The 169,395-nt window shown below is 47.0% G+C and carries 162 protein-coding genes and 1 riboswitch (1 of these 163 running past the window's edge); of the genes, 22 read left to right on the top strand and 140 right to left on the bottom strand.

Annotated features, from left to right (window positions below):
- The 10 genes from OB236_RS27325 to ribD all read right to left on the bottom strand — a co-directional run.
- Positions 1-942, bottom strand: partial view of a D-alanyl-D-alanine carboxypeptidase family protein gene (locus OB236_RS27325; protein WP_262686769.1) — the 5' portion only. Its footprint begins 231 nt before the window's first position; the window shows 942 of its 1,173 coding nt (coding positions 1-942); its start codon is at positions 940-942; its stop codon lies off the left edge, out of view.
- 189 nt (positions 943-1,131) lie between these two features.
- Entirely contained in the window at positions 1,132-2,184 is a 1,053-nt protein-coding gene (locus OB236_RS27330; protein WP_317259387.1) for an HD-GYP domain-containing protein, read from the bottom strand.
- Positions 2,185-2,411: 227 nt separating this feature from the next.
- Entirely contained in the window at positions 2,412-2,912 is a 501-nt protein-coding gene (ytfJ, locus tag OB236_RS27335) for a GerW family sporulation protein (RefSeq protein ID WP_076228361.1), read from the bottom strand.
- Between the two features lie 108 nt (positions 2,913-3,020).
- Positions 3,021-3,692: a DUF2953 domain-containing protein gene (locus OB236_RS27340; RefSeq protein ID WP_262686771.1), complete on the bottom strand. Its 672-nt coding sequence runs from the start codon at positions 3,690-3,692 to the stop codon at positions 3,021-3,023.
- A gap of 135 nt (positions 3,693-3,827) precedes the next feature.
- Positions 3,828-4,445, bottom strand: a complete 618-nt coding sequence (gene scpB / locus OB236_RS27345; RefSeq protein ID WP_262686772.1) for an SMC-Scp complex subunit ScpB — start codon at positions 4,443-4,445, stop codon at positions 3,828-3,830.
- Positions 4,414-5,205, bottom strand: coding sequence for a segregation and condensation protein A (locus tag OB236_RS27350; protein ID WP_262686774.1), 792 nt, complete (start codon positions 5,203-5,205; stop codon positions 4,414-4,416). Before OB236_RS27350 ends, scpB begins: the two co-directional genes overlap by 32 nt.
- A gap of 63 nt (positions 5,206-5,268) precedes the next feature.
- A complete protein-coding gene (ribH, locus tag OB236_RS27355) occupies positions 5,269-5,736 on the bottom strand; it encodes a 6,7-dimethyl-8-ribityllumazine synthase (RefSeq protein WP_262686775.1) in 468 nt (155 codons plus the stop codon).
- A gap of 34 nt (positions 5,737-5,770) precedes the next feature.
- Positions 5,771-6,985, bottom strand: a complete 1,215-nt coding sequence (locus OB236_RS27360) for a bifunctional 3,4-dihydroxy-2-butanone-4-phosphate synthase/GTP cyclohydrolase II (RefSeq protein ID WP_076227708.1) — start codon at positions 6,983-6,985, stop codon at positions 5,771-5,773.
- A 27-nt stretch (positions 6,986-7,012) separates the two neighbouring features.
- Positions 7,013-7,678, bottom strand: a complete 666-nt coding sequence (gene ribE, locus OB236_RS27365; protein ID WP_262686777.1) for a riboflavin synthase — start codon at positions 7,676-7,678, stop codon at positions 7,013-7,015.
- A gap of 1 nt (position 7,679) precedes the next feature.
- On the bottom strand, positions 7,680-8,795 hold the full coding sequence (ribD, locus tag OB236_RS27370) for a bifunctional diaminohydroxyphosphoribosylaminopyrimidine deaminase/5-amino-6-(5-phosphoribosylamino)uracil reductase RibD (RefSeq protein ID WP_262686778.1): 1,116 nt from the start codon (positions 8,793-8,795) through the stop codon (positions 7,680-7,682).
- A 220-nt stretch (positions 8,796-9,015) separates the two neighbouring features.
- Positions 9,016-9,182, bottom strand: a riboswitch (FMN riboswitch).
- Between the two features lie 234 nt (positions 9,183-9,416).
- Here ribD and OB236_RS27375 point away from each other — a divergent pair.
- Positions 9,417-10,286 (top strand): sugar phosphate isomerase/epimerase family protein, encoded by an 870-nt coding sequence (locus OB236_RS27375; protein ID WP_262686779.1) that lies wholly within the window; start codon positions 9,417-9,419, stop codon positions 10,284-10,286.
- A gap of 12 nt (positions 10,287-10,298) precedes the next feature.
- Positions 10,299-11,387 (top strand): Gfo/Idh/MocA family protein, encoded by a 1,089-nt coding sequence (locus OB236_RS27380; RefSeq protein ID WP_262686780.1) that lies wholly within the window; start codon positions 10,299-10,301, stop codon positions 11,385-11,387.
- A gap of 171 nt (positions 11,388-11,558) precedes the next feature.
- On the opposite strand, the gene OB236_RS27385 is transcribed toward OB236_RS27380, so the two are convergent.
- The 16 genes from OB236_RS27385 to OB236_RS27460 form a co-directional block, all read right to left on the bottom strand.
- A complete protein-coding gene (locus tag OB236_RS27385; RefSeq protein ID WP_262686781.1) occupies positions 11,559-12,854 on the bottom strand; it encodes an ABC transporter substrate-binding protein in 1,296 nt (431 codons plus the stop codon).
- Positions 12,855-12,989: 135 nt separating this feature from the next.
- Complete coding sequence (locus OB236_RS27390) at positions 12,990-13,823, bottom strand: carbohydrate ABC transporter permease (RefSeq protein WP_262686782.1); 834 nt, start codon at positions 13,821-13,823, stop codon at positions 12,990-12,992.
- Positions 13,823-14,704, bottom strand: coding sequence for a carbohydrate ABC transporter permease (locus OB236_RS27395; RefSeq protein ID WP_262686783.1), 882 nt, complete (start codon positions 14,702-14,704; stop codon positions 13,823-13,825). The genes OB236_RS27390 and OB236_RS27395 overlap by 1 nt, the downstream gene beginning before the upstream one ends.
- 19 nt (positions 14,705-14,723) lie before the next feature.
- Positions 14,724-16,064, bottom strand: a complete 1,341-nt coding sequence (gene accC / locus OB236_RS27400) for an acetyl-CoA carboxylase biotin carboxylase subunit (protein WP_262686784.1) — start codon at positions 16,062-16,064, stop codon at positions 14,724-14,726.
- 4 nt (positions 16,065-16,068) lie between these two features.
- The gene (accB, locus tag OB236_RS27405; RefSeq protein ID WP_262686785.1) at positions 16,069-16,551 is read right to left on the bottom strand and encodes an acetyl-CoA carboxylase biotin carboxyl carrier protein; all 483 of its coding nucleotides are present in this window, start codon (positions 16,549-16,551) and stop codon (positions 16,069-16,071) included.
- Between the two features lie 82 nt (positions 16,552-16,633).
- A complete protein-coding gene (locus OB236_RS27410) occupies positions 16,634-17,398 on the bottom strand; it encodes a LamB/YcsF family protein (protein WP_262686786.1) in 765 nt (254 codons plus the stop codon).
- A 17-nt stretch (positions 17,399-17,415) separates the two neighbouring features.
- Positions 17,416-18,369, bottom strand: coding sequence for a 5-oxoprolinase subunit C family protein (locus tag OB236_RS27415; RefSeq protein ID WP_262686787.1), 954 nt, complete (start codon positions 18,367-18,369; stop codon positions 17,416-17,418).
- Positions 18,357-19,085, bottom strand: coding sequence for a 5-oxoprolinase subunit PxpB (gene pxpB / locus OB236_RS27420; protein ID WP_262686788.1), 729 nt, complete (start codon positions 19,083-19,085; stop codon positions 18,357-18,359). Before pxpB ends, OB236_RS27415 begins: the two co-directional genes overlap by 13 nt.
- A gap of 185 nt (positions 19,086-19,270) precedes the next feature.
- A complete protein-coding gene (locus OB236_RS27425) occupies positions 19,271-20,905 on the bottom strand; it encodes a response regulator (RefSeq protein ID WP_262686789.1) in 1,635 nt (544 codons plus the stop codon).
- Positions 20,906-22,708: a cache domain-containing sensor histidine kinase gene (locus OB236_RS27430; protein ID WP_262686790.1), complete on the bottom strand. Its 1,803-nt coding sequence runs from the start codon at positions 22,706-22,708 to the stop codon at positions 20,906-20,908. It abuts the gene before it with no gap.
- Between the two features lie 263 nt (positions 22,709-22,971).
- Positions 22,972-23,241, bottom strand: a complete 270-nt coding sequence (locus OB236_RS27435; RefSeq protein WP_076227746.1) for a hypothetical protein — start codon at positions 23,239-23,241, stop codon at positions 22,972-22,974.
- A gap of 181 nt (positions 23,242-23,422) precedes the next feature.
- Positions 23,423-23,854: a peptidylprolyl isomerase gene (locus tag OB236_RS27440; protein ID WP_076227749.1), complete on the bottom strand. Its 432-nt coding sequence runs from the start codon at positions 23,852-23,854 to the stop codon at positions 23,423-23,425.
- An 81-nt stretch (positions 23,855-23,935) separates the two neighbouring features.
- Positions 23,936-25,267 (bottom strand): diaminopimelate decarboxylase, encoded by a 1,332-nt coding sequence (gene lysA / locus OB236_RS27445; protein ID WP_262686791.1) that lies wholly within the window; start codon positions 25,265-25,267, stop codon positions 23,936-23,938.
- Positions 25,268-25,352: 85 nt separating this feature from the next.
- On the bottom strand, positions 25,353-27,026 hold the full coding sequence (locus OB236_RS27450) for a spore germination protein (protein WP_262686792.1): 1,674 nt from the start codon (positions 27,024-27,026) through the stop codon (positions 25,353-25,355).
- A gap of 26 nt (positions 27,027-27,052) precedes the next feature.
- The gene (locus OB236_RS27455; protein WP_076227757.1) at positions 27,053-27,478 is read right to left on the bottom strand and encodes a stage V sporulation protein AB; all 426 of its coding nucleotides are present in this window, start codon (positions 27,476-27,478) and stop codon (positions 27,053-27,055) included.
- Positions 27,475-28,113, bottom strand: coding sequence for a stage V sporulation protein AA (locus tag OB236_RS27460; RefSeq protein WP_240413938.1), 639 nt, complete (start codon positions 28,111-28,113; stop codon positions 27,475-27,477). Before OB236_RS27460 ends, OB236_RS27455 begins: the two co-directional genes overlap by 4 nt.
- Positions 28,114-28,283: 170 nt before the next feature.
- Between OB236_RS27460 and OB236_RS27465 the strand changes: the two genes are divergently transcribed.
- Positions 28,284-28,496 carry a DUF378 domain-containing protein gene (locus OB236_RS27465; RefSeq protein WP_076227762.1) on the top strand — a complete coding sequence of 71 codons (213 nt, stop codon included), beginning with the start codon at positions 28,284-28,286 and terminating at the stop codon, positions 28,494-28,496.
- 114 nt (positions 28,497-28,610) lie between these two features.
- Here the strand turns inward: OB236_RS27465 and sigF are convergent, their stop codons facing one another.
- From sigF to OB236_RS27505, 8 genes are all read right to left on the bottom strand, one after another.
- Complete coding sequence (gene sigF, locus OB236_RS27470) at positions 28,611-29,366, bottom strand: RNA polymerase sporulation sigma factor SigF (RefSeq protein ID WP_076227764.1); 756 nt, start codon at positions 29,364-29,366, stop codon at positions 28,611-28,613.
- A gap of 13 nt (positions 29,367-29,379) precedes the next feature.
- Positions 29,380-29,826, bottom strand: a complete 447-nt coding sequence (spoIIAB, locus tag OB236_RS27475; protein WP_076227766.1) for an anti-sigma F factor — start codon at positions 29,824-29,826, stop codon at positions 29,380-29,382.
- The gene (spoIIAA, locus tag OB236_RS27480) at positions 29,823-30,176 is read right to left on the bottom strand and encodes an anti-sigma F factor antagonist (protein ID WP_076227768.1); all 354 of its coding nucleotides are present in this window, start codon (positions 30,174-30,176) and stop codon (positions 29,823-29,825) included. Before spoIIAA ends, spoIIAB begins: the two co-directional genes overlap by 4 nt.
- Positions 30,177-30,344: 168 nt before the next feature.
- The gene (locus OB236_RS27485) at positions 30,345-31,526 is read right to left on the bottom strand and encodes a D-alanyl-D-alanine carboxypeptidase family protein (RefSeq protein ID WP_262686793.1); all 1,182 of its coding nucleotides are present in this window, start codon (positions 31,524-31,526) and stop codon (positions 30,345-30,347) included.
- Between the two features lie 193 nt (positions 31,527-31,719).
- Positions 31,720-33,051 (bottom strand): pyrimidine-nucleoside phosphorylase, encoded by a 1,332-nt coding sequence (locus tag OB236_RS27490; protein WP_262686794.1) that lies wholly within the window; start codon positions 33,049-33,051, stop codon positions 31,720-31,722.
- Positions 33,052-33,140: 89 nt separating this feature from the next.
- The gene (locus tag OB236_RS27495) at positions 33,141-34,904 is read right to left on the bottom strand and encodes a methyl-accepting chemotaxis protein (protein ID WP_262686795.1); all 1,764 of its coding nucleotides are present in this window, start codon (positions 34,902-34,904) and stop codon (positions 33,141-33,143) included.
- An 87-nt stretch (positions 34,905-34,991) separates the two neighbouring features.
- Positions 34,992-35,369 carry a cupredoxin domain-containing protein gene (locus OB236_RS27500; RefSeq protein ID WP_076227776.1) on the bottom strand — a complete coding sequence of 126 codons (378 nt, stop codon included), beginning with the start codon at positions 35,367-35,369 and terminating at the stop codon, positions 34,992-34,994.
- A 221-nt stretch (positions 35,370-35,590) separates the two neighbouring features.
- Entirely contained in the window at positions 35,591-35,995 is a 405-nt protein-coding gene (locus OB236_RS27505) for a flagellar protein (protein WP_262686796.1), read from the bottom strand.
- 217 nt (positions 35,996-36,212) lie between these two features.
- Here OB236_RS27505 and OB236_RS27510 point away from each other — a divergent pair, with 217 nt between their 5' ends.
- A complete protein-coding gene (locus OB236_RS27510; RefSeq protein WP_262686797.1) occupies positions 36,213-37,442 on the top strand; it encodes an MFS transporter in 1,230 nt (409 codons plus the stop codon).
- 106 nt (positions 37,443-37,548) lie between these two features.
- Here the strand turns inward: OB236_RS27510 and OB236_RS27515 are convergent, their stop codons facing one another.
- The 7 genes from OB236_RS27515 to ald form a co-directional block, all read right to left on the bottom strand.
- Positions 37,549-38,397 carry a purine-nucleoside phosphorylase gene (locus OB236_RS27515; RefSeq protein WP_262686798.1) on the bottom strand — a complete coding sequence of 283 codons (849 nt, stop codon included), beginning with the start codon at positions 38,395-38,397 and terminating at the stop codon, positions 37,549-37,551.
- 42 nt (positions 38,398-38,439) lie between these two features.
- A complete protein-coding gene (locus OB236_RS27520) occupies positions 38,440-39,270 on the bottom strand; it encodes a purine-nucleoside phosphorylase (protein ID WP_262686799.1) in 831 nt (276 codons plus the stop codon).
- 61 nt (positions 39,271-39,331) lie between these two features.
- Complete coding sequence (deoB, locus tag OB236_RS27525; protein ID WP_262686800.1) at positions 39,332-40,516, bottom strand: phosphopentomutase; 1,185 nt, start codon at positions 40,514-40,516, stop codon at positions 39,332-39,334.
- 73 nt (positions 40,517-40,589) lie between these two features.
- On the bottom strand, positions 40,590-41,672 hold the full coding sequence (locus tag OB236_RS27530) for a GTPase domain-containing protein (protein WP_076227787.1): 1,083 nt from the start codon (positions 41,670-41,672) through the stop codon (positions 40,590-40,592).
- Positions 41,673-41,817: 145 nt separating this feature from the next.
- Entirely contained in the window at positions 41,818-42,729 is a 912-nt protein-coding gene (gene xerD, locus OB236_RS27535) for a site-specific tyrosine recombinase XerD (protein WP_262686801.1), read from the bottom strand.
- 100 nt (positions 42,730-42,829) lie between these two features.
- On the bottom strand, positions 42,830-43,063 hold the full coding sequence (locus tag OB236_RS27540; RefSeq protein WP_076227791.1) for a DUF4227 family protein: 234 nt from the start codon (positions 43,061-43,063) through the stop codon (positions 42,830-42,832).
- A 356-nt stretch (positions 43,064-43,419) separates the two neighbouring features.
- Positions 43,420-44,574 (bottom strand): alanine dehydrogenase, encoded by a 1,155-nt coding sequence (ald, locus tag OB236_RS27545; protein ID WP_262686802.1) that lies wholly within the window; start codon positions 44,572-44,574, stop codon positions 43,420-43,422.
- Positions 44,575-44,752: 178 nt separating this feature from the next.
- On the opposite strand from ald, the gene lepB reads away from it, so the two are divergent.
- Positions 44,753-45,301, top strand: a complete 549-nt coding sequence (lepB, locus tag OB236_RS27550) for a signal peptidase I (protein WP_076227795.1) — start codon at positions 44,753-44,755, stop codon at positions 45,299-45,301.
- An 86-nt stretch (positions 45,302-45,387) separates the two neighbouring features.
- On the opposite strand, the gene fur is transcribed toward lepB, so the two are convergent.
- The 4 genes from fur to OB236_RS27570 form a co-directional block, all read right to left on the bottom strand.
- Positions 45,388-45,837, bottom strand: a complete 450-nt coding sequence (gene fur, locus OB236_RS27555) for a ferric iron uptake transcriptional regulator (RefSeq protein WP_076227797.1) — start codon at positions 45,835-45,837, stop codon at positions 45,388-45,390.
- A 140-nt stretch (positions 45,838-45,977) separates the two neighbouring features.
- Positions 45,978-46,619, bottom strand: coding sequence for a stage II sporulation protein M (gene spoIIM, locus OB236_RS27560; RefSeq protein WP_076227800.1), 642 nt, complete (start codon positions 46,617-46,619; stop codon positions 45,978-45,980).
- Positions 46,620-46,688: 69 nt separating this feature from the next.
- Complete coding sequence (locus OB236_RS27565; RefSeq protein WP_262686803.1) at positions 46,689-47,963, bottom strand: endonuclease Q family protein; 1,275 nt, start codon at positions 47,961-47,963, stop codon at positions 46,689-46,691.
- 1 nt (position 47,964) lies between these two features.
- A complete protein-coding gene (locus tag OB236_RS27570; RefSeq protein ID WP_262686804.1) occupies positions 47,965-48,525 on the bottom strand; it encodes an NUDIX domain-containing protein in 561 nt (186 codons plus the stop codon).
- Positions 48,526-48,737: 212 nt separating this feature from the next.
- Here OB236_RS27570 and mciZ point away from each other — a divergent pair, with 212 nt between their 5' ends.
- Complete coding sequence (mciZ, locus tag OB236_RS40180; RefSeq protein ID WP_076227806.1) at positions 48,738-48,953, top strand: Z-ring formation inhibitor MciZ; 216 nt, start codon at positions 48,738-48,740, stop codon at positions 48,951-48,953.
- Here the strand turns inward: mciZ and OB236_RS27575 are convergent.
- Positions 48,883-50,064 carry a DUF3866 family protein gene (locus tag OB236_RS27575; protein WP_262686805.1) on the bottom strand — a complete coding sequence of 394 codons (1,182 nt, stop codon included), beginning with the start codon at positions 50,062-50,064 and terminating at the stop codon, positions 48,883-48,885. The genes mciZ and OB236_RS27575 overlap by 71 nt on opposite strands.
- Before the next feature lie 210 nt (positions 50,065-50,274).
- Entirely contained in the window at positions 50,275-51,411 is a 1,137-nt protein-coding gene (locus tag OB236_RS27580; RefSeq protein WP_076227810.1) for a M20/M25/M40 family metallo-hydrolase, read from the bottom strand.
- 72 nt (positions 51,412-51,483) lie between these two features.
- Here OB236_RS27580 and prli42 point away from each other — a divergent pair, with 72 nt between their 5' ends.
- Positions 51,484-51,579, top strand: a complete 96-nt coding sequence (gene prli42 / locus OB236_RS27585; protein ID WP_179097345.1) for a stressosome-associated protein Prli42 — start codon at positions 51,484-51,486, stop codon at positions 51,577-51,579.
- An 11-nt stretch (positions 51,580-51,590) separates the two neighbouring features.
- Here prli42 and OB236_RS27590 read toward each other — a convergent pair whose 3' ends face one another.
- The 4 genes from OB236_RS27590 to lpdA all read right to left on the bottom strand — a co-directional run bounded on the left by OB236_RS27590 (position 51,591) and on the right by lpdA (position 56,534).
- Positions 51,591-52,946 (bottom strand): dihydrolipoamide acetyltransferase family protein, encoded by a 1,356-nt coding sequence (locus tag OB236_RS27590; protein ID WP_262686806.1) that lies wholly within the window; start codon positions 52,944-52,946, stop codon positions 51,591-51,593.
- Positions 52,947-53,023: 77 nt separating this feature from the next.
- Entirely contained in the window at positions 53,024-54,007 is a 984-nt protein-coding gene (locus OB236_RS27595; RefSeq protein WP_076227815.1) for an alpha-ketoacid dehydrogenase subunit beta, read from the bottom strand.
- Entirely contained in the window at positions 54,007-55,020 is a 1,014-nt protein-coding gene (locus OB236_RS27600; RefSeq protein ID WP_076227817.1) for a thiamine pyrophosphate-dependent dehydrogenase E1 component subunit alpha, read from the bottom strand. Before OB236_RS27600 ends, OB236_RS27595 begins: the two co-directional genes overlap by 1 nt.
- Positions 55,021-55,112: 92 nt before the next feature.
- Positions 55,113-56,534 carry a dihydrolipoyl dehydrogenase gene (lpdA, locus tag OB236_RS27605; protein ID WP_262686807.1) on the bottom strand — a complete coding sequence of 474 codons (1,422 nt, stop codon included), beginning with the start codon at positions 56,532-56,534 and terminating at the stop codon, positions 55,113-55,115.
- A 296-nt stretch (positions 56,535-56,830) separates the two neighbouring features.
- On the opposite strand from lpdA, the gene OB236_RS27610 reads away from it, so the two are divergent.
- Entirely contained in the window at positions 56,831-57,100 is a 270-nt protein-coding gene (locus OB236_RS27610) for a DUF2627 domain-containing protein (protein ID WP_076227821.1), read from the top strand.
- Positions 57,101-57,150: 50 nt separating this feature from the next.
- On the opposite strand, the gene OB236_RS27615 is transcribed toward OB236_RS27610, so the two are convergent.
- From OB236_RS27615 to OB236_RS27630, 4 genes are all read right to left on the bottom strand, one after another.
- Entirely contained in the window at positions 57,151-58,011 is an 861-nt protein-coding gene (locus OB236_RS27615) for a hypothetical protein (protein WP_262686808.1), read from the bottom strand.
- Positions 58,012-58,070: 59 nt separating this feature from the next.
- Positions 58,071-58,826 carry a glycosyltransferase family 2 protein gene (locus tag OB236_RS27620; protein ID WP_262686809.1) on the bottom strand — a complete coding sequence of 252 codons (756 nt, stop codon included), beginning with the start codon at positions 58,824-58,826 and terminating at the stop codon, positions 58,071-58,073.
- Positions 58,814-59,878 (bottom strand): putative cytokinetic ring protein SteA, encoded by a 1,065-nt coding sequence (gene steA, locus OB236_RS27625; RefSeq protein WP_262686810.1) that lies wholly within the window; start codon positions 59,876-59,878, stop codon positions 58,814-58,816. The genes OB236_RS27620 and steA overlap by 13 nt, the downstream gene beginning before the upstream one ends.
- A gap of 191 nt (positions 59,879-60,069) precedes the next feature.
- Positions 60,070-60,345 (bottom strand): hypothetical protein, encoded by a 276-nt coding sequence (locus OB236_RS27630; RefSeq protein ID WP_262686811.1) that lies wholly within the window; start codon positions 60,343-60,345, stop codon positions 60,070-60,072.
- 175 nt (positions 60,346-60,520) lie between these two features.
- Between OB236_RS27630 and OB236_RS27635 the strand changes: the two genes are divergently transcribed.
- Positions 60,521-61,198 (top strand): DUF421 domain-containing protein, encoded by a 678-nt coding sequence (locus tag OB236_RS27635; protein ID WP_076227832.1) that lies wholly within the window; start codon positions 60,521-60,523, stop codon positions 61,196-61,198.
- Here OB236_RS27635 and OB236_RS27640 read toward each other — a convergent pair.
- The 20 genes from OB236_RS27640 to OB236_RS27735 form a co-directional block, all read right to left on the bottom strand.
- Complete coding sequence (locus OB236_RS27640) at positions 61,195-61,401, bottom strand: hypothetical protein (protein WP_262686812.1); 207 nt, start codon at positions 61,399-61,401, stop codon at positions 61,195-61,197. The genes OB236_RS27635 and OB236_RS27640 overlap by 4 nt on opposite strands.
- A 26-nt stretch (positions 61,402-61,427) precedes the next feature.
- Positions 61,428-62,330: an ATP-dependent DNA ligase gene (locus OB236_RS27645; protein ID WP_262686813.1), complete on the bottom strand. Its 903-nt coding sequence runs from the start codon at positions 62,328-62,330 to the stop codon at positions 61,428-61,430.
- A gap of 229 nt (positions 62,331-62,559) precedes the next feature.
- Positions 62,560-63,363, bottom strand: a complete 804-nt coding sequence (gene spo0A / locus OB236_RS27650; protein WP_076227841.1) for a sporulation transcription factor Spo0A — start codon at positions 63,361-63,363, stop codon at positions 62,560-62,562.
- Between the two features lie 210 nt (positions 63,364-63,573).
- The gene (spoIVB, locus tag OB236_RS27655; RefSeq protein ID WP_076227843.1) at positions 63,574-64,905 is read right to left on the bottom strand and encodes a SpoIVB peptidase; all 1,332 of its coding nucleotides are present in this window, start codon (positions 64,903-64,905) and stop codon (positions 63,574-63,576) included.
- A 117-nt stretch (positions 64,906-65,022) separates the two neighbouring features.
- Positions 65,023-66,717: a DNA repair protein RecN gene (recN, locus tag OB236_RS27660; protein ID WP_262686814.1), complete on the bottom strand. Its 1,695-nt coding sequence runs from the start codon at positions 66,715-66,717 to the stop codon at positions 65,023-65,025.
- Between the two features lie 15 nt (positions 66,718-66,732).
- Positions 66,733-67,182 (bottom strand): transcriptional regulator AhrC/ArgR, encoded by a 450-nt coding sequence (ahrC, locus tag OB236_RS27665; protein WP_076227847.1) that lies wholly within the window; start codon positions 67,180-67,182, stop codon positions 66,733-66,735.
- Position 67,183: 1 nt separating this feature from the next.
- Complete coding sequence (locus OB236_RS27670) at positions 67,184-67,756, bottom strand: hypothetical protein (protein WP_262686815.1); 573 nt, start codon at positions 67,754-67,756, stop codon at positions 67,184-67,186.
- Positions 67,722-68,558: a TlyA family RNA methyltransferase gene (locus OB236_RS27675; protein ID WP_076227850.1), complete on the bottom strand. Its 837-nt coding sequence runs from the start codon at positions 68,556-68,558 to the stop codon at positions 67,722-67,724. The genes OB236_RS27670 and OB236_RS27675 overlap by 35 nt, the downstream gene beginning before the upstream one ends.
- A 33-nt stretch (positions 68,559-68,591) precedes the next feature.
- The gene (dxs, locus tag OB236_RS27680) at positions 68,592-70,478 is read right to left on the bottom strand and encodes a 1-deoxy-D-xylulose-5-phosphate synthase (protein ID WP_262686816.1); all 1,887 of its coding nucleotides are present in this window, start codon (positions 70,476-70,478) and stop codon (positions 68,592-68,594) included.
- A gap of 200 nt (positions 70,479-70,678) precedes the next feature.
- On the bottom strand, positions 70,679-71,584 hold the full coding sequence (locus OB236_RS27685) for a polyprenyl synthetase family protein (RefSeq protein ID WP_262686817.1): 906 nt from the start codon (positions 71,582-71,584) through the stop codon (positions 70,679-70,681).
- Between the two features lies 1 nt (position 71,585).
- Complete coding sequence (xseB, locus tag OB236_RS27690) at positions 71,586-71,840, bottom strand: exodeoxyribonuclease VII small subunit (RefSeq protein WP_240413979.1); 255 nt, start codon at positions 71,838-71,840, stop codon at positions 71,586-71,588.
- Positions 71,815-73,191: an exodeoxyribonuclease VII large subunit gene (gene xseA / locus OB236_RS27695; protein ID WP_262686818.1), complete on the bottom strand. Its 1,377-nt coding sequence runs from the start codon at positions 73,189-73,191 to the stop codon at positions 71,815-71,817. Before xseA ends, xseB begins: the two co-directional genes overlap by 26 nt.
- A 4-nt stretch (positions 73,192-73,195) precedes the next feature.
- Positions 73,196-74,062 carry a bifunctional methylenetetrahydrofolate dehydrogenase/methenyltetrahydrofolate cyclohydrolase FolD gene (folD, locus tag OB236_RS27700; protein WP_262686819.1) on the bottom strand — a complete coding sequence of 289 codons (867 nt, stop codon included), beginning with the start codon at positions 74,060-74,062 and terminating at the stop codon, positions 73,196-73,198.
- 26 nt (positions 74,063-74,088) lie between these two features.
- Positions 74,089-74,538 carry a transcription antitermination factor NusB gene (nusB, locus tag OB236_RS27705; protein ID WP_076227864.1) on the bottom strand — a complete coding sequence of 150 codons (450 nt, stop codon included), beginning with the start codon at positions 74,536-74,538 and terminating at the stop codon, positions 74,089-74,091.
- 101 nt (positions 74,539-74,639) lie between these two features.
- Positions 74,640-74,879, bottom strand: coding sequence for a DUF2273 domain-containing protein (locus OB236_RS27710; protein ID WP_076227867.1), 240 nt, complete (start codon positions 74,877-74,879; stop codon positions 74,640-74,642).
- A gap of 14 nt (positions 74,880-74,893) precedes the next feature.
- Positions 74,894-75,454 (bottom strand): alkaline shock response membrane anchor protein AmaP, encoded by a 561-nt coding sequence (gene amaP, locus OB236_RS27715; protein WP_262686820.1) that lies wholly within the window; start codon positions 75,452-75,454, stop codon positions 74,894-74,896.
- An 89-nt stretch (positions 75,455-75,543) separates the two neighbouring features.
- Entirely contained in the window at positions 75,544-75,954 is a 411-nt protein-coding gene (locus OB236_RS27720; RefSeq protein ID WP_076227871.1) for an Asp23/Gls24 family envelope stress response protein, read from the bottom strand.
- Between the two features lie 138 nt (positions 75,955-76,092).
- Positions 76,093-77,451: an acetyl-CoA carboxylase biotin carboxylase subunit gene (gene accC, locus OB236_RS27725; RefSeq protein WP_076227873.1), complete on the bottom strand. Its 1,359-nt coding sequence runs from the start codon at positions 77,449-77,451 to the stop codon at positions 76,093-76,095.
- An 89-nt stretch (positions 77,452-77,540) separates the two neighbouring features.
- Positions 77,541-78,047, bottom strand: a complete 507-nt coding sequence (accB, locus tag OB236_RS27730) for an acetyl-CoA carboxylase biotin carboxyl carrier protein (RefSeq protein ID WP_076227875.1) — start codon at positions 78,045-78,047, stop codon at positions 77,541-77,543.
- An 82-nt stretch (positions 78,048-78,129) separates the two neighbouring features.
- Positions 78,130-80,124 (bottom strand): sensor histidine kinase, encoded by a 1,995-nt coding sequence (locus OB236_RS27735; RefSeq protein WP_262686821.1) that lies wholly within the window; start codon positions 80,122-80,124, stop codon positions 78,130-78,132.
- Positions 80,125-80,251: 127 nt separating this feature from the next.
- Here OB236_RS27735 and OB236_RS27740 point away from each other — a divergent pair, with 127 nt between their 5' ends.
- Both OB236_RS27740 and OB236_RS27745 read left to right on the top strand, forming a co-directional pair.
- The gene (locus tag OB236_RS27740) at positions 80,252-80,938 is read left to right on the top strand and encodes a response regulator (protein WP_262686822.1); all 687 of its coding nucleotides are present in this window, start codon (positions 80,252-80,254) and stop codon (positions 80,936-80,938) included.
- Positions 80,939-81,082: 144 nt separating this feature from the next.
- On the top strand, positions 81,083-81,319 hold the full coding sequence (locus OB236_RS27745) for a hypothetical protein (RefSeq protein WP_262686823.1): 237 nt from the start codon (positions 81,083-81,085) through the stop codon (positions 81,317-81,319).
- Positions 81,320-81,566: 247 nt separating this feature from the next.
- Here OB236_RS27745 and OB236_RS27750 read toward each other — a convergent pair whose 3' ends face one another.
- From OB236_RS27750 to OB236_RS27790, 9 genes are all read right to left on the bottom strand, one after another.
- Positions 81,567-82,454, bottom strand: a complete 888-nt coding sequence (locus OB236_RS27750; protein ID WP_262686824.1) for a SpoIIIAH-like family protein — start codon at positions 82,452-82,454, stop codon at positions 81,567-81,569.
- Positions 82,455-82,571: 117 nt separating this feature from the next.
- The gene (gene spoIIIAG / locus OB236_RS27755) at positions 82,572-83,204 is read right to left on the bottom strand and encodes a stage III sporulation protein AG (RefSeq protein ID WP_076227885.1); all 633 of its coding nucleotides are present in this window, start codon (positions 83,202-83,204) and stop codon (positions 82,572-82,574) included.
- Positions 83,205-83,272: 68 nt separating this feature from the next.
- Positions 83,273-84,133, bottom strand: a complete 861-nt coding sequence (gene spoIIIAF / locus OB236_RS27760) for a stage III sporulation protein AF (RefSeq protein WP_262686825.1) — start codon at positions 84,131-84,133, stop codon at positions 83,273-83,275.
- A 39-nt stretch (positions 84,134-84,172) separates the two neighbouring features.
- Positions 84,173-85,456 (bottom strand): stage III sporulation protein AE, encoded by a 1,284-nt coding sequence (gene spoIIIAE / locus OB236_RS27765; protein WP_408638524.1) that lies wholly within the window; start codon positions 85,454-85,456, stop codon positions 84,173-84,175.
- A gap of 36 nt (positions 85,457-85,492) precedes the next feature.
- On the bottom strand, positions 85,493-85,882 hold the full coding sequence (spoIIIAD, locus tag OB236_RS27770; RefSeq protein ID WP_076227889.1) for a stage III sporulation protein AD: 390 nt from the start codon (positions 85,880-85,882) through the stop codon (positions 85,493-85,495).
- 10 nt (positions 85,883-85,892) lie between these two features.
- The gene (gene spoIIIAC, locus OB236_RS27775; RefSeq protein WP_076227891.1) at positions 85,893-86,096 is read right to left on the bottom strand and encodes a stage III sporulation protein AC; all 204 of its coding nucleotides are present in this window, start codon (positions 86,094-86,096) and stop codon (positions 85,893-85,895) included.
- Between the two features lie 45 nt (positions 86,097-86,141).
- A complete protein-coding gene (gene spoIIIAB, locus OB236_RS27780; RefSeq protein ID WP_076227893.1) occupies positions 86,142-86,660 on the bottom strand; it encodes a stage III sporulation protein SpoIIIAB in 519 nt (172 codons plus the stop codon).
- The gene (spoIIIAA, locus tag OB236_RS27785) at positions 86,654-87,715 is read right to left on the bottom strand and encodes a stage III sporulation protein AA (protein WP_262686826.1); all 1,062 of its coding nucleotides are present in this window, start codon (positions 87,713-87,715) and stop codon (positions 86,654-86,656) included. The genes spoIIIAB and spoIIIAA overlap by 7 nt, the downstream gene beginning before the upstream one ends.
- Positions 87,716-87,824: 109 nt before the next feature.
- On the bottom strand, positions 87,825-88,091 hold the full coding sequence (locus OB236_RS27790; RefSeq protein WP_179097362.1) for a YqhV family protein: 267 nt from the start codon (positions 88,089-88,091) through the stop codon (positions 87,825-87,827).
- A gap of 207 nt (positions 88,092-88,298) precedes the next feature.
- Between OB236_RS27790 and comA the strand changes: the two genes are divergently transcribed.
- From comA to OB236_RS27805, 3 genes are all read left to right on the top strand, one after another.
- Positions 88,299-89,132 (top strand): phosphosulfolactate synthase, encoded by an 834-nt coding sequence (gene comA / locus OB236_RS27795; protein WP_262686828.1) that lies wholly within the window; start codon positions 88,299-88,301, stop codon positions 89,130-89,132.
- A gap of 94 nt (positions 89,133-89,226) precedes the next feature.
- Positions 89,227-89,967 (top strand): 2-phosphosulfolactate phosphatase, encoded by a 741-nt coding sequence (locus tag OB236_RS27800; protein ID WP_262686829.1) that lies wholly within the window; start codon positions 89,227-89,229, stop codon positions 89,965-89,967.
- Positions 89,968-90,046: 79 nt separating this feature from the next.
- Positions 90,047-90,511, top strand: a complete 465-nt coding sequence (locus tag OB236_RS27805; protein WP_076227902.1) for a DUF441 domain-containing protein — start codon at positions 90,047-90,049, stop codon at positions 90,509-90,511.
- 14 nt (positions 90,512-90,525) lie between these two features.
- On the opposite strand, the gene OB236_RS27810 is transcribed toward OB236_RS27805, so the two are convergent.
- The 22 genes from OB236_RS27810 to OB236_RS27915 form a co-directional block, all read right to left on the bottom strand.
- The gene (locus OB236_RS27810; RefSeq protein WP_262686830.1) at positions 90,526-91,782 is read right to left on the bottom strand and encodes an aspartate kinase; all 1,257 of its coding nucleotides are present in this window, start codon (positions 91,780-91,782) and stop codon (positions 90,526-90,528) included.
- Between the two features lie 178 nt (positions 91,783-91,960).
- Positions 91,961-92,548 carry a histidine phosphatase family protein gene (locus OB236_RS27815; RefSeq protein ID WP_262686831.1) on the bottom strand — a complete coding sequence of 196 codons (588 nt, stop codon included), beginning with the start codon at positions 92,546-92,548 and terminating at the stop codon, positions 91,961-91,963.
- 420 nt (positions 92,549-92,968) lie between these two features.
- A complete protein-coding gene (locus OB236_RS27820) occupies positions 92,969-94,405 on the bottom strand; it encodes an MATE family efflux transporter (protein ID WP_262686832.1) in 1,437 nt (478 codons plus the stop codon).
- Positions 94,406-94,455: 50 nt separating this feature from the next.
- Entirely contained in the window at positions 94,456-94,917 is a 462-nt protein-coding gene (locus tag OB236_RS27825; RefSeq protein ID WP_262686833.1) for a VanZ family protein, read from the bottom strand.
- Between the two features lie 59 nt (positions 94,918-94,976).
- Entirely contained in the window at positions 94,977-95,885 is a 909-nt protein-coding gene (locus OB236_RS27830; RefSeq protein WP_262686834.1) for an aminoglycoside phosphotransferase family protein, read from the bottom strand.
- Positions 95,886-96,017: 132 nt separating this feature from the next.
- Positions 96,018-96,788, bottom strand: a complete 771-nt coding sequence (locus OB236_RS27835) for a hydroxypyruvate isomerase family protein (protein ID WP_262686835.1) — start codon at positions 96,786-96,788, stop codon at positions 96,018-96,020.
- A gap of 71 nt (positions 96,789-96,859) precedes the next feature.
- Positions 96,860-98,266, bottom strand: coding sequence for a glycoside hydrolase family protein (locus OB236_RS27840; protein WP_262686836.1), 1,407 nt, complete (start codon positions 98,264-98,266; stop codon positions 96,860-96,862).
- On the bottom strand, positions 98,263-98,418 hold the full coding sequence (locus tag OB236_RS27845) for a hypothetical protein (RefSeq protein ID WP_262686837.1): 156 nt from the start codon (positions 98,416-98,418) through the stop codon (positions 98,263-98,265). Before OB236_RS27845 ends, OB236_RS27840 begins: the two co-directional genes overlap by 4 nt.
- A 266-nt stretch (positions 98,419-98,684) precedes the next feature.
- On the bottom strand, positions 98,685-101,369 hold the full coding sequence (locus OB236_RS27850; protein ID WP_262686838.1) for an alpha-mannosidase: 2,685 nt from the start codon (positions 101,367-101,369) through the stop codon (positions 98,685-98,687).
- Between the two features lie 35 nt (positions 101,370-101,404).
- The gene (locus tag OB236_RS27855) at positions 101,405-102,472 is read right to left on the bottom strand and encodes an oligogalacturonate lyase family protein (RefSeq protein ID WP_262686839.1); all 1,068 of its coding nucleotides are present in this window, start codon (positions 102,470-102,472) and stop codon (positions 101,405-101,407) included.
- 6 nt (positions 102,473-102,478) lie between these two features.
- Positions 102,479-104,812 (bottom strand): helix-turn-helix domain-containing protein, encoded by a 2,334-nt coding sequence (locus OB236_RS27860; protein ID WP_262686840.1) that lies wholly within the window; start codon positions 104,810-104,812, stop codon positions 102,479-102,481.
- A gap of 90 nt (positions 104,813-104,902) precedes the next feature.
- Positions 104,903-106,429 carry an extracellular solute-binding protein gene (locus tag OB236_RS27865; RefSeq protein ID WP_262686841.1) on the bottom strand — a complete coding sequence of 509 codons (1,527 nt, stop codon included), beginning with the start codon at positions 106,427-106,429 and terminating at the stop codon, positions 104,903-104,905.
- Positions 106,430-106,498: 69 nt separating this feature from the next.
- Positions 106,499-107,377 carry a carbohydrate ABC transporter permease gene (locus tag OB236_RS27870; RefSeq protein ID WP_076228380.1) on the bottom strand — a complete coding sequence of 293 codons (879 nt, stop codon included), beginning with the start codon at positions 107,375-107,377 and terminating at the stop codon, positions 106,499-106,501.
- Positions 107,378-107,382: 5 nt separating this feature from the next.
- Positions 107,383-108,285 carry an ABC transporter permease gene (locus OB236_RS27875; protein WP_076227921.1) on the bottom strand — a complete coding sequence of 301 codons (903 nt, stop codon included), beginning with the start codon at positions 108,283-108,285 and terminating at the stop codon, positions 107,383-107,385.
- Positions 108,286-108,565: 280 nt separating this feature from the next.
- Positions 108,566-109,639 (bottom strand): Gfo/Idh/MocA family protein, encoded by a 1,074-nt coding sequence (locus tag OB236_RS27880; RefSeq protein ID WP_262686842.1) that lies wholly within the window; start codon positions 109,637-109,639, stop codon positions 108,566-108,568.
- Positions 109,640-109,672: 33 nt separating this feature from the next.
- The gene (locus tag OB236_RS27885) at positions 109,673-111,307 is read right to left on the bottom strand and encodes an extracellular solute-binding protein (protein WP_262686843.1); all 1,635 of its coding nucleotides are present in this window, start codon (positions 111,305-111,307) and stop codon (positions 109,673-109,675) included.
- 114 nt (positions 111,308-111,421) lie between these two features.
- Positions 111,422-112,318 (bottom strand): carbohydrate ABC transporter permease, encoded by an 897-nt coding sequence (locus OB236_RS27890; RefSeq protein ID WP_262686844.1) that lies wholly within the window; start codon positions 112,316-112,318, stop codon positions 111,422-111,424.
- Positions 112,319-112,330: 12 nt separating this feature from the next.
- Positions 112,331-113,299: an ABC transporter permease gene (locus tag OB236_RS27895; RefSeq protein WP_262686845.1), complete on the bottom strand. Its 969-nt coding sequence runs from the start codon at positions 113,297-113,299 to the stop codon at positions 112,331-112,333.
- 231 nt (positions 113,300-113,530) lie between these two features.
- Positions 113,531-118,324: a hemoblobin-interacting domain-containing protein gene (locus OB236_RS27900; protein ID WP_262686846.1), complete on the bottom strand. Its 4,794-nt coding sequence runs from the start codon at positions 118,322-118,324 to the stop codon at positions 113,531-113,533.
- Between the two features lie 183 nt (positions 118,325-118,507).
- Complete coding sequence (locus OB236_RS27905) at positions 118,508-120,022, bottom strand: response regulator (protein WP_262686847.1); 1,515 nt, start codon at positions 120,020-120,022, stop codon at positions 118,508-118,510.
- A 68-nt stretch (positions 120,023-120,090) separates the two neighbouring features.
- Positions 120,091-121,968, bottom strand: coding sequence for a cache domain-containing sensor histidine kinase (locus OB236_RS27910; RefSeq protein WP_262686848.1), 1,878 nt, complete (start codon positions 121,966-121,968; stop codon positions 120,091-120,093).
- A 189-nt stretch (positions 121,969-122,157) separates the two neighbouring features.
- A complete protein-coding gene (locus OB236_RS27915; RefSeq protein ID WP_262686849.1) occupies positions 122,158-123,066 on the bottom strand; it encodes an AraC family transcriptional regulator in 909 nt (302 codons plus the stop codon).
- A 139-nt stretch (positions 123,067-123,205) separates the two neighbouring features.
- Between OB236_RS27915 and OB236_RS27920 the strand changes: the two genes are divergently transcribed.
- Positions 123,206-124,159 (top strand): zinc-dependent alcohol dehydrogenase, encoded by a 954-nt coding sequence (locus OB236_RS27920; RefSeq protein WP_262686850.1) that lies wholly within the window; start codon positions 123,206-123,208, stop codon positions 124,157-124,159.
- Between the two features lie 9 nt (positions 124,160-124,168).
- A complete protein-coding gene (locus OB236_RS27925; protein WP_262686851.1) occupies positions 124,169-125,020 on the top strand; it encodes an NAD-dependent epimerase/dehydratase family protein in 852 nt (283 codons plus the stop codon).
- Positions 125,021-125,148: 128 nt separating this feature from the next.
- Here OB236_RS27925 and OB236_RS27930 read toward each other — a convergent pair whose 3' ends face one another.
- The 7 genes from OB236_RS27930 to OB236_RS27960 form a co-directional block, all read right to left on the bottom strand.
- On the bottom strand, positions 125,149-126,402 hold the full coding sequence (locus tag OB236_RS27930; protein WP_262686852.1) for a sialidase family protein: 1,254 nt from the start codon (positions 126,400-126,402) through the stop codon (positions 125,149-125,151).
- 33 nt (positions 126,403-126,435) lie between these two features.
- Complete coding sequence (locus tag OB236_RS27935) at positions 126,436-127,980, bottom strand: extracellular solute-binding protein (protein WP_262686853.1); 1,545 nt, start codon at positions 127,978-127,980, stop codon at positions 126,436-126,438.
- 89 nt (positions 127,981-128,069) lie between these two features.
- On the bottom strand, positions 128,070-129,860 hold the full coding sequence (locus OB236_RS27940; protein ID WP_262686854.1) for a sensor histidine kinase: 1,791 nt from the start codon (positions 129,858-129,860) through the stop codon (positions 128,070-128,072).
- A complete protein-coding gene (locus OB236_RS27945; protein WP_262686855.1) occupies positions 129,850-131,430 on the bottom strand; it encodes a response regulator transcription factor in 1,581 nt (526 codons plus the stop codon). Before OB236_RS27945 ends, OB236_RS27940 begins: the two co-directional genes overlap by 11 nt.
- A 203-nt stretch (positions 131,431-131,633) precedes the next feature.
- Positions 131,634-132,440: a M55 family metallopeptidase gene (locus tag OB236_RS27950; RefSeq protein ID WP_262686856.1), complete on the bottom strand. Its 807-nt coding sequence runs from the start codon at positions 132,438-132,440 to the stop codon at positions 131,634-131,636.
- Between the two features lie 41 nt (positions 132,441-132,481).
- Positions 132,482-133,390: a sugar phosphate isomerase/epimerase family protein gene (locus OB236_RS27955; RefSeq protein WP_262686857.1), complete on the bottom strand. Its 909-nt coding sequence runs from the start codon at positions 133,388-133,390 to the stop codon at positions 132,482-132,484.
- A 29-nt stretch (positions 133,391-133,419) separates the two neighbouring features.
- Positions 133,420-135,183: a sialidase family protein gene (locus tag OB236_RS27960; RefSeq protein WP_262686858.1), complete on the bottom strand. Its 1,764-nt coding sequence runs from the start codon at positions 135,181-135,183 to the stop codon at positions 133,420-133,422.
- 214 nt (positions 135,184-135,397) lie between these two features.
- Between OB236_RS27960 and OB236_RS27965 the strand changes: the two genes are divergently transcribed.
- On the top strand, positions 135,398-135,604 hold the full coding sequence (locus OB236_RS27965; RefSeq protein ID WP_076227957.1) for a hypothetical protein: 207 nt from the start codon (positions 135,398-135,400) through the stop codon (positions 135,602-135,604).
- Positions 135,605-135,631: 27 nt separating this feature from the next.
- Here the strand turns inward: OB236_RS27965 and OB236_RS27970 are convergent, their stop codons facing one another.
- From OB236_RS27970 to melA, 10 genes are all read right to left on the bottom strand, one after another.
- Positions 135,632-136,330: an AIM24 family protein gene (locus tag OB236_RS27970; RefSeq protein ID WP_240414034.1), complete on the bottom strand. Its 699-nt coding sequence runs from the start codon at positions 136,328-136,330 to the stop codon at positions 135,632-135,634.
- Between the two features lie 25 nt (positions 136,331-136,355).
- On the bottom strand, positions 136,356-136,823 hold the full coding sequence (locus OB236_RS27975; RefSeq protein ID WP_076227961.1) for a DUF3450 domain-containing protein: 468 nt from the start codon (positions 136,821-136,823) through the stop codon (positions 136,356-136,358).
- 121 nt (positions 136,824-136,944) lie between these two features.
- Complete coding sequence (locus OB236_RS27980) at positions 136,945-137,895, bottom strand: carbohydrate kinase family protein (RefSeq protein WP_262686859.1); 951 nt, start codon at positions 137,893-137,895, stop codon at positions 136,945-136,947.
- A 95-nt stretch (positions 137,896-137,990) separates the two neighbouring features.
- Positions 137,991-139,568 (bottom strand): extracellular solute-binding protein, encoded by a 1,578-nt coding sequence (locus OB236_RS27985; RefSeq protein WP_262686860.1) that lies wholly within the window; start codon positions 139,566-139,568, stop codon positions 137,991-137,993.
- Positions 139,569-139,687: 119 nt separating this feature from the next.
- Positions 139,688-140,557 (bottom strand): carbohydrate ABC transporter permease, encoded by an 870-nt coding sequence (locus OB236_RS27990; protein WP_262686861.1) that lies wholly within the window; start codon positions 140,555-140,557, stop codon positions 139,688-139,690.
- 43 nt (positions 140,558-140,600) lie between these two features.
- Positions 140,601-141,551 (bottom strand): ABC transporter permease, encoded by a 951-nt coding sequence (locus OB236_RS27995; RefSeq protein ID WP_262686862.1) that lies wholly within the window; start codon positions 141,549-141,551, stop codon positions 140,601-140,603.
- Between the two features lie 259 nt (positions 141,552-141,810).
- Positions 141,811-142,179, bottom strand: a complete 369-nt coding sequence (locus OB236_RS28000) for a hypothetical protein (RefSeq protein WP_262686863.1) — start codon at positions 142,177-142,179, stop codon at positions 141,811-141,813.
- Positions 142,180-142,207: 28 nt separating this feature from the next.
- Positions 142,208-142,681 carry a hypothetical protein gene (locus OB236_RS28005; RefSeq protein WP_262686864.1) on the bottom strand — a complete coding sequence of 158 codons (474 nt, stop codon included), beginning with the start codon at positions 142,679-142,681 and terminating at the stop codon, positions 142,208-142,210.
- A 51-nt stretch (positions 142,682-142,732) separates the two neighbouring features.
- Positions 142,733-143,251, bottom strand: coding sequence for a hypothetical protein (locus tag OB236_RS28010; RefSeq protein WP_262686865.1), 519 nt, complete (start codon positions 143,249-143,251; stop codon positions 142,733-142,735).
- A gap of 163 nt (positions 143,252-143,414) precedes the next feature.
- A complete protein-coding gene (gene melA / locus OB236_RS28015) occupies positions 143,415-144,884 on the bottom strand; it encodes an alpha-glucosidase/alpha-galactosidase (RefSeq protein WP_262686866.1) in 1,470 nt (489 codons plus the stop codon).
- Positions 144,885-145,046: 162 nt separating this feature from the next.
- Here melA and OB236_RS28020 point away from each other — a divergent pair, with 162 nt between their 5' ends.
- Positions 145,047-145,934 (top strand): AraC family transcriptional regulator, encoded by an 888-nt coding sequence (locus OB236_RS28020; RefSeq protein ID WP_262686867.1) that lies wholly within the window; start codon positions 145,047-145,049, stop codon positions 145,932-145,934.
- Here OB236_RS28020 and OB236_RS28025 read toward each other — a convergent pair.
- Together OB236_RS28025 and OB236_RS28030 are read right to left on the bottom strand one after the other, a co-directional pair.
- Positions 145,926-147,524, bottom strand: coding sequence for a sensor domain-containing diguanylate cyclase (locus OB236_RS28025; protein ID WP_262686868.1), 1,599 nt, complete (start codon positions 147,522-147,524; stop codon positions 145,926-145,928). The genes OB236_RS28020 and OB236_RS28025 overlap by 9 nt on opposite strands.
- 54 nt (positions 147,525-147,578) lie before the next feature.
- A complete protein-coding gene (locus OB236_RS28030; RefSeq protein ID WP_262686869.1) occupies positions 147,579-148,259 on the bottom strand; it encodes a DUF421 domain-containing protein in 681 nt (226 codons plus the stop codon).
- Between the two features lie 214 nt (positions 148,260-148,473).
- Here OB236_RS28030 and OB236_RS28035 point away from each other — a divergent pair, with 214 nt between their 5' ends.
- On the top strand, positions 148,474-148,929 hold the full coding sequence (locus OB236_RS28035) for a flavodoxin (protein WP_262686870.1): 456 nt from the start codon (positions 148,474-148,476) through the stop codon (positions 148,927-148,929).
- A 167-nt stretch (positions 148,930-149,096) separates the two neighbouring features.
- Here the strand turns inward: OB236_RS28035 and OB236_RS28040 are convergent, their stop codons facing one another.
- The 8 genes from OB236_RS28040 to OB236_RS28075 form a co-directional block, all read right to left on the bottom strand.
- Complete coding sequence (locus OB236_RS28040; RefSeq protein WP_262686871.1) at positions 149,097-149,903, bottom strand: DeoR/GlpR family DNA-binding transcription regulator; 807 nt, start codon at positions 149,901-149,903, stop codon at positions 149,097-149,099.
- Positions 149,900-150,955, bottom strand: a complete 1,056-nt coding sequence (locus OB236_RS28045; protein WP_262686872.1) for a galactitol-1-phosphate 5-dehydrogenase — start codon at positions 150,953-150,955, stop codon at positions 149,900-149,902. The genes OB236_RS28040 and OB236_RS28045 overlap by 4 nt, the downstream gene beginning before the upstream one ends.
- A gap of 3 nt (positions 150,956-150,958) precedes the next feature.
- Positions 150,959-152,527 carry a xylulokinase gene (locus OB236_RS28050; protein ID WP_262686873.1) on the bottom strand — a complete coding sequence of 523 codons (1,569 nt, stop codon included), beginning with the start codon at positions 152,525-152,527 and terminating at the stop codon, positions 150,959-150,961.
- Between the two features lie 31 nt (positions 152,528-152,558).
- The gene (locus tag OB236_RS28055) at positions 152,559-153,419 is read right to left on the bottom strand and encodes a class II fructose-bisphosphate aldolase (RefSeq protein ID WP_262686874.1); all 861 of its coding nucleotides are present in this window, start codon (positions 153,417-153,419) and stop codon (positions 152,559-152,561) included.
- A gap of 127 nt (positions 153,420-153,546) precedes the next feature.
- The gene (locus OB236_RS28060) at positions 153,547-154,536 is read right to left on the bottom strand and encodes a zinc-dependent alcohol dehydrogenase family protein (protein ID WP_262686875.1); all 990 of its coding nucleotides are present in this window, start codon (positions 154,534-154,536) and stop codon (positions 153,547-153,549) included.
- Positions 154,537-154,672: 136 nt separating this feature from the next.
- On the bottom strand, positions 154,673-155,362 hold the full coding sequence (locus tag OB236_RS28065; protein WP_262686876.1) for an HAD family hydrolase: 690 nt from the start codon (positions 155,360-155,362) through the stop codon (positions 154,673-154,675).
- Positions 155,362-156,336, bottom strand: a complete 975-nt coding sequence (locus OB236_RS28070) for an aldo/keto reductase (protein WP_262686877.1) — start codon at positions 156,334-156,336, stop codon at positions 155,362-155,364. Before OB236_RS28070 ends, OB236_RS28065 begins: the two co-directional genes overlap by 1 nt.
- A 147-nt stretch (positions 156,337-156,483) precedes the next feature.
- The gene (locus OB236_RS28075) at positions 156,484-157,341 is read right to left on the bottom strand and encodes an alpha/beta hydrolase (protein WP_262686878.1); all 858 of its coding nucleotides are present in this window, start codon (positions 157,339-157,341) and stop codon (positions 156,484-156,486) included.
- Positions 157,342-157,505: 164 nt separating this feature from the next.
- Here OB236_RS28075 and OB236_RS28080 point away from each other — a divergent pair, with 164 nt between their 5' ends.
- On the top strand, positions 157,506-157,694 hold the full coding sequence (locus OB236_RS28080) for a hypothetical protein (RefSeq protein WP_262686879.1): 189 nt from the start codon (positions 157,506-157,508) through the stop codon (positions 157,692-157,694).
- A 42-nt stretch (positions 157,695-157,736) separates the two neighbouring features.
- Here OB236_RS28080 and OB236_RS28085 read toward each other — a convergent pair whose 3' ends face one another.
- The 7 genes from OB236_RS28085 to OB236_RS28115 all read right to left on the bottom strand — a co-directional run bounded on the left by OB236_RS28085 (position 157,737) and on the right by OB236_RS28115 (position 166,632).
- Positions 157,737-158,621 carry a carbohydrate ABC transporter permease gene (locus tag OB236_RS28085; protein WP_262686880.1) on the bottom strand — a complete coding sequence of 295 codons (885 nt, stop codon included), beginning with the start codon at positions 158,619-158,621 and terminating at the stop codon, positions 157,737-157,739.
- A gap of 40 nt (positions 158,622-158,661) precedes the next feature.
- Positions 158,662-159,552 (bottom strand): ABC transporter permease, encoded by an 891-nt coding sequence (locus tag OB236_RS28090; RefSeq protein ID WP_262686881.1) that lies wholly within the window; start codon positions 159,550-159,552, stop codon positions 158,662-158,664.
- A gap of 263 nt (positions 159,553-159,815) precedes the next feature.
- Entirely contained in the window at positions 159,816-161,522 is a 1,707-nt protein-coding gene (locus OB236_RS28095; RefSeq protein ID WP_262686882.1) for an extracellular solute-binding protein, read from the bottom strand.
- A gap of 162 nt (positions 161,523-161,684) precedes the next feature.
- Entirely contained in the window at positions 161,685-163,139 is a 1,455-nt protein-coding gene (locus tag OB236_RS28100; RefSeq protein ID WP_262686883.1) for a response regulator, read from the bottom strand.
- Entirely contained in the window at positions 163,132-164,877 is a 1,746-nt protein-coding gene (locus OB236_RS28105; protein WP_262686884.1) for a sensor histidine kinase, read from the bottom strand. Before OB236_RS28105 ends, OB236_RS28100 begins: the two co-directional genes overlap by 8 nt.
- A gap of 176 nt (positions 164,878-165,053) precedes the next feature.
- Positions 165,054-166,085, bottom strand: a complete 1,032-nt coding sequence (locus OB236_RS28110) for a phosphotransferase (protein WP_262686885.1) — start codon at positions 166,083-166,085, stop codon at positions 165,054-165,056.
- The gene (locus tag OB236_RS28115) at positions 166,057-166,632 is read right to left on the bottom strand and encodes a kinase (RefSeq protein WP_262686886.1); all 576 of its coding nucleotides are present in this window, start codon (positions 166,630-166,632) and stop codon (positions 166,057-166,059) included. Before OB236_RS28115 ends, OB236_RS28110 begins: the two co-directional genes overlap by 29 nt.
- A 179-nt stretch (positions 166,633-166,811) precedes the next feature.
- On the opposite strand from OB236_RS28115, the gene OB236_RS28120 reads away from it, so the two are divergent.
- Positions 166,812-168,119, top strand: a complete 1,308-nt coding sequence (locus tag OB236_RS28120) for a glycosyltransferase (RefSeq protein WP_262686887.1) — start codon at positions 166,812-166,814, stop codon at positions 168,117-168,119.
- A 4-nt stretch (positions 168,120-168,123) separates the two neighbouring features.
- On the top strand, positions 168,124-169,395 hold a 1,272-nt coding region (locus OB236_RS28125; protein WP_408638522.1), incomplete at its 3' end, for a CotS family spore coat protein.

Raw genomic sequence — 169,395 nt, forward strand, 5'->3', positions numbered from 1 at the left:
GGCATCATTTAACTCCACCCGATACGAATAATGTCCCTGTTCTGATTCCTGTGTTGGATACAGGAACTCTTTACCCGCTACCCACTCTGTTCCTTCAATCCCATCTCCCTTATTAACTAAAGGCAGCAGCGGATAGTTGGCGAAGCCGTAGTCCAGCAGCTTGGCATGATCGGCCCAATCATCCCCATCATTCAAGGTGACCACTGCCAGCTGCTGTCCGTCGCGTGTTGCCGAAGAAACCAAACACCGCATAGCCAGCTTGGTATAGCCTGTTTTCACCCCATCGGCACCATCGTAGAGCTGCAGCATTTTGTTTTTATTCAACCATGTGTAGTCCCATGACTCATTTGGATTGGGGGCTTTCTTGAGCTTGGTTTTTACAATTTCCTGAAATTGCGGATTGCGCAGGGAATATGCGGCCAATTTGGCCATATCATTTGCGGTTGAATAGTGCCCAGCCTCATCCAATCCAGATGGATTCTTGAACGAAGAATGCTCCATCCCGATCATTCGTGCTTTCTCATTCATCAAATACGCAAAGCCCTCAACAGTACCTCCAACATGCTCGGCAATCGCCGTTGCCGCATCGTTGCCTGAACGCAGCATCATCCCATACAACAAATGGTGCAGGCTCATTTCTTCATTAAGCTTCAAATAAATCGAAGAACCTTCCTTTCCAAAAGCATTCTTGCCCACCTTCACTGAATCCGACAGCTTCCCCTGTTCCACAGCTACAATCGCCGTCATGATTTTAGTCAAGCTGGCGATACGCATCTGCTTGTCGCCCTGTTTGCTGTACAATACCCGTCCCGAGCGTACATCAATTAAGGCAGCCGTTTCCGCATGGGTTGAAATCGCTGGAGCGGCTTGCAGCACTGGTGATGGGGCCCATATCGTTACCAGCAGCACCGGCAACAATAAGAGCACAACGTTTTTTTTCATAAAAGGGTCCTCCTGCCAACATAGGTTCAATTATGGACATACCGATCTTGTACATGTATATGCGGGTCCTGTCCCATTATATGTCCTCTTCGAAAGCCGCAGCTCCCGTCATTTGCGGAGCGCAAAAAAGACCCTCAGGACTTTGCAGGTCCTTAAGGATCTTAGTTGACTACGGAATAATAGCAGTATTCATGGCATCTCTACTTCACTAACAAATACGGTTAGCTGCTTCGATAAATCTACCTCATAGGGCTGTGTAATCTTCTCTCCATCCGCACCTTCCATGATGCGAATAGTAGGTCGCTGCGGGATTGCAGGATTAATAACAACAACAACCCCCTTCTCGCCTGTGCTCAGCTTGACACTGAGTCCAAGCGGATAAATAGCCACGTTATCCCGAAATAAGGCAACCTTCTTATAATCATATAAAGTCTCCACACCCGAGAACAAAATTTCCATCGCCTGATGCGGCAGCATAGCCAATCGATACGGACGATGTGTGGTCATGGCATCATAGCTGTCTATGATGGCGATCAGCTTGGCGTAATCATGAATCTCATTGCCTTTAATTCCTCTTGGATAACCACTGCCATTCTCCCGCTCATGGTGCTGGAACGCACAGTGAGCAGCCAGTAAAGGCATGTTGGGCTCGTCTTTTAGCAGCCGATAACCGAGCTCCGCATGCATCTTGACCTCGGCAAATTCCTGAGGCGACAGCTTGCCCGGCTTTTTGATAATATCCTGATTAATTTGCGTTTTACCGATATCATGAAGTAGTGCACCCATACCAAGTACAGCAATTTCTTCACGATTGTAACCGTTAGCCATTCCAAGCATCGTCGCGTAAATACATACGTTAAGCGAATGGTTGAATACATAATTATTCAGAACATTCATATTTAACAGCATGATGTGCGTACCTTCACGCGAATCCAAATCTTGCATGATCATTTTGATCACATTGCCAAATGCTCTGCCCATAAACGCATTTTTCGAAAATTTACTTTTGCTGTTCTCTTCCATGGCTTTTCTGAATTGGGTTTTGATTTCGGCCAAAGCCTTCATTTTCGTTTCTTGACTTATCGCGTCTTCAACTTCGATATCATCGGTATCCCTGTCTTGAATGTAAACAAAGTCGACTCCAAATTGTTGCAGCCGATTAATTAAAGCTTGGGTCAGCTCAACACGTTCATTTAATAAAACAAGCCCGTCTTCATTATAAATACATTTAGCAAGCTTCATTCCCGGACTACAAGACCGTGTAGGCAATAACCGCACCAAGAAAACCTCTTTCATCAAATTCTCTCAAAATTTTCATTAAATCCAGATAAAATAAATATAAAAGAAACCTGCAAAAAGAGCAATCTATTTTCCTTAATAAATAGGTAAAGCTGCCCATCATTACGATGAGCAGCTCTTTATAGATCTTGGTATAAGGCTGTGGACCTACTAAATTAATAAAGCAAACTTTAGACAATATAATTTGGATTGTCTGATGGATTCGTTACACTTATCGTTCCGCTTCCAGCCTGATTATGGGTAGTGGAATTCAGTCCACCCTTCATCATGCTTTGAATACGATCGACAACACTAGGTGCTGCATCAATCAGTCTTTCCAGCAAATGCGTTTGATTGTCCAATGGAACAATCTTGACACCTTGTTTACCTACGACCAGAAAAGCAATAGGTGTGATTGATACGCCTCCGCCGCTACCTCCGCCAAAAGGAAGTGAAACCTGAGCATTCGCTCCATCGTGACGGCCCGCTCCCGAAGAATTACCGGATGCGGAATCTTCTTGACCGAATTCGCTGCCACCTGCCGCGAAGCCAAAACCGACTTTTGAAATCGGCATAATCACGCTACCATCGGGAGTTTCCACCGGATCCCCCACGATTGTGTTGACATCGACCATTTCCTTGATGTTTTCCATTGCCGTCTTCATAAGACCTTGTATGGGATGCTCTGTCATCATTGGTTGTGCCTCCTTGTTGTGTACTGGATTCCTCAAACATAAGGAAATCAACGCAAGTATAGCTTAACCGAAAAGCGGTATTACTATGTAAAGCAAACTCGCCCTTCACGCTTTAAACAACACTCTTCGCCAAGTCTTCAAACCACCTTTTATTTTGAGAATCCTTGTCAATAAACGGATCCCGGCAATAAGGATGAACCACATACTAATTTGAAGCTTTACCAGTACCTCGGTCGAAAATCGGGTCTGGTTATACTGCGGAATGACTTGCAGCTTCGGTCGTGCATCCAGCTTGATATAACGGGACAAAAAACCGAGCATCGTCGATTTCAAACCCCATATCATGCCGGTTGCCATAGCGGTTTCAGGAGCATCGCCAATACCGACAGAGGTTTTCCAGTCAAATTGAATGCACCTGACGTGGGTTAGCGTAACCGTCAGCCATTCGTGAAAATGAAAGCAGTTCCTCAACAGCTCTAATGCATTATCAAAACTTTCTTTAATACTGCGCTTGGTGATTTTCTCTTCTTTTACGCTGATCACCTGATGTTCCTTCTTATCAATATACGCAGCCTCAACATTAACTCCCTCGACAAAATTTTTAAACTGGATAAAAGGAACCGCGATTCGTTTCTTGAGCATCCCGTACAGCCCATGAATATCAAACGTGATATCATCATCCTGTGCTTCTCTTACAATCGTTAACCGGCATCTAATGGGACTTGAGAGAAGCGCCACTACCGCAACGATCACAGCAGCTATAACCCAATAATTCAATATCGCTCACCCCTCATTTTTAATATTAAAGCCTGAAAAAGCAAAAAACCCCTTATCGCAGAAGCTTAAGCTTCTTTTCAGGAGTTAGTATAGCCCTATTTGATTAAATCATTCCAGTAGCCTCGTCGATCAAAATTATTCACTTTCGGTTACATCCTCAAAGGAGATTTGATGCCTTTCCCCATTATCCAGTTTACTGAACAACAGGCGAGTCTCCTCTTCCAAATTGTCATCATTCTGGAACAGCGAAGATTCCGGAAGCTCCTCAATCGTACCCAGTGCAAAGTAATCCAGAAACGGCTTTGTGGTTCCATATAATATCGGCCGACCAGGAGCGTCTGCACGATCGACTTCCTTGATTAAATCCTTGGCCACGAGTGTATGCAAGGCTCGTTCAGCCTTGACGCCACGAATCTCTTCGATCTCCACCCGGGTTATCGGTTGTTTGTAAGCGACTATTGCCAGGGTTTCCAAAGCAGCCTGTGACAAAGATGAGCGTGAAGGGGAATAGGCAAGCCGTTCAAAATATGGCGCATGGGCTGGAAGCGTCGTTAATTGGTAGGTTCCGGCGAGCTCAACAATTTGCAAACCTCGCTTGCTGTTCCGTAAGTCTCCTTGCAGATCCCCTATCAAATTACGCACAACATCCGTACTAAGTTCCAACACCTCAGCAAGCTGCTTGGTATCCAGACCCTCGTCTCCAGCGACAAATAGCAAGCCTTCAATAACTGATTTCATCTGTTGAAAATCCATCCGCCTTTCCTTCCTCTCTTGCCTGTATGACGATATCCTCGAAAAATCGGTGCTGATAGCACACGATCATTTTCATCTTCATCAGCTCCAGTAATGCCAAAAAGGTAGTGACAATACTTTCCCGCGAATAATCACCATCGGTTAATTTGGAAAACAATATTTTGCCGTCTGCTTCCTTTAACCACCTTACTACATCTTTCATTCGATCTTTTACCGATATTTCATCCTTGCGTATTTTGGTAACCATGTTTCTGCTGGCCATACGCTGCATAGCCCTCTGAAAAGCGTATACAAGATCAGAAACACCGAGTCCTTTAACTGGATTCTCGACGATTTGATGAATATATGGTGATAAGTCCTCAGGCTCACGGGTATAGATAAGCTTGCGTTCAAGTTCTTTGTCACGCAAATGGTCGGCAATCGCTTTATATTTGCGGTATTCGATCAGTTTTTCAACCAGCTCGGAGCGCGGATCGTAATCTTCGTCGAACAAGTAATCGTCATAATCGTCCATCTCAATGATAGGAGGCTTTGGCAATAGCATCTTGCTTTTGATAGACAGGAGTGTAGCAGCCATTAATAAGAACTCACTCGTCAACTCCATCTCCAGCTCCTGCATCGTATCGAGATAGCTCATATATTGGTCGGTAATCTCTTTAATAGGTATATTATAGATATCAACTTCGGATCGATCAATCAAGTGCAGCAACAAATCAAGGGGGCCCTCAAACTTGTCAAGCTTATACGTAACCTTGTCCAACCGTCGTTCCCCCTTAAAATGTTAGCAGCCGTTCATTCGTTAAGGCTCGTATTGAATTGTATATTAGGAGAACTGTTTGGTCAAATTCGCCATCTCAATTGCACTTACAGCTGCTTCCCAGCCCTTGTTGCCTGCCTTGGTACCCGCGCGCTCAATCGCCTGTTCAATCGAATCGGTAGTCAATACACCAAAAATCGTCGGTACACCGGTTTTGAGATTGATTGCGGCAACGCCTTTGGCCGCTTCACTGCACACATAATCAAAATGCGGTGTGGACCCACGAATAACTGCACCCAGGGTGATGACGGCATCGTATTTACCGCTTTCGGCCATTTTTTGGGCAATCAGAGCGATTTCGAAAGCTCCTGGTACCCATGCAACCTCAACCTCGTCTTCATTCGCTCCATGGCGTTTGAATGCATCTAAAGCGCCACTCAGCAGCTTGCCTGTTATAAATTCATTGAAACGGGCAACAACAACTCCGTATTTTAAACCCTCTGAAACTAAATGTCCCTCGTAAATTTTCGTCATGATGATTAACATCCTTTCAATTTATCATTTTTTATTAGATTTGAAAATCAAGCAAGTGTCCTAATTTTTCATGTTTCGTGTGTAAATAGCTCGCATTGGACTCGTTTTCCTGCATTTGAATCGGTACTCGTTCAACAACTTCCAGACCATAACCCTCTAATCCTTTGATTTTACGAGGATTGTTCGTCAGCAAGCGAATCTTTTGTAAGCCCAGATCCTTCAAAATTTGGGCTCCAATGCCGTATTCTCGCAAATCAGGCGCAAAGCCCAATTTAATATTCGCGTCCACGGTGTCCAAGCCCTCTTCTTGCAGGACATAAGCCTTCAGCTTGTTAATCAAGCCGATGCCGCGACCTTCCTGACGCATATACAGCAGCACACCGGAACCCGCTTCATCGATCTGTTTAAGCGCCGCGTTCAGCTGAGGTCCGCAATCGCAGCGGTGGGAATGGAACACATCACCCGTCAAGCACTCCGAATGAACACGAACCAGAGTTGGCACCGAACCATCGATCTTACCTTTGACAAGTGCCACATGCTCTTTTTGATCGACAGCGTTGGAATAAGCAATGGCTTTATACACACCGTAATCCGTTGGCAGCTTGACCTCAACCTCACGGTTTACCAATTTCTCCTTGTGATTGCGGTAGTGAATCATATCTTTGATCGTGATGATCTTGATATCATGCTTTTGGCTAAATTCCATTAACTCCGGAACACGGGCCATTTCCCCATCTTCTTTAATGATTTCGCAAATGACCGCTGCCGGATAGGAGCCGCACATACGAGCCAGATCGATAGCAGCCTCGGTATGACCGGTGCGGCGCAATACGCCACCTGCTTTGGCAATCAAAGGAAAAATATGTCCGGGCCGACGAAAGCTATGCGGCTTCGAGCTCGGATCGATTAGTGCTTTTACGGTCATGGAGCGCTCGGTAGCGGAAATTCCCGTTGTCGTATCGGCACCGTCTACTGAGACAGTAAATGCTGTTCCATGATAGTCGGTATTTCTCGAAACCATAGGTGGCAGCTCCAGCTCCTGCGCACGCTCCTCGGTAATTGGCACGCACACCAATCCGCGTCCTTCCTTGATCATAAAATTAATAATCTCGGGAGTCGCCTTGTCCGCTAGTGCAATGAAATCACCTTCATTCTCACGGTCCTCATCGTCAACAGCGATAATGACCTTACCCAACATCAAATCGTAGATAGCTTCCTCGATAGTATTAAATTGAATAGGTACTGTCATTTCCCACTCCCACCTCTCTATGTTTACTTACATGAATCCATTCTCCGCCAAAAACGCAGCAGTTAGCTTACTAGATTTACTCTCTGATCCTCCGCCATGTGTACGAAAGCTCAGCAGCTTCTCCATATATTTGCCCAATACATCAGCCTCCAGATTCACTTCATCACTAGGTTTCTTATGCTGGAGCACTGTCTGAGCTAGTGTATGTGGAATGATGGAGACCGTAAATCGTTGATCGGTTACTTGCACTAACGTGAGGCTAATACCATCAATGGTGATCGAGCCATGGGGAATCATATATTTTAAAATAGCTGTATCCTCCGGCTCGATTTCGTAGACAACCGCATTTTGATCGGTCGTTCTGCTAGTAATCGTTCCTATGGAGTCCACATGTCCTTGAACAATATGACCACCAAAACGTCCTCCCACCGCCATCGCACGCTCCAGATTCACTGGATCACCGGCATGAAGCTTGCTAAGTGTCGTTCGTCGGAACGTTTCTGGCATGACATCGACCGTAATCGATGAGCCATCATATTTCACGACGGTCAAACAAACACCATTGACAGAAATACTGTCTCCCAGATGAACATCCTCCAGGATGCGGCTGGCACCAATGCTCAATATCATCGCCTGCCCCTGCCGTGAAATACTTCTCATATTGCCAATTTCTTCAATAATACCCGTAAACATCTTACCTCACCTCGCTGCTATAGCGTGGATATCCAGTTACGCAAACATCCTCACCAAACTGTTGAACCGTGGTACGCTCCAAGCGGATAGCTTCCTCCATACGATCAAACCCTGCAAAAGGCATCGTATCCAGTGATTGACGGCCGCCTCCAATAATTTTGGGTGCAAAGAACAAATGAATCTTGTTAACCAGCCGCTGCTCCAGCATCGCACCATTCAGTGTGCCTCCACCTTCGAGTAAAATCGATGCGATATCGCGTCCACCCAAAAGCTCCATTGCCTTGCTCAGGTCCACTTGAGGTCCACTGCCACATGAAATGACGGTCACACCAGCCGCTTCAAGCCGCTGTTTGGATGACTCTGAAGCATTCTCTGTTGTCAGAACAAGTGTCTCTGCGGTACGATCCGTCACTACCTTGGACTCAAGCGGCAGCCGCAAGGTCGAATCGATAATGAGTCGAATCGGGTGTAGCGCAGGTACATCCAGTCGTGTCGTCAACAAGGGATCATCTGCAAGAACGGTCCCTATACCGACCATAATCGCTTGGTGACGGTGGCGTAAATTATGGACATAAGTGCGAGATTCCGCATTCGTGATCCATTTACTATCCCCCGTCCTGGAGGCAATCTTTCCATCCAGTGTACTTGCTGTCTTCATCGTGACGAACGGGCGTTTGGAACCGATGAAATGATTGAACGTCTCATTCAGCTCCCGGCACGCTTCGGCTAACACACCCGTTACGACCTCCAAACCATGCTGTCTCAAACGTTCAATCCCGGTTCCAGCTACCAGCGGATTGGGATCCTCGCTGCCAACAACGACACGTTTCACCTTTTCTTTAATGAGTCGGTCGCTGCAGGGCGGCGTGATGCCAAAGTGGCTGCAGGGCTCCAAGGTAACATAGGCTGTGCTCCCTTCTGCTTCAGCTCCGGCCATCTGCAAGGCGTGAATTTCAGCATGGGCCGTTCCCCGTTTGAGATGAGCACCCATTCCAACGATCCTGCCGTCCTTGACGAGTACACAGCCTACGACCGGATTAATTCCCGTCTGTCCTGCTGCACCACCAGCAAGCTGAATAGCGAGCCTCATGTAATATTCATCATTCAACAGCTCCATCAAAGTCACTTCCCTGCTAAATTGCTATTGGGTTAACAAAAAAAGCCCTCTTCTCTACAGAAGGGGCTTGTGAAAGAATTACGAAAAAAACGCAGAGTGATAGCGCATCTACGCGATTGAATTATCCAAGGCAACACAAAATGAACAGGCCCTAAACCTATTTTTCTTATCATGCTGCAGTTGGTTTCATAACAACCCACGACAAATACCAGTGTCCACGTTTTCCCTTCTCCCATCCAGACTATACTGTCGGTCTCGGAATTTCACCAAGTCCACCGGTGACTGCAGCAATAAAGCTGAAGCCCACGGGTCACGGACTGAACAAAACGCTGTTAAGCGTCTCATATCACCGCCGGTGGGGAATTTCACCCCGCCCCGAAGGAAAACATCCTATTATGTTGATTGAAATTCCTACTAAGTAGGTTGGAAAATACTTTGACAGAATTTTAACATCATTTTCGTGAAATTGCAACAGTTAGTATTCGAAAACGATTGCACGCTGGTTCACTAAGCAATTTCATCCACCTCAATAGTCAAACCTATGAGTGTCCGGCACATTTGGTGCTGACTTATAATTAATAGGAACCTCAAAACGAACACCAAACAAGGGAGGCGCCACAATTGAGTTTGTCACTTGGACTTCAACTCTATTCCGTAAGAAATGAACTGCAGAAAGATCCTTTGGGTGCATTGGAAAAGGTAGCTGCGATTGGATATAAGGATCTCGAATTGGCCATCCATTACTCCGATGCTGCAGGTCATGGTGGTTATTCGGTTGCTGGCATGAAGGCAGCAGAATTCAAAAGCAATCTGGATCGCCTAGGGATGAGAGCATTAAATGCTCAAATGTTCCCGATCGAAAATGTCCATTGGGAGCGTCTGATTCCCTTTGTTCAGGAAATTGAAATGCCTGCTGTCTCCATCTCCATGTCCATGTTCAAAAATAAGCAGGCCGCTTTCGATTTCAGTGCAACACTGAACAAATGCGGAGAAATATGCCGTAAAAATGGTCTTGATTTTTACTATCATAATCATTTTCAGGAATTCCAAAAATTTGAAGGTCAAACCGTCATGGAGATTATCCTGGCCAATACGGATAAGGATCTGGTAAAAATCGAGTTCGATACGTACTGGGCCCTCAGAGGAGGCGTTGACCCTTCTGAGTATTTGCATACGCTTGGTGAGCGTTGTGATCTGGTTCATCAAAAGGATATGCCTGCCACTGCCAAGCCGGTCAATTGGTTCGATTTCTTTGGCGAGGATGCGGACATTACGGTTGATAAAAAGCTGGGTACTTCAACAACAGATCAATTCACCGAGATCGGTGAAGGCGTCATGGATATTCCCGCTATTATTGCTACCATCCGCGAAATGGATATTGTGAAAACCATTTTTGTCGAACAGGATTTTACAGCCCGCAATCAATTGGACAGTGTTGAATTCAGTTACAAGCGTATGGTTGAACTGATGAATCTGTCTCAAACAACATAGGAGGACACCACTATGACAGATAAATTAAGGATTGGCATTGTAGGCTTGGGGGGGATTGGTACATCCAAGCATTTGCCCAGCTTATCCAAGCTTGCTCACATTGAGGTTATCGCGTTCTGCGATATTATCGAGGAAAAAGCCCTTAAAGCAGCCAAGGATTATGGCAGCGAATCGTCTACTGTGTACACGGATTACAGAAAGATGCTGGAGGATCGCACAATTGATGTCGTTCATGTGTGTACGCCTAACAGCTCCCATGCGGAAATCACGATAGCTGCGCTTGAAGCCGGCAAGCATGTCATGTGCGAGAAGCCAATGGCCATCACCTCTACCGATGCACGGAATATGCTCGAAGCGTCCAAACGGACAGGCAAGAAATTGACAATTGGCTATCAAAACAGATATCGTCCGGATAGCTTATTTTTGAAAAATCTGTGCAGTATCGGCAATCTGGGCGAAATTTATTTGGCCAAGGCGCTGGCCATTCGTCGGCGGGCTGTACCCACCTGGGGCGTGTTTCTTGAAAAAGAACTGCAGGGTGGCGGCCCTTTGATTGATATCGGAACGCACGCATTGGACCTGACCTTGTGGATGATGGACAACTATAAGCCAGTCAGTGTAACAGGCTCTGTATTTCACAAGCTTGCAGGCCGCGAAAATGCAGCCAACCTGTGGGGTCCCTGGGACACGAAAAAATTTACCGTAGAGGATTCTGCGATTGGTTTTATTAAAATGGAGAATGGCGCGACGATTACACTGGAATCCAGCTGGGCGCTTAACACTATGGATGTGCGCGAAGCGAAAACAGTCCTCTGCGGCACCGAAGGCGGAGCGGATATGGACGATGGACTGCGGATCAACGGGGAACAAATGGGTCGATTGTACGAACATAAAGTGAGCTTTGAGCGTGGTGCGGTCGTATTCTATGCGGCTGCTGCGGACGAAAGCCCAGCCGATCTGGAAGCACGATTATGGATTGAATGCATACTAAATGATACAGAGCCACTCGTAAAGCCTGAACAAGCACTCGTTGTCAGTGAGATTCTCGAAGCCGTTTACCAATCTGCTGCAACCGAAAAAACGATTTACTTCAATCATTAGGTCCTGAGCACGCACCAGATATGTAGTTGGCCTGACCGCTTGAAATCGGAACAACCGATTCAAGCGGTTTTTTTCGACCAGCGGATTAAGATGGATAAACAGAAGAGGCATCAAAGCCTCTCCGTTTGGAGATACCTTGACACCTCTTCATTACTGCTTGTGACATCCCTATTATTTGGTTTTCATCTTATCCCATGTACCCTGGAATTCGGCTAACAATTGATCGCGGTTTACTTTGCCTGCGATGTACTTCTGTAAAGAGGCTGCCATTTCCTGTGGACTGCCATCAGGGTATTTCGGCCAGTGCCAGCCAAGCACCTTGTTCTCCTTGAGGTACTTAGCGATATCCTCGCCAGGTGTGCCTACAGAGGCCGCATCAGCAGGAATTGTCTTTAAAGCGGGGATGAATTTGAATTCCTTTGCCAAATAGTTTTTACCAATATCCGAGGTGACCAGCCAGTTCAAGAACTCTTTGGCTTCCGGCTTCACCTGAGAATCTTTATGGATAACCCAGTTATTCGGTACGCCTACAAACAGCTTGTCATTCAAAGCAACATCCTCGTTGATCGGAATTGGCATTAAGCCCACATTAATCTTCGGATCGATTTTTTGAATCAAAGGTAGTGTCCAGTTCCCACTTTGCATGATTGCAGCCTGACCACTGCCAAAAGTAGCGATAAAACTGTTATAATCGGTCGTCAACTGGTTTTTGTTGCCGTACTTTACAATGAGATCAAGCATGTTCAAGGAGTCGGCAAAAATCGGATTACCGGCAAATTTTACCTTCCCATCATTCAAATCCTTAATAAACGCATCGGTGTTGGGCTGCTTGGCCATCGGATTATTGAAGAAATGCCGCCCGAGTGAGGACCATACCTGAAACATATTCACAAAAGGCGTCACACCATTGGCTTGCAGCTTCTTGCTGACATCCTCTAGTTGTGAAAGTGTTTTGGGAAGCTCTGTAATGTTCGCTTTGGCAAACAAATCTTTATTGTAAACGAAGCCATAACCTTCAAGCGAGACTGGCATCCCATAAAGCTTGCCGTTGATTGTAGTAGGCTCCTTGGCAAAATCGAATACATCCTTTGCCCATGGCTGATCGGATAAATCCTCTACACGATCCTTCCACGTTTCCAGCTGCTGAAAGCCCTCATTGTTAAAAATATCCGGCATTTCACCTGCGGCAAATTTGGTCTTGAGGATTGTATTGTAGTCGGTGCCAATGACGGTCTCGATTTGGACCTTGACGCCTGGATGCGTCTTTTCATACTCATCCTTCAGCTTATTCAATTGCTCGGAAATCTCAACCTTAGCCTGAAAGATTTTAAGTGTAACTTCTTTCTTTGGCTTCGCATTGTTATTCGCCGTTTTCGTATCAGCGGACTTGTCTCCATTCGTTGCACAACCAGTCAAAAAGGACATTAACAATACAAGCGCACTGCCAGCAGTAAGCGATCGTTTCATCGTTCAAACTCCCCTTCGTTCTATTATTGTTTACCATTTTATTATAATTCAGCCTTTAAGTGGCGGACACTCATAGGTTTGACTATTGAGGTGGATGAAATTGCTCCTGACCTATGAGGTCAGGTTTGTACCACTTTACCCCTTGATAGCGCCGGAGGTAATCCCTTCGATAATATGCTTCTGGAGAGCAAGGAAGAAGATCAGGATCGGTACCACACTCATCACAAGCGCTGCTAACGCAAGATCCCACTGATTCGTATATTCGCCAAATAAGGAGTTAATAGCGACCTGGATGGTTCGCAAGTCTTTTTGCTGCAAAATGATAGATGGGAGCAGAAAATCATTCCACATCCACAGGCTGTTTAGCAAGACAACTGTAACTGTCATTGGTTTAAGCAACGGAAATATGATTTTCCAAAACACACCGTATGGGCTACAGCCATCGACTTTAGCGGATTCTTCTATTTCGAACGGGATGGAGCGAACAAAACCCTGATACAAAAAAATGGTAAACGAAACACAGAGACCGAAATAACAGACAACAATGCCCGGAATACTGTTAATCAGGTGAAACCAGGATGCGACCTTTACCAATGGTATCATGATCGCCTGGAACGGAATGACCATAGCTGCCACAAATACGGCGAGCAGCATCCGATTGAACCTGCTCGGCCTGCGTGCCAGTCTGTAAGCCGCCATTGATGATATAATGACCAAGCCAATGTTGCTGAATACTGTAATTAACAAGGAATTTTTAAGTGTAGTAGCAAATTGCAGCACCTTCCATGCATGTACATAGTTATCCCATCGCAACACCTTAGGCAAGCTTGCCGCATTGATCAGAATCTCGGCAAAATTTTTCACCGAGTTGGCCAATACAAAATAAAACGGTGCCAGAAACAGGAGCGCAAGAACAATTAACGCAATCTCAACGAGCAGCAGTCTGGCATTGTACGCATCGGTTTTCATTACAGATCCACCTCACGCTTCTTCGTCATGGACACCTGAATCGCCGTAATGATGGACACTGCCATAAAGAAAATAAGTGCCTTGGCGGTTCCCAGTCCATATCGGTTATTGACAAATGCCTCGGTGTAAATATTCATTGCGACCGACTCCGAAGAGTTATAAGGCCCACCCTTGGTGAGTGAAAAGTTCAAATCAAACATTTTAAAAGCCCAGGCGATCGTTAAAAAGAGACAAATCGTGATGACTGGCATAATGAGCGGAATGATAATACTGCGTAAGATTTGGGCGCTGTTCGCACCATCGATCGTGGCCGCTTCTATTAGGTCCTTCGGCACATTGGTCAAACCAGCGATATAAATAACCATAATATAACCAGCTCCATGCCACACAAATACGATAATGAGCGCCCAAAAGGCCGTATCCTCCGTTCCAAGCCAGGGTAGATTGAAAAACCCCAAATTCGTCAGCTTCCCAATGGCAGCAAATCCTTGAACAAATATAAATTGCCATATAAAGCCAAGCAGCAAGCCGCCCAATACGTTCGGGATAAAATAAACCGTTCTTAACAGATTGCGCGTCTTCAGCGATTTGGACAAAAAGTAAGCGAGCGCAAACCCGAGCAAATTTGTCAGGATGACAGCTACAAAAGTAAACCGAGCCGTAAACCAGAACGATTGAATAAAATTGGTGTCCTTGGTAAGCACCGTTTGATAATTGCTTAAGCCAACCCAACGAATACTGTCAGCAACCCCGTTCCAATCGGTAAATGAATAATACACGCCAAGAAAAAAAGGAAGCATAATAATGATGGTATAGAACAGAACGGCAGGACTCAGAAACACCGTTTGCTGCATCCATTCCGACGACATGGACTTTCTCATGGTATCCCCTCCCTCTCTTCTATTGGAACTCGGTTTCGATGAATTTGGTGTTGCAGTCACCCGCTTTAAAAAACTCATGCTGCAGAACTTTCAGATGGAAGGGAATCGTTGTCCGGACGCCCTCGATGTGAAATTCTTGGAGAGCTCTTTTCATACGTTGAATCGCCTCAGGACGATCCCGGCCCCACACGATCAATTTAGCTATCATAGAATCGTAAAAAGGAGGAATTTCATAGCCGGTAAAAGCTGAGCTGTCGATCCTCACCCCAAAACCGCCAGGAAGCCGGTAACCCGTTATTGTACCTGGAGACGGCCTGAACTGATTGTCAGAATCCTCGGCATTTATACGGCATTCGATCGCCCACCCCTTCAGTTCAACCTCATTCTGGGTGAATGAGAGCGGGTACCCGGCAGCGACAGCAATTTGCTCTTTAACAAGATCAATACCTGTCACAAGCTCCGTTACCGTGTGCTCTACCTGGATTCTTGTGTTCATTTCCATAAAATAAAACTGCCCATGCTTATCGAGCAAAAATTCAAGTGTACCTACCCCCAAATAATCAACAGCCCTGCTGGCAGCGACAGCCGCCTGACCCATGGCCTGCCTTAACTCGGGTGAGACTGCAGGAGATGGCGCTTCCTCCACAAGCTTTTGATGTCTGCGTTGTATAGAACAGTCCCTTTCACCGAGATGAACGATATGGTTATGGGCATCTGCAATGATCTGAATTTCAATATGCCGGGGCTCCTCAATATACTTTTCCATATAAACGCCTGGATTACCAAAGGACGCCTCCGCCTCCTTTTGAGCCTGTCGAAACATAGAGTCCAGCTCCAGCTCGCTTTGGACGACTCGCATTCCTTTTCCCCCGCCACCAGCTGTAGCTTTAATAATGACAGGATAGCCGATTTCATCAGCAAGAATCACAGCAGCATCTACAGCTTCTATTAGCTCCTCTGAACCTGGAACCACGGGTACGTTAGCCAGCTTCATCGTTCGTCGCGCCTGGGCTTTATCCCCCATCCTGTGAATCGCATCAGGCTTGGGACCTATGAACGTAATACCGCACGTTCCGCACAGCTCTGCAAAATCGGCATTTTCAGCAAGAAACCCATATCCTGGATGAATCGCATCCACCCCAACTGCAGAAGCCAAGGTCAGGATGGCCTTAATGTTGAGATAGCTTTGCTTGGAGCTGACAGGTCCGATGCAATAGGCTTCATCAGCCATTTGCACATGCATTGCATCTCTGTCAGCCTTTGAATAAATCGCAACGGTCGGGATGTCCAATTCCTGACAAGCTCTAATAATTCGAACCGCAATTTCGCCTCTGTTGGCAATCATGATTTTTTTGAACATACGACTACACTCCTACAGGCTTTACGAGAAATAAAGGCTGATCATATTGGACCAGCTGTCCACTTTCGATCAAAATTTCTGTGATGACACCATTGATCCCGGCTTGTATCTCGTTAAACAATTTCATTGCTTCGACAATACCGACAACGGTAGTTTCTGTTACGCTGTCACCTACTCGGATAAGAGGGTCCTCTCCCGGCTCTGCAGATGAATAAAAGATACCTACTGTAGGCGAAGCTATTTCAATTGGAGCCGCACTTTCAGGCTCCGCTGCAATAGTACCGACCTGGGTTTCCCGTTCCACATGATGAGGAACCATCAAAGGCTTCGAATGATAACCGGATTCTGATGGCAGACTTTCCTCGGATGATACAGGGAGGCTGCGCTTAGAAATGGACAGCTTGACCGTTTCATATTCAAGTGAAAATTGCTCAATCGGAGCCTGAATGACGATTTGGATGATTTCTTTTAATTCTGATGCATTCATTGGGTATAACCTCACTTCTGTGTGTCTCTATGATTATTTTGAATAGTGCCGATGTAAGGATCCGCTTCCGCTTCTCCTGTTATTAACGCTTAAATGAAGATATACCAACACCATTTTCTTTCAGCAATAAACGAATTTTACTAATCATATTTAACGCTGTAGGGGTGTCACCATGTACACAGATCGTCTGTCCAGTGATATCGACCTCGTTCCCAGTAATCGTAGTTACTTTTCCTTCAGCGACCATTTTTAAAGCACGCTTGGCTGCCAAGTCCGGATCAGTAATCACCGCGCCAGTCAATTTTCGGGATACAAGGGTCAGATCGTCATTATAGGCACGGTCCGCATAGACTTCCAGAATCGGATGCAGTTTTTTTTCCAGCAGAACCTTATGCATCAGTGAATTCGGGTTAACGAAAACAGGCAGCTCGGGATTGAATGCAAGTACTGCATCTGCTGCGTAATTCGCAAGTTCTTCATCTATATCCACTCGATTTGCTAACGCACCGTGCAGCTTCACATGCTGCAGTCGGACCTTATGCTTGTTACAAAAAGCCTGCAACGCGCCAATCTGATATACGATCATATTGATCACTTCATTGCGCTCCATATCCACAAATCTTCTTCCGAAGCCGTTTAAATCGGGGTACCCCGGATGAGCACCCACCCCTACATCAAAGCTTCGCGCCAACTCCACTGTACGGTTCATCACATCGGGATCTCCACCGTGAAATCCACAAGCCACATTGGCTGAGGAAATCATCTGGATGACCGCTTCGTCCATACCAAGCTTGTAGGCACCGAAGCTTTCACCCATATCACAATTCAAATCGACAGTTGTAAGCATCGATTCCCCTTCCTTCTTTATCTATTGTTGATATCAAGCAGAGAAAACAGTTGCTCCTGTTCTCTCCACAATGCTTGAGCCTGTTCGATATTTATGATTTCAAAAAACACTTGGTCTCCTGGCTTACGCTGTGCTAGAAAAGGCAAATCTACACCTGCAACGACACCTATTTTCGTATAACCCCCCGTTACCTGACAATCCGACATCAGCACAATAGGCTGACCGTCCCCCGGTACCTGAATCGAGCCCATTGTTATATAATCGGATATGATATCCGCCCCCGAAGTATGGACGAGCTTAGGGCCCATAAGACGAAAGCCCATTCGATCCGAATCATGAGATAGAGTATAGGGTTGTGTTGTCAAGATATCCATCGATTCTTGAGTAAAGGAATCTGCCTGTGGACCCGTGATAAATCGGACAGGACGGTTTCCATCACAAACGGGTCGGTATTTCGAAGGCAATACTCTACACAGTGTTGATGCTGTGTACACACGCTGAGCAGTCTTTACTGCAAGCACATCTCCAGTTCGCAGGCTTCTTCCCTGGAAGCCCCCATACCCTCCCCGCGCAAAGGTCGAGCTGCTGCCCATAACTAAAGGAACGTCAATGCCGCCACTGACTGCCATATAGGAGCGGCACCCATATCTGGCAGAACCACATTGAAGAATGTCATCGGGCATAACCCGAATCGTCTTCCATAAAGCAAGTGGACGGCCGTTTAATGTGAACGAGAGATCCGCTCCCGTTATAGCGATCACTCCCTCATGAAGAAATTTCAATTTGGGGCCAACCAGCGTAAATTCAACAGCAGCTTCATTTTGCCGATTGCCTACCAGCAGGTTGGCTGCTCTGAATGAGAACGCATCCATAGCTCCACTCTGTGGAATTCCATATTGGCGAAAATCGAATCTACCCAAATCCTGCACGGTGCTGAACATCCCTGGCTTGATGATTTCTATAAATTCCATTGTTCATTCCACTCTCTTTGTTTATGTTCGTTCCAACCCTCCGCTTCCGCTGAAGTTATCGCTTCAAACTTAATGCTGTCACCTGCAGCAAAACAGCTCGGCGGTGTTTTATAAGGATCGAATGTATCCATGGGCGTTCTTCCTATCAAATGCCAGCCACCTGGAGACGTTATTGGATATATACATGTTTGACGGTTGGCAATGCCGATCGAGCCCTTCTCGACCTTGACACGAGGACTTGTACGACGAGGTAAAGCCAATCTGCTATCCAAATCACCACAATACGGAAAGCTGGCTATAAAACCGAGCATATAAATTAGATAGGCAGAGGAAGAATGGATTTGCACGACTTCATTAGCACTGATGTTGTTCTCGGCAGCCACATAGTCCAGATCAGGCCCATAGCTATCGCCGTAAACAACAGGAATATGAACCGTTCTGCCTTTACTATTCGCCAGATCAGCGTCTGACAGCTGGATTTGCTGCAAGGCATTCAACAACTGGCTGTAGCTTATTCGTACAGGATCGTAGCATACCGAAAGACTGGAGAAGGCAGGCATCCATTGTTTGACGCCCAGGATGTTCGCTTCCTTGATTTTGTCAGCCCATGCATGGACACGACGATTCACTAGAGTAGAAATGACTGGTTCAAATTGAATGATGAGTACCTGCTCTCCTAAAGGGAGATATTGAGGAACAAGCGTTGAGGATACCACTTGGATCCAACCTCCTTACTTCACGCTGATTCTTACTGAGAAGATCCGGCCAAGACGGATTCTCTATACAAAAATTATAGCGATAATAAGGGCTGAGTCCCACACAGAAAATTGTGGACATAAGTGGACAATCTTGATTTTTGCTGGGTCGATTGAGAGGATAAGCGGGGGAATCTCCCAACACTTCACATAGATAGTGGAGATTCCCGATTCATTTGTACACGAAAATCTTTGGGCGTTTGTCCCTCCAATTTTTTAAAAACCCTACTGAAATACTTTTCATCCTGATAACCTACCTTGCCCGCCACATCGACTATTTTGATTTGAGGGTTCAATAGCAGTACCTTGGATTTCTCGATACGTATTCTGTTCAGATAGTCAATAACGTTTTCCTTGAGTTCCAGCTTGAATTTGCGAGAAATGTATTCCCGGTTCAAATGGAATTTGGTGGATATATCCTGAAGCGTAATGTTGCGGTAGTAATTTAATTGAATATATTTGGCAATTTCATTCATCGTATGTCCGCTTTGGACCTTTTTGCTCAAGAACAACCGCATCAATTCGGTCAAGTGATTAGTAAATTCCTGCTGAAATAAAGCTGATGAAAACTGACCATTATGATCCATTGGAATGATGAAATCCGTATCTTCCGTCGGCAATAGCTGATCCGGCTCGGCCCCTTCGTAAAACTCCTCCATCCAGCGCGCCTTCAACACCTTGTAGGCGTCCAGCCATAGATCAAGCTGATCCATCGATATTTTGTCCAGCTTGTCCATACCATCAAACCATTTTTGTATGACCACTTGTAATTGCTCCGGCCTGCCACTCTTCATCGCAAGACTGATAGCCTCCTCGTAATCACTGAATCTCAATGAGCCGATACGCAATACAACACCTACCTGATAGCTATGTTTCCGGGTCGAAGTATCGAGCAGATTTCGCTGGCCTAGCGCCTGCCTGGCTTGATTATAGGCTTCCTGCAGGTTGTCTGGAAAGGCTAGCTCGGAGCTGATGCCGATATCGAATGATGCCTTAAGCACCCTTGCGATTCCGTGCTGAATACGCTCCAGGACAGCTTCCGCATTCACTAATTGTTCCCAGGCCAGAATGACAATTTCCTGATTGCTATTCAAATTACGAAAGGCAATACCCATTTGAGCTTTGTGTAGAAATTCATTACAAATATTAAGCAGAGAAAATATGAGCAGACCCATATTGGAAGCATACTTTTCTTGAATATCACGCTGGACGTCCTGCAGATTGATAACGGCAACCATACAGGAATGAACACTGGCTAGCTGTGGAAACTCTTTGATTAACAGCTGTAATTCATTGCGATATCCGACAGGCTCCATAATGACATTGGACAGAAGCTTGTCCCTGTAGATCGATTTGAGCTCAATAACTTCCATGCTTTGATACTGATGGCGCACCCGCTCCTGATGGGCTTCCTTCCAGCTGTCGACTGCCTTTTGAATAGCATCATGCAATTGCTTGGCAACAATTGGCTTAAGTAAATAATCCGTAGCCCCATATTTAAGCGTATGGCGCATTAGCTCAAAATCATTATGCCCGCTAATCACAATCTTTTTACAAGTAACCGCATGAGAATCCATCCATTCCATCAGCCCGATCCCCGTCATTAAGGGCATCATCATATCCGTGATGACAAGCTGCGGCTGTTCTCTCTCCATGATTTCTATCGCTTCCAGACCGTCTTCCGCTTCCAGAACAGTCTCAATATCCAGAGCACTCCAATCTGTGAGCAGGCGGATGGTGCTCCGTACATGCTTTTCATCATCGACAATAAGTACTTTCATCTATAATGCCCCCTTGTCTATTCCCATGATTGGAATGCTCAGTATGACCTGTAGTCCATAAGGATGAATGCTGCCAAGCTCCAGGTTGGCCTGCTCTCCATAATAAAGACGCAGCCTGAACATAATATTCATCAATCCGATGCTTTCCCCAAGCCTTTCTCCGCTTTCATCCAGATGGGTTAACTTGTGGCGCAGCTGTTGAAGTCTCTCGTCCGAAACACCGATCCCGTTGTCCTCCACTATGATAAGCAACCTGGCTTTCTCTATCCTGGTTCTTACTTTGACCACGCCGACTCTTTTATTCGTAATATAAAATCCATGCTTGAAAAAGTTTTCGACAATGGGCTGTACGATCATTTTGGGTACCTGAAAAGAACTCGTCTGCTCACAAATATCAAATTCAAAGGAAAGCTTATCCTCGAACCGCTGCTGCTGAAGCATGCAATAATAGTTGACATAGTCAATCTCCATGGATAGTGGAACGATCGTTTCTTTGGTGTTCATGCTGTAATGCATCATTTGTCCCAATGAAGATATGAGGGTATAGACCTGAGGCGCCTGGCTTTCCAAAGCCAGATTACCGATGGATTGCAGCGCATTATTCATAAAATGGGGGTTAATTTGAGCCTGAAGCATCTCCAATTGAATCGTTTTGTTCGCTAAATTCAGCTTGTATTCCCTTAAAATCAAGTCATTGATTGTGTGCATCATCGTCCGGAAACGCTTGGCCAGAATTCCAATTTCATCCGTACGGTTAATAACGATTGTTTCCTCCAGTTGGCCGGCCTGGATGTTATTGATATGCGAAATCAACTGCTTCAGCGGTCTAGTTAATCGTAATGAAACCATTAATACCGCTATCATCGCAATTGTGAGAAAGATTGCCGCTACAATTGTGTTGATAAAGGTCAAATTTCGAGCATATTCGTATAGATGCGAATAGGGTATGCGCTTGACAAGCGTCCAATTCAGATAAGACGTGGATAGCTTGGTGTAAATCATAATGCCCGAAAATTCACGTTGATTCCATTCCATATATCCGGCATCATCAGGGTTGTCCAAAAGCTGCTTGATCCATGCTTCGGTAGGCGCTGCGCCAAGGTAGGTCTCTTTCCCTGCATAAATGATTGTTCCGGTTTCGTCAAGAATGTATAAATCCTCATTATTTTTCTCATACAATTGAGCAGTCAGTTTGCTTAACGCTTCCAACTTTACGTCTATGGACAACAGCCCGATCTGCTCATTGCTCGGAACCCGATAAAATGGCCGATGGATCGTAAACACCATTTCTGGAACCGCCATTGGAACCTGAATGATCCCGTAATCGTGACTCCTGTGCGTTCCTTCTGTGTAAACCGCATAGGGCGCTATGGCCCTGTTTGCTGACGGCTCATACTGAATCGGTCCCCGTTTAAAATTATTTTGATATAACACATAAGAGCTCTGATTATCGCTGATGTTCAGATAGACCTGGTAAATATCATTCGCCGAGCGGGAAACGATCTGCATAATCGTAAAAATATAAGACTCACTCTGGTAATCGGCAAATCCTTTTGTCAAAATACTGTCCAGGGTTGCGTTCGAGTAAATGCTCAAGGAAGCATTTTTCACCGTATCCAAATAATTAATGATGTTGGTCTTTCCTTCGGAAATGAGGTGAGTATTTTCTTCGATGGCACGCTCTTTTAACGATTCCTTGGTATATGAATCCGTAATAAAAATTGAAGAGGTGATGGGAACAATCGTCGAGATCAAGAGCAAAACAGTTAGTTTGTGACGGATGCTTTTTTGAAAAAAACGCATAGTTTCGCCCCGTTTGCAAGATGATTTTTAACATTATCTTAACAAGAAGAACCTAAATTGTCTAGAAAACAACTTACCAACAACGTTATTTAATGTAACATAAACATGACATAATTATGATCTCGATTAGCTTGTTTACGAATTTGGAATGATCCTGTGACTCGCACAGGTTTGTTGGACAACGGAGAATGAGGAGTTGCGGTACGGGTTACCAAACGCGCCAAAAAACCTTAATTAATAAGGTTTTTACCATGGCAACGTCTTTATTTTCTTTTATTTACGTGGTACGTCAAATCCTTGAAAGTTCGAATAATACGAATCGATACATGATCATTGCTGGCTCGGTCCACAGGAACAAACACCATATTGATATAATCCTTAAGCTCCATATCCATGCCTTGCTCCTTGAATGCCTGAATAAAATCTCCAACATTCGGTGATGTGGATGGATCACAAAATATTGAAATCTCTTTAATGGTCTTGACCGTACCGTCCACATGTTCAATTGAAGCTATGTATTTCGCTTTATCCATGTGATTGACCTCACCTTCTCAACTACTACTAACAATCCTTGTCAATATAGCATATATGGAAGTCATTTACATGATAGAATAGGATCATTTATTCAAATCGTTTCCAAACAAGAAAAGCCGAGCCCCTTCTTGGTTGAGGGAACTCGGCTATAGCTTCAAATAAGCGATGCTTGGTCAGCAATTAAACTTCTACCACTTTGACGGATTCCATTTGGTCTCTGCCTTTGAATTGGTCAACAAGCTCCATACCTGAAGTCACTTTACCGAATACGGTATGTTGACCATCCAGATGTGGTTGTGGACCATAACAGATGTAGAACTGACTTCCACCTGTATTACGGCCTGCATGCGCCATAGCCAGTGTTCCACGCTCATGTTTGTTTGGATTGATTTCACAGTTGATCTTGTAGCCTGGGCCGCCAGTGCCTGTACCTGTAGGACAACCACCTTGTGCCATAAAACCAGGAATTACACGATGAAATACGAGGCCATCATAAAAACCATCATTTGCTAATTTTTCAAAGTTCGCTACTGTGTTAGGTGCATCTTTTTCAAATAAATCGATAACGACTTCGCCGCCATTGGCAAGTTTAATTTGTGCTTGTTTTGACATGTAAAATGTACACTCCTTTGTGATCTTCCTGTTCAATGTGTTTTATTGTACTACATCCTGCAGCTCTGCACAAATGCTAGACTACAAGGACTTTGTGGTTTGCTTCATTCTCGCCGGGATACGGTCATTGCCGACAATGTTTTCATACGACTCACGTTCAACCACAACCTCGGCTTCGCCATTATTCACAAATACGACTGCGGGACGGCGAATCCGGTTATAATTGCTGGCCATTGCGTAATTGTAAGCACCCGTGCAGGATACAGCCAAGATATCGCCAGACTGAACCTCAGGAAGCGTAACATCCCAAATCAACATATCTCCGCTCTCACAACATTTGCCGGCTATCGATACAAGCTCTTCTTCCTTCTCAGTAGCCCGATTCGCAAGCATGGCCTCGTAACGGGATTGATACAAGGCAGGACGCGGGTTATCGGTCATACCACCATCAACAGCTACATATTTACGGACGCCCGGGATATCCTTGTGCGTACCTACCGTGTATAAGGTTGTACCTGAATCTCCAACGATGCTGCGGCCTGGCTCCACCCAGATTTCCGGTGTTGGGTAATCATAACGGCTAAAGTTGCTGCTAATCGATTCAGCGATCGCTTTGACATATTGAGAAATCGGCAGCGGCGTATCGCCCTCGACATAGCGGATACCGAACCCGCCTCCCAAATTAATTACGGAGAATACGACCTTCAGTTCATCGCGAACCTTAGCCGCGAAGCCGATAACTTTATCAACAGCCATTTGAAATCCTTGTACCTCAAAAATTTGCGACCCGATATGTGAATGGACGCCCAACAGCTTAATATAAGGGAGCTTGGTGGCTTCCTCAATGGCATGGTAGGCAGAGCCATTATCCAAATCCAATCCAAATTTCGAATCCGTTTGACCTGTAGAAATATATTCATGCGTATGAGCCTCAACGCCAGGTGTAATACGGAATAAAATATTCACTCTCTGACGCTTCTGCCCCGCAATGGCATTCAACATATGAAGCTCCACCAAATTATCGACCACGAAGCAGCCAATCCCTGCATCAATGGCCATTTCAATTTCCATAGGCGTCTTGTTATTTCCATGAAAATGTATCCGTTCAGCTGGGAATCCGGCCTGTAGTGCTGTATACAGCTCCCCATCAGACACAATGTCCAAAGACATTCCCTCTTCTTCTACCAAGCGGCACATGGCCATCACACAAAATGCTTTACTTGCATAGGCAACCTGAAATTTCAAGCCTGTTTCGCGAAAAGCTTCTACATATTCACGGCATCTTTGACGGATCAATGCTTCATCCATAACATACAGCGGAGTTCCAAAGCGCTCTACCAGATCCGTTGTATCGCATCCACCAACTTGCAAATGCCCATAATCGTTAATTGTACTCGTTCCATGCAAATACATATTTAATTTCCCTCTCCCCGTTGACATTATATCTAAAATACCATAATGGGGCATGAGCTGACAATATGTATTGAGCCCACCTTGATTATGGCTGTCTGGTGCTATCCGCAGGTTTGGTTAAACTCATTCTGGTTTTGACAGCAAGGAATGGCCTACGAAGAACAATTTCCCGCATTGCCTTTACATTAAACGGTATGAACGGCCACAAATAGGGGGCATTATACGATCTTCGTGTCGCCAGATAGATGACCCAAACCGTAGAAACGATGACGAAACCCGGAACTTTCCATATTGCAGAAGCAATCAGCAGCATCAGTCGAGTCAATCGGTTGGCGAGCCCAAGTTCATAGCTCGGTGTAGCGAACGTGCCTACGGCGGCAACAGCCAGATATAAGATCACCTCATTTACAAACAGCCCCGTCTTAACCGCTACTTCTCCAACCAGTACCGCAGCCACCAAGCCCATTGCTGTTGTGAGCGGCGCAGGAGTATGCACAGCAGCCATTCGCATCAGATCTATTCCGAGCTCGGCTATTAAAAATTGCACCAACAGCGGCAGCTTTACGGCTTCCTGTGGACCGATAAAGTCCATTCCGACTGGCTTCAGCTCAGGCGAGCTCACAAGCAAAAACCAGAGGGGCAGTAAGAACAGCGAGGCGGCGATTCCAAGAAATCGAACCCAACGCAGGTAAGTTCCTGCCATAGGCGTTTGTCGATACTCCTCTGCATGCTGCACATGATGAAAAAAGGTTGCCGGCAATATAATTACACTAGGCGAAGTATCCACAAACAAAGTAACATGCCCCTCAAGCAGATGAACCGCAATGACATCTGGACGTTCCGAATACCGAACCATCGGATACGGATTCCAACTTTTGCCCACAAGGGCTTCTTCCAGCTGTTTTTCAGCCAGAGGCAGACCTTCAACCTGGATTTGATTGATTTTATCACGTATCGCTTCAACCAAAGCCGGATCGCAAATATCATCAATGTAGGCCAGACACACATCCGTATGAGTTCGACGCCCGACACGCAGCATCTCAAGCTTAAGACGCGGATCACGAATCCGGCGCCTGACCAACGTAACATTAGTGAGCAGCGTTTCCACGAAGCCATCGCGTGATCCCCGTACAACCCGTTCCAAATCAGGCTCCTCTGTCGAGCGAACCGGGAAGCTTTTGGCATCAACAACAATAGCTGCCGCGGACCCTTCAAAGAAAAATCCGGTAGCTCCCATCGCCACCTCATCGATAACTTCATTCAATTTGTCAGTCTGCTTCACCTGAATATGGGGTATCAAAGCGTCCATGAAGAGCTGAATCGTGTCCTGTCCCGCAGAGTGACCGACCTCATGCTGAATCGGGATATCCGTAATCGCTTCATCCTTGGCATGATCACTAACATGCTCCGCCGTAGACAAACGGTCCAGCACCATCGTAAGCACGTTATCCTTGGCAAAACCGTTATAATAAAATATCCCTGCTTTTTTTCCGCCAAACACCATCTCACGAAATACAACATCAAAGCTGGTATGCAGCCCAACCCTATGCTCCAGTATCTTTTTTAAAGCATCAAATTCGGTAGCTATGCTGTCCTCTTTCGCCGATTTTTGGGTCTGTTTGACTACGGATTGCTTATTGTTCTCTGATTCAGTAATATTGCCTTCGGCATCAATGACAAGAGGCTCATCATCAGTCCGATCCGAATCTTCTCCGACAGAGCCTTGCATTTGCTTTGGACGCGTCCACATTTTTTTCATAACACTCCCACCTCACATGTTGTTAGTTAACCCAGGACGTGCAGCCAATCCAGCAATGACCCCAGCACTTTTCCGAATACCATGGCCATCAGCAGCCACAGCATGTAGGAGGCCATCCCCACCCGTTTGGCGAGAATGGGCAGCACGTTCATTACCTCCGTCAATGCCCCTGCCAGCATGCCAACAAACCCTCCCGCCAACAAGCCGAGCAAGACTGCTGTCAACGGGTGTAATGAAAAGGACCACACGAAAAAATCTGACAGTGTAAAAAACACCGAACCGCCTATGACGGACCATTCATAAGCACGAATGAGCCGGTAGGAACGAGTTATTTGAGCCAGCCGCGGAATGATATCCAGCACAACGAGAAAGGCAACCATCCCGCTGCCCACAGCGATTCCACCCGCCAATCCAATAAACAGCTGTACGGGGATTAGCCACCACTGATTCATTTGGGCTCATCCTCCGCTTCATGGATTCTGCAATACTCCTCGGTAATGACGTAATGATTTACATTTTCCTGATACATAAACATTTCCACCTCGAGAGGACTGGGTTCCTCATTGAATTTCTTTTTGAACAGGTGGTTAAAAAATATAATCATTCCCACACCAATTCCGATTGAATACGGAATCTGCAGTAAGAGCGGGTATTCTGCCCATTCCCCTGTAAGCAGCCTGTAAATACGTTGATGGACAACCCCCATACTGACATCTGCATGGAAGTTCATAATGGCTAAGCCCGATCCGACGAACAAAAGCAGCCACACAAGAGCAATCCAAATCAACCTCGGAGGCTTACGCTCATCCTTGATTTCGATCAGACAATGCGGTTCACCAAAATGCTCAATTTGCATAAAAGGGTACAGTTTTTTAATTTTACTCACAATGAGCATCATATCGATCAACAGCATGCTGCCTTCATGCTCCCGCGGACGATGCAGCAGCAGCATTTGCAAGGAGGGTTCGTATTCAGCATCAACCAGCATTTGCGCGACAGCACCGAGTACAACCGGGTCCCCCCGACGTATACACATTCTTTTGCGTAAACGGATATACAAAGTTGCACCGGTAGTACCGGTTATCATGCCCCATCACTTCCCTTGCGTATTTATCCCATAGTATGAAAAAAAAGCTCCTCTCCTAATCGCCAACGGTCATGGCAATAATTCTCTTGATACTTGTATAAGTTATCGCTCTTTATGGGAAAGTAATCGTAAGGTCGTAAATCCTGCTAGAAGGAAGGGAGTTATGAATTATGGGAAAATTCGCATTGACGCTCGTTATTATAGGGGCTTTGAACTGGCTGCTTATCGGTTTATTTCAATGGGACCTTGTTACAGCGATATTCGGTGGAGAGGTTCATCGCGCATCCTCCGGCTTCAGCCGTATCGTGTATGCAATCGTAGGCTTGTGCGGTCTGTACTGCCTGAAATATTTATTTTCGGATGAGACCAAAAAAGCCAGATAGATCGAGGGTGTAAATCGAAGTGCGGCTATGCAGTATTGCACAATCCATAAAAAGTGGCCCTCAAACCATAAGTTTGAAGGCCATTTTTTTCTGTTCGAACTACAAGGTAATCACTTATTGGGCAATCTGATCCTTGATCGACTGGAGGATTTTTTTCTCCAGCCTGGACACTTGAACCTGCGAAATGCCTAATCGGTTCGCTACCTCGGACTGGGTCTGATCGCGATAATATCTCAGATAGACAATCAGCCGCTCCCGTTCGTTTAAGGTTCCAATCGCTTCATTCAAGGCGAGTTTTTCAAACCATTTATCCTGGCCTTCATCGGCAATTTGATCAATCAACGTAATGGGATCTCCGTCGTTTTCGAACACTGTTTCGTGAATCGAAGCTAGTGGCTTATTCGCTTCCTGAGCAAATACCACTTCCTCTGGTGTGATTTGCAGTTCGTCAGCAACTTCCTTAATTGTGGGTAGACGACCATTATTTTTCGATAGTTCGTCCTTCGTTTTGCGGATTTTATTAGCAAGCTCCTTCAGTGAGCGGCTCACCTTGAGTGTACCGTCATCTCTAAGAAAGCGTTGGATCTCACCAATAATCATAGGTACCGCATAAGTAGAAAATTTCACATCGTAAGATAAATCGAATTTATCGACCGATTTGAGCAATCCGATGCAGCCAATCTGGAACAGATCATCGGCCTCATAGCCCCGGTTCAAAAATCGCTGCACAACCGACCAAACCAGACGGATATTACAATTGACCAGTGTTTCTCTGGCAAGTGAATCACCGGATTGACTTAATGCAATTAAGCGCTTGACTTCGCTATCATCCAGGTATCGGTGAGAAGCATGTTTCAAATCGACATCCATATAGAATCGACCCCTAATTGAACAAAGCTTTTTTAGATTCAATTCGCTTTTTCATTTTGATTTTTGTACCGACGCCGATGGCTGTTGTCACTTCGATCTCATCCATAAAATTTTCCATGATCGTAAAGCCCATTCCTGAGCGTTCAAGCTCTGGCTTGGTCGTATACAGCGGCTGCTTGGCCTGCTCTAAATCGGCAATGCCTGCACCCTGATCCTCAATCGTTAAATATAACGTGTCATCCTCGATCTCGGCTTCAATCGTGACCACACAGTCAGGATGATTGTCGTAACCATGAATAATCGCATTGGTAACCGCCTCAGATACGACGGTTTTCATATCCGTTAATTCCTCCAGAGTCGGATCAAGCTGCGTTACAAAAGCTGCCACCGTCACTCGTGCAAAGGATTCATTTTCGGATCGACTGGCAAACTGGAGGGTCATAAAATTCCGTTCACTCATGATACGGCCTCCAAACTGCCAAGAGCCTGTTTTTCGTTATCATAAGTGGACACAATTTTGAATAGCCCTGACATCTCCAGCAATCGATGTACAGCCGGGTTCAGATCGCAAACAACCAGCCTTCCATCCCTGGCTTTAATCTGCTTATAGCGTCCCAGAATGACCCCAAGACCAGAGCTGTCCATGAAGGACAATTCCTTAAAGCTCAGAATCATATGGTTAACATTACTCTTATTCAGAGCCTCTTCCATACGCAACTTAACCGTCTCGGCCGTGTGATGATCCAACTCACCCTTCAGCCTGACAATGATTGCTGTACGGTGGTGCTCTATTTCAATATGCAGACTCACGCTGCTCACTCCTTCCCTTTCATGCACACCATTTCTACACAGGAATTCCCTTTTCCTGCCACTCGACAAAACTAGAAGAAATGTGCCAGAAAGCAAAGAAATGCGACATGATCGGGAAGCAGCCAGCCTATATGAGCAGTTGGTCGTTCTTATGTCAAGGTTACTGCATTAGTCTATAAAAAATAATTGTTTGGCGCTTCGTTTCATCAGCACCCACCAGCCAGCCTTGCTGACTTCTATCGATGACTCCAGCGGAAATTCAGAGAGCACCTGATCCCCTTTGTACACAACGATTTTACCTATGGGCTGACCAATCGCGATCGGTGCCTTTAAATCTGGCAGCAGCTGTACCTCATGACGAATGTCACTACCGGCTTCGCCCTTCTTCAGCAGCATACTGTAGGAATGCTTGGCCGTCAGCGGCACGACCGACTGCTCGCCCTTGCTGATCTTAAGCTCACCGATCGAATCGCCGGTTTTGTAAATCGGATAGCTCATATATTGTGAAAAAGCATAGTCAAACAGATTCGATACTTCGGCATTACGAGTCTTGGTATTGGGTTCACCCATAACGACGGTAATAATTCGAAAATTATCTCTTTTGGCAGTAGCGGACAGGCAAAATTTGGCCTCACTTGTGTAGCCCGTCTTCAAGCCGTCTGCTCCGCTATAAAAACGGACCAATTTATTCGTATTCACGAGCCAGAAGGGCTTGGCCGTATCCTTCCGCAAATAGTCCTGATACGTTCCGGTGAATTGCGTGATTTCCTCATGCTTCAACAGCTCGCGAGACATCAAAGCGATATCGTTAGCAGAGGAGTAATGGTTATCTGCAGGAAGTCCGTTACAGTTGACAAAATGAGTGTTCTTCATTCCCAGCTGGCCTGCACGGTCATTCATCATCTGTACAAAGGCTTGCTCTGAGCCGGCAAGCTTCTCAGCCATTGCGACGGAGGCATCATTGCCTGACGCCATTGCGATCCCCTTCATCATATCCTGAACCGTCATTTCCTCACCCGGCTCCAGAAAGATCTGCGAGCCTCCCATCGATGCCGCATATTCACTTGTGCGGACCTTATCTGTCATCTTGATCTTACCTTGATCCAAGGCCTCCATCACGAGCAGCATCGTCATGATTTTGGTAATACTCGCTGGCGGCAGCTTCGCATCCTTGTTTTTTTCAAATATGACTGTACCTGTGTCTACATCCATCGTAACCGCTGAAGATGCGTTCGGAGCCAAATCTACTGTCTGATTAGGCTGCTGCTTTTCTTCAGCCCAAGCAATGGGTAAACTACAAGCCACAAGTAAATGAATGCATAGCAACAGCTTGATTGTTTTCGTAAACATACCTTTTCTATCCCTCCATTCTAAAGGTTAAACTACTTCTATTCATTGTTGACGAAATTCTCCTTAAATATTCCAAACGTTGGAAAATGAAAACAGGATGATAACCTGCCCGCAGCATGCACAAAAAAACACCCTCTTGCATCGAAGCAAAGGGTGCTCAGTCCAGCTTATAGGGTGTGTAGGGTCATGCCGTTCAAATCATCTCAACGCCGTTCCTGGAAACAATCGCATAAATAAGCGGAGATCTGGCAGCACTGCCTGTAACCAGGGTAAATGCTGAACGTGTACGTTGAGTCATATCTTCTGTAAACATCGGTTCATTGTTATTCATATATAGCTCCGCTAACATCTCGCCAGACCTAACAGAGTCACCGACCTTCTTACGAAGTACCATACCGACTGCAAGATCGATCTGGTCCTCTTTGGTCGCTCTACCGGCTCCAAGCAGCATGGCGGTAACACCCAGTGCCTCAGCATCAATCCGAGAGACAGTGCCATCCTCTGCAGCCATGACAGGCACCTGATAAGGCGCGGATACTAATAGCTCCGGACTGTCGATGATCGCCTCATTCCCGCCCTGAGCGCCTACAAGTTGCTTCAGCTTGGCTAATGCGGACCCATTGTGCAGCAGTTCGGTCACCTTCACCTTGGCTTCGTCGTAAGTTGCCGCTTTGCCTCCCAGCACGACCATGTGAGCCGCCAGTACGATACAAAGCTCGGTCAAATCTGCAGGGCCTCGGCCCTGCAGTGTTTCTATAGCCTCACGAACTTCAAGTGCGTTACCGATCGCTTCACCCAACGGTTCATCCATATTAGTAATTACGGCTACGGTTTCTCTGCCAACCTCTTCACCGATTTCTACCATAGCCTGAGCCAGCTTAATCGAATCCTCCAATGACTTCATAAAAGCGCCATTGCCGGTTTTTACATCCAGCACAATCGCATCAGCGCCCGAAGCAATCTTCTTGCTCATGATCGAGCTTGCAATTAAAGGAATCGATTCAATCGTGGCTGTAACGTCACGTAGTCCATACAACTTTTTGTCCGCGGGTGTCATATTGCCGGATTGGCCGATCACCGCAACTCCGATATCGGTCACCTGCTGCAAAAACTGCTCCTTGCCCAGTTCTACCTTAAAGCCTGCAATAGCTTCCAGCTTGTCGATCGTTCCACCTGTATGACCAAGCCCGCGACCTGACATCTTGGCTACAGGCACACCTGCCGCTGCCACTAGAGGAGCCAGAATCAGTGTCGTCGTATCGCCAACACCACCTGTGCTGTGTTTATCCACTTTGACTCCTGGAATGGAACCGAGCTCCGCCTGATCACCGGATCGTGCCATCGCCAGCGTCAAATCTGCTGTTTCTTTAGCGGTCATACCGTTGAAATATATGGCCATCGCCCAAGCCGACATCTGGTAATCGGGAATGTCCCCTTTTGTATAGCCTTGAATCATATAATCGATTTCCGCTGTCGTTAACTGCTCAGCATCACGTTTTTTTTGAATCAGTTCAACCGTTCTCATCGCCAGCCACCTCATCGCTATTTTATGAATGGATGGTTAAATATTATCATACATAGGGACAGACTCCTAGTTTTACCCCATATGCACAGCTACACTTTAACCTGCTGTACAGCTTGTATCATATCATGAGTCATCACGCTCAAGATGGAAGAGGCATCCGCAACGTGGCGCATTTTATCAAGCTGTTGATTCGTTAAATCATGAATATGATCAGTCTGCTCCGATACTTCCTTGGCAATATAGGCAATACCGTTGACGGATGCCGCAACCTCCTCGGATCCGGCCGACATCTGTTGTGCAGCAGCGGATACCTCCTGAATTTGCATCGTGACCAAACGAAACACTTCCACAACACGTTCGAAAGACTGCTCAGCCATCTCGGACAAAGCAACCCCTTCCCTGATCTCATTCGCTGCATCATCCATTTTGTCGCCAATTCGTTGAGATTCTTCCTCAATATTGTGCAGCAAGGACGCAATGGACTGCACAGAGGCAGAAGATGCTTCAGCAAGCTTCCGGACTTCTCCAGCTACAACCGCGAACCCGCTACCATGCTCACCTGCACGGGCAGCTTCAATGGAAGCATTCAGGGCAAGCAGCTTCGTTTGACTCGAAAATTCAGTGATAGCGCTTAAGACACCTTCGATTTTGGCCGAATATTGTTTGAGAACAGCCACTCTGTTAACAGCTTCTTCAGCCTTTGAATAAATACTATCAATTTGATGCTTCATCTTCATACTCGTTTCCTTACCGGCTGCTGCAACCTCAAGCGCAATGACCGCAGCATCGGATACCGTCATCGACGATTCCGCAATACGTTGGATGCCGACTGCAATCTCCTCCATCGCCTGAGCGCTGTCATCCGCACTCAGCTTTTGGGAACGGGCACCATCCATAATTTGCTGTATCGTTTCTTTGATAATAACATTCATATCCAGCATAACGACGGCATCCTCGTTAAACTTTGCAGACGAGTTAACCATTTGATCGGACGTTTCGGCAATCCGGGATATGATCGTACGAATAATTTCATTCAAATTTCCGGACATCATAACCATAGCTTGGTAGGCAGTTCCGATTTCGTCTTCCGACTTGACTGGATTTGATGATAAAATCACCTTGGCCTGAGCCAAATCACCTGTTGCCATACTTTCGGCACTAGAGGTAATGACTCTTAGAGGACGCAGTGCGCGAACAACGAACCAAACAATGAATCCAAGACTAGCCAGTGTCACAACCAGCATCAGTATATAAAAGAAAATGCTTTTTCCCAGAACGTTCATGGTAATACTATCGACTACAGCTGCCGCGGTATCTATCCCTAATACCCCGACTAATTTACCATTTGCATCCTTAACCGGTGCATAGGCAGATATGTATTTACCATATTTGGCATCTTCAATTAAATCCGAACTCGCATTCTCTCCCTTCATCAGCAAAGCCACGGCATCCTTGGGGATATCAGTTACTTCATTAATCGGTGATGCGGTTTGCGAGCTCCGCGGCTGGCCATCAATCATGAGTAAAGGCTTTTGCTGCTCATCAATTCTGACAAAATACACATACATGGCACCAATCTGAGTACGATAACGGTCAAGCTCTGATCGCAGCTTCCAGTAAAGCTCATTTTCCTGCGGATTCGTCAAGAAATCCTCGTATTGTCGGGTATCCAGCTGTGCTGCATAGCTGTAAGCTGTTCTCATACCGTTATCGGTAATAACCTCCTGAGCCGCACTCTTCGTGTTCAGAATTTGCAACAAGATGTATCCACCGGACAGCAAAAGGATGACAATCGTGATCGCTGCTACAATTCGAAGCACTAAATGTTTTCTGAATGATGTAATCAAACTCATAATTACCCGCCTCTCACAACCAACATATAGGTAAAGATACTATTTTTCGCAGAAAAAAAGAAGCCTTTACGGCTTCTTTTTATAATCCTATGACACAATTAATGTCGATTTCATGTTAGCATGTCCGGTACCGCAAGGCAGAATGCAATGCACCTCATAAGTGCCCGGTTTGTCAAAGGTAACCTCAGCCGATTTGGTTGTGCCGTCCAATTTCACGTTCAGACCTACGATTTCCATCGCATGCAGACCTTCCTTGTTCAAAAGGGAAACCGTAACTTTTTCGCCAGCTTTCACTTTATATTCAGCCTGATCAAATTGAAAGTTCGAAGCAATGAATTTCAATTGAGGTCCGGCATGAGCTTGTGAAGCCATTTCTGACTGACGTACCGAAATATCCTGGAACAACACACCCGCTCCAAGCAAACAGGCAACAATAATACAGCTAAACATAATCCACTTTGTCATCAATAAATCCCCCTAAATGTTTTGCGTAAAAAATCCTTCTTCAAATTCGTATACTATCATTGTACCTAATGAACCCAGCTTTACCTATTCCCTTTTGGGTGGTTCCGGTGAAAAGTTTGTGACAATTTGCAATCCGTTCACAGCTACCTTTGACATTCTATCATATTTAAGCAAAAAAACAAAAAAACCTCCACCTGTTGGCGAAAGTTTAACAAGCCTATCTAGAATCGACCGCCTACACGACTTCTGAAACCAAAGCCCTGCTGGACCCTGCTCCCATCCTTTTCCTGCATTTCACGAATATCCTTGGTTAAACGACTGCGGCAGGGATAGCACATCTCTTGTTGTCTAATCGGTTCTCTGCAACTATTACAAGGGTATGTTAAGTTAGGATAATCAGTAACAGGCAAACGCTTATCCTTAATCCATATTATGATTTGTTTAACAGAAACTCCAACCGCCTCACTCAGTTGCTCCGTAGTGGCTTTGCGGTTACTACGCAGATAACGATCACATACGTCGAATTCATTCTGGAGATTACTTACGCAATCCTGACACAGATTACGCAGGTTTTTTTGAAATACTTTACCGCAACCGGGACAATTGGCTACCATCAAAATACTCATGATTGTCACTTCCTACCCCAAAATGATGTAGTTCCATTGCACCAATTATAGCACGATTGTAGGTACTAATACATATAAATCAAGATTATTTTATAAATTATTTTCCTGAGACTGTTACTTCAGGTAATTTATTTGGGTTACTAACAGATTTTTAAACATAAGCAGTTCATCTTATGCTATACTTTCCAAAATTAATTATCGTGAGGAGGGCTGCCCTATGCAGGTGAAAACGAATAAAACGGTATTTGGTATTTTGATCGCAGTCAGCATGGTTCATTTGTTAAATGACACCATACAATCTATCGTTCCCGCTATATTTCCAATTATTAAAGAATCGTTGTCCTTGTCATATTCACAGCTTGGATTGATCGCTTTCGCCTTAAATTTAACGGCATCGGTTCTTCAGCCTGCTGTCGGTTTATACAGCGACAGGAAGCCACAGCCTTATCTGCTGCCGCTTGGCGTCGTGGCTACCTTAATCGGAGTCATCGGGATGGCCTTTGCGTTCGGATTCTGGACAATGCTGGGTTCAGCCATCCTCGTCGGAATCGGCTCATCCATATTTCATCCGGAATCAGCCAAGGTTGCTTATTTGGCAGCTGGCGCAAGAAGAGGGTTAGCTCAAAGCATATTTCAAGTAGGAGGCAATGCGGGGCAGGCATTGGCACCGATAATGACCGCGCTTATCTTCGTGCCTCTCGGCCAGTTTGGAATTATTTGGTTCACTCTACTAGCAGCGCTTGCTCTGGGTATTCAAATGTATACTGCTAAGTGGTACAGCAGCAAGCTGCGCGTGAATACGGTTAAAAAGCGGGATCATTCTTCTAAAGGAAAGGCCGTTACAAATCGCGGTAAAGTGACTGCGGCCATTTCCATCTTGGTGCTGATTCTCACCTCCAAGATGGCTTATCTGGCAGGGATCACCAGTTTTTATTCCTTTTATCTCATCGAACGTTTTCAGCTTTCTGTTCAGGAAGCGCAATTGTGTGTGTTTGCATTTTTGGCTGCAGGTGCGGCCGGGACCTTTTTCGGCGGTCCATTATCCGACAGATGGGGACGTCGCAATGTGATCTGGTTTTCCATCCTCGGGGCACTGCCGTTTGCATTCCTACTTCCATATGTTAATTTCCAAATCAGTATCGTTTTTTGCATCATTATCGGTTTTACGATCATGTCCAGCGGTTCGGTTAACGTTGTTTACGCCCAAGAGTTGCTTCCTGGCAACATCGGAACCGTATCCGGCCTCTTTTTCGGCCTTGCCTTCGGAGCCGGAGGTCTTGGCGCTGCTCTGCTTGGCATGCTGGCAGACTCCACAAGCATTGACTATGTGATCAAGCTGTGCGCCTTCCTTCCACTCCTCGGACTGCTTGCTATATTCCTGCCCTCTGACCGTAAGCTTGCCGAGTGGGCTAAAGAAGCAGATGACCGGCAGTCAGCTCCCAATTAACCGCAGATTCATGAACAGTACCTCAATCCTGCTTCAACACAAATATCCCGTTCCACCTTATCAGTGGTCCGGGATATTTGTGTTTACAGATGCAGCTAACTTATACTTACACGTTCACCTGAGCTACGAACCTTCTCACCAGCTCAATAAACATCGGCTTCGTCCGATTCGCCACGGCTACCACCTGCTCATGCGTCAAGGGCTCAAGCTCCTCGCCAATCGCCATATCAGTGATGCAGGAAATACCAAGCACCTTTAAACCGCAATGACGTGCAGCAGCCACCTCGCCTACCGTGGACATGCCAACCGCATCACCGCCCAAACGGGCTAGCATGGTCAGCTCTGCTGGCGGCAGGTAACTCGGACCGCTAATTCCGCTATAGACGCCTTCCTGCAATCGAATAGCGCTTTGCTCCTGGCGCATACTCTCAGCTATTCTTTTAGTTAAAGCGCGGTACTCACGGTTATAGGCTTCTGACATATCCGGGAAGCGAACTCCCAGCTCCGGATGATTAAACCCGATTAATGGATTATCTCCCGTCATATTCAAATGGTCGGAAATTAGCATCAGATCGCCCGCCTGAAATTCACGGTTCATGCCGCCTGCGGCATTCGTAATCACAAGCGATTGAACGCCCAGTTGCTTCATCACGTATATAGGAAAAACTACTTTTTTCATCGAGTAGCCCTCATAATAATGAAAACGTCCCTGCATCACGATAACCGACTTGCCTTCTAACGTTCCTATAACAAACTGTCCCGCATGACCTTCAACCGTGGATACAGGAAAATGTGGAATTTCATTGTAGGCAATCGTTAAAGGTGCTTCGACCTGATTAGCCATATCACCCAAGCCCGAGCCCAGAACGAGACCGATTTGTGGGACAAGACCATCCAGACGTTCACGAATCCATTCCGCTGCCTCTTGTATTTGTTGTAAGTAATTCGTTTCCAAATTCGTTCAATCCCTTTCCTTGTATCTATCCGTTACTCATAGCTAGCCAAGCTTGGCAACAATACCGAGAATCAATTGCAGAAACTTCGGTTTGACACGCTCGGTCGTTTCCATGACCTCCTGATGCGATAAAGGCTGATCCAGAATACCAGCAGCCATATTGCTAATGCAGGAAAACCCTAATACTTCAATCCCGGCATGTCGCGCTACTATAACCTCAGCTACGGTGGACATGCCAACCGCGTCAGCCCCCAGCGTGCGCAGCATACGGATTTCTGCTGGGGTTTCATAGGTAGGTCCGGTTAATCCTGCATACACGCCTTCCGGCAGCTTCAGACCCTGCTCTGAGGCGACCTCATGAGCTGTTTGTCGAAGACGGCGGCTGTAAGCTTCCGACATATCGGGAAAACGAACTCCCAACTCACTGAAATTAGGTCCGATGAGCGGGTTGCGGAATGTAAAGTTGATATGATCCTTAATTACCATCAGATCGCCGACCTCATACGAGGTGTTAACCCCGCCTGCCGCATTTGTCACGATGAGGGTTTGCACACCCAACTCCTTCATCACCCTGACCGGGAATGAAACCACATCAACCCCGTAGCCCTCATACAGATGAAAACGTCCCTTCATCAAGAGCACGTGTTTACCGTGAATGGTTCCGAGCAGCAGTTCACCTGCATGCCCTTCGACAGTTGACACCGGAAAATGCGGAATATCATGATAAGCAATCACCGTTGCATTCTCTACCAATTCAGCTATTACACCCAGGCCTGACCCAAGGATCAGACCGATTTGAGGTGCAGTTGGATATTGGGTACGAATATATTGTGCGGCTTCCTTAATGCTCCCGAGCAATGCTTGATCTCCCATCGCTTTAAGCCTCCTCTATAATTAATCTGTTCTCGCACGTCCAGCCTGTATGTAAGGACGACTATTCGTCCGTCTTCAATTCCTGTAGAAAGCTTACCCCGTTACCGGTCGATGCAGTACCAAAATTATCCGCTACCGTCGCTCCCAGATCGGCAAAGGTTTGGCGTATGCCAAGCGATCCTCCGTGTTTAAAGCTCGGGCTGTAAGCAAGCAGCGGCACGTATTCACGAGTGTGATCTGTTCCTGCATGAATCGGATCGTTGCCATGATCAGCGGTCAAAATAAGCAGGTCATCCGGTCCAATCTGCTCCATAATGCGCGGCAGCCATTCGTCAAATTCCCGGAGTGCGTCTGCATAACCAACAGGATCGCGTCGATGACCGTATAAAGAATCAAAATCGACCAGATTCGTAAACAGCAAGCCATGAAATGGCTGCTTGAGCTGCTCGATTGTAGCTTGTATACCATCCAGATTGCTTTTGGTCGGACGGGAATGCGTGATGCCTTCCCCGGAAAAGATATCATTGATTTTACCTACAGCGATACAATCCAGTCCTGCCTCCTGCAAATAATTAAGAACAGTAGACTGTGGCGGCTTTACCGCGTAGTCATGCCGATTCGGTGTCCGCTTGAAGGCTCTAGGCTTGCCGATGTAGGGCCGCGCAATCACACGTCCCACAGCGTAAGGCTCCTCCAAGGTCAATCTGCGTGCAATCTCGCATGCTCGGTACAGCTCGTCAAGCGGAATGATCTCTTCATGCGCAGCAAGCTGAAACACACTGTCCGCAGAGGTGTAGACGATCCAATCTCCGGTTGCCATCTGCTGTTCCCCAAGCTCATCCAATATCTCTGTCCCCGAAGCCGGTTTATTACCAAGTACCTTGCGTCCGGTTTCCTGTTCAAAGCGCTCAAGCAATTCATCAGGAAATCCATCCGGGAATACATTGAATGGAATGCTCACACGAAGTCCGGTAATTTCCCAATGTCCTGTCATAGTGTCCTTACCGACTGAAGCTTCAGCCATCTTGCCAAAGTAAGCAAGGGGTTGATCTACGGCGGCTATGCCTTGAATTGGCGCTATGCGGCCAAGTCCCAATTGCTCCAGATGAGGCAAGGCAAAGCCTTGATTACGATCTGCGATATGTCCTAACGTATGGGCTCCCACATCTCCAAAGGCCACTGCATCTGGAAGCTCTCCTATACCAACACTGTCCAATACGATGATGCAAATACGTTGAAAACTCAATCCAGCCACCTCCAATAGTGAAAATCCCACCTTTTTGCTATTATCGCAAAACAGTGGGTCGTTTGCAAAGCACTTATTCAGATATGGAATAATGCAAATCTTCCTTCAGCATAGCTTCCGCGACTTCATAACAGTTATCCAGATACGATTTGCCTGCCATATACGTAATGCCAAAACCTGCCGTAGCCGAGATAGCTTGTCCGATAAATGGAATATATTTGGACAGCTGCTGTGCTGCTACGTGGCCCGCCTGCTTTTCCAATAAATGAATAACTCCTTGGGTCGATACCGATTTGAGAATATTATTGGCTACATTCGCAAGATGCGGATATAGATGCAGCCTCGACTTCAGCTTATCTTCGGACAGATCGAAATTTTTTCTGATCTGCATAAACATCTTCTGCAAAATGCCGATGTCGATCGCTATATTCAGCCCCGGAATCGGGTTCAGGCCATTTGCAGCAGCTGCAGCGGCCGTCAAGGATATGAACTTTTTACAAGCTTCTTTTTTTTTCTTCAAAAAATCCAGCGAGTACGCTTTTGCATTGCGTTCCCATTTAGCTCTTTTGGAAGCGGACAGCCTATTCTCAATTTCCTCAATCAGTTCCCCGACCCCTTCACCGGTAACACAGCTCGTAAAAATAAGCCTCGTATCCACTCCATAGCGCTGAGCCACCGCTTCGCGAATTTCAGCTTTCAAGTCGTCTTTTGTTTTGAGTCTCTTCGTATCAAACAGCGTGTCCGAGTAATTTCTCACAAAAATACACGGCTTGCCTTTTTCTATAATTTTATTAAATAGCTCGTCATCAGCCTGATGAAATTTGCCCGAAAATACGCAAATAAAGAGATCATATTTATCCAATGTAAATCGCTGCCAATATTCATTAGCCGGGAACTGACTCGTTCCAAAACCCGGAAGATCAGTCAATAGCAGCGAATCATCCTCACCCCACACGACGCTTCCTTCTTCAGTTGTTGTATCTGTACGGGTCGACACCTCGGCCACATTCTCACCGATAATGGCATTGATCAAAGATGATTTGCCGGAGCCTGGCTGACCGAATAAAGCGATGTTGATTTTCGTGTTTTTTTCCTTGCCCAGCTCATTTATGATTTCTTGTATATTGTTGAACGATGCAGGATTCAGCTCTGTCAATTGAAATCACCTCATTCTCATTATGTAGGTTCATTACCCAATCCTTTAAGATTCGACGTTACACGCTTATATCCTTCGAGTCTGCCGCCAAGATTATACAAAAGGCCACCTAATGGAATAGGCAGCCTGCTTTATCAATTATACATTATTGCATCTGTTCCTTGCTTTTGGCTCTCGGATGAGCGCGATCGTACACTTCCTTCATTTTATTACGGTTGACCTGCATGTAAATCTGGGTTGTTGATATATCCGCATGGCCCAGCATCTCCTGAACAGAACGCAAATCCGCTCCATTTTCCAATAAATGCACCGCAAACGAATGTCTCAAGGTATGAGGTGTAATTTCTTTGACAATTTTGGTTTCTGCGGCATACCGCTTAATAATTTTCCAGAAGCCCTGGCGTGTAATTCTCGTGCCCAGATGGCTAACAAACAAGGCTTGCTCGTCTTTGGATTGCTTGAGCATCTTCGGTCTCATGATCTTGATAAAAGAGCCAACGAATTCTGCCGCGATGCCTCCAAGCGGAATAATCCGTTCCTTGGATGCTTTTCCTACACAGCGAATAAAGCCCACGTCGAGATTCACATTGTCCACATCCAGAGAAATCAGCTCCGAGACCCGAATTCCGGTTGCATACAGCAGCTCCAGCATCGCTTTATCGCGCATCCCGTTAGGTGTATTCGTCAGTGGGGAGTCCAGCAGCGACTCCATCTCCCCGATCGTCAGTACGTTCGGTGCTCGCTTCTCCAGCTTGGGAATTTCCAGCTGCATCGTAGGATCTTGATCAACGATACGCTCGCGCACAAGAAATTGATAAAACGCGCGAATGGACACCACCGTTCGGGATTGGGTAGCTGTCGCTCGTCCCAGCTGCTTTAAATGCAGCAAATAATTAGCTATATGTAATTTTTTTGTGTCCTTCAATGTCAAAAATCCCTGTTCACCAAGATAATCGAGATACTGGGAAATATCTCTTTTATAGGATTCCAATGTATTCTTCGACAGTCCCCGCTCTTCGGACAAAAAATGTACAAAATCATGCAATTGGTTTTTCATGCAAAATTCCCTTCCTATTGTCAACCCTATACCACATACTCTTACTGTCTAGAACAAATTCAACATGGAAGATCAGAATCCTTCTTATTTTGTCAAAAGCTTATTCGCCAAGCCAATAAAACAGCTTCAAGCGCTCACCCATAGGCCCCTGATCCGTTAGCTTGGTATGGTTTTGAAATACCTTCACCGATCCGCCGACCGGCTCCTTATACTTCTCCACCGGCTTGATCCATTCGGTCACAAACAGCATCATATGGTACAAAATTGAAGTCAGCACTAAAAAAAACAAAATATACTTCCCCCGAATTAACCAGTCGCGAACATAAATGATCATAGGATGACCTCCTGTGAGTTTTATTAGGAAGCTTGCATAGCGTAAGCTGAGATTGGCATAAGCAAAGCTTAGTGATTGGGATACGTTGCATTCCTGCAAGTTTTGCAAAGCAAAACTTCTCCTTCTATCACTTTTTTAAAAGTTCGGTGAGTGGAACGCGGAGTGGCAGGTGTGTTCTGGAGAAGCGGAGCGCTCGCCTTTGTTTTCGAATTTCAACCTATACATCATTTATACAATCAGGAAATTCGAAAACAACAGCGATCGGAAGAACACTCTGGCCGCGCAGCGGCACTTATTCACCATTCACTTTATTCATCAAACTTTCTCACTCTCATTTTATGCCTTCCTGTCCACATTTATGTTCCCTTGTCCTGATCACCAGACAGCAGGCTATCCAGCTCTACCCACGGTAGCTTCAATGCGTCAGCAACTGCAGCATGCGTAACATGCCCCTGGAAAGTATTCACACCCGGTCGCAGCTCAGGATGTACGCGTATCGCTTCTCCAAGCCCCTTCCCGGCGAGCTCGGAAGCATAAGCCAACGTGACATTCGTCAGCGCCATTGTAGACGTCCTAGGTACGGCTCCAGGCATGTTGGCCACAGCATAATGGATAACACCATGCTTGACGTATACAGGATCGCTATGCGTAGTTACCCGATCGATGGTTTCTATGGTACCTCCTTGATCTACAGCCACATCGACTATTACCGAGCCCTGCTTCATTTGCTGAACCATTTGCTCGGTAACCAGCTTTGGCGCTCGTGCGCCAGGTATCAGCACAGCACCGATTAACAAGTCTGCTCTTTTTACAGCGCTCGCAACATTGTAGGGACTGGACATCAGTGTACGGAGTCTTCCTTGAAACACATCATCCAGATAGCGAAGCCGATCTGTACTGCGATCAATAATGAGGACATTAGCCCCAAGCCCCATCGCCATCTTGGCCGCATTGGTTCCTACAACCCCTCCACCCAAAATAATGACATCAGCAGGCGGCACGCCTGGAACTCCCCCCAGCAATATGCCCCTTCCCCCATTTAACCGTTCCAAAAACTGCGCTCCGATCTGAACTGACATCCTTCCTGCTACCTCACTCATCGGAGTAAGCAATGGCAAGCTTCCGTTCGTCATCTGGATCGTTTCGTATGCAACTCCGGTTACATGAGACTTAATTAGCGCTTCAGCTAGCCTCGACTCGGCAGCCAAATGCAAATAGGTAAACAGTAACAAATCCTTTCTAAAGAAACCGTACTCTTCTGGCAATGGCTCCTTGACCTTCATAATCATATCGGCTTGGCCCCATACATCGGCTGCTTGATCCAGTACTTCTGCACCTTCATTCAAGTAGTCCTGATCCGTAAATCCACTACCCTCGCCGGCCCCTGATTCCATCAGTACCCGATGCCCCTGCACATGCAGATAAGCTGCGCCTCCTGGTGTTAACGCGACACGATTTTCGTTATTTTTGATTTCCTTGGGTACCCCTATGATGCTGTGATGTCCTGTCATTGATTCCAACTCCTCTCGAAAGATCAGCCAGCTTATGAAATCCTAATCACCCTAATTTCCCCTATTTGCCCGTCAATTAATCTTATTTTAAGTGTATTCGCAATCTTTGAAATTGGAGTCTCCAGCGTGTTATACTTTTAATATTCATCATAGCAACCGAAAGGAATTGGCTCTATTTATGAAAAAAATAACTTCAGAGCTCCGCAGCTGGGTTAGTTCGATCGGAATAGCTTTTGGTTGTGCAATGTTAATTGGAGTATTTATTATTCAACCGACTAATGTTCTCGGCCATTCTATGGACCCAACCCTTCATGACGAACAGCGCATCTTCGTTTCCAAAATCTCGCACACCTTGAATCAAGAACCCAAATACGGGGATATCGTCATTATTGACAGCCGTGTAGACCGCACACGCAATCTGATTGATGATTTAGCCGAGCATCCCTTAATTACTTTATTTACAGGAAACAGTGACCGCAGCTTTTATATTAAACGTGTCATCGGCAAGCCAGGTGATGTGCTTGAATTTAAAGACCATAAGGTATTTCGCAATGGGGTCGCATTGGACGAGCCTTACCTGAACGAGCAAATGAACTATACGTCCGAGCACTCCATCACAGTTCCCGCCAAACATCTTTTTGTCATGGGTGATAACCGCAACAACAGCAAAGACAGTCGCAGCATTGGATTTATTCCACTGGACCACGTACTCGGAACCAAGATGTAAGAAACAGAAATAAACCGCATGATGGCGGCAAAAAACCTTCTCACACTTGCCTGTTTAGCAGCAAGCTGAGAAGGTTTTGTTTGATATTATGAATTGTTTTTGTCACGGCAGCGATGGCAGATACCCTGGAAATCCAATCGATGGTCGAGAACTTTAAAGCGGTACTCGCTCTCCACTCGCTCTTCCAGCTCTGTCAGCCAGTCTTCCATGATTTCATCCACAGTTCCACACTGCACACAGATTAAATGATGATGATGATGACGATTACTTTCATTACGAAGATCGTAACGGGCTACTCCGTCACCGAAATTCATTTTTTCAACCACATGCAGTTCACTCAACAATTCAAGTGTGCGATATACGGTTGCAAGGCCGATTTCAGGCGCCTTGTCTTTGACGAGCATGAACACATCCTCGGCACTAAGATGATCCTCTTCATTTTCCAACAACACACGAACCGTAGCTTCTCGTTGAGGAGTTAGCTTATAGCCATGTGATTGGAGCTGCTGCTTAATTTTTTCGATGCGAGCTTCCATGTTCCTCCCCCTACGGGTTTTGCGACAACAAAACCTGCTACATAAGCTATTGCATCCCGTTATACATAACAAAATAGACCGGGAAATCTGCTGGGCTTCATCTTATATTATAGGGGGAGGAATGCCGGAAAGTCAAACATTTACGGAGTCATCGTAATCAGCATGGGTGTTACCCACTTCATCATAATCGGTGAAACGCTAGCTTCGAACATTGCGACACCCGCCAGCAACAAGCCGGAGAGTAAAATAGTTCCAGCATAACGCATAAAAGGCTCATAAAACATCCCGTTTCGAACCATCAACCGATTTTTGACCAAATGGATGGAAAAAGCTATTGCAGTCACACTGCACACCCATAAAGCAGGTATGACGATCAAATTTTGCGGTGCAATCGATACAAGAGCAAACAAAAGACCCTTCCAGGCAAATTGCCCGACCAGATAACTGACGCTGAAGCCGATCAGCACCCCTTTTAAAAAATCAAGGATAAGGATTAATGGCAGCCCGATTACGGACATACCCAGCACCCATATAATTAAAATCCACTTCATATGCAAACCGAATGACTGGAGGAAGGTAGTTCTGACATCCGCCAAGGCCCCTTGCTCCACCGATGAAAAAAAATTGCCTATGAAGCGCATAATCTCCTGCTTTTGCTCCAAAGACAGCGCCCCCGCCATCACGGTTCCGAAAACAACACCTGTAAGAAAAATCACTCCGACAAAAATATACAGCGACAGATGCTCTTTCATATAGAGCTCCATTGAACGATTACGGTTCATGGTGTTGGCCCCCCTTGCACGTTTATAGTACAAGCATATGAGGAGACAGCATTTGTTATGACTAACTGGCTAGGATTTATCGGTGTGAACCATTGCCTGAGTATCTACAGCTTTACCACGTGAATGCTTCACCACTTTACCGTATTGCCCCCCACCGCCTGTCTGAAGAGTCAGCTTATCCTCGCGGGCCTGGATGATGAAATCAGCAATATCCTCACCCACCGTCTCCAGCAATTGCTGATGGGTAACATGATGCAATACACGCATCTCTGTTCCGAATTGCTCCAATAGCAGATTCAGCTTTCTGGGACCGAGGCCAGGCATATATTCCAAAGGCACCTGATAGTGATAAGGAGGTCGGCTCGGCGGTTCGGTCATTACATTCTTAGCTGATGAATCTGTCGATGCACTGTCAGCAGCCAGTGAACGATCCGCTATGTCCAGAATACGATCCATCACGCCGCGTACGACTTTCTTGCTGCCACAAAAGATGCACCGCTCAACAGTCGTTTCCCGCTCATCTAAAATCGTACTGCATGCTGAGCAGTAGGTTCGGTGATACTTGCCAAGACGAGGATTCAGGCCATAATTAGCTAACACAGATCTCCCATCCTGGTTCGCCAAGGCTTTACGCAGCTCTTCAAAATTCGGTTCCGCCAGCTGCAGCACGTTGTATTCACGGCCGATTTTGGCCAAGGAATGTGCATCCGAATTGGTCAGAAACGTATATCGGTCAAGCTCCGATATCACTCCAGCCATGTCCGAATCAGCGCTTAAGCCCAGCTCAACAGCAGCAATCTTGTCCAGATCCAGCACATGCTCCATCCGTGTGGAACAGCTACCGTACATGCTTTTATGTGGAGTGAAGATATGTGCAGGAACCAGTAATCCACCGCGGCCCACAACTTCATCCTGAAGTACCTTGGCAGGAACATAGATCCGCTGCGAGCTGAGCCCTACATTTTTCATATGCTGGGACATCCAACGTGTAAACTCCTGCATCTTAGCCAGTGTTGGTAAGTAAGCCAACAAGTGCGCAGTGCCCATACCAGGATCACGAATCTCTATCTCACTGCCTAAGATGACCGTTGAATGATGGTAACGAATCCCACCTTCAGCAAGTTCCTCCATTTCGCCTTTATCCAGATAATGCTGCATTTCCCGCTGAACAGCAGGGGATTGACAGTCGATGATACCTACCATATCCATCCCTTTACGATCAGATGCTTCACGGGCAATGTTATAAAACGTCAGATCCTTGGACCCGCTAATTTTTACGGCCTGTCCTTCTTCAGTTCGTCCAATATGAATGTGAAGGTCTGCGTAAAACGATCTCAGTTCCATCTTAGAAGCTTCCTGTCAGCTTATATACCTGCCATGCATACACAGCGGTAATCGTTTTGGCATCGCTAATCCGCTGCTCACGCATGTATTGCTGAGCTTGCTCGAGCGTGATGCTCTCCACGTCAAGAAATTCGTCCTCATCGAGATGGGCGTCACCTTTGGTTAGCTGGTCGGCCACATACAAATGAATGATTTCATCGGCAAAGCCCGGGGAAGTGTAAAACGAACACACCAGCTTCATTGTATCACAGCGATACCCCGTCTCTTCTTCCAACTCCCGCTTGGCCGCTTCCAACGGATCTTCACCGGCATCAAGCTTGCCTGCTGGAATTTCGATCTGGTTTCTTTCCAGCGGTTTGCGATACTGCTCCACTACGAGCATCTTATCGTCCACTAAAGCTAATACGGCTACTGCTCCCGGATGCTTGACGATCTCGCGTGTAGCTGTCTTGCCGTTAGGAAGGCGGACTGTATCCACCTGAAGCGAAATGATTTTACCTTCAAAAATCGGTTGGGTAGAAAGGGTAACTTCTTCAAATTTATTATTATTTATTTGCGACATCGATGATTCCTCCGTTTTAAATAACTCAATTTGCTGTAATACTAATAACAGACACTTGTAACAGATACTTGACTTAAGGTTTCATTATATCATAGTCACATCCTTGTTATATAGCAGGGTCCGTCGACTCCAATATAAATAAATGACATAATTGCTCCCGGCAGCACATACGGTGTAAAGATCCTATTTTACCGGAAAAGAGGGACAAGATCATGAAAACCTATGTATCCGAAAAGCAAATTAGTATGGTGGGACAAGTATGGGAAATTCGTAGATATTTGCAATTGGCGCAACGGAAGCGTTCCGAGGACACGAGTCTTTTGACGTATTTGGCAGAACAAACCGATTATACCCATACTAATTCCGTGTCTCCAGCCAATAGTCCCATGCAGCCTCCACAGCCGTCCCTATTCCTGCAAAATATGTAGGATCCGCCGACAATCCCCTACCCATTGTAAGTATAGATAAGGCATACGGGGCTACAGCGGCCTCCCACAAGGACCCAGATACAGGAATACGCCATTCAAGCTCGTGCTTGTGTGATAACAATGCTTGTTCTGCTTGCTGCCTAAGGTACGCACCCTGCTCGTGTTGAAGGTCAGGTAGAACCACTCTGCATCGGGCAGCAGCGATATCTTGCAAAACGGTTAAGGTATGATGGCTGATCCCGTGATGACTGGGACGTGAGTCGGCAAAGCTGATTCTGGGAATAAGCCATGGGAAGCCACCCAATGCTATTGAGGCATTCATGAGCTCTCCTGTCTCCAATCCGCTGAAGCCCAGCCTCGTACCTGTACCAACACTTCCCGGTCCCATCGTAACGATTACTATATCGGCCTGTAATACATGCTTGGCAGCCAATAACGCTGTATATTTGTTAACGGCTTCTACATCACCTCCATAAGCATGACCATATGTAACAGTACCGACAAGCCAGTTCAGCTTACGCAGCTCGGCTATATGACGGCTGAATGCAATCGGCAGTGCCCCGCCATCCGACATGACATAGGCAATACGGCAGGCGATTCCGGATTCGCGCGAAAGCTGTTGAAGCCGGCATACCGCAGCAGGCAGCATACTGTGCAGCTCACCGATAAGCACAGGCACCCCCTGCAGTGATTGCCTGTGCTTAAACATCGTGTGATATGAACTAGCCGGCTCCTCAACCGCGAGTACCGGACGCTGCAGTGATGTATACCGCAGCTTCATAATATGTCCGCGGCTACGATCTATCGGTTTGGAATCGAATAGGCATGAATGACACTCGACTTGTTCAAATGCACTTAAGGCATTTGCCTCACAAGTTTCTTCGCCATTTCTTGGCATAGCAGCATGGACAATATGATACCCTCCTGTACCCAATTTTAACGAAACAGCTGTTGTATTCAGCAGCACTTGATCGTTGACTGTCACCTGACAATGATCGTCTGTATAGTGAATTGCTTTGCTAACAGATCCATTCTGCATCTTGACATTTAGCTCTTGCAAACCATGGCGGTGTTCCAAGATCTGAGTCACTATAGCAATCTCCCATTGCACTTGTGTTCACCCTCCTACAGCTTTCATGTACGACTCATATTCCAGCACTGTGTATTAACTATATGAAGGACTCGCAGTTCGAATGATTGCAACACAACATTTATTGAAGCTTTCGCGAGCAACAAGAAATCGAATTCAACCCAAAAAAAACCGCCAATCCAGATACTGGAATGACGGTTTGCTTGTATACGATTTTCGTGGTGTTGTGGATTATTGCTGTTCTGCTACATCTTTAATAATTTGAACCACTACTTCTGCTACCTTCACCATATCCTTAATAGCGATTTGCTCTGCTGTCGTGTGGATATGCTCATATCCAACGGCCAGATTCACGGTAGGAACGCCCATACCGTTGAAAACATTGGCATCGCTGCCTCCTCCGGAGTGGAAGGTTGTAGGACTTAGACCGATTTTCTTCATTGCGTTCATAGCAAGCTTCACGACTGGTGCCTCTTCGTCAAACATATATGCCGGATAGATCAACTCGCTATGAAAGTTAAGCTTAGCCCCCATCTCTGCCGCGGCTTCCTCACACGCCTTGCGCATAGCCTCCACTTGGCGATCCAGCTTATCCTGAACGATACTGCGCGCCTCGGCCTCAAGCTCTACATGGTCTACGACAATATTCGTTGCGCCATTCACACCACCTGCGAATCGACCGATATTAGCCGTTGTTTCTTTATCTATACGTCCAAGCGGCATCCGTGCAATGGCTTTGCTCGCAACCGTTATAGCACTGATACCCGCTTCTGGGTTAACCCCGGCATGTGCGGAACGTCCGGAAAAGCCTATGATGATTTTGGCCTGTGTAGGCGCGGCTACGGCAATATCTCCGATATTTCCATTGGAGTCCAGCGCATAGCCAAAATCAGCTTCCATCCAGCTCGGACTCATGGCACGAGCACCCTTCAATCCGGCTTCCTCGCCTGCCGTAATGACGAACTGAATTTGCCCATGCTTGATGTTCTGCTCCTTCAGCACCCGAATAGCCTCGAACATCGCGGCTAAGCCTGCTTTATCATCACTGCCAAGAATCGTGGTTCCATCACTGCGGATAATTCCATCTTCACCAATCTGTGGCTTGATACCTTTTCCTGGTGTTACTGTATCCATGTGCGAGGTAAAAAATAATCTCGGAACCTTAGCATCCGTTGTTGCTGCCAATGTGCAAATCAGATTGCCGGAGCCGTGTCCGATCTGGGCCGCTACATCATCCTCCACAACCTTTAACCCAAGTGCTGTAAACTTTTGCTTCAAGACCTTGCTAATTTCCTGCTCGAACCTAGTTTCACTATCCACCTGAACCAACTCAATGAATTCCGATACCAATCTTTTTTCCTGAATCATCTCTTTCCTCCTCAGCATGATTTAAGTTAAAATAGAATTATACGATCAAGCCCATATAAGGAGTTGAACTTCATGCGCAACAAACTGGTATTCAAAATTATTATTTACGCAATGTTAGCTTCCATGCTATTGTCCACCATATTGTTTTCCTTAAACTCGTTTTTGTAGGAACCTATCACCTAGTACAATTTGGTTTCCTGGTTATACGACTCCAGGTTCTCTTTAATCCGCTGCAGGAATCGGCCGCATATAACACCGTCCAGAATCCGATGATCCAGGGACAAGCACAGGTTGACCATGGAACGTACAGCAAGCATATCCTGAATAACGACCGGTTTTTTTACAATCGATTCAAAGGTTACAATCGCCGCTTGTGGGTAATTGATGATCGGGTAGGATAATATGGAACCAAAAGCACCTGTGTTATTGACCGTAAACGTACCACCCTGCATATCACTCAGCGTCAACTTGCCGGCTCTGGCTTTTCGGGACAACTCGTCGATTTCCCGGGCTAGACCGGCAATGCTTTTTTGATCAGCCTTTTTAATGACAGGGTTGACGACAAAATCCTCCGTCCCGACGAGAAGCGTAAGATTGATATCGCGTTTCACGATTATTTTGTCCACGGCCCATACCGAGTTCATGATCGGGAAATCTTTAAGGGCACTGACAACAGCCTTCAACAAAAAGGAAAGATAAGTCAGGTTGATCCCTTCCTGCTTTCTGAAATCATCCTTCAGCTTATTACGGAGCTGTACCAGATTCGTAACGTCAACCTCGATCATCGTCCAGGCATGAGGGATTTCGCTCACACTCTGGCGAGTCCGGCTTGCAATCATATTACGAATCGGAGTCACATCGATAAAATATTCATTCCCCGGTTCTCCGGTTGGCTCCTCCACTTCAATCTTGGGCAAGGTCGGATTCTCAGAGAGGTGAATACCTGTCGTTCTCACCATATTTCTACGTGTTTTGAGCTGCTCCGCTTCCTCAGCCGCTGCATTTCCAGATGAGCGCTCTGCTGCCTGATGGTTCGCACCCGCCACTTGCGTATTCTGCTTGCTGGCATACTCTTCAATATCCTTACGCGTGATACGACCGCCTAAGCCTGTGCCTTGAACATTTTCAAGACGAATGCCATACTCTCCTGCAAGCTTTAACACTGAAGGTGAATAACGGCTCCGCATACTCGTATCCGCTGCCTCAGACACATGATTCACGCTGCTGGCAGCTGACTGGGATGGTTTAGGCGTTGTAGTCGCGTTCTCTCTTTGGAGGCTGGCCGGTTCTTCAATCAGGCATATCGCTTCACCTACTGCAGCTGTCTCACCGTCTGCTACCAGAATCTGTACCAGACGCCCTGCGATGGGCGAAGGCATTTCTGTAGTTACCTTCTCGGTAATCAACTCACATAATGCATCATATTCCTCTATGTAATCACCGGGCTGCTTAAGCCATTTACCGATGGTCGCCGCAACAAGACTTTCCGCCAGATGCGGAACAGTCACTTCGGTTCCTCGTGTGTTTGGATTCATTGGGTTTCCCTCCTAAAAGTTTTCCGTGGGAAGCACAGGATAGGCTTTCTATTAAGAAAGCCTTCTTCAAGCATAACCTAATATAAGGCAAGCTCCCGCATAGCTTCCTTGATTTTGTCGGAGCTGAGTAAGTAAAACTTCTCCATTGGCGGATTCATACCAACAGCCGGGACATCAGGTGCACATAATCTTCGGATGGGAGCATCCAGCTCAAACAGCATTTCTTCGGCAATAATTGCCGATACTTCAGCACCAACGCCACCCGTTTTGTTATCCTCATGGATAATCAGCACCTTACCGGTTTTGGCAGCTGCTTCAAGAACTGCCTCTTTATCCAGTGGCTGAAGTGTCCGCAGATCCAGAATATGAGCACTAATGCCTTCTTCCTTACTAAGCTCTTCTGCCGCTTGCAGTGCATAATTCACCGTGATGCCATAGGAGATCACCGTAATATCAGTTCCCTGCCGCTTTACATCCGCTTTACCGATTTCCACTACATAATCGCCTTCCGGAACCTCTCCCGTAATGCCCAGGTAGCATTTTTTATGCTCAAAATAAAGAACAGGGTCCGCATCACGAATGGCAGCTTTCAGCAGTCCCTTTGCATCGTAGGGATTAGAAGGTGCAACCATTTTTAATCCAGGAGTTCCGAAAAAAACCGATTCCGGACACTGCGAGTGATACAGAGCGCCGCCTCCTGTAGCACCATACGGAGCACGAATAACAATAGGACAATTCCAGTCATTGTTGGATCGGTAACGTATGCGTGCCGCTTCGCTAATAATTTGGTTGGTTGCCGGAAATATAAAGTCAGCAAATTGCATTTCAGCAATGGGCTTCATCCCGTACATGGCAGCACCAATAGCTACACCTGTTATCGCAGATTCTGCCAAGGGCGTATCCATAACCCGCTCTTCACCAAATTTGTCACGCAGCCCTTTAGTAGCATTCAGTACGCCGCCCTTGCCAACGTCCTCGCCCAATACGAACACATTCTCGTCGCGTTCCATCTCTTCCTGCATGGCGGAACGGATGGCCTCCAAATAAGTAATAACCGCCATTACCGCACCTCCCCTTCTTCTGCATACACATGGCGCAGCGTATCCTCAGGCAAAGGAAATGGTGCCTGATCAGCATAATGCGTAGCATCGTTTATTTCCAGCTTCAGCTGCTCCAGCAGTTCTTCCTCCTGCTCATCACTCCACAGCCCGCAATCGACAAGATATTTACGATATAAAGGAATGCCATCCTTTGCCCGGTTCTCATCGACCTCTTCCTTCGAACGATACAGCATGTCATCATCGGATGTAGAGTGTGGCGATATACGATACATAACTGCCTCGATCAAAGTCGGACCTTCCCCGCGAACAGCCCGTTCACGCGCTTCCTTCATGACTCGATACACCTCAAGCGCATCATTTCCATCAACCTTAACACCTGGAAAGCCATATCCCAGTGCCCGCTCGGCAATGCTGCCGGAAATTTGCTTATGCAGCGGTACGGAAATCGCATACTGATTGTTTTCGCACATGAAGATCGCTGGCAGCTTATGAACACCGGCAAAATTGCAGCCTTCATGAAAGTCACCTTGATTGCTGGAGCCTTCACCAAAGGTAGCGAAAGCGACGAAATCCTGCTTCTTCATCTTGGCAGCCAACGCAAAACCAACCGCATGAGGAACCTGCGTCGTTACAGGACTTGAGCCCGTCACAATGTTCAGCTTCTTGTGTCCAAAATGACCCGGCATTTGGCGCCCCCCACTGTTGGGGTCCTCAGCCTTGGCAAAAACGGATAACATCAATTCTCTTAAGCTCATTCCAACCGAAAGTACAAATCCATAATCACGGTAGTAAGGAAGAAAATAGTCCTTGCCCTTCTCCAAAGCAAAAGCGGCGGCAACCTGCGCAACCTCTTGTCCGATACCTGATACGTGAAATCCGATCTTGCCAGAGCGCTGCAATAAAAAGCCGCGTTCGTCAAACTTTCTTGCTCTTTGCATATATGTGTACATCTCAACTGCGCGTTCATCTGATAATCCCAGCTTGCGGTGCTTCATCAATTGTCCGATGGACATGGACGTAACCCCTCTCCACAATAAACTTAATACCAGGTACTAATACTTGGCACTATATATATTATAAACCGTTTCAATGATGAAAACAATTGTTACATGTTAATAGCTCGTCCATCAACTGCAAGCATAGCTTCGCCCAGAGCCTCGGAAAGAGTTGGATGAGGATGAATGGTTTGCCCTACCTCCCAGGCCGTAGCATTCAACAATTGAGCCAAAGCCGCCTCTGATATGTAGTCAGTAACATGGGCGCCAATCATATGTACACCCAGTATATCGTTCGTCAACTTATCGGCGATTACTTTCACAAAACCGTCCTGCTCACCCTGCACTAAAGCTTTTCCCAATACGGAATAAGGGAATTTACCAACCTTGACCTCGTGCCCTTGCTCAACTGCTTGGGCTTCCGTCCAACCGATAGAGGCTGCCTCAGGTCTTGTATAAATACAACGAGGCACTTGATGTGCCTCTTGGTGATGGGGCTTCTGACCGCTTGCATGCTCTACAGCCTGAATGCCTTCATGGCCAGCCACATGTGCAAGCTGAAGACCGCCGATGCAATCCCCTATCGCATAAATGTGAGCTTCTGCCGTCTGCAGGTTCTCATTAACACGGATAACGCCTCCGGCAAGCTTAACATCCGTATTTTCCAAGCCAATCCCCTCGATGTTCGCCTGACGGCCTACACAAACCAATACTTTATCCGCCTGAAGTGCTCTACGCTCGCCCTTACGTTCGACTTCAAGACTCGCTTGTCCAGACTCAATCTTAACCGTTTCTGCGACTACTGCAGCGTCCGTGAATATTTGAACGCCTCTCTTTTTGAGCAGTCGTTCCATTTCCTTCGACACATCGGCATCCTCAGTAGGCAGCAGTCTTGGAGCATATTCCACAACTGTCACCTTAACACCAAAATCATTCAGCATCGAAGCCCATTCCATACCAATAACCCCGCCTCCGATAATGATCATCGATTCGGGTAGCTGCTCCATCTGCAAAGCGTCATCACTATTTAATATATGATTGCCGTCTATAGTCAGACCTGGAAGTGTACGTGGTCGGGAACCTGTTGCAATAATCAACTTGTCCGGGACAAGCGTAATAATTTCCCCATCCGCCTGTTCAACCGAAATCGAACCGCTGCGGGGTGAGAATATAGAGGGCCCAATAATTCGACCGTTTCCATAGACAACTTGTATGTTATGTTTTTTCATTAAGTACTGAACGCCTTTATGCATTTGCTCGACAATGCCTGTTTTCCGGGATTGTACTTTAGGAAAATTGAGCTGTACAGAGGCCGCTTCGATTCCGAACCTCTCACTCTCTTGCATCGTTGCATAAACTTCCGCACTGCGCAGAAGTGCCTTGCTTGGAATGCACCCTCGATGAAGACATGTCCCTCCGAGCTTATCCCGTTCCACGACGGCGACCGTTTTTCCTAATTGAGCAGCCCGAATGGCCGCGATATATCCACCCATACCTCCCCCAAGGATAACGATATCAAAAGCTTGCGTCATGTAAAAACCTCCTAATAGTTTTGCGGAGCAACAACTTGTTGTGCACTGCACCGCTTTAGTTGCAAATCAAAACTCATTCGTGATCTTCCACTTCTTATGTAAGCATCTGATTGGTTTCCGAAAGAGACGACTGCGTGAGCAGTCTCTGACCTCTGATGTTTATCCTATTGTAACTCTAATAAGTGTGGAAAATATAGTACAATTTACGAAACATACATGAATTGTTGACGATAGTATGTTACCTTAAGGAATGGAATTCCACAATCCGCAAATTCGGATATAGCAAAGGAGCACATATGAAAACTACACTTTCCCGCTTTATAGCTGTATTAATGTTAGTCATTCCTGGGCTTATAGCTACCTATGGCTTCTTAGCCATGAAGGATGCTTTTTTTGCACAATTTGGAGCGGCAGAGGCGAACCCACATGTTTTATGGGGGAAATTCACAATTGGTTTGATCATGTTTCTGGCCGGGGTTGCTTTTCTCGGGGGATGGACTTTTTTTCGCGATCGCAAACGCAATTATGTGGCTCCACGCTTTAAGGTCAAGCGCAAGCGCCCTTAATTTAGAAAAATATCACTTAAGCCGTTAACAGCACACTTTGACAGTTCCATCTATCTACTGGTTTTATTTTTATTGCGACCCAGTAAATCGAACCACAGCAGCAACCGATTGGCTTCAATCCACTGCGAGACTGAGGAACGCCAAGCCATGATATGCAATACCAGCATGAATACAATCAGAATAGCCTGCAGCTGCCAGGCCGATCCAAGGATCACCCAGCAGCCTATTGCAAATCCGAGCATATTGGCTCCCGTATCCCCAATCATCAGTTCTGCCCGAAGATCCGGCCCTAATAAAACATAAGCACCGATGTACACAGGCATTACATAGGGAGCTATTTTTATTGCCATCTGTAGTAGCTCGTCTATATGAAATTGTCCACTTACAGCGTTTACAATTAACTGGCCAATCGTTCCTGCTACTGTGATCATTAGGAAGCCTTTAAGTGCGCGGCCTGGACGCACGTCCAGTAAATTGACACCATTGGTCATCAGCCCCAGCAGCAGCAAGTCAGCACCAACATGCCACCAGGAGTCGCGTGCTATGACACCAACAAACAAAAGAGCCGCAATACCGGTTACAATTGCTTTTATCAGACCTGTACTGCAAATCTGCTCCTCCTTCCAGAGCCGCCAATGCCCCTTCAGGCCCTTTACTGCCTTATCGCCTATTGCATCGTCTACAAATCCCGCTAAGGCAACCGCGGACAACGCGGCGACATAGCTTACAAAGGGCACCTGATCAAAGCCAGGCAGCCTCTCATGCCCTCGAAACAGCACTGCCAGTCCATTCATCACTACGGCATTAACTGTTACAAGCAGCCATATGAGTATTCCGCAACCTGTAGCTATTTGCTGTCCTTGATAGTTGGGCTGCAGCATTCCATGATTCGTCATAAACATCCTGATCATTGGAAGTAAGGACCTCCCCATCCAGAGCAACCAAGCACACAATAACAACCCGACCCATATCAACATATGGGATACCTGTAACGTTCCCAGAGAGTTCGACCTACCGCAGAAAATTGCTTTCCACGATGAAGCCAGCTCCGCAAGTCCCGCCCACTTTCTCGATGAGAGAAGGTTGCTTCACATTCCTGAACATGGTACCCGAGCCTCACAGCATCAATCGTCAGGCCTACCTCCACTCCAAAGCCTTCACCAAAGCGTCCTATCTGCTTCATCACATCGCTGCGGATAGCTCTTTGACCTGACAAGGGTGCTGCGGGATCAAATCCAGACAACCGATACACACCGAACTGCGCCAGTCTCCTTACCATCCCGAAGCCACCCGGTTTGACAGCTTTAGGCAGCTTGGCAATGACCATATCTGCCTGACCTGCCCATACAGGCTCTACAATCAAAGGAAAGCTAGCCGCTGATGAACCGAGATCCGCATCCAGAAATACAAGAATGCTACCTCTTGCCATACGGCAACCTGTGTTCAAGGCTGCGCCTTTACCGTATGAACGTGGATGCGTGACAATGATATCCGCCCAGGACACTGCTGTATCGTAGGTGTCGTCGCTGCTCCCATCATTAACAACAATAATTTCCACAGCTTCTGCCCCATTGTCAATACTTGCCGAGCTCCCGCGATGGCTTGCCCATTGTTGAATTCCGGCTCGAATAGCTCGCAGTGTCTCCCCGATGAGCCTCTCTTCGTTATAAGCAGGCACTATAATCGAAATCCCCTTGCAAAAGAGCTGATCCGTCACATCAACCATCCCAACAGCCTCCTTAACAAGCGCTTCCAGAGGTGTTCTTGCTCATCAGGAAACAAGCTATGGAAGCCTTTAGCATCAGTCAGCTTACTTCCGACCTTAATTCGGACGAGCATTGAGCTGCCCATACCGAGCCTTCCCTTTTTCATAAAATCAAACATATGATTGTGCGTACCGATCGCAATGATGGATTCGCAATCGTGATCATACGCCAATAGAAGCGCCATATCCTCACTCGTGCCACAGGCTGGAAGCGTGATGGCCTGAAGCCCCATAGCCAGCAGCCTGCGCATACCTGGTGCTGTCCCATCTGAATAAGCTTGCACTACGAGCTCAGCCCCGCATAGCAGTGCTGCATCCGATACGCTGTCCATATCTCCGACAATAAGATCTGGCATAAAGCCTTGTTCAAGTATAGCATCTGCTCCACCATCCACTCCGATGAGGACAGGCTGCTGCTTATGAATATAGCCGTGAAGCACCTTCAGATCACTAATATAATGATCGCCGCGAATCACGATAAGCACTGGCCGACCTTCAAGTCTCGTTTTCATGGCTTTACAGCGCAGTGGTTTCAGAATTCGTTCCTTTTCCAAGGAAGCAAAGGCAAGCGTATTATCCATAAAAATACTCAGCTGCTCCTGCATAGTGCTTAATGCCTTGTGATAATGTAAAAACCATTCCTCTCGTGTAAATCTCTCACATGGAAGCACATGGTTATCAATGACAATACCAGCCTCAGTCAATTGAAGCTCACTGCGATCAGGGATAAACGGAAGCCACATGGGCTCTATTTGAACAATAGGTATCCCTTTGTCCAACAATAGCAGGGGCCCTCGCACGGGAACTGTTCCTGACATGACGGGACCTGCGTTCACAACTAGTCTCACATCGGCTCGAATCAAACCTTCTGCAGCCAGTTCATCCAGATCCATATGATGAATCACAGCAATCATGCCGGGTTCAATATTCCGCATAAGCTGTTTCGTCCGTCTATCAACTTGGGCAATCCCCTTAATATGGCCTGTTAAAGATTCCTCTTTTCTAATTGCCATTGGCACGCACTCCGCTTCTATAGCTCTTGTTCCCTCTATTTTGGGTCAGAACGTGCCATATCATGCATGAATCCGATATTTTATAATAAAAAAGTCCAGGTATGGATATGATCTCTTCTCAGTAGACATATCTTCACCTAGACTTTTGCTTGCTATCTTATGTTGTTGCTTATACCATCTCAAAGAACAAACTATAGAAATAAACTGCCTTCAAACCAATCCTTATAGGGCGTATCTGGCAAACTATGCTGAATATAGCTGACTATCGAGGTTTTTTCCTCCGGTTTAAACTGGTACTTACAATCCAGTCCATTAAAAAGCAGCTTGATCCCCAATGAGGTCCCATCTTTACCGAGAATAAGCTGAATGACATAGAGCTCATCAGGCTCATCATCGAATCGGCAGCCAATGTCAATTTCAACAGACTGCTCAGACTCATTTTCGAATTCACAATAATCGAATTTCATTATTTCCTCCCACACAAATGGTGTTTATATACTAATATTTGACAAACTTCTACATCACTTGCATATTGAGCGTTCTCATACTGTCGATATTAAAATACTGTTTTAGGGGATAATACAATATCTAAATTACGCCTTATCTCTGGTTATCATATCACATGTATTGGAGGTCAAAATAATGTCAATTGCTGAAATTCTTCTTCGTTCCGTTATTTCATTTGTTGGTTTAGTATTTTGGGCACGTATTATAGGAAAAAAACTAATATCTCATTTAACTTTTTTTGATTTTGTTGCTGGAGTCACATTCGGTTCTATTGGTGGTAACCTCATTTTCAATCCCAATGTATCACTATTTGTTGGTGTGATCGGTTTAACCATGTTTTCTATACTTGTTCTTGTTTCAGACTATATTTCTCTAAAAAGTTTTATTGGAAGAAAAATATTAGACAGTGAGCCGCAGGTCATTATCAAAGAAGGTCAAATTTTGCTGGAGAACATGAAAAGAGTCCGCCTAACTATCGATGAACTGCTCATGCTCTTAAGAAAGAAAGATGCTTTTTATATTGATGAAATCGAATTTGCCTTTATGGAAACAGATGGAACCCTATCCATCATGAAAAAAACTAATAACATGTCGATAACCCGCACAGATATGAATATTAAGAGTCAATCACGTGGAATTCCACAGGCATGTATTATTGACGGTAAAATTATTGAAGAGAATTTACAAAATATCCAGAAAGACTCAAAATGGATGAAGAAATTTTTGAAAGATAAAAATATTCAGCTTGAGCATATTTTATTGGCTCAAATCGATCAACAAGATCGTGTGTTTATTACTTTAAAAACAAGCTAAACCTCAATGCTAAATATTATCTTATCTTTGCTTAAATTTCCTAAAGCTAATTGTTTATCTAATTCTTCTTTATCAAGAACTTGGTAACCCTTATTGTTTAAAGAATCGTTTAAAGTTTCAGGTGAATGAATAACAAAATACGATCTATTATTTTCTCTGGAAAGCTGTTTTGAGCGGTCAATCGCAAGTTCTCTATTCATCATATATCGCCATCTCCTATTATTGTTGTTTATGTCCATCTACATTCCTCTGGTTTCTTATCAAACAAAAATTCCCGAAACACCGTTGTTCTTAATTGATGTGTATCGGTTCTTTCAAGATATTCTATACGACAACATAAACGCGGCTCAATCCATTGTGTTTTCTGATCCTTAACCGTATGGAGCTGCTTTGCAAGTCCAAGGAAGTGTTCTTTTTCTTCTGGTTTACATTCTAACTCTACAACACCTACAGGCTTATTTTGAACAGTTCTAAAGTTCAATCCAATAACAAACTTAAACGGGTTGTCTCTATATCCCAGTATCATAACGTCAATCGTCTTGAAGTGCTTGATCTTTAACCAATCAGGACTTTTAGTGTCCACATAGTATTTAGATTCCTTGCGCTTTGCCACAATTCCTTCCATATCACGATCTTTGGTCAATTTAAACAAAGCTTGCCCTTGCGCTTCAATATACATGGTGGGTGATATAACAGGCGTTGCAGAGACAATGTCAATCAGCCGCTGCTTCCGAATCATTAGTGGCTCATTCAAATGCTCACGATCCGTATATAGAACATCAAATACTACAAATGTCGCTGGATGTGTTTTTACCGCATTAGTGATTCTTGATGAAAGGCTTAGTCGCCCTCGATAAGAGAAATCATCAAATACAGGTCTACCCTCACGCAGTACAATACCTTCGCAGTCCAGAATTGCGGAGTGTACTCTTATGGCATCAGACGCTTCCAATAACTCTGGAAACTTATTGGTTATGATATTTCCGTTCGGTGTGTAGGCTTCAATGCGATTGCCTTGCTTATGTATAAGTAATCTCCATCCGTCCCATTTGGGCTCGAAAATGAACCTTTCATCGTCGAATGGTTCACTGCCTACGCTGACGATCATTGGCTTAATTTGTGTAAAAAGCATTGTGGATCACCTCTTACACTATTTTGATGCTTATTTCCTGGATATAAACATCCCTAATAACCCCAATGGGATAGACTCATTAAATACAAACACCCAATAAATCCTTTAGATTTATCGGGTGAGATGGGGAAAATTATCGGTTGCAAAACAAGTGTATCGGCTATCGTCAACTGGATGTATCTAGTATCCATTACACGTAACCCCTTGCCACGCCCTACTCCTTACCCTTTCAAGATACCTTATGCTCAATTCTGAGCTTATCCGCAACCATGGCGATAAATTCCGAATTGGTTGGTTTTGATTTCGAGATATTAATCGTGTAACCGAAAAGGTGCGAGATACTGTCGATGTTGCCACGCGTCCAGGCGACTTCAATCGCGTGACGGATAGCACGTTCTACGCGGCTTGGGGTAGTTTTGTATTTTTCGGCAATTTGCGGGTACAAGGTTTTGGTGATAGCACCCAAAATTTCTATATTGTTATAGATGATCGTGATGGCCTCCCGAAGGTACTGATAGCCTTTGATATGAGCAGGGACACCAATTTCATGAATAATGGTTGTAATGTTGGCATCAAGATTTTTACCTTTGGGAAGCTGCACAATGTTGGCCCTTGTGCTTGTTGTGTTCGAAGTAACCGAGTTACTTTGGTTATTGGAGACCAGCTGCCGGATTCGGCTCGTCAATATTTCCATATCGAACGGCTTTAGTATGTAATAAGAAGCACCCAATTGAACCGCCTTTTGTGTAATGTTTTCTTGACCGAAGGCCGTCAACATGATGATCTTGGGTTGCGGATTCAAATTCATATCACGCAGCTTTTCCAGTACGCCCAGACCGTCCAGATGCGGCATGATAATATCGAGGATAAGTACATCTGGAAGCCGATTGCCTTCTTCGATCAAACGAAGAACATCATTGCCATTATAGGCTATTCCCGAAACACGCATGTCATCCTGCTCATCAATATATTCAGACAGTAAGTTAGTAAATTCTCGGTTGTCGTCAGCCAGCAATACTTCAATCGTTTGCAAAATTAGCTTCCTCCTTCAAAATGGGTAAAGATGGATGTTTAATTGTTTTCTTTAGTATACTTTCGACATGATAAATAAAATTCCTTCTGTCGAAATTTATTTTTCTGGATTTTTTTTTGTATTTATCATATAATTAATATTTTGTTTCAAGATAGCTGACCATTCGACATGTTTAGTCAAAAAAACAAGTTCCCCCATAAGGGAGAACTTTTAAGATGCTTTCATCGTTTCATTCAAAGTCTGGCGAAGCATAATACCTGCATCCTGCAGCATCCACTCAATAAAACATCCATAGCCACTGGTTGGATCATTAACAAATACATGAGTGACAGCACCTATTACTTTGCCATTCTGAATAATCGGACTTCCGCTCATACCTTGTACGATACCACCGGTTTTTTCCAGTAAGCGCGGGTCTGTGACTTTAATAACCATACCTTTGGTTGCCGGAAAGTCCTGCTTGGTCACGTGCATAACTTCGATATCGAATTTCTCAACCTTTTGCCCACTCACAACTGTATAAATCTGAGCAGGTCCTTCTTTTACTTCTTCTGAAAAGGCGACAGGTAAAGCTTCTTTGGAAAAGCTATGATCGGGCAGCTCATTCATTTGACCAAAAATACCGAAAGAAGTGTTTTTCTCGATGTTGCCGAGCACCTTGCTTTCCTTGGAAAACTGTGCTCTTTTTTCTCCTGGCTCCCCATTTTGACTCTTGGAGATTGAAGTCACATTGGAATGAACAATTTCCCCAGTTCCTACAGCAATCGGTGTTTGTGTGTCCATATCCGTGATAACATGGCCCAATGCTCCATAAACACCTTGATCAGGTGCGTAGAAGGTCAGTGTCCCTACACCTGCCGCTGAGTCTCGAATATACAGCCCAAGTCGATATGTTTTATCCACAATATCGTAGGCTGGCTGCATACTCAGCTCAAGCTCTTCATTATTTCGCTTTACCGTCAAAATAATGGGTTTCTTGCTTTCACCAGCCTCGGATACCAGCTCAGAAACCTTGGACACGTCAGTAATCGGCTTACCATTCAGCTTGACAATCAAATCGCCCAATTGAATTCGGGCATCTTCGCCTGGTGAAATCTTCTTCTCATCTGCTATCGTCACCAAATGATGACCGACAACCAGAACACCTGCCGACTTTAACTTCACTCCGATGGTATGCCCACCTGGAATAACCTTGAGGTCAGGGACCACATTGACCTTGACGGTTTTGAGTGGAATCTTGCCAAAAAGTTTTAGCGTAAGCTCCGCTTGTCCTGCTTTGTAAGATTCCAAAGAAATGGGATGATGAAGATCCACTTGAAATGAGTGCTTGTTCGATCCATTAACTTTCACAATTTCCGGATCATTCACGCTCACCTGGGCGCTAACAGGCATCGCCAACTGAAGACTGGTCTGCTGACCAGTGAACAGCCTTAGTTCTTCTGGAAATGAGGCAAAGCTTTGGAAGGGTGTGGATAGGCTACCCAGACAAACGAAGAAGATAAGCATCAATCCGATCAATCTTTTTCTCCGGTTGGAACTCATGGTGTCACGCTCCCTTGCTTCCTGTGCACGAGCGGCAATGACTCACCGCTTAATGCGTACCCTTAAGGTATCCCCACACCATTCGTTTTATAAGTGAAAATGATCCCACACTTGGGGCTACAAACTTCCTTTCTTGACATCTGCCAGATCCAGCATTTCCTGAGCATGCTGTAAGGTCGTGCCGGTGACCTCTACCCCTCCGAGCATGCGCGCTAGCTCGTGAGTACGTCCTTCAGCAGATAAATCGTCTACATGGGTAAAGGTCCGCTTACCGTCGTTGGTTTTATGAATCAGGTAATGAGCATCAGCCATACATGCTACCTGGGGAAGGTGAGTAATTGAAAACACCTGACAATCACGGGACAGCCTGGACATTTTCTCGGCAATTGCCTGAGCTGCACGTCCGCTAACTCCAGTATCGACTTCATCAAATACGAGCACCGGAATACGATCGACTCGGGCAAAAATCGATTTTAAGGCAAGCATCACTCTGGAAATCTCCCCACCTGAGGCGATTTTACTTAAGGATCGTAACGGTTCACCAGGATTGGCTGAAATCAGAAACTCCACTTCGTCCGCACCACTTGCACCGCAAGCTTCTTCATTAAATTTAATTTGAACCTTAAATTGCGTTTTTTCCATATGCAGATCACGCAGCTCGGCCACGATTTCGCCAGCCAGCTTGCCCGCTACCTGCTGTCTTTTCTCAGATAAACTTTTGGCGTGCTTGCGTAAATTTTGAACAGCCTGATTTTCCTGCTTCTGCAGCTCCTGCAGCTTTTCATCCTTATTCTCAATCATATCGAGCTCATGCTGTACTTTCTTTAAATATTCAAGAATGTCAGCTATACTTTCTCCATATTTTCGTCGAAGGGCTGCCATGGTATGTAAGCGTTGTTCGATAAATTCAAGCCTTGTCGGATTGAATTCGATGTCATCACGATAATCACGGAGCTGATAAGCAGCATCTTCAAGCTGATAATAAGCATTTTGAACCTGCTCCAGAACAGATTGAAGCTTTATTGGGTCCAAAGCAGCAATATCCTCGATTTTTTGCATCACTTTACTAATCGTTGTAAGACCCGTTCCGGCTCCACTTAAAGAATCGTAAGAATCCGCAGCGTTCTGATACAACTTTTCCGCATTCGCTAGTATGCGTTTTTCTTCGAGTAATGATTCATCCTCGCCCAGCTTTAATTGAGCCGAGCTGATTTCCTCAACCTGAAAACGATACAGATCCAACATTTGCAGAGACTTTTTACTGGTTGCCTCAAGCTCCTTCAAGCTTTTACGAATACCGCTATACGTTAAATAGGCCTTCCCGTATTCGCTTTTTAATGGGCCTATTTCCGCTTCGCCAAACAAATCGAGCCAATTGATATGCTCATCCACATGGAACAGCGATTGATGCTCATGCTGACCATGAATGTTCACAAGCCAGGCACCTACGGATTTCAGTCCTGCCAGGTTAACCATTTGCCCATTAATACGGCTTGTGCTTTTACCTTGTGCTGTGATTTCACGACGTATGATTAAATGCTCTTCCGAATCGGCTTCAATACCAAGCTCCTCCAAGGTTGTCCAAACCGGATGCCCCGACTCGATATGAAATAAAGCTTCTATGGAAGATTTATCGCTGCCGTATCGAACCAAATCGGCTGAGCTTCTTCCTCCAGCTACAAGGGTTAAAGCGTCAATAATAATGGATTTACCTGCACCTGTTTCTCCGGTAAGGACATGAAACCCTTTACGAAAGTGAAGGTGTACGGATTCTATAACAGCTAAATTGCGTATTGTCATTTCAAGCAGCATCGTCAACTCTCCCTGTTAGCTAAGCATGGATAAAATCTGATTTACCACCTTGCTGCTTTGTTCTTTGCCGCGGCAAATCATCAGTATAGTATCATCGCCACAGATCGTCCCCATAATTTCAGGCCATTCCAGACTGTCAATCAACGAACCTATGGCATTGGCCGTTCCTGGAAGGCTCTTTAATACGACCAGGTTATCGGTATAATCGATATGTACAAAATGATCATTCAAAGCTCTCTTCAAACGGTGCAGAGGATTGTAGCGCTGATCGGCAGGAACCGAATATTTGTAGCGGCCATCATCCAATGGAACCTTGATTAAATGTAATTCCTTGATATCCCGTGAAATGGTTGCCTGAGTAACCGTATAACCCGCAGATTTCAATCGATCAACCAGCTCATCCTGAGTTTCAATTTCATTATTCGTAATAATTTCGCGTATTTTGATATGTCGTTGGCCTTTCATTTTATACCTCATCCTCGTTGTCTATTTGAAATCGGATACACTGTATCCTCTGCTGCTGCGGATCTACATAAAGAACACCTGAAGTCTGCGGATACAGTAAATGGAAGGCAAGAAGATGATCACGTATCGAGCTCCCTGTTGCTTCCATAGGCTTACGCTCTCTGGCAACCTTCACGGTATAGTACATACCGTCCTGCTCCACGAAATAATCAATAAACAAACGGCTGTGCAAGGGCTCCCCCTCATTAATCGTAATGTGAATGGGAATACGCTGTTTGCCGCTAATGACCTTGAATCCATTTTCCTCCAGTAACCGAGTAACTTCATCCGACGATACCGGGGTACCCTCCGGTAGTGGAAGTCCTTCCCCTTCACTTTCCATAGTGCCCTTCATTCGATTGCGAATATACAGGTATAACCAGAATCCCACGATCAAAATAATCAAAATTATAACAAAGCCATCGCCACTTTGCATCCCGTTCACCTCAATGGTATGTATTCGAGAAACTCGACCAATATCCTCCAAAAAAACAAAAAACTCATCCTCCAGATGAGTTTTGAAGCTTTTGAGCATCGATGACTACTTGCTGAATCCACTCGTCTTTGAGTTGTGATGATACAATTGATTGAGGACTTGCTGATTGAAAATAAGCTAGAAACTCAACGTTGCCTTCGCCGCCGCGTATCGGAGAAAAGGTAAGTCCCTGCAAATAAAATCCAGCTTCCTCCGCAAACCCCAGTACCGTTTGAAGTACTTCCGTGTGAACAGACGGATCACGTACAACCCCTGTCTTAGGAACCTTGTCGCGGCCTGCCTCAAATTGCGGCTTGATCAATGCAACGACCGATCCTTGCTCAGCCAAAATGCTTTTTAACGGAGGCAGGATCAGCTTTAGGGAAATAAAGGACACATCAATTGATGCAAAAGCAGGCTGCTGTCCTTCCAAATCCTCCAGCTTCATAAAACGAAAGTTGGTGCGTTCCATTACCTTGACTTGAGGATGGCTGCGCATGGACCAATCCAATTGATTATAGCCCACATCCACTGCGTATACGTAAGCCGCCCCATGCTGTAGAGCACAATCCGTAAAACCTCCGGTAGAGGCTCCAATATCCAGCATGGTGATGCCGTTCAGATCAATATTGAACAGCTTTAAAGCCTTCTCCAGCTTCAATCCACCTCTACTCACATAGGGATGGATTGCACCTTTAACAAGGATTCTGGAGCTTCTGAGCACCTTCGTACCGGCCTTGTCGATAGGTTCTTCATCCACCTGAACAAGTCCGGCCATGATGGATGCCTTCGCTTTTTCCCGTGTCAGGAAAAAGCCCTGCTCCACGAGTAATATATCTAATCGTTCTTTATCTGCTGCCATGCTGAAGTTATTCCCACTTTCTGCCGAGATGATTCAAGCATGCTGCCGTTTGCGCGGCATCAACGCTTTTACCTCGGATACAAGCCGTTCTGCAGTAAGTCCTACTTCCTGACGCTGTTCTTTTACCGATCCATGCTCGACAAAATAATCGGGGACACCGAGGATTTTGATTTGCAGACCATGACGATTCTGATTCGCATAAAACTCAAGCACTCCGCTGCCGAAGCCGCCCAATGTTGTGCCTTCCTCCAAAGTAATGATAGGCAGGTTCTCCTTGGAGATCTGAAGCAGCATAGCTTCATCCATCGGCTTAATAAATCGTGCGTTAACGACCCTAAGCTGTAAACCATCCTTATTCAACTGCTCAGCAGCCTCTAAGGCGATACCGATCATAGGTCCGACAGCCAGCACTACGGCACTGTCACCCGGTCTCAGCACTTCCCATGTACCGATAGGAATCGATTTTAATGGTTCATCCATAGGTACACCGAGTCCATTGGTACGCGGGTAACGAACAGCGATTGGGCCTTCATCATAATCGACTGAAGTCTTAAGCATATGCCGCAGTTCATTTTCATCCTTTGGCATCATCAGCACCATGTTAGGAATACTCCGCAGATAGGCAATATCGTACACACCATGATGGGTTTCACCATCTTCTCCGACAAAGCCTGCACGGTCGATTGCAAAGATCACATTCAGATTCGCACGACAAATATCATGAACAATCTGGTCATAAGCTCTCTGTAAAAATGTGGAGTACACAGCAAACACAGGCTTCATACCCTCACTTGCAAGCCCCGCACAGAAAGTAGCTGCATGCTGCTCGGCGATTCCAACATCAACCATCCTATTTGGAAATTGAGCTGCAAACTTCAGCAAACCCGAGCCACCTGGCATCGCAGGAGTAACTGCTATAATTCTTGAGTCCTGCTCAGCCAACTCGATTAACGTATTACCAAAAACATCCGTATACATAGGATGGCCAACAGCCTTGAGCATTTTACCAGACTCTACCTTATACGGACGTGCTCCATGCCAAGCAAAGGAATCCGCTTCAGCTGGCAAGTAGCCTTTTCCTTTTAATGTCAGTACATGAACCATAACCGGTCCTTCTACCTTCTCGGCCTGCTTTAGCGTCTCAAGCAGCAAAGGAAGATTGTGTCCGTCAACCGGTCCCAAATAAGTAAAGCCCAGTTCCTCAAATATAACTCCAGATACCAGCATATATTTCAAGCTGTCTTTCAGCTTTTCCATTGTCTTGGCCAGCGTCCCGCCAATTGCCGGGATTTTCTTCAACAAATACTCGACTTCTTCTTTGGCCTTCACATAATGCTTATCGGAACGAATTTTCCCCAAATAATTATGCATCGCACCAACATTAGGAGCAATCGACATTTCATTATCGTTCAGAATGACCATCATGTTCTTTTTCTCATGCCCGATGTGGTTCATAGCTTCAAAAGCCATTCCGCCGGTCAAGGCGCCATCTCCGATAACAGCAATGATCTTGTTGTCCTCACCTTTGAGATCACGAGCTACTGCCATGCCCATGGCTGCCGATAACGAGGTACTGCTGTGCCCGGCCTCCCAGACATCATGCTCGCTCTCCGAGCGCTTGACAAAGCCACATAGACCCTGGTACTTACGCAGGGTATCGAACTGATTCATACGTCCGGTAAACATTTTATGCACATAGGATTGATGTCCCACGTCAAAAATAAATTTGTCTACAGGGCTATTATAAAGATAATGAAGGGCTATGGTGAGCTCGACAACTCCCAGGTTGGAAGAAAGATGTCCACCGGTTAACGAAAGCTTTTCAACTAAAAACTGCCTCGTTTCCTCTGCAAGCAGTTCTAATTGTTCTATCGTCAGGTGCTTCAAGTCTTGTGGTTGATTGATATGTTCTAGCAGCACGCGTGTTCCCCGCTTTCCTGTTTGGACTGTTGCGTATAACAAACACCCCAATCGCAGGAGTGAATAAGCAATCTATCCCACTAAACGTATGATTTATTATAGCATAGTTGATGATAGGTGCTCAATTGTAAGATGATACGGAAAAATGCAGCTATTGTGCGCGTTCGAATAGCTGACTTTTTGAATAGTCTCTACAAAGATCACCTGTCTCTTTGCACAATAAAATCAGCAAGCTCCAAAAGTCTTGCTGAATACGGGAATCCGGCATTGATGATCGCCTGCTTGCCTTGTTCAACGAGCTCATTCATTTTGGCCTGTGAGGCTTCAATACCTACAAAATAAGGATAGGTAACCTTTTGCTGCTTCTCATCACTTTTAACCGGCTTGCCGAGTTTCTTCTCATCCCCGATCAGATCGAGAATATCATCCTGGATTTGAAAGGCCAGACCGATATTATAACCGAACTTCTCCAACGCTTGGAGCTGTTTCGGATTAGCACCTGCCAAATGACCCCCAGCCTTCAAAGAAAACACGATTAAATCGCTTGTCTTGTGTGTATGAATATATTCGAGTTCCTCCAAGCGAGTTAAGCCCTGTTCTCCCTGCATATCCGCTGCCTGGCCGCCAACCATCCCTGGAGCACCCGCCAGTCTGGATAAATCCTCAACGATGTCCAGCACCCGTTCAGCCGGAACCTCATAAATCCGATACGCCTGAACAACTGAATAAAATGCATGGGTAAGTAGTGCATCACCGGACAAAATAGCCATCGCTTCACCATATACCTTATGGTTCGTCAGCTTGCCGCGGCGGTAATCATCATCATCCATCGCAGGCAAATCATCATGAATCAATGAATAGGTGTGAATCATTTCAACTGCACACGCAACCGGGATTGCCGATTCCGTGCTTCCATTTAGTGCCTCTACTGCTGCAAGCATCAAAATTGGACGGAGACGTTTGCCCCCGGCCATTAGTGAATACATCATCGATTCCCTTAAGGTTTCAGGAATATTCCAGATACCCGGAATCGATTCAAGCAATTCCGCTTCGATCAGCTCGACTTTTTGGTCAAGGTATTGCTTTATCGTCATTTCGGTGCTCATGTTAAGCCCCACCCTTTTCGTCTGTTCCCGGATTGAATGGTTTTTTGACCAATCCGCCCTCTTGCTCCATCAAAATTTCGATCTTGTGCTCTACCTGCTCCAGCTTGCTCCCACACAATTGGGACAGCTTCATACCTTCTTGAAACAATTCAATCGCCTGCTCCAAGGGTACATCTCCACTCTCGAGAAGTGCTACGATCTGCTCCAATTTATCCATCGCCTCCTCAAAGCTAGGCGTCGTTTCCTGTTTTGACATTTTCTTTTCCCTCCATTGACCACACATGGCAATCTACTTGCCCATCCGTCAATCTAAGCTTCAGTACATCACCGATCTGCACCTGCTGGATGGATTTGATAAGCTGCTTTTGATTTTCATCATACACAAGACTGTAGCCTCGCTGCATGACTTTTAATGGACTAAGCGCATCCAGCTGACGGATAGCACTGACCAGTTCTTGGCGCTTTTGGCTTTTGGCTGTCTGAATCGCTTGCTGTAATTGACGCACGGTTGAACCCAGACGACGCTTGGCAAACAGAACCTGTTCCTTCGGATTGTACGAAGACAACAGCTTGTCCAGCTTAAGCTGACGCTCCTGCAGCTTGGTCAGACGTCTGCGCATTTTGTATGCCAGCTGTTCCTTCGTCCGGTCCAACCGTTCCATCGGCTGAACAAGCAGCTGTCTACGGGGATTCAGAAATACCGGTGACCGCCGCGCTCTGCGCAAACGTTCTCGCCCTCGCTCCAACTGATTGGACAACCCACCGTGAAGCCTTTGATTATAATAGCTGAGCTGCTGCCTGAGCTCCAAATGATGAGGTACCGCCAGTTCTGCTGCCGCTGTTGGTGTTGCCGCTCTGAGATCAGCAACAAAATCGGCAATTGTGAAATCCGTCTCATGACCTACTGCGGATATAATCGGTATCAGTGATGCATAAATCGATCGGGCTACTGCCTCTTCGTTAAATGCCCAAAGCTCCTCCAGGGAGCCTCCACCTCTACCCACGATCATGACATCGACTTCATTTCTTGCATTCATTGTCTCGATCGCTTTCACAATAGAAGGTGCTGCCTGCGTTCCTTGCACCAGCACAGGATACAGCAGTATAGGCACATTCGGATAGCGCCGTTGAAGCGTAATCATAATATCACGGACTGCTGCCCCCGTTGGCGAAGTAATCACCCCGATCGCCTTTGGAAAACGTGGAATCGATTGTTTCCGTTCAACTGCGAACAGTCCTTCATCCGCCAGCTTTTTCTTCAGCTGTTCAAAAGCCAGATACAGACTTCCGATGCCATCAGGCTGCATTTGAGATACATAGAATTGGTATTGACCATCACGCTCATACACGGAAATATTCCCGCAGGCCAATACCTTCGTGCCTTCACGCGGGATGAATCCGAGTCTCTGGTTGCTGGAAGCAAACATGATGCTTTTCAACCTGCTGTCCGCATCTTTCAATGTAAAGTACATATGACCGCTGGAATGATGGGTAAAATTGGAGATTTCCCCGCGGACCCATACGTCCTGCAGGGTATTGTCACTTTCGAGACGCATTTTGATATATCGGTTCAGGTCTTTGATCGAAAGAACTTTTTTTTCTTTCATATGCTTATCCGTTCACTTGGGACTGTATGGTACGCGCAGCCGCATCAAGCGTATTTCTAAGTAAAATCGTAATGGTCATCGGTCCTACACAACCCGGAACCGGAGTAATATAGCTCGCTGTATCCAATACATCATCGAAATCAACATCTCCTGCCAGCTTGCCTGTATCGAGACGATTGATACCGACATCAATAACGATAGCGCCCGGCTTCACATGATGCTTTTTGACCATCTTCGGTTTGCCTACTGCTGCAATTAAGATATCCGCCTGGCGTGTGATTTCTTCCATATTGGCTGTTTTGGAATGGCATATGGTTACCGTTGCATGCTCTCTGAGCATTAATATAGCCATCGGCTTGCCTACAATATTGCTTCTTCCAATAACCACTGCATGTTTACCCGCGATATCAACGCCAATATGCTTCAATATGGCAATCACACCCGCAGGCGTACAAGGAGCCGGACCTTCCTTGCCAATCATTAAGTTACCAACGTTAACAGGGTGGAAGCAATCTGCATCCTTTTCAACCGCTATCGCTTCAACGATTTTATCCTCGGAAATATGTTTAGGAAGGGGAGATTGCACCAGAATGCCATGAATACGCGGATTGTGATTCAACTGCTCGATTAGTGCCAACACATCAGCCTCCGACGTGCTGCCCGCAAGCTTATGAACCTCGGAGTAGATTCCTGCTTCCTCACAAGCTTTGGCTTTATTACGTACATAAACCTGAGAAGCGGGGTCTTCGCCCACGATAATAACAGCCAGTCCGGGCTGTACACCCTTGGCTGTCAAATTGGCGACTTCCTCTTTAATTTGCGCACGGTAAGTGCTGACGATTTCTTTTCCGTTAATGACTTGTGCGGACATGATTTGTCCCCTTTCCTGAATGTTTATTAACGTTTGCTTTTGATTTCATCCAGTTCCTTGATCATTTTGCCGAGCACGCCATTTACGAACTTGCCGGACTCCTCCGTACCAAAATGCTTGGACAATTCAATCGCTTCATTGACAACAACCTTGGGCGGAACATCATCACGGTATAGCATCTCATAAGAAGCCAATCGTAAGATTTCGCGGTCTACACGGGAAAGCCTGTCCATCTTCCAGCCCTTTAAATAGTCTTTAAGCAGCTCATCAATGCTCTCCTTGTGGGCAAGCGTCCCATCCACAAGCTCCTTGATTTCCTCTTCAGCAATGATATCCTTCGTTTTGATCAATTCAGACTCATCATCGTTTTGTGCTTCTTCTACAACATGAGTGATCGCCTCTATCACGCTCACCGTGTTCATTTCAACCTGATACAGGCTTTGGAGCGCTAGCTCTCTTGCCAATCTTCTTCTCATCTGGCTTAATTCCTTTCTAAAGGCTTCCTGAGGGAAGCTCGCTTCGTAAACAGCAACTTCGTAACATCAAACAAAAAAATCCTTGGCAAGAACCAGGGATTTCATCTAAACAATCTCCATTTGTCCATGATCCAGCGCCACGTCGTTTCAACGGGAATGGCGGGCTCACCCCGCTCTACACGATTCCCTATATGATAACAAGTATATACGATTAGGGCGAAAATTAACATATCCCACAATCCGCAAATTAAATAGATGAGTCCCAATAGTACGCCACCGACTGACCCCAGGGTTTTCCCGCGATGACGTTCCCACAGCAGTTCCCACAGCCCATTCCACATGGAAGAACCCACCTCTACTCTACCCGACTTTTAAATGTAGGTGTTGATTGTTGAATATTGGCGATAAACACGGTAACAACTGCAACCGGAATTCCCGTTATTTCCTCGATATGCTTTTTAACCCCTGCTTGCATCTCTTCGGTTAACTGCGGAATTGAGGTTTCCCCGTCTACGATCGCCCTGATGATAATTTCCAGACCCGCGGGACTTACCTTCACCCGAGCCTTTAAATCCTTCACACCGCGTGTACGCTGTGCTGCCTTCAAAGATAGATTTTCGACCGTTTCCATTGAGATTCGAATATCTCCAAACTCGGTCCGTTGATCTATGGACGGCACTACCGCACTGCTTCGCGGCAGGGATACTATCAGTAAACGAATACTGATCAGCATAATCACGACTGTCAAGGTTATAAAGGTTAATGCCGTATGCAAATCAAAGTACACGTCACGGGCAAAATTAACAGCTTTATCGAAAGGAATCCAACCCAAAGCACACAATAACACCGAGCAGCCTACGATCAGAACAACGACGCTGAGTACGAAGAGAAGCAGTCTATCTATCACTTTTACCACAAAACCGGACTCCTTCCGAATGAGAGCAAACCCCCTTACAGCTTGAAGGGGGTTAACAAAATCGTTTTTTTCACCATTTCAAAACTACATTACTTGACTCGATGTGGGACAACTTCTGTCTCTTCCACTTTCTCAACAGTTTTAAAAATAACATCATGAATGTGTACATTAACTTCCTTAACACTCAGACCTGTCATGGATTCGATAGCGTTCTTGACATTGAGCTGAACACCTGAGGCTACTTCTGGGATACGTGTACCGAATTCGATAACGATGGATACATCAACCGCTGCTTCACGCTGTCCGACCTCAACCTTAACGCCTTTAGATAAATTTTTGCGACCTAGCAGTTCAGCAATTCCGCCTGCAAAGCCACCACTCATTCCTGCAACACCCGGAACTTCAATCGTAGCCATACCAGCTATAATCTCGATGACTTCCGGAGCTATCTGGATCGTACCCATTTCTGTTTTTTCGTAATCCGCAGCAATCATTGTCATGATTTGGGGGCCTCCTAATTTTATAATCCGATTCCTAACCGTCTATTTCTTCGATCTCTCTATATGTATGCGCGAAGTTAGCAAACTTGTCTTAACCCATACTATATCATCATCATATAGCCATGACAAATAAAAGCTTTACGATTCAGGGTCATTCACGTCATGATCTTCAAGAAATTTGATGTCAAAATCCCCGGAAATAAATTTGTGGTGCTCCAGCAACTTCAAATGAAAAGGGATCGTCGAGTGAATGCCTTCAACCGCAAATTCGGACAACGCACGCTTCATGCGCTGAATCGCTTCATCACGGTCTCTTCCCCAAACAATCAGCTTGGCAATCATCGAATCATAGTGCGGTGAAATCGTATATCCCGGATATGCAGCGCTGTCTACCCTGACTCCAAACCCTCCAGGTGGCAAATAAAATTGAATTTGTCCAGCGGAAGGCATGAAATTACGAGTGGAATCCTCAGCATTAATACGGCATTCAATCGCCCAGCCTTCGATTCTAACCTCATCTTGTGTGAAGGATAACGGGTCCCCTTCAGCAATCCGGATCATCTCTTTAATAATATCTATACGGGTGATCATCTCTGTTACCGGATGCTCTACCTGAATACGCGTATTCATTTCCATAAAATAAAACTGGCCATCGGCTCCCAAAAGAAATTCCAGTGTCCCGGCTCCTGAATAATTAACAGCCTTGGCAGCACGAACGGCAGCTTCACCCATCCGTACACGCACTTCTTCAGTCAAAATTGGACAAGGCGCTTCCTCAACGAGCTTTTGGCGTCTGCGCTGAACCGAGCAATCCCGTTCACCCAAATGGACGACATTACCATGCTTGTCTGCCAGTATTTGAATTTCGACGTGCTTCATTCCTGTCAAATACTTTTCCAGATAAACGCCAGCGTTTCCGAAAGCTTTTTGAGCTTCCTGCTGGGCATTGGTAATCTGACTAATCAGCATCTCTTCATCGTCGGCAATACGAATTCCCTTGCCTCCACCGCCTGCTGTTGCTTTAATGATGACCGGATATCCAATTTCCTTGGCGATCCTGACTGCATCATCCAAATCCTCAACAAGACCGTCAGAGCCAGGAATAATCGGAACATCCGCCTGCTTCATCGTAAGCTTGGCTACTGCTTTATCACCCATTCGATTGATCGCATCTGGCGAGGGACCGATAAAGGTTATGTTACAGCTCTCACAAATCTCGGCAAAATCGGCGTTTTCAGCCAAAAATCCATAACCCGGATGAATCGCATCGGTTTCAGTCAAGGTTGCTACACTCATAATATTGGTCAAATTCAGATAGCTGTCCTTGGATAAAGTGGGGCCGATGCAATAAGCCTCGTCTGCGAGCCGGACATGCAGCGATTCACGATCCGCTTCCGAATATACGGCAACTGTGGATATACCCAGCTCATGACAAGCGCGAATAATCCGTACGGCAATTTCGCCGCGGTTGGCAATTAAAATTTTTTGAAACTTCATTCCGATCTCCTCCTACAAGTTTTCCGAAGGAAAACTGACTTCATATGCGTAACCTTAAGTTTTCCGAAGAAAACTGACTTCGCATTTCGTTACTCGGGTTTTACAAGGAACAAGGGTTGGCCGTATTCTACCAATTGGCCGTTCTCTACCAGTATCTCCACAATTTCACCTTTGATTTCTGCTTCGATCTCATTCATCAGCTTCATTGCTTCAATGATGCAGACAACGGACTTCTCTTTAACCTGGCTGCCTTTATTCACAAAATCAGCAGCACCTGGTGATGATGCCGCATAGAACGTGCCGACCATAGGTGAAACAATTTTATGTAAGTTCGCGTTCGCCGCAGGTGCTATCACACCCTCCACCACTGGGTTATGACTTTCCGCCGGGGCATGGATTACCGTTTGTGGTAAGGATTGTTGAGGTGCTAAATGTTGAAATGAGTGCTGCGTTGGTGATGATGCAAATACAACAGATTCTGTTTTGGTAGGTTTGCGAATCAGCAAACGAGAGCCTTCATTTTCAATTTCCAATTCCTGCAGGGAACTTTGATCGATTAATTTAATTAATTCTTTAATTTCGCTAAGTTTAAACACTAGATTCACTCCTTCAACGATGGTGAAACAATAACGTTGCTATTATACCACAATCCCTTAACAAAGAAAGAGTTTCCTCTGACTACAGCATAAGTGGAAGCGATATCACAAATTGAATTGTCCCTTTATCGGGCTGAACGACACGAATCTGTCCCCCATGCAAACGGACAATTTCACTGCAAACCGCTAACCCGATACCTCTTCCACCCTCTTCAGGGACCTGTTGATAGAAGCGATCAAACATGCGGTCAAGTGTTTCATCCGTCAGCGCAGCTACTTCATTTTCAAAAATAATTTCCATCGATTCTTCCTTGTTCTCATAAGACAAACTTACATGGCCAGCAGGCAGAGCATATTTAAGCATGTTAGAGGCGATATTATCGAACACTCGCTCCATTAAAAACAAATCCACCTTTACAAGCAGCGCGTCCGCTTCAAACAAATCGTCCAGCGATTTGTGCGACCACATGAATCCGCCTCCGCGTATGATAGGCTCGGTCCTTTTATAAAGAAACCTCAGCAAACCCTCTGAGCTCATCAGCGTGGGTTGAAAATTCATTTCGTTTTCCTGCAGTCGTGCCAAATCATTCAGGTTCTGTGCCAACCGTACAGCCCATTCGGATTGTTGCCCGATAAGCTTTAAATGGTGAAGTCCATCTTCCTGAACATGGACCTGAAGAAGCTTCGATTGTTGACGAATCAATGCAATCGGTGCATTCAAGTCATGTGCGATATTATGTAATAAACGAGAATTGGACCGATGCGATTCTGTGAGCTGCCGCGTGCGCTGCATAACCTTTTGTTCCAACTGCTCATTGGACTCAGCCAAGCGTAGAGTGAGTGCCGCAGACTCCTGCTTAAGATGGATATAACGCCGGACGGTAACAGCCATCTGCGTAAGTAAATAGATAAAGAAACCGGTATTGATAAGACCTTCCGATGTAAGTGGAATACACAGGTAATAAAAAGAATCACTTAATACAGCGAAAAATGCAATGATACCTGCTATCGCACCAGAACGTGCCCCAAGGCGACGCTGCCTGACCGCCCTTGGATAAACAATACATGAAGAATACAAAAGCGTGCAGGTAATCAACACCGTAAATACGGTAAGCCATTGAGTGAAAATAACAGGTGGTGTTAACAAAACAAATACAGCGAACAACCCAAAGATTAAATAAAGGAACTTCAGTACATATCTGGAAAAATGCTCAGGGAAGATCGAACTCAAGTATTGATTGAGAGCAAGAATGGCTGCAATCTCAACCAAATATTCCAGCTTTACCTGCCATTCCCAGAGTAGGTCCGGAAGAAAGGAAATGACCAAAACTTCACCAAATAAGAATGTCCGCAGTCCTAATAAAATCGATAGAAGGCCCAGAAATAAGGTTGAACGATCAGATATGTATAACGACGCAAATACTAAATAAAACAAACCCATCATCAATAAAGCGCCCGCACTCATGCAGTCTCTAACCAAAGGAGGAAGTGAATCCGATTGAATCGCCCGTTGGCTCCCAATATGAATTCCGCTCCAAATTCCACCTTTGCGCTGGGCGTAATTCGATACCTGTATATCCATTTGCAAGTTGCTGCTCTCAGGGACAAAGTAAACGTATTCAGGGGATTCGTAGGGTACTGATGTTAAGGCCGTTGTACCTACCGTGCCCAGTTCCATTAACAATTGACCGTTGATCCACATCCGGTATGCTGAGGAAATTTGTCTCATATTTAAGCCAATTGTCTGCCCCACATCGTCAGGATGTAGTCGGATTTGTAATCGATACGTTCCGAATTGACGATCCCATGCCTTGTCACCTATGTATGGCGCAAATTCCCAGCTTGCAGGAACATCCATATATCCGGTGTTTGCCTCCGGCCAGCTTTGTTTCGGGTCGACCAGCCTATCGGGAGCGAAGCTCCAATCCCCAGACAACACATAAGAACGGTTCGCACCTGACAATGAAAATCCACTGAAGTCCACCTCTCCCTTGTTCACGCGCGGAATTGACTCCTCCTGGGAACATCCCGTGAGCATAATAACCCATACAAACATGATTACGACCAAGGTTCTCAACAATGTCCTCCTTCAATTAACAAGCATGGTTGAAAATTTACAGCTGTTTACTATATTACATGATACAATAACTTTGCATAGATTAAAAAGGAGAGCTGCATCCAGAAGGATCAAGCGCAAATGAGCCATGATAAATCACACTATTAAAGTCCTGCTTGCCGAGGATCATTCACTGGTTCGCAGCAGCCTGCAGGAAATCCTGCAAACGAATTCGAAGTATGAGATTATAGCCTCTGTTGCGAGCAGTGAAGAGGCTCTGAGTGCTCTCCAGAACAGCATTATTGTGCCGGAGCTTTGTATTCTGGATATTCAAATGCCTGATATGGATGGAATTGAATGCACCAAAGCGATCAGAGAACTATATCCTCAAATGAAAATTATTTTGCTGACTGCTTTTGATCACGATACTTATATGGAGGAGGGTGCCATTGCCAGGATCAATGGGTATCTGCTCAAGGATATGAATGTCGAGTCCTTTTATCGATCGGTTGACATGGTCATGGAGGGCCAGTTTGTGGCACCGCTCAAGCTGATCAACAACATATCCAGCAGACTCACCCAGCTTAGAGAACTTGAAAAAAACACAACCATCAACGATCTGAGCAAGTTGTTATCCAAGCATAGCTCTTCACTCGATGACAAAGAGCTGGAAATAGTCAGGCTGATTTGGCAAGGCTGGAGTAACCGGATGATCGCTGAGGATCTGTATATCACCGAAGGCACTGTCAAAAATTATGTATCGCGCATGTACCGTAAGCTAAGCATCAACACACGTTCAGAGCTTTTACAAATATTAGCTGTAAAGCAGGAATAATCGCACTTGTAGATTTGGAACAAGCTGTAATCAGAATGTAATCCAAATTTAACAATCATACCCATATATCGACAGCTACTGCAGAACCTCCCTGCTATATTAGTAGTAGGCTTAGCTCAGCTAAGCACAATTGGAGGGATACATATGAGTGAAGTTGAAAACGAAGCGATTGTGGTTGACGAAGAGGCAACAGCTACAGAGGCATCGGAGGAAGCAGTAGGCGAAGCCGAGGTTGAGGCAGAAGACGTCCAGGCTGAAGCTGAAGAGGAAGAGGCCGTTGAGGAAGAAGAATCAGACGACGAGGAGTCTGAGGAAGCGGATGGGGAAATTTCCGACTCAGCGGAAGAAGCTGACGATATCGTCACCGAGCCTGTGGAGTAGCACTTATGTATTATTTTTACGCGAAGAGTCCGACCCGTCGGACTCTTTTTTTGCAACCGCTTCCTACAATTGAATTGGCTGGTTAAGATATGCGCTGAGTCAGCTTCGATATGAGCCTGATTATTTTATGCTCAGCACTTTTCAATCGACAAAAAACCAACAAAGAAGCGGAGGATGCGATAATCCTTTGCCGCTTCTTTGTGGTTTCTCATTGATCTAAAACGAGTTTGTAGCTGCCAGGGTCCCCTTAAGGTACAAATTGCACAACTATTTTATCAGCCGCAACGTTCATTTCCTGCATAACCTTATCAATAATGCTGACTGCCTGGCTTTTTTCCAACTTATTGCTTTGAACAGTGACCCTCCATTTACTGGCTTCCTCCGTAATCACGGCTTGCGGGAATTCCTTCATTAATGTATCTTCCAGGTTGGTCACCTTGGCCTCTTGATCCTGGAGCTTTCTCAGCTCTGCTTCTGCATTCGCTGCGGCTGTGGCGGTCTGTTTCGGATCAGCCAGAATCGTCATCCATTTCTCGGTCAGCTTGGCAAGCTCCTCATTACGTTTCAGCCCAAGACCTGCAAAATAGTCGCTGCCTGACTTGACCTGTGTCATGACCTGCTGCAGCACTTTAGCATCCTCTGCACTCACCGCTTCGTTTGCTTTGACAGTAGGCTGTGCAGTAGCTGCACTGGCTTGGGTTGTGCTTTTTGGATCTTTGGCTGCTGCTCCGCTGCTTGCTTTAGGATCGGCAGCAGCTGGCGTCGTTGCTTTGGTTGTTGGCGCAGCTGGAGTTGCTGGATTCGCTGTAGGTGCGGCTGGGGTTGCTGGATTGACCGTAGCGTTCGTCCCAGCACTTGGAGCTGTATCGGTTTTGGCAGCTGCCTGAGGCGTAGTTTTGGATTCAACCGGCTTGACGTTCAGATCATTGGTGTTGATGACGATTTCCTTGGCAGAAAGTCCAGTTGTGCTGTCAGTTCCTTTGGCTGTACCATTTGTTGGAGTACCCGTTGTTGCTGCACCTGTTGATGTAAACTCAAGCTTGCTGACGTCTTCTGTAAACAAATAATAAGCAGATAACACGACCATCAGACTGAGCATGGATACCAACCAAATTGTTTGTCTTTTTGAGTTCATTGTTTTGCCTCCTTAGAGTTTTCGTAGAAAACTTACTTCGTAAGCATCTACTGAGTTTTTGCGCCAGCAAAAACTGGCTTCGTAAGCTTTACTGAGTTTTCGTAGAAAAACTGACGTCTATTGTTTACGGGGGAGTATGGAAATACGGTTGGCAGGAACGTCCAGCCCTCTCTCCACAGCCTCGGTCATCATTTTTTTGACAGTCAGATTTTCGGCTCCCTTGGCCACAACGACAACGCCTCTGATTTTGGGCTTGATCGTTTTGGTTACAAGCGGCTGTTTCCCCCCTGAAACCTCGTAGATGACCACTTCCCCACTTCGTGTGACATCACTGATATGGCGGGTTGCACCATGCTGATCCTTCTCATTGGTTACCTGCTGGGTATCCTTCGTATTGCGCTCGACAGCAATTTCCTCTGTAGAATCAATCGTTACCAATACCTCCACCTCACCCACACCAACAATTTTGCTCAACAACTCCTTCAGCTGTGATTGGTAGGCTTCCTCATATTCACGAAAGGTGCTCCGTTCCTTGCTTGAGGAACCAAATACAGGCTTGGCTGTCTCTGTAGGAGAAGCTCGGCCTTCCCCGATAGGATCCACATCCTTGACATGAATAAAAGAATTAAGCACCATACATGCCGCTCCCACCAGCCCGAGCAGCAGCAGCCAGCGAAATGTCTGTATTCGTTTGGTTCCATTCGGCCCACCACCGAGCCATTTCTCGATCCATTTCATCAGACTTCCCATCGGTTCCACCTCCCCCTGCACCCTTCCCTGATTGAATGAATGCCCGCCGTTCTGATTAACCTGATCAGCTAAAGCTTTTCCCCTGTAACCTCTACATCTATACGGTCCTCCTGAACCTGCCACGTCTTGCTGAGCAGCATGCGGATTTGTGATTGCTGCTGCTCAAAGCCGGTACTTGGCTTCGGCTTCTGTTTATTCCCTGTAGAGCCGTTAGCTTTTACTGCATTACTATCTGTCTGCCTGTTGTCTCCTCCTCCCAATGAGGTACTATCGATCTGACCACTGCTCGCTTCTATCGAAATATCTACGGGCTTAACAGGTTCTACCTGAAAGGTGTTAACCGTCTGCGTCTGCATCTTGGATGGGACCGAAGCCGGTCGATAAGTGACTTGTACACGGATGCTGCGGATTTGCATCTGTCCGTTTGCATCCTTACCGGTTTCCAGCTTCAAATCTCCTACCTTAAAATCCGGCGTTTGTTCAATATTTTGTTTCATTAAAGTAATGATTTGCTGCTGCATCAGCTTCTGGGAGCGCTCCTCCTGCTGCATTTTCAGTGTTTCCGCCTGCTGTTGAATACTTCCGAGTGTCTGCATGCTGCCGGCCGACCCTTGTGTCTGTAACTGCTGCAAGGTTTGCCCCGGACCTCCTGCTTGCGACGCTGGCGATGAAGCCTGGAAAACTGGCAAGGCCGCTCCCGATGCCGAATTGTCTTGAAAAAGAGATTGTGCATGGCTCAGCATGAGATCAACGGAAGCCGACTTTTGAAACAGTGAAAATAGCGGTTGAAGCAGGGTGAGTAAAATAAAAAGGCTGATGACTGTTTTCACATAACGCTGCATCGTCTGATTCGGCAGCAGGATGTCCACAAAAGTCGCGAGCAGGATCACCATAATGATCGATTTCAACCAATCGGAAAGCCAGCCCATCCTATTCCCTCCTCTGTCATCCCTATCTGCGTGCGACGATCATCGCATCATCACGGAAAGATTGCCTGCTGCTATAAGCATCGTAATTGCCAGAAAAAACATCAATCCAACCACGGCCAAGGCGGCAAAAACATAAATCAGGCTTTTTCCTATCGTATCCAGACAAGCAATGATAGGACTATCCCCAAGCGGCTGCATGACGGCTGCTGACAGGTTGTATATCAAGGCTAACGCCATTATTTTCAATGCAGGAAAAGCACACAAAATGAGCAGGATAACCAGTCCGACAAGTCCCACAGCATTCTTGACCAGTAGTGAAGCGCCTATTACCGTCTCCGAGGCGTCCGAGAACATTTTACCTACGACAGGTACGAAGTTCCCGGCAATATATTTGGCTGTGCGGATTGTGACTCCGTCCACGATGGCGCTGCCTGCCCCACGAACTGAAATGACTCCGAGAAATACGGTAATAAAGACTCCAAGACACCCCACACTTATCATTCTGAGCAGGTTAGCCAGCTGGGTTACCTTGTATTTGTCAGACAAGGAGCTAACAATATGCAGCACGGCTGAAAAGAACAGCAGCGGGAATACAATCAGATAAATGCCCGTCCCGACTGCGTGGATCATAAATACGATTAACGGGTGCAGTACAGAAACGGAAACCATATTGCCCATCGAAGCCAGCAGTGTCAGCAGAAGCGGGACAATCGCGATCATAAAATGGATCATCTCGCTGATTGCCGCATTCGCATAACCGATGGCAACCGTGAAGCTGTTAACAGCCATGATCATCAACACCATAAAAACGATCGCGTACGCCACTTTACTGACGTTGTTTTTTTCAAAGGAGCTCTGCAGCGTCTCGAGCAGCATACTGAATATGGATAACACGACGATAGACGCCAGAAGCTTGCCGTTATATACGAGCTCATGGAAGAAATAACGAAAAATACCGGATAAGATCGTACTCATCTGAAAATCCTTGGCCCCGGTCAACAGCTCGTTAAAGGTCGGTGTCCTGCTTTCCGGAAAGTAACCTCCATACGTTTGCATCAGCTTGGTCCAATACTGCTCAACGGGATCGGTTTGCAGCCGTTCGGCCTCTTCCTTGATGATTTGCTCGACCGGACCAGCAGCTTCAACTTGATCTGTACCTGCTGTCATATTCGTAAATCCAATGCCACCCAGCCCGCCTATGAACAGGTACAGGAAGCATACCAGCAGCAGCCAACCCCGTTTGATCCCCAATTTGTTTCTGTCTCCATAAAGGGTAGCTGAAAGCGGTGTGGAGGTGTATCGTTTCCAAGTCTTGTAGGGCATCATTAGCTTCATCTCCTGGAACCATGCGACTTTACGTTAGGCTGGAAGCAGCTTCACGACCGTTTCTATAATGACGGATACGATGGGAATCGCCATCACCATAATTAATACTTTGCCGGATAGCTCGATCTTGGAGGCAATCGATTCCTGACCCGCGTCCCTAACAATCTGGGCACCAAATTCGGCAATGTAGGCAATTCCGACTATTTTGAGAATGGTTTTAAGGAAAATCATATCTATGCTGGCTTTAGTCGCTAAATCCTCCAGTACCTGAATGACCGTTGATATTTTGCCGATAAGAAACAAAAAGATGGTGATGCCCGTAAACGCGACGATCAGAAAAGCAAACATCGGCTTTTGTTCCTTGATGATCAGAACGAGAACGGTGGCGAACAGGCTCAGGCCCACTATTTGTATGATCTCCAAGACGATTCACCTACTGGAATAAGAAAATAGTTTTGATTTCCTTGAACAGGCTGTCCAGCATTCTGACAACCATAAACAGCACGACAACAAATCCGATTAATGTTACCCAATGCGCCATATCTTCTTTGCCCATTTGCTTCAGTACGGTGTGAATCATCGCGATAATAATTCCGATTCCGGCTATCTGAAATATCGCACTCACGTCAACGTTCATTCACGGCACCTCACCTCTAACCTGTAAACCCTTGATCCCATCCCTCTAATACATCAATATGACGACCAGTGCTCCCATCAGCAGCCCAAGGCTGCGCCACATTCCTTCATACCTTTTGCGTTCCTCCACTGCCGTTTCGAGTTCACCCTGCAGCTGTTGAACCGCCAGCCGGATATGCTTGACCTGATCGGCACTGTCCGATAATCCTAGTGTACTCCCCAGCTGACTGAGAATTTCCTGTTCACCCGTTTTTAACACCGTATATTGCCAATGTTCAGCTATCGCTTGCTGCCATATGTGCTGTACTGTTCGACCTGCAGCTACTTTCAATTGTTCTGCGGTATAGCGGAACAGATGACTGACTGGTTGCGGGCAGGCGTTTGCGACCTGCAGCAGTGCTTGAGGCAGCGGGGTCAAGCCATAGGTCATTTCTGTTTCCAACCGCTGCAAGGATCGGATCAGATCGGAAATTTGCCTGGGTCTTCGTGAAAATCGCTGTGCCTGATAAAATCCGAATAACGTTGCCGACAGCATAATCATCATGGCTCCCAGCAGCTTCAGCATAAGGTGCTCCCTGACGGTTGACCGGAGCGTGTGGTCATTGTTCGTTCCTGATCAACAGCGACTGTGAGAGCATGACTGCCTTTGGTGGAAGTATTCAATCTTCGCCCTTGACCATCGTAGATACCTTCCAGTGCTCCTACACTCGATTGATTGCTCAGCACAACGATCCTCTTAAAAACCTGATCATGGAGCAATTCCTTTAATACGGGCCTTCTTGAAATGTCGTCATAATTCAAACCATGTGCGGTGGCCATCACGGCGATACCGGCATGAATCGCTTCATGGATAGCTGCTGCATCTTCAGGTCTGCCAATCTCGTCCACTATCAGCAGTTCTGGAGACATGGATCGAATCATCATCATCATCCCTTCTGCCTTTGGGCAGCCATCCAGCACATCTGTACGCGGACCCAGTTCAAAGCGCGGCACTCCGCGGATGCATGCGGCGATCTCAGATCGCTCGTCCACGATTCCTACCTTGTATCCCCGTCGAAGTGCCGAGCCGCTGCCAGTAACGGGGCCCCTGCTGATAATCCTTGCCAAATCACGAATCAGGGTCGTTTTCCCCTGCTGAGGCGGGGATACGATCAAGGTATGAAGAATAGAGCCTTGTCCTGTTGAATCGGTCACATAAGGTAAAATTTGATCGCCGCAGCCCTTATGCTCCTTGGCAACCCGGATATTGAAAGAGCTGATATCCTTCAGCAGCCTGACCTTGCCCTGCTCCAGCACTGTCCGCCCAGCCAACCCGATACGGTGTCCACCCGCAACCGTAATGAAGCCTCTTCGCAGCTCCTCCTCAAAGGTATACAGCGAATGCTGCGTCAGCATCTCCAGCAGCGCGGCGCAATCCTCTCGATTCGGCCTATAAGCCTCAGCTGGATCGTTAGTTAATCCGCCTGTCTGTGAAACAAAGCTGTATTGCCTTCCCCAGCCAATCTCAAGAGGGCGCTGCTCGCGAACCCGAATTTCTTGCAAATCCTGTACAATTTGAGAGGGTAGCGCTGCTAGTCTTTGACGTAATGAAACTGAAAATAGCTGAAGTAGTGACTGCATCCACCCATCCCCTTCTTTTAAAATGCAGTGAGCCCTCACTGCTGTTCGGTCAGATTATTCTTCCGTTCACTAAATTATGTGTATGCTTGGCCCACTCAAATATGACCAGTTATTTTCTCAAAATCCCGATAAAGATGCAGCTCACGCCAACAAGCACCCAGAGCATTTTGCCTACTGACAGCTTATCCGCAAGCCCTACTAGCCCTAAAGTGGTAGTTGTCAGCAGCACGAAGGGTCCTACCATAGCCAGTCCCGTGTTAACCATCAGCGCTTTTTCAATCTGGTTATACCGGAGCATCAGAAGTGCGGCAATGATCTCGATACTACCTGACATCAAACGAAGTGCGGCCATACTTAATACAATTTTATTAATCAGCTTTCCCCTCTCCTTTCTTAGTGTGTGTTCAGATCATAAGGGGACATTTGGAACAATTACATCTTGCTGTAAGGGAACTCTTCTATTTCAGCCTCTCATTCAACTCTATGCGGACATGTCTGCTTTTAGGCATAATGGGCACATCACTACCTTCTGATGCATATGATGACGAAGTAATCAATCCAAGTAACAGCGAGGCGATAAAACATGGAAGCAACGACACAGGTAAAATGGCATCCACTGCTCAGCGATCCGTCAGGTAAACGGACTGACAAACCAAGAATGCTCGGTAAAACCATGGTGATCGATAAAGGCCTGGGAATTCATGCGCTTGACGATTTGCTGCAAACGGCGGGTTCTTATGTCGATATGCTCAAAATCGGATTTGGCACATCACCGCTGTATGAAACGGACATATTGAAGCGCAAAATCGAGATGGCCAAAAAGCACAATATTATCGTGTACCCTGGTGGTACGTTTTTGGAGGTTGCTATTCAGCAGGACGCGGTAGACGAGTTTTTCGATATGATCTCGATTATGGGCTTTAACGGTGTTGAAATTTCCGATGGCACGATTGAGCTGGACAGGAATCTGCGCAGTCAGCTTATTACTCGTGCTGCAGAGGAAGGGTTCACAGTGATTACCGAATACGGCAAAAAGCTGTGGGGCTCCTCTATCGAAATTGATGCATTGATTGAAACGGTTACTATAGATGCTGAGCTGGGTGCCAGCCTGATTACGATCGAGGGTCGGGAGTCAGGTAAAGGCGTCGGCATTTATGATGAGCATGGTGAGTGTAAGGAGAAGGACATCGTCAAGGTGCTGGAACGTGTGCCTTCCAAGCATCTGCTGCTGTGGGAAGCTCCTCAGAAGGAGCAGCAGGTCCATCTATTAAATCTTCTTGGAAGCGATATTCATTTGGGCAATGTAGCCCCACAGGATTTGATTTCTCTGGAGGCGCTGCGTAGAGGATTGCGTTCCGATACGATGCATTTTGGTCTGGAGGCACCTTGTGCCTACGTCGGAGATTGGGTTATATAAGGAAGCTTACGAGGTCAGTTTTGCTTAGGCAACACTTATAGTATCGCTTACGAAGTCAGTTTTGCCTTGGCAAAACTCTAGGAGGATAGCATCAATGGATATTACCGTCATTCCCAGTGTCAACGAGGCGCGTTCGGATGACCTAGTGAACAAAACCGTTATTGTCATTGATGTGCTGCGAGCCACCAGTACCATGTTGACAGCCTTGGCTCATGGTTGCGATGCAATTTATCCAGTCGAAACGGTTCTTCAAGCCAAGCAGCTTCTATTAGAACAACAGGACTGGCTAGCCGGTGGGGAACGCTATTGCAAAAAAATCCCGGGCTTTGATCTTGGCAACTCCCCATTTGAGTATATGGATGACAAAGTTGCTAGTAAAACGATTATTCTTACGACCGCCAACGGTACACGTGCTATCCAGAAAGCTAACAGATCCGGTACCGTACTTATCGCTTCACTGCTTAACGGCAGAGCCTGCGCCATAGAAGCGGCAGCCTTAAATAAAGATATTGTCATCTTGTGCTCGGGTACGCAAGACGTATTTGCATTTGAGGACGGCATCTGTGCGGGTCAACTTATCGAGGAATTACAAGGACTGTCAGGGCAAGGCAAGCCTGTGAATGTAGATGATCTGGGCTTAAGTCAGCTGCACGCATTCCGGCAAGTACAATCCGCCATGACAGAAGCTTTGTTAAAAAGCAGTAACGGTAAACGGCTGGATAAGCTTGGTTTCCGCGAGGATGTCATCTACTGCTCACGAATGAATCTCATCCCTGTCGTCCCTGTTATGCAAGGTGGGCGTTTGACCTTATTGCCGGTTAAACAGTTGCATTAAACCTTTAATGAAATGAACATGAAATAGCTGCCTGTCTCATACAGTAAAAGTGAAATCCATGAGACAAGGAGTTCTTGCTATGAATGGGGATATATTACTGGTTGCGCTTATTATAATCGGCCTAATTGGACGCTCGAACATCATCACTACAGCAGCCTGCGTGCTATTGATTATCAAGCTGGTCAGCCTGGATCGTTATTTACCGACCATTGAACGCAGGGGATTGGAGCTGGGGCTGTTATTTTTAACCATGGGCGTGCTGGTTCCGTTTGCCAGTGAGAAAATATCACTCAAAGACGTAGCCAGTATGTTTACGACATGGCCAGGTATCCTGGCGCTGCTGGGCGGGGCCATCGCTACCTATATGAACGGAAAAGGATTGAGCTTATTAAAAATAGACCCACAATTAATTGTGGGTCTTGTCATCGGTTCGATTTTCGGTATTATTTTTTTGCGCGGCATTCCTGTCGGGCCCTTAATGGCTGCTGGAATTACAGCTTTTTTGTTAAAGGTGTTCACCTTTTTATTCGATAAGCTAAGATAAGAGGAAGATCATAATTAACGTCTGTCGGAAGGTCCTCCGACAAATGCCTGCTGCTCAGTGTCCAAGCCATAAGCAGTATGCAGCGCCTGAATCACTTCCGGCAAACGGCTGTTGTCAATCACGCATGAAGTTTTAATTTCAGACGTACTGACCATATTGATGCTTAGACCCAGATCCGAAATGACCTCGAACATTTTGGCAGCTACACCTGGCGTACTGACCATGCCGGCACCAACGATGGATACCTTTACCAGATTTTCCTGGGACGTGACTTCGTGGAAGTTAACAGTGCTGCGAATGTTTTCAATGACTTTGACGGCTTTGTCCTTATCGGAAAGCGCTACGGTAAATGAGAAGTCAGCAACACCATTCAGAACACCACTTTGTACGATAATATCGACATCAATCTGCTCTTTAGCCAGTGCAGTAAATACTTTGGCCAATTGACCCGGTTTATCTTCCACACCAAGAATACTGATTCTTGCTACATTCTTATCGCTTGCGATTCCGCGTACTACGATACCTTGCTCCATTGCTGCTTCCTCCTTGACTTGGGTACCTTCATTATGGTTAAAGCTGGATCTGACGACCAGCGGCACATTGTAATTTTTGGCGTATTCCACAGCACGCGGATGCAGTACAGCAGCACCCAGATTGGCGAGCTCCAGCATTTCATCATACGTAATTTCCGGAAGCTTGCGAGCACATTTGACCACACGTGGATCAGTGGAATAAATTCCATCCACATCGGTGAAAATCTCACATACGTCAGCTTTAATCGCAGCAGCCAACGCTACAGCTGTCGTATCGGAGCCACCACGTCCCAAAGTTGTAATCTCGCCTTCCTGTGTCATACCTTGGAAGCCCGCAACAATGACTACATTCCCCTGCTCCAGCGCTTTAAATATACGTTCCGGTTGAATATCCGAAATTCTCGCTTTTCCATGAACAGGCTCTGTGTACATCCCAGCCTGCCAGCCCGTATATGATATTGCCGGTTGACCCATACTCTGAATCGTAATCGACAATAATGCTACCGATACCTGCTCACCCGTGCTCAGCAGCATATCCATTTCTCTGGCCGGAGGTGTCGACGAGCTGATCTGCTTCGTCAAGTCAATCAAATCATCTGTCGTATCTCCCATTGCTGAAACAACGACCACACATTGATGACCTTCGCGCTGTCTCTCTACGATACGACCCGCTACGCGCTTCATCCGTTCTGCGTCACCAACCGAACTTCCACCGAATTTCATTACTATAAGAGACAAACTGTTCACTCCCTAACCGAAACTTTTACATCACAATGTATTATTATAGCATATCAGCAGTAAAGGATGAAGCACAAAAATGCTCCTCTCCCTGCGGTGTGTATTTGAACATGCAGCGATGACGGAGCTGTCTTGGACCGCTTCCACACTTTCCTACCTGAAAACTAGAAATCGTCCATCAAACCTTATGGTAAATGGGCATGGGGATCCATCCTGCATCTGGCAGCAGATCCCTGCGAGTCAGCTTTGTTCCGGTTATTAGCTGCATATACGACGCTATTGTTCCATCATGAGTAACGATGTAAAGCGTTTCCTTCTCCAGCTTTCTACACCAGTTCATAAATTGCTCAGCCCATTTTTCAAACAGCAGATTCGGTAGTGTATTGATACCCTGCAGCCACATATAGGGAGGTACATCCTGGGGCAGCGAAAAGTCACTATAGCAATTGGATAAGCAGGAAGGCTCCAGCATTTCATCGCAAGGCAAGGTTTGGAAATCAAAGCGCTGCGGAAATTGTCGAGGACCCGCAGCCGGATGAACATAACGAAGCGCGTGCGAACCTTTACACCAAAGCTGCGCGGTTTGCAGCGTGCGTCTTGTTGGGCTCGCTATGACGGCATGGCGTTCTGTCAGAGGCATGATCGTTCTCAGGCGCTCAGCCTGATGTTTACCGTAATTTGTAAGTCCGGGATTCTCCATTTTGTAGCTCTCTGGTATTTGCTGTGTGTGCTCGCCTTGGCCATGACATACAAAAACAATCTCCATCCGGGATCACCCTCTCTGGTTGTTATCTTATTTTATGCAGGCTCAGCCTGCCTCATATCCATGATTCGACGGAATCTTGACGCTTAGGATCCAATCTTTTTGCATGCATCCAGCTATTTACTATATACCCAGGTCCCTATGCTGCAGAATCGCTACGAATGACAAAGAACCCTCCTCTCAAGGAAGGTTCTGCAGCCATTCAATTCAACATCAACATGTAGTTGTATGAATGTAACTTGGGCAAGTCTGGAAGTGCGGTGAACAAGTCCCGCTGCGCGGCCAAATATCCCTCCGATCGCTGTTGTTTCCGTATTTTTATTCATTTTATAAGTTATTTTGCGGTAAAAGTACGGAAACAAAGGCGAACGCGAACGCTTCTCCAGGATCATTTGGCCGCTCCGCTCTTTATTCACCGCACTTCTAGACAGCCGCCATTTTCCACTTACCGCTCTTGTAACGGAAGTAAATAATGGCAGTTCGGACAACCTGATCGACCGCAATCGATAAATAGGCACCGATAATCCCCCAGTGAAAAACGAGCACAAACAACAGGCTGAGCATACCCCGAAAAATAAACACACCAACAAAAGTCGAAATCAAGGGAAACCGGGTATCGCCAGCCCCGCGCAGCGCACCTGCCAGGATAAACTGCGACGCCTGAAAGGTTTGGATCAGCCCAATAATACGCAGTGCACTCGCCCCCGCGCTAATAACAGCTGCATCATGGGTGTACAGCATCATAATGTAAGGAGCGAACACAATGAATCCGACGCCCATAATACCGGCAAAAATGCGTCCGAACCTGCTGGTCTCCCAGCCGAATTTTTCCGCAAGCTCGGGTTTGCCAGCTCCTAATCCTTGACCCACCAACGTGCTGGCCGCAAGCGAAAAAGCCATCCCCGGCATAAAGGTAAGCCCCATAATGTTGAAGCAAATCGTATGCGCCGCGAACACCGCGGTACCCAAACCGCTCAGTACCAAAGTGAATACAAGCTGCCCTGCTCGAAGAGCAAGCTGCTCCCCCGCTGATGGCAGGCCGATTTTGACGATTCTACGGATCATCGGGTAATCGACAACCATCAGCTTCCTCCAGGAAAGCTTAATAATTGACCCTTTTCCAAATAATACGAAGACTACCCACAAGGTAGAAATAGCCCGTGCTACCACCGTAGCCACAGCAGCACCGATCAGTCCCATGCCCGGAATGGAACCGATTCCATAGATAAGCGGATATCCAAGAATGACAACGAGAATATTCGACAGTACATTGATTTTCATTGGGGTTCTGGTGTCCCCGGCTCCGCGTAAAATGGCTGACAGGCTTGTCGAAATGACCGTAAAGCTGAGCGACACAAACATCATCTTCGCATAGCTCAGTCCCTCGGCAAGAACATCGCTCGTCGCACCGAGCAGCACGAGAATATTTTCGGCGTATATGTAGCTAAGCGAGATGACCACAACACTCAGCAGTAAGCTGAGCATAAACGTCTGCTGAGCCGTAAGTGTAGCCTCTTCTACATTACCTGCACCCATCGCTCTTGCAATAATCGCAGTTGTACCGATATTCAATGCCATAAAGATCGCCAACGCAAAAAACACAGGCTGATTCGTCAATCCAACTGCCGTGACTGCCTCCGCACCCACATGCCCGACCATGATCATCACAATCATTTGAAGCAGATTCATCATCATATTTTCAACGAGTGAAGGTCCCGCCAGCTGCAAAATCACTTTACGGATTTCCTTCTTGCCACCTGTCTCCAGCTTTAACAGCACTTGTGGATCGAGCAAACGTTTGTACTTGCGTGGCTCAGGCGGCGTGGCTGAAACGCTCTCATTATCGATTTCCTGCGGCAAATGTGTTCCCTCTTTCATTTTCCGTCATCAGGCATTATACAGTTTATGCTTCATCTCTTATTCAAACGACGAACTCTTTGCAGCATGGCAAATCCGATTAATCCGCCGATTATATTCAACAAAATATCATCAACATCAAAGCTGCCAACATGGAATAACCACTGGATCGATTCGACAGCCAGCAGCGCCAGAAAAAACCGGGTAATGATTTGTAGGTAGCTGCGAATGCCCAGGAAAACCAGTGGCACCAAAAAACCAAATGGAACAAAAGCTGCCACATTTCCAAACAGGTTAATGACCCACGTATCCAAATTGTAATGATGAAACCCTGTAATATAATTGGAAATCGTTTTAAGAGGAACCAGGTTCATCATTCTTTCCGTTCTGGCAGCTCTGGAGAATCCGAAAAACAATAAATAACACATAAATAGACCATATCCTGTAAAAATAAAGATTGCCAAACTCCTGTACAACTTGTTTTTAAATCTTTGTGATGTCAATCTGTCCCGCATCCTTTATCATTCAATCAACAGAGCACGCCCTTAATTACCTGGACTAGTACGCGCTCATCTTATGCTTTTTCTTCCAATAGCTTCTCAAAAACAGCGGCCAGCTCCAGTGATTTCAGGGGATCGCCAACCTGATCCTCCACACACCACCAGGCAGAAAGTACCGTATGGCAGTAGCCCCAAGTCATTATTCTTACTGGATCTAATGTCAACTCTGTACTAAACAGCTCAATTCTTCGTCTCATGATGTCGCTTGGGTGCTTCTCTGGCAAGTTGTTCATTAAAAAAGAAATGACGCCATATTCAAGCTCGCCAATCAGACCCTTAGGGTCGATAGCGATATAAGGCTCACGTTCGGCTGACAGCAGATTCTCATGGTGAAGATCACCATGCAGCAGCTGTGGATTTCTCCAAGTCTTGTGCAGCTTCGCAAACCACTCCTCCGCTTTACGCACCATGCGTTCCGGCAAGGGTCCTGTGGAGCCATAGTAACGGGTACGGAGCTTGTCGAAGCCTTTGGCCCAATCTGCTGTTGATGGAAACAAAGGGCGCAGCGGCGGGGACACTTGCAGCTTCCTCATTACGGCTGATGCCAGTCGTACCGCCTCATCATCATCTACGATTGTTTTCAGGGTGTGCCCTGGGGTGGCTTTTTCCAGAATCAAAATACCTTTATCGGTATCTGCATCCCAGAGTCTGGCACAACCATTCCCTTTGTACATGCGCAGTGCTTCCGCTTCTGTAATTATTTCCTTGTTGGGAACTCCCAGCTTGAGTACGGCTTCCGTACCATTGTGAAAAAGCACAGGCGCAACAAAGTTGAAAGAAAGCGGATAAGCCGCCTGTACTTGAAAAGACCATCGGTTCTCGCAATATTGGATAAGCTCTTCAAAATGCTCCAGCCACAAAGCGCCTCTTTCTTGATGTACGCCTACTATGGTATGAATAAATTTCTCGGGTAGCTGAATCAATTTGTTCATCTCCTTTATTTGGAGTGAAATTCACATATCGGTTAACGGTTCAGATCAAAAAGCCTCTTGACCGCTAACGGAAACGAGGCCTTCTTGTCTAGTCACTTACATACTATGATTGCTTCTTTCTAATTATAAACGCTTATCTAACTGCGCAAGACAAGCTCTCAAACCATCCTCCGGTGTCCCTGTAGGAATAAACTCCAGTCCCACATAGCCGGTATATCCAAGCTCTCGCAGCTTGTTCATAACAAATGGATAGGCAATTTCTCCTGTTCCCAGCTCATGCCTCCCCGGATGATCAGCGACGTGAATATATCCGATCTGCCCGATATTGGCGCTAATTGTTGGTGTCAGATCACCTTCGGTAATTTGCTGGTGATACACATCGTAAAGCAGCTTTACGTTAGGGCTGCCAACCTCGGCAATGATAGCCAACGCTTCTGCAGAGGTTTCAAGAAAATATCCCGGATGATTGACCTTCGTATTCAGCGGCTCCAGAACCAGAGTAACGCCTGCCGCTTCCAGCAAGGGAACACAAGCCTTTAATCCGTCGATGATACTTTGGTGCTGTTCTGCTCGTGAAACCCCATCAAGCGTATTCCCCGTTACTGCAATCAAATACTTGCAGTTCAACCGCTTGGCAATCACCAACGTTTCCTCCAGCCCTATTACAAATGAATCGCGAAGCGCTGGGTCAAGCAGTGAAATTGACTTGGTGCAAAAGGAACCTACCTGCAGGTCCAGCTCCTGAACCAACTTCTCCATCAAATCGATATCCCGATTTCCCCAGCCCCAAAATTCAAAAGCCGTAAAACCAAGCTCCTTGACTGTTCGCAAAATCTTGTCCAGATCATAACCGCTGTTCCTGAACACAGCATCAATTGATGGCGAGTAGATCATTGTGTACCTCCTGATTTTGTAAGCCTTTTCTCGTTTTCGTATAAAGGTTTAAAGGTTACTTGCGCAAGCTTTTATTTCGATCCGATTTGAATCTCAAAGTCGCCGCGAATGGCATACAGCTCTCCCGAAGTTACCTCCACTTCAATATGCGTCCGAATTCCATGCAGTGCCGATGGGAGCCTGCCTGATTTCCATACTGGACTATACGCAGTAGTGTCACCACAGAACGGTACACAATCGTCAAAGGCGAAGCCATCATGCGGCTTGCCCTGCGCTTCGGACAACTGCACCCTGATCCTTCCATACGGTGCACGGACATTAAGATTCAGACCATTCCCCCCAAAATCAACGCAGCGTGTCATGACCCTGCCGATCATGGCATGGCTTTCCAGATAAAAAAAACCGTCCTTGCGCAGCTCATGCAGCAGCAGGGCCGCATCATCGAGATTTTGATCCTGAAAATGCTCCGCCTTTGACCCACCCGAATAAAAACGCAGATGGCCATCCGGAGCTTGCAGCATCGTACTCGTATATATACTTCCGCCGCCGTGCTCACCGCGCTCATTGCGTGGGATAAAGGGTTCATGCAGCGCACGAAAAAAATGCCGGCCGTCCATGCTGTACGCCAGCGAGCAATCAATCGGACCAAAATCCTTGTGGTACTCGATTTCTCCCGGATTCGTATGAAACATCCAGAGTAGCCCCATAAACAAATGCTCGTATTTATAAACGGGCATTCCATAGAACTGGACCAATGGAGGATCATGCGGCTCGGGATGAATCACAATTTCCGGTTGAGTAAAAGTGCGAAAATCCATGGTTTCAAACAGCGCAATACGTCTGTCTCCGTTATGAACACGGCGGGAAAGCACATAAGTACCTTTAACATCATTATAGAAGCACGTGATCGGTGAATCAAGCGTTACCTCGTCAAGAGGAATAGCCTCCACCTTCCAATGGATAGCATCAGGCGAGACAGCCAGAAACTGCTTGCGATGGCTGGCAAAAAAGTATTTCCACCGGCGCTCAGGATCACGCTCATGAAGATCATAAAAGACTGGCGCACCATCACAGTGTTCATCAAGACCAAATACCTGATTGGCTGCATACCGCTTACCCGGAAATGATGCCTGGTCGCTCACGTCCTTTTTCACCCAGTGCACTCCGTCCGAACTCTCGGCATACAGCAGGATCTGATTGCGCAGAAAACGGTTTTTGTTAGCTCTTACGGGTTCAAAATCAACCGCACCGCAGTAAACTGCCTTCCACAGCTGCAAATCCGGCTCATAGACGACAAGTGGAAAGTTCCATGTGCCTTCCGTCAATCCATCAACCAGCGTCCCTTCCCGAATCCATTTGGGTTTGCCAACCTTGCGATCCATATTCGTAATACTGCTTAGCTGCCAATCGTCCAGGAACAAAATCGTTGTATGGGTGCCACTATTCGTTATGCTTGAATTCACAGGCTCCAGACTCATGCTTCATGACCGCCTTCCTGTACGAAGCTCACGCCCATCTTCGGCGATGTGTATTCAGTAAGTACCCTCACTTCATTGACAAGCAGCGGACGGTCTTCATAAGTTTCATACGTGCATATTCTCGGTTCTTGGGCAATAAGCCTTTGCGGCATATCCATCATCCTCTCCGAATTTAAATTCAGATCACAGCAAACCCATCCCTGCGATCACATTTATCATAACGAAGTGCACCCTAAAAAAAGATAGGTATCAGTTAAGCTTTTATACGCCTTAGTTATCTTTTTCTCAGAAGCAGTCCCGTCTGACCATTCGGGGATATACAAATAAAAGCAAGGCCGGATTTCCCGACCTTGCTGCTAAATTTATTAATTGGGGTAATCTATCTCCCACCACATCATTGGCCGAATTCGTTATGCCCTCAGGTCCAGGGCAGTTCAATAAAATTCGTCTCGACTACAGGCAAGTCAGAAGCATCCGGAATGTAAAAGGTTTTAATCTCGCAGCGTCCGAACCTAGACTGCCATGAGCGTCCAAGCATTGGTAGCTCGATTGTCACATCCGTCTCCAAACCATGCGCTTCATAGCAGCGCAATATGTATCCATTACCTTCCTCTGCCCTTTTAAAAACAGTGGCGGCAACCTGTTCTGTAGACAAATGTATGCCACTCCACTTTTGTGGCAAAGACCCTTCATGATACGTTTCTACAATGTGAACCGGGGGAACATTCCACTCATAGGCTTTACGGACAATACTCGCCTCCTGCCAAGTTCCGGCATGCAGCACCAGCGCATAGGCGAACTCCTGAACACCCTGATCCATATATTCGCATAGATCATCCCGCTTACCATAATGGTCGGCAAAAATTGCTCCGCGCACAATCGTCATACGCAGGTCGGCATTCTTTACATCGAAGCTGTATTTACTATCATTCAGCAGCGTTAACCCGTAGCTGCAGTCTGTTGCCGCAGTCTCCATAGGCGAATTCGTTGAAGCCTCTCCGCTGGATACAGCCCATCCGCTCACATCAACCCACTGCTGCCCCGGCTCTTCCTCGCCATTTACCGGGCGCTCCAGATAGCCATAAGGAATTTCATACGTTGCTTTCGGTTCGTGAATACGGGTCGGGAAAGACAGCTTCAACAGCTTGTGCTTCTCCTGCCAGTCGAGCTTGGCTTTTACCTGGATATCCGGGCTATCCTTATATAACATGAAATCCTGTCTAAGCGTGGAATTCCCGTACCGGCTTGTTACTCTTAATGTAGCCCGTAGCGGTCCCGATTCAACGACCTTCACTGTGGCATCGGTAAAGCGCCCGATTTCATTGCGGAACTCCAGCTTGCCGTGCCCCCACGTATCGCAGTCATGCTCATCCATGACAAGGGGCACAGCCAAGCGGCTATCTACGATTTCGATTCCGGCTCTTTTATCAAACAAGCTTTTCACGTAACCGGTATGTGGATCGATTTCAAGACGTACCCATGCATTTTCGAGAAAAGCTTCCGCCCCCTGCGAAGAGACTAGTAGTGCATCCTTTGGCGTTTGCTCGCACGAAGTCTGGGATGCAGCGTTTCCGCTATTCGGATCTGTACCCACACTTGCTCCGGGATCGGTGATAGTAAACGTTTGATTGCGAAAAATCCAGTACACCCGGTAGCCGAAGGCCGGAATCACTCCCCTGAATAGCGTGTCGTATTTATCTCCCCCGTTCGTTCGCGAGGCGCGCACATGCTGAATGACAACGGGATTCCCCTCTTCGTCGGTGATGCCCTTCATCTGTTGGGTAACGACCACCGGTGCCTCCACGTCCCAGGACAAGGGATTGAACACGACTACCGGAATCCCGCTGTCATTTTGTTCCCACAAGGTGCGGTCTTTATTTTTATCCAGAAAGGTGATGCCCGGGCGCATCGTATTGATCGACCACGATATCCTTTGCAGGGCCGCATTGGACGAAATGGAAGCGACATGCTGCGCATAACCGTAAGCTTCTCGCGCATCGTCATAAGCTTCCTTGATGCTGCAGCCGCCCATAATGTCATGGAACTGATTAAACATCACACATTCCCAGGCTTTTTGAAATTGTGCGGAGTCATAATCGTGTCCGAGCAGACGGTACGCCAAGGCAGACAGCTTCTCCGCCGTCATCAGCCTGTGCTCCGTTTTACGATTGCTGGCCTTGGTCTCCGAATGGGTAGAGTAGCATCCGCTGGCATGATGCTGCAGTTCACCCGTGACGACCGGCAGTATCGGACCATGCGCTTGCATGCGCTCAAAATAGGCGTCCGGTGAGCTGAGCAGGATCGCTTCGCCACCAGGCCTTTCCTTGACGGCGCGGATTTCATGCAAATTGGCAATAGTCGGTCCGCCGCCATGGTTGCCAACCCCGTAGAAGCACATTTGGTCGGTCTGCTGCTGTACGGCGATTTCCCGCACCTTCATGATTTTGGGCTCCGAGGTTTCAAATTGATGCGTATTGTAGCCGCATGGAATCCGGTACGTCATGACTCTGCTGCCATCCATGCTTTCCCACCAATACAGATTGGCCGGAATGTGCTGCTCATGCTCCTCGGGCCGCATATATACATAGCTGTCCATACCGCTCAGCTTGAGAATCTGCGGCAGCATGGCATGATGGCCAAAGGAATCGACATTGTAGCCGACCTTCGCCGACCTGCCAAAACGCTCCAGAAAGTAGCGCTGGCCATAGAGTGAATGCCTTGCAAACGACTCTCCTGCTGGAATATTGCAATCTGGCTGAACCCACCAGCCGCCGACAAGGACCCACCGCCCTTCGGCTACCCGCTTCACAATTTCTGCAAACATACGGGGTTCATTTTCTTCTATCCATTTGTAGCAGGAGGCTCCCGCGCACGTAAACACAAATTCGGGAAATTCCACCATCCGGTCGAGTGCAGAGCGGAACGTCGCTTTGATCTCGGCAAAGCCCTCCTGCCAGCGCCAGAGCCATACTGGGTCCAGATGGGCGTTGCCAATCATATGCACGACCGGCTTCAATGCACTATCGGAAGCGGCGGCATCGGATGCATAGTGTTCCATGTTATTAAGGGTTGCGGCTTCCTGCTTACCTTCGGGCTTTTTCACAATCGTTGCTCCTTTCCTTGACTGCTGCTCAACTTTTAGGACTTTGTTTCTAGCACTTCATATATATCGATAATGCCGATCCATAAATGATTCTCATCATCGGCAAATGTATAGGTTACCTTACGGCTGTCCGGACTGAACGAAGGATGGGGATGCCCTGGATGGTTCCACCATAACGGTACTTCGGTTAGCACTCTGGATGAATGATCGCGAAGGTCAATCAGCACGAGTTTGGACGGATGCTCATGTGTATCCGCAACGATCCAATTGCCGTCAGGACTAGCAGCAGCGTGCCAATAGCCATAATCCCCGTTTATAAATACCCCTTGGCTCCGGTGCCTATCTACATAATAAATGCCGGTTGGAGTGATAGGACTGGATTTATACCTGACAAAATAAGCGCCCTCCCCGTCAGCCGCCCACATCTCATGCCCTATATATTCACCAAGGCTTCCGTCCTGCAGCTGCTGCTGTTCATATATATTGCTCAGTCTAGAGGCCACGGTGTCGTAGAGCCACAAGCGGTCAGGGATGTGCTCGGTCTTTCCCTCATGGGCGAACAAGACCAAATGATCGTAAACGGGGTTAACCATCGCATGGTTAGCGATCTCATAGGGCCGGGCGAACCCGGGCGCTATCTGATGAGTCAGCTTTCCGGCAGCCACATCCACAGTTCCGATAAATGATTGTCCACCGAGCATTCCATACACGCCGAGAACTGCGGCATCATCAGACACGGAAAGCGGCTCCCCGAAATAATCTCCAGATGCCAACTCGCACACGGTCCAGGATTTCAACGTGTTTAAATCGATGACTTGGACCGAATTGTCACGTGGAAAGTACAGCTTGTCATCCGAGGAAACAACGCCACCCGCCCACTGCTCTCCATTCGCAAGAACCGTTGAATGACCGGTTTCTGTGTCAATCAGCACGTAGCTGCATTTCTTGTCAGCATCGATTTGGGTGCTGGCAATCAATCTTCGACTGTCTGCCAGCCAGGTCATAGCCGTAAAATAATAATGACTCGTATCGGTACCGGACTGTCCAATTGTCTGAACCCGGCAGCCTGTCATCGAATCTTTATACGTGTTCATGGTAAGCATTAGCATTCACTCCTTTTTAGCGGCAAAGGTTTCAGCGCTTGATGTCTCCTGCTGCTCCGCTGCCCGTTTGGATTTGCTGTGAAACAACTCCCGATATTGACCGGGTGTAATCTGCTCCATTTTACGGAAATACCTGATAAAATTTTGTGGCTTGTTGTACATTAATCTTTCAGATATCTCCGTTACGGTCATATCCGTCTCAATCAACCACTTCTTCGCTATTTGCAGACGATATCCAGACAAATATTCACCGAAGGCAAAGCCCGTCTCCTTGCGGAAGACGCGACCCACATATTCCGGGTGGTAGCTCAGCCTCGCACCACACAATTCCAGTGTTAACGGGGAATCATACTCGCTGTGAATGATGGTTAGAATTTGATCGGATATGCTGGTATACAGCGAATCCCTGCGCTGCTCGATGTGGGCGATTAACGGTCTGATGACGGACATTTGAAACCAGACCACGATTTCTTTATTGGACTTCAACAGAAACATTTCGCTTACAACTGCTTTTTCATTGAGCACGAGGTCCTGCATCTGCCCGCCATTGTCTTGATACAAACGCAGCAGCTCGACCAGAAGCCGCATCAGATAAAGCTGAAACTCCTGATGACTGATGGATTTATCGGCCACCACCGCCATAAACTCCTCAATCAGTAGATTAGCCTTTCCTTCGTCCAGCAGCCTGATCTGTTCCGTCAGCTCGCTGACGATATGCTGCGGAAACGTAACCGGTACCGTCATCAAGGGAGAGTTCATATCCTCAAGAAACAGGATCGATTCGTATCCAAGTCGAACCCCATACGCCAACGCTTCCTTGGCCTCCAGAAATGCGCCAGGCATATCGGCCGGATGCGTAATTGCAGAGCTGATGCCCATGCTGACGGACAGCTTCAAATAGTCTTGAATCGCCGTTTGAATCGCTTTCCCCTGTCCATAGGCCTCTGCCTTGGATTCCTCCGGAAGCTCGGCATGGCTTCCTATAACCGTAACCTGAAATTCATTGATCACGACAGGTGGCAGGCGCAGCTCTGCTGCAATGAGCTCGCTTGTAATATTGTGTATAGCGAACAACAGCAAATCCCGATCCCATTCCTTGTAATTCGTGCTTTCCATCGTATCGATCCTTACGCACAGGACTCTCATGGACTTCCAGGAAGACAGCCCCAGTGAATCGGATCTTTCCATAATCTCATTCGCACCGACCGCGCCCTGCAGCAGCTTATGCACAAAAAACTCCTTTAGCTGATGGCTCATTTGAGCCTGATTGCTAAGCAGCATGTGCAGCTTGGATTCAATCCAGGACAGCTCATCTTTTCTGGGCGATAATTTGGGCGTATCCGGTGCCTTTAGAACGATGTCATACAGCCTGCGAATAGGTCGGTACAGCTGTCGAGACCCTTGAAAGGATAGCAGGAGCAGAAAAAGCAGCAGGCTTAAACAAATCGCGATGGTCAGCCAGCCAATAGCTCTGGATTCTTGCTTGATATCCCTAATATGAATTTTATTCACATACGTCCAGCTATTGTAACTGGATTTTCGATAAGTGATCCCATAGGCCTCATTTCCAATATCCGTCTGAAATTGGTTAGCCTCCAGCTGCTCGCCTTGAATTTGACCGATCACCGGATCCTTCGAAAGATCGATGCCGACCTGCTCAGGATGGGCGGAAGCAATTACCCTCAGCTTATCGTCCAGCACATAAAACTCGCCGGGCTCACCGCCCTGAGGCAGCATCTTGTTCAACTCTATGCAGGGAAGGATGGCTACAAGCAATCCCATCGGTTTGATCGAATTGTTAGGAATCTTTTTGACAAGAGCCATATTCCATTGGAGCGGGTTGCCGTCCTCATACCAGGGCAGCTTCATGGAAGTCCAGAAGGAAGCTTTCGGAATGCCCACATACGCGTCAATCGACTTTGCCAGATAATGCTGCTCAAACGAGCTTTGACCTCGGCTGTCCAAAATCCAATCCTGATAAAGGTTGACCAGATACACCTCCGCCAAACCGAACTCATACGTTTGCAGACGATGAATCGATTGAATCAAGTCCTCATATAACAAATAATTACTGCTGTCCAGCCGCTGTTCCATCGCCGAGATGACTGCAGATGCACCAATGAATTGAGTTTGTGTATTATCAACCATTTTCATTTTTTGCTCGAATCGCAGCCGCGTCTGCTCTACCGACTCCGCACTGCTTCTGTTCGCTTTGTCGAGCAAAAGCGCAGAAGACTTGGCATAAGAGAAATAGCCCAACGTAATCACAGGCACAATCCCTATGCAGAAGCAAAATAAAAATAATTTTTTGAAAAAGTTGATGCGATGATGATTATTCATCCGGTCCCTCCCCAGCAGCGGTTTCGTGCAGCACCGGACTTTATGAAACATTGGAAAGGGAAAAGACATGCTTCTCCCTTGGACCACCGGTTATTTGGTTTGTGACTTCTTTAGGCTTTCAGCCAGCTCCGTCATGACCTTATCGCCGCCGGCCTTGATCCAATCCTCGACCGCCTTATTCCAGCCTGCTTCGTCCAGCTTGCCTGTAATAAACTTAATTTTGGCATCATTGATGATTTTATTTAATTCAGTGCCCTTCTGAACCAGAGTTTCCGATTCCAGCCCCAGCGACGGGTTGAGAACGGCTTTCTTCTCGTTGTCCTGCATTGCTTTTTTCGCTTTTTTGGTGATGGCGTCCTCGCCCTTGAGCGGCAGCTCCTTCGCCTTGTCATCGATGCGCAGCTCATCAAGACCAAGTAAGTCGCTTGTAAACTTCTCGTTATCCAGCAGCTTCTCCACTTGCCCATCAACCAGCTTGTATTGCTTGCTTTCCATACCCCATGCTAACAAGTTAACAGCATCCGGCTCAAGCAGCTTATCGAAAAAGGACAAAATCTTTTTAAGCTCGGCTTCCGTTTTTACCGAGGATTTGGGGAATAGATAGACACCGGTATAGCCTTGCTGCGCCATATTCCGTTCGCCCTTCGGACCGGCAATGCCGCCCATCAGCTCCACCTTGGCATCAGGAAGGTTTTTGCGCAGCTCATTCTGCATCGAACCTGCACCATCGGCGTTGCCAAGCACAATCCCTGTTTTCCCCTGATAAAACATCGTGCTGCGCTGCAGTTCTTCGGTCACGACAAAATCCTGATTCATCAGCTTTTCGTCATACAGCCGCTTTATGAATTTGAGCGCATCCAAATATTCTTTTGTCATAAACTCGGCCGTAAACGCTCCTTTGTCCTCATTCCATTTGTTCGGCGCTCCGAAAATGGCTGCCATATGCGGCATTAAATACGATTCAATATCCTTGTATTCCGCCATGCCTAATGTATCGTTCTTGCCATTGCGGTCAGGATCGTCATGTGTAAAGGCTTTCAACACAGTATATAATTCCTCGGGTGTTTTCGGCTCCTTCAAGCCCAGATTATCCAGCCAATCCTTGCGGAAAATGATACCATGGCGGGATATGGGTCGCGGCCTGTACAAACCATAGATTTTGCCGTCAATCTTGGTATTGTTGAATGGTATGGGATTCATCGCGTTCAGGTTTTTATAATCCTTTAGATACGGTCCGATTTCCCAGAACACACCCGATTTAATTGCGTTAACCAAAGGTGCCGCATTATATTTCAAGGCCAGCATCACCTTCGGGAGGTCATTGGAGGCAATCGACACACTCACCTTATCATCAAAAGCCGAACGGGGTACCCAGGTCATATCAATTGAAGTACCGGTCAGCTCCTGCAGCTTTTTCCATGCTTCATTCTGAGCATTCGGCGGCTGTGGCGTGTAATAGGTAGCCATAATACTAAGCTTCAGAGGCTCGGATCCCGCTGCGGGTGTTGTAGCCGCATTCCCCTTTTCCTGATTCGCGCAGCCCGCTGCCATAGTCACTACCGAAGATAGAACACATATTAAAGAAATAGTTCGTTTATTGCTTGTTATAGACTTCATATTTCCCCTACCCCTCATCATTATTATATAGCATAAAATTGCTGCGTGGACGCTCAATTCTGTGATGAATTAACCTTTGATCGATCCGACCAGCACGCCTTTTGTAAAATGCTTTTGCAAAAATGGATAAACAACAATAATCGGCAGTGTGGACACGACAATAACGGCCATTTTCACTGTCTGGGGCGGTACCTGAATCGTCGTTTCGCTGCTGAAGCTGGCATCCCCGATCCCGCCGGAGGACATGATCACAATTTGTCGCAGCAGCACCTGAATCGGCCATCTGGAAGCGTCATTGATATAGATTAATGCCTGGAAAAATGTATTCCAATGCGCAATCGCATAAAAAAGCGAAAACGTCGCCATCACCGGCATTGATAAAGGCAATATAATACTCCACAAAATTCGCGGGTCACTACAGCCGTCGATTTTGGCCGATTCTTCGAATTCAACAGGCAGCTGCTTGAAGAAATTAATAATAATGATCAAATAAAACGGGCTGATCGCACCGGGAAGCCACAACGCCCCATAGGAATTCAACAAGCCGAGTGATTTTACCACAAGAAAGGAAGGAATCATCCCCCCGCTGAACAGCAGGGTGAACACAATCAGCAGCATAATCGGCCGCTTCCCCTTAATGTTACGGGATAATGGATACGCCATCAACGAGGTCATCGCCATATTCACAAAAGTACCCACAACAGTAATATATACGGTCGTCGCCAGACTGCGGGAGAGGGTGCTTTCCGAAAATATGAATCGGTACGCCTCCAGTGAGAACTCCCTAGGGAACAAAATGAAGCGGCTGTTCAACACCTCGCGGGCGGAAGCAAGCGAACCGGCCACAATATGCAGAAACGGAAGCAATGTAATCAACGCAATTCCAATCAAAAAAATGTAATTGGCTGTGTCGAATAGAACTCCTGCCGGTGAGCGTTTGTGCAGCATACGTTTCAATACACCCCCTCTTCACCTAATTTTCTGGCAATCCGATTGGCAATTACTACAAGAACAAGGCCAACAATGGATTTGAACAAACCCACCGTGGTTGAATAGCTGAACTGACCTTCCAGAATACCGCTGGTATACACATACGTATCAAATACCTCGCCTACGTCACGGTTCAATGCGTTGATCATCAACAGCATCTGTTCGAAGCCAGTATCCAGAAAGTGTCCCAACCGAAGGATCAGCAAAATGACAATCGTACTCCGAATCGCTGGCAGCGTGATATGGCAGAGCTGGTGCCAACGATTGGCGCCGTCTATTTTGGCCGCTTCGTACAATTGCGGATCAACGCCCGCCAGTGCGGCCAGAAAAATGATCGTCCCAAACCCGGTTTCCTTCCAGACCACCTGTAAGGTTACCATCGGCCTGAACCACTCGGGCTCTGTCAAAAAGTTAACCTTCTCGCCGCCGATCCCCACTATCATTTCATTGATAATCCCACCCTCTGTTGTGAACAGCACGTAGGAAATCGCCACAACGACAACAATTGAGAAAAAATGCGGGATGTAAATCAACGTTTGTATCGAACGCTTGAACCACTGCACCCGAAGCTCGTTCAACAGCAGCGCAACGATAATTGGCATGGGGAAAAAGATCACGATGCTGTACACGGCCAGCAGCGTCGTATTGCGAAACAGCATCCAAAAGGAAGGGTCAGAAAAAAAACGTTTATAATGAGCCAGTCCTACCCATTCGCTTCCCCACAGTCCGAGAGCCGGCTGATAGTTTTGGAGTGAAATCAATACGCCCCACATCGGTAAATATTTGAACAAAATAAAGAACAATAGTCCGGGCAGCAGCATCAGGTAAAGCCATCCATCCCTTGAACGAATGGAGAATTGCCGCATTTGTTTGTGCTTGTGTATGATTCTTTTCACCTCCCCGAGCTGTATGATCTGTATGGTTCGAACACGGAAGCTCTAATCCGCACTCCGAATGTAGCAGGTTAAGAATGGTTCAGGATATAATCAACAGCCAACCAGTTGAACCGAACAGCTGTCTAAAGCGTTGAGACACCGGGATAATCATCTGACAAACTCGATAATCTTTAGCCAATCTCCGGTGATTGAACGACAAAAAACCATGCCTTCCAGTGTTAACGGAGGACACGGTTATTAGCAAATTTATTTAGTTCACCTTTAAGCGTTCCATGATCCATCCAAACAGCACCAAATCCTGCCTGGCATCCTCCGGTGTCGTTTTGAGTGGAACCGATCCCGTTATGACCTCATGCAGATGCTCAAGCTCCAGGGTATAGGGATCTTTATAGGTAGGTCTGATCTCACGCGTTTCCAGCGCTTCCCCCTGGGTCTCCTGGATATGCAGAAGAGTCGGCAGATGGCGGATATAAGGGGTATCATACTGAACCTTCACCTGCTTGGAGGCTCCAAACACTTCGAGATGGCCGTCAAACCTTCTCAATCCATCCGTACCTGTTTCGAAAGTGGCGTAATATCCGTCATAGGCGAATACGGCTTGAATAAAGCTGCCGCCTTTCCAGGTGACAGCCGAAGCGACATGCTGCGGAAATCCGAGCATTTCCCTCATGGCGGACAAGCTGTGGCTGCTTAACCCGTTCAGCAATCCATAGGCTCTCGTTAAATCTACCGGGACACGCCCGATCGCATCCCTCAGTAGGCTGTTTCTGCGTTCCGTACGATCGGCGATAGCCGCAGGAGGAATATCATCGTATTTACTCACAACACTCGACTGCTGGATAAACAACCGGTTTTGGCCGATGATATCCCGAATTTTGGCGTAATGGATGACATCCATCACCTTCACTTCTTCCACCGCCTGCAGGAATGCGGGAGCGAATCTCCGCATATATCCGACCATAACATGCTTCCCCGCTTCATCCCGCGCTTGAATGATCGCATCCGCTTCCGGTAGTGTCATACACATCGGCTTTTCGATCAGTACATGCTTTCCATGCTGCAGGGCGGCAAGCGTGCAATCCGTATGGTATTCATTGCTGTTCAGCACGAAAATGACATCGAGGTCCGGCTCCCTGACGAGCTGGAGATAATCCTCGTAAAGTCGTGTTACCCTGTATCTCGCACCTATGGCCTGCAGCACGCCGGGAGAAACATCACAGAGCGCCGCAATTTCAAACCGCTCCACCAGCGCTTCCAGCACAGGCAGGTGAATAATTTGCGCGACCTCTCCGAGTCCGATCAGACCCACCTTTAACCGTGTCATCGAAATATCCCTCCTTTCTCGATTCGATATCGGCTATTTCAATGTTTTGTATTTCTCGTTATACATGTTGGCGAGTTCCTCATATCTCAACTTCTTGAAGCCGTCAGTGAAAGCGTCCCATTCCGTCATTGGCTTTTGACCGAGAATAAACTTGGTCACGTTCTCACTGATATAGGTTTTCATCGCTGTGCTGATTTCGGATATTTTAGAGGATTCTTCCTTGTTCCAATTTAATGCCGGTTCAGGATCACGCAGCGCCCCCAGTTCCTTCAGCTTTTTCATCCGATCAGGAACCAGCTGCGCTTCCTTTTCCTGCCCTTCCTTGTAGCTCCATGTGCTGTAACGAGCAGCGGCAGGAATCACTCCGGTCAACCACCAGGTGCCGTAACCATAATCCGTACCCTTTTTCAATCCATCCGGGAACTTTCCGTCTGCGCCAACTGTCCAGGCGCTTTGCGTTTTGTCGAATTTGTAGCCTGACGGAGTCTTCGGGTCCTTTGAAAAGGTCTCCCCCTCAACGCCCAGCATCAAAAGCTCAATACCTGCATCGCTGTACGTATAATCCATCGCTTTGATGATTTCATCTATATGTTTGGATTTCTTGTTAATGACAAGCGGTGAGCGGTAATGGATATTGTAATGCGGATCGAGATTTTGCGACTGGATCTTCCCATCGATTTTGAAAGGATAGATCGGCTGTACTTCCTTTGCTGGATCATCAGTCATATTGAGGTTTTTCATCGCCGTTTGCTCCAGCATCAGCGGGAAATCGTCACTCGCGTAGCCTGCGAACAGCTCCTGGTCCTTCATCGTCAGAAAGTTCGGGTGCAGCAGCTTCTCGGCGTACATCCAGCGCATAAGCTCGACCCACTGCTTGTAACGATCCTTATAATCAACCGGGGCAAACATGAATTTTTTCTGCTCCGGATCGAACATCATCCCGTTATTCGGGCCGTTGTTGACATTAACTCCAAAATACACCTGCGACCGTTCGGCAAAATAATCAAAGCCGAGCCGCGAGGAGGTGATATAGTCTCCGGTCTGCTTTTTCAGCGCCAGCATAGCCTTTTTCAAATCGTCGACGCTCTGGATCTGGCTCGCGTCCAGTCCTTCCTTCTTCAGGAGATCGTTGCGCACCTGCCACAGCGTCGTTGCAAAATCAAAATCCTGGACAAGCGGGAAGCCATACAGCTTGCCATCCTCGGGACGCCGCATCGCCTTTTCAATTTCCGGGTATTTCTTCAGCCAGCGTTCGAGATTGGGCAGCTTGCCGGCTTTCATGTAATCATCCAATGCTACAAACAGCTGCGGACCGTATTCCTTTTGCGTCGTTTCGTCCTGAAAAAATTTCATCATATCCGGTAGTTGGCCCGAGGTGAGCACAATGTTTATTTTTTCCTTGAATGCATCCCTTGGAGGGCTGTTGACATTGAATTTGATCCCTGTCCGCTTACCCCATTCTACGAACACGGGCAGATCGCTGCTGATTGGCAGCCCCGGGTCCCAGGCCGTCATGATTTCGACTGTCGGGATTTCCTTCGCAGATTTCCCATCCCCCGCTGCGGCAGGCGTGGTCGAAGCGGTTTTCTCCCCGCTCTGGCACCCGGCCAAAATCGTCATACAAATCGCCATGACGGCAGCGGCCGTTCTTGTTGTAGCTTTGTTCACATAAACCCCTCCATTGTTTGTATTTGCAAATGGCTTCACCTTACACCGCCAGAATGCAGACTGATAGATCCATAAACACGCAGCAGCAGCTCATCCTTCCGCTCCGCAATCCGCTCAGCCTTTGACCGAACCAACGAGAACACCCTGCACGAAATATTTTTGTACAAACGGATAAATCAGCACGATCGGGCCAATCGTGACAAAGATCGTCGCCATCCGAATACTCATCATCCGTCCTGCTGAGGCAACCGGGTCGATCTCCATACTGTTAGCCTGATCCAGCGCGCCCTGTGACAGCACCTCATTGGCCAGCAAAATGCGTCGAAGAATAATCGTCAGAGGCTGCATTTCTGGCGAGGTCAGATACATTAATGGGCCGAAATAGGCATTCCACAGCCCGACAGAGGCAAACAGCGCAATTGTCGCCAAAATCGCTTTCGACAAGGGCAGCACGATGCGGAACAAAATCTGCCAGTCATTGGCACCGTCGATAAACGCCGATTCATAAAGCTCCTGCGGCATTGCCTGAAAATTGGTACGCAGAATGACGATATTCCAGAAGCTGAATGCAGCGGGCAGCGTTATTGCCCAAATCGTGTCAAGCAGGCTCAAATTTTTGAGCAGCATAAAGGACGGAATCAGGCCGCCGCTGAAAAACATCGTAAACGTAAACAGAATCGATAAGGGTCTGCGCGCCTTGAACCGATTGACAGACAGCGGATATGCCGTCAGGCAGCCGATCAGCAGCACCAGCACAGTGCCCAGCATCGTATAACGCACGCTGTTCCAGTACGACAGCAGAATCTGATTATCCTGAAAAACCGTTTCGTACGACTTCCAGTTGAACCCGCGTGGTATCAGTCCCACCTGATAAAGCCCCACTTGTACCGGATTGCTTAAGGAGATCGATAGCATATACACAAACGGCAGCACGATGGAGAGCGATAAGAGCATGAGTACGGTAAAATTGGATATATCAAACAGCCGATTGGCCAAGCCTGTATTTTTCAAATGGGGTTCCTCCTACCACAACGAATTTTGCTTCAGCGCCCTGCTCGCTTTGTTGGCCGTATACAGAATCAGGAAGGCGGCAGCGCTGTTGAGCAAACCAACTGCAGTCGCATAGCTGAAATTGCGGTCTACGATACCTCTTCGGTACACATACGTCTGGATCACATCGCCCACCTCATAAATCGCGGGATTGGTCATCAGGTATACTTTCTCGAAGCCGATATTGATAATATCGCTGGCATGCAGAATCAGTAGAATCGTAATCGTCGGCAGCATGCCCGGAAGGCTGATATGCCAAATGCGCTGCAGGCGGCTGGCGCCATCGATATAGCTGGCCTCGTATTGCTCCGGGTCGATACCGGTCAGAGCCGCTAAATACAGAATTGATCCCCACCCGATTCCCTGCCAAATACCGCTGCCGATGTATAGGCTGCGAAAGTAGCCCGATTCATTAAAAAACGCTATTCTGTCAAAACCCATTGAAAGCAGGATCGAGTTAACCACACCATTTATGCTCAGAAAGTCCATCATCATCCCAACCACGACAACCATCGCGATAAAATGCGGCAGATAGCTGATCGACTGGAAAAATTTTTTCCACCTTTTCCAGGTAAGCTCATTCAGCAGCAGCGCCAAAATAATCGGTGGCCAAAAGCCGATCAGCAGGCTGTAAAAGCCTAACAGCAGCGTATTTTTAATGACCCGGACCGCATAAGGATCGTTAAAAAAGCTTTGAAAATGCTTGAAGCCGACCCATGGACTTTCCATAAATCCGAGGACCAGATCATACTGTTTAAAAGCAATGATGATGCCGTACATCGGTATGTAATGGAACACGATAAACCCGATAAGTCCCGGCAGCACCATCAGATACAGGTTTGTGTTTCTACGGAGATCGTAACGCCAACCGGATTTATTCTGTGTGCCCGACCGTTTGACGGTAGCACTGGCGATAACACTCTCATTATGTTCGATATTCATTTTCATTCTCACCTCCATGCTGCTTCTAATTTTCTTGCTGAATGACGCGCTCCCTGCTTTGTTTGCGCTTACAGGATAAGTGTAACAGCCTCGCCAGACGGCTTACATAGACGGATCTATGTTGTATATGGATAAACAGTAGTTGTTACATGGGAAAGCCCGGAGCCTAACATTCTCCGGGCTTGACTTTTTAGCTACATCATATAGCTGCATAAGCTGACAGACTGCTTATCAGGAAGAAATGTGCACATTGTTCCAGAAGGCCGACGTGTCCACTCCGTTGGAGCTTCCGCCCACCTGTATTTTGGAAATCGTATCGACTGCGTTGCGGAAGTTCCCCTGATCCACAACCTTCACTCCATCGATATACAGATCCATTTTTCTTGTTGCTGGATTCAGATCAATACGAATCGCATACCATTGGTTTTCCACAACTGGAGCCGCTACAACCGTCGTCGATCCATCCAGATACCAGAAGCCGTCGTCTTCAACCAGCAGCGAGATACCATTAGTTCCGCTTGGCGACTGCATATAAGCGACGATCGCACCGCCGTTGCTTTTCACCGTACCGAAACTTACCTTGAAATCGAATTGGACGGAGAACGGACCGGCTTGCTGTTCAAAGCTGGCTGTTGCCGATGGGAATCCACCCGGCGAGTTATCATAAATATTCAGGCTTTTGTCCGATACGGACGGAGTTTCCGAAATTTGGATGTAAGAGCCTCCCACTGTAGTGGGACTGTATACCCAGCTTGCTGGCAGCTCTGATACGTCATAGGAATCAAACGTTTCGTCAAGCAGTACGGAATTCGGAGGCACGACCGTGATCGCTGCCGTTCCCGTTGCGGTCACGCCGTTAGCGGTGAATGACGCCGTTAGAGTTGCCGTTCCTGTCGCGATCCCGCTTACGATCCCGCTGGAGCTGATTATCGCTACCGACGGGTCGGATGACGTAAATTGAATCTGCTCGCCTGTAATATCCAGCTTCGTTTCCACTCCTGAATTGTAGATGCTGGCGGTCACCGTTGCCTGCGCTGTCTTGCTTACCGACAGCTGCTGTGGCAGGCCGCCTATAGTCAGGTGATCCAGCTGACCGGATGGAAGAACCACCTCACCATACGTAATGACGGTAGAATCAAACGAAGCCGTATGGGATGCATTTCCTTTGCCGGCTGCAGTGAAGACGCCTCCAAGCGTAGTGCGCAGCGAAATATTATGCGTACCGATAGCAGCTCCCCATTGAATGCCGTCCGAGGAATAATAAGCTGAATACGTCCCGGAATGCCTTACCAGCTTTACATACCCTGGAAGCGCCGGCTGACCGAGTGACAAGGAGCCGATTTCGCTATTGTCTGCATCACGCCAGAACAGCCTCAGCCCGTTCCCTGCAACGTTAGCAATAGCAACGAACTTGGCGTTGGAGGCCGGAGTCTCGCGCAGCATAAGACCCGTCAATGCACCGTTCGCAGCCCCTGTGGAGTCCGCAAGCCTCGTGCTTACGCTGTAATCCTGAAGCGGTGTCGCATGGATTTGCTCATATACATATGAGAATTGATCCGAGGACCCCATATCTCCCTTGGAGGGCACATGCAGGCCTGCACCGGAGCTCGTGACGGTAACGGTGCTTCCGCTGGAAGATGCTGAACCTGTGGGAGCGGGATTGCCAATCGCGATACCCGACCATGGCGCCGATATGTTGAACACATCTCCGGACGTTATCGAGCTGCCGCTGCCGACACGAACGATTCCCCATTCCTCCAGGGAAGGAACCGTAACCTTATGCTTGCCGCTTGCTGCATTTGTTACAGTAAGCTCAAGCGGATTATGGCCCGGCCTGTAAAGCACGGCCTGAAGGTTGGAGCCTCCAAAAAATGCCGAATCCGCCAACGTAACCTCGATATCCTCTGCCGTTAACCCGGTACGGTTCAGCAGGTGAATGACTTTCGGAGCGTAAGTGTCCTCAGGCGAGCGAACGGTGGCATACAGCTGTTCTCCGCCGGTGACGGACACCTGGCTTCTGGCAGCGAGCCAGGATGAATCGACATAGGTGGCACCGAGAACAGTGGCGCCGCTATTGCTGATCAGCAGCTGGTCGGCCGCGCTGAAGGAAGCTGTCGGAGCATATTCGATCAGCGTGTCTAGACCTTCAAATGATTGCTCGCGCAGCGCATAAGCCGGCAGACTGTCATTGGCAGCAAGTATTCTGAAAGGTACACCGGCTTTAAACAATTTCATCGACAAGCTGCTGAGCGTCGCAAAATTCATATCGCTCCATTTGACAAGTATGCCTACCTTGGCGGAAGGCTCCTGCCCATCGAACAGGAACGGATATTGCCTAATAAAATGGAATAAATCACCGTACTGCTCGACGGTTCCGAAGTAGCGCGTCGAGCCCTGCAGCCAGGCATCCCACGGTACGAGCATATACTGCCCGAGCGCATAGGATGCGGCGATGCCTTCACGAATTTTGGCCTCGTGATAAGGCAGCGGCGATATGATATGCGGCTTGCCGAGGCCTGAGGACAAAGAGCCGTTCGTTACCATATTATCGATGGTCATGGAGTCCTCATCATTCTCACCCATGCCATAGTTGAACGCATCATGCAGAAAATGCTTGCTTGCCACGGAATCCTTAATGAAGGGAGCATTATTGGAATACTCTATCGTTGTACCCGCATAAGCCTCCAGATCCTGCTTCATCCGGGTATGAAAACCAATGGCTGCCTTGTAGTTGAAATCACTAAAAGCACCGTCCAAGGGTGATAGTATTTTTTTATTGATATAATCGCCGTTGGTCTGAACATCAAGCGTCGTCTGCAAAAACGTCTTATAGTTGAAGGTTGAAATATCGGAAACTCCCCAAGCGCTCAGCTGCATATCCGAATAGTTGTCATCCAGATACTGGCGGAACTGCTCCATGCACGGATCGCAGAAATCTCCGCCGAACTTGTAGGCATCCACGCTACCGCGCCAATCGTCAAACTGGAAGGAAGCCGCTCCCGCGTCGATGCTCTGCTTGCCGACATTCAGCACAGCCTGGTAGTATAACGGATCGCTCATGCTGCCCCAGGTCGCTCCCCAGGTCATCCATGGCGCTACAATCGGAGTTCCGTCGAAGTATTTGGCTCTGCCAACCGATCCCATATTCATATTCAAGGTGCCCTGAAAACCGACTCCCTGCCGTACGATATTGGAAATCTGGTTTTTGTCGGTTATATAAGACCACTTGTCATCGGTAGCCATAAAACGTTTCAACGCATCCAGTGTTCCCAGCTGTCCATCCATGCCGTCTGTACGCCACCACCTGGAGGAAAGGAATACGCTGGAGTAGCTGTCGAAGGAATTTTTCTCAACACCGGGTGCTGGCGGCGTAACAAGGTCTGGTGCAGGAAACTTTGGTTCGCCCACGTAAATATGGACATTGTCCAGGTTCACGATGCGGATATAATTGGCATCGTCTGCATAGGAAGCTCCGCTGACCTTCAGCTTTGCTATATTGGCGGCATCATCGTACCGGAACGGAACAGCCGCTGACTTCAATTCGCCGTCGAGATAGAAGTCGAAGGTTTTGGCTGCGAAATCAGCAGCCACCGTGATGCTTCTCCAGCCATGAAGCGGAAGTCCTGTGACCAGATTCGTTGTCGTTGTTGTCGTACCCACGGTTCGGAAAGAGGTTATTTTATCAGGTGTGACGCTCAATGCAATTGCAGCCTTACCCGCTGAATCCAGCATATAGAACAGCGCATTTTCCTTGCCAGCAGTTGCCCCCGTCGGCAGCTGGACATCAGCCTGTATCGTCAGCTTGCCTGTCTGTGAGGCAAAGCTCTTGTTAATGCCTTCCGTAGTCATTTTACTGGCATCGTAAATTTGTAAATATCGGTCTCCATCAGGCTTCTCTTTCACCTGCACATAAGAGCTGCCTGTCGTCTGGGCTCCCCATTGGGAAGGGGTCGTTCCCACCGTGATCGAATTAAAGCTTTCATACACGAGATCGGTTACCGTCGCGGCATAGACCTGCTGTGTAACGGCTGCATTCACGTATCCGGCGGCTTTCACAACGATCTGATACGATTTGGCGGTTGGAAAAGCGGCTGCCCCGATATGTAGATTGCCGGAACCCACTGTATACGTTGAACCGCTGACTGTCGCTCCGTCAATCGCAACGCCGCTGATCGCCGCACGCCATGAAGCGCTATCCGTAAAAGCAAGATCAACCGGCTGACCCACTGTGGCATTCGTCACGTCAGGAGCAAGCACAGGAGGCTGCAGCAATCTGACCGCCCCGCTGTACATGGCTACCTGATCCAAATTGACGATACGGATATAGTTCGCATTATCCGCATAGTAGGCTCCAGCTACCTGGAGTTTGCTCAGGTTCACGGCATCATCGTAACGGAAAGGTACACCGCTTTGAATGAGTGAACCGCCCAGGTAGAAATCATACGTTTTGCTGCTATAATCCGCTGCAACAATCAGGCTTCTCCAGCCGTTCAGGGGCAGACCCGTGGCCAGTGTCGTGCTCGTCGTGACTCCGCTGACTGTGCGATAGGTAATAATTTTGTCCGGCTGCAGATTGAGCGCAATTGCCGGTTTGTTAGCTGAATCGAGGATATAGAACAGCATGTTTTCCTTGCCGGCTGTAGCCCCCGCGGGCAGCTGCACATCCGCTTGAACGGTCAGCTTGCCCGTCTGTGAGGTGAAGGTTTTGGTGATTCCCTGTGTCGCCTGCTTGCTTGCATCGTAAATTTGCAGAAAACGTCCGCCCTCAGGCCGTTCCGCCACTTTAACATAAGAGCTTCCGGTCACCGACACTCCCCAGTTAGCTGGTGTCGATCCCGTTGCCATCCCGTCAAATGACTCATTGATCAGATCGCTTTCCGGCAGCGGATCGGCATTGGCAACTGCAGCGCCGAAACCGCTAATTGGTAATAATGCCGTGAACAATAAAGCGAAGCTTAATAACATACATAAGTACCGCCGCCTTTCCCGTCCCCAACGCTGTAAACCCGATGAATGAACCTTCAATGTCTTCACTCCTTGAACTGATTTTTTATGAAACTAGGATAATCGTCAAAGCATTACAACAAATGAGATCGCTTTCACGAAAAAGTATACGCTTAAGCCTTGCGCCAAAGGAATGGACGAATCAGAGCCGCTTATGGACATATCTCATTTGTTGCGATTTCCGCCCGACATCAGGGATTAGACTTACTTCATATAGTCCGAGGGTGCCAAGCCCGTAACCTTTTTGAAGACGCGGCTGAAATACAAAGGATCGGAATAGCCTACTCGATCCGCTATATCCTTCAACAGTAAGCCAGATGAATCGCCCATCAGCTTCTTCGCCTGATGAACTCGCCATTGGGTTAAATATTCACCGGGCGTAACCCCACGGAATTTTTTGAACATCGCGCTTAAATAATTGGGTACCAGATTAAACCGCCTGGACAAATCCTGAAGGGTAATAGGCAGCGAATAGTTGGCCTGCAAATACTGCTCGATTTGTACAATGATTTCCTCTTGATGATCACTGATTCGGGTACCGGAAGCTGCACTGTCCATCAAGGTGCTATATGTATATTCAGCTCCAGCCAGCAGCTCCGGATAGGTCAAGGAATGGAGCAGAAGCGAATCCAGCTCCATCCCTGCTAGGATGAACTGCTCATCCGAAATCAATTTGAAGTGCTCTGGAAACATAAAAAGAATTTGCTTCAAGCCATGTTCGATAGTGATTTGGCTGGCTTCCTGTCGCTCCCAGCCGTGTACGATGTCAAAGATCGCATCGAGGATCGGCTGCTTCTGCCGCAGCTCCATCGCCTGACCGAGCGTACGATAATAGGGCTGCATAGGCGCAGGCTGGCGGTCAGCACATTCATTCATTACGCTGGATCGGCCGAACAGCAGACCAAGCCGCATCCTTTTGCCTGCAGTTTGCAGCACCTGCCTGAGCCCTGACAATTCGGTCACGGGTTGCTGCACAATGGTCAGGGGGATGGCTAACCGGTCCGCCCTGTGCATCAGTTCCTGAATCAATCCCTGCGCAGCCTGAAGAGCTGATTCCACTGATTCCTTGCTTCCTACCAGCAGAAAGCGTTCATTTTCTTTCTCTGTATCCAGTAACCAGCAGCCATAGGGTTCAGCTATCATCTTCCGTATAATGGTCTCCCCGTAATCCGACTGCCAAAATAACTTGCCCGGATGCATATGATCCTCATAAGCTTGGCCCATAGAGCCTGCGCACAGCATGTAGACAACGTAATGGGCATATCTCATCGAATTGGGCAGCCGATCAACGGCTCCCTGCTCCACAACAGCTGCCCACAGCTCCTTCTCCCGTCTTCTCACTTGCTCGTTGACGCCCGCCTCGACCCGCTTAAGCAATTCCTGCAAATCCGGAATCGTCACCGGCTTCAGCAGATAATCCTCGGCCTGCAGTTGGATCGCCCTGCGCGTATAATGGAAATCGTCATACGAGCTTACAATGACGGTAGCGATCTCCGGCTGCCGCCGCTTGGCTTCAGCGATAAGCTGAAGTCCATCCATCACCGGCATACGAATATCGGTGAACAGTACATCAGGCCGTAATTGTGCGAGCATGTCGAGTGCCTGTTCCCCGTTAAAGGCTTCCCCCAGCACCTGAAAACGCGGACCAGCTTCCTCTATCATTTTTCTTAATGCCCGGCAATACGGTGCTTCATCGTCCACGACAACAACTGTCGGCATTGGCCCCAGCTCCCTCTTGATCAGCTTTGAATGCTGCACGCTATTGCAGCATGTACATACAAGTTCGTTCACTGCGCCGCATGTAGCTGTGTCCCCTTCCACCAGCCGATGCGCACGATGGCTCCCTGGTCCTCCCCATTCAGCAGCTCTAAGCAAACCCGACCGCCAAAATGGTAATACAGCCGTGCATACGTGTTGATCGTACCCGCTCCGCTATCCTTCTGTGCGCGAGAAGTTGGGGAATAAACAGTGAATGTACCGGCCGCAACCTCGGCAGCCTGTTCGGCAAAATCAACTAAATAGGACTCCGAAAATCCACAACCATCATCCCGAATTTCAATAAACTGCCTTTGATCCCTTTCATACCCTGTAATCGTGATTTTCCAGGGATAATTGGTATTGGCAAAGCCGTGCTTGAAGCAGTTTTCCACAAACGGCTGGAGCGTAATCTTGGGAAGGGATTGTTCGAGCAGCCGCTCATCAACATCAATTACAAAGTCGAGATGGTCCTCGTAACGGATTTTCATAATATTCAGGTAGTTCAGCGTATGCCTGATTTCCTCCCGCAGCGTGACCGGCTGCCCACCCGCATAAGTGATATAGCGAAACATCCCGACCAGCATCGTTGATAGCTGATTGATGCTGCTATTGCCCGTTTCATAGCCCAAAGCGCCGATCAAGGAAAGCGTATTGTACAAAAAGTGTGGATTGATTTGTGCCTGGAGAGCTGTAAAATGAGACCTGAGCTCACGTGAGCGAGCCTCGATGGACTGCTCCTTCGATTCCTCCAGTCGCTCCAGCATTTTACGAAAGGATTGGTACAAGTGATGCAGCTCATTGTGCGTATTTTGCAGCTCCACGCCCCTGAACAATTTCGATTCACGCATATCCGGAATTGCATCCAGATGCACTTGATTCATCGTGTCACGCAGCTGCCGAAGCGGCTTCAGGAGATGCTTTGTGGAGAAATACAAGGTTAACAGTGTTAATAAAATAATCAGAAAAGCTGTGATGCTGAATATATATCCGGCTTGGCGGGTTGGTGCCAGCAGTTCCTGCTCCGGCTCTGCGATCATAACGGTCCAGTCCGAATAAGGGGCGTGCTGATAAATAAGCAAATCCCGGGAGCCGTCCGGCATATCAATCCAGGCAAATTCATTCCTGGATGGCAAGGATGGAGACGCAGCGAAATTCTGTAAAAAAGCCTGACGATGCGGCTCAAAACGTTCTGTAAGTATGGGATTACGGGGAAATATCCATTCTCCGGTGCGGCTGATCATCATCACCTGCTTGCTGCCGGTTTGTCCGGAAGAGCTGATCTTATCCAGGTATTCAGCCGGCAGCTGGATCTCGACTAACGTATTGGGGGTCAAATCCTCTCCCAGCTTGCGAATAACCGAAATCACCTCACGGTTCGATTCGCGATCCCAATCGTCCCTGTGCGGCGGAAGCAGCAGGCGGTATTCCGATTTGCTGCTCAGTTGATTGAACCAGGGCGATTCTCTTGCTTGCTTCGACGCCTGTGCCTTGTCGTAATAGGCACCCGTTCCAAAAAAAGCGCCGGAGCGGCTCAAAATCGATACTCGATTAAAAATTTGCGGGTCCAGGCCGACAATGGAGGTAATCAGCTCTCTCATTTTGTAGGCTGCCTCCAGGTTATTCTCGAAGTAGCTTTCGGCATTCTCCTGATAAGGCATATAAAAAAACGTGTTGGCAATCGTGGGATTGTATTTGATTTGCATAACCAGCCTGTCCATCGTATACAGCGAATTATCGAGCTGCTGGGTAATACTTGCCGCTTCTCCCCGATAAGTACGAATAATCGTCTCTACATTTACCTTCTGGTAATACCAATAAAAGACGCTGAATGCAATCGCGATGATCATCGTAACGAGCAACGAAAACGTAATAAACAGCTTCGTCTGAAAGCTGAACGGTCGTCTCATAGCCCCAACTGCAGATCATCCCCTGCCAGCGTCCTTGCATAAGGAAGTATTTCTTCCCATTTTACATTCTGCAACCATTGTCTTTGGTTCATCTCGACACTCACCCCACTCCGGTTTTATTTCCAATATAACGGATATAGGCCCAGGATAAGATAGGTCTCACTTAAGGTTTAACCCGCTTCATTTAAGTTATTGGTTTGTGAGGGGCAGGCCGCTCCTGTAAGCATGCGGGGACAAGGTCTTTTGTTTCTTAAAAGCCAGATAAAACGCCTTATAGTCCGCATACCCGACCTCCAATGCAATCTGCGCAATTTTTTTGTCCGGGTCCCGCATCATTTCGCAGGCTCTATCAATCCGGACAAGCTGAGTATACTGGGAAACCGTCAGGCCTGTTGCCTCTTTAAAGAGGTGTGAAAAATAATTTTTGCTGAAAAAGGTTTTTTTGGCTAGCTCGGCAAGCTGAATTGGTTCGTGAAAATGGGTGTCCAGATAAAGCAGTGCCGCTTCGATTTCCGAAGCCTTTTTGTGCTGACGCTCATTGCCTGTGCTGCGCTTCTGAAAGCCCCTCATCATCATAACAATCAGCTCAATCGTATAAGCTCTTAGAATCGCACTATGTCCGGGCATACGTTGATTGTATTCCATGTCCATTTTATGAATAAGCTGATCGAACTCACGCTGCTCGTCGAGGCTTAATCTCAGGTCCTCGCGGAACGGTTCGTCCGCCCAGCTATCCTTGAATAAATAGGAAAGCGTCAAGCTTGTAAAATCGTGAAACAAATGCAGGCTGTCATCCAAAAATCCCGGCTTGAACAAAATGTTGTAGGTTACCAGCTCCTGCTGCTCAGCTGTACGGTAAAACGTATGTGTCACCTCATAATTAATGAGAAACAAATCCCCTTTTGCCACCTCATATATCTGTTCTCCGACAACATGGTAACCAGAACCCGAATAGACATAACAAATTTCCACGAAATCGTGAGAATGAAAACTTCTGTCCTCCATCATCGATTCCGAATGCTTGACAATACTGAAGCTCTCGCCTTCTCTGAAAAATCGGTTGCCCTGAAACACAACACTTGCTTTCGATTCACCCATGTACTTGTCTCCCTCCGATAATCGGAATATGTACCATACGAAGTCTGACTTTACACCATCCTCATCCATCCACAATCCCTTTACGATAGAACTGTTAGAACTTTCCTCTAACCATACAACGAAAAAGGTGGCAAAATCCATGATCAAAGCGTTAGCCGTAACGGAGCTTGGCAAAAAAGCAGAAATTATCGAAATCGCGTATCCTCAGCTTGACGATGATTCGATTATTATTAAAACAGCTTATTCGGGCATAAGCATAGGTACTGAAATGTGGATTGCAGAAGGAAAAAGAGCGGATTACGGTCCACCTCCGTTTGTAAATGGCTATCAGGCCAGCGGGCAAGTTGTGGAAGTGGGACAACACGCAGTCGGGATGTTCCAACCGGGAGATTGGGTGACGGTGTTTTGCAGCGGAGCGCATGCACAATATGTGAAGGCTAGCAGGCATCTCGCCCACAAATTGACCTCGACCGCATCGCTAAAAGCATGCGCCATGTTCGTTCAACCGAGCGTTGCGGCTAACGCCTGGAACAAGGCCGGGATCCGTACAGGAGATGTTGTTTATATCGTCGGACAAGGCTTGATCGGACAATGTGCAGCCATGCTTGCTAAGCTTCGTGGTGCTTATGTCATCACCTCGGATATTGCGACAGATCGTCTTCAGCGCTCCCGTGAGCTATGTGCGGATTGGGTGATCGATTCCAACGAGCAGCGGGCAGTGGCAGCGATCAAAGAACGATTCCTCGGGGGTGTTGACATCGTTGCGGAATCGACAGGCTTTGAAGCTCTGCTCGACGATGCCCTGGATACATGCAAAAACAAAGGAACCTTCGTGTTTCTTGGCTGGTACCCGGATCGGGTCAGCTTCCATTTCAATATCCCTCACAGCAAACAACTGGATGCCGTGTTTCCTTGCTTCATCGGAGATTATCCGGTTCGTGAAGGGGTTATACGCCTCATCGAATCCGGTACCCTGAATATGGCAAAGCTCATATCCCACGAGCTGAACTGGGATGCTTCAGCCGATGTGTATAACCAGCTGTTTACCAGCAAGCGCAATTCTTATAATGGCATCGTTATTCGATGGGAATAGGAGATCTATATGACGATATTACTAACTGGAGCAAGTGGATTTATCGGACAAAGGCTGCTCGAACGACTATCGACAGATGCTCATGAGGATGTCATCTGCCTGTCGCGAAGTCCAGTGAATCCTTCCGTCGCTGTTATCCGCGGGAACTATGACCGATTTGAAGATTTGCGGCTTCTGGACGAATTCAGCATCAGCACCGTTGTACATCTCGCCGCGGTTACCGGGGGCTGCAGCGAAGAAGACGGACTATCGGTCAACCTACTTGGCACAAGAAGACTGTACCGTTATTTGCTGGATCGGGGAGCGACCCGTTTTATTGGAGCCAGCTCGATCGCAGCAGTGGGCTGCCTGGATAACGAATTTCTTCCACAGCAGCTCCCTATTCCTGATGATCACATCTGTCTGGCTAAGGATGCGTATGGTTTAAGCAAATTCATGCTGGAGCAGCTAACGTATTACTTGCAGCGAAACCATACAGATGCTACCTTTATTAACCTGCGATTGGGTAGTGTCGTATCCGATGACAGCTGGACACCTCCCGTCGTAACAACAGCTACGAAATTAACCATACCTTTTGTCCGCTTAAGCCATATTTATGCCAGCGATGTTGTTGAAGCCATCGTTCATGCCATCCATGCCCCACTCCAAGCAGGAGCCTATACATGGAACATGGTTGGTCCTGAAAGCAGCTGCAGCATTCCTACAATAGCTATGCTGAGCGCCATATTGGGAGAACGGGCGGGGCAATACGATCTATCCTATTATGAACAGCCGGGCCATTCATATAAGCCCATTTTTTCAATGGAAAATGTGCAACGGGAGCTTGGCTTTGCACCAGGGAAATCGACAAGAGCTCAGTAGCTAATTCATGCTGCAATTCTATCTGATACAATTCGACTACGATCCGAACCTATAGTTGGTAACAAGACAAATGCGGCTTGGCTCAGAGTAATGACTCTGTGCGGGCCGCATTTATCGTTTAAATAAACCTAATCGAGCCCATTCTCCAGCCAGGCTTCTGTCACATATTTCCCTAACAAATAGTATTTGCGGTCGGGGTACCAAAGCACCGTTTTCCCATTAAATTCCGTCAAGCTGGGGTAGGTGGCAATCTCGCTTGTACCCTTGGGTCCTATCGTTAAACCGTCTGTATCCACAAACAGTTTAGGTTTCCCGAACCAGAGCGGCTGACGGGCTCCTTCAACATAACGTCCGCAGCTTAGGTAAGCGGGACGACGGTTATGAAGCGCATGATGCGGCCCGTATTCCCCCAGATTTCCATCATTATTGTGAAATACAAGCACGAACCGGCCATCCTGGAGCGGATATACGGGACATGAAGCAATAGGTTGGCGAATGGGCTCGCCATCATCACGATAACGAAGCATTTGTGGAGGGGTCCAGCTCTCTCCATCATCACTCGAAACCGAATACCAGATAAATCCCGTAAACGTTCGCATCACGCAAAATAAACGACCATCAGGAAGCAGTACAAGGCTTGGTTCCTGTGCGACGGACAGCTCGGGATTCCCGGGAAAAGGCACTGCAAGTCCCTCGCTGCCTTGAGGAAGCCAGGTGATCTTCAACCGTTCGGGGTCCGGTCCTTCGTCGATATTGTCGAATCGCATGAACAGGGAGCGAGAATCCTTGCTGTACCAGCCAACCTTGGGGACATCGTAGACTTCACGGCTGCTCCACTGTGTATAACCTGTCATCCAGCGGCCCTGACTGTCGCGAATCGGCTTCTGCCAACCGATCCAGTTGCGTGGCACCTTAGGATCAGGGTGATCATACCGGTTCCGATCCATCGGAATATCAGTGCCCGTTATCCATGCATATCCATCATCATCTGAATACACGCAGCCCATCGTACCGGTCGTCTGTGAATCCAAATCATGAATGCCGATATCTTTCGTATAAAAGATATACATACGCCCCTGCTCCGATACAACAGGAAACCCCCAGCTTGCCTGTCCGCCTCTCTCGCCCCGACGCGCTCCGGCTACATATACCGGCTCCGACCACTCTAGCTGATCCTTGCTCCGTGACAGAACCAGATGGTTGTCACCGTGACCCTCCACAGAGCTTTGTGTCCATAATGCCAGCCATTCGCCCTTGGGACTTTCAAATACGAGAAAATGCTCATTATCTCCGGTATACGCATCCTCCTTGGGTACAAAAACCGTTATATCGGGATTGCTTCTTTTCCATTCATCCACTTGTATCTCAGGTTTCATCGTCATCTTCTTATGTTCCTTCCTTTCCACAGAAAACCTTTAAGGTTTTCGCATATAGGTGAAGCTGGGTTCCGACTTATCCTTCTGCAAACGATTGACTTCCTCGGTGACCTGATCGCCTCCGGACTTTTTCCATTTGCCGACCATTTCATCAAATGTTGTATCCACGTCCAGCTTCGATTCCAAAAGCATTCGAGTATACCCTTCTTCAATAATTTGACGAAGAATCGCTGATTTCTCCTGAAGTGACGGGATCACCACATTAGGACGAAGGTAATCATACATAATGTTCTTCTCATACGTGTCGAGCTTGTGCATCATGTAATCAGCCATGTCTCTGGGTACGAATTTGGTATATTTCTCCGGATCGGTAAACAACCATTCGGGCTGCAGCAGCTCAAGTCCGACGTTCGTGCTGTATTGGGGGTCTTTTTTTTCACTGTCAAAAGGAAGCTTGACCCCGTTATCGATCCGATACGTTTTGCCCTCCACGCCGTATTGAATAAGGTCATATCCACCTGTAATCTGATACTCCAGATAACGAAGCGCAGCCTCCGGATTCTTGGAACGACTGGAAATTTGATTTGTCCGGTTAATCGGCGTGGCCGGAAGATTGATACTCAGGACATTCCCCTTATTATGGATCGGGTCCAAAATTTCTGTCTTTAATGACGGCATCACGGCAAGCTGCCGATAATCGCCAATATTCAGAAGAAGCACACCCACCTTGCCTGACTTGAACTTGTCGATTCCGATTGTTTTGCCAACCAGAAAGTCGGGGTCCATCAGCCCCTGCTGACGCAATGTGCGCAGAAATTTCAGAGCCTCCTTGACTCCAGGCTGGACCAAACCATATTGAAGCTGATTGGCATCCGTACTTGCCGGAGACCATCCGGGATTGACCCCGAATAATGAAAATAACCCGTTCAGATTGGAAATCTGATTGTCCTTAAAGGTAAGGGGTATCGTATCCTTCACCTTGTTGCCATCAGGATCCTGATCACGAAAGGCGATCAATACCTCCACCAGCCCATCGAGCGTTGTTGGTGTTTTCAAACCGAGCTTGTCGAGCCAGTCCTTGCGAATTACGATGCCTTGCCCTCCACGATCCCGCATCCAGGGAACTCCATAAATATGACCGTCCGTCGGATTGCGCATATACTCCCAGGTCTGTGCGCTGAATGCCTGCTTCAGCTTGGGAAATTTGGGCAGTAAATCATCCAGCGGCAAAAACACACCCTGATCGATCAATGCATTATGCTCGGGATCATTCGGACTGTACGTATTCACAATGTCTGGAATATCACCACCCGCCATTTTAACGGAAAGCCTTGTCTTGTATTCACTATAAGGGGGTGTTTCATAGGTAACCTCCACATGCGTCTCCTTCTCCAGCAGCTTCTCAAGCTCCGAGTCCGGATGATAGATATGTCCCGGAAACAGCGGTTTGATCACGGTAAGCTTAGGAATCGGCTCCATCTGATTATCCTTACTGTCCGCTTGATTACTGCCGTCACTGCATCCGGTCAGGGCTATCCAAACCAGCAGTGCCACCATAGCTCTGAATGCGATATTATTGCTCAAACCGGTAACCCCCTTATAAGGTACAGGGCCCAACTCACCCTGATTCTAGTCCTTCCCACCACAGACCGAAAGATGGTTTATTTAATGTTTCACCGTGCTTTATACAGTTCATGCTGGTTTTCCTGTTCCTCATGCCCGATTACGGGATGGACCAGTGTGACCTTGCAGCCGCCCCCAACCCGATTTTCCATATAGATACCATAGCCCTCGTCCGCTCCAAACCGCAGCTTCAATCTTCTGTCTGCGTTGTAAAGACCGACACCTGATTCCTGATTGCCTCCGGACTGCTCGATGAGTGCAAAATGCGCAGATAAATCCTGCTCGCTGCCTGCTCCGTTATCCTCCACACAGCAAATAAGGCGGTCACCGGATTGGTACACCGATACGATAATTTTTCCAGTACCCTCCTTCATCTTCTTGACCGCATGCTTGATGGCATTCTCCACAAGAGGCTGTACGGTAAGCTTCATAAATGGAAAATGAAGAATATTCGGCTGCACCTGAAAAAAGACAGCGAATGCATCGTGATTCCGCTGCAGCTCGATGCTCAAATAATTGCGTACATGCTGGATCTCTCGCTCCACCGTCGTCAGTTCTTCTCCATTGTTAATACTGAAACGGAGCAAATTGGAGAGTGCCGTGACCATATTTACGATTGCTGGCTCTTGGGCCTTCTCAGCTTTCCATTTGATCGTATCCATCGTATTGTACAAAAAGTGCGGGTTCATTTGATGAATCAGCGTCCGGATTTCCAGACGTCTTTTTTCCTCTTCAAACTGCTTGGTTTTGCCAATCAGCTCGATCATCCCTGTGATCATCGAATTATAGCCACGAATCAACTGTCCGATCTCATCTGTTCGTTTCCTGTAGCTGTCAAAATACACAAGCTCCCCCAGCAAAATGCGGCGCATATGGCGGACCAGCGATTTGATCGGAATCGTTATTTTACGCACGATAATTAATAGAAGAATGCTCATAACTGAAATGCCTGACACGACCAGTATCCAGGTAAACTGCTTGATGTTCTCAATAGGACCCATCAGCTCAGAAACCGGAATTAATGCGGTAATGCTCCAGCCTGCCGTTCCAAGCGTCTTGGCGGCCTCGTAATAATCGGAACCCTGAATTCTGGTCTGAAGTACCGAGGTATTCATCTTCACTGTGCTCGGTGTTATTGCCAGATCTGCGCCTTCCTTTTGATTCGATCTGGTAGCTACGATCCTGCCTGCCTCATTGACCATATAAAAGCTTAGCTGCTCCAGACGCTCGGGAATGATCAGCTGGTTAGCCAGCAGAAAGCTCGGAACCCGAATCGTCAGCACACCAAGCGGCTGCAGCTGAGGGAAGTCGCGAATCGCCCGGACATACAGCAAATCCGTAGTACGCTCCCCATTCACGGAATAGACATGCCAGTATCCGCGCCCCTCCATTTGCAGTGCCTGCTTGAACCACGGTTCCTCTCCCGTAATACCGCCCGCATAATTCGGGTATTTGGCAGGCTGCTTGGGATAAATGTTCAGCTCGTACTCACCCTTAAGCTCATCCAGCACCGGATTCATTAGTCTTATAAAATCAAATTCATTGAGCAGGCTGTCCGGAGCAGGCTCTCGGAGCAGCGCCTTCACTTTATCCGATTCCAGTACCTTCTCCGAGCGTTGTTCAATTCTCGTCATCAGGGTATCCACCCGTTGGGCATTGTGCTGCAAATTATCAAGCAGGAACGCATTCGTCACGTTACGGATTTGCTCGCTTGAATTGCTGAACGACAAATACCCCAGCAGTATGGTTGGGATTGTCACGACGGATAGCAGCAGCAGGCTGATTTTGGCATATAAATTCAGGTTGATCATGGCTGTTGGCACACTCCGTTCATTTGCCATACCGGTATTCTTTGGGTGACATCCCCGTCCGTTTTTTAAATATTTTCCCGAAATGCTGCAGGTCCAAATATCCGATTTTTGAAGCGATTTCATATATTTTCAGATTGGATTCACGAAGCAGTCTTCTCGCCTTCTCCATACGCAGCTCAATCACGTAATCGGAAAAGGTTTGGCCTGTTTCCTTCTTGAACAAATGACTCAGCCATACCGGATGAATCGCAAGCTTATCGGCAATGCCCTGGAGCGTAATATCTTTATCAAATTCCTCGCCTATCATGACCTTGGCCTGCTCAATAATCGCATTGCCTGTTCCGGATATCTGAGAGGTTACTTTGTCAGACAAGTCTTGAAAATACGCACACAGCTCGTGCTTGACCGAATCTATCGATTCGTAGCATTCAAGACGTTCCCACAGAGATAAAGAGATTTGATCCAGATAAATGCCTGACTTTTCGTTGACTAGCGTTTGAATATCCATAATCCAGTCCAGGCAGTTTTGGGCCAGCTGCTTGCGATGAATGAGTTGCGTTAACCGGACGATGCTTTCCACTTTGTCCCGAACCGCTCGGACCATGCCGTCACGGTCACCGGAGATCAACGCAGCAGCGCACCGTTCATTAACATCCGCCGTTGTACGTTCCGGCAAGCCATCCTCCATCTCCTGGTAGTAAAGCTCCGGCTTACGGTTGGCAGCCGCCCAACGGAGTGCTTGATTGGACTGCTCGTAGGCATCAAATAAAGCCTGAAACGAAAACATCGTACCGCTGACGCCAAAATGCAGCTCGTGCCGTTGGTACTTGCGGACATTGTGGCGAATGGCCTCCATCATCTCCTCCAGATCGGGATAAGCGGTTATTACGATCCAGCGGTTATGGACGTTTTTCAGCAGATAGGAGGAGTGGAACTTCTCCATCGTCTCTCCGGCTATGTTGCCGACGGAAAACAGCTGCAGTTCCATATCCTTATCGCTTTCCGGTACCTCACCGCTAACGCCAAAGGCCATCAGATGATAGGAGGAGGTCGTCAGCCAGGTTAAATTCCACAGCTGCAGCCGGTGGTAAATATGCTCCTGCAGCTGTGTTTTTTTGGTGCAAAAGCTCAGTATGTATTGGTCCATCAGCATCCGGGTGCCCATCTGCGCATGCTCGATCCGATGCTGCATTTCGAACCGCTGCCGTTCCTCCTCATGGATCATTGCAACAATTTTGAGCAGCTTTTGCTTAAATTCAGCTTTATCGAAAGGCTTGAGCACATAATCAAGCGCACCTAACTGCAAGCTCCGCTGTGCATAGGAAAATTCATTATAACTGCTGATTACGACAACCTTGGGCTCGTAATCGGAGATTTGCATCACTTCATCCAGCAGCTCCAGCCCTGACAGCCGCGGAAGTACAATATCCGTTACAATAATCCGCGGAAACAGCGTACGGATCATCTCTCTGGCATCCTCCGCATTGCCGATAGCGTAGATATGACCGATTGAGGGGTCAAGCTGTTGAAGGGAAGTGCGAATACCTTCCAGTACCTCACCCTCGTCTTCGATGATCAAAATATCTATCGATGGATTCAATACGGTCGCCTCCCTTCGGTTCCACAACGAGTGTTTTAGTTCTATTATAATCGATACACATACGATCATGTTCAAAAATCGATCTTTCAATGAACGGCTTGATAACCTCATACAGCCGTGTATGTCATTGTACCAAGGCTCAGGTACAAACAATACACGGCTGCATATATTTTTGAGGGGGGTTACTTAAACTGCCGAAGCCATCAATCGGATTTGGCAATCAAATATTGGTTCCAGGCCTCCAGCACGGTGTCACCGGTGAGAACCATCCGGTCTGCTTCGATGAAAGCAGCAGCCAATCTGACTCTAAGCTTATCCAGTAAAGCTCCCGGCTTGAACTGCATATCCAATTCAATCGGTCCGGCAATTGTATAGGGTGTCAGCCTCTTCGCTGCCGTGGCGCATTCCATCGCACCAGCTTTCAGCAGAGCTGCTGTCCGCGAAGGTGGATAGCAGGCGGCAGCAGTGTCGCCAAACGATTGCTTGACACTAACCGTAATCGTTCCCGGCAGCAGTGCCTCCGTTTCCTTTACACCCTCTGAATCCGCCGTAACCATAACGAGAGGCACACCTGCCTCGCCAGCCATTAATGCTTCCAATCCGATCTCGCCTACAACAACACCATTTACGCTCATTCTGATGATATCATGCTCATAGTTGTGATTGAGCAGCGCCCCCGGCATCGAAGCCTTCGCATGAAGGCCGAGAAGTATCATTCCATCGAAGCTGCCATCCAGATAGGCAAGGTTCTCGGGCCCGTAATGCGGCTTGCCGCATATTGCGGTAACCCTCGGGTCCAGCTGGAACAGATCGACATTCGTACCGTAAAAATGGATGTCATACAACCATACCTCATCCTCTTCGGCTTGCAAGAGTCCCTCCAGCACAGCTGCCAAATCATGCTTCAGCATTTGCAGGCCAAACCCATAGTCTTCGGCGCCAGGCACGACCTGCTTCATATTGACGACACCTGTCAAGCCTTCCATATCCACACGAATCATCCATTTCATCCGCTTAATCCTCCCTTTGTTCAATTCAGCCTTGATGCACCTCAAAGCGTCCTCCAGGCCTCGCGCAGCTTGGCAAGAAAAATATCCACGCTTTCCCGTTCATTTTTCCCAGGGTAAGGTCTCATTTCAAAAGTCACGGAAGGCCGATCCTCTCCACCCAGATAGCCGGATGCAAACAAGGCTTTTAGAAATTCGACCAGTTCAACTACATCATGCTCGCCATCCTCGTAGCCCCATGGTGGGTGCATGTCCCCATATAACGGATTGGCGGGATTGCTCATCACACAGCTGCCGAGATGTACGTGCCTGATATAGGATTGTGAATCCTTCACAGCCTGAGTGAAGGTTTCGTTCATCAAGGGGATGTGACCCATATCGATCAGCAGTCCGATGTTCCCATAGCCCTGAGCTCGAACCTGTCTTACAACCTCAGCCGCTTCACGAGTTGATCCGATCAGCAGATTTTTCCCGATGGAGCGATCAAACGGCTCAATAAGCAGCTCGATCTCGGGAACACGCGCACACAGTGCCGCTACGTATTCGACGAAATAAGCGGTTTGCTCGGCAATTAACGCTTCTCCCGGATTCGATCCACTCGCAATAACGGCCTTGCGTGCTCCGATATCTAGCCCTCTTCGCAAATGCTTGATTACCGCCTCTACGGTCTCCATTCGGATGGCCCGGTCAGGGCTGTTCGGATTCAGCCTCGGTCCGTTCATCAGTGGGCAGTTATACACAGGCTCTTTGCCGCTGGCATGTACCAACGGAATTTCTTCTTCTGCGGCTTCATCGGAATCGGGAATGAACATATCAATGACCTCGAACTCGGGATAAGCCAGCACCTCCCTGATCGTGCGCCGATGCTCGGCTGCCGACTCAAAGGTTACCGGAAACAGCAAATGATGATTTAAACCAAGTTTTATATATTTTTTCCATGGCTCCTCGTTCATACGGGATCTGCCTTCCTTTCTTCCTTGGATTATTGTGGCGTCAAGCCGAAACGGTAATTTCCAACTGCCTCAGAGGTCAGCAGATAGCGGTCATAGATACGTAACGATCCGATCAGACCCTCCCAACCCGCTCCTAGCAGAGCCTGACGACTTCCGTTGATATCCTGAATATGTGGTGAGAACCGCCCCCAGCCAAACTGCCGCTGCTTGCCGCCGTCCGCCAGCTCACCGTTGATCACAAACGTAATGATTTTGGGACCTCCGTCTACGTTCACCACAATATGCTGCCAGGCGTTGGATTGCAGCAGCCCTTCATCGGACTCCCAAGAAGATTCACTTCTGCCGTCATTCAACGTCAAACGAATCGTTCCCTGCTCAGTCATAGCTACGGCTATTCCTTTGCCACCCCGTCCCCTCGTATCCAACAGGCTTCCTGCTGCTCCACGGCTTCCGTGATAAATCCATAGATCAAGCGCAAATCCACCACCGGCTGCAAGGTTTGGCAGCTCTGGAAGCTCCACAAGCGCGTCTGTTCCTGTCGTTGCCGGCTTCACGATCTCGAAAACCAAGCCCCGCTCGGACCGCTCGTCATTGTCATGCTGGTTCCACATTGCCTCTAATAATGCGGCATCGACTTCATGGATACGTGCAATCGTTTTTTGCGTTTCGGAGATGAAATATTTGCCTTCTTGCTCAATAAAGTCGGGATAACTGATACGTGTCCGCGGTTCATCATCATATAACACGATTTCCGGCTGCGACCAATGAATGTACCCATCCTTTTCGATTCCACCGCACATCCAGACAGGATTACGATCCTGATAAGCAAGCGATGGGGTTGCCCGATTGTCCGTACCATGATTGTGAAACCAGAGCGTGTACTTGCCATTGCTATACCTGCGCACAAAATTAGCTGCTCGCGGATGCTTGATCTTCCGGCCCCCCGGATTATATTGGGCATAATCAGGACTTGTCCACGTATGACCTCCATCACGGCTGTAGGCCTGACCATTATGACCCTCAACCGTACGATACGTGCAGTACAAGCTGCCATCACTCAGTCCGACCAGATTATGCTCATCCGCTACTTTACCCAAGGGCGCCTTAATCCCCTGATCTCCGTCAGGAAGCGTTTCCCATTCAATTCGTTCGGGAGACGACTCCGTTAAAATATTGCTGCTTTTCACAAAAATCCCCTCTGAAGATGCCATAAATCCATCACCAAAGCTGCCCACCTTGGCCAACCCCATATATACCGAATCCTCATGAATGATCGGCTTGCCTACTCCCCAGAAAAACTGCACCTTGCCCTCATAAGGGTTATCACGGTCTATCTGCATATTCCGAATCGGAACCTGATACCGATCCTTCGACCACGAACGTCCGCCGTCATCGGAATATTTGAACATCAGGTCACCTAATGTGTCTACGCGGGATATGTGGGAACCACTATCCGAAATAACCTCGCTCCTGTTGCTGCTATTATACGTATAGAACGCGTAAATCCGTCCACTCGGTACAATAAGCGGCATGACCCAGGAAGCCTCGGGACCATCGGCCGGTTCGATATCGGTAAGCTCTGACCAAGTCTGACCCTGGTCCTTACTGATAGCAGAGACCACATGCTGTCCCCGCTCTCCCTCAACACCGGCTCCAGTCGTCATCACGCATACCCAATCTCCGCTTGCCGTGATCACGATATAGGGCTGATCACAATAATGCTCGCGGGGAATCTCAAGACCCCATTTAATATTCCGCACATCTTTCATTGGATTGTTAACATTTGCAGACATCTCAACCACCCTTTTCAGTCATTTTGCGTGCTCAAAAAACAGCTCTTTGAACAACCTTTACTATTGGTTCCGTTATATCATAGCGGATATCGCTCCAGGTTAAGATAGGTCTAACTTAAGGTTTAACCTGCCTGATTTAACTTGTTGGGTGAAATGTCTGCTTTGCCTTCTTTCCGACTTTAGGGTACACTGAACTAGGAAGGATGTGAGGTCCATGTTAAAAGAATTTCTCAATCAAAAGGTCACGATACTTTTCATTGATGGTGGAAGTATTGCCAATGGGACACTTATTGAGATGGATGAACGCTTTGTGAAGTATCAATCTCCCCATAGCATCAATATTATTCCGATCACTTCAATTAAAACGGTATCTCTCCAGACAGAAGAAAAACCCCATGCGACTGTACGAGGTTTTGTTTAAGCTTTGAAGCCACTTCGGTGGCTTATTTCATTTGATAAAGATCCCTCCGAACGGAATCACTTCTCTAAGTACCCGACGAATCAGACTGTCACCTTGCATATGCTCATCCAGCTGCTTGTCAGGCTTGCAGGGCTGCAGCAGTACGGAACCGGTACCCTTTAGCTCCCAATGATAATTCATATGCTGGCTGGCCAATGTATTTCCATATACACAGGGCTTAAGCTCAATATGCTGTGGGTAGGCAACCAGACAGTTCACATCGACAAACAACGGGTTATCCGGGTGAAGCTCCACCTGATAAAGCGGTCCTGACGTTAGCAATCCCAGGTTTCCCGGTCCTTGAAACCTCATTTTCACCAAATCACGTGTCATGATCGCATTACGAATGGTTTGAATATGTGTGCGAAAGGTCATCCCCTCCATATAAAACAACACATGCTTGAATTCAAACAGCAGATCGTCATCCTCTTTAATAGCAACCATTCCCAGGCTATAGCCCTCGGGCAGACCCAGCATACAACGTGACGGACCACTGATCCGCGATTGAATGAATCTTTTTTTGCGGTACATATTGGACAGCTTCATAAAGGAATCCTCACGCAAGGAAGGCTGGCCTTGAAAAGCAACAATTTGATTGGGATGCATCACATGGACGGCTTCTCCCTTATCCATCGTAAGCACTGCCAGCCGGGTCCTTTGTTCAGCCTGCTCAAAAGAAATGTCCATTGTACCTCCCATAAATTACCATTTTCTATTTACGTAAGCTGCGCTTTTGCCGCTTCCAGACCGCTACACGTATTAACCGACCGGATACAAAATAACCTGCGATCAAAGCTACAGCTGTCGCTCCCATCCAGAACAGCTTACGGTTGCGCGCTTCCTTGTCCAGCTTGTCCTGTTCCGCTGACTGAATAGCTCTTTGCAAAGCTTCATTTTGCTCCAGCAGCTGTTTGTTCTGGGCCAGCAGCCTCTCTTCCATTTCTTTCGAGCGTGCTATCGTTTCGGTCAGTTTATCCTTCTGTTCGTCGAACTTTTTGACTTGCTCCTGAAGCTGCTGCTTCGTGGATTCGTATTCTTTCTCAATGATCTCCACCTGCTCTGGCAGCTTGTAAATATCCTTCACCCGATCAAAAAATCCGGCATGTACAGCAGATAGCGGTTGTACGAGCATCATGATCACAGCTGCAGCGAGCAGCACCCTTCCCACATTTCTCTTCATCGCTTCTCCACCTCCACCAGATCGACATCTATCTTCATTTTACTTCATATTTTGCGGGATGCAAATGGTAGACTATGTCCGTTGATGGATGCTAGATTGCGATGAACAAAAAAAAGACTGCTTATTTTACAAGCAGTCTCTGGAAATATTCGTCTTTACCCGTTCTAACTTTTAAATCGGGGCAGTTGTTTTCTTGCGATTCTATTGTCCAGCCCGCAACCTTGGTACCGCACACAACCGCTTCCTTAAGACTCATCCCCCGCACTAGTCCCATAATAGTTCCGGAAAAGAAAGCATCTCCAGCACCACTGGAATCGACAACCTTAACTGGGAAAACAGGCTGATGACCTTGCTCCTTGGTAACGGAGTCATAATACACTGAGCCATGCTCCCCCAAAGTGATAACCATCGAGCGCAGTCCAACAGCATCTACAAAAGGAACCAATTCCTGCAGCATTTCGTCTGGGTTAGTCGTACCTATACTCTTTTCAAAAAGCCGCTCAGCTTCCACTTCATTGCAGATAAAGCATTCCAGCTGCTTGAGCAAACCTCTGTTTTTAAGTACAACATCCAAGTTTCCGGGAATTCCGTAAACAGGCTTGTTTTGTTGTACAGCCATCGAAATGACTGAGCTGCTAATCTGTTCATTCAGGTCAAGCTCCAGAGCGATATGGGATGAGCGTTCCACAATTTCCTGTCTGGATTCGGCAAACACGCTTTCCAATGCTTGAAGATCTGGCATCTGCGAAATCGATCCGGCCAAATCCCCGTTCTCATCCAACACAGCGAGCCACATGCCCATACCTTGATTCGCCGGCTTCAAAAAGTCGGTATTCACTTGAACATCCTGAAGACGTTGTTTAATTTCGAGACCTAATCCGGAATGATCCAAAGTAGATACAAATGCCGTATTTAACTCCAGATTCGCAAGATTCTCGGCCACATTGCGGCCTACGCCACCATGTACAAACTGGATATTACCCAAGTTTCTTCCTTGCGGAATATAATTTTGTTTGGCAAAACCTTTACAATCCACGAATACGGTACCTATGACGGTTACAAAATTTTTCATATGCAGCTCCTTAACAGCTGTGATTGGCTTAGGAGTCTATTATATTATGATTTTGTAAAAGTGGCTATGAATTCTTTAAAGTTTGACAAATCGACCTACTTCTTTTTAAAGGTATAGCTTGGTGCGGATTTATCCTTTTGCAGCTTGTTGACTTCTTCAGTAACCTTATCGCCACCAGCCGCTTTCCATTTGGCTATAGTATCCTCGAAGGTTTTGTTCGCGTCCACAGCGGTATCCAATAAAACTTTACTGTAGCCCTCGGTAAGAATTTGCGTCTGCTGCACTGAGGTTTCCGTACGGTAAGGGAAATCCACATTCGGACGAAGATAGTCATACACACTGTTTTTCTCGTATTCATCTAGCTTCTTGATGATGTACTGGGCAATATCCTTGGAAACAAATTTCGTGTATTTTTCGGTATCGACGAACAGCCATTCCGGCTGCAGCAGCTCCAAACCTACATTGGTATTGTACTGCTTATCCTTCTTGTCGTCTGCAAAAGGGGTTTTAATGCCATTGACGATACTGTAGGTTTTACCTTCAGCCCCATATTGAATATAGTCAAAGCCATCTGTAATCTGGTATTCCAGGTAGCGCAGTGCCGCCTCCGGGTTTTTGGACTTGGCTGAGATTTGGTTCGTTCGTGAAATCGGTATGGCAGGCATCGCCAGCCCCCATTTCTTTCCGTTATGCTCGATTGGATCAAGAATTTCCGCTTTCATGTTGGGAAGCACAGCAAGCTGCCTATAGTCACCGAGACCTGTTAAGAGCACACCCACCTGCCCTGATTTAAATTTGTCAAAGCCGATCGTTTTGCCGACCAGAAAATCCTGATCCAGCAGCCCCTCCTGTCTTAAATCTCGAATAAACTTCAATGTATCCAGCACGCCCGGCTGGGTAATGCCATTGACTAATTTATTGTTATCCTTCGGATCAGGAGACCAGCCTGGATTGACACCGAACAACGGCAGCAGCGCATACACGTTCAACAGCTGATTGTCTTTAAATGCGAGTGGAATCGTGTCCTGCTTGCCATTGCCGTCAGGATCCTTATCGCGGAACGCTTTAAGTACGTCTACAAGCTCTGTTAAAGTTTTGGGTTCCTTCAAGCCCAATTTGTCGAGCCAATCTTTACGGATGACAATCCCTGTACCCCCACGGTCCCGCAGCCAAGGTACTCCATAGATTTTGCCATCTGCGGGATTTTTGAGCATGTTCCATATGGAATCGCTGAAGGAAGCCTTCAGCTTCGGAAATTTGGGCAGTAAATCATCGAGGGATCTGAACGCACCCTGAGCGATGAGCGCATTGTGCTCGGTATCACCTGGAGAAAACGTGTTGACGATATCCGGGATATCCCCTCCAGCGAGCTTGACGTTAATCGCGGTCTTGTACTCCGTGCTCGGTGGAGTCTCATAAGTAACCTCGACATTGGCTCCCTTCTCAACCAGCTTCTCCAGCTCGGAATCGGGGTAATAAATGTGTCCCGGATACAATGGCTTGATAACTGAAATTTTGGCTGGTGCTGTGCTTGCTGGTGCTGCAGTCGGTGACCCGGCAGGTGTATTAGCCGCTGAGCCAGTAGGGGCCTTCGTTTCTTGTGCCGTACAGCCGTACAGTAATGAGGATGCGACCACTCCGGTCATAATTACAGGTAATGATTTACGAATCAATGGTAGGACCTCCCTTTTCATTTGCTTGCGTTTACTGACGATTACACGATTAATGGTAGCTTCCTAAATGGTATTTGATAATAAGACTACTTTAATGTTTCACCCTGCTCTGTTAAGTTTCACCCTTTCACAGCACCCATCACGATACCTTTCACAAAATGTCTTTGTAAAAATGGATACACCAGCACGATCGGCAAGGTAGCAAAAATAATCGCGGCCGCTTGCACATTGGCAGGCTCGACCTTCATTTGCTCCGTATCCGCTCCAGCCAAATTCGTAAAGTTGCCGTCGAACACAATGACCTTCAACAGTACCTGCAAGGGCCATTTACGTGAATCCGTAATATAAAAGACGCCTTTAAAAAACTCATTCCAATGCGCAACTCCATAAAATAAGCCAATCGTAGCGATTGCTGGCAGCGACAGAGGGATTAATATTTTCCAAATGAAAGTAAACTCATTGCAGCCATCCATCTTGGAAGATTCTTCGATCTCCTCAGGTAAATCCATAAAAAAATTACGCATCAGGATCAGGTTGAACGCACTGACAAGACCCGGAATGATCATCGCCCATATGCTGTTCAGCAGCCCCAGGTTTTTGATATTGAGATAACCCGGGATAATCCCGGCATTAAAATTCATGACAACAATAATCAGAATCATAAAGATCTTCAACCCCGGCAAATTCCGTTTGGAAAGTGCAAATGCCGCCGTAATCGTAAATACCAGATTCAAAAATGTCCCCACTACCGTAATCGTAACCGTTATCAGGAACGCTCTGACCAGTGCCGGTGTTGAAAAAATATATTGATACGCGCTGAGCGTAATATCTTTCGGAACCAGCATAATGCTCGATTGATGAATAGCTATGGGGTCACTGAAAGAAACCGAGAACACATGCACGACTGGCAGCAGCGTGACGATACAGAACAAAACAAGTACAGCGTGAATCAATACGTCCGTGAGTACATTGCGCTCACTTTTGACCATGGGAAACCTCCTTTTTATTAAGTCTTCTTGCAGTGTCTTGTTCTTACCAGATCGAACGTTGATCGAATCTCCGCAGCAGCCAATTTGCGCTTACAATTAGAACAAAGCCAATGACACCCTTGAATAAACCGACTGCTGTTGCAACACTGAACTGGCCTTTTTCCAGACCCATCCGATACACATACGTATCGATAATATCGCCTACCTCGTATACGGTCGGATTCATCAGCACGAAGATTTGCTCAAAGCCGGCATCCAGCAAATGGCTTAAATTAATAATTAGCATCAGCGATATCGTCGGCAGTATGCCGGGCAGCGTGACATGCAGCATCTGATGGAACTTGCCCGCTCCATCGACCTTGGCCGAATGGTACAGCTCGGGATTGACACCCGCCAGTGCCGCCAGGTAAATAATCGCACTCCAGCCAAAATCCTTTAAAATACCGGTAACGACCAAAATCGGCCTAAAAAACTGCTGATCCACCAAAAAATTGACCGGAGCCATGCCGAAAGCCTTCAACATGGCATTAATGACCCCCGATGGTGTCAAAAAGGTAACGACAATCCCACCGAATACCACCCAGGATAAAAAATGCGGAAAGTACGTAATCGTCTGTACCGAGCGCTTGAATACAACCGAACGCACCTCATTTAATAACAAGGCAAACAGGATCGGAACCGGAAAGCCAAAACCGAGCTTGTACAGGCTGATTAACAGCGTGTTTCTCAGCAGCCGATAAAAATCCGGGTTCTCCATCAACCGTTCAAAATGCCTTAGCCCTACCCAAGGGCTATCAGCAATTCCGACAAACGGTGAGAAATTTTTGAAAGCGATTGTCAACCCGTAGTAGGGCACAATACTGAACAGAAAAAAATAAGCAATCGACGGCAGCAGCAGTACATACAGCCATTTGTATGCTTTGATTCTGTGCCACTTCGTGTGTTTTGCGGCTGATTGCCTCTGCCAGGGCAAGGCCGCCTGCTGTTTGGACATGGATTCCCTCCTAAAATTTTTGCGAAGCAAAACTGACTTCGTAAGCATTTGACGAGTTTTCGCCAGAAAACTAACTTCGTAAGCATCATTCCGCTCTTCATTTATCTTACCGAATAGAAAAGAATTAAAGGATAGGGTTGAGTTAATATTTAACAGGGGTATGTTATTGCGAAGGGTTGAGACCATAATAAAAAACCGAAGCCGCTTAGTCCCATCAAAGGGATACTAGCTGCTCCGGGTTATTAAAACTACTTGAAAATTATGCGATTTTGGGGAAATCATAAAGTACAGCACCGCTTTTGGAAACACGAAGATTAACAAAGTTACGCTTAACCAATAAATCGAGCACCTGCTCAGATTCCTCCAATGAAAGATCCGTATTCATGGAAACCTCGGGAATCGTCAGTGTGCCTCCCTTTGCGTGAGCCAGTTCCAACAGCTGAGTCACTAAAGCAGCTACCAAAGTTTTTTGTTTCGATTTGACGTTTCTAAACCTTTCATACAAAAAGACAGATATAACACCAAGGGGCACGCACATTATAGCTAACCTGAGTAGAAAAGTGAAAATTAATACAGCAATTTCATCCCCAGCAGAATGTATAGTGCTGGACAAATACAATACAGACATGTGTAGGCTCCTTTCTCTTGTATACCCATTAACTAAATCTATCATCCAATAAATCATCGAGAGACTTGGCTGTTACCTTCTCGTATTCAGTAAGAATACCTTGGAAATGGTAAATTCGTGCACCTTTATTCTCTTTGATTTCAGCAAATCCTCTAGATGTAAAAGACTCCAATGCTCTTTCGGATAATTCTAAAGAGAGCTTTGCATGGTAGGCGGTTTCAACAACGCTCAACGTGCCCCCACGGGCAGCTGCCAGAGCCAGAATCTTTTTTTCAATCACTTGTCCTACCGTTTGTTCGGCAAGCTTTTTCGTGCTTGGTCTTGTAGTAGACTCTTGGATGTATCCATTGCTCTTTTTTAACTTGGCTGTCTTGGATATCAAATAAATTATAGCTATGACCAGCAACAAATTCAGTATTAACCCACTGATCAATGCAAGATTTACCATCGTTTCGGAAGATATAACCTCTACGGTTGCCGCCTTTAATGGTTGAACTGACATTGTATAGCCCCCACTCATTTTGCTGACAGTTTGGATAACAACCTGAATCACTTAATGCTTGTCTTCCAGCAATTCATCCAGCGTTTTGTCAGCTTTCTTTTCCTGATCGGTCAATATGCCCCTGAAGTGATACAGCACCGTTCCGTTCTGTGCAATTTTAATATTCGCATGGCTATGTTTAACCATATATTCCAACGCTTCCTGTGCTGCCTCCAAAGTCAAATCCGTATGTAAACTAACATCAACAACCGTAAGAACACCCTTATTTGTATAGGCCAGCTTCAGCAGATTTTTTTCCAACTCCCTCCGGACAGCAGATGGATCTTTCTTGGAAGGTTTCCTATTTGATTGATAAAAGTCAGTCTTGGATTTGATATAGGCAAAAAGTTTAAAATCGGTGAGTATCATAATCCCCGAGTACAAAGGAGCCACTACCACGAGAAAAAAGACCAGGATCGTAAACTTAGGGGAAGTGACCATATGATACTCATACGTATTCCTGTAAACAAATATTTCTATGATTCCAAAGATGACCAGGGCGCTACCGCCCAAAAATCGCTTCACACTCATTGACTTCCATCCAGCCCCCTATTCAGCCCTAATGGGGCTCATTACCTATTATCCATAATATAGGACGTTTGTCTATGCCTAATGCACGATTCGAAAACACAATTCGACACCCTTGCAACACAAAAAGGACCTCTCGACAGAGGCCCTTATGGACTGTGAAAACTTAAGAATCCTTATATCCGACAGACAGACGCTCTTCCGTATTCACAATTACCTGCTCACCACGTAGAGCGGGCGGCAGCCAGCTGTCAGCAGACTTGCTGATCTTGTAGAACGATTCCGGCTGCGGGATATCCGGCCAGGTCGCGCCTGCACCGTTAAATTGCGGCAGCCATGGAGCCAGCGCGTCAAACATCTCATCGCACATATCCCATACCTGCTGTGTCGTACATTGCGCAGCGGTTAGAGGATCATGCAAAATGGCCAGCTTCACCAGCTCACGGTTTCCGGTAAGCGCGGCTTCGACTGCCATCTCCTGAACGCTAATGCTCGTACGGCATGTTGCCGCACACTGCAAGGGCAGATCACCTACCCAGGCAACGTTAATGCCATTGCGATCCACATAACAAGGGATTTCAATCGTAGAACCATCGGGCAGGTTGGTGATAAAACCTCTGTTCTCAATATTGAAATGGCCACGGTAGGTTTTGCCTGTCTCCAGTGCCTCGATAATATAGGAGCCATGCTCGTCGGAACGCTCCCCAAGCTTGATATATTCAGCTTCACCGCTCATCCATTTGGGATACATCTCGAGATATTCATCACGCTTGGAAATACAGTGGTTTAAATAACCTGCGGTTCTGCCGCCGATCCATTCGCCTTTATAAATCCATTTGTCTATCTCTTCCTTGTTCTTGCGGTACCATGGCAAATATTCGCTTAGATGTCCATTGGATTCCGTTGAATAATAACCGAAGCGCTTCAGTACATCAATCCGACAAGGCTCACGCTCGGACAGCTCGGGATGCTTCTCAAATGCCTCCAGTAAATAAGGCGTCATATCTCTTCCTTCATGCGTAACCTGAATGTACCAGGTTTGATGGTTGATGCCCGCACATATAAAATCAACCTCCTCACGCGGCAGTCCAAGCGCTCTGGCGATTTGCTTATGACCACCCTGCACACCATGACACAAGCCCACAACGTTAATGCCGCCTGCACGCCGCAGCGCCCATGTGTTCATCGCCATCGGATTCGAGTAGTTCAGCAGCAGCGCATTGGGCGCGGTTTCACGCATATCCTTGGCAATCCCGAGCAGCACCGGTATCGTCCGTAGGGCAAAGAACACACCGCCCGGTCCGAGCGTATCACCGACACATTGATCGACGCCATATTTGAGTGGAATCTCTACATCATGATGAAACGCTTCCAAACCACCGACACGAGCCATACAAATGACGTAATCTGCACCTGCTATGGCTTCTCTTTGATTCGTCGTTTCCACAATCGTTGCAGCGAGGCTATTCTTTCCGATTAAGTTACGGCACAGGTCTGAGACCATCCGCAGATTGTCTGCGTTAATATCCATCAGCCGAAACTCGGTATCCCTGAACTTCTCTACAGATAAAATATCCATCATTAATCTACGTGTAAAGCCAACACTTCCAGCACCAATCATTGCTACCTTCAACATGGTTACATCCTCCTGATTCCTCATCAATCTAATAAATTGCTTCCATTATCTAAAATAAAGTATTATAGAAACAATGACAATGGTAATAAACTGCTTTCCATAGGTAATATATTGCTGTATTGAGTTATGATTTCAGATCGATGAAAAGAGGAGACTTCTGACTTGTCTAATAAATCCAATGAACCGTTTCGGCACAGCTATGGCTTTCGATTTCGGGAAACACCAGCTTATGAGATCGCGCAGCTGCACGGGGTCGGATGGGAACGTACAGTCAGCACGGACTACAACTGGGATGGGCTCAATCGCGGCGAAGAGGGGGCTTTTTTATTCCAATATACGTTGTCTGGCTATGGCATGATGCATATAGAGGGTCAATCCTGCCTGCTCACTCCCGAAAAAGCATTTCTGGTATGGATTCCAAGCCAGCATCGTTACTATTTCCCCCCGGAAAGTGATCACTGGGAGTATATGTTTATTATGATGCGGGGTGAGCGGCTTCGTCCCATCGTCGATGAGTTGATTTCCAAGCTCGGACATGTGTCCGACTTTTCCATAGATAGCCCTCCAATCCGGGCATTGAAAATGATATTCGAGAAAGCCAGACAGCGGCAAATTACAGATGGTTACCTAAACGCTCTATTTGCGTATCAATTTATTACTGAGCTTCACCGCAGCACGACCTTTGAAAAATCCATATCCGAGATCCCCGAAGCGATTCAAAAAACCGTACATTTCATTGAGCTGCACTACGAGCAGCCCCTCAATCTGGACGAGATGGCCGAAAATGCGGGACTCTCCAAGTACCATTTTCTCAGACAATTCACGCGCTTTATCGGACTGACGCCGCTGGAATATTTAAACAAGCTGCGCATCGAAAAGGCAGCCGAGCTGCTGCGAACGACCGAACAAACCCTGGACGAGGTTGCAGGTTCCGTCGGGTTTGCAGGGGGTAACTATTTCTCCAAGGTATTTCGGCATTGGGTAGGCATGTCACCAGGTAAATACCGTAACGAGCATGGCCTGGCTACAGACAATCTGTTTTTAAGATGAGGTGATGGTCAGCTCAGATGCATTCGTATACACTACCGTTTGATTACGTCCGTTATGCTTGGCTTGGTACAGCGCATCATCGGCGTTTTTAAATAATCTTTGTATGCTCAATACTTCGTTCGGATAGGACGCGATGCCAAGCGACAATGTAATTCTTTTCCCTGTCGGACAGTCCATACCTTCAATACAGGTTCGAATACGCTCAGCCAGCAAATAAGCCTGTTCTTCCGTGACATCCGGCAGCAGCATGGTGAATTCCTCACCGCCATACCGGCAGCAATAATCTTGCTCCCGCTTCTCGGACAACATGATGTCCGCTGTGAACTGGAGTACCTGATCCCCCACCTGATGACCGTATGTATCGTTGACCAATTTGAAATGATCCAGGTCCAGCATGATCACACAGAAGCTTCTCGACTGCGCCTGCCACAGCCCAAGAATGGCATCCATAGTCCTTCTATTGGTCAGCCCTGTCAGTGGATCGGTTTGCGCTTCAAAAGAAAGCTCCTCGGTTCTTTTGTTCATGATATGAAAAGCCTTGGCAATGGCTGTATACAGTTCATTAGCTTCATAATTCCAGTGATCGATTTGAGGAATTTCCTTGCTCCTGCCATCTGCGCTATTCAGACCGGAGGCAATAAACGCGAGCCTGCTCAGTGGTTGTGATAATTTATGTGACAGCCACAGCACCAAGGCAAGTACGATAATTAGAAAAGGTAACGAATACAAAGCCATCGATGTTATTAAACGTTTAGTGCTTTGATCTACATATTGCTTAGGGGTCTGGGCCACAATGCCCCAGCCTGTTTCAGGGACTGTAGAATAACCGACTAAATAACTCACACCCTTGGTATTGTTGACTTCGCCTTGACCGCCGCCTCCTGCTACTATTTTTTGTACGATAGGATTTGCGAGCACATTTTCCCCAATTCGTTCAGGGTCCGGATGATAGATGAGATTGCCTGCTGCATCGACGACATAATAATACGAACCGTTAGTGGCAGCCGATTGCTCTCCCAGTATTTTTTTAAGTGAATTGGGCTCTTGCAGGTAAATGGTACCGGAGATAAAGCCGTTGTAGCTTCCGTTCGTATCAAAAACAGGATGACTGACCAATATGATCAGTCGGTTCGTGACTGCCCTGTAAGGCTCTGACATTAAAGGTTTTTGCAATTCCAGCGCTTGTCTGGAAGCCTGTGATGTCAGCTTCTGTCCAATAATCTCCGAATTTCTTGGTGATATCGCACGTAACGACCCGGATTTATCTACCAACGCTACAGAATTAAACAAATTATCGGTGCTCATTAAAAAATCCAGCTGCTCTTGGGCTGCTTCATCCGAGCTGTGTTCTTTAGTAAAATATTGTGCGGATGCCATTACAGTTTGTTTCATCGATAAAATAATCGTTTGGGTTGTTCGGCTCAGCTCGTCAGACCGAATTCGATTTAATTCCTGCGTCGTGCTGTATAAGGACGTTTTCTCAGCCTGATAGCCTACGAACGAATTAATCAGCAGGGTCATGAGAACGGAAAACAGCACGACACTGGATATGATAAATGAGATTTTAAAACCTTTTTTACTTGGCTTCATACTAGTTCCCCCATGGTCTAATTTCATAATGCAAACATGTAATTACATCTGCAGTCACTCCTTTTTCTGAACATACATGCCTTGATGCTCCGACCATTCTACATACAAAACATCCTGTATTCGACTAAACCCGTTCTTCTTCAGCTCGTCAAGCAGCCAAGGTTTCGTGCGGCCGAGTCTTGCTAAGCGATCCGTTTGAATCCGTCCATTCTCGACAAGCACCATCGGAAGCGACATGGACTTTTCTGGAAGCTCTTGATCCGTCTTCGTGATGCTGTCCACCTCCGATTTTTTCAAAACCGAGATATTCCCGTTCGTTTCAAAAACAGCAAAAGCGACCTCGCGTACAGTAAATATATTTTGCTCCCGCAGCAGTGTATGTAATTGGTCAAAATCCAGATTGTTGCGCTTCATCGCCCGAAAATCGATTTTTCCCTGGTTAATAATAATATCGGCGCGGCCATTCAAATATTTGGACAATCCCGGTATAAACTGCACCAGCTTTTCCAGAAAAAGCGACATCGCCGCCCACAGCAGCAGCGCATAGAGCAGCTCACTTAGAGTAACGTCCTTGTCATAAAGCGTGTTGCCAACAATCTCGCTTAACATCAGAGAGGAGACAAAATCGAAGGCGGTCAGCTGTGAAATTTCTTTCTTGCCGAGCAGTTTTGTAATTAGCCACAGCCCAACCATGGCCGTAACCAGCTTAACCGTTATGTAATAGAAATTTTCCATCTGGAAACACCCTCTCTATGCATCTATACACATCTTACACCATCAGCAACACGGACGAAACCATCGGATGGCCATAGAGGGGTTCAAAAATATTTTATTATTGACAACATAAATGATAATGATTATCATTATTGATTATCTGATAACGTTTATCATTGTTGGTATTCGCTTAACATCAGTACGCAATTACATATAAAGGGAGCTGGGTATAGGAATGAGTAAAATTTTGATGGTCTTCACAAGCCTTACCGGAAATACACGGGATATGGCGGACGCCATTGCCGAGGGTATTAAATCCGAGCATGTAGAGCTGGATATAAAGGAAGTCATGTATGCATCAGGCGATGACCTGTTAAAATATGATGGTATCGCGCTGGGCGCCTACACTTGGGGAGACGGAGATTTGCCGGATGAGTTTCTCGATTTCTTTGATGAAATGTCGGAGGTGCAGCTGGATGGACAAAAAGCGATCGTGTTTGGCTCCTGCGATTCTTCTTATCCTGTATTTGGCGGGGCGGTCGATCAGCTCGTTGACAAGCTAAAGGAAATTGGTGCTGAGGTTGCAGAGGAAGGCTTGAAAATCGAAATGTCCCCCTCGCAAAGCGAGCTTAAACAATGCCAGGAATTCGGTGCCGCATTTGCTAAACGTTTAGTTGGTATCAAGCAGTAATCGACTGGAACCATCACGGTGCGTATCAATACCCATCGGAACCGTCTATGAGCTGCTATGCGTCCTCGTGAACCCGCCTGTCTCCGCAAGTTACCTTTAACAACATCAGGTCGGCGGGATCACGGGACCGCTATTCTACAAGTGTGACCTACTTGCGCAAACACACTTTAAGTGACAATAACCGTAATTCCTTTGTCGCGTAACTTATCGATTTCGGTCGCTGGTGTTTTCCCGTCCGTAATAACGGTATGGATCTGCTCCACAGTACAAATCCGAAAAAAAGCAACTTGATTGAATTTCGTATGATCGACCGCAACCACTACCTTTTGTGCATTCTCCATTACTTTTTTGACAACTCGGGCTTCTTCAATACTGGGAGTTGTCAAACCCTGTTCCAGGCTGAAGCCATTCACTCCGATAAAGGCCGTCTCGACATAAATGCCCTCCAACGACCTTTCCGCCATTTCTCCAACCAAAGCCAACGTATTCGGGCGAATATTGCCCCCTGTCAAAAATACACTCACCCCTGCCGCATGCATCAGCTCTGTCGCTATATTGACCGCATTCGTGACGATATTCAATCGTTGACGTTCCATAAGCAGCCGTGCCGTATGGCTTAATGTCGTTCCTGTCATGATCGCTACGGTCATTCCATCTGTAATGAGAGAAGCTGCAGCTTGAGCTATGGCTTGTTTTTCATCAATCCATTGATCCTCCTTCTCGGCAAAAGAAGGCTCGTACAGCAGCCGCTCTAGAAGGATCGCGCCGCCATGGCTTCTGGATAACAAGCCCGCCCGCTCCAGCCGCTCCAGATCCTTTCTCACGGTGACCTCCGATACCTTAAGCAGCGCGCTTAGCTGGGAGACCTCGGCGCTCTTGTTAGTTTTTAAATAATCCATGATCCGTTGATGCCGCTCTAGGCTTAACAATTTACGTGAATCTGCATGGGAAGCGTTAGTAGGGTCCTCACTCACACAGGCTCACTTCCCAAGGTCAGCAGTATTTTTCCTTTAACGGCACCTGGCTGCTTGTACAGCTCAAAGGCATCGTTGATTTGCTCCAGAGGCAATATTTTATCGATCATGTCCAGGAAATTGAATCTTTGCTTACTCAAAAAATGTGCCGTAAGCTCCCACTCATTCCCGGGAAACGGCGCACTGTAGGACATCCAGGAACCGGTTAAAATAAATTCCTTTCGGTTCATCAGCTCAAACAGCTTGTAATCAAAGGTAAGCTCCTTGGTTGGGGTACCTACAAAGCAGACCTTTGCCTTATTCGCCGCCAGCTCAAAGCTAAGACGCATCGTCACATCCGATCCCGCTGTCTCCATCACGATACCGAAACCTTTGGCACCTACAATAGAAGTCGCCTGTTCCTTGAAGTCCTCACTGCGCGTATCGATCACATAATCCGCACCCAGCTTGCGGGCAAGCTCCAGACGATCATGATTGATATCGAATACTGTAACCGTTCGCGCTCCAAGCACCTTGGCCCACTGCAGGGTTAATAAGCCAATCGTGCCTCCGCCCAGAATGGCCACGTCCTCGCCGCCTTGAAAGCTGATATGACGCAGCGCATGAAGGGCAACAGCCGATGGCTCAAAGAAAGCCGCTTCCGCATAGCTGACCGTATCATCAATCCGAACCGCATTGATCTCAGGAATAATGACGTACTCGGCCCAGCTGCCGTTCACCCGTGATCCCACGAAGGAATAATATTGGCATTGGGCAAAATCCCCTTTGAAGCAATCCACACATTGATGACACGGAACCAACGGCGCTCCGGCAATCCGATCCCCGACACCGATCCGTGTTACACCTGTGCCGACCTTGGCAACGATCCCGGCGAATTCATGCCCGAGTACAATCGGATAATGATGCGCTTTGGTTCCCAGGACCCGGGGCACGTCGGAGCCGCAAATCCCTGTGGCCATTACTTTAACCAGAATTTCATGCGCCTGCGGCTCGGGAATGGCTATATCTTCAACACGAATATCATCTTGTCCATATAATACTGCTGCTTTCATGCGTCAAGACCTCGCTTTCATTTGTGGAAACCAATCCTTCAAGCTTGCATAAGCCGATAGGTACAGCTCGTAACCCTTTGTATACAGCTCCGTGTGTGCAGGATCAGGAGCATAAGCTCTTTGGAAACGGACCGTCCTTCGAACAGCCTCGGCAAAGTCCTTATACATGCCTGTTCCAACCCCTGCCAGCATTGCGGCTCCGAGGGTGGTTGCCGTATCGGATGCTGCGATCCGCAGGGTTTTGCCTGTAATATCTGCTTTAATCTGTGACCATAGCTGACTATTCGCCGCACCGCCCATGCTATACAGCTCACCTACACCTACGCCGCCATCGGCTGCCGTAATCAAATTGTGCTGCAGCGAATACGCACAGCCCTCCATAATAGCACGAGCCATATGACCACGCGTCGTTGCATAGGAAAGTCCCAGAAAAACACCCTTGGCATCGATATCCCAAATCGGGGAGCGCTCGCCTGCCATATAGGGCAAGAAAATAAGTCCATCACTGCCTTCGCTAATTTGTGCCGCTTCCTCATTGATCTCTCTGAAGGGTTCGAACACAGACTGGGCTGCAATGCTGCCATTCTGCTCCGCTTCTGCAGCGTCTTGTAGCTTATCAGCTATAACGCCCTTTCCGAACAGCTCGCGTTGGAACCAGTTCAGACTCCCGCCACCGACCGTACCGCCCTGAAGCAGCCATTTACCTGAAACGACATGGAAGCCCAGGATCAGCTTGTCATTCATGATAGGCTGGCTCATTACAATACTCATTCCACCGGCCTGACCGCCCTGCTCCTGAGTTTCACCATCATGAATCGCACCAACCCCCAATGTGCCGCAGGCCGCATCCAAGCCTCCAGCAACAACCGGAGTCCCGATGAGCAGCCCGCTGCTCGCAGCCGCCTCCTCATTAACCGTCCCGACGATATCACTGCATCCGTACAGCTCAGGCAGCAACCCCGGATCGATTCCCAGTTCACGACACAACTCTATGTCCCAGGTTCCCGTTTGCATATCAAATGCATGAATACCATAACCCTGTGAAAGGTCGTGTGAAACAATCCCGGTCAGCTTGAACACGATAAAGCTGTTGCACTGCAGCACTTTATGTGTCCTTGCGTACAGCTCAGGCTCATGCTCCTTCATCCAGAGGATTTTACCAGTCGTATAAGAGGGTGACAGCGGGTTGCCGGAAACTGCAAAAATTCGTTCCTCCCCTACGGAATGCTTCATCTGCTCACACTGACTGACTGCACGCCGGTCCATCCAGATCATACTGTTACGCAGCACCTGTCCAGTCACATCCACCGGAATCATCGACCAGCTTTGTCCGTCCACGCCGATACCTTTAACTTCATGCGGGTGGATAGCGGTTTGGGCAAACATTCGCTGCGTCCCGCGGCATACCGCCGCCCACCAATCGAGCGGATTCTGTTCCACACAATCCTTCGCCGGATATAACGTTTCATATTTTTCGGTGCATTGAAAGGCAACCTCCCCATCCGGTGTAAACGCAGCTATTTTACAGCCGGAGGTTCCAATATCGATACCAAGCAGATACTCGTTATGCATAAGGCAGTATCCCTTCCTTCTTTCTATAGCATTAAGCGCGGCCTGCACTGCCGCAAAGATTGATTTTATCTATTGCCATACGCTTGACCGCTTCCTTGGCAGGTACCATATATTGACGTGGGTCCAGCTCCTCCGGATGCTCAGCAAAAAATTGCTGAATGGCCAAAGAAAATGCATTTTTCAATTCGGTCGCTACATTCATCTTGGCCATCCCCAATGCTACACATCGTCTGACCTGATCAGCAGGAATCCCGGAGCCGCCATGCAGAACAAGAGGTACAGCCACTCGACTGGCGATTTGTTCAATACGCTTGAAATCTATATTTGGCTCCCCCTTGTAAATGCCATGTGCCGTACCGATGGCAGGAGCCAGTGTAGGAACACCGGTCAGCGCCAGGAATTGCTCACACTCCTCGGGAACCGCCAGCATCGCATCGGCATCACTCACAACAATATCGTCCTCAACACCGCCGATTTTGCCCAATTCCGCTTCCACATTTACCCCCCGTCGGCTTGCATAGGCCACGACTTCCTTCGTCCGCTCGACATTGTCCTCGAATTGCAGCTTGGAGGCATCGATCATGACAGAGGTATATCCAGCTTCTATACACTGTTGAATCAGCGTCAAATCCTGACAATGATCAAGATGAAGTGCAATCGGTACCGATGCCCGACGTGCCGCTACTTGAGCGGCAGCTACAATATAGTCCATCCCCAAATGCTTTACGGTACCGACCGTGGTTTGAATAATAACCGGCGCCCTGCAGCTCTCGGCCGCTTCCACGACAGCCTGCAGCATTTCCAGCGTATGTACGTTAAAGGCGACGATTCCGTATCCTTGTGCTCTTGCTTCCACTAATAGCGGTGTAGATGAAACCAACCCTCGACTCATCATAAAAACCTCTTTCGATTTAAAGTGTATTATTATTTCGTTTTGTTATTTATAGTTACGTTTTGCTTCGTTTAAAAATAATCATACTTACTTTCGCGGGTAACGTCAATCCCTGTTCGCTGACTCCCTAGTTCGTCAGAAATATTTTTCCCTGATTGCCTCCACCACTCTCTGCAGCTCTAACTGCTTCATGTATCGCTGTCAGATCGTAAAGCGATTGTGGTTGCATCAGACTTAATCCCTGATCCTGAATGAGGGATATCAGCTGGTTAAAGGTTTCATGCCAGGCTTGAACAGATACGCGCTGATTCCAATGACGCAAATGAAGCATTTTAACATGGACTTGAGCCTTGTTTGTGATCTCCGCCCAATTTACAGATGTTCCTGATAGAAGACCTATGGTTAATAATGAGCCATGAGGACGTACGCAATAAGCTAATTCTGTACTAGGTAATCCCCCTACCGAATCAATTGCAGCATCGGCGCCCCGTCCATTCGTCAATTCCATCACTGTTGGATGCAACGGCATTTCTGTTGTAGGGATAACATGGGAAGCACCCAATCGAAGCAATTCTTGCGTATAGCTATGATTTCTCGTCACTGCAATCAATCGAAAACCTAAAATTTTAGATAATTGGGCAAAGATGCGCCCCATCGAAGAGCCGCAAGCATTGACGAGTACAACATCTTCTGGCTGCAAATTCAAGATTTCCGTACAAGCAAGCCAAGCGGTTATCGGATTTATATATAATTGAGCAGCTATGTAATCTTCTATACAATCAGGTAACGGAACTACCCATTGTGCCGGCGCTTTAACAAATTGCTGCCAGGTGCCTTCCCCGCGTAAAGGCAATATACGTTTACCTATCAGCGCTTGAGAAACCGAAGGACCTACATCCTCCACAATGCCTATACCTTCATATCCAGGAATACACGGAAGTGAAATACGATGGGAATAGGCTCCTGTAATCGGGATCAGATCGGATGGGTTGATGGGTCGAACCCTCATTCGCACAAGAACTTCTCCACGATCCGGTCTCTCCACTTTCTTATTCTCAATTTTTAAAACATGCTGCGGATTTCCGAACTCATACCATCTAATACATTTGTTTTCCACGATCATAGTCCTCCTGTCCTGTTAAATCATATCACAAACGGACAATCCGCCAACAATTCAAAAAGCCCTTTCACCTGCCTCCATTCATGGAAGACAGCCAAAAGGGCACATTGTCAGCATCATTTTTTCAATACTACTATACTCTTGTCAAATACTTGATAATCTCCCCTAATCGATCCACTACGATATCCGGTGCGGTATGATCCAGCGGAATTGGCTGATGCCGGGCCAGTCCCTGCCGTACCCATATCGCCTGCATACCCACACGCTTTGCAGGAATGACATCATTATCGATTCGATCACCAATCATTACTGCATGCTCAGCCTTGCATTGCGCTTCTGTAAGGGCTCGTTCATACAAGCGTACATCCGGCTTCGATAACCCTTCCTCTGCGGAGGAGCAGACAACCGAAAGATATTTCAGCATCCCATACTGCTCCAGTCTCGCGGCCGTGCCTGCACTCTGATTGGCGATAATTCCAAGCTTGTAATGCCGGCTCAGCTGCTCCAGAATCCCGACAGCGTCCGGGAAAGGTTCGTCCCAATCCTTGCGATAAGCCATACCCTTGCGTATCTCCAGACGATCCTCCTCGGACGGAACGAACTGCTCCATGACCTGCCGCATCGGAAACGTACTGAACAACCCATGATAATGTATGAGCGACTGTTCCACGATATGCGGCTCAATCTCATAACCGAGTCTCGCAGCGTTATCGACAAATTGCCTGATGCTCTCACGAATCGGCTTCGATTCGTCCACCAACGTTTCGCCTACATCAAAGAAAATCCAGCTGATTGCACGATTGTCCCACTTAGCCGCTTTCATTAATTCAACTTCGAAATCCGGTCAACCTCGGCCAACTCCTCAGCCGTAAGTGGATCACCGATAAACTGCAACGCATCCTTGATTTGCTCCGGCCTCGATACTCCAAGAATAGCGGAGGAAACATGTGGGTTGCTCAGCACCCATGCCAAAGCGAATTGCGCCAGTGTCCAGCCGCGGTTGGACGCCAGAGGCTTGAGCGATTCGATAATGTGGTAATTGCGTTCCACACCGAGCAGGGTATGTATTCTTCTTTCTCCGGCTGCGGCTCTCGAGCCCTCAGGTGGCGCTTCCCCCTGCTTGTATTTCCCTGACAGCAGTCCACGACCCAATGGGCTGTACACTACAACACCGACCTGCTCGGAGGCAACGAAAGGAATCAGCTCTTCCTCAATGCCTCGCGTAATAATACTGTACTCAGGCTGAACACTTTCAAAACGGTGGAGATGGTTCAGGGCACTGATCCCATGGGCCTTGGCAATTTGCCATGCAGCAAAGTTAGAGCAGCCAGTATATCTTACCTTGCCCGATTTCACCAAATCATCGAGAGCGCTCAGCGTTTCCTCAAGCGGCGTCTCCGGATCAAAGCGATGTACCTGATACAAATCAATATAGTCGGTTTGAAGTCGCTTCAGGCTTGCATCCACCGCTCGGAATATATGATAGCGGCTTTGTCCTGAATCATTAGGGCCTATCCCTACTTTGCCATGTACCTTGGTCGCCAGAATGATCTGATTTCGTCTGCCCTTCAGCACTCTGCCCAGTATATACTCCGACTCTCCGGACTCCAGAGGATTATCACGATCCATACCTTTTCCATATACGTCAGCTGTGTCAATCAATGTAATTCCTGCATCCAGCGCGGCATCCAGAACCTGCTGGGACTGCGCTTCATCAATCCAACGCCCAAATGCCATCGTACCCAGACTTACCTCGGAAACTTTCAAACCGGTTCTTCCCAATTTTCTATGCTTCATTTGCTTGAACACTCGCTTTCTATAATAGGATATGAAAAAGAGACACACCATGGCATGTTGGCCTCCGGCTGTCCGGCAGAACCTAAATTAATTATTTATCCATATTGGTTTACTATGATATCATGCTAGCAAAGTGTCTTTTCACTGTCAACCCAAAGGTAAAAACTGCAGAGAAGCCTGTATAGCCTGCTCCAACTGGGGCGTCGTTCCCTTAAATGGATGAACAGCTCCGAATGTATGGTTTCCACCAGCAATAGTGACTACGGAATGCTTGGCATCCCCCGCACGCATCTGTTGAAAGTCTTCCATCAGACGGGGTGAATCCTGATCCCCCTGAATCTGCTGTACGGGGATGGTGAGACCCGCTAATTGTTTCACAATGTCAAACCGTTCCTTGTTGTCCATCAGGTCCTCATAAAATACAGCCTTGATCGGCATTTCCTGCTTGGTGCGTACATTGGCCACGTAGGCGATCCCGTACTCCTCCAGCTGCTTTTTGAAAGTGTCGTCAAACAGATCCGTGAATCCGATTCCGTTCCATGTTAATACAGATTTAACCTGCGGATGCTCAGCAGCAAATATAATGGCGGTTCCTCCACCTTTACTGTGCCCCCACAAATGAATACTTTCCTTGTCCGCAGCATCAGCAAGTGGAAGCTTATTAGCAAGCAGCGCCTGAAGAATGACCTCCAGATCCTGCTGCTCTCTGGAAAACGTATTCACGGCGAAACGCTCCAGCTCATCAAAATCCGTTTCATTCACCCCGTTGCAGGAAAAATTAAAAGTGATTACATAATAGCCCTGCTCTGCAAAACGTGTGGCGATATATGGGAAAAACCCCCACTCCTTAAAGCTTTTAAAACCATGACAGATCAGCAGCACGGGACTTGGGCCAGATCGGTCCGGTACAACTCTGACTTCTCCGCGGATAAACAGTTTCTCTCCTGAGTCCAAGTGTCCTGCTTCCAAGGTAAATGCTTCCTGAATCGTAGAAGTTTCGCTCAAATCACTCACTCCTTAGCCTTCGAATTGTCTTCTTATATCTATTGTACAGCTTTACTCTCTTGTATGCACGATTCATTGAAGACGTTGAAGCATACGTGAATAAAATCGTGTGAGATGGGTAATATTGTGTACGTCATAAATCCAAACGAGAGAAGGAAACCGACATGAGCAAAAAAAACATAGAGCAGGATACGCACCCTACTCCCACACCTGACTTTATTATTACACCTGTCGATCAGCAGGATGCTGCCCCGACAGATATGGTGAGTGAGGCTGTCGAAGAAATCATGGATAAGGTTGAAGACACATTCGACGGTAAATCAGATGATGAGAAGCAGCAAAGCAACAAATAGACATCGAACAAAGACACCCTTATCGGTGTCTTTGTTTGTTTCTTATTCTTTAACCGATCCCAACGTTATGCCATGAATGAAAAAGCGCTGCAACAGTGGGTAAACGATCAGTACAGGGATCATCGCGATAAAAATTTTGGCCGCATTCAGAGTCTGATTGGATAACTCACTCATTCTTTTTAACTGCTCGGTATTCAAGGTTGAAGCATCAATAATGACAACCAGCTGCTGAATGTACGTTTGCAGCGGATAATGGTCGGCTCTCGACATCAGCACCAAACCGTTAAAAAATTCATTCCAATGATACACAATACTGAACAAGGTTACTGTAGCAAGAACCGGAACCGCAAGGGGAATATACAGCTTAACCAGCATGTACCAAGGACCCGCACCATCAACCAACGCCGCTTCCTCCAGCTCTTTGGGTAAATTACGGAAATAATTAACGACCAGAATGACATTAAATACCGGAACGCTGTGTCCAAGCACAAGTCCCCAAATATTATTGATCAGGCCAAGCGCCTTGACCGTTTGATACCATGGAATCAGACCACCGTTAAACAACATGGTGAACACCAATATCCACATCAGTATATTTCTGAGCCGAAAATCTTTTGTTGTTTTGGATAATGGATAAGCCATGAGAACCGTTACGACAAAGCTGACAACCGCGCCCAACACCACTCGCTGAATCGAAATCCAGAACGAGTTGAAAAATTTGCTGTCATCCATAATCTCACGGTACGAGTTCAAATTAAATCCAACTGGCCACAATCTTACCTGCCCGGCTGCCGCTGCCGAATTCTCACTGAGCGAAACCGCCAGCGTATACCAGATCGGCAAAATACACAGGAGCGATACACCGACCAGCAGCACTATCAATACAATATCAAACAATTTGGACCCCAGTGTTGCTTCCTTAACCATAACCATCCTCCTTTCACCAACTGTTTCAACCGTTCATCTATTAAAAAATACGATAATTTGCATATTTGGAAGCCATGAAATAAGAGCAGGTGATAAGAATAAAGCTGACAACCGACTTCAATAGCCCCGCTGCTGTCGCCAGTCCATACTGCAAATTCACTAATCCTGTCCGGTAAACCCAGGTATCGATAATATCGCCCGTGGAATATACGAGTGGATTATACAGATTGAAAATTTGATCGAAGCCGGCATTCAAGACATTGCCCAGACTTAATACAGTGAGCAGAATCACTGTTGTCGCTATTCCCGGAACCGTGACATGGAATAGGCGCTGCAAACGGGTTGCACCATCCATCGCCGCTGCTTCATACAAGGAAGGATTGATTCCGGTTAAAGCTGCCAGAAAAATAATCGTATTAAATCCAAATTCCTTCCAAACGTCGCTTCCTACAATAATAAAAGGAAACAGGTCCGCCCTCGCAAAAAATAAAATCCGCTCTCCCCCGAGCGCCGACAGCATATCATTAATCGGGCCTTTGTAGGCAAAAATATCAAGAAGTATCCCCGAAAGAATGACCCACGACAGAAAGTGCGGTAAATAGACGATGGTCTGAATCCATCTTTTCAATATCATAATTCTTAATTCATTGAGCATTAAAGCAAAAACCAACGGAACCATCAGATTGGCGATAATTTTCATGACCGCAATAAAAATCGTGTTTACAAAAATGGTCTGGCTATCCCCGAGCGAAAACATATACGTGAAATTATCCAGACCTACCCATTCCGAATGCAGCATGCCCAAACCCGGATTGTAATCCTGAAATGCGATGACGAAGCCGAACATCGGAACAATACTGAACAGGGTCAGCCAAATAAAACCCGGCAGGAGCATGATATAGTAGTGCTTGGCAAAACCTTTTGTTACCAATGCTTTTCACTCCTTAAGTGAAGTGCGGTGAAGAAGAGAAGAGAGCAGTTCCGGCTGCCATGTGGTTCTACGATTGCTGTTGTTTGCAGATTTCTTCATTATATAAAACATTTATAGGTTGAAATTTGCATACAAAGGCACCGCTTCGCTATCTCCGAATCCACATGGCAGCCTCCACCTCTTATTCACCGCACTTCCTAAACTCGCACAATATAAAGATGGTTCATGGCTTCGCGCCATTTTCCCATATAACCGCTTATCGATTACTGCTTGGCAGCCTCATCCACCTCGGCAGTGATTTGGTCCCCGCCTTGTTTTTTCCAATCCTGAACGAATTGGTCGAACGTCTCAAGAGGTGCGGCGCCCATAATAATTTTCAGGAATGTTTCCTTTTCCAGCTTGTCGAGGGTTGCCCATTTGCCTTCCATCGTTTTGGTTTGGGAATACGTCACACTGTAGGTTTTCTTGTACGGCTGTTGAAGTGCAGCCACACCTACGAATGTAGAATACATCCGCTTCCATACACCCAAGTCAGCATTCGGATTCCAATATTCGATATCTACCTTATCGTAGGGCTCCAGCTTCACCTTTTTCACGTTCTCGGCATCAGCCTTGAGCAATTTATAACCCGGGATGTCCAGCTCTTCCGGTTTCTTGGTGCCTGCTAGTACTTCCTTGAGCATTTTATAGGTTACGTCCATTTCGTCCATCGGAGCGAATACCAGTCTTAATGGATAATTATTAATAGCGACTTTCAGGTCGAATTTCGACTCATCACGCAGCAGCAGGTTGACCATCTTGATCGCGGCCTCCGGATGCTCATAGCCTTTGCGAACGACAACAAATTGGTTCGATGGTGTACCCATATGCGGGGTAAATTCGCCCTTGGCGTCAAGTGGAACCGCATAAGCCTGCCAATTGGCTTTCGGATCGTTTTTGATTGCATCTCCCAAAGGGCCATAGCCACCCCACCACATACCAAACCAAATACCCGATTTACCCGCCTTGATCAATTCAGCAGCATCCTTACGTACGCTCATCTCTCGATCAATTAAGCCTTTGGCATACAGGTCACGCAGCTTGGCAAGCGCTTCCTTGGTCTCAGGCGTGATTGAGCCGTAAACAGACTTGCCGTCAGATCCCTTGATCCAGAATCCAGGGTAAGCATGATACGCCGAGAAGATCGGGTCAAAGCCATAATTATTGTTATTCGGTACAATGAAGGTCGCATTCGTAAAGCCACCGGATTGAGGCCCGGTGATCCCTATCGTATCGGCCTTTCCATTGCCGTCAGGGTCCTGCTCGACGAACGCTTTGGCCACCTTTTCCAGCTCATCGATCGTCTTGGGGACCTGTAAACCGAGCTTATCCAGCCAATCCTTACGAATCCACATCATATGAACCATATCAGACTCCGTCGTGACATTTGGCAGCGCCATCATCTTTCCATTGAATGTTACATTTTTAGTGGCCAATCCCTTGGTCGTTTCAATAATGCTTTTAATCGCAGGTGAAGCAAATTTACTATAAACGTCGGTTAAATCGGCGAGCTGTCCTGCCTTGACCATCTGTCTAAGCTGTGTATCATTGACAATCATCGTGTCCGGCAGGTCGTTACTGGCTATGGATAAATTAACCTTTTGGTCGTAATCTTTACCTTGAGCTGCCTGCCAAATCATTTTGGATTCAATATTCAGCTGCTCTTTGACATATTTGGTATACTGGTTGCTTTCCGGCGTATCTCCTGGTGGCAGTGATTTATCAGAGGGATCGATACTTTTTCCAATGTTAATCGTGATCGGTTTGTCATATTTGCCGAATGGATCTGCTGCTACAGCTGCTGACCCTGCGTTCGGTGTACTCGCTGCCGCTTTGGATTCCTCCTTGGTCGAATTCGTATTGCTGCATGCGGTTATCACAATTAACATAGCTGCGATTGAGATCTGGATAGATTTTTGGGTCTTACGCATGTTAACGCCCCCTTCTTTCCTGTACGAATGATCTTGCTGTATAAAAGTAACATATAAATACCGCTTCCCCGGATAGAAAGCGGTTACGGGTTCAGGTAGGTATATGCTCGACAATTTCCCTTCTTCCAAACAAGTCCTCTCGTTGAGCCGACCTCCTTCTACCTATTTATCGGACATTTCCCTACCCTCGCGCATGGTTAGCCTAAATTCACTTGGCAATATGCCGATTTGCTCGCGAAAGGAGCGACTGAAGTATTTCTCGTCCATATATCCGGTATTTTCTGCAATCCAGACAATCGTCTTATTCGTGTACAGCAAGTATTCCTTCGCCTTCTCTAGGCGCAGCTGACGCAAATAATCATTAAATGTTTTCCCTGCGATTTCCTTAAAGCATTGGCTAAAATAACTGCGGCTCATATTGACTCTCCTGGAAATGTCAGCTGCGGTAACCTGCTGGTGCAATTCTTGATGCAGCATCTGAATCGCCTTCATTACACATTCGATCACCTCTGGGGAAAATGCAGGCCTCGCAAGCGCTTTGTGAATCAAATCTCGCACCTGTACGAGCCATTTTTCAACCTTATGCCAGTTGTCAAAGGTAGGATTAAGCTCTAGCTTCACCAGGCCAAGAGGCACGAATAACCGATTCCACTCGTCTGTCAGCCCATATAAAAGCCCGATTAGCTTCACCTGCGACAGCCGCAGCAGCTTAAGCTCATATACAAGCTTGCTGAACACCAGATCGGTATGAATCCATTCATGGGAAGACCACTGACTCTTTAATACATAAGAGTTATCTTCAGAAGAATTCCGTTGGTGATCTGCGGAGTTGTTCATCGTCAAGTAGACAATTGCAGGTTGATCAGGATCATAATCATAAAAAAATTCCTTCTCCCTGTACTCCCGTAACCATCGATGTATCTCCTGCTGCTTGTGACCCTTTAAACCATCCAAGCCGAACAGCATCCAGCCATGCTGGCCAGCAAGACTGTCGATTAGCTGCTTCATGCGTAGCTGCGCAATCGGGTCTTCCGGTTGAACTGGATTCGACAGCCATAGATTGGGCTCGACCTCAATCCATTGAAGTTCATGAGAACCCAAGCCCTCCTGTTCACTCCAAGGCCTCATCCCTTTAAAGCTTAATTCCTTGTTCAAGGCAATCCATACATAGGCACGATCCAAGCTGAAGCTATCCTCATCCTGAATAACTGGCTTGTTTCCTTCCACCAATAATCCTGCCTGCATAATCCGCTTGTGAATTCGCGCCAGAACTTCTTCAAAGCGTTCCTTCTCCAGCTGTACCTTGGCAATATAGTCAATAGCACCGAGACGCAGTGCCTCCTGCACATATTCAAAATCCTGATGAAGCGTTAATACAACAATATGAATCTGCGGCAACTGCTGACGAACCAACCGCATAAGCTCAATTCCTGACATTACCGGCATGGCCAGATCGGTTAGCAGCAGATCGACAACGTTGGTTTGCAAAAATTCAAGCGCACGCTCTCCATTATTGGCCTCACCCACAACCTGCATATCAAATTCGTGCCAAGGCATTGCCGATATTAAGCCTTTGCGAACTAATTTATCGTCATCCACTACGAGTACTCTAATCATGGATACTTACCTCCTGAACAGGCAGACTTAAAAAAATTGTCGTTCCTTCCCCAATCACACTGTCAATTCTAAGCTCGGCCCGCTTACCATACTGGGACTCGATCACACGTTTTACATAATTCATACCAATCCCCATGCCAACCTTTCGCGTTTCCACTTCCTGATTGTTTAATAAATGACGAATCGTTTCCTCCGACATGCCGGAGCCGTTATCGTGAATCGAAATCTCAATACATTCATTTAATCGGACATTAACCTGTATGTATCCGTCGTCGTTTAATCCATGATAAAGTGCGTTTTCAACAAGCGGCTGCAAAATAAATCGAGGAATCGGCATTTTCAGTACACTCTCATCCACATGAAGCTGAACATCAAATTTAAAATCGTATCGTATTTGCTGCAAGATCAAATACTGCTGCAGTGCGTCAATTTCCTCCTGCATCGTTGCCGCCTCACCCAGCTTGCCCAGGTTATAATACAGCAGCTTGTTCAAGGACGAGACCAGACGGTCAATATCATGCTGACCATTCATGACAGCCAACCAATGCACCGTATCCAATGTGTTCATCAAAAAATGCGGATTAATCTGATACAGCAGCTTCTCCACCTCCAGATCAACCCTCCGCTTCTCCTTCTGCTCTACCTCGCTGAACAGCTCCCAGATTTGCCGCTTCATTTGTCGAAATTGATTGAGTAAGTAATCAAACTCAGGAATTTGGGTCGAGGCGGGTTCATACTGCCTCTGGTTTTGCGCCAGCAGCTTGATTTCTTTATTAAAATGATTTAGAGGGCGATAGACCATTCTCCATAAAATCCAACCGAGCAGCAGGCTCACACCTATAAACAGCAAGGTAATCAGTAATATTTGCACAAACCAGCGGTTCATTTCTTTGTTATAATCAGCTTTCGGAATCAGCGAGATCACGCTCCAACCCTGATTGCTTGTCTCTACGAAACCATAATAGCCATTGTACTCACCCAACTTGCGACCGTCGGTAATCACCGGAAAGTAAGAATCACGCGGAAATATATCGGAGACCTCACTGTAGGCGATTCTGCTGTTGTTGTCCACAATCAGATGGGACGGCCTGCCTCCAAAAGGATCATTATTCAAAATTGTCTGTGTAAGCCGAAACCCGCTTTCAATATACACATAGACATCATCACGATCCGGGAGATCCACCTTCCTCAGTGCCGACAATACGTATTGGTTGTCAAAGCGATTGTTGCTAATATGCGGTCCATAGTAGGAAATCCCATAATATTCAGCAAGCAGCGGCAGTGATTTCAAGGAAAAGTTCTCTTTAACCCCCAGGTTCTCAAAATTGTATGTATCGTCCTGTTTGAAATAATACAGCGTGAGTCCGACCGACGGATTGGTGAACGAAATCAGACTCAGCTCTTGTTTGATTTCATCGGTCATTTGTGCCCTTTCGTAGGGCTGGCTGGCCGAGAGCAGCTGATCCAGCTTCTTGCCTACGGCCCCCTGAAAAGCTAGCTGCTGAGAAACATGATTCAGGTTGGTGATCGTATTTTCCAGTGAAAGCTCAACCTGCTTCAGATTGCTCTGGATACCGGTTTGAATTTTATTGGTGAGCAGCGAGTAGATCGTATAATAAGAAATAAGTCCGATACTGATAAAAGGAATCAGGGCCGTGAATGAAAAAATGATCATAATTCTACGTTTCAAGGTTAAGTAATCATATAAAAAAGAACGCCAACGCTTCATTGTCAACATATTGCTGTGCACATCCTCTTATCCATCTATACGTATAGAATGGCACTTTTGGTAAAATTACGCAATAGAAAGGATGCGTTCCAAGACTTGTATCTGAATTAAACAATCATCCACCTCCTGTACGGGTCAGAACCTAAAAACGGCCGCCTCCAGGCGACCGCGATCCATTCTGAAGCTTATGATGGATCATCCTTTTCCATTGGCAATCCCTCTGTCCTACAAGACGAAGTTTGATCTGATGCCGCTTTTGTTATTTCCTCAAGTCGGATTGCGCCCTCAGAGGATAACCATTGAATCAGAGGCTCCTGCTTTGGATAGTGCTTTTGCCACTTCACCAAAGGGTTCGAAGCATAGGCCGATTGAAACAGGAAAAACATAGCGATTCGGGCCACAGCGACTGGGAGTATATGCTTCTCTTCATCCGTCAGTGGTCCATATCCCTCTATAAAAGTTCTGTCAAAGCTGTAGGCATACTCCGGCAGCAGCACATAGATAACCCATAACGCGTAGGCGACATCGTGAATCCTTGTTCCTTGCTGCATAAAATCAAAGTCCATCACACAGCTGACTTCATCCCCCGTATAACCCAGATTCCAAAAGTGCCAATCCCCATGAAGAACCGCTTTCGGAAGTGAAGCTTCAATCCGCCCCCATTTGTTCGACAAGTCTTCAAGGATGAGCACCATACTGGAAAGCTCGGCTTGAGGAACCATATCAAGACTCTTTAGACGGTCGTTTGCTTGCTTGTAATAAACAGAGCTTCGATAAAAGGACCAGCCCGGTTTAGGACCCGGATGTACATGCTCCAGCGCCTGATGGTAAGCCCTTAAGCTCCGCGCGCTGGCATATACCTGGCTTTCCCGACATTGGAAAGGCTCAACCGCCACAAACGCCGACACCTGAAGCAATTTATCCTTACATCTTATAAAAGAGTCGCCATTCTTCGCCAAAAGAGGTGCCAATACCGGCAGCCCCTTCGCCCTCAGCTCCGCAAGCATTTTTCCCACATATCGCAGATGCTTGATCGTATTATTTTCGTTCAATATTCGAACAACAAATTCACCTTCGCTGGTCTCCATTTTTACATTTGTATTAAATGCTCCACCCAGCTTTCCAAGAACCTTATGAAAACTGCCTATTTGAAATTGCTCGCATATGAGGTTCGGCTTAAAATAATCCTCATTCATCGAAAACTTGGAGTTTCCCATACCGTTCGCTCCTTGCCATCAAGTAATTCGCCCATATCTGATACAGCTCAGGGTCCAAGACTTTAACATGCGTGAGAAAAGAATTTAAAACGTTAAGTTTAGACAACCCTTTGAACATAACCAACGGAATGTGGTATTGCTTTGTATAGCTATTGACTAGATCGATCACTTTGCCAGTTGGTTGGTCCTGATCAATAAAAATATGAAATACCGCGGCATCAATTCGCGTAAACCCAAGCCTTATCATTTCATGAATAATGAATAAAATACGCTCCGTATCGCTTCGAGTCATCGCACCCTTTTTTTTCAAATAACGATCCAGCGATGCTCCCTGTACAAGCTCCATGATCAAGTAATTCGGTCCTGCTTCATACAGCTTAGGAATGACCGGTGAGCCCTCTGCACGGCAATAGGACATGTATTCCATTTGAGCATGCTGTTCATCGCTATATATTTTGATACACCGATCGGAAGCAAGCTTATAGACCCTCCCCTGTTTTCCTTTCCCGATCAATACGGCCCCTTTAAGTAACTCTTGGATATCCAAGCGTTTCACTCCTTTGGTTATGAATCGTATTTTAATATATTCAGCTTGTGCTAATAAAACTTAGGACAATGCTCCGTATCCCACGTATTTGAGCAAAATCCACGAATGTACATATCAACGAATCGCTAGATGACATATGCTTAGAAATAGATACAAGTAACTTGTTTGGGAGGTGAATCATGCAAGCTAACAAGCGAGGAGTGTCTAAGAATCAAATCCTGTCCAGACCAGTCAATAAATCTGCGAACAGCTTCATTCAAATAAGTAAAAATCCTGTCAGCCCACTGATCCCTAACCCTACGGAATCCGCTCTTTCCCCAAGCCTCGCTCCCTCTCTGCGGATACTGATGGTTATTGATCAATTCAATATAGGCGGAACGGAAACTTACACGCTCTCCTTAACCCGCGAGCTTTTGAAAAAAGGGGCTACTGTCATCGTGGCTGGTAAAAAAGGAAAGCTGTTGGACCACTTTCTCGGACTGGGATGCTCTTATTATGAAATCGATTTTGTTCTGGACACCTATGAGCCTGATTCGCAAAACAGGGAACTGTATATAAAATTCATACAATCGATCATAGCTGCAGAACGAATTGATCTGGTTCATGGCCACCAGATACCCTCAGGAAGTGTTGCTATCACCGCTGCGGATCGGATGAACATTCCTTTTGTATTCACAGTGCATGGCACCTATTATGACCCGGAATTCCTCCAACTGCTGCATCAATCCTCGACTGTTACTTGTGTTAGTCCCTCTATACAACGTTCACTGGCAGCAAAAGGACTTGATTCCAATCTGATTCCCAATGGACTCGATGTCATGGAATATCAGCCTTATGCCCTCTTTTATCGGAGGTATCTTCGTCAAAAGCTGGTTATTCCCCAGCAAGCAAAGGTAATCCTGTATGCAGGCCGTCTGTCGTGGGAGAAAGCGGATATTTGTGAGTACATGATTCATGTTACCACTGCCTTAAGATACACGGATGAGCCGAATTTGCATCTGATCATTGCAGGTGGAGGCAACAAGCAAGAGAACATCATCAAACTGGTCAACAACCATCGCAAGGTCACAGATCATCCCTATCTTCATTACGTTGGCGAAGTTACTGACATGTGTGCTTATTACTGTATCAGCGATTATATTATCGGTACGGGACGAATAGCCCTCGAAGCTATGGCTTGTGAACGACCCTTGTTAGCGGTAGGTACACTCGGATTATTGGGATTGGTGAAGCCAGATCTATACGAGAAAGCATGGGATTCGTGGTTTGGCGACCATGATTGCCCACAAATTTTATCAGGCGCCCTGCTCGCCAATCAAATAAAGAGTATGCTGCTTCTGGAACAACAGCAAAAATCGGATATTGTCAAAGCCGGGAGAAAATTCGTGATGGACCGCTTTCACATTTCACAAACGACTGAAAAGCAGCTGAGCTTATACGATCAGGTAATCCAGTCGAAATCTGCACGGAACATTAATTTTTTATGAAGGAGTGATAGTTTTGGAGAACTACCTAATTGGGCCTTGGGACCATCTCACGAACACGCTGCCGCCTGGGACCGTTCTGGAACAATACGTTCCGCCCGAGCTAGAAAAAGTTGCTTACCAGGTGATGGAGCAGTACGAAATGCTTGTATTCGACATGCTGCTGATTACTTCCAAACCCGATAAAGGCGGTGCTATCTGGAGAATTAATACGGATCACGGCCCTCGCAGCCTTAAAGTACTGCACAGAGATCCCAAAAGAAGCCTGTTCAGTGTCGGTGCCCAGCAATATATGGTTGAGCAAGGTGCCAAGGTACCTGCCTTCATTCCCAATAAAGAAAACACGTTGTATGTTGAAGCCGGTGGCAAGCTATGGATCGTGACGGATTGGATTGAACCGCTGCAGCAAGTTTCAAAAATCGATCTGGAAGGTGCCGTCGCGCTTTGCTACGGTCTTGGAGAATTTCATAAGCATTCCCAAGGATATGCCCCTCCATTCGGTGCGGCCAAATCGTCCCGATTATATGGCTGGTCCAACTATTACGAGAAAATTATGGCCAAGATCGGATGGTTCGAGGATATTGCTACGGTCTATCGGGAAACACCATCAAGTGAGCGTTTGCTTTCTGTTATCGATGAGTTTAAAAAACAGGCCCAAGACATATTCTCTCGTTTCCAGACATCGCCCTATTTCAAAATGATAACCAAAGGCGAGCAGCACTGGGGGCTTGCTCATCAGGACTACGGCTGGTCCAACGGTCAGATGGGACCCGGTGGGATATGGGTCATTGATCTGGATGGTGTCGCTTACGACCTGCCCTTCCGTGATTTACGTAAATTGATAACGAGTACTATGGATGATATGGGTAACTGGGACTTGAACTGGATTCGCGGTATGATCGGTGCTTATCACGCGGCTAATCCGATTGATCAGGATATGTTTGAGCTCTTATGGATCGATATGGCGTTTCCTAACGAATTTTACAAGCATATCAAGGAGATCGTGTTTGATCCGAATTTATTTTTGCAGCATGAGCTTGAGCCTATTCTGACAAGGGTGTTGGCAACAGAAAGCAGTAAATGGCAGGCCTTAACCGAGCTAGAACAGGACAAAGCCCTTTATCTACCTGCACAATACTCGACCGAGGAGATCGAATCCAAATGGGAAGTTGTCCGCAAGGATCCTGTTCGACAAGGTATCAGACTTCCTGTGGGCACCGATATTCCACAAATGCCTTGGGCAGCTTCCGAGAAACAGGAGCAAGAGCTTACTCCCGTA

The sequence above is a fragment of the Paenibacillus baimaensis genome, assembly GCF_025567575.1.

Excerpts from the sequence above, each read along its gene's own strand:
- OB236_RS27330 (WP_317259387.1), bottom strand. The coding sequence starts at position 2,184 with ATGAAGCTTGCTAAATGTATTTATAATGAAGACGGGCTTGTTTTATTA.
- ytfJ (WP_076228361.1), bottom strand. The coding sequence starts at position 2,912 with ATGACAGAGCATCCCATACAAGGTCTTATGAAGACGGCAATGGAAAAC.
- scpB (WP_262686772.1), bottom strand. The coding sequence starts at position 4,445 with ATGGATTTTCAACAGATGAAATCAGTTATTGAAGGCTTGCTATTTGTC.
- ribH (WP_262686775.1), bottom strand. The coding sequence starts at position 5,736 with ATGACGAAAATTTACGAGGGACATTTAGTTTCAGAGGGTTTAAAATAC.
- OB236_RS27360 (WP_076227708.1), bottom strand. The coding sequence starts at position 6,985 with ATGACAGTACCTATTCAATTTAATACTATCGAGGAAGCTATCTACGAT.
- ribE (WP_262686777.1), bottom strand. The coding sequence starts at position 7,678 with ATGTTTACGGGTATTATTGAAGAAATTGGCAATATGAGAAGTATTTCA.
- ribD (WP_262686778.1), bottom strand. The coding sequence starts at position 8,795 with ATGGAGCTGTTGAATGATGAATATTACATGAGGCTCGCTATTCAGCTT.
- OB236_RS27380 (WP_262686780.1), top strand. The coding sequence starts at position 10,299 with ATGACAGATAAATTAAGGATTGGCATTGTAGGCTTGGGGGGGATTGGT.
- OB236_RS27385 (WP_262686781.1), bottom strand. The coding sequence starts at position 12,854 with ATGAAACGATCGCTTACTGCTGGCAGTGCGCTTGTATTGTTAATGTCC.
- OB236_RS27390 (WP_262686782.1), bottom strand. The coding sequence starts at position 13,823 with ATGAAAACCGATGCGTACAATGCCAGACTGCTGCTCGTTGAGATTGCG.
- OB236_RS27395 (WP_262686783.1), bottom strand. The coding sequence starts at position 14,704 with ATGAGAAAGTCCATGTCGTCGGAATGGATGCAGCAAACGGTGTTTCTG.
- accC (WP_262686784.1), bottom strand. The coding sequence starts at position 16,064 with ATGTTCAAAAAAATCATGATTGCCAACAGAGGCGAAATTGCGGTTCGA.
- accB (WP_262686785.1), bottom strand. The coding sequence starts at position 16,551 with ATGAATGCATCAGAATTAAAAGAAATCATCCAAATCGTCATTCAGGCT.
- OB236_RS27410 (WP_262686786.1), bottom strand. The coding sequence starts at position 17,398 with ATGCTTACAACTGTCGATTTGAATTGTGATATGGGTGAAAGCTTCGGT.
- OB236_RS27415 (WP_262686787.1), bottom strand. The coding sequence starts at position 18,369 with ATGGAATTTATAGAAATCATCAAGCCAGGGATGTTCAGCACCGTGCAG.
- OB236_RS27425 (WP_262686789.1), bottom strand. The coding sequence starts at position 20,905 with ATGAAAGTACTTATTGTCGATGATGAAAAGCATGTACGGAGCACCATC.
- OB236_RS27430 (WP_262686790.1), bottom strand. The coding sequence starts at position 22,708 with ATGCGTTTTTTTCAAAAAAGCATCCGTCACAAACTAACTGTTTTGCTC.
- OB236_RS27435 (WP_076227746.1), bottom strand. The coding sequence starts at position 23,241 with ATGGATAAAGCGAAATACATAGCTTCAATTGAACATGTGGACGGTACG.
- OB236_RS27440 (WP_076227749.1), bottom strand. The coding sequence starts at position 23,854 with ATGTCAAAACAAGCACAAATTAAACTTGCCAATGGCGGCGAAGTCGTT.
- lysA (WP_262686791.1), bottom strand. The coding sequence starts at position 25,267 with ATGTATTTGCATGGAACGAGTACAATTAACGATTATGGGCATTTGCAA.
- OB236_RS27450 (WP_262686792.1), bottom strand. The coding sequence starts at position 27,026 with ATGAAAAAAATGTGGACGCGTCCAAAGCAAATGCAAGGCTCTGTCGGA.
- OB236_RS27455 (WP_076227757.1), bottom strand. The coding sequence starts at position 27,478 with ATGAATCAGTGGTGGCTAATCCCCGTACAGCTGTTTATTGGATTGGCG.
- OB236_RS27460 (WP_240413938.1), bottom strand. The coding sequence starts at position 28,113 with ATGATAACCGGTACTACCGGTGCAACTTTGTATATCCGTTTACGCAAA.
- OB236_RS27465 (WP_076227762.1), top strand. The coding sequence starts at position 28,284 with ATGGGAAAATTCGCATTGACGCTCGTTATTATAGGGGCTTTGAACTGG.
- sigF (WP_076227764.1), bottom strand. The coding sequence starts at position 29,366 with ATGGATGTCGATTTGAAACATGCTTCTCACCGATACCTGGATGATAGC.
- spoIIAB (WP_076227766.1), bottom strand. The coding sequence starts at position 29,826 with ATGAGTGAACGGAATTTTATGACCCTCCAGTTTGCCAGTCGATCCGAA.
- OB236_RS27485 (WP_262686793.1), bottom strand. The coding sequence starts at position 31,526 with ATGTTTACGAAAACAATCAAGCTGTTGCTATGCATTCATTTACTTGTG.
- OB236_RS27490 (WP_262686794.1), bottom strand. The coding sequence starts at position 33,051 with ATGAGAACGGTTGAACTGATTCAAAAAAAACGTGATGCTGAGCAGTTA.
- OB236_RS27495 (WP_262686795.1), bottom strand. The coding sequence starts at position 34,904 with ATGAGTTTGATTACATCATTCAGAAAACATTTAGTGCTTCGAATTGTA.
- OB236_RS27500 (WP_076227776.1), bottom strand. The coding sequence starts at position 35,369 with ATGACAAAGTGGATTATGTTTAGCTGTATTATTGTTGCCTGTTTGCTT.
- OB236_RS27505 (WP_262686796.1), bottom strand. The coding sequence starts at position 35,995 with ATGAGTATTTTGATGGTAGCCAATTGTCCCGGTTGCGGTAAAGTATTT.
- OB236_RS27510 (WP_262686797.1), top strand. The coding sequence starts at position 36,213 with ATGCAGGTGAAAACGAATAAAACGGTATTTGGTATTTTGATCGCAGTC.
- OB236_RS27520 (WP_262686799.1), bottom strand. The coding sequence starts at position 39,270 with ATGGGAGATCAAGCATTGCTCGGGAGCATTAAGGAAGCCGCACAATAT.
- xerD (WP_262686801.1), bottom strand. The coding sequence starts at position 42,729 with ATGAAAAACCAATTGCATGATTTTGTACATTTTTTGTCCGAAGAGCGG.
- OB236_RS27540 (WP_076227791.1), bottom strand. The coding sequence starts at position 43,063 with ATGATCATTTATGTTCGCGACTGGTTAATTCGGGGGAAGTATATTTTG.
- ald (WP_262686802.1), bottom strand. The coding sequence starts at position 44,574 with ATGACAGGACATCACAGCATCATAGGGGTACCCAAGGAAATCAAAAAT.
- lepB (WP_076227795.1), top strand. The coding sequence starts at position 44,753 with ATGAAAAAAATAACTTCAGAGCTCCGCAGCTGGGTTAGTTCGATCGGA.
- fur (WP_076227797.1), bottom strand. The coding sequence starts at position 45,837 with ATGGAAGCTCGCATCGAAAAAATTAAGCAGCAGCTCCAATCACATGGC.
- spoIIM (WP_076227800.1), bottom strand. The coding sequence starts at position 46,619 with ATGAACCGTAATCGTTCAATGGAGCTCTATATGAAAGAGCATCTGTCG.
- OB236_RS27565 (WP_262686803.1), bottom strand. The coding sequence starts at position 47,963 with ATGGAACTGAGATCGTTTTACGCAGACCTTCACATTCATATTGGACGA.
- OB236_RS27570 (WP_262686804.1), bottom strand. The coding sequence starts at position 48,525 with ATGTCGCAAATAAATAATAATAAATTTGAAGAAGTTACCCTTTCTACC.
- mciZ (WP_076227806.1), top strand. The coding sequence starts at position 48,738 with ATGAAAACCTATGTATCCGAAAAGCAAATTAGTATGGTGGGACAAGTA.
- OB236_RS27580 (WP_076227810.1), bottom strand. The coding sequence starts at position 51,411 with ATGATTCAGGAAAAAAGATTGGTATCGGAATTCATTGAGTTGGTTCAG.
- prli42 (WP_179097345.1), top strand. The coding sequence starts at position 51,484 with ATGCGCAACAAACTGGTATTCAAAATTATTATTTACGCAATGTTAGCT.
- OB236_RS27590 (WP_262686806.1), bottom strand. The coding sequence starts at position 52,946 with ATGAATCCAAACACACGAGGAACCGAAGTGACTGTTCCGCATCTGGCG.
- OB236_RS27595 (WP_076227815.1), bottom strand. The coding sequence starts at position 54,007 with ATGGCGGTTATTACTTATTTGGAGGCCATCCGTTCCGCCATGCAGGAA.
- OB236_RS27600 (WP_076227817.1), bottom strand. The coding sequence starts at position 55,020 with ATGTCCATCGGACAATTGATGAAGCACCGCAAGCTGGGATTATCAGAT.
- lpdA (WP_262686807.1), bottom strand. The coding sequence starts at position 56,534 with ATGACGCAAGCTTTTGATATCGTTATCCTTGGGGGAGGTATGGGTGGA.
- OB236_RS27610 (WP_076227821.1), top strand. The coding sequence starts at position 56,831 with ATGAAAACTACACTTTCCCGCTTTATAGCTGTATTAATGTTAGTCATT.
- OB236_RS27615 (WP_262686808.1), bottom strand. The coding sequence starts at position 58,011 with ATGATCAGGATGTTTATGACGAATCATGGAATGCTGCAGCCCAACTAT.
- OB236_RS27620 (WP_262686809.1), bottom strand. The coding sequence starts at position 58,826 with ATGGTTGATGTGACGGATCAGCTCTTTTGCAAGGGGATTTCGATTATA.
- steA (WP_262686810.1), bottom strand. The coding sequence starts at position 59,878 with ATGGCAATTAGAAAAGAGGAATCTTTAACAGGCCATATTAAGGGGATT.
- OB236_RS27630 (WP_262686811.1), bottom strand. The coding sequence starts at position 60,345 with ATGAAATTCGATTATTGTGAATTCGAAAATGAGTCTGAGCAGTCTGTT.
- OB236_RS27635 (WP_076227832.1), top strand. The coding sequence starts at position 60,521 with ATGTCAATTGCTGAAATTCTTCTTCGTTCCGTTATTTCATTTGTTGGT.
- OB236_RS27640 (WP_262686812.1), bottom strand. The coding sequence starts at position 61,401 with ATGATGAATAGAGAACTTGCGATTGACCGCTCAAAACAGCTTTCCAGA.
- OB236_RS27645 (WP_262686813.1), bottom strand. The coding sequence starts at position 62,330 with ATGCTTTTTACACAAATTAAGCCAATGATCGTCAGCGTAGGCAGTGAA.
- spoIVB (WP_076227843.1), bottom strand. The coding sequence starts at position 64,905 with ATGAGTTCCAACCGGAGAAAAAGATTGATCGGATTGATGCTTATCTTC.
- recN (WP_262686814.1), bottom strand. The coding sequence starts at position 66,717 with ATGCTGCTTGAAATGACAATACGCAATTTAGCTGTTATAGAATCCGTA.
- ahrC (WP_076227847.1), bottom strand. The coding sequence starts at position 67,182 with ATGAAAGGCCAACGACATATCAAAATACGCGAAATTATTACGAATAAT.
- OB236_RS27670 (WP_262686815.1), bottom strand. The coding sequence starts at position 67,756 with ATGCTCAAAAGCTTCAAAACTCATCTGGAGGATGAGTTTTTTGTTTTT.
- OB236_RS27675 (WP_076227850.1), bottom strand. The coding sequence starts at position 68,558 with ATGGCAGCAGATAAAGAACGATTAGATATATTACTCGTGGAGCAGGGC.
- OB236_RS27685 (WP_262686817.1), bottom strand. The coding sequence starts at position 71,584 with ATGAGCACCGAAATGACGATAAAGCAATACCTTGACCAAAAAGTCGAG.
- xseB (WP_240413979.1), bottom strand. The coding sequence starts at position 71,840 with ATGTCAAAACAGGAAACGACGCCTAGCTTTGAGGAGGCGATGGATAAA.
- xseA (WP_262686818.1), bottom strand. The coding sequence starts at position 73,191 with ATGAAAGAAAAAAAAGTTCTTTCGATCAAAGACCTGAACCGATATATC.
- folD (WP_262686819.1), bottom strand. The coding sequence starts at position 74,062 with ATGTCCGCACAAGTCATTAACGGAAAAGAAATCGTCAGCACTTACCGT.
- nusB (WP_076227864.1), bottom strand. The coding sequence starts at position 74,538 with ATGAGAAGAAGATTGGCAAGAGAGCTAGCGCTCCAAAGCCTGTATCAG.
- OB236_RS27710 (WP_076227867.1), bottom strand. The coding sequence starts at position 74,879 with ATGTGGAATGGGCTGTGGGAACTGCTGTGGGAACGTCATCGCGGGAAA.
- OB236_RS27720 (WP_076227871.1), bottom strand. The coding sequence starts at position 75,954 with ATGACAATGATTGCTGCGGATTACGAAAAAACAGAAATGGGTACGATC.
- accC (WP_076227873.1), bottom strand. The coding sequence starts at position 77,451 with ATGAAGTTTCAAAAAATTTTAATTGCCAACCGCGGCGAAATTGCCGTA.
- OB236_RS27740 (WP_262686822.1), top strand. The coding sequence starts at position 80,252 with ATGATAAATCACACTATTAAAGTCCTGCTTGCCGAGGATCATTCACTG.
- OB236_RS27745 (WP_262686823.1), top strand. The coding sequence starts at position 81,083 with ATGAGTGAAGTTGAAAACGAAGCGATTGTGGTTGACGAAGAGGCAACA.
- OB236_RS27750 (WP_262686824.1), bottom strand. The coding sequence starts at position 82,454 with ATGAACTCAAAAAGACAAACAATTTGGTTGGTATCCATGCTCAGTCTG.
- spoIIIAG (WP_076227885.1), bottom strand. The coding sequence starts at position 83,204 with ATGGGAAGTCTGATGAAATGGATCGAGAAATGGCTCGGTGGTGGGCCG.
- spoIIIAF (WP_262686825.1), bottom strand. The coding sequence starts at position 84,133 with ATGGGCTGGCTTTCCGATTGGTTGAAATCGATCATTATGGTGATCCTG.
- spoIIIAE (WP_408638524.1), bottom strand. The coding sequence starts at position 85,456 with ATGCCCTACAAGACTTGGAAACGATACACCTCCACACCGCTTTCAGCT.
- spoIIIAC (WP_076227891.1), bottom strand. The coding sequence starts at position 86,096 with ATGAACGTTGACGTGAGTGCGATATTTCAGATAGCCGGAATCGGAATT.
- spoIIIAB (WP_076227893.1), bottom strand. The coding sequence starts at position 86,660 with ATGCTGAAGCTGCTGGGAGCCATGATGATTATGCTGTCGGCAACGTTA.
- spoIIIAA (WP_262686826.1), bottom strand. The coding sequence starts at position 87,715 with ATGCAGTCACTACTTCAGCTATTTTCAGTTTCATTACGTCAAAGACTA.
- comA (WP_262686828.1), top strand. The coding sequence starts at position 88,299 with ATGGAAGCAACGACACAGGTAAAATGGCATCCACTGCTCAGCGATCCG.
- OB236_RS27800 (WP_262686829.1), top strand. The coding sequence starts at position 89,227 with ATGGATATTACCGTCATTCCCAGTGTCAACGAGGCGCGTTCGGATGAC.
- OB236_RS27805 (WP_076227902.1), top strand. The coding sequence starts at position 90,047 with ATGAATGGGGATATATTACTGGTTGCGCTTATTATAATCGGCCTAATT.
- OB236_RS27815 (WP_262686831.1), bottom strand. The coding sequence starts at position 92,548 with ATGGAGATTGTTTTTGTATGTCATGGCCAAGGCGAGCACACACAGCAA.
- OB236_RS27825 (WP_262686833.1), bottom strand. The coding sequence starts at position 94,917 with ATGCGGGACAGATTGACATCACAAAGATTTAAAAACAAGTTGTACAGG.
- OB236_RS27835 (WP_262686835.1), bottom strand. The coding sequence starts at position 96,788 with ATGATCTACTCGCCATCAATTGATGCTGTGTTCAGGAACAGCGGTTAT.
- OB236_RS27840 (WP_262686836.1), bottom strand. The coding sequence starts at position 98,266 with ATGAGTCTGGAGCCTGTGAATTCAAGCATAACGAATAGTGGCACCCAT.
- OB236_RS27845 (WP_262686837.1), bottom strand. The coding sequence starts at position 98,418 with ATGCCGCAAAGGCTTATTGCCCAAGAACCGAGAATATGCACGTATGAA.
- OB236_RS27855 (WP_262686839.1), bottom strand. The coding sequence starts at position 102,472 with ATGCTTACCATGAACACGTATAAAGATTCGATGACAGGCTGCCGGGTT.
- OB236_RS27860 (WP_262686840.1), bottom strand. The coding sequence starts at position 104,812 with ATGAATAATCATCATCGCATCAACTTTTTCAAAAAATTATTTTTATTT.
- OB236_RS27865 (WP_262686841.1), bottom strand. The coding sequence starts at position 106,429 with ATGAAGTCTATAACAAGCAATAAACGAACTATTTCTTTAATATGTGTT.
- OB236_RS27870 (WP_076228380.1), bottom strand. The coding sequence starts at position 107,377 with ATGCTGCACAAACGCTCACCGGCAGGAGTTCTATTCGACACAGCCAAT.
- OB236_RS27875 (WP_076227921.1), bottom strand. The coding sequence starts at position 108,285 with ATGCGGCAATTCTCCATTCGTTCAAGGGATGGATGGCTTTACCTGATG.
- OB236_RS27880 (WP_262686842.1), bottom strand. The coding sequence starts at position 109,639 with ATGACACGGTTAAAGGTGGGTCTGATCGGACTCGGAGAGGTCGCGCAA.
- OB236_RS27895 (WP_262686845.1), bottom strand. The coding sequence starts at position 113,299 with ATGAATATCGAACATAATGAGAGTGTTATCGCCAGTGCTACCGTCAAA.
- OB236_RS27905 (WP_262686847.1), bottom strand. The coding sequence starts at position 120,022 with ATGCCGACAGTTGTTGTCGTGGACGATGAAGCACCGTATTGCCGGGCA.
- OB236_RS27910 (WP_262686848.1), bottom strand. The coding sequence starts at position 121,968 with ATGAGACGACCGTTCAGCTTTCAGACGAAGCTGTTTATTACGTTTTCG.
- OB236_RS27915 (WP_262686849.1), bottom strand. The coding sequence starts at position 123,066 with ATGGGTGAATCGAAAGCAAGTGTTGTGTTTCAGGGCAACCGATTTTTC.
- OB236_RS27920 (WP_262686850.1), top strand. The coding sequence starts at position 123,206 with ATGATCAAAGCGTTAGCCGTAACGGAGCTTGGCAAAAAAGCAGAAATT.
- OB236_RS27925 (WP_262686851.1), top strand. The coding sequence starts at position 124,169 with ATGACGATATTACTAACTGGAGCAAGTGGATTTATCGGACAAAGGCTG.
- OB236_RS27930 (WP_262686852.1), bottom strand. The coding sequence starts at position 126,402 with ATGACGATGAAACCTGAGATACAAGTGGATGAATGGAAAAGAAGCAAT.
- OB236_RS27940 (WP_262686854.1), bottom strand. The coding sequence starts at position 129,860 with ATGGCAAATGAACGGAGTGTGCCAACAGCCATGATCAACCTGAATTTA.
- OB236_RS27950 (WP_262686856.1), bottom strand. The coding sequence starts at position 132,440 with ATGAAATGGATGATTCGTGTGGATATGGAAGGCTTGACAGGTGTCGTC.
- OB236_RS27955 (WP_262686857.1), bottom strand. The coding sequence starts at position 133,390 with ATGAACGAGGAGCCATGGAAAAAATATATAAAACTTGGTTTAAATCAT.
- OB236_RS27960 (WP_262686858.1), bottom strand. The coding sequence starts at position 135,183 with ATGTCTGCAAATGTTAACAATCCAATGAAAGATGTGCGGAATATTAAA.
- OB236_RS27965 (WP_076227957.1), top strand. The coding sequence starts at position 135,398 with ATGTTAAAAGAATTTCTCAATCAAAAGGTCACGATACTTTTCATTGAT.
- OB236_RS27970 (WP_240414034.1), bottom strand. The coding sequence starts at position 136,330 with ATGGACATTTCTTTTGAGCAGGCTGAACAAAGGACCCGGCTGGCAGTG.
- OB236_RS27975 (WP_076227961.1), bottom strand. The coding sequence starts at position 136,823 with ATGAAGAGAAATGTGGGAAGGGTGCTGCTCGCTGCAGCTGTGATCATG.
- OB236_RS27980 (WP_262686859.1), bottom strand. The coding sequence starts at position 137,895 with ATGAAAAATTTTGTAACCGTCATAGGTACCGTATTCGTGGATTGTAAA.
- OB236_RS27990 (WP_262686861.1), bottom strand. The coding sequence starts at position 140,557 with ATGGTCAAAAGTGAGCGCAATGTACTCACGGACGTATTGATTCACGCT.
- OB236_RS27995 (WP_262686862.1), bottom strand. The coding sequence starts at position 141,551 with ATGTCCAAACAGCAGGCGGCCTTGCCCTGGCAGAGGCAATCAGCCGCA.
- OB236_RS28000 (WP_262686863.1), bottom strand. The coding sequence starts at position 142,179 with ATGTCTGTATTGTATTTGTCCAGCACTATACATTCTGCTGGGGATGAA.
- OB236_RS28005 (WP_262686864.1), bottom strand. The coding sequence starts at position 142,681 with ATGTCAGTTCAACCATTAAAGGCGGCAACCGTAGAGGTTATATCTTCC.
- OB236_RS28010 (WP_262686865.1), bottom strand. The coding sequence starts at position 143,251 with ATGAGTGTGAAGCGATTTTTGGGCGGTAGCGCCCTGGTCATCTTTGGA.
- melA (WP_262686866.1), bottom strand. The coding sequence starts at position 144,884 with ATGTTGAAGGTAGCAATGATTGGTGCTGGAAGTGTTGGCTTTACACGT.
- OB236_RS28025 (WP_262686868.1), bottom strand. The coding sequence starts at position 147,524 with ATGAAGCCAAGTAAAAAAGGTTTTAAAATCTCATTTATCATATCCAGT.
- OB236_RS28030 (WP_262686869.1), bottom strand. The coding sequence starts at position 148,259 with ATGGAAAATTTCTATTACATAACGGTTAAGCTGGTTACGGCCATGGTT.
- OB236_RS28035 (WP_262686870.1), top strand. The coding sequence starts at position 148,474 with ATGAGTAAAATTTTGATGGTCTTCACAAGCCTTACCGGAAATACACGG.
- OB236_RS28045 (WP_262686872.1), bottom strand. The coding sequence starts at position 150,955 with ATGAAAGCAGCAGTATTATATGGACAAGATGATATTCGTGTTGAAGAT.
- OB236_RS28050 (WP_262686873.1), bottom strand. The coding sequence starts at position 152,527 with ATGCATAACGAGTATCTGCTTGGTATCGATATTGGAACCTCCGGCTGT.
- OB236_RS28055 (WP_262686874.1), bottom strand. The coding sequence starts at position 153,419 with ATGAGTCGAGGGTTGGTTTCATCTACACCGCTATTAGTGGAAGCAAGA.
- OB236_RS28065 (WP_262686876.1), bottom strand. The coding sequence starts at position 155,362 with ATGAAAGCGGCTAAGTGGGACAATCGTGCAATCAGCTGGATTTTCTTT.
- OB236_RS28070 (WP_262686877.1), bottom strand. The coding sequence starts at position 156,336 with ATGAAGCATAGAAAATTGGGAAGAACCGGTTTGAAAGTTTCCGAGGTA.
- OB236_RS28080 (WP_262686879.1), top strand. The coding sequence starts at position 157,506 with ATGAGCAAAAAAAACATAGAGCAGGATACGCACCCTACTCCCACACCT.
- OB236_RS28085 (WP_262686880.1), bottom strand. The coding sequence starts at position 158,621 with ATGGTTAAGGAAGCAACACTGGGGTCCAAATTGTTTGATATTGTATTG.
- OB236_RS28095 (WP_262686882.1), bottom strand. The coding sequence starts at position 161,522 with ATGCGTAAGACCCAAAAATCTATCCAGATCTCAATCGCAGCTATGTTA.
- OB236_RS28100 (WP_262686883.1), bottom strand. The coding sequence starts at position 163,139 with ATGATTAGAGTACTCGTAGTGGATGACGATAAATTAGTTCGCAAAGGC.
- OB236_RS28105 (WP_262686884.1), bottom strand. The coding sequence starts at position 164,877 with ATGTTGACAATGAAGCGTTGGCGTTCTTTTTTATATGATTACTTAACC.
- OB236_RS28110 (WP_262686885.1), bottom strand. The coding sequence starts at position 166,085 with ATGGGAAACTCCAAGTTTTCGATGAATGAGGATTATTTTAAGCCGAAC.
- OB236_RS28120 (WP_262686887.1), top strand. The coding sequence starts at position 166,812 with ATGCAAGCTAACAAGCGAGGAGTGTCTAAGAATCAAATCCTGTCCAGA.